Source organism: Brevundimonas sp. (assembly GCF_032055285.1).
Taxonomy (GTDB): Bacteria; Pseudomonadota; Alphaproteobacteria; order Caulobacterales; family Caulobacteraceae; genus Brevundimonas.
Genome location: NZ_DAMBRE010000002.1, coordinates 223,459 through 447,324 on the forward strand (window position 1 = coordinate 223,459; position 223,866 = coordinate 447,324).

A 223,866-nucleotide genomic window follows, 5' to 3' on the forward strand; every position below is an offset into this window, starting at 1 on the left:
GGATAAGGAGGGCGGGGAGTGAGCGATCGCCTCACCATCGTGGACGCCACCATCGCCATCCAGAAGGGCGACCGCCTGGAACACACCCAGATCGCCGTCGCCTTCGACCACATCACCACCCAGGCCGCCGCCCGCAACGCCGGTCGCCAGATCGGCGAAGCCATGGGCGAAGCCCTCGCCCTGCAGCTGCAGCACAAGCGCTCGCTGGCGTCCTGATCCGCCTGCATTGACGCCGCCTGCGGGCGGCGTCACCTTTTCCGACACTGGCGACGGAGAACCGCCCGTGACCACCCGGTCCATCAAACCCCCGGCGCGCATGCGCCGCCACGCCGACGCGCCCGCCAACTGGCAGTGGCGCCCGCGCCCTGACGGCACGGGCCGCCCGCGCTGGATACCCTCGCCCACCCTGCGCAACGCGGGCTGGAAGGCCCGCGACCTCAAGGACGGCGACGGCGCCTTCCTGTCCGAAGGCCTGTCCCGCGACGCGGCCCGCGACATCAACGCCGCTGTCGCCGCCTGGCGCAGGGGCGAGCGCGTCTCCGCCGACTTCGCCGCCATCGCCCCGCCCGGCACGGCCGAAGAAGGATGCTCCATCCTGCCCCAGGCCGTCGACCGCCTGTCGATCGGTCGCCTGATTGACGCCTACTTCGACAGCCGCGAGTTCCAGGGCGCCGCCGACGCCCACGGCCAGCAGACAGGCGGCCTCAGGCCCTCGACCCAGCGCGGCTACCGCACCAGCCTCAAACGCCTGGTGGACACCCTGGCCGGCTTCGTCGCCCTGCCCGCCGCCGACGATCCCGATGCCCTCGACCGCTACACCCTGGCCGTCGCCACGGTCCGCGCCGCCCACATCTCCATCCTCAAGCCGGTCGAGACCAAGACCGGCATGGTGAACCTGCTCTACACCGCCTACTGGAACCTGCACGAACAGTCGGGCCAGCATCAGGCCTACGCCGTCCTCGCCGCCGCCAGCGCCTGGCTGAAGTGGGCGCAGAAGCATCAGAGCGACACCGTCCGCCAGTCCTGGGCCTCCGAGGTCAGCCGCACCACCCCGCCCGGCCGCATCCGCCCCCTGACGTGGGAAGAAATCAAGGCCCTGGTCACGGCGGCCGACGCCATGGGCCTGCCCTCGATCGGCGACGCCGTCATCCTCGGCCTGGACCTGTCGTGGTCACAGATCGACCGTCTGTCCCTGACCTGGGACCGGCTCAAGAACGGCCGCGCCTTCACCGGATCGACCGGCCGCATCAAGACCGGCCGCGTCGGCGGCGCGCCCCTGACCAGCCTCGGCCGCGCCCGCGTCGCCCAGATCCTGCAACGCCAGCGCGCCATGGCCGCCCGCCCCACCCACGTCCTGTGGTGCGAACTGACCGACCGCCCGTGGGAGGGCGACCACTTCCGCAAGCAGTTCGCCAAGGTCCGCGAGCAAGCCGCCAAACAGGTCCCCAGCGTGGCCAGCGCCCGCGACCAGGACCTGCGCGACACCGCCTTCACCTGGATGAAGAACGCCGGGCTCAGCGACGACGGCATCGCCAGCCGCACCCTGCAGTCCCGCCAGCACATCGCCCAGCTCGGCGACGCCAACTACGGCGCCATCGGCCCCGAGATCGCCGACCCCGCCATGCGCCAGTTCGAAGCCTACCTCGACAAGATCGGAGCCGTCCTGTGATCCCGACATTACATATGCCCGGCCAGATCATCTCGAACGAAGCCGATGCGGACGCCGCAATCTCTAAGTCGATCATCCTCATGCAGCACGCCTTGGTCGGGGCGGCTGTCGCGCTTCAGGACTTTGAAGCGGCGCAGGAAGCGGCGCTCGAAAACATGGCCGCCTTCTACAACGGAGATGCCCAATCCCGCTCGGACCGGCTTATGGCTCAAACCCGCCCCCTGGTGCTCGCCAACGCCTTCGCCGTTTCGCTGGACCGAATTTACAAGACTATCGGAACGCTCTCCACACATGAGGCCGACATGAAGGCCGCCTGCGATGAAGCCGAGGCGGTCATCGACGCCGCCTTGCCGGGACTTAAGCAGGTTCGCGACGCCGCCTCCCACATCGACGAGCGCAATCTCGGCCTGCATTACGGCAAGACCATCCCCGTCAAAGGCCTGAGGTGGATGGAAGGACGCATCAATGATCGGCTCATACTGACGGCGCCGACCGGCGATCAGGCCGAGCTGCACATACATCAGGACAGCATCGACGCAGTGGGCGCAGCGGTCCAAATCATAGTTTCAGCCGCGCCATGGGAAGGTCAGGAAAGCACTTGGCCTCAATAGAAGGTCTCACGTGAGACTTAAGCAGCCGGTCAGACCCGCAGTTAGCCGCCATCAACCGGTCCTAAGTTTTTCAGGTATTGAAATTACTGACCTTTTTACGGGTCCTAGTTTCTCTTAATCAGCGGGTCCACAGTTCGAACCTGTGATCACCCACCATCGTTTTCAATGACTTAGCCGGAATGTCTGGACGGACACTGGGATTCTACTGGGGCTCCTACGGCCTCGGGCTAAACCTCGGTGCGGCAAGCTCTTTTCACAGCTCCCCTACGGACACTTAATGAAAAGAGCTTCGCGACCGCTCGCTGTCAGTGTCTGCAAAAAGCCCGTCTGACGGTCGCCTCTCGTCTCCATATGCTGGCACATCGCAACGAAAACCCCTCTGATGTGCCAGCCCATATCGCCTCACCGCCACACGATCGCGGGGGTTGCGCGAGTCCCTACGGATGAGCCTCGAGAGTGTCTCTAAACTGGGATCCTGCTTGATCCCAGTTTGCGACCAAGACTTATCGCTTGACATATAGACCCAATCGCTCATCCATGCACGGGTCGATAGGCAACCCCCTGTGCGGGCGCCTTCGCCCTTCCAAATTCATTGCTGTTGCCACGCCCTAACTCCGAACGGGCGCCGCGCCACTTCGCTTCGGTTCCCGGAGATGGCCGCCCATGCGCATTCCGAACTCTAGGCGGACGTCCGTTAAGCGGCCGCCGCCAGCAGCGACCGCCGCCTTGTCTGCGCCAGATGGCGCACAGGCGACCACCACCCCCCTCTTCGAATGCGAGTACGACTTTCGCGAACCTTCCAGTCTCTCCGAGGCCTACATCTTGTCGATCTTGCCGGATCACTTGCTGGAGATACTGGCGCGAAAGGCCCCGCTGGAAGCGTCGTGACAGAAACTCACACTCCATAGGACGCGATCAGATGCACCAAAGCTTCAAGCCCCTGACAGACGCAATGATTGAAACGTTACGAAGCTCTGTTGGAGACGGTCCCAGAGTCGAGATTAGCGATAAAATGCAAAAGGGGCTGCGCCTGCGCTTAGGACCGCGAAGCGCCACCTGGTCAATGGTCCTGGAAGTCGATGGAAAGCGCACGCGACACGCCGTCGGGGACTGGCCCGAAGTCGGCGCCGAAGAGGCCCGCCGCATCGCCAGAATGGTCGGCCAACCGCAACGCGGTCGTGCAGCGCCGGCAACTGTCGATGCACTGCTTGCCGACTATGCCGCGGTGAAGGCTCCCACGTTAAGACGTGAGCGCTCTACAATGAACTCCCTCAAGGATGCGATCAGCTCGATCCGGAATCGCCACCCAGCGACTCTTTCGCGACGAGACATCGCCGACATCGTGGCGCGCAAAGCAAAATTCGCCCCCTCGCACGCCAATCGGCAACTTGCATATCTCAAAGCTCTATTCAGTTGGGGCGTTTCGCAAGGATTGATCGACAACAACCCGGCTCAAGGCGTTGGAAAACCTGCTCGCGAAGCCGCGAGAGAGCGGACGCCGACCGTTGATGAAATCGCAGCCATTTGGAATGCGTCCATTTCGCGCCCGCATCCCTACGGGCCTATCGTTCAGATGCTGATCCTGACAGCTTGTCGCCGCCAAGAGGTTGCAGAAATGCGATGGAACGAAGTCCGTCTCCCCCCGGATTCCGCGACTGGCGAATGGACCATCCCTGCGGCTAGGACCAAGACTGGGCGCTCTATCCTCATTCCTCTCTCGGCTCCCGCGCGTGAGATTTTGGATGAAGCGAAAAAGTACAAGAGCGGCGAACTGGTCTTTGCAACCTATGCCGGCGTCTCGTTTCAAAGCTGGTCAAAAGCAAAAATCGCCCTGGATCGCGTCATAAATTTTAATAACGGAAACGTACGGGACTGGACCCATCATGATTTCAGAAGAAGCTTCGCCACCTACGCCTGCGACGAGCTCAACACGCCTCCCGAGATCGTCGACCGCTGCTTGAATCATATTGGTGCAGGTACTTCTTCCACAGTCGCTCGTGTCTACGCACGCGGACAACTCCTTCAACAGCGACGATTAGCTCTGGAGGCGTGGGCGGACGCCATTATGAACGCGGTGGAACAGCAGTCGGGGCCGCTGCGTCAAGCACGGGAGACGGACTGAATATGGCCACAAACGAGCCGCAGGCACCGCCAGGCTGGATCCTGATCGAACAAGACGGCGCGCTAAATAGGGGACCAGGTCGCGGTAGCCCCCTGGAGATTTGGAGCCGAGCCAGCGATTGGAAATCCTACCCCCGGGGGACCGAAAAACGTCGAATGGGGCAGGGAGATATCGACTGTCGAAGCGCGCCGGTTGGCCTCCTGTGATGAGAGCGCCTTGGCTCAAGCACCATTGATGAAAGGAGCGCGATCTGATCCAGGCGTCTGAGGAGTCTGGATTATGAGTGACCTGCATTGGCTGACGGACGAGCAGATGGCTCGGCTGGAGCACTTTTTCCCCAAGAGCCACGGCAAGCCTCGGTTGACGACCGCCGGGTGCTGAGCGGAATCATCTTCGTTAACCGCAACTGCCTGCGCTGGCAGGATGCGCCGGCGGCCTATAGGCCGCACGGACAACATCCCCCCAAGACCATCGCGCCGATCCTGATCGAGAACCTGAGACGCGAGACGCGATTGATGACCACGAAGCCGGTCACTACCTGAACGTCGACCGGGAATTCATCGACCACGGCGTCGTTCGGCACGGGCGGGACGAGTACGTTTCCCCAACGGACCGCACGGTCCAAATCCAGACGATCGAAGGGTTTTTCTCGATCTTCAAGCGCGGCATGAAGGGCGTCTATCAGCATTGCGCCAAGAAGCACATGCACCGCTACCTCGCCGAGTTCCTACTCGAACCGGATCGCGCTGGGCTGCGGTGACGCTGAGCGGATGGACCGCATTCTAGCGGCGATAGGCGGAAGGCGGCTCATGTACCCGGAGATGTGCGGGGCGTCGTGACGGCACCATGAGTGCATGCTAATCGACACACATAATCTCTTCGCCGATGCGGACATGGATGTGGCCGTGGCGCACTTCATTTGCGGCATGTCGCAGGACAAGATCGAACACCTTCAGGCCCGAAAGCGTCTCCCACGATATTCGTGGAACTGGCTGCATGCCTCGCAAATATCCTACGACCTGGACCGGCTTGATGAAGGCTGGCTGCGTCGCTTCCTTGATCATGTCGCGCGCTTTGTACCAGACGGAGCCATAGAGGATAGACGCTGGGACCGCGTAGCGAGGGCAATCACTTTGCCTCAGTTTGTTTGCGAAGGGGCCCTAGCCACCATAAGCCCCACGCACCTTGACAAGGTGCGTAATGTGCTGCCGGTTCATCTCCTCAGTCTGACCAAGACGTAAGTCGTGGTGCTCGGACCAAATCTCGTTTGAGAAGTTTTCTATGTGGCTCTCACCGCGAGCATATTCAGGCCTGCTGCGCCAAAGCATGAGCACATTATTTTCCAGCACATCACGCTCCTGCGCCTTCGTCCGTTAGGTCATTTCGCCCCCTCCATGATCTATACTGGCACATAGGAGCGAGCCATGCTGCAGCCGAAACGCCAAGAGCAGGAACAGCCGGTCGAGCTGGACAAGACGGTGGACTTCGACGCCATCGCGCGAAAACTGCTGGCGTCGAAGCCGAGGCCTGCCGTTGAGCCGGCCCCTCGCCGCAAATCGGTCTAGTAGCGAACCGCAGCGACCTCGTCGTCTGGGCCGCCGATACCCATGAATTGGATCGTCACGCCGACCTGAATGCCTGCGTCGGGGTCGTAGATCGGCAGCGACGGATAGTACCAACTGCCGTCAGAGTCATGGACAACGAGCGGCTTGCCGAATTGGCGTCGCACCTCTGCTTTGGTGAGGCCGTAGGTGTACGAGGAGAACTCCGCCTTCGTGAAGCGCTCCGGTGTTTGCGGCGCCTGAACTGGTGGTGCAGCAGCGGCCGCGTCTCTCGCGGCCGCATCAGCGTACCAGGCGGCGTCCTCAGGGGGTGATGGACTGGGCTTAGGCATCACCGCCGAAAGCGCCGCCCCGGTGACGTAAACAATACCCAGAATGGACGCGACAATGGTCGCGCCGGCGAACAGCCTGCTCATGTGATTCCCCGTGTTTCGTCACGGCTGGCGCCGGGACGGTTGAACACGCGCACACAGGGAACGCGCCTCCCGTATTCCCTACGGGAGGTATTGTATTTCGGGAGCCGCCCGACAAAGCGGGGTCTCCTGTGTTCCACGGCATGCGCGGTCGCGGACGGTGTTCAAGCCGAGCCGCGACGTGGGCGTTAGATCATGAATGCGGTTGGTGGGCTAGATGCGCTAAGCGGACACCAGATATGGTGCGCGTGGTGTCAAATGCACAATCGCCATGACGTGCCCCTGAATTTTCATCCAGCGGCGACCAGAGTCCTTGGGTTAGTGATCCGCCCCCGTTCTCTGGAGCACCCGAGGCTAGAGTTTTCCGGCCCGAGTCCGGGTGACAGGCTGGCTATGTCACCCGGATTCATCAGCGTGATCGGCGTCTTGTTGCCAATGGCCCCATGGGGCCGATCCTCGTTGTAGTATCTACGCCAACCCTCCAACTTTTCGGCCGCGTCGGCAAGCGTCAGGAACCAGTGGGCGTTCAGGCACTCGGCCCGGAAGCGGCCGTTGAAGGCCTCGATGAAGGCGTTGTCCGTCGGCTTGCCCGGACGAGAGAAGTCCAGGGTGACACCATGGGCGTAGGCCCATAGGTCGAGGTTTCGGGAGACGAATTCCGTGCCCTGGTCGACCCTGATGGCTTTGGGATAGCCGAGCTTCGCGCAGGCCTTGTCGAGCGCTTCCACGACGTTCTCAGACCGGTAGGTGAAACGGGGATCGATCACCGGCGAGAACCGCGAAAAAGTGTCCACCATGGTCAGAATGCGGATCTTGCGACCGGTTGCCAGCTGGTCGTGGACAAAGTCCATCGCCCAGGTTTCGTTCGGCCGCGTCGCCTCACAGCGATCCTCCCGGAGCTTGGCCTTCACCCGCCGCTTGGGCGTCTTGTTTCTCAGTTGAAGGCCCAAGGCTTTGTAAATCCTGTGGGTCTTCTTGATGTTTGTCCGCCAACCTTCGCGCTGGAGGAGCACATGCACCCGGCGATAGCCGTAGCGCACGCGTGTCTCGCAAATCGCCTTGATGCGGGCTTCGAGGCCGGCCTGGTCGGGGCGGCGGGATTTGTAGTGAAAACTCGAAGTGTCCATTTCCAGAACCCGGCAAGCCCGCCGGATCGACACGCCCCAGTCACCACAGACGCCCGCCACCAGCTCGCGCTTGCGACCAGGCCTCAGAGCTTTCGCCGGATGACGTCCTGCAGCATCTCCTTGTCCAACGACAGGTCGGCCACGATCCGCTTCAAGCGACCGTTCTCGTCCTCGAGCTGCTTGAGCCGCTTCATCTCCGTTGGCAGCAGACCATCGTATTTCTTCTTCCAGTTGAAGTAGGTCGTCGGACTGATCCCAGCCCGGCGACAGATCTCCGCCACCGGCACGCCGTCAGCGCCCTGCTTCAGAATGAACGCCTTTTGGACGTCCGAGAAAGCCGATGCTTTCATGGTTTCCGCTCCTTCCCAGCCAGGGAAATCTCAGCGGAAAACTCTAACGTCCCGTGATCCAGTTTTCGGGGAGCAGATCACCCTCTGAGCCAGCCGAAGCCAGCTCAGAGAACAGGTTTTATGCAGGCTCAAGCAGCGAGTATTTCGTCTGCCGGACCAAAGAACTCGTAATGAATTCGGTCTGACGACACGCCGGCAGCCTTAAGATCGGACACTAGGGCGCGAAGGAAGGGACGCGGGCCACAGAGGTAATATTCTGCCTCGGCAATAGGTGTCTGGCTGGCCACCCATTGACCCGAAATCATGCCTATTTGGTCATAGTCTGAGTGTTCGGCATTGTTGGCGACTTCATAGAATACAGTCTTTTGGGCCTTCGGATGGGCCGCAACAAGATTGTGGATGTGAACTCCCATGGCGTGAGCCTCGGCGTCACGGGCACCATGAACATAATGCACTTGTGCTTCGGGGTGTGAGGCGACGATGGTTTCAAGCATGGACACCATCGGGGTTAGGCCAACGCCGCCTGACAGCAGGACAACAGGCCGCTCTGGGGTGTCAGACAGGAAGAAGTCACCGGCAGGCGCACCTACCTTGAGGATAGTACCGACGCGAGCCTGATCGTGCAGCCAGCCGGAAGCTAGACCCTGATCTTCGCGCTTGACTGAAATCCGGTAGGTTTCGTCATTGGGGGCGTTGGAGATCGAATGGTGCTGTCAGTCTAACGATAAAGGTGCTCCACTTCGAAGGCTGCAAGCCATTGGTGGAGAAGGCGTTTTATGAAACCGCTATCGTTTAAGCGACACCGCTTCCCAAGCGAAGTGATCCGTCATGCCGTGTGGTTGTACTTTCGCTTCAATCTTAGCTTCCGCGACGTCGAGGAACTGATGGCGCAACGCGGAATTGACGTCAGCTACGAAACGATCCGGTGCTGGACGATCAAGTTCGGGCCTCTGATTGCACGGCGGCTCAAGAAGCGGAGAGTGCCTCCGACAGGCCGTTGGCATCTCGATGAAATGGTCTGCAAGATCGGAGGACGGCGCATGTATCTGTGGCGCGCAGTCGACGACGAAGGCGAGGTTTTAGACGTCGTTGTCCAGCGCCGGCGGGACACAGAGGCGGCTTTGAAGCTGATCAAACGTCTTTTACGCAACCAACCTATCGAGCCGGAAACCATCACAACGGATGGGCTGGCATCGTACGGTGCGGCGCTTGATCAGTTGGAACTGCGGCACCTTCATCGCCCTGGCCGGCTACGAGACAATAACCGCGTTGAGAACTCGCATCTGCCGATCCGACGACGGGAACGACAGCAGCAGAGGTTCAAATCTCAAGCCTCAGCGCAAAGATTTCTCACAACCCACGCGGCGATCTACAACACCTTCAACATCCAACGTCATCTGATCAGCAGGTCCACGCTTCGTCGCTTTCGTGCCGATGCAGATACTGCTTGGACGGCGGCTGTCGTCTGATAACGCGTGGGGTGGTGCTGTCAGTCTAACGCTAAAGGTGCTCCACCTAAAAGGTGGCAAGCCACTGGTGGAGTAGGCATTTCTATGAAGCCCTTATCGTTTAAGCGACATCGTTTTCCAGCTGAGGTGATCCGTCATGCCGTGTGGCTGTACTTTCGTTTCAACCTGAGCTTCCGTGATGTCGAGGAGTTGATGGCGCAACGCGGAATCGACGTGAGCTACGAAACGATCCGGTGCTGGACGATCAAGTTCGGGCCTTTGATTGCACGGCGGCTGAAGAAGCGACGTGGGTCACCCACAGGCCGCTGGCATCTCGATGAGATGGTTTGCAAGATCGGTGGCAGACGTATGTATCTGTGGCGCGCTGTTGATGATGAAGGCGAGGTTCTAGACGTCATCGTCCAGCGTCGGCGGGACACAGAAGCGGCTTTGAAGCTGATTAGACGTCTTATACGTAACCAACCTGTCGAGCCGGAAACCATCACAACGGATGGGCTGGCATCCTACGGTGCGGCCCTCGATCAGTTGGAACTACGGCATCTTCATCGTCCCGGTCGACTGCGTGATAATAACCGCGTTGAGAATTCTCACCTGCCGATCCGGCGACGAGAGCGGCAGCAGCAGAGGTTCAAATCCCAAGCCTCAGCCCAGAGATTTCTCACCACCCACGCGGCGATTTACAACACCTTCAATATCCAGCGCCATCTCATCAGCAGATCCACACTTCGTCGTTTTCGCGCCGATGCGGATGCCGCTTGGATGGCGGCGGTAGCCTGATATTTTGCAGGGTTGGGGGCTTTTTGAATGTGCTCAGTTAACCTGACGGTTCCGACTAGTTTCGCACGCGGCGCCGTCAGGTAAGCGCAGCGAACAGGCCCAGCGCAATCAGTATAACGGCGGCCGACGTGGCCGCACGATCGTTGATCAGCCGTTCCAGACGCTCAAGCCCCTCGGCGATCTCCGCCAAGAGCTGCCCGTTTTCGCCCGGCCTCTCCGATCGGCCCGCCAATGCGGCTGCCCGGGCAACGGCGGCTGCCCTCGCGCTGAGCCGGGCTGCCGGGCCGAGCAGGTCGCCTTCGGCCAGCGACGGGGCGCGCAGTCCGGTTCCCAACGCGGCGATGACGAGAACTGCCGCGAGCCCAAGGGGCCAGGCGCTGATGCCGAGCGCCAACAGGTCGATCGCCTCGTAGGGCGCATTGCCCGTTGCCCGGGCATAGAGTGACCACGGCAGGCCAAGCGCGGCGGCTGACAGCGCTACCAGCGGCACGACCATGAGACCGGGCGGGCCGCCAGATTTTGCAGGCGCGGGAAGGGTGAAAAAGTAGCGCACCAGCAACAGCCCTGAGGTCAGCGCCGAGAGGCCGATTAACGTCGCGCCAAAGTCGCCTGCGGGACCCTTGATCGCCGATTTCACAAGCGCGCCGGCGGTTAGCGGCAACCCGGCCACCGACAAGGCGGCCATTGCCAGTGCCGCGATCACCAAGCCCCGCGCCACGCCCCGAGCCTTGCCGACCACGCCGACGCCCAGGAACAGCGCCCCCTTGGCCAGCCCGTGATGCAGCGCATAAAGCGCTACCGCCGGCAGAACCGAAGCCGCCGGCAGGCCCGCCGCCAGCGCCGCGCCCATCACGCCCATCAGAAGCCCCATCTGGCTGACTGTTGAATAGGCCAGCACCGTCTTTGGATTGCCCTGCATCGCCCCGTAGAGCGCCGCCGTGAAGAGCCCGCCGAACCCCGCAAGAGCCAGCAGCGTTCCACTGATCGGCCAGGCGCTGCCCCAAGGCAGAAATGTGACCAGCCCGAAGATGCCCGCCTTCACGATGGCGCCAGACAGCACCGCCGAGGCCGGGACCGGCGCCGCCGGATGTGCCACCGGAAGCCAGACATGCAGCGGGACCAATCCCGCCTTGATGCCGAAACCCGCAATCAGCAACCACAGCACCAGCGGGTCGGCCCCCGGGTCGGCGAGCCTGTCGCGAACCCCCTCTATGAGGATCGTTCCCCCTGCCGCATGGGCGATCATCATGAAACCGGCCAGCAGCGCGGTTTCGCCGACAACTGCAAGGATGATGTAGACCACGCCGGCCCTCATCGACGCGGGTTTGCGATCGTGGATCACAAGCGGATAGGCGGCCAGCGACACCAGCGCGAAGGACACGTAGAAGGTCGCCAGATCCGCTGCCAGAAACACACCCAGGTTTCCAGCGAGTACCAGCATCCAGAACAGGGCAAAGGTTTGCGCGCGGGAATCGCCGCGCATGTACCGCAGGGCATAAACCCCAGCCCAGAACCACAGCAGCGCGGCGCCGCCCAGAAACAGCACCCCCGTTTCGGTCAGTCGGAGTCCGCCATCGAGCAGTACCCCAGGCACGCTCAGGGTCTGGTCTCGCGGCGCCAGGAACACGGCGGCGAGTGCCGGGAGCGGCCCAAGCGGCAGCGCCAAAAGCATCCTCGGCCCCAGCTTCGGCAGCAGGCACAGAAAGGCGAGAAAGAGTGGCCAGAGGATCACGACCAACAGAAGAAGGCTGGGTGCGATTGTCATTTCAGATAGCCACTCTCGGCGATCAGCTCGGCCCATTTCAGCGGGCTGAACGGAAAAGTCGCAAAGGCTCCGGCCGCCAATGTTATCAGGGCGGTCACCGCGGCGGGGAGGACCAGCATCCTGTTCCACGCGCCGTCCAGTTCGCGTACCGGCGCCAGCTCCTTCGATGGCGGAAGCAGCCAGGCGCTGTAGAGCAGCGGCAGGAAGTAGAGCGCATTCAGAAGTGACGATCCCGCCAGAACGGCGATGACCCAACTCGCCTCGGACTGCAGCCCTCCCATCCCCAGGTACCATTTCGAGATGAAACCTGCGGTCGGCGGAATGCCGATCATGCCGAGCGCGCCGATGCTGAAGGCTGCCATTGTCACCGGCATCGCCCGCCCGGCACCGTCGAGATCCGCCACCAACTTGATCCCCATCCGGTTGTCCAGCGCCCCTGCGCACATGAAAAGAGTGATCTTCATGATCCCCTGATGCACCAGATGCACCAGCCCGCCGATGATCGCGAAGGGGCCGATCAGGCTGGCCCCGAGAATGATGTAGCTGACCTGGCTGACCGTCGAATAGGCCAGCCGCTTCTTGATGTCGGTCTGCATCACGGCGCGGAACGAGCCATAGAGGATGGTCGCTCCGGCCCACAAGGCAAGCGGCGTGCCGAGGCCAAGCTCCGATACCGTATCGATTCCGTAAACGTCGTAGATCATCCTCAGGATCCCGAACGCGCCGGCCTTGACCACGGCCACGGCGTGGAGCAGCGCGCTCACCGGAGCGGGCGCGGCCATCGCCTCGGGCAACCATACGTGGAACGGGATGAGCGCCGCCTTCACGCCGAGCCCGCCGATGCAAAGGATGAAGATCAGCGTGAGTTCCAGCCGCGGGATCCCGGTCAGATCAGGCGGTGCCGTGAACTCGATCGTGCCGACGAGCGACTTCAGCCAGACGATGCCCGCCAGAAAGGCGGCGCTGCCTGCCAGCGTATAGATCAGGTAGATGCGCCCCGCGCGGAGGGACTTCTCGTCACCCTTGTGGACGACCAGCGGCCACGTCGCCAAGGTCAGGAGTTCATAGAAGAGGAAGAAGGTGATCGCCGTGCCAGAAATGGCCACTCCGGTCGCCGATAGGACACAGAGGTTGAAGAATCCGAAGAAGCGCCCCAAGTGCGGTCCGCGCTTGAAATAGGCGATCGCATAGACGGTGGTTATCAGCCACAGGAAGGCAGAGAGAGTGACAAACAGCAATGAAAGTGAATCCGGCCGGAGGATGAATTCGTGTCCCGGCAGGAATTCGTAGCGCCATTCCGTGATCGTGCCCTCGCGTGCTGCCAGCAGCAAGGCGCCCACGAGCGCCAGCTTGCTCAGGGCGAAGCCGATGTTGATCGCGTCGCGCCAGACCGCGAGGCGGTCCGGCAGGGCAAAGCTGATCAGCGCCGGAACGATTGTCAGCGAGACCAGCAGCAGGGGTAAAAGACTGTTCACGGGACCTCCCCAACCGCAGCCGCCGGAGGCCCTGCCTGGGACACCCCTGCAGAGATATCGACCATCGCTTGTCCGGCGAACCCCAGCGACACTGCCAGAAGCCCCAGCGCCAGCGGAGCGGCGGTTTGCAACGTGTCCTTTGCCTCGGTAACCGGTGTGTCTCTGCCGGCGAAGGTCCTGGATAGCGGATTGAATAGGTAGACTGCGGCCATCAACCCGCCAACGAGCAGGATGGCGGCCTGGAACACGGCGCCTTGCTCCAGCGCAGCCTCGAGCAGGAGGAACTTCGCTATGAAGCCGGCCGAGGGCGGCAGGCCCATCAATGATATCGCGGCCAGCCCGAAGGCAGCCACCGTCAGCGGCATTACCCGCACAAGGCCACTAAGGTCCTCCAAGCGGTGGCCGTTCACCGCCTTGAGCATAAGCCCGGCCGCGAGGAACATCGCAGCCTTCGCAAGCATGTGGGCTATCGCATGGATTGTCATTCCGGCCCAAGCCCGGTCGGACCCTGCCGCTGTCACGACAAGCGGAAAAGCCAGCAGCAGATAGCCGATCTGCGCCACGGTCGAATAGGCCACGAGGGGTTTCAGGGTTTCCTGCCGGATCGCCTGGATCGAGCCGTAAAGTACCGCCAGCGCACCGAGCCAGCCAAGCACATCGAGTGCCGCAGGGGCTACGATGGCCGGGAAGGCCTCGAACCAAAGGCGCAGCAGGATCACGAATCCTACCTTGACGACAATCGCGGAGAGCAGGGCGCTGGCGGGTGCGGGTGCTGCGGCATGGGCTGGCGGCAGCCAGCCGTGCAGCGGAAAGACCGCCGCCTTGATCAGCAGTCCCGCCGTCATCACCGCCAGTGCGACCTTGGTCGCAAGGTCCGGCCTCGCTGTCCCGGCCAGCAGTGTGATGTCCACTGTCGCGTAATTGGCAAACAGAAGCGCGACGCCTAGCAGGTAGGCCAGCGATCCGACCAGCGCGACCACGAAGTACTGCAGCGCGGCGCGCAGCGAGCCCATCGCCGCCATCGCCACCGCGGCAAGGCTGACCATTTCCAGCGCGACATAAAGATTGAAGAGATCGGTGGTCAGGAATCCAGCATTTGCTCCGCCCCACAACAGGTAGAAGAGCGGCCAGAAGGCATAGCCGTGGGCGGTCTCCGACCCGCTCGGCCCGGGCGCGAATTCGCGCAGCGCGTACAGTCCAATGATCGAAGCGCAGGCTGACGTGGCTGCCACCAAAAGCTGTGCCACCCCATCCGCACGCAACAGGATTCCCAGCGGCAGGTTCCAGTCACCCACTATATGGGCGGTACCCTCTGGCAGTAGCAGCAGCCACACCGTCAGACCCGCCATGACCGGAATTGCCGCCAGTAGCAATAAGCGTCCCCGGCTCCCAAGCAGCACCGCCGCGATCATCAGAGCGAGGGGCACTGCGACAAGCAGGTCAAGCGGGCTCATGCACTGTCGCCGGTCGCTTCGACCGCCGCGGTGTCATCTCGTGCCCGCTCCTCCTCGGCCACGCGTACAACCAACGCAGCACCGAAAGCGGTGAGCGCCACCGCGACGACGATGCCGGTGATGACCAGCGCCTGCGGGAACGGATCGGTCGAAGCGGTGCCGCGCCCGAGTCCACCGAGGATCAGGAAGATACCGGCACCAACCACATTGACGGCCAGAAGCTGACGCAACGGATGACGCAGGGTCACGATGCCGTAGAGGCCGAGCCCCACCAATGCCGCCCCTGTTAGCGGGTAAAGATGCATTAACGTTGGCATGCAGTAGTCAGCTCCTATGATCCGGCGCTACCGACCGACCCGCCAGTAGCAGCGCGAGGGTCGCGCCGATCGACAGCGCAAGGCTGTACTCGATCGCGACGATCATGGCCTTCGCGAAGCCTGGCGGATAGAACAGGAATCGGCCCAGTGCGATTCCCGCCAGGCCGATGATGAGAAAGACCCCCGGGCCAAGCACAAGCACCGCGCGGAGAATGCTGTTGTCGGCCCGCGGCCATGCGACCGCTCCGCCGATCGCGGCGATGATCAGACCGCCGGCAAGCACGGTTCCGGCCTGAAACGCTCCACCCGGAAAGTCCGACCCGGCCCAGACCAGATAGGCCGCCATCACCAGCGCCAAGGGCAAGAGCAACCGTCCGAAGGCCTGAGCGACGCTTCCCCCCCCGCTTTCCGCCAGGTTCAGTGACGCGGGCGGGCGCGGCCATGCATTTCCCGGGGCGAGCGACCAGACTGCGACAAGCGCGCCCAGCAGGACGAATGTTTCCAGCAATGTGTCATAGGCCCGGAAGGCCAGAAGCACGCCAGTCACCGGGTTCTCGATGCCAAGCTCCGGCAGCAGCGCGGCGATTGGCCCGCCCAAGTCGTCTGCGGGCGCGACACTCAGGACCGCGGACCCAACCAGCGCCGTCAAACCAGTGCAGGCCAACACCGCGCCGGCACGTAGCCAGCCGGGCGTCTCGGCGCTGACCAGATCGTCACCAAGCGCCATCAGCCGTTGCCGCGTCAGTATCAGCAAAACTCCGGTGATGCCCGCGCCGATGGCGATCTCTGCCATGGCGACATTGACTGCGTTCATAGCCAGCCATGCCAGTCCGAGCAGATTGCCGAAAACGATGAAAAAAACGATTGCCGCCAGCGCGTTGTGCGTGAGAAGCGCTGCGGCTGCAGTACCGACGATCATCAGGCAGAGGATGAGGTCGAATGCCAGCGTCATCGGTCCGTGCCCCGCTCGGCCGCAGTCTTCGCGCGGCGCGCCATCAGTTGTGCGGTCGCTCCGGCGGCCATGAGCGCGAACAGCCAGACGGCGGCGATCTTGAAAGCGACAGCCACCGAACCCCAGTGCAACGCGGCGGCAAGCGCCACGAAGCCCAGACCGACGTTGTCGGCCTTGGTAAGCGCGTGCAGCCTTAACTCGGCATCTTGAAACCTGAGCAGCCCCAACGATCCGGCCGCATAGAAAAAGACACCGATGTAAAGAAGCGCAGGGACCAGGTAATCGGCCAATGTCATGGCTTTCGGTCTCCGGGCTCGTCCGCATCACTCTGGCCGTCCCGCACAAAAACGAGAATTGCCACCGAGGCCAGCACTGTGCCAACCAAGGCCGCATCCAGCATCGAAGCGTCGTCCCTGGCCGCGCCCAGCGTCAGCGCCACGCCGACCCCGCTGGTCGCGACGAGTTGCGCTGCCATTACGTGGTCGATCGCCCGTGGCCCGAACCAGGCACGAAAAAGCGCCAGCGCCAGCGTGAGCAGAAGAACGACGGCGGCGACCATGAAATGGTCAGCTGCGTCCACGATTTTCTCCTGCGTAGCGAGGGGTAAAGACAGGCATACCAAACAAGCGTAGCACGCGGCGTTCTTCTGCCTGAAGGCTGCGCAGGTTGAAATCTTCGGTGTCAAGCATGTGAACCTCCAACGCGCCATTGCGGATCCCTGCGGCCAATGAGCCAGGCAGAACGCTGACGACCCCGCCAAGGACGGCATTCACCTCAGCGATATTCGTCAAGAGCGGCACCCGGCGCCAGCCGGGCCGGACGGGCAGACGTGGGTCGAGCACTCGCCGCGCGACGTCCAGACCACCTAAGAAGCCGCGGAGCAGGAGGTGCGGCACGTACAGGACCGCCCACCACAGCCGAATCCCCGGTTGTGTCGCCGGGTAAAGCGCAAGGCTGATTGAGGTTGTCAGCAGGACCGCTGGCGCCCCGTAGTACAGCGCATCCATTGCGCCCCCTGTCAGCGCTAGCCAGAACGTTGAGAAGGCCACGAGGCGCACTGATGTCGCAAGCATTTTCATGCTCTAATCCCCACTATCTCATCTAACTGGCTCACGGCCGCCAAATCATGATGCGTGGATTTTGTTTACTGTAGTTGTTGGCCGAACGATAGGGCTTACTGGTGCGGTGCTGTCAGTCTAACGGTAAAGGTGCTCCACTTCGAAGGCTGCAAGCCATTGGTGGGGTGGGCGATTTTATGAAGCCTCTATCTTTTAAGCGACATCGTTTTCCAGCTGAGGTGATACGTCATGCCGTGTGGCTGTACTTTCGTTTCAGCTTGAGCTTCCGCGACGTCGAGGAACTGATGGCGCAACGCGGAATTGACGTCAGCTACGAAACGATCCGGTGCTGGACGATCAAGTTCGGGCCTCTGATTGCACGGCGGCTCAAGAAGCGGAGAGTGCCTCCGACAGGCCGTTGGCATCTCGATGAAATGGTCTGCAAGATCGGAGGACGGCGCATGTATCTGTGGCGCGCAGTCGACGACGAAGGCGAGGTTTTAGACGTCGTTGTCCAGCGCCGGCGGGACACAGAGGCGGCTTTGAAGCTGATCAAACGTCTTTTACGCAACCAACCTATCGAGCCGGAAACCATCACAACGGATGGGCTGGCATCGTACGGTGCGGCGCTTGATCAGTTGGAACTGCGGCACCTTCATCGCCCTGGCCGGCTACGAGACAATAACCGCGTTGAAAACTCGCATTTGCCGATCCGACGACGAGAGCGACAGCAGCAGAGGTTCAAATCCCAAGCCTCAGCGCAGAGATTTCTCACAACCCACGCAGCTATCTACAATACCTTCAACATCCAATGCCATCTGATCAGCAGACCTACACTTCGTCGCTTTCGTGGCGATGCGGATGCTGCTTGGGCGGCCGCTACCATCTGAAAATGAGCAGGGTAGGGACTTTTTTGCCAATGCCTAATTAACCTGACGGCACCCTTCGCCTCGCGCAGCAGCTCGCTCGCGGTCCTGAAATCGAACAGCTCAGAAGTCTCAAGTTCAGGTTGAAGCAGCGCATTCGTCGCTTTGCCGCAACCCCCGCACATTCGTAGCGCGCCATTGCAGCGGCCCGGACCCGCGCGCATGCAAACAGGAATACTGACATGAAAAGAAAGATGATCTTCGTGGCGGGCGCAGCTCTTGCACTTGCCGCATGTGGCGATGCCGCCAAGCAGGCTGAAGAACTGCGCAGCAAGGCCGACGCAGCAATCGAAGGGCAGGGTGTAGTGGATGCTGTTGCTTCGGCGGTTGACGAGGAGGCCATCAAGGGCATGGCACAAGGTGCCGTAAGGCAGGCTCTTGGCGAGGCCCTTCCAGCCGAAGAAATGGCGGCTGTCGGCGCAGTGATCGACGAGGAGGCCCTGATCACCGGTGTCGACAAGGCAGTGGATGGTGAAGCGTTACGCGGAGCCGTCCGCGAGGCGGTCAACGGTGCCGCCGATCGGGTAACACAGCCGCCTGCAGAATAACGTACCGCTTCGCATCCGCTTAGCTGTGTGCTGTCTCTGGCAAGTCGATGAAATACGCACGACTACAATGGAAGCTGTCGGGGTAGAAGCACAAGGCAGGCGATGCCCCGGCACAACCCCAGTGACAGCCGCAGGGCATCACCCTACTGATCGACGCTAATTTCCCGACAAAGGTTGCTGTCACATCATGCTTGCTGATGCATTTTTCCTGTTGCTGGGCCTTGTTCTGCTGATTGCAGGCGGCGACCTGTTGGTCCGCGGTGCCGTGCGGATTGCCGAAAGACTGAGTCTGTCACCGATGCTGATCGGCCTGACAGTTGTGGGCATGGGCACTTCTATGCCTGAACTTGCCGCAAGCGTGCAGGCCAGCCTTGCCGGATCACCAGGGATTGCCATCGGCAATATCGTTGGATCGAACATTGCCAATGCCCTGTTGATCCTCGGAATAGCTGCACTGATCACACCCATCGCGGTAAAAACCCGTACCCTTTGGCGCGATGGCGGTATTGGCACCCTCGCCGTTCTGGCCTTGCTCGCCGCCGGCGCGACTGTTGGCCTCTCCCGCGAGGCTGGCATCATCTTCCTGATCGCGATGGGAGGGTATGTTTATTATGCCTACCGCCAGGAACGATTGGGAGCGCCCCACAGTGCCGCTTATGATCGTGCCGTGGCGATGGAAGAAATCGACCCGGCCCTGATCCCGCAGGAGCAATCCGGCGGGAGGCTCTCGGTGGCCATTCTCCTTTTTCTGGTTGGTCTCGTATTGATAGTGAGCGGCGGATCGCTTTTGGTGGATGGTGCCATCAAGATTGCAGAGCAGCTCGGAGTGAGCGACGCTGTCATCGGTCTGACAATCGTGGCGGTTGGAACGTCCTTCCCGGAGCTGGTCACCTCTGCCGTGGCTGCCTATCGCAAGGAAGGTGACATTGCTCTGGGCAATGTCCTCGGCTCCAACATTTACAACATCTTGTTTATAGGCGGCATCACTGGCGTGGTGGCTCCCACCGAAGTACCTGCCAGCATGATGGCCTTTGACCTCCTGTTGCTGGTGGCGGTGTCGCTGGTTGTCATGGTTTTCGCCTTCTCCGGAGGCCGGTTGAGCAGAAATGAAGGCTTCGCCCTCGTCGCATCTTACGCTGCATACACGGCCTATACGGTCGGCATGTTCTGACAGCCGGCACATCTTTGCTGGGTGGACCCAGTCATCCGATGAATAATCTCCAGAAAGCGGTCAGTAAGTATCTGCACAAATAGGCTTTTATGGCTGGACTTATATGATATTTTAGTCGTCGCCTTCGCCATTTCAGGAGGATGTGATGGCGACTACTGCTGATGATGACGAATCGTTCTTGGTGAGACTGGAGGCGATGTCGTTGGCATCGCTCAGGGATGAATGGCGACGGCGTTGGGGGCCGCCCCCTGACGTGTGCTCGAAGCGTCTAATCCGGCATATTATTGCCTGGCGGATCCAGGCCGCTAAGCACGGTGACCTCACGGCTGATGATCGCCGACGGCTCAAGTCGACCGCGACGCCCACGCTCCAGCCGCTTCAACCCGGCAGTCGTGTCGCCCGGGAGTACCGAGGCGTGGTTCATGAAGTGATCGCGGAGGGGAAGCGGTTCCGCTATCGCGACCGTGATTACCGGAGCCTGTCCGCCATCGCTCGGGAGATCACCGGCGTGCGTTGGAATGGTCCGCGTTTCTTCGGTCTGCGGCCGGGGGCTCGTCATGGGCCATGAGGCGAGGGTGCGGTGCGCGATTTACACCCGAAAGAGTTCAGAGGAGGGGCTGAGCCAGTCGTTCAACTCGCTCCATGCGCAGCGTGAGTACTGCGAAGCCTACATTAAATCCCAGGGCGGCGAGGGCTGGACGATCGATCGTCGGCGATATGATGACGGCGGCTTTACAGGCGCGTCGATGGCGCGACCCAGTCTCAAACGATTGCTCGCCGACATCGACGCTGGATCGATCGATGCCGTGGTCGTCTACAAGGTCGACCGCCTGACGCGGTCATTGGCCGACTTCGCGAGAATACTGGAAGCGCTCGATAAGCGGGATGTCGCGTTCGTCAGCGTCACCCAAGCGTTCAACACCAACAGCTCGATGGGCCGGCTGACGCTCAATGTGCTGCTGTCCTTCGCGCAGTTCGAGCGTGACGTCACCGGCGAGCGGATACGCGACAAGATCGCCGCATCGAAGGCGAAGGGCATGTGGATGGGCGGCGTCGTCCCACTTGGCTACGACGCACCAGATGGATCGGGCGATCGCCGTCTTCGTGTGAACGAGGTCGAAGCATCAACCGTTCGGCTAATCTTCGACCGGCTGATTGCCTGCCGCTCATTTTATGATCTTCAGCAGCAACTGGCGGAGGAGGGGATTCGGTCGAAGGCTGGCCAGTCTCGACGCGGCCTCACCTATCCCAGCATGCCGTTCAGCCGCGGAGCACTGCGCCATCTGCTCCAGAACCCAATCTACCTTGGGCTGATCTGCCACAAAGGCACGACCTACCAGGGCCGGCATGACGCCATCGTGGATCAGCAGACATTTGACGCGGTCCAGGCGCTCCTTCGCCAGAGGAGCGCAACGTGGAAGGCTCGCGCACCCGACCTCAAGCGCGCGCCTCTGAGGGGGCGGGTTTTCGATGAGCTCGGACAATCGATGCGGCCGACGTTTGCCCGGCGAAAGGGGCGGCGATACAGCTACTACGTTGGGCCCGGCCCGGTGCTGGGCATGGTCGGCCCAAACCGCACGGACCTCCTTCGTCGCGTTCCCTGCGACGTGCTTGAGGGCATCATTCGTCGACGCCTTGGGCAGCTGATCGATAGGGATGAGCGAGCCATCACCATCGAGGAGTTGCGGCAGATGGTGGCTCGCATCGAGATCAGGAGCGACTGCACGCATGTCGTGCTCGCTCTTAGGGCCCTGCATGATCATCGCCGCGATCTAGACACGGTGGCGGCGGTGGAGGCGCGGCTGGTGTCCGGTGATAGAGTGCTCGTCGAGGGGGCGAGGCCCGGCCATGTTCGGATCGTTATACCGGTCCGCATGAAGTTCTCAGGTGGCCGGACCTGGATTGGAAAGGAGCAGCAGGAAATTGATGCCGATGCCAAGGTATCCAAGTTGCGCGCGCGTAAGCGATTGAGGCTGGCTCATGCCGCCCTTGGCCCCGCGCGTCCCGCGTTCGCCGCCCACCGCCATGTCGTGCGAACCGCGATGATGGCGTCGGCCGATTACGACCGCTTCGCCTGGGCTTTCCTGGCCCCTGACATTCAATCCGCCATTCTGAATGGGCGGCTCTCGACCTCGGCTATCGCCACGCTCGAAAAACAGACGGCGATTCCGTTGAATTGGGATGTGCAACGCCGACTATTGGGGACGACTTATGCGAAGGGAGAGGGGGTGGTGAGCGCGTCGACATGATCGCAAATTCGTCTCCAATAGTGAGGTAGTTGCTTGGAGACTTGCCGCCTGACTGGGTGGGGTGCTGCCAGTCTAATGCGAACTTGTCTCCACAATAACTGCGCCTGGAAGGCGCGCGTCGGGCGCCCATAGGTCGCGCCATGGGACTGCTTCCTCCGGTAAAGAAATTCGCCGAAGTGGCGGTATCTATCGAGAAGGGGCTTCGTCGATCAGATCGAGGAGTGACTTCAAACGCTCTCGCAGCGCCGGCACGTGAACGCCCGACAAGGCTGACCTTCGTCCTGAGAGGGCCAAAACGGTTTCGAAGACGGCGTCCGAGACGCGGATGAGGGACACGAGGTTTTCTCCGCTCGGACCGTTGCGGCCCTCGAACCAGTTGCGGACCGCGCGTTCATTGGCGCGCGTGATCCGTCCGACCTCTTTCCGTGCCGAGGGCGTCGCCCCCCACTCGCGCCGCATGGCCGCGGCGATCTGCTGCGAGAAGCTCTCCATCCTACGCCTCTTCCGTGTGAAAAGTTTTTCCTGTTTTGGACTGAAGTTTTCAGTCCAATTTCTGAAACGACTTTCACGTCGGAGGGCGCTTACGGTGTCGGTCCAACCGTGCCGCCAAGGCGGCGAACGACCGGCAGGGCGATGCAGCGACCGAGGGACCAGTGCGGAGGTGAATGCGGGACGCTGGTGCGTGCGGCTCAGTACGTGCGCATGTCGACCGAGCATCAAAAATACTCCACCGAGAACCAATCGGAAGCGCTTGCGGCCTACGCCGCACGGCGGGGATTTGAAATCGTCAAAACCTATGCCGACGCGGGGAAAAGCGGCCTGAAGCTGGATGGACGCGCCGCGCTGCAAGGCTTGATCGCCGACGTGCGCCGCGGCGTCGCCGACTTCGACGCCATCCTCGTCTACGACGTCAGCCGGTGGGGCCGGTTTCAAGACGCCGACGAGAGCGCCTACTACGAGTTCATCTGCCGCGAGGCCGGCATCGCGGTGCACTATTGCGCAGAGCAGTTCGAGAACGACGGCAGTCTCAGCGCCACCATCATCAAGAGCATGAAACGCGCGATGGCCGGTGAGTATAGCCGCGAGCTGTCGACCAAGGTGTTCGCCGGCCAGTGCCGGTTGATCACCCTCGGCTTCCGTCAAGGCGGACCGGCTGGGTTTGGATTGCGCCGCCAGCTGGTCGATGAGCTCTGCCATCCCAAGGGGGAGCTGGCGCGCGGCGAGCAGAAGAGCCTGCAAACGGATCGCGTGGTCCTAACGCCTGGACCGCCGCAGGAGGTGGAGGTGGTCCGCCGCCTTTATCGGCTATTTGTCCTTCAGCGACGCTCGGAAAGCGAGATCGCCGCCCTGCTCAACGCCGAAGGCGTGATGACCGATCTCGGGCGACCGTGGACGCGATCGACGGTCCACCAGGTGCTGACCAATGAAAAATACATCGGCAACAACGTTTACAATCGACGCTCCTTCAAGCTGAAGGCCAAACGGGTTTTGAACACGCCTGATATGTGGGTGCGCAAGGACGGCGCTTTCGAAGGCATCGTCGAGCCCGACTTCTTCGAAGCGGCGCAGAGAATCATTCAGGACCGCAGTCGGCGCTTCTCCGACGAGGAACTGCTCGGCCAGCTGTCGGCGCTCCTGGAGCAGAAGGGCTGGTTGTCGGGATTGGTCATCGACGAAGTCGAAGACATGGCGTCGAGTTCGACCTTTCGTCAGCGCTTCGGCAGCTTGGTGCGCGCCTACGCCCTGATCGGCTACGCGCCGGCGAAGGATTTCCGCTACATCGAAACCAATCGCGCGCTGCGCCGCCTCCACCCGGATATCGTGGCCCAAGTGATCGACGGGGTGGCGCAGGCCGGCGGAACGGCGGCGCGTGACGAGACCACCGACATGATCACCGTCAACGCGGAGTTCACCGCCTCCATCGTGCTCGCTCGGTGTTGCGAAACCGCCGCCGGAGCGCTGCGATGGAAAATCCGCCTGGATCAGGGGCTTCGACCGGACATCACCATCGCCGTTCGGATGGAGGCCGGGAATGCGGAAATCCGCGACTACTACCTTCTGCCCTGGATCGAGGGCGGCGCCGATCCCAGCCTCAAGCTGTCGCCGGAAAACGGGGTGCGGTTGGACGCCTTTCGTTTCGACGACTTGGACGGATTTTACGACCTCACGCGTCGGACGGAGCTGCGAGCGGCATGAGTGATGTTCCCGATATCCTGATGATCCCGGTGAGCGCCATCACCGTTCTCAATCCCCGGGCGCGCAACAAGCGCGTGTTCCAAGAACTCGTGACCAGCATCGAGCGGTTGGGCTTGAAGAAGCCGATCACGGTCAGCCAACGCCCCGGACGATCTCGCTATGATCTCGTCTGCGGGCAAGGAAGGCTGGAGGCCTTCATGGCGCTTGGCCAGGAATCGATTCCCGCTGTCGTGATCGACGCCGCCGAAGACGACTGTTTCGTCATGAGCCTGGTCGAAAACCTAGCTCGGCGTCAGCACACGCCGCTGGAGTTGGTGCGCGCCATCGGCGCCTTGCGCGAGCGCGGCTACGGCCATGGGGAGATCGCGGCCAAGGTCGGCTTCAGCCGCGAATATATCTACGCCATCTGTTTCCTGCTGGAGAACGGAGAAGAAAAACTGATCTCTGCAGTGGAGCGCGGGGTCATTCCGCACACCATCGCCATGGAGATCGTCCAAGCCAAAGAAGGTGATGTTCAGCAGGCCCTCGCCCAGGCCTATGAAGACAAGTTGATCCCTGGAAATCAGATCTTGGCGATCCGCCGTATCATCGAACAACGCAACACCAGCGGAAAGGGCATGAACCCGCGCAGCCGCGGCGTTCGCCCCGCTCAGCCGGCCACGCCGGAATCGCTGATCCGCACCTTGGAGCGCGAGACAGAACGTCAAACCGCGTTTGTCCGGCGGGCGGGCCTGACACGGTCGCGTCTCGACTTCGTCGTCAGCGCCCTTCAACACCTCCTGGCCAATGACCTGTTCGTCGCCCTGATGCGGGCGGAAGGATTCAACACGTTGCCGACCGCCTTGGCGGCGCGCATTGGACAGGAGCGCCTCTAGATGGAGCCGGTCCGAATCGCCTTTGAGCCGCGGGTTCGCGTGCTGTCGTTAGACAAGCTCCTGCCATCCAAGATCTTGCCGGCAGCGGTCATGGAGTCGGTTGATCCGCCCCCGTTTTCTGGCGCACTCGAAGCTGGAGTTTTCCGGCCCGAGTCAGGGTGACAGGCTGGCTGTGTCACCCGGATTCATCAGCGTGATCGGCGTCTTGTTGCCAATGGCCCCATGGGGCCGATCCTCGTTGTAGTATCTACGCCAACCCTCCAACTTTTCGGCCGCGTCGGCAAGCGTCAGGAACCAGTGGGCGTTCAGGCACTCGGCCCGGAAGCGGCCGTTGAAGGCCTCGATGAAGGCGTTGTCCGTCGGCTTGCCCGGACGAGAGAAGTCCAGGGTGACACCATGGGCGTAGGCCCATAGGTCTAGGTTGCGGGAGACGAACTCCGTGCCCTGATCGACCCGGATCGCCTTCGGATAGCCTAGTTTTGCGCAGGCGCTGTCGAGCGCTTCCACGACGTTTTCAGACCGGTAGGTGAACCGGGGATCGATCACCGGCGAGAAGCGCGAGAAGGTGTCCACCACGGTCAGAATGCGGATCTTGCGGCCGGTCGCCAACTGGTCGTGCACGAAATCCATGGCCCAGGTTTCGTTCGGCCGCGTGGCTTCACAGCGGTCCTCCCGAAGCTTGGCCTTCACCCGCCGCTTGGGCGTCTTGTTTCTCAGCTGAAGGCCCAGGGCGTTGTAAATACGATGGGTCTTCTTGATGTTTGTTCTCCAGCCCTCGCGCTGGAGAAGCACATGCACCCGGCGATAGCCGTAGCGCACGCGCGTCTCGCAGATCGCCTTGATGCGGGCTTCGAGGCCGGCCTGGTCGGGGCGGCGGGATTTGTAGTGAAAACTCGAAGTGTCCATTTCCAGAACCCGGCAAGCCCGCCGGATCGACACGCCCCAGTCACCACAGACGCCCGCCACCAGCTCGCGCTTGCGACCAGGCCTCAGAGCTTTCGCCGGATGACGTCCTGCAGCATCTCCTTGTCCAACGACAGGTCAGCCACGATCCGCTTCAAGCGACCGTTCTCATCCTCGAGCTGCTTGAGCCGCTTCATCTCCGTCGGCAGCAGGCCGTCGTACTTCTTCTTCCAGTTGAAGTAGGTCGCCGGACTGATCCCGGCCCGGCGACAGATCTCCGCCACCGGCACGCCGTCCGCGCCCTGCTTCAGAATGAACGCCTTTTGGGCGTCCGAGAAAGCCGATGCCTTCATGGTTTTCGCTCCTTCCCAGCCAGGGAAATCTCAGCGAAAAACTCTAACGTCCGGTGATCCAGTTTTCGGGGAGCAGATCAGCGCTATCTAGGCATCGAGGTAGACGATGCCTTGGAGATGTCGGAGCAGATTGATCTGTGACGTCTGTGCCAGGCTCGGGAGCGGGCCCGGCAAACGCCGCGTAAGCGTCGGTTTGAGAAATCAGCCGATGACCGGAAAGCGGACCTTCAGCTCGTTTCGGAGTGTCGTCGTTCGGGCAGTATGCCAATGACCGCTATTGATGCTGTGGACGGCTCTCCAACCCACCGGCGGCGTTAGGCCTCCGGCAGAGCTGGAGGAGAGCCATGGGACAGGTATCCACGATTGGTTTGGACATCGCGAAGTCGGTGTTTCAGGTGCACGGCGTCGATGCTGAGGGCGGCGTCGTCATTCGACAGAAGCTGACGCGAGCGCGGCTGCTGAAGTTCTTCGAAAAGCTGTCCCCCTGTCTGGTCGGGATCGAAGCTTGCGGAACGGCGCATCACTGGGCCCGCGAACTGATTGGCCTGGGCCACGAGGTGCGGCTGATGCCGCCGAGCTATGTGAAGCCGTACGTGAAGCGCCAGAAGAACGACATGGCCGACGCGGAGGCGATCTGCGAGGCGGTCACCCGGCCGACGATGCGCTTCGTGCCGGTAAAGTCGCCGGCGCAGCAGAGCGTGATGGTGCTGCACCGGACTCGGTCGATCCTGATCCGACAGCGCACGCAAATTTCCAACGCGATCAGGAGTCACATGGCGGAGTTCGGCATGGCGGCGGCGATTGGCAGGCAAGGCCTCCAGAGCCTTATCGAAGTGGTCGAAGATCCGGCCGACGAGCGCGTGCCGCTTGAGGCGAGGGGGTGCCTCGCCATGCTCGCCGCGCAGCTGCGGCTGGTGAACGAGCAGGTCCTGGAGACCGATCGGCTGATCCGGACCAACGCCCGATCGACCGAAGTCGGGCGCCGGCTGATGGAGATCCCCGGCGTGGGCCCGCTGCTGGCCAGCGCTCTGGTGGGCACGATCGCCGATCCAAGGGCCTTCAAGACCGGTCGCAATCTCGCGGCGTGGATCGGCCTCGTTCCGAAGCAGAATTCCAGCGGCGGCAAGGAGCGGCTGGGCGGGATCACCAAGCAGGGCGACCGATATCTGCGACAGATGCTGGTCGTCGGCGCCTTGGCGGTCGTGCGCTATGCCGTGAGGAACGGCACGCGCCGGCCGTGGCTGGTCCAGTTGCTTGCTCGGCGAACGCCGAAGGTTGCGGCCGTCGCTCTCGCCAACAAGACCGCGCGAATGGTCTGGGCGATCATGACTTCGGGTGAGCGCTACAGGGAGCCGCTGGCGGCATAGAGACAGGTCGAGGCTTAACGCGGAGACCGACGAACTTGGGAAGGGCGGACAGGATGTAATGCGACAGCCGGTCGAAACCGGAAGGCGGGAAAACCCACATGCGCCATAGCGCCTCGAGCGCGTGCTTTTGGTCGGGACCCACCTTCGCGGAAGGCATTATGGCCAGCGGTCATGCGTGCCGCACTAACAGGTCGAACACATGGCCGCTCCGACCAGGCTCAGCAGAACATCAGATCAACCCTTGCCAACGGGGAGCCGTCCACACATGGCGCATTCGCGACCTGCGCGCTTCCTCTGGACTTCCAGCGCCACGCGAGCGGTAGTCGCGGACATGACGCGCGATGATCTCGACCGAGACCCCATGCTGGATCCCGACGACGCTCTGGAGGCCAAGCTGCGCCTCGGCGTCATGGCTTCGGCCATTCTGGACCATGCCCATATTCTGAGCACCGACACGAGCCTGTTGGCGCTATCCGAAGCGGGGTCTGTGCTGAAAGGCTACGCAGAGGACTTTCAGAAGCTGGCCGCGGCTATGGAGGTCCTGGAGCGTCGTTCGGTTGTCCGCTCTATTCGAAGCTAACCAGGTCGGGCAGGGAGGTTTTCAGCCCCTGGGCCAGCTTTTCCAGCACCGTCACCGTAGGGTTGCGCACGCCACGCTCGACGCCGGACACATAGGTGCGGTGCAGGTCGGCCCGGTCCGCCAGCTCCTCCTGAGACAGGCCCTGAGCCTGTCTCAACCGCTGTACGCGGGCTCCGAGTTTGCGGCGGACGTCCATGGCCGCAGATGAGGCGGATGCAGCCGATCGAGCGACAGACGATGAGTCTCATTTCGGGTTGACTGAACCTGACGTTCAAGCGACCAGCGTCATGTCATTGAGACTCATGGAATGCATAATGATTAGGACTGCCTTAGCGTTTTTGGCCGCGTCGGCCATAGCCACACCGGCGTTTAGCCAGGCCGAAGAGAATGTTGAAGGCGCGCCAGCGGCACAGAGCGCGGGGCTCTTCTCGGATGCTGCGGTGGATCTCGAAATTGAACTGACGCGGTCGTGGCTGGAGCTGTCTCTGGTTGATTATGAGAGCGCCAAATTTCGAAATGTCCGGGTGGTGCTGACGCCTGTAAATCGACGGAACCCACGCGAAATCGGCCTGGCGGTTTGCGGCCTCGTCAATGCCCGAAACCGAATGGGCGGCTACAACGGCTTCAAGGCTTTTTACTTCAGCAGCCGTTTTCCCGAAGCGTTCAGAGGTGGGATCGAAGGTTTCGCGGATACGGTCTGCGGGCGGGCTAACTCGCTGAATGCGACGGATTACACCGACCGATTGGTTGCGGGCGATGCAGTGGAGACGGCACGATGATTAGGTCATGTGCGATCATTCTAGTCGGCGGACTTATGGCGGCGGCTTGTAGTTCTGTACCGTCTTACCGTCCGGCACCGCTTCAAACGGCGTCAGGTAAATTAGGCTTTTCCGTTTCGGGAATTGCGTCATTCACGCGGGACGAGGCGAAGGTGACGGAAGAGGTTCGCGCGATGCTGGAAAAATCGTGCGGCGGGGAAGTCGAGCTGCAGAGTATCGTGTTTGCCGACGCCACAAGCCGCGGCGGCGTTCCGCATCTGGCCTATACGGCGCAGGCTGAATGTAAGAGCTGAACGCCCCAGAGGACGGGTCACAGCGACGTCCCGGAGGGGCACCGCTGTTTTCCTTCTAGGCCGGCCTGGGCCCGTCGCGACGCGCATGACCGCGGAGCGTGTTCCGCCCACCGCGACCGATGGCCCAGTTGAGGAACTGACTGACACTATCCACCTGGTCGTCGTGCTTGGCGTTGGGGAAGGTCAGCATTTCGCGCCGTAGATCCTCCAGCCAGGGCGCGTCCCGGGGTAGCTTAGCGAACCCCGAGTAAAGCCGCTCCACCGAGCTGTAGAGGCGTTCCGCCTTAGGCAACCGGGCGTCTGCTCCAATCCGCATGCAGGACGGGGCGTGGTGGGCCCGGTCGCCAATGCCGCGCATGTCCCGCCCTAGGTCTTCCAGGAGGGCGGGGCCTAGGGAGGACTTTTCAACCAGGATGACATCGGCGCGCCAGCGCTGCCGCTCCGAACGGACCCGATCCAGGAGGTCGGCATAGGCCAGCCGGACGCGGATGATGTCGAGCAACAGCCAACTAGCGCCGTCATGACCCCAGACCGTACCGACGGAATAGTCAGCGGACGGGTCAGTGGATGCCGCTGGATCCCAGCTATGCACGATCTTGTGGAGGCCATGTCGCTCTGGACGTTCATCGTAGAACTGGATCCGATCCCAGCGGACATAGTCGCCTTCCGTCGGGGTGGGGTTCTGCTGGTACTGGGCTTCGAAGGCGCGGCCGCCCATCTCTGCGCGGATCCGCTCTAGGACCTCGCGGGATTCCCGGGCCGGGTTGAGCACGTCCCCAATCCGCCGTGCATGGCTGCGGCCATGGGTGAGAGAGATGATCTCATCGCGAATGGCGATGGCCGGCAGGTCCAGGTGGCGAAAACCGCCCTTAGCTGTCAGATGGGCCGAGACGTCGTCCTCGTGCAGACGCTGCTGTATGGCGATGATGGCCCCGGTCCGCTTATCGTCCAGACGGCTGAGAAGGGTCTCGTCGACGAACCTCTGGGCCTTGGCCCGAGCCTCCGGGAAGGTGGCGTCCTGAGCCTTCATCAGGTCGTCGATGATGATCAGGTCGGCGCCCAGGCCGGTCACCGTGCCGCCGACCGCGGTGGCGTAGCGATAGCCGCCTTGGCGCGTGGCCAGGTCGGCTTCGGTGTCGCGGACGATGGAGCGAGCGGTCTCGGGAAAGACCTGCGCGTACCAGGCCGAGTTGATCACCTTACGGAAGTTGCGCGACAGGGCGGCCGAGAGATCTTGGCCATAGCTGGCGCAGATGATCCGCGTCTCCGGACGGCGCCCCAGCAGCCATGCGGGGAAGGCCACTGTCGTCATTACCGACTTCAGATGCCGGGGCGGTACGGTGATCTGAAGGCGGCGGTTAGAACCGTCGGCCACATCCTCCAGCGCCCGCATCATGGCCGAGAGGTACCAACCGCGTGCGAGGGGCGTGCCGGGATTGAGGGTTGGGAAGACCAGATCCAGAAAGACGCCGAAGTCCCGTCGCGCTAAGGCGTGGACCATGGCGTCGGCCGGCAAGGGAAGGGTCATGCCGCCCTCCCTTCGCTCAGGTCTGCGAGATAGCGCGTGATGATCTCGTCGTACTCGGCCGGCTGAAGTTCGCTCGCTGGCGCCGCTGCCTGCTCGCGGGCGACGGCCGCCGCATCCTCCTGGGCGTATTTCATCAAGGCGGCGAAGGCCTTGGCATCCCCCTTGGCGGCTTTGTCGACCTGCTGGATGACCGCGACCCGGGCCTTAGACATCATTTGTGTCCGGCCATTCTGAGTGACAGGGATGGAGCGCTCCAGTTCTTCGCGAAACAGGGTGACGAGGTTCTTGGCGCCTTTGGGCCGGCCCTTGGGGTTCCCGGACTGGCCGGGCTTGAACTGGGCCGCCTGGGGAGGCCGGCCGTAGCCGACCTCATAGTTGCCTGACGACTTGGAAGATTTGGACATAGGACATCTCCCTTAAGCGGCCGCACGCGTGCGTACGCGCGCAGCGGGCAGGGTGATGATCGACGATACGGCCTCAGCTGGGGCAAGATGCGCTTTCAGCCGTTCCGCGCGGACCTGACGGAAAGTCTGGCCGGTGGAGGCCAGCCGAGCCTCCCGGCCCGTGAACTCCTGCCAACGGATGACGCCGACGTCGACATACTGGGGATCGAGTTCGGTGGCGCGCCCACGTCGCTTGCTCTGTTCAGCGGCGATCAAGGTAGTGCCGCTGCCGCTGAACAGGTCCAGCACGACATCGCCTCGCGCCGAACTGTCGAGGATGGCGTCGCGGATCAAGGCCAGGGGTTTGACCGTGGGATGCATTTCCCGGGCTTTGGCCTTGGCGGCCCCGAAGCCGTTGACGCCCTCATAGGTCCAGACGTTGGCGCGGTTGCGGCCATGGACGCCCAGCTCCACCCGGTTGAGGTGCGGCGCGCCGGCCTTGCGGAAGAGGAAGATAAGCTCGTGGCGTGAACGATAGAAGCTGCCCATGCCGCCAGCCGTCTTGTCCCAGACGATCAGGTTGAGCAGGTCCAGCTTGGCGGCTGCCGCGGCCGTGAGCGTGTGGCTCATGTGGCGCCAGTCCATGCAGTAGTAGCAAAGGCCGCCGTCCATCAGGACCTCGGCGATGCGCATCTGCACCTGGGTGCTGAAGCCGGTGAACTCGTCGTCGCTCATTTCGCCGGACGCCATGACGAACTCGCCGTGCTTGCCGCCGCTGGTGACATGACCGGCCACGGCGACGTTGTAGGGCGGGTCGGTAACCACGACGCGGACCTTTTCACCCTCCAGCAGAACAGCGAAGCTCTGCGGGTCAGTGGCGTCGGCGCACAGCAGCCGATGATCCCCCAGCAGCCAAAGGTCGCCGACTTGGCTGACCGGGGTGTCGGGCAGATCCGGCAGGCGATCGCCCTGGTCGTCGCGGTTGCTGTCGCCGCCGAGAATGATGGCGTCGATCTTGGCGGGGGAGAAGCCGGTGACCTCCAGGCTGAAGCCAAGGTCGAGGTTTGACAGCTCCTGCAGTTCGATCTTCAGGGTCTCGGCGTCCCAGCCGGCCAACTGTCCCAGCTGGTTCTCGGCGATGGCGAAGACGCGCAGGGCGTCGTCGTCCAGATGGCTGACGCGGATGCAAGGGACGTCGGTCATGCCGAGCTGGCGGGCTGCTTCGACCCGGCCATAGCCGGAGATGATCTTGTCGTGGGAGTTGATCAGGACCGGGACGAGGAAGCCGAACTGTTGAATGGCGCCGGCCAGGGCTGTGATGGCGCTCTTCTTGTGGATACGCAGTTTGCGAGACAGAGGCGCCAGGCCCGCGATGGGCCGGTTCTCGATCGCCAGGGCGAGGGTAGGGGGAAGCGAGGGCGCGATATCGGTCGCGTGGCCGTAACCCGAGGACATGATGATCTCCTGCAGTTAGGCGCGCGCCCGCAGTCGTGCGGGCACGGGATCCTGTGATGGGATTGAGGGGGAAGCGATGGCGATGGCTAGGAACACGGCCTGCCCGGCATCTATGGTCAAGGCTTCGAGAACAGCCTGATGCTGCGCAGCTAGGCAGCAGCTTTAAGTCCTGCAAGGCGACGCTTCGAATATTCCCACAAGCGGCTGGACTTGCGCTGCATTGGAAGCGGTAGTGATCCTGTTCCCGCCCGGCCTTCCGGGCTCAGGTCAGTAGGGCGCAAGCCGCGCCCGCAAACCTGAGGAAAATCCTATGTCATCGTCCAAGACGCCCGCTAACGCTGCGGTGGCTGCCCCGACCTCCAAACTCGATCGTCTGATCGTCTTACTACAACAGGCCGATGGGGTGGGCATGCCGGCCATGATGGCGGCCACCGGCTGGCAAGCGCATTCGGTCCGCGGCGCCCTGGCCGGCGCCCTGCGCAAGAAGGGCCATGTGGTTCGGAGCGAGAAAACAGACGCCGGTCGTCTCTGGCGCATCATGCCGGCGGAGCCGCAAGCATGAGCGCCGATCTGGCTCAACTGCTGGCGGCGATCCAGGACATGGGCGTGGAGGGCCTGAGGTCGGTATGGAGGGAGCGGCTCGGCGAGCCGCCCCCGATCCGCTCGCGCGACATCCTGCGCCGGGCGCTGGCGGAACAGCTTCAAATGGCGGGTGCGGGTCGGGATGCAGTGCTGGATCGGCGGCTGGCCAAGGTCGCCGCCCAGCATCGCACCGGATGCAAACCCAAGGTGCGGACCACGACCTTCAAGCCGGGTTCGACCCTGGTGCGGGAATGGCAGGGGGAGCGCCACCAGGTCGAGGTGGCCGCCGACGGCTACATTTGGAACGGGCAGAAGCACGCCAGCCTCTCCAAGGTCGCGCGTCTGATCACAGGCGTGCGGTGGAACGGACCTCGGTTCTTTGGTCTGCGAGAGGGAGAAGCCGCATGAAAGCGCCCGCCCGTCAGATCCGCTGCGCTATCTACACCCGCAAGAGCACCGAAGAGGGGCTGGAGCAGGACTACAACTCGCTGCACGCCCAGCGCGACGCCTGCGCCGCCTACATCCTATCCCAGGTCGGCGAAGGCTGGACCCTACTGCCAGAGGTCTATGACGATGGCGGGTTCAGCGGCGGCAATATGGAGCGGCCGGCGCTGAAGCGGCTGATGGCGGAGATTGAGGCGGGCCGGATCGACGTGGTCGTGGTCTATAAGGTCGACCGGCTGACGCGGGCGCTCACCGATTTCTCTCGGATCGTGGACGTCCTGGACAAGACTGGGGCCAGTTTCGTCAGCGTGACCCAGGCCTTCAACACCACCACCTCCATGGGGCGGTTAACCCTGAATGTGCTGCTGTCCTTTGCCCAGTTCGAGCGCGAGGTCACGGGCGAGCGCATCCGCGACAAGATCGCGGCGAGCAAGAAGCTGGGTATGTGGATGGGCGGCGGCGTGCCGCTCGGTTACGATCCGGACGGCCGCACGCTCGCCATCAATCCAGCCGAGGCGGAAACCGTGCGCGGTATCTACTGCCGCTACCTTGAACTGGGTTCTGCGCACCTGTTGTGCCGTGAACTAGCCGACCAGGGCGTCCTGTCGAAGCGGACCATCAGCAAGGCCGGTGTAGTGCGCGGCGGGGTTCCGATTGAACGGGGGGCGCTGTTTCATATCCTGCGCAACCGCATCTATATCGGGGAGATCCCTCACAACGGCGCCCATTACCCAGGCCAGCATCCGGCCATTGTCGATCGCGACCTGTTCGACGCGGTCCAGGCCAAGCTCGGCGAGAAGCAGCGTCGGCCACGAGCCAAGGGGCAGCCACGCCGCCCCCATACGGGCGCGCCCCTGACGGGGTTGATTTACGACAGCGCCGGCAACCGTATGTCCCCCGTCAGTTGCTCGCGTAAGAACGGGGCGACTTACCGCTATTATGTTTCGGCCGCGATCCAGTCGGGGGCGCCGGATAAGGCGGGCGCATGCCCGCGGGTGTCGGCGCCGATCGTGGAGCAAGGTGTCGCGGACCACCTCCAGAACTTGGGACTCTGCCGACCGATCGACCTTGCGCCCGACTGGCCTCGCGTCCGCGACCTGGTCGATCGGGTGGAGGTCGGCGCCGACGCCCTGACGGTCGTGCTCGATGCTGAGAGGCTCGATCTGGCGACACGCGATCTTCAGGGGCGTGAGCGTCTGGTCCTGGAGCAGCTTGAGCGGAGAGAGGACGGGAGTGTGATTACCATCCCGATGCGCATCCAGCGACGGGGCGGGAGCAAGATCGCCGTCGGCCCTCAGGGACAGTCGCCGTTGCATAAGGCGGCGGTGGATCCAGCCCTGAGTTCCGCCCTGATCCGCGCGGAATCCTGGAAACGCAAGCTGCTGGCCGGCGACGCCGACAGCCTTGAGAGCATCGCCAAGGCCGAGGGGGTAAAGGCCGCATACGCCGCGCGCCTGATCCGAACCGCCTTCCTGGCGCCCGATCTGAAGCAGGCCATCCTTGACGGTGATCAGCCGGAGGGCCTGACCTTGCAGAGGGTGATGACCCAGGACGTTCCGCTCGACTGGGATGCGCAGCGACAGCTCTATCGCGCCTGATGCGTTGGACGCCCTCGATCCCTGTTTAGGGCGAGGGCGTTCCCTGTTCCGCGAACAATTTTCCCTGTTACGTCGTTTTGAATTCCCTGTTCCTGTTGCGGGAATTTGAGACGTTGGACCTGCGCAAATGGCCGCCGTGCCTGGGTTCTCGCGGCGGCAGCGTCGTTGCAGCTGCCCTGCGAATTGACGCGATTCCCTGTATTTCCCTGTAATCAGGCAACGCGGCCCTGTCCGGGGAAACCTAACCGACCATCGGCAAACGGAGACGGGGCACGATAATGGCCGCTGAACAGGCGTGTTCAGTCGCGCCGGAGACGCCAGAAACGTCTCTGCTTCCGCGCAGGCTGCGGTAATGTCGGGGTAATTTTCAGTGAAACAGCAAACCGTCAGTCAGCGACTGACGGCGTGGCGGGGACATTAAGATTCTAATCGGAGATATGTTTTTGGCTGCAAGCTGCGGAAATGTCGCGACTAAAGTGCAGTAAAAGTAACCTAGAGGTTTTTGGCGAAATTAGTTCCAAGAATTATTGGAAGTATATTCGCTGCTTGCTGTCTCTGTGGTGTTGTTTCTATCAACAAGGCTAGGCGGTACTTAAAAAGTACTTCCTAGTTGTTGATGAGTGTGTGGCGGGGACATTAAGATTCTAATCGGAGATATGTTTTTGGCTGCAAGCTGCGGAAATGTCGCGACTAAAGTGCAGTAAAAGTAACCTAGAGGTTTTTGGCGAAATTAGTTCCAAGAATTATTGGAAGTATATTCGCTGCTTGCTGTCTCTGTGGTGTTGTTTCTATCAACAAGGCTAGGCGGTACTTAAAAAGTACTTCCTAGTTGTTGATGAGTGTGTGGCGGGGACATTATGATTCTAATCGGAGATATGTTTTTGGCTGCAAGCCGCGGAAATGTCGTGACTAAAGTACAGAAAAGACAACCTAGAGTTTTTGGCGAATTCTATTCCAATTATTATTGGAAGTTTCTTCGCGTTTTACTGTCTCTGTAGTGTTGTTCTATTCAACAAGACTAGTAGGTACTTAAAAAGTACTTCCTAGTTGTTGAGGAATGTGTGGCGGACAGGGTGGGATTCGAACCCACGGTAGGCTTCCACCTACGGCGGTTTTCAAGACCGCTGCCTTAAACCACTCGGCCACCTGTCCAGCGCGAGTCGAGACAGCGCGCGGGGGCGTGCATAGCCTTAAGTGCCGTGTCGCCCAAGCACTAAAGCGTGCATGGCTTCAGGCTTTGTCGGCGGTTGAGGAGCGCGTCACCAACCAGATGCCAGCGCAAACCAGAACCAAAGCCGCGAAATAGCTCCAGCGCAGCAGGGATTCGCCCAGGAAGATGGCCGAGAGGGCGACGCCGAAGACCGGGATCAGGAAGTTGAACGCCGCGATCATGCCAACGGGATTATGCTTCAGCAGCAAGCTCCAGACGGCGAAGGCCACGGAGGAGAGCAGGGCCATGTAGAGCAGCAGGCCGCCGGAGCGGATGTCTAGACCTTCCAGTTCACCGCCGCCCATCTTGCCGATCGCCATCAGGATCGCGCCGCCGACGAAAAGTTGCCAGCCGGTCATGACCATGGGGTCCAGGTCGGCTGACAGCCGCTTGCCGTAGATGGAGGCCGCCGCCAGAACGAAGGCGGCGATGATGACAAAGCCTTCGCCCAGCAGGCTGAAATCGAAACCCAGGGCGCCGCCGCCCAGGTTGACCACCACCACGCCCATGAACCCGATCAGGCAGCCCAGCGCCTTGCGCGTACTGAGCCGATCATTCGCATAGATGAAGTGCGCCAGAACCACGCTGAAGAAGACGCCGGTGGCGTTCATGATCGACGATTTCACGCCGCTGGCGTGGGCCAGGCCGATATAGAAGAAGACATACTGGATCGCGGTCTGGGTCAGGCCCAGCAAGGCGACCTGACCCATCTGCCGACCGCTCAGCGCCAGGATCGGCTTCTTCATCGCCGAGGCGACCAGCAGCAGGATCAGGCCCGCCAAGGCGAAGCGCCAACCCGCGAACAGCATCTGGCTGGCGATGTCGCTCGGCGCGATATGCAGCAGAGCATAGCCGTTCTTGATCGCCGGATAGGCGCTGCCCCAAAGGATGCAGCACAGTGTCGCCAGGGCGAAGACGCCCGAACGGGTCTGATAGAGGGAGGGTTTCAAGGTGCTCGCTTCAAGAACTGGGCGCGGGCGCGAAGGCGTCGCCACACGACGCGGGGACGCATAGCCTCAAACCCCCTGTTAACCAAACCGGAAACCTCATGGGCGATGATCACTTCGAGTGAACCGGAGTGCGTACGGCCATGTTGGCGAGAATGCTGAAGGGCGCAGTGGTCGCCGCCGCCTTTTCCACCCTGGCGGCCTGCGCCAGTTTCGGCGGGGGGCGGGATGCTCCGTTGCGTCCGCCCGTCGTGACCGATCCCGCGCCCATCGTGTCCGGCACGATGCGGCCCTATCAGATCCGGGGACGCTGGTATCGACCGGTTGAGCAGCCCAACTATGACGAAGTCGGGCAGGCGTCCTGGTACGGATCACAGCATCACGGCCGCCCGACCTCGACCGGCGAACGCTTCGACATGAACGGCCTGACTGCGGCGCATAAGACCCTGCCTCTGCCGAGCCTGGTGGAGGTGACCAACCGCGCCAACGGCCGCCGCGTCATCCTGCGCGTCAATGACCGTGGTCCGTTTGTAGACAGCCGTATCATCGACCTGTCGCGCGCGGCGGCCGAAGAACTGGGCCTGTTGTCGCAAGGCGTCGGCGAGGTTCGGGTTCGCTATGTCGGGCGCGCACCGCGAACCGGCGGCGGAATGGCGATGCAGCGTGCGGAGGGCGCGCCATCATCACAGCCGCGAACCTATAGTCAGCCCTCGGAGCCGACCGTTCCTGCGGTTTCTGATGCTTCCGCATACTGGGTTCAGGCTGGGGCCTTTTCGGATCGTCGCGCCGCCAGGCGAATCGCAGACCGTCTGGGCGACCGGGCCTCGGTTCAGGACATTCGCAGCGACGGACAGTCACTGTTTCGAGTGATCGTCGGTCCCTGGCCCGACGCCAATGCCGCTGAACAGGCCCGACAGGCTGTCATCGCGCGCGGGTTTGGCGACGCCCTGTTGATATCAGGCGGTTAAGGCTTGCCTGACGCGCCGGGCTCGCCATTGTGCGCGGGTGCAGCGCGGTAAGTTCATCACATTCGAAGGCGGCGAGGGAGCCGGCAAGACCACGCAGGCGCGCCTGTTGGTCGAGCATCTCCGCTCGCTTGGAATCGACGTCATCCAGACGCGCGAGCCGGGCGGCTCGCCCGGCGCCGAGGTCATTCGCAACATTGTCGTGGCCGGAGACGTCGAGCGCTGGTCGCCGCGCACCGAGACCCTGCTGATGTATGCCGCGCGCTCGGACCATCTGGAACGCACCATTCGCCCGGCGCTGGACGCCGGCAAATGGGTGGTCTGCGACCGCTTCGCCGACTCCAGCCGCGTCTATCAGGGCGCGGGCGGCGGCGCGCCGGAAAGCCTGATCGAGGCGCTGGACGCCGCCATCGTGGCCGAGGACCAGCCGGATCTGACCCTGGTGTTCGATCTGCCGGTCGAGGTCGGCCTGGAACGCGCCTTCGGTCGCGGCCTGTTCGAGACGCGGTTCGAGTCCAAGGGCCTGGCCTTCCATCAGAAGCTCCGCGAAGGCTTCCTGGGCGTGGCGCGCCGCCACCCGGAACGCTGCGTTGTGATCGACGCCACGGGCGAGCTGGAGGCCGTTTCCGAACGTCTGCGGAGCGCCGTCGCCGAGCGGCTGCTGTGAGCGAACACCCGCGCGACCGGTTCGATCTGGTCCCGGACGTCGCCGCCGAGGAAGCCTTTCTGGATGCCCTGAACCGGGGGCGTCTGCATCACGCCTGGCTGTTGTGCGGTGTCGAGGGCAGCGGCAAGGCGACCTTCGCCTATCGCGCCGCACGCCGTCTCTTGGGGGCGGCGCCCGACCCGTCGCGCGGGCCGCTAGGCGCTGCGCCCTATGATCCGGTCAGCCAACTGGTCGCCGCTCAGTCCCATCCTGACCTTCTGGTGATGGAGCGGCTGATCGAAGGCGGCAAGCAGAAGAAGACCATTTCGGTCGATCAGGCGCGCGATCTGCCGGGTTTCTTCGCCAAGAGCCCGTCCCAGGCCGACTATCGCGTGGCGATCATCGATGCAGCCGATGACCTGAACGTCAATGCCGCCAATGCCTTGTTGAAAATTCTTGAAGAACCGCCTGAGCGCGGCGTCCTGCTGTTGGTGACCCATGCGCCGGGTCGGCTGCTGGCCACGATCCGCTCGCGTTGCCGCCGCCTCAGCTTCCCGATCTGGACGCCTGATCAGCTGGAGACCCTGGTGCGCAATCGCACGGGCGCCGATCCCGACGACGCGCGACTGGCCGCCGACATGGCGGGCGGATCGCCGGGCGCGGCCCTGGCCCTGTCGTCCGGCGCCATGCAGGAAGTCGACGCCCTGGCGCGCAGCTGGGTCTTGGGCGATGCCGTTGATCGCGCCGAGCAACTGGCCGTGGCCGACGGGTTTCGCGGGGCGGAAGGTCAGGCACGGTTCGAGGCCCTGATGGACCGGCTGATCGCGGCGGTGAAAACGCGGGCGCTGGAAGCGCCGGCGGGGCAGGGCGCGCGTTGGGCTGAACTGTGGACCCGCCTGGCCGACTTGCCGGACCGCGCGGCGGCCATCAACCTGGACCGGGCCGACGTAATGGCCGGCGCCCTGGCCGACATCGCCCGCACCAAGGCCCTGAGATGATCATCGACAGTCACGTCAATCTGCACGCCCCCCAGTTCGACGAGGATCGCGACGAAGTCATCGCGCGCGCCCGAGCGGCCGGCGTGCGCCTGATGGTCGAGATTTCGGACAAACTGTCGACCTTCGAGGCCACGCACGCCCTGGCCATGGCGCACGACGACATCTGGTGCACGGTCGGGGCTCACCCGCATGAAGCCAAGGACCATGTCGAACTGACCGCTGATGAACTGGTCGCCCTGGCCCAGCGGCCGCGCGTCATTGGCATCGGCGAATGCGGCCTGGATTTCCATTACGACCTCAGCCCGCGCGACGAGCAGGCGGCGGTCTTCCGCCAGCACATTGACGCCGCGCGCCGAACCGGCCTGCCGCTGGTGGTGCATACGCGCGAAGCCGACGACATGATGGCCGCCATCCTGCGCGAAGAGCACGCCAAGGGGCCGTTCAAGCTGCTGATGCACTGCTACACCAGCGGCATCGAACTGGCTGAAACTGCGGCGGAACTCGGCGCCTGGTTCTCCGTTTCCGGCATCGCCACCTTCAAGGCGGCGGAAGACGTGCGCGAGGTCATTCGCCGGATGCCCGAGGACCGGATCATCGTCGAAACCGACTGCCCCTATCTGGCGCCGATCCCGCATCGCGGACGCCGCAACGAACCGGCCTATGTCGGTCTGGTGCTGCAGAAGCTGGCTGAGATCCGGGGGTGGTCGCCCGAAGAAGCCGACCGGCGCACGACCGACGCCTTCTTCGCCCTGTTCGACCGCATCCCCCGGCCCGCCGAATGAGCAAACCGGGCGAGTTTGAGGTTGTGATCCTTGGCTGCGGCTCGTCCGGCGGCGTGCCGCGCGGCGACGGCGACTGGGGAGATTGCGACCCCCATGAGCCCAGGAACCGGCGAACCCGTTGCTCAATGTTGGCGCGGCGGCGCGGACCTGATGGAACCACCAGCGTCCTGATCGACACCTCGCCTGACCTGCGGATTCAAGCTTTGGCCGCCGGGATCAGCCACGTCGATGCGGTCCTCTATACCCACGACCATGCCGATCAGACCCACGGCATCGACGATCTGCGGGTCTTCGCCATTCATGCGCGGCGGCGGATTCAAGCCTGGATGGATCCCGCCACGCATCACGCCCTGACCCGGCGGTTCGACTACATCTTCGAGAGCCAGCACGGCTATCCGGCCATTCTGGAGGCTCATCGCATTCCGCCCCATGGAGAGGCCTGGCGCGTCGACGGTGCGGGCGGCGAAATCCCTGTCGTCACCTTCGATCAGGCCCATGGGCCGATCCGCTCGGTGGGCTATCGGTTGGGTCCGGTCGCCTATTCCAGCGACGTATCCGATCTGGACGAGGCGGCGCTGGAGGCGGTGCGCGCCGCTGACCTCTGGATCATTGACGCCCTGCGCTACACGCCCCACCCGACCCATGCCCATGTCGACAAGGCTCTGGAGTGGATTGCGCGGGCGGATGTGGGGCGAGCGGTTCTGACCAACCTGCACATCGATCTGGATTACAATCGCTTATCCGCGTCTCTTCCCGATCATGTCGAGGTCGCCTTCGACGGCTGGAGCCGCTGCTTCACGATGTGAACCGGGGTTAGGCGCGGCGGATGGCTTCGAAACCGCCGGTGAAGACGGCTTCCATGGCGTCGCAGATGGCGGCCATTTCCGAGGACTTGCACAGGCCGCCCGACAGGACGTCGATACGGCCGGTCTGGGCCAGCGACAGGGTCAGCGACCCTGACAGCAGGTGATAGAACCAGTAGATCTGGCGTGGCGGGGTCTCTGGCGCGATCCGTTTCAGCACGCCGATAAAGCGGTCGATCACCGGGTCGAAATGCTGGTGCATGGTGTCGCCACCCCAGACTGGGGTGTTGTTTACCTGGGCCACAAGCGCCGCGTAGTTCAGCCAGGCCTTGTCGCCGTTGTCGAACAGGACGAACAGCGGGCGCAGGAAGGCGTCGATGGCGCCGCGCACCGTCATGGCGTCGCCGTGTTCGGCCTCGTAGCGGTCCAGACTGTCGAGACGCAGTCGGTTCACCACCTCGGCGCGACGGCCGAAGACGGTCGAGAACAGCCGGTTCTTGTCGTCGAAATAATAGTGCAGCAGGGCTGTATCGACGCCCGCCTCCTTGGCCACGGCCTTCAGTGTGACGCCGTGCAGGCCCTCGCGTGCGAACAGGGCTTCGGCCACGTCGAGGATGCGGGTCGTCGTCTCCTCGCGGCGCTGGGCCTTGGGTTTGGGCTGCGGCTTGGCATTCGCCTTGGGGCGCGGCTTGGTCTCGGTAGCGGTCATCGCGTGACTTTAGCCGAGAACAGGGTTCTCAGGCGATCCCGGGCGCGCAGCAGCAGGATCAGCAGCCCGCCCTTGCGGCCGTGGTAGTCCAGAGCGGCCTTCCACCAGCCGCGCGTCACCTCGCCGCCGGGCATGTCGTTGAACACCATCCAGGCGTCATCGGTGGGGGTATAGGCGGGCCAGTCGGCCCCCGGCGCGCCCGTCCTGGCGAAGTCCACCCAGCGCGCGTGCATGGCGGCGCTGACGGCGCGGTCGGTCTCGGTCGCCGGTGGGGCGCCGTCGGGACGGTGATCCAAGGTCTCGAAGACGTGGAAAATTTCGGCGGCGTGGTTGGCGCGCGGCATGACCTCGCGCCGGGCTTCCTCCACATAGTCAAAGGCGTAGAGCCAGGCTTTCGAGCGACGCGGACGGGACGCCACCCAGCGCGCCGGAGCGGCGAAGGCGAAGTCGCGGAAGCCCAGGCGGATCAGTTGTTCCTCGTCGCCTTTCGCTTCGGGATAGAGGGCGGCCAGTTTGGCGTTCGGCTTGATCAACTGACCGAAGCGTTTCAGCCCGCCGCCATAGTTGAGCAGGGAATCCTCGCCGCTGTTGACCCCGATCATCAGCGGCACGTCGGCGAAGTCGCCGCGCGCGAAGGCGCTGATCGGATCGCGGTCCAGCAGGCGCCCATCTATGACGGGACCAAAGGCGCCCTCTACATCTGTCAGTCGCCGGGACGCGACAGCGCGCAGGGCAGGGGCGTCAGGCATGGCCAGGCCGAGCGCCGTCGCGGCGGCCACGCCGCGTTCCTGCGCGGTCTTCAGCGGCGTGGCGGGCAGCCAGCCGCCGCCGGACTGGACGATCGCCTTGTGGAACAGGCCGCGCGCCCGCTTGGCCGTCATCAGGGCCAGGATATCGAGACCCCCGGCGGATTCTCCGAACAGGGTGATGTTGGCCGGATCGCCGCCGAAGGCGCCGATATGATCGCGCACCCATTCCAGCGCCGCGATCTGATCCAGCAAGGCCTGGTTGCCTAGCGGTTCATCAGGCTCCGCCTCAGTCGTTAGCGCCGGGTGGGCGAAGAATCCGAGCTGGCCCAGGCGATAATTGACGCTGACCAGAACCACTCCGTCCCGGGCGAAGGCGGCGCCGTCGTAGAAGGGCAGGGAGCCGGCCCCCATGCGGTTCGACCCGCCGTGCAGCCAGACCATGACCGGCGCGGGCGCTGCGGTCTCGATGGGGGTCCAGACATTCAGCGTCAGGCAGTCTTCGCCTGTCGGTTCCGGCGCGCCGCCGATGGACACGATGTCGGCTACGTCGGCAGGACCGGCCTGAGGCGCGGATAGGCCGAACTCCGCCGCTTCGCGTACACCGTTCCAGGCGGGGAAGGACTGCGGCGCCTTCCAGCGCAACTCGCCGACAGGCGCGGCGGCGTAGGGTACGCCGCGAAACACATTGGCCGGACCCTCGCGGCGGCCGCGCAGATCGCCGGACGGGGTGTGCGCGACAGGAGACGTCGCGGCTCGGTTGAGCTGATCCATCATTCTTCCTCCAGGCGCGATCTTCGCCGCACTCGTTCATTTGAGAATGAACAACGCTCGCTCGACTGTCGAGCCGCTGAATGAAGTTTCATTCATGCGAGAATGAATGATGTTGACAGCGAGGCCGTTCGCGGATCACCGTCTGTCCAACACAGATCAGCGGCGATTAAACGACCGCGCGTGGAGAGGAAACGAGAATGCGAACGACAGGACAGTTGCGTCTGGCGTTGATGAGCAGCGTCTTCATCACGGCCTCGATTTGCGCGGCGCCGAGCTTCGCCCAGCAGGCGACGGAGAGCGAACAGGCCTCCAGCGTCGACGACATCGTCGTCACCGCCCGGCGTCGCGAGGAGAGCCTGAAGGACGTGCCGGTCGCCGTCACCGCCGTCAGCAGCGAGCGCTTGGAACAGACCGGCGCCGCCGATATCACCACCCTGCAGCAGCAGACCCCGAACGCCACAGTTCAGATCGCACGCGGCACCAACTCGACTTTGACCAGCTTCATCCGCGGCGTGGGTCAGCAGGACCCGCTGTGGGGCTTCGAGCCCGGTGTCGGCCTCTATGTCGACGACGTCTATGTGGCCCGGCCGCAGGGCGCGGTGCTGGACATTTTCGACATCGAGCGACTGGAGGTTCTGCGCGGTCCGCAGGGCACCCTCTACGGCCGCAACACCATCGGCGGTGCGATCAAATACGTCACCAAGCGCCTGGGCCAGGACCCGGAACTGACGCTGAAGGGCGCCTACGGCAGCTATAATCAGGTCGATCTGATCGCCTCGGGCTCGGCGCCCCTGACCGACACCCTGCGCATCGGCGGGGCGATTGCCCGATACACCCGCGACGGCTACGGCACGAACCTGACCACTGGCGCCGAACACTACAACAAGGACGTCACGGCGGGCCGCCTCAGCGTCGAATGGACCCCGACCGACGACCTCTTCTTCCGGCTGGCGGGTGACATCACCGAGGACGAGTCCAATGCTCGTCACGGCTATCGCCTCAAGGCGCCGATGACCGACGGCATCTATGACACCCGCGCCGGCATCGGGGACGACGGCTATGTCCGCACCCGTGGTCTGTCCTTCACCGGCGAGTGGAACGTCAATGACACCCTGACCTTCAAGTCGGTCACGGCTTGGCGCGACGGCGACACCAAGGGCGACGGCATCGACTTCGACGGTCTGCCGCAACCGATCCTCGACATTCCCGGCTATTACGCCGACAGCCAGTTCACCCAGAAATTCCAGCTGCTGTTCGAGGGCGAGCGCTGGCAGGGCGTGGCGGGCCTCTTCTATATGGACGCCTCGGCCGAGGGGGCGTTCGACACCGTCATCGGCCTCTATCCCAGCATGGGGCCGGGTCTGCCGGCGGGCCTGACGACCTTCACCGGCGGCAAGGTGGACACCGAGAGCTTCGCCGTCTTCGCAGACTTCAGCTACGACCTGACGGATCAGTTGTCGTTGTCGGTCGGCGGTCGCTGGACCCAGGACAAGAAGAGCGTCGACCAGCTCCGCCAGAACTATCTGGGCATCAAGAGCCCGTTCTTCGGCAACAACGCGGCCATCCCTGCGGGCCGCCCCTCGACCGACTACACCAACTCGGACACCTATTCGGAGTTCACGCCCCGGATCAGCGCCAGCTACAAGCTTACGCCGGAACTGACGGGGTACGCCTCCTACGGGCGCGGCTTCAAGTCCGGCGGCTTCGACATGCGCGGCGACGCCTCGCTCTACCCCGAGACGATCAACGGCTATCAGCCGGAACTGGTCGACACCTACGAGGTCGGCCTGAAGGGCTCGCTGCTGGACCATAGGGTCAACTTCGCCACGGCCCTGTTCAAGTCGGAGTACACCGACCAGCAGATCACCTCGCAGTTCTTCATTCCGCCCGCTTCGGTCGTCAGCTTCGTTGACAACGCGGGTTCCAGCGAGATCTGGGGCTGGGAGCTGGAAGCCAGCGCGCGGATCACCGACAGCTTCATCCCGCGCCTGACGCTCGGCTACCTGGACGCCAAGTTCAATGAGTTCGTCACCTTCAACCCGCTGACCGGCAAGCGCGAGAACATGGCCGATCAACGCCACTTCCAGAACACGCCGGATTGGACCGCCAATATCGCGCTGCCTTACAGCGTCGATCTAGGCGACCGCGGCTCGGTCATCTTCACGCCGATGGCGTCCTATCGCGGGGCGACCCAGATGTTCGAGACGCCGATCCCGCTGCTCGATCAAGGCTCATATTGGCTCTATGACGCGACCTTGATGTGGACCGCTCCGGACGCTCGCTACCGCGTCAGCCTGGCGGGCAGGAACCTCGGCGACGAACGCTACCGCGCCGGCGGCTACAACTTCCCTGGGGCCATCACTGGGGATTCCGTTATCGGTTTCTACGGAGCGCCCCGCACCGTGACGTTGAGCGTGACGGCGAACTTCTAGAAACGAGGCTGCAGTTGGGCCGCCCGTCAGGCTTTGCGCCGAACGGGCGGCTTTGGCGGGCCTAATCGTCAGCGCCGTCGACGGCGTTGGCGACCAGGTCACGCCAGGTAGGATCGGTGTCGTCCACCAGATCGACATCATCCATAAGCGCCACGGCTCCGCTACCATCGGGCAGGATGAGGCCTAGAACCTCCATGGTTTCGCCATCTGACCCGACGTGCGCTTCGGCCTGCACGATCACGGCCGCCTGTTCGCCTTCGTCTTCCCACCAGATCACCGGCTGGGGCAGTTCCATGTCGATGGTCGAGGGTTGGTCCGTGTCGCCCAGCGCGAACACGGCTCGGCGCGCCTGGACATCTTCCAGGGTCGCCACGGCGCCGATGAAGGGGGGCAGACGGGACCAGTCGTCGACGTCGAAGCCGCCGCCGTCTTCGTCGATATCGTCATAGTCGTGGGTCATGCCAGGCTCCATGGTTTGGAGGCTCTCTAACCCTGCCATCGCCGAATGTAACGGCCAGAAAACGCCCTCCGACCATGAGGGTGGAGAGCATCTCCTGGCCAGAGACTGCCTAGCGGCGCGTCGCGGTTGCGATCGTGGTGCGCGCCTGGGCGATTGCGGACTCCGTTGTGATCTCGCCGTCCTGAATTTTCTGGGCCAGATCCATCAGGGGCGGGCCGGTGATGACGCCGGTCTGGGCTTCTTCCTCCACATAGACGCCGTTGTCCTTGGCGATGGCGGCGTCCCAGGCGTCGCGGACGGCGGCCCAATAGTCCTTGGTCGCAGCCCAATAGTCGTCGCCGGCCTTGGGCGAGTAGCTGGTCGAACGGTCATAGGTGTTGACCACATCTTCCTGGACGATGGCGATGGGTTCGCCGCCCGCTCGGCCGTTCATCTTCATATTGTCCTGGATATGGACCCAGCCGTTCGGCGTCAGGGCGTGACGGTTGGTTCCCAGATATCGGTCGTAGACAGGGTTCTGCACCGCGTCGCGTCGCGCCAGGGGACGCCAGGTCGGTTCGGATGTCCAGACGCTGAGTCCGTTGACATAGGTCCAGCGCCCGACGCCGCCGTAGCGGGGTGAGTCGTCCGTCTGCCATACCGTCTGCGACCAGGCGGCCGCGCCCTGATCGGCCGATACCGGCGACAGGGTCCACTGGTTCGGTCCGGCGTAGGTCAGGACGTTTTGCGGTTGATAGACCCAATCCTGACGCCAGTGCTTGATGACGATGGCCTTGCCCTCGTGCTCCATGACCAGGATGTGCTGCAGGCTGATCTTGTCGCCCTTGTCATAGACGACGCGCACGATCTCGCTGCCGCCCGAGAGTTTGCCTTCCATCGGGTCGTAGTCGGCGTTGAAGCTGACGTTCTCGCGCATGTCGAAGTGGACACGGAACTGGCCAGCCTGGGCCAGGATGGACTGACGGTCACGCTCGAACTGACTGGCGGGCGCAGCGGCGTTCGCGGCGGGCGCCGTCTGGGCCAGGGCGCTCGCCGCAGGAACGGCGCCGGCCAGCAGGGCGGCGGCGATGAGAATGGCGCGCATGGGTTTTTCCATAATGAGAGTCGTTTGCATCTTAGGGGTCTGTCTCAGTAGCGCAAGTTGACCGAGACGCCGAAGTTGCGGCCGGGCTGGGTGAAGGCGTCCAGCGTCGCGGGGCGGGCGTCGACGGCCGGGCGGCTGAGGCCGCGAACGTCGCTCCACCAGGCGTATTTTTCGTCGAAGACGTTGAAGACGCCGGCGCGCAGGGTGGCCTTCTCGGTGACGTTCCAGAAGGCGGTCAGGTCCAGGATAGCGAACTCCTCGCCCTGCCAGCAGTTGCCGCCGCCGCAACCGGCTCGATCCTTCTTGCCTGACCAGGTGACGGTGGCCGAGCCGCCCCAGACGCCCGAGGGCGCGGCATAGTTCAAGCCACCGACGACCTTGATCGGGTCGATGCTGGTCAACTTGCCCTTGGCGCCGTCCGTTTCCTGATCACCGTCGGCGAACGAGGCGGCGACGATGGCCGAGAAGCCGTTGTCCCAGCGGATGTCTCCACGCGCTTCCAGGCCCCAGATCTTCACCTCGGTCAGGTTGACGTACTGATAGATCAGCGGATCGACACCGGGCACGCCAGTCCCGCGCACCACCACCTGGTTGATGAAGTCGTCGTAGCTGGTGTGGAAGGCCGTGGTCGACAGCGACAGGTTACCGCCGAACATGTCGAGGTTGCGGAAGCGCACGCCGCCCTCAATGCTCTCACTGGTTTCCGGCGTCAGGTCCGGGTTGGGAATGGATTCATAGCCGAACACCGGGTTGGCGAAGAAGTTGTTCACCTGCATGGGCGAGGGGGCCTTGAAGCCCTGGGCGTAGTTGGCGAAGACGCTGAAATGGTCATCGACCCAGTAGATGGCCCCGATCTTTGGCGACAGATGACTATCGCTCTGGCCCTCCGACGGGGCCGGGAACAGGGCGTCCGCCTTGGGCGTCAGCTCGTACCAGTCATAGCGCAGCGCCGGGATGATGCTGAGGCGGCCGCCCAGCAACTCGATCTCGTCCTGAATGAACAGGCCGGCCAGATCATACTCGGTCTTGGGGAAGGGGCGGGCGGGGAAGGGCTCGCCCATCGGCGGCACCGTGCCGTCGCGGATGCCTTCTTGCGTAGTGCGCGACCAGTCGCCTCCGACGGTGACGCGGTGCTGGAGCGTCTCGCTGCCGAAGGTCTTCGACCCCTGCGCCGCCATGCCCCAGACCATGTTGTCGAAGGTGACGTCGCGGGTGCGGTCGACCGCCGGGATGCGGTCTTCATAGGTGAACTGGCGCGTCGTGGCGTCCTGCCAGTAGGCCGAGACCGAACCGTCATCCAGACCGAAGACATCGTTGAAGTGCCATTCCAGGCTAACCCGGTCGCGCTGGGTCTCGTCCTGGGCGGTCAGACCGATGACGGTGGCCGAATAGCTGCTCAGCGCCTCGCCCTCCATGTCCTGATCGAAGTGGTCGTATGTCAGGCGGACGGTGTGGTTGGCGTTGGCGTCCCAGACCAGCTTGGCCAGGATCGCGTTTGAGGCGAACTCCTGCGGGTTCGGCTGGGTGCGCGCCGAGCCCGTGCCACCGACCTCTGCCATGTTCTCGGTCTCATGGGCGTCGCGGCGGGTATAGGCCAGCAGGCCGGACAGGCTTCCGGTGCGGCCTGCAAGGGCGACGCCCTCGGTCCAGCCTTCGTCAGCCGAGTTGTAGCCTACCCGAGCGCGGGCGCCGAAGTTCTCGCCGCTGGCGATGAAGTCCGACGGGTCCTTGGAGGTGAAGCTCACCGCGCCTGCGATGCCGTCCGAGCCGTACAGAGCCGAGGCCGGACCGCGCAGGATCTCGACCGACTTGACCAGATCCAGGTCATTGTAGCCGCCGCGTCCGACGCTCTGGGCGCCGAAAGCGAAACCGTCCGGCACGCGCACGCCGTCCTGAATGATCAGAACCCGGTTGCCGCCCATGCCGCGAATGGTGAAGCCCGAGTTGCCGTCGCGGCCGGCGCCCGAGAGAGCGGCCGAGAAGCGAGCGGGGCTGGTCGGGACGCTGACGCCCGGCTCGAACCGGATCAGGTCCTTGATATCGGTGACCAGATTGGTCTCGATCGTTTCGGCGGTGATGATGCTGATGCTGGCCGGGACATCATCCACGCGGCGCTGGGTGCGGGTGCCGACCACCGTGACCGGCGCGACCGGCACAGCTTTTTGCAGATCGACGACCTCTTCCGCCATGGCGGGGAAGGCAGCGGCCGAAAGGGCGGTCAGCCCGGCGGAGAACATCAGAAACGAGCGCATGGTTACGGCCCCGGTTGGAGAGGGGTGCGCAATTACTGCGAACGATTATCAGAATCAACCTCAATCGTAGGGGGAGCTTGAAGTGGTGCAATCAGGGCATCGGTTCGATATCGGACGGAAAGTCGCTGAACTGAAGCGCCAGCTTCACTGTGGATTTGCGGAGGCGTCGTGGGTGCGACACCGACGCCCACTACGCCTCCCGGACCTTCAAGGGGGATGCGATGATGAAATCCGTGGCGAACAAGGCTGGCCTGCTGGCGGGCGCGGCGATGCTGGGTCTGATGGCGGGCGGCGCGGCCCAGGCCCAGAGCGCGGCCCAGGACCATGTCTCGACGGTGGACGACGTCATCGTCACCGCTCAACTGCGAACCCAGGACCCTGTCGAGGTGCCCTTCGCCCTGACGGCCTATAGCGGCCAGTTCCTCGAAGACCTGGGCGTTCAGGAGTTCGAGCAGTTGTCGGCCTTCGTGCCGGGCTTCCTGGTGCAGAACCAGTCGCCGAACAATCCGGGCTTTGTCATGCGCGGCATCACCTCGGACTCGGGCGCGGCGACGGCCGAGCCGCGCGTCTCGGTGTTCCAGGATGGCGTGTCGATCTCCAAGTCGCGGGGCTCCTATGTCGAGCTGTTCGATCTGGAGCGGGTCGAGGTGGCCAAGGGGCCGCAGTCGACCCTCTATGGTCGCGGCGCCCTGATCGGAGCGGTCAACCTGGTGCAGAACCGCGCCCGACCGGGCCAGTTCGACGCCGAAATGCGGGCCGAAGTCGGAGACTACGGCTATCGCTCGGTCGAGGGCTTCGTGAACGCTCCGGTGGGCGAAAACGCCGCCCTGCGTCTGGCCACGCGGATGAAGACCCGCGACGGCTCGGTCGAGAACCTGCTGGGCGGCGAGGACTACAACGGCATCGAGACCCAGGCCTTCCGCCTGTCGGGCGTCTGGACGCCGAGCGATAGGCTGCGCGCCGACCTGATCGCCAACTATCAGACTGATGACGCCTCCGGCACCTCGTTCAAGTCCATCGCCTATGATCCGGCCGACCCGACGACGGGGGCGGTGCTGGGCGGTCGTGCGCCCTGGGAAGGCGCGGCCCTGACGCCAGGCGCCGTTTTCGACGGCGGCAAGAGCCTGGGTCTGGACCGCAAGGTCTGGGGCGTGACGGGTCTGGTCAAGTGGACGCTGACGCCGTCGTTGTCGCTGAATTCGACCACCGCCTATCGCCAGTTCGACTCCTACGAGACCTTCGACGCCGATGGTCTGTCGCTGCCGCTGCTGACGGCGGCGGAAGAGGCCTATGGCGAGCAGTGGAGCCAGGAGTTCCGCCTGAACTGGGACAACGGCGGCCGTCTGTCGGGCTTCGCTGGGGCCGGCTGGTTCCGCGAGGAGGGCTATCAGCGCACCCCGACCCAGTTCGACGAGCGCATCGCCCTGGCCCAGTTGGCCGGGCTGCTGGACGGATCACCGACAACGACGGGCCGCAACACCCTGCCGGTTTCAGCCTATCCGACGGTAGCGCGCCAGTTCCTGCAGGCGACGCTGACGCCGCTGGGCGCAGGGGCTCTGGCCGCGCCGATCGCGGCGAACCTGAAGTCGGCCCATATCGAGATCCCGACCAACAGCGCCGAACTGACGTCGTATGACCTGTTCGCCGATCTGACCTTCAAGGCCACTGACCGGCTCGAGTTCGCGGGCGGGGTTCGCTACACCCGCGACGACAAGACCACGGGCTACGCCAGTTCGGTCGCCAACGGCCGTTCGATCGCGGGCGGGCTGCTGGCGGTGCTGCAGGGTGCCGTACCGCCGGCCCAGGTTCCGGCCCTGCTGGGCGGCCTGGCCAACCCCAACGCCGTCAACTTGCCGGCCTCGGTCCTGCCTCTGTTCGGTCTGACGGCGCAGCCGACCGCCAACAACGGCGACTTCGTCTATGCGGATCACGAGGACGACGGTTTCACCTGGCGTCTGACCGCGCGCTACGCCCTGTCGGACGAGGCCAGCCTCTACGCCAACTATGCGCGTGGCCGTCGTCCCGAGGTGCTGAGCGTCAGCGGCCCCTCGGCGCCGCTGGGCGCGCCGACCTTCAAGGTCATCGAGGCCGAGACGGTCGACAGTTTCGAAATCGGCGCCAAGGCGGCGCTGATGGATGGTCGCCTGCGTCTGGACGGCGCGGTCTTCCACTACGCCTATGACAACTTCCAGACGACAGTTCAGGAAGGCACCCGCTTCATCACCACTAATGCGGGCGAGGCCAGCGCCTATGGCTTCGAGGGGCAGGTCTTCTGGGCCGCCGCCGAGAACTTCGATCTGTTCGGCACCTACGGCTACAACCACTCGCGGTTCGAGGCGGGCCTGTATGACGGCAACCATTTCCGGCTATCGCCTGACAACATGGCCTCGATCGGCGCGATCTGGCGTCTGCCGGTCGCGGGCGGCACGGTCGAGGTCCAGCCGACCTGGACCTGGCAGTCCAAGGTCTTCTTCGACGACAACAACGACATCCCGGCTCTGCAGACCCAGAACTTCGTCGCAGACACTATCCAGGACGAATATCAGGACAGCTATGGTCTGTTGAACCTGCGTGTTCGCTACGCCCCGGCCTCGGGGAACTGGGGCGTCGAGGCCTTCGGCGAGAACCTGCTGGACGAGGAGTACATCAAGGACGCCGGCAATACGGGCGACGCGCTCGGCCTGCCGACCTTCATCGCCGGACGCCCCGCCAGTTACGGCGTGGCCTTCACCGTTCGCTACTGAGGGGCCAGGCGCATGACCATGAACCGTCGCGGCCTTCTGGGCCTGTTCGGGGCCGGAGCGGCGGTCGGCGCGACGCCGGTTGCGGCGAAGGCGGCCGAGGTCGCCTTCGCTCATGGCGTCGCCTCGGGCGATCCCGGAACGGATCGGGTGATCTTGTGGACGCGCGTCACGCCGGGCGATGGCTTCAACGGGCCGATCTCCGTGACCTGGCGCGTGCTGGATGGGGAAGCCGTAGCGTCTCAGGGCCGGTTCGAGACCGGTCCTGAGCGCGATTACACGGTCAAGATCGACGCTGCGGGCCTGCACCCCGGCCGCGACTATCACTATGATTTCGCGGTCGGTGAGATCCGCTCTCCGGTCGGACGCACGCGCACCCTGGCCGCCGAGGGCGATGCGCCGGTCAATCTGGCGGTCGTGTCGTGCCAGCTCTATCCCGGCGGTCTGTTCAACGCCTATGAGGCCATAGCCGCCCTGCCGACGCTGGACGCTGTGGTCCACCTGGGCGACTACATTTACGAGTACGGGGCCGAGGCGGACGCCTATGGCATGGTCACCGGCGCCGCGCTGAATCGCGTGCCCGAGCCGCGCCATGAGATCGTGACCCTGGCCGACTATCGGACCCGTCACGCCCAGTACAAGACCGACGCCGACCTGCGGGCCGCCCACGCGCGCGCGCCCTTCATCTGCGTCTGGGATGACCATGAAACGGCCAACGACGCCTGGCTGCACGGCGCCGAGAACCACCAGCCCGAGACTGAAGGCGACTTCGCCGTTCGCAAGGCCGCCGCGCTGAAGGCCTATTACGAGTGGATGCCGATCCGCGAGGCGGCGCCGGGGGCGCTGAAGGAGGCCATTTATCGCAGCTTCCACTTCGGCGATGTGGCCAGCCTGATGATGGTCGAGACGCGGCTGACAGGGCGAACCGAGGCCTTGGACTACAGCAAGGACCTGACCGCCAAGGACGGCCCTGACGGCGAACCCGTGCTGGACCTCGACGCCTTCCGCGCCAGGCTCAACGACCCTGAACGTGATCTGATGGGAGCGGAACAACGCGCCTGGCTGACGCGCGAACTGGCGGCGTCCAAGGCGGCCGGCCGTCCGTGGCAGGTGCTCGGCAACCAGGTCGTGACTGCCCGCGTGGCCGGACCGGACGTATCGCGCACCATGACGCCGGAGCAGGTCGAGGGCCTGATGGCGCGCGTGCCCGAGGCCTTCTGCGAACAGTTCGAGCAGGCCCTGTTCCTGTTCAAGATGGGGTTGCCGTTCAACCTTGACGCCTGGGACGGCTATCCGGCGGGGCGGGAGCGCCTCTACGCCGCCTTTGCCGAGGCGGGCGTCCAGCCCATCGTCCTGGCGGGCGACAGCCACGCCTTCTGGGTCAATGAGCTGAAGGACGCGAGCGGCGCTCGTCGCGCGATCGAATTCGGGACCAGCGCGGTTTCGAGCCCGTCGATCGGCGACGCTATAGGCGGTTTCCCGTTGGGGGCGGCGCTCATGCAGGCCAATGACGAGGTCGTTTTCTGCGACCAGTCGGCCAAGGGCTTCATTCTCTTGACGCTTACCGATGAGCGGGTCGAGGCGGCATTGATGAAGGTGTCCACGCTTTTCGCAAAGCCGTTTGAGGTCTCGACGCTCAAGCGTTTCGGCGTGGGGCTGCACGGAGTGTTGGTGGAAGGCTAGACCTCAACAACTGGCTGAACGCAGGTCCAGCTTCATGCCGGCCACGATCAGGCAGGCGCTGTCCGCGATTGACGCGATCCGCTGGTTCAGTCGGCCGGCTTCGTCGCGGAAGCGGCGTCCCAGGGCGTTGTCGGGGACCAGGGACCAGCCGACCTCATTGCTGACCACCCAGACAGTGGCGGGACAGGCGGAAAGCGCCAGGGCCAGATCGTCGACAGCGGCGGAGAGATCGCGGTCTGCCAGCATCTGATTGCTGAGCCACAGGGTCAGGCAATCGACCACGACCACGTCCTCGGCCGACAGGTCGCGCAGCGCCGCAGCCAGTTCGAGGGGCGCTTCAAGCGTGCGCCAGTCGTCGCCGCGATCGGTCCGATGCCGGTCGATTCGATCGCGCATCTCTTCGTCGAAGGCCTCGGCGGTGGCGATCATCAGGGGAGGGCGGCCGGTTCCGGCCGCCACCTGTTCAGCCTGTCTCTGGGCATAGGCGCTCTTGCCCGAGCGGGCGCCGCCGAGGACCAGGGTGATGGCCATGCTTCGTCTCTCCGGTTGACCTGAACCGCGCGCGGTCCTACTGCCACGGTCGCGTCAGGTTCCCCGAAAGGGGATTGAAAGGGAACGGAGTGTGAAACTCCGGCTGTTCCCGCAACTGTAAGCGGCTAGCCCGCGCGTCATACGCCACTGGCGGTCCGGAAGGCCACGGCCTGAAACGACTTCTGGGAAGGCGACGCGCACCGGCCTTGATCCGCGAGCCAGGAGACCTGCCTGTCGCCGTCGTTCTCCGCGCGGTCGGGATGTGCCGAGCGGTCGAGGCAACTCGTGTGACGACAGTCGTAAACCAGCCGCGTCAGCGGCCGCTTTCGCTCATCCGGGCGGAGGCCGGTCCGGCGCGGCGTCGTCATATGGAGAACCGGAATGAACCGGACCGCATTCGCCACCCTGGCCGCCGCCAGCCTTCTTGCCGCTGCCCCCGCCTTCGCCGCCGAAGTCACCGACCAGCAGGCCGCCGCCCCCGACGTGGCCGGCCGCGCCGGCGCCACCGCCGTGGCCGACGTCATCGTCACCGCCAACCGCTCGGCCCAGCCGATCGAGCGCGTCGGCGCCTCAGTCACCGTCCTGACCCAGGCCGCCATTGAGGCGCGCCAGACCCCGGCCGTGGCCGAGCTTCTGGCCCAGACGCCGGGCGTCAGCTTCACTCGCAACGGCGGCGTCGGCACGTCCACGGGCGTCAACATTCGCGGCGCCGAGAGCCAGCACACCGTCGTCCTGATCGACGGGGTCAAGCTGAACGACCCGTCCTCGACCCAGGGCGGCTTCAACTTCGGCAATCTGCTGGTCGGCGACACCGCCCGCATCGAAATCCTGCGCGGCGCCCAGTCGACCCTGTGGGGCAGCCAGGCCATCGGCGGCGTGGTCAACATCGTCACCGCTGAGCCGACCGAAACCCTGCAAGGCAGCTTCGACGCCGAAGCCGGCGCGCGCGGCACGACCTATTTCCGCGGCGGCGTCGGCGGCGCCAATGACCGCCTCAGCTGGCGTCTGGCCGCAAGCCGCTATGACACCGACGGCTTCTCGGCCTTCGCCAAGGGGACCGAGGACGACGGCTACACCAACACGGGTCTGTCGGGCCGCCTGAACCTGAAGATCACCGACGCAGTCTCGCTGGACCTGCGCTCTGTCTGGTCAAACGGTCAGAACGACTTTGACGCCTTCAACGGCGACAGCCGCGAGTACGGCAAGACCAAGGAACTGGTCGGCTACGCCGGGCTGAACTTCGACCTGCTGGACGGCCGTTTCCGCAACCGGATCGGCTATGCCTACACCGACACCAACCGCCTCAACTACAACCCCGCGACTGCGGCCCAGCCGTTGACCTTCGACGCAGCGGGCGAGAACCGCCGTTGGGAATACCAGGGCACGTTCGCCCTCACCGAGACGCTGAACGCCACGTTCGGCATCGAGAGCGAACGTTCGGAAATGCGTACGCGTTCGCCCTCGAGCTTCAACCCGAACCCGGCGTTTGCGCGCGGTGAAGCCGACCTCGACAGCGCCTATGCCCAGGTTCAGTGGACGGTGCTGGACGGCCTGACCCTGACCGGCGGCCTGCGCTACGACGACCACGCCCAATACGGCGACAACCTACTGGGTCAGGTCGCGGCGGCCTGGGCTCTGAACGACGGCGACACCGTGGTGCGCGCCAGCTGGGGCCAGGGTTTCCGCGCGCCGGGCCTGTATGAGCTCTATAGCGAATACGGCAACCTGACGCTGCAGCCGGAAGAGTTCGACAGCTGGGAAGTCGGCGTCGAGCAGCGCCTGTTCGACCGCGCCGTGGTCTCGGCGACCTACTTCAACCGTCAGGCCGACAACGAGATCCGTTACAACGGCTGCTCGACGCCCTCGACCGATCCGCTGTGCACCGTTAACGGCGTCGGCCGTTGGGGCTACTACCGCAACGTCCAGAAGACCGAGGCGCAAGGCGTTGAACTGATCGGCCGCGTGGACGTGACCGAGCGCCTGAACCTCAGCGCCAACTACACCTGGACCGACGCCAAGAGCGCCTCGGGCGCCACTGACGGCAAGCGCCTGACGCGTCGCCCCGAGCACATGGCCAACTTCGCCGCCGACTATGCGTGGCCGGTGGGTCTGAAGACCGGCGTGGCGGTGCGCTATGTGGGCGAGACCTTCAACAACGACGCCAACACGGTCGTCGTGGGCGAATACACCCTGGTCGACATCCGCGCCTCCTATCCGATCAACGACAACCTCGAAGTCTATGGTCGGATCGAGAACGCCTTGGACGAAGAGTATCAGACGGTCCTGAACTACGGCACGCCGGGGCAGGGCGTGTTCGGCGGCGTTCGCGTCCGGTTCTGATCCCATGCATGACGCCGCGTTTCTGACGACGGCGACCCGGCACGGCGGCGGTCTGATGAAGGCCGCCGCCGCCTATCCCGACGCGCCGAGGCCCTGGCTGGACCTGTCCACCGGGATCAATCCCGAGCCGTGGCGCGGCCCGCGCGCCCCGGAGGCGGAGCTGAACCGTCTGCCCGATCCCGCCGCCCTGGTCGCGCTGGAGACGGCGGCGGCGGCGGCCTTCGGCAGCGCGCCGGAACGGACGGCGGCGGCAGCGGGGGCCGAGGCGGCGATCCGCCTTCTGCCCCTGCTGCTGGGCGTGCGCTCGGTCGAGATCGTCGGTCCGACCTACGGCGCCCACGCCGAGGCCTGGCGAGCGGCGGGCGTGGCGACGCGCCTGATCGCAGCCGATCAGGCAGCGACGTCGCAGGCGGGCGTGCTGGTCATCGTCAATCCGAACAATCCCGACGGCCGTCTGACCCGGCGGGCCGACCTGATCGCCATGGCGCGCGAGCGTTCGGCCGCGGGACGTTGGCTGGTGGTGGATGAGTCCTTCATCGAATGCGCGCCGGGCGACAGCGTGTCGAACCTGGTCGAACCCGGCCTGATCGTCCTGCGCTCGTTCGGCAAGTTCTATGGACTGGCTGGCGTGCGGCTGGGCTTCATGCTGGCCGCGCCGGGTCTGATTGCGCGTCTGCGCGCCCTGCTGGGCGACTGGCCCGTCGGGGCCGACGCCTTGATGATGGGGCGGGGGGCCTATGCCGACGCGGATTGGCGGCGGCGCACCGAGGCGGCCCTGGCCGAACGCGCAGACCGGCTGGACGATGTTCTCGCGCGGGCCGGGTTCCAGATCATTGGCGGGACCAGCCTGTTCCGCATGACCCGCACGCCGCACGCGGCGCTCTGGTTCCAGCATCTGTGCCGCTTGGGCGTTTTGACCCGGCCCTTCGATCATACGCCGGACGGTCTGAGGTTCGGCGTGCCGAGCGAGCGCGACCTGCCGCGCCTGATGCGTGCGCTGGAGACCTTCGCATGAGCGCGACGCGGCGACAGGCGATGGCGGGCGCTCTGGCCGGCGCGGGGGCGGCCATGGTCGCCGGCCCCGCCGCGGCGGGCGCCGCCCCGCGACGGGTTGTGTCGCTGAACGCCTGCCTTGACGCCATTCTGGTTCATGTCGCCGACCGGGGCCAGATCGCAGCCCTCAGTCACTATGCGCGCGAGCCGGTCGGCTCGACCATTTCCGAGGTGGCCAAGACGCTGCCCTTCACCTGGGAGACGGCCGAGGAGGTCATCGCCCTGCGACCCGACCTGGTGCTGACCAGCCGCCACAGCGCCCTGGCCACCCGCAACGCCCTGGGGCGGATGAACATCCCGACCGAGCTGTTCGCCGTGCCCGACAGCGTGGCGACCAGTCTGGACCAGGTGCGCGAGGTGGCGCGTCTGGTCGGCCGTCCGGCGCGGGGCGGGGCCCTGATCGCCCGCATAGAGGCCGCCATCGCCGCCTCCGCGCCGCCGCCGGGATCGCCGCCGCTGAAAGCCCTGATCTATCAGCCCAACGGCTTCGCCGCCGGGCGCGGCACTCTGATGGACGAGATGATGGCCCGCGCCGGGTTTGAGAATGTCGCCGAGCGCTATGGCCTTGGCAAATGGGGCAATGTCCCGGTCGAGCGCCTGCTGGCCGATCCGCCGCAGGTCCTGCTCAGCGGCGTGCCCGCGCAGGGCTCGCGCACCTGGGCTGACCGGGTGATGCGTCACCCGGCGCTGGCCTCGCTGTCCGGTCGGATGGTGCAGGCGCGACTGGAAGAGAAGCTGCTCTATTGCGGCGGGCCGGTGCTGATCCAGACCGCCGCCGCCCTGGCTCGCGCGCGCCGCACGGCGATGGAGGCCCTGACATGACCCTGCCGCGTCCCTTGATCCTGATCGGGCTTCTGGTCCTGATCGCTGTCCTGTCCGTCGCCAGCATGAGCGCGGGGCGCGTCTGGGTGCCGTGGAGCGATTGGGCTAGCCAGCAAGGCGACCCCGCCTGGGCCATCCTGTTCGAACTGCGCCTGCCGCGCACCATTCTGGCCCTGATGGTCGGGGCGGTGCTGGGCCTCACCGGGGCGGCGCTGCAGGGCTATACGCGCAATCCGCTGGCCGATCCGGGCATGCTGGGCGTCTCGACCATGGCGGCGCTGGGCGCGGTACTGACCTTCTATCTGGGCGCGGCGGCTAGCGCGCCCTGGGTGCTGCCGGTCGCGGCCATGTTGGGCGCCGGGCTGGGCGTGGTCTTCTTGTTGGCGCTGGCGGGGGCGACCAGCAGCGTCGTCACCTTCATCCTTGCAGGCGTGGTGATCCAGACCATGGCGGGCGCCGGGGTGGCGCTGGCGCTGAACCTGGCCCCCAACCCCTGGGCGGTGAACGAGATCGTCAACTGGCTGATGGGCTCTCTGGCCGACCGCAGCGTCGTCGAGCTGAAGTTGGCGGCGCCCGGCATGATCCTCGGCTGCCTGCTGCTGATGACGCAGGGGCGGACGCTGGACGCCCTGACGCTGGGCGAGGCCGGGGCGCGATCATTGGGGGTGCGGCTGGATTTAGGACGGTTGGTATTGGCGCTCGGGGCCGCCCTGGCGGTCGGTTCGGCGGTGTCGGTGACGGGTTCGATCGGTTTCGTCGGCCTGATCGTGCCGCATCTGCTGCGCCCCCTGATCGGGGCCCGCCCCGGCGGACTGCTGCTGCCCTCGGCCCTGGGCGGGGCGGCTCTGGTGCTGGCGGCGGACATATTGGTGCGGCTGACGCCTTCAGCGTCTGAGATCAAGCTTGGCGTGGCCATGGCGGCCCTGGGCGGCCCCTTCTTCCTGGCCCTTCTGATCGGCATGAGGAGGAAGCTGGCATGAGCCTTCTGAGCGCGGAAAACCTGTCCGTCCGACTGGGCGACAAGGCGGTTCTGAACGGCGTCAACGCGGCCTTCGCGCCGGGGCTAGTGACGGCGGTGGTCGGACCGAACGGGGCGGGCAAGTCCACGTTGCTGGACTGTCTGGCGGCCTTGAGGAGGCCCGACGCGGGGCAGGTGACGCTTGACGAACGCCCCCTGCGCGACCTGCCATCGCGAGAACGGGCGCGCCGTATCGCCTATCTGCCCCAGAACGCCGAGATCGCCTGGGCGGTGGACGGTCGCACCTTCGTCGGTCTGGGGCGCACGCCCTATGTCGGCGCCTGGGGGCTGTCGGCGGAGGATCGCCTGGCCGTGGATCGCGCCATGGCCGTGACCGGTGTTCAGGCGTTCGCCGACCGCGTCGTCTCGACCCTGTCGGGCGGCGAGCGGGCGCGGGTGCTGATCGCGCGGGCCCTGGCGGGCGACCCGCAATGGCTCCTGGCCGACGAGCCCCTGGCAGGGCTGGACCCGGGCCATGTGCTGGATGCCTGCGACCTGTTCCGGCGGCTGGCGGATGAAGAGGGACGAGGCGTCATCCTGACCCTGCACGACCTCGATGCGGCTCTGCGCGTGGCCGACCGGGTCATCGTTCTGGCCGACGGACGCGTACTGGCGGATGCGCCGCCCCGTGAGGCCTTGTCGCCCGAGGTGCTCAAGGCGGCCTATGGCGTCGAGGCGCACACCCTGGCCGGCGTGCGCGGCCCCGTGCTGGAGATGGTCGGCCGTGCCCGCTAGCGCGCCCACGCCATGGATCGTCGCCGGAGCCCTCCTGCTTGAGGGCGCGGTCGGCTGGCCGCGCCGCCTGCCGCATCCGGTGGTCTGGGTCGGCGGTCTGATCGCGGGGATGGAGCGAGCCTGGAACGGGCCGGAACGTTCGGAGAAAGCACGACGGGCGTTCGGCGTCGCGACCGTTCTGATCCTGATCGCCGTGGCCGGCGGCGCCGGGTGGGGATTGGAACGACTGGCCGCGTCCGCACCCTTCTGGCCGGGACTGGCGCTGGTTCTCGTTTGCGGGGCGACGGGCCTGGCGGCGCGCAGCCTGCTTGATCACGTTCGCGCTGTCGCCAAGCCTCTGACGGCGGGCGATCTGCCCGCCGCGCGTCTGGCGGTCAGCATGATCGTTGGCCGGGATGTAGAGGCGATGGGCGAGGGCGAGGTGGCCGTCGCCGCCCTGGAAAGTCTGGCCGAAAGTTTTTGCGATGGGGTGGTTGCGCCGGTCTTCTGGTTCCTGGTCGGCGGCCTGCCGGGTCTGTTCGCCTACAAGGCGGTCAACACGGCTGACAGCATGATCGGCCACATGGAGGAACGCTGGCGCGCCTTCGGCTGGGCCGCGGCGCGGACCGACGACGTGATGAACTGGATCCCGGCCCGGATCGCGGGCGGCCTGATCGCACTGGGCGGCTGGCAGGGCTGGCGCATCATGTGGCGCGACGCCCGCAAGCACGCCTCGCCCAATGCCGGCTGGACCGAGGCCGCCATGGCGGGGGCGCTGAGGGTGAGGCTGGGCGGGCCGGTTCGCTACGACGGGGTCGTCGCCGATCGCCCCGACTTCGGCGACTGGGCGCCGCCGCGCGCCCATGATCTGCGGCGTGGTCTTCGTGTCTATGGCGTTGCCTGCGCCGTCCTGATGCTGCTCTTGATCGTGGGAGGCTTCGTATGGCCGCGCTGACCCTGACCGACCTGTTCGCCGTGCCGGATCTGGATCGGTCCTTACAGCCTGCCCTGCAGCAGGCGCTGGACGGCAAGGCCAAGCCGCCGGGCGCCCTGGGGCGGATCGAGGAACTGGCGCTGACGCTGGGGCTGATCCAGCGGCGACTGAAGCCCGCCGTCGAGCGGCCGGTCCTGCTGGTCTTTGCTGGGGACCATGGTCTGACGCGCTCGGGCGTGGCGGCCTTTCCGTCCGGCGTCACCGTGGCCATGGTCGACACCCTGCTGGCGGGCAAGGCCAGCGCCAACGCCTTCGCCCGCGTGGTCGGGGCCGAGGTGCGGGTCATCGACGCGGGCGTGGCCGCCGACCTGTCGGGTCGCGAGGGCCTCGTTCATGCCAAGATCGCGCCTGGCACGGCGGACGCCTCGGTCGAACCGGCCATGACGGCGGCGCAGGCTGAGGCGGCTCTGCTGGCCGGCGCGCAGGTGGCGGAGGACGCCATCGCCGATGGCGCCGACCTGCTCGCCCTGGGTGAAATGGGCATCGGCAACAGCGCCTCGGCGGCTCTGCTGATGCACCGCCTGGCGCCCGCGCCGCTGGACGACTGCGTGGGCCAGGGGGCGGGTCATTCGCCGGAGGGCATGGCGCGAAAGCGAGCCGTTCTGGCTCAGGCGGCGGCGCGGTCGGATGCGACGGCGCCGTTCGAGGTGCTGACCCAGTTCGGCGGCTATGAGATCGCCATGATGGCCGGGGCCGTGCTGGCGGCGGCCAGGGCGGGGGCTCCGGTTCTGATCGACGGTTTCATCGGCACGGCGGCGGCGCTCTTGGCCATTCGGCTGGCGCCCGCCGCGCGGGGCTATTGCCTGTTCGCCCACGCCTCGGCCGAGGCGGGGCATCGCCTGATGCTGGAGGCCTTGAACGCTCGACCCCTGCTGGGGCTGGACATGAGACTGGGCGAGGGGACCGGCGCCTTGCTGGCCGTGCCTCTGGTTCAGGCGGCCTGTGCCCTGTTGTCCGAAGTTGCGGAACTGTCGGACGTGCTGGAGGCCGCAGGGTGATCCGGCATGAAGGGCGGCTGGTCGTCTGTGCGGTGCAGTTCCTGACCCGTATCCCGACGCCGCAACTGGCGGCTTTCCGGCCGGAATGGATCCAGCAGAGCGCGCGCTATTACCCGCTGGTCGGCCAGATCGTTGGCGGCGTGTCGGCCCTGATCCTCTATGGCGCGGCTCAGGTCTGGGGCCCGTGGATCGCGGCCCTGCTGGCCGTGGGCGCGGGGATCGCCCTGACCGGCGGTTTCCACGAGGACGGGCTGGCCGACACCGCGGACGGGCTGGGCGGCGGGCTGACCCGCGACCGTCGGCTGGAGATCATGAAGGACAGCCGGCTGGGCTCCTATGGCGCGCTGGCGCTGGGGCTGACCCTGGCTCTGCGTGTCGCGGCTCTGGCCATGCTGGCGCAGGTCTCGCCCCTGTTCGCCGCCGTAGCCTTGCTGGCCTCGCATGGTCTGGGCCGCGCGGCGGCGGTCGGGGCCATGACGATCATGCCCTATGGCGGCTACCCCGGCATGGCCAAGGAGGGCAAGCCTGATCGCGCCTCAGTCGCGGGGCTGGCGGTGGCGGTTCTGATCGCCCTGTGGCCGCTGGCCTTCTTCTCGCCGGTCACGGGGGCGGGGGGCGTCGCGCTGGGCCTGCTGGTCGCCGCCGTTCCGGCCTGGCTGGCTTGGCGGTTGATCGGCGGACGTACAGGGGATGTGCTGGGCGCGGTCGAACAGGCCTTCGAGGTCGGCTTCCTGCTGGCTGTCGCCGGGCTGGCGGCCGGATGAAGTTGATCGTCGCCCCTCTGCACGAGGTCGCGGGGCTGGCGGTGCGTCATCAGCCGTCGCATCTGATCAGCCTGGCCTCGCCGGGTCATGTCGATGCGCCGCTGGCCGACACACCGCCGCATCGGCTGGATCTGAGATTCAACGACATCGCCGAGCCACGTGAGGGGCTGACCCCGCCGACCGAGGCGGACATCGCCGCCCTGCTGGTCTTTGCCGACGGCTGGGACGGGACGCAGTTCTTGTTGATCCACTGCTGGGCGGGGGTCAGTCGCTCGACGGCGGCGGCCTATGTCGTCGCCTGCGCGCGGTCCGAACCGGGTCGGGAGCAGGCGTGGGCTGAGCGGCTGCGCGCTGTCGCCCCGACCGCCACGCCCAACCCCCTGATCGTGGCCCTTGCCGATCGCCTGTTGAACCGCGACGGCGCCATGATCAGAGCCGTCGCCGCCATCGGGCGGGGCGTCGAGACCGCCTGGGGGGCGCCATTCGAACTGGACTTGTCGCCGCAAGGAGCCTCGCGCTGATGACCGAAGCCGATCTGAACGCCCGCCACGCCGAGAAGATGAAGAAGGTCCAGGCCGCTCGCGACCGGATGATGGCGACCAAGACGGTCGAGCGCGGCCTGGTCATCGTCCACACCGGGACGGGCAAGGGCAAGTCGACGGCGGCCATGGGCATGGTCTGCCGTATGATCGGTCACGGCATGAAGACCTCGATCATCCAGTTCATCAAGGGGGCGATGGAGACGGGCGAGCAGACCCTGTTCGACGCCTTTCCCGATCTGGTCGAGATGCGGCCCATGGGCGAGGGCTTCACCTGGGACACCCAGGACCGCGCGGCCGACATCGCCAACGTCCGCCGCGCCTGGGACGCCGCCAAGGCGCGCATCATGGCCCCGGACTGGAAGATGGTCGTCTGTGACGAGCTGAACATCGCCCTGCGCTACGACTACCTGCCGGTCGAGGAGGTGCTGGCGGTTCTGGCCGCGCGCCCCGCCGACACCCACGTCGTCATCACCGGCCGCAATGCGCCGGACGCTTTGATCGAGGCGGCGGATTTGGTGACGGACATGCAGATGGTGAAGCATCCGTTCCGCAGCGGGGTGAAGGCCCAGGCGGGGGTCGAATTCTGATGACGGCGCGTCTGGTGGTCTGCACGACCTGCCGCTTCTCAAGCGAGGAGCCGGTGGACGCAGACGGCCTGTCGGGCGGCCAGGCCCTGCTCAAGGCGGTCGTGACCGCCGTGGAGGCGACAGGCGCTAACGCCCTGCAGGTTGAGGCGCAGGCCTGTCTCTGGGCCTGTCGCAGTCATTGCGTGGTCTATTTGGCCCAGCCCGGAAAACCAGCATACGTGGCGGGAACCTTCGCTCCCACGAACGACGCCGCCAAAACGATCATTGATTTCGCGCGACGCTACGCCGCCAGTTTCGACGGCGCCGTGCCCTATCGTGAGTGGCCAGAGGGGATGAAGGGCCGGTTCATCGCGAGATTGCCCGAATAGAGCGTGGGCGGCACGCGTTAACTCTAATTTCAAACCGCTGGTATTTGAGTGGTGCTCGAAAGGCAGGGTCAGAAGGACCAAAGCCCGGAGAACAGGCTATGACTGCGCACGAAACCGCGCCTGAGGCTATCGAAACGGCGGCTTTGCCGCTCCCCACCATCGATATGGACGGGGACGCTCTGTTCCGGTTGGGACTGGCCTATTCGGCAGGGCTGGACGGTTGTCCCATCGACCGTGTCTCTGCCCACATGATCTTCAATCTGGCGTCCATGAAGGGCTCGGTCGAGGCGCGCGAATATCGCCGCGACCTGAGTCAGGAAATGGAGCATGACGAGATCGCCGAGGCTCAGCGCGCTGCGCGCCGCTGGATCGACGCGGGTTCCAGCACTCTGGCCGCCTGAAGTCGCGGGCGACGGCTGGACCGGGCGGCGACGGCGGGCTATGGACCCCGCAAGACTAGTCGCCGAAGGATTCCGCCCATGCTCGCTCGCATCTATCGCCCGGCCAAGACCGCGATGCAGTCGGGCAAGGCCAAGACCCACGACTGGCGTCTGGAATTCGAACCGGCCACAGCCCGTACCCAGGACCCGCTGACCGGTTGGACCAGCACCAGCGACATGAACGGTCAGGTCCGTCTCAGCTTCGAGACCAAGCAAGAAGCCGTTGAATACGCCGAGCGCCATGGCATCGCTTTCCGCCTGCACGAACCGCAGGACGCGCCGTTGATTCTCAAGGCCTACGCTGACAATTTCGCCACCAATCGCAAGCAGTCCTGGACCCACTAGGTCCGGGCTAGGCTGCGGTTCAGGCCGAAGCGCCCTTAGCTCAACCGGATAGAGCACCCGCCTTCTAAGCGGGATGTTGCAGGTTCGAGTCCTGCAGGGCGCGCCAGGCCTTTATGGGTATCCGGCCCCTAGAGTTTTACAGCTGAAGGCGGACGCTCTCGCTGGCCAGGAAGCAGACGCTCTAGATGTCCGCCAAGGGTGGAAAGCGGGAGTCAGAGGCCGAGGATGCTGACCGGCGTGTCTTCATCCGGGCGTTCCTCCAGCCAACCGGCCAACGCGCTGAACAACGCGTCTTTCGCTGTCGCCTCGTCGCTGTCACTGACGACAGATCGTAGGCTCTTGGCCAAGCGTGCTCGGGCGCCGACGCTCAGCTCAAACACGCCGTATCTATGCCCAATGGTCCAATCGGGCGCTACGGCGCGAAGATGAGGCTCAATGAGGTCGAACGCGTCCTCCCTGATCGCGATGCCCGCGCCGATTTCTCCCGGCCAACCCCCGTCGGCGAACTGAACGGTGTCACCCCCGACAAGTCCGGTTGTGAGGGTGAAGTAATCGGCCTTCTGCACGCAGCGATCTCCATCAGATCAGGCATCATGGCTCGTTCCCTGATGACCGCAATGGGTCGAAAGCTGCCGTTACCACTCGAGCGGAAATCTGACTCACCTCTCTAGGAGGCGAGCGGCTTTACGTCCGCAGCCTAAGTGGTTGTTTCGTATGAGGTCGATGAGCGTCCTACAGGGTGCGCGAGCCTTGGGCGCTTACAAGCCAATCAGCCCAATGAAAGCAGCGCCTTGGTCGCCGCTTCCACATCGTCCTGACGCATCAGGCTTTCACCGACAAGGATGGCCTGGGCGTGGGCGTCGGCGACCCGCTGGACGTCGTCGGCGGTGAAGATGCCGCTTTCGGCCACCAGAAGGGCTTTCACCGGGCTGAGCATGGACAGGCGCTCGGTGGCGTCGAGGTCGACCTCGAAGGTGCGAAGGCTGCGGTTGTTGATGCCGACCAGATCGCCGCCCAACTTGCAGGCGCGGGCCATCTCGGCCTCGTCGTGGGTCTCGATCAGGGCGTCCATGCCGAAGCGCTCGGCCTCGGCCAGCAGGTCGGCGGCCAGTGCGTCGTCCACCATGGCCAGGATGATGAGGATGCAGTCGGCGCCCAGGGCGCGGCTTTCGGCCACCTGCCAGGGGTCGACCAGGAAGTCCTTGCGCAGGCAGGGCAGGGCGACCGCGTTGCGCGCGGCGGCCAGGAAGGCGTCGTCGCCCTGGAAGCTGGGGCCGTCGGTCAGGACGGACAGGCAGGTCGCGCCGCCGCGCTCATAGGCTTTTGCGAGGGCGGGCGGGTCGAAGTCGGCGCGGATCAGGCCCTTGGACGGACTGGCCTTCTTGATCTCGGCGATCAGGGCGGGTCGGCCGGTTTCCTCGGCCACGCGTGCCAGTGCGGCGCGGAAGCCGCGCGGGGCCGTGGCCTGGGCGGCGACGGCCTCGATGGCGGACTGAGAGGTCGCAAGCTTGCGGGCCGCCACGTCTTCGCGCTTGTAGGCGGCGATCTTCGCCAGAACGTCGGTCATGCGGCCTCGTCGGGGTCGATAGGGGTGTTGGTGACGCGCGCCAGGGTCTCGAGCGCGGCGGCGGCGCGACCGTCGTCGATGACGGCGGCGGCCAGGTCGGCGCCTTCACCCAGGTCGGCGGCGCGGTCGGCCACGACGAGGGCAGCGGCAGCGTTCAGCACGACGATGTCGCGATAGGGGCCGCGTTCGCCCGCCAGCAGGGCCTTCAGCGCCGCCGCATTGTACTCGGCGTCGCCGCCGCGAAGGTCGTCCAGTGTGGCCAGCGGCAGTCCGGCGTCGGCGGGGGTGACGGTGAAGCGGCGGACGGCGCGGTCCTTCCATTCGGCCACCTCGGTCGGCCCCGTGGTGGTCAGCTCGTCCAGACCTTGACCGTGGACGGTCCAGGCGCGACGCGCGCCGAGGCGGCCCAGCACCTCGGCCAGAGGCTCCAGCAGGGCAGGATCATAGACGCCCATGACCTGACGGTTCGCATGCGCCGGATTACAAAGCGGCCCCAGAAGGTTGAAAACCGTACGGAAACCAATCTCGGCCCGCACCGGACCGACGTGGCGCATGGCCCCGTGATAGGTGGGGGCGAACAGGAAGGCGATGCCGGCTCGATCCAGGGCGCGGGCCTGTTGGGCGATGGTGGCGTCCAGATTGACGCCCAGGGCGGCCAGGACGTCGGACGACCCGGACTTGGAGCTGATGGCGCGGTTGCCATGCTTGGCGACCTTGAGGCCCGCGCCCGCCAGGACGAAGGCGGCGGCGGTCGAGACGTTGTAGGTGTGCTGGCCGTCGCCGCCGGTGCCGCAGGTGTCGATCACCTCGTCGAACGGATGATCCAGCGACAGGGCGGCGTCGCGCATAGCGGTGGCGAAGGCGACGATCTCGTCAACCGTCTCACCGCGGATGCGCAGGGCGGTGACGGCGGCGGCGACCTGGGACGGGGTCGGCTCGCCGCGCAGGCAGGCAGAGAAGAAGGCGTGGGCTTCATCCGGCGTCAGGACGCGCCCGTCGACCAGCTTGCCCAACAGAGGCTTGAAACCGTCCATGGGCTCAGACCGTCGCCAGACGCTTGACGCCCGCCAGATCGAGGAAGTTGGCGATCATGTCGTGGCCATGCTCGGTGGCGATGGATTCCGGGTGGAACTGCACGCCGTGGATCGGCCGGGTGCGGTGGGCCAGCCCCATGATCTCGCCGTCGGCGGTCCAGGCGGTGACTTCCAGCTCATCCGGCAGGGTCTCGCGACGCACAGCCAGCGAGTGATAGCGGGTGGCGGTGAAGGGCGAGGGCAGGCCCTTGAACAGGCTGCGGCCTTCGTGCTCGATCGGCGAGGTCTTGCCGTGCATCAGGGTCTTGGCACGGATCACTTCGCCGCCGAAGGCCTGACCGATGGCCTGGTGGCCCAGGCAGACGCCGAAGATGGGCATGTCCAGCGGCGCGGTGTTCAGGATAGGCAGGCAGATGCCGGCCTGATCGGGCGCGCAGGGGCCGGGCGACAGCAGCACAGCCTCAGGCTTCAGCGCCCAGGCTTCTTCCACGGTCAGGTCGTCGTTGCGGACGACATGCGTCTGGGCGCCCAGCTCCGCGAGGTAGTGGACGAGGTTGTAGGTAAAGCTGTCGTAGTTATCGACGACGAGGATCATGGCAGGGTTCTTAGGACGGGAGGGACAACGCGCCAAGCGAAGGCGGACCGAAAGCGGACGTTAAGCTGTCCGCGCGATACAAGGAGCATCGCCATCGGAAGAAATCCGTCTTGACCCGCTTAGAAGCCATCCGCGACGCCCAGGCCCTGCTCGATGAGCCGGCCACAGAACAACCCAAGCCGTTGCGCCTGCTGGCGGCGGCGGCCTTCGCCGCGACGGCGGCGGTGATGCTGGCGGGGACCATGGTCGTGGGCCCCGGCGTGTCGTTTGACCAGGGTTCCACGGTTTCCAATCCTTAGATCTTGCCGTCGGCGCCCTGGCCGCGAATGGTCGCGGTGAATCGCCACGCGTCCTCGGCCGCCTTCATCGGGGCGCGGGCCTTGGCCAGGGTCTCGGCGTATTCGGCGGCAGGGTCGCTGTCGGCGACGACGCCGGCGCCGGCCTGAACGAAGATCTGGTTGTCGGCGAACATGGCGGTGCGCAGGACGATGCAGATGTCCGCCTCGCCATTGGCCGAGATATAGCCCACGCCGCCGCCGTAACCGACGCCGCGCTTCTCGGCTTCCAGTTCGTCGATGATCTCCATGGCCCGGACCTTGGGCGCGCCGGACAGGGTGCCGGCGGGGAGGGCGGCCAGAAGCGTATCCACCGCGTCGAGCTTGGGATCAGCCGCGCCGTGCACGTTGGAAACGATGTGCATGACCTGGCTATAGCGTTCGACGACGAAGCTTTCCGTCACCTCGACCGAGCCGGGCGATGAGACCCGACCCACGTCGTTGCGGCCCAGGTCCAGCAGCATCAGGTGCTCGGCTCTTTCCTTGGGATCGGCCAGCAGCTCGACCTCCAGCGCCTTGTCCAGCTCCGGCGTGGCTCCACGCGGGCGGGTGCCGGCCAGGGGGCGGATGGTGACGCGGCCGTCCTTCAACCTGACCAGGATTTCCGGGCTGGACCCAGCCAGTTGGAAGTCCACGTAGTCGAGGAAGAACAGATAGGGCGACGGGTTGCCGCGACGCAGCGAGCGATAGAAGGCGAAGGGGTCCTGGCTCCACGGCGCCGAGAAGCGGTGGGCCAGCACGACCTGGAAGATGTCGCCGGCGGCGATGTAGTCCTTGGCCCGGGCCACCATGGCGTCGAAGCCGGAGGCGTCGACGGGCGAGTGGAAGTCGGGGGCGGGAACCGGTTCGGCTTCACGCTGGATCGCCAGGGGGCCGCGTAGGCGATCCTCGAAGTCGTCGAGGCGGGCGAGGGCGGCGCTGAAGGCCGTGTCCGCATCGGCACCGCTGTCGGGATAGGCGGCGGCGATCAGGACGATCTCGTGCTTCACCGAATCGAAGATGGCCACCAGCGACGGGCGCGCCATGACGGCGTCGGGCAGGTTCAGCGGGTCGGGGTTGGCCGGACCTAGCGGCTCCAGCAGACGCACCATGTCGTAGCCGAAGACGCCGAACAGGCCGGCGGCCATGGGGGGCAACTCGCTGGGCAGGTCGAACTTCGTCGCGGCGATCAGGGCGCGAAGCGATTCCAGCGTGGGTCGGTCTTCGGCCGTGAAGCGGCCGGCCAGGACAGCTTCGCCGCGCGCGATCTCGGCCTGACCGTCTCGGCAGCGCCAGACGACGTCGGGGGCCAGGGTGACGATCGAATAGCGGCCGTTGACCGCCCCGCCTTCGACCGACTCCAGCAGACTGGCGTAGGGACGCCCGTGACCTACCTTGAGGAAGGCCGAGACGGGCGTCTCCAGATCGTCGATCAAGCGGCGAACGACGACCTGGGGGCGGCCTGATTTCAGGCCAGAGACAAACGCGGCGCGTTCAGCTTCCTGTCCGACGCCTGCGCTCATTTCTTGGCGGGCGCGGGGGTCGGAGCCACCGGGGCGGCTGCGGGAGCTTCGATGCCCAGGGCGGCGATGGCGGCGGCAGGGTCGTTCTTGGCCTTCACGCGGGCGGCGGCGGCGGAGAAGCCCTGCTCGACCATAGCGTTGGCCAGAGCCTGGGTCAGGCGCGGACGAACCTGCTCGACCAGGGGCGCGGCCAGGGCCGGAACGGCGGCGTGGATGGCGTCGACATGACCGACCACGAAGCTGTTGGCCGACGCGGCGCCGGTGAAGACCTGACCCTTGCCCTGGCCGAACAGGCCGCGCAGGACGCCTTCGCCCAGTTCGGTCTGGCTGGCCTGGCTCTGCTGGACGGCGGTGCGGGTGGCCAGTTGAGCGCCGGCCGAAGCGGCGACCTTGGCGATGTCCTCGCCGGCGCGGACGCGACCGGCCAGTTCCTCGGCCTTGGCCGACAGACGGCGAGCATTTTCACGCAGGGTCCATTGCTGGGCCAGAGGCGCGCGCACTTCGGCCAAGGTCGGCAGCGAAGCCGGGCGAATGTCGTCGACGCGGATGGCGAAGTACTGACCTTCACCGGCGTCGATGATGTCGCTCTCGCCGCCCTTGGACAGGGCGTAGGCAGACTCGAAGATCTGGCGCGGCGCGTTCAGCGGCTGACCGTCAGGCAGGCGGCCATCGGCGGTGAAGGGCGGCAGTTGCACCAGGCGCGCGCCGACCGACTGAGCGGCGTCGGCCAGGTTCTTACCTTCCTGGCGAGCCTTCTCGTACTGCTCGACCTTGGCATAGGTCTCACCCTTCACGTCTTCGGCGCGCAGTTCCTGAACCAGGGCGTTGCGGACGCTTTCCAGCGTGGCGGGCGCGCCAGCAGTGACGCCGGTCACCTTGGCGACGGTGAAGCCCAGGCGGCCCTGGATCGGGTTGGAGACCTGGTTGGCGGGCAGGGCGAAGACGGCGGCGCCGACGGCCGGGTCGCCCAGGGCGCTCTGCGGCGTGTCGTTATAGGTGCTGACCTCGATCTTGTTGGCGGTGGCGACTTCGGCGGGGGTCTTGCCGGCGCGCAGGTCGGCGGCGACGCGGTCGGCGGCGGCCTTGTTCGGGACGGTCAGCGTGACAAAGGTGCGCTTTTCGGCGTTCGACAGTGCGGCCTTGCGGAACTCGAAACGTTCGCGAATGCGCTCTTCGGTGATCGGCTTGGGCTGGCTGTTGGGGCCGGGGTTGAACAGCACGATCGAGATCATGCGGAATTCAGGACGGCGCAGCTGGGCGGCGTTCTCATTGAGGAAGGCGGTCAGTTGAGCGTCGGTCGGCGCGCCGGCGGCCCCGGCCATCGCCTGGGTCACGGTGAACCAGCGCCCGTCGCGCGTTTCCAGAGCCTGACCTGCGAGCAGGGCGCCGTAGATGCGCGGCACGCGTGCGCCGGCGAAGACGCCCGCGCCAAACTGGCTGGCGACATACTGATCGCGCAGGTCCTGTTCCAGCATTTCCGAGGTCATGCCCTGGGCGGCCAGGGCCTGCTCGTAGCGGTCCTGATCGAACTGACCCGACACCTGGTTGAAGAAGGCCGGGATCTGGCGGATTTCCTTCAGCACCAGTTCCTTGCCGGGGCGAATGCCCGCATTCCAGGCCCAGGCGAGGAAGCCCATGCGCTGGGTCTGACTTTCCAGATACTGGGTGTGGATGTTCTCCTTGACCATGTCGTCGAACGACACGGGGCGGCCGGCCTGCTCCTGCAGGTTGGCGCGGACGCGCTCGAAGTCGCCGCGGAACTGCTGGGCGCCGATGCTGCGGTCGCCGGCGTCGATGACGTGTTTCGGCCCGAGGCTCGAGAACACATCCGACTGAGCGCCCACGATCAGGAAGCTGAGGATGATCAAGGCGAACAGGCCCGCAGCCCATTTCGACTTGGAGAAGTTGCGGAACAGCGTGATCATCGAGACAAGAACCTGACGAGGGCCGGCGTCAAAGGGGCGCCACGCTCGCCTATAAGGGCAGTCCCTAGGGCGCCGCAAGCCGAGGCCCCGCAACATCTTGGCTTCCGCGGCAACGGCGCCTAAACAGGCCGCATGAAACAATCTGTGAAGCTGGTCGCCGGCAATTGGAAAATGAACGGCCTGGGCGCGAGCCTGGGCGAGGCTGAGGCTCTGGCGAAAGCCTTGCAGGAACAGGCTGCGGCCTGTCGCGTGGCTCTGTGCCCGCCTGCGACGCTGATTGAGCGGATGGGGCGCGTTCTGGCTGATACGTCCGTCGAACTGGGCGGTCAGGACTGCCATGCCGAGGCGTCGGGCGCGTTCACGGGTTCGGTGTCGGCAGACATGCTGGTCGATGCTGGGGCCGCTCTGGTGATTCTCGGACACTCGGAGCGCCGTGCCGGTTTCGGCGAAACCGACGCTGACGTCGCCGCCAAGGTGGAAGCCGCGCTGACCGCCGGTCTGGAGCCCATCATCTGCATCGGCGAGACCCTGGCTGAACGCGAAGCCGGGCAGGCGGTCGAGGTGGTCAGCCGCCAGGTGGCCGGTTCGCTGCCGGCCAGCCTGTCGGGCAAGGCCTTCGCCGTGGCCTATGAGCCGGTCTGGGCCATCGGCACCGGCCTGACGCCGACGCTGGAGCAGATCGAGGAAGTCCACGCCGCCGTGCGCGCCGCCATGGTGGCCAAGCTGGGCGAGGGCGGTCGTTTCGCGCCGATCCTGTACGGCGGCTCGGTCAAGCCTTCGAACGCGGCGGAGATCCTGGCCGTGGCCGAGGTCGGCGGGGCCTTGGTCGGCGGCGCTTCACTGAAGGCCGAGGATTTCCTGGGCATTATCCGCGTCGTCTAGGCGAGGATTTTTCGCCACAGTTCGTTCGGCGTTTGCCCCGGTCCCCCATCGGTGTTAGACGCCGCCGCTTGATCGGCGCATCTGCGCGCCCACATGATTGACACTATGCTCCAGACCATCTTGCTCGTCGCCATGATCCTGATCTCGGTCGCCCTGACGGCCGTGATCCTGCTGCAACGCTCCGAGGGCGGCGCCCTGGGCATGGGCGGAGGCCCGTCGGGCTTCATGACCGCGCGCGGCGCGGGCAACCTGCTGACGCGGGCCACGTCGATCCTGGCGATCGCCTTCTTTGTCTGCGCCATCAGCCTGACCATCGCCGGCAACTTCGCTCGTGGTTCGCGTTCGGTGATCGACGCCGACGCCGTCGGCGCCATCGCCGTGGGCAACGAGCAGCCAGCCGCTTCGACCGACCAACCGGCTTCGACGCCGGCGGCGCCTGCCGCCCCGTCGCTGGACGATCTGGAAGCCAGCCTCCCGGCAGCTTCCGCTCCGGCCCCGGCGCCCGCACCGGCGCAGTAAGCCGCCGACAGATACGAAATCCCCGAAAGCGCGCCGCAGGGCGCGCTTTCTTCTTATGTTCAACAGTTGTTTTGCGTCGGGCCATGCTCCCGCCGCGAATCATGGAGTAAGGTGTCCGCCCATGGCTCGCTATGTGTTCATCACCGGCGGCGTGGTTTCCTCGCTAGGAAAAGGCCTCGCCTCCGCCGCTCTCGGCGCTCTTTTGCAGGCACGAGGTTACAAGGTCCGTCTGCGCAAGCTGGACCCCTATCTGAACGTCGATCCGGGGACGATGAGCCCCTATCAGCACGGCGAGGTCTTCGTGACCGACGACGGAGCCGAGACCGACCTCGATCTGGGCCATTATGAGCGCTTCACGGGCGTGTCGGCCGCCAAGTCGGACAACGTCACGACCGGCCGCATCTATTCGACCATCCTGGAGAAGGAGCGTCGCGGCGACTATCTGGGCGCGACCGTCCAGGTGATTCCGCACGTCACCGACCAGATCAAGCAGTTCTGCCTCAGCCCGGCCAAGACAGACGACGGCGAGGATGTGGACTTTGTTCTGGTCGAGATCGGCGGCACCGTCGGCGACATCGAGGGCCTTCCCTTTTTCGAGGCCATCCGCCAGCTGGGTCAGGATCTGCCGCGCGGCCAGTCCTGCTTCGTCCATCTGACCCTGCTGCCCTTCATCAAGACGGCCGGCGAGATGAAGACCAAGCCGACGCAGCACTCCGTCAAGGAGTTGCGCTCCATCGGCATCCAGCCTGACATCCTGCTGTGCCGCTGCGAACAGCCGATCCCGGCTGAGGAAAAACGCAAGATCGGCCAGTTCTGCAATGTGCGCGAAAGCGGCGTGATCCAGGCCATGGACTCGGCCGATATCTACGCCGTGCCGCTGGACTATCACCGCGAGGGCCTGGACAGCGAAGTCCTGGCCCACTTCGGCATCACCGACGCGCCGCAGCCCGACCTGTCCGGCTGGGAAGAGATCGTACGCCGTCGCCTGCACCCGGACGGTGAAGTCACCATCGCCGTGGTCGGCAAATATACGGTCCTGAAGGACGCCTATAAGTCCCTGATCGAGGCCCTGCAGCACGGCGGCGTGGCCAACAACGTCAAGGTCAATATCGATTGGGTCGAGGCCGACACCTTCGAGGGCGATCCGGAGGCCTGCGAGACCCGTCTGGCGGGCGCCCATGCGGTCCTGGTCCCGGGCGGCTTCGGCGAGCGCGGGGCCGAGGGCAAGATCGAGGCGGCGCGCTTCGCTCGCGAACGCAATATCCCTTACTTCGGTATCTGCTTCGGCATGCAGATGGCGGTGATCGAAGCGGCACGGAACCTGGCGGGCTTCCCCAAGGCGACCTCGACCGAGTTCGGTCCGGCGGAAGAACCCGTCGTCGGCCTGATGACCGAATGGACGCAAGGCAACCAGCGGGTCCTGCGTCAGCAAGGCGGCGACCTGGGCGGCACCATGCGTCTGGGCGCCTATGACTCGACGCTCAAGGCGGGCTCCAAAATCGCCGAAATTTACGGTGCGACCGAGATCAGCGAGCGTCACCGTCACCGCTACGAGGTGAACATCAACTATCGCGATGCGATCGAGGAGAAGGCCGGCCTGACCTTCGCCGGTCTGTCGCCCGATGGCGTCCTGCCCGAAACGGTCGAGCGTGCGGACCACCCGTGGTTCATTGGCGTTCAGTACCACCCGGAACTGAAGAGTCGCCCGTTCAAACCGCACCCCCTGTTCGCCAGCTTCGTCGGCGCCGCCGTGGTGCAGAGCCGCCTCGTCTAGGAACGGGGTTCACGCACGCTTGTTGCAGTGTTTGTCCAGTATTGTGCCAATATGGGTCGCAATCACTGGGCAGACGCAGATGGCGGGTGAAATTCTCTACTTTCTTCATCGGCACTTCAAGGCCGTGCTGGTCCTTGGCTTGATTGCGAGCGTCGGCGTCCTGGGCGCTGTCGCGAGCGGCGTGCTGCGACTTTTCCATTCGGGCGCCTGATCGCAGCCGAAACGGTCCGCACCAGACCTTTTTTGCGACGTCTTGAGGGATGAGCGCCAACGGTGCGTATTCGTCACTGGGGACGCGAAAGGCTTCGGTCATGGAAGATCTGGGATATTGGCTGGCGCGTGCCTCCACGGCCGAAGACGCTTCGCTTGATCGTCTGGAAGACGGTGTCTGGAGCCGGGTGAAGGCGATCCAGGCGCAGAGGGCGACCGAGCGGATGCGCGTGGTCGCGGTCGCCATGGCGCTTCTGATCGGCGTGGCGAACGGCGGCCTGGGCGCGAAGTTCGCGCAGTCGATGTCCTCTTCAGAAATGCAGGTCTTCACGTCCGCCGCCATGTCGCCGTTGGCGCGCCTGGAGGTCGGCTGATGGCCGTGGCCTGGAAATCCATCGCCGTGACGGTGACATTGGCGGCCGTCGCCAGCGGGGTCGGAGCATGGGCGGGCGCCACCTGGGTGCTCAACAAGCAGGCGCAGCCGTCTCTGCACGAGATCGTCCACAAGGACCTCGATCTTTCGCCAGAGCAGCACCGCAAGATCGAAGGCATAGAAACTCGGTTCGCCGAGCAACGCCTTGTGCTGGAAGGCCGGGTTCAAGTCGCCAATCGCGAGCTGGCCGAGGCGATCAAGGTCAGCAACGGCGACAGTCGGGTGGTTCAGCCGGCCGTCGATCATTTCCACGACGCCATGGGCGATCTGCAGCAAGCCACCATCGCCCACATTTTCGAAATGCGGTCTGTGATGACCGACGCCCAGGCGCGTCGCTTTGACCGAAGCATGGTCGAGGCGCTGTCCGCCGACGCGCAATAGCGGTCGTGTCCGAACGTGAGGTCCTGCAAGCGAACGCGGCGGCAGGCGACATAGCGGCCTTCGACACTTTGATGCGAGAGACCAAGGCGGGGCTTTATCGTTTTGTCAGGCGCTATGTCGGCGACGCGGAAGAGGCCTATGATCTGGTGCAGGAGGCCTATGCCGCCGCCTGGCTCGCCATGCGTCGCTATGATCCGAACCGGTCCTTCGAGGCATGGCTGAGGACGATCGCCATCAACAAGTGTCGGGACTGGAGCCGGCGTCGCCGCGTCCGCCGGTTGTTGTTGGGCGGGTTCGATGTTCATTCGCCCGAAGCCTTGGCCGTCGCCGATGGCGCGATCCCCCCGGAAGATCGCCATGACGCCGACGTCATGACGCGGCGCTTGCATGTCGCCATCGCCGCCTTGCCATCGAAGTTGAAGGAGCCGCTGCTGCTGACGGCGATCGAGGAACGGAGCCAGGCGGAAACGGCTCAAATTCTGGGCTTGTCAGTCAAGGCCGTTGAAATGCGGGTGGCGCGAGCGCGTCAGAAACTGGCGGCGCACCTCGAGCTCAAATCCTGATAGCGCACCCGGAAAGGCCTCCGGCAGCGAACGACCGGAGGCCTCGGCGGTGCCTATCAGTCTCGTTGCTACGAGCCGGCGCGTTCGGCGCCGACGAAGGTCATGAAGCGGGCGGGGGCCCCGCTGCCGAAGCGCATGACGTCGTAGCGCTCGGGGGCGTAGCCGGGGGCCTCCATGCCGGGCGAGCCGGTGGGCATGCCGCCGACGCCGATCCCGCGTGCGGCGCCCCGCGCCTTCAGGAAGGCGTCGACGGCGGCGGCCGGAACGTGGCCCTCGATCACCTTTCCATCGACGACAGCGGTGTGGCAGGCCCACAGGGATTCCGGCACGCCGAGGCGGACCTTGACCGGGGCCAGATCGTCGGTCGGGACGACGCGGATGGCGTAGCCGGCCTTGCGCATATGCTCGACCCAGCCGCCGCAGCAGCCGCAGGAATCGCTCTTGTACACGGTCATGTCCGAGGCCTGGGCCACGGTGGGCAGGCCGTTCAGCAGGATGCCCGCGCCGCCGAGGAGAGCGGCGCCCAAGGCGAGGGTGGCGATCTTCATCCTGTTCATGGTCAGGCCGCCTCGGCCGGATAGCCGGCGTCGTTCAGAGCGGTCATCAGGGTCTGGCGGTCGGCGCTGGTGGCGACCTCGACGCGACGGGCCTCGATGTCGGCCTTGATTGCTGCCGAGGCGTCGACGCCGTGAATGGCCTTCTCGACGCTGGCGACGCAGCCGCCGCAGCGGATCTTGGGAATGGTCAGGGCGATCATTGGGGAACTCCTTGGGAAACAGCGGCGGACGAACCCGCCAGGTCGGACAGGATGGGGCAGTCGGGGCGGTCGTCGCCGGCGCAGCAGTGCGACAGATCGCGCAGGGCGTCGGCCATGGCCTGCATTTCCTTGATGCGGGCGTCGAGGTCGGCGACGTGCTTCTCGGCCATGGCCTTGACCTCGCGGCTTGGCCGGTTGTGGTCGCGCCACAGCGACAGCAGGCGGCTGATCTCCTCGACCGAGAAGCCCAGGCTGCGGGCGCGGCGGATGAAGCGCAGGTCGTTCAGGTCGCGCTCGCTGAAGTCGCGATAGTTGCTCTCGGTCCGCTCCGAGGGGCGGATCAGGCCGACGGACTCGTAGTAGCGGATCATCTTGGCCGAGACGCCGGTGGCTTGAGAGGCCTTGCCGATGTTCATTGGACGGCTCCGGGAATGTGGGGCTTGAAGGCGCGCAGGCGCAGGGCGTTCAGCACCACACTGACGCTGGACAGGGCCATGGCCCCCGCCGCCAGCATGGGCGACAGCATGTAGCCGAAGGCCGGATAGAGGACGCCCGCCGCGACCGGGATCAGCAGGACGTTGTAGCCAAAGGCCCAGGCCAGGTTCTGGCGGATGTTGCTCATGGTGGCGCGCGACAGGCCGACCGCGCTGACCGCGCCGCGCAGGTCGCCACCGGTCAGGACCACATCGGCGCTTTCGATGGCCACGTCGGCACCGCCGCCGACCGCCAGGCCGACATCGGCCGAGGCGAGGGCAGGCGCGTCGTTGACCCCGTCGCCGACGAAGGCGATGCGACGACCGCCGGACTTTAGGGCGTTGATGGCGGCAACCTTGCCGTCGGGCATGACCTCGGCGTGGACCTCGTCGATGCCCAGCAGGCGGGCGACAGCGGCGGCGGTGCGGCGGTTGTCGCCGGTGATCATCGCCACCTTCAACCCCAGACCATGCATGGCCTGAATGGCGGCTGCCGTGGTCGGCTTGATCGGATCGGCCACGGCGATGACGGCGGCCAGTCGGCCGTCGACGGCGGCGTAGAGGGGCGTCTTGCCCTCGTCGCCCAGGCGGGCGGCGGCGTCAGCGAAGACGGCGACGTCGTGGCCCAGCTCGGCCATGTAGCGGTCGGCGCCGACCTCGATGCGGCGACCCGCGACCGTCGCCGCCACGCCCTTGCCGGGCACGGAGGCGAAGTCTTCGGGGCGGGCCACGCTGAGACCGCGCGTGGCGGCGGCCGCGACCAGGGCGCGGGCCACGGGGTGTTCCGACTGGGCCTCGACGGCGGCGACCAGGGCCAGAACCTCGTCCTCCGCGAAGCCTTCGGCCACGGTCAGGTCGGTCAGTTCGGGGCGGCCTGCCGTCAGCGTGCCGGTCTTGTCGAAGGCGATGACCTCGACCCCTTGCAGCGCTTGCAGCGCCTCGCCCTTGCGGAACAGGACACCCAGTTCGGCGGCGCGGCCCACGCCGACCATGATCGAGGTCGGGGTGGCCAGACCCATGGCGCAGGGGCAGGCGATGATCAGCACCGCCACGGCGGCGACCAGGGCCATGCCCAGCGCCGGATCGGGCGCGAACAGATACCAGACGGCGAAGGTCAGGATGGCCACGGCCATGACGACCGGCACGAACCAGCCGGTGACGCGGTCGACCAGGGCCTGAATGGGCAGCTTGGCGCCCTGGGCGGTTTCGACCATGCGCACGATCTGGGCCAGCACGGTCTCGGCGCCGACCTGCTGCGCCTTGAAGCGGAAGGCGCCCGTGGTGTTCAGGGTGCCGCCGACGACCTTGGCGCCCGCGCTCTTCTCGACCGGGATGGGTTCGCCGGTCAGCATGGATTCGTCGAGCCAGGACGAACCCTCGGTCACCACGCCGTCGACGGGAACGCGCTCGCCGGGGCGCACCACCACGATGTCGCCGGGCTGGACGCTGTCGATGGCCACATCCTGCTCAAGGCCGTCACGCACCACGCGGGCGGTCTTGGCCTGCAGCGACATCAGGCGGCGGATGGCCTGACTGGTCTGGCCTTTGGCGCGGGCCTCGATCCACCGGCCGACCAGGATCAGGGTGACGATGACGGCGGCGGCCTCGAAATAGACGTTGGCCGTGCCCTCGGGCAGCAGGGCGGGGGCGAAGGTCGCCACGGTCGAGAAGACCCAGGCCGCGCTGGCGCCCAGCACCACCAGGGAGTTCATGTCCGGGGCGCGGCGCAACAGGGCGGGCACGCCCTTGCGGAAGAAGATCAGGCCGGGCCCGAACAGGACGAAGCTGGCGAGGACGAAGCTGATGAGCCGCCAGTTCTGCACGCCGATGGTTTGTTCCAGCCAGTGGTGCATGCCGGGGATGAAGTGCGAGCCCATCTCCAGCACGAACAGGGGCAGGGTGGCGACGCCGGCGATCAGGACGGCGCGGCCCAGGTTGCGGATGTCGGCGGCGCGGGCGGCCTGTTCACGGTCGGCGGCGTCGAGGCCGGCCTGTTCCGGTTGCTCCAGAACATAGCCCGCCTGCTGCACGGCGGCGGCCAGATCGCGGAAGGCGACGGTTCCCGACAGGAAGCGCACGGTGGCCCGTTCGGTCGCCAGATTGACGCTGGCGCTGAGGACGCCGGGCACGGCGGCCAGGGCCTTCTCGACGCGACCGACGCAGCTGGCGCAGGTCATTTCCCGCACCGGATAGACGACTTCTTCCTCCAGCGGCTCATAGCCGGCGGCGCGGATGGCGTCGGCGACAGCGGCAGGCGATCCGCCCGCGTCCAGCACCACGTGGGCGCGCTCGGCGGCCAGATTGACGCTGGCCTCGGTCACGCCGGGCACGGCGCGCACCGCCTTCTCGACCCGGCCGACGCAGCTGGCGCAGGTCATGCCGAGAACAGGCAGATCAAGGGCTTTCAGGGAGGCGTCGGACATCGGCATTGCCTTTCGTCGTTTATAGCCTGAACCTTCTAAACCTTCCCGTCATGGTAAGGTCAACACGCTTCGTGAGGGCGTGATCGAGCCGACGCGTAAGGCTCTGGAGAGCTGATTTTTCAACGGAGCGCCCCATGTCCCTGTTTCGTCTTCTGCCCGTCACGGCTGTCGCTGCGGCCCTGATGCTGCCGTCCGTCGCCGCCGCCCATGCCCGTCTGGTCAGTTCGACCCCGGCGGCGGGATCGACGGTGGCCTCGCCGCGCGCCATCTCCCTGACCTTCAGCGAGAAGATGGCCCCGGCCTTCTCCACCTTTGAGGTGGTCAACGCTGCGGGCGTGAAGACCCCGGTGCGCACGACCGTCAGCGAGGACGGCAAGACTCTGAGCGCGCCCGTGGCCCGGCCTCTGGCCGCGGGCGCCTACGTGATCAACTGGCGTCTGGCTTCCAGCGACGGCCACCGCATGACGGGTTCCGTTCCCTTCACCGTGCGCTGACCGTGGAGGCCTGGCTGATGGGGCTGCGCGCGGCCCAGTACGCGGCGGCCGCCGTGGTTCTGGGTCTGCCCGCCTTCATGATGTACGGCGGTCGCGTCGTAGGGGGGCAGCAGCCCCGCTGGGCGCGTTCGGCCCTGGGATGGAGCGCGGCGACTTTGGCCCTGCTGGCGGCGGCGGCTCTGGCCCTGCAGACCGGGCTGATGGCGGGGGCGCTGGATCAGGCGTTGAACCGGGAGGCTCTCGGTTTCGTCCTCGGCGGCACGGCGCTGGGCGCGGCCTATGCGGTGCGGATCGGAGCGGGGCTCTTGCTGCTGGCCGTTCTTGCGCTGCGAACGGGGCGCGGGCTGTGGCTGGGGGGGCTGACCCTCGGTCTGGTCGTCGCGGCCAGCTTTGCCTGGACCGGCCACGGCGCGGCGACCGAGGGACCGGGGCATGGCTTGCATCTGGCATCGGACATCGCCCACGCTGTCGCCGCCCTGACCTGGCTGGGCGCCGTCTTCGCCTTCGTGGCGCTGGCGACGCGCCGGATCGAGAAGGATGCGGCGGTGAAGACTGAGCTGGCGACGGCGCTGGGCGGCTTCGCGGGGGTGGGGACGCTCTGCGTCGCCGTCCTGCTAGTGACCGGCCTGATCAACAGCTTCTATCTGGTTGGGATTGAGCGGGTCTTCAGCCTGGGCGAGACCGCCTATGGCCGCCTGCTGACGGTCAAACTGGCGGCCTTCATCGCGATGCTGGGGCTGGCGGCGCTGCACCGGTTCCGGTCGACTCCGGCCCTGGAGCGGGGCGAGGGCGGTCTGGCGGGGTTGAGGTTCAGTCTCGGCGCCGAACTGGCGCTCGGCGTTCTGATCCTGGCTCTGGTCGGGATGATGGGGATGTTGGCGCCGCCAGCATCCCTCTAGCGCGCTAGGCCTTATGCGCTAGCTTGCGGCGGGTGGCCTGATGCACCGTCCAGTCCCGCGCAAGCTTGATCCACAGCAGGATGAAGCCGCTAACCACCATGCTGAGCGTCAGGATGGTGATGATGATCAGGGTCGGATGGTTGAAGTTCTCGCCGTTCTTGAAGTCGAGGATGTGCAGCCGCCAGAAGAAGTCATAGACGCGCCAGACGCCCGAGCGCCGGGTGACGACCTCGCCGGTTTCGGGTGACAGGTAGAAGCTGGTGTGTTCGAAATCATTGAAGTCGACGCGCCACAGCGGGCCCTCGCGGCCCGTTTCGCGCGGGGCCTCGTCGAACAGGGTGGCCTTTTCGGCCTGGGCCTCGCCGCGATAGGCGGCTTGGGCCAGACGCAGGGCCTCGGCGCGCGTGAAGGCGGCGAAGGGCTTGCCGTCCAGAGCCGACAGGATGACCGGCTCGCCGCTCTTGGGCGTGAAGACCCAGGCCGGGCCACGCGGGGTGTGGCGCAGTTCGGCTTTGTCGATGGGCGCCGACAGACGAGCCGCCGCCGTCTGCATCGGGATCAGGGCGTTCATGGAGAAGGCGGGATAGTCCGGCTTCTGGAAGCGATGCTCGCTCCGGACGGTCTCGATGGGGATGGCGGTCATCACCAGCCCCCCGCCGACCCAGAACAGCACCTGCAGGCCGATGACCAGAGCGACCCATTTGTGAATCTGAGTCGAAAGCCGAAGCAGTTTCATTGACGATAAATCCCCTCGCGCCACGACGCGTCCCTATATGACCCTACGCGAGGGGGAGGGCGATCCCTCGCCCATCCTGCGGGATCACCTTGATGGCCTTGGACGCTTCTGTGGCGTCCTGTCGCAAGGGGCGTTTGGCGGCGCTGCGTAATAGGCTGTGAAGCCCGCGTCGAAATCTTCAGGCGCGGTACGGTACAAGAAGGATGATCCCCCTATGTCGAGCATGGCTCTCGATCGCAGATCCCTGTTGCGCGGCGCGGCCGCCGGCGGCGGACTGCTTGGTCTTTCGGGGCTGATGCCGGCCTGGGCCCAATCGGGTTCGCCCGGGTTGCGCGCCGATCTGCCCACGCTGACGGGGCCGAACATCGACCTGACGGTGGGCCATTCCAACTTCACCGTCGGCGGTCGCACCGGCCACGCCTTCACCGTCAACGGCCTGCTGCCCGCACCCCTGCTGCGGATGCGCGAGGGCCAGAACGTGCGCCTGTCGGTGACCAACCATCTGGACGAGGACACCTCGATCCACTGGCACGGCCTGCTGCTGCCCTTCCAGATGGACGGGGTGCCGGGCGTCAGCTTCCCCGGCATCAAGCCGCATGAAACCTTTGTCTACGAGTTCCCGATCAAGCAGTCGGGCACCTACTGGTATCACAGCCATTCGGGCCTGCAGGAGGCTATGGGCCACTATGGTCCCATCGTCATCGACCCGGCGGGCGTCGATCCGGTCGGCTATGACCGCGAGCACGTCCTGGTCCTGTCGGACTGGAGCTTCCTGCACCCGCATGAAATTCTGGCCAAGCTGAAGAAGAGCCCCGGCTACTTCAACCAGCAGAAGACCACCCTGGCGGGCCTGCTGGACGGGTCGGACCGCATGAGCCTGGCCGAGCGCCGGATGTGGGGCGGGATGCGGATGGACCCGCGCGACATCCTGGACGTCAACGGCACGACCTACACCTATCTGGTCAACGGCCACGGCCCGCAGGAGAACTGGACCGGCCTGTTCCGGCCTGGCGAGCGGGTGCGTCTGCGCGTCATCAACGCCTCGGCCATGTCGATCTTCAACGTCCGCATTCCCGGTCTGGCCATGACCGTGGTTCAGGCCGACGGCGAGCACGTCCGCCCGGTCGAGGTGGACGAGTTCCAGATCTCGGTCGCCGAGACTTACGACGTCATCGTCCGCCCGCTTGAGGACCGCGCCTACACCATCGTCTCCGAAGCCATCGACCGGTCGGGCATGGGCCGCGCCACCCTGGCCCCGCGCCTGGGCATGACGGCCGAGGCGCCGCCGCTGCGCAAGGTGCCGAACCTGACCATGACCGACATGGGGATGGGCGGGATGGATCACGGCAGCATGGCCGGGATGGACCATTCCGCTCATGGCGCCGCCGCCGGAGCCGCCGCCGCCGCGCCGATGGACCACGGCGACATGAGCATGCGCGACCCGAACAACGCCCCTGCCGACATGGCGGTCGGCGTCGGGGTGGACGCCATCGCGCCCGCGCCCGCCAACCGTCTGGGCGAACGGCCGCAGGGGCTTCAGGACGTCGATCACCGGGTGCTGGTCTATACCGACCTGCGCTCGCTGACGCCCAATACGGACACCCGCCCGCCGTCACGGTCGATGGAAATCCACCTGACCGGCAATATGGAACGGTTCATGTGGGGCTTTGACGGGCGCAAGTTCTCGGAGCTGGTACGACACCATGATGGCCCACCCGATCCACCTGCACGGCCACTTCTTCGAGCTGGTCAACGGTCACGACGGCTATCAGCCGCTGAAGCACACGGTCAATGTGGCGCCGGGGGGCAAGGTCACCTTCGACCTGACCGCCAATGCGCCGGGCGACTGGGCCTTCCACTGTCACCTGCTGATGCACATGCATGCAGGGATGTTCAACGTCGTCACGGTTCGTCCGCTGGAAGGAGCCGCCCGATGAGCCGCGCCCTGTTCGCCGCCGTCGCGGTCCTGCCCCTGATGCTGGCCGCCGGGTCCGCCGTCGCTCAGAGCCACGGCGGCCATGCCGGTCACGGCGCCCACGCTGCGCCCGCCCGCCCGCCGCAAGCCCGCCCCGCGCCCAAGCCCAAGCCGCGCGCGGCTGCGCCTCAACCGCGCCGCGTCGCGCCAGCCGCCCCGGCGGCGGCTGATCCGCACGCCGGTCACGACATGGGCGGGATGCAGACTGCGCCGGCCCAGACGCCCGCTACCGATCCGCACGCGGGTCATAACATGGGCTCGACCCCGGCGGCTTCGGCAGATCCACACGCCGGTCATGACATGAGCAGGATGCAGATGGCTCCGGCCCAGGCGTCGGCTGACGATCCCCACGCGGGGCATGACATGAGCGGCCACGATATGAGCAGCATGTCGGCGGCTCCGGCTGCCGATCCTCATGCCGGTCACGACATGGGTGCGGCTCCTGCGGCTGATCCCCACGCTGGTCACGACATGAGCGGTATGCAGACGGCGCCCGTAGATCCTCATGCGGGCCACGACATGGGCCAGACGCCCGCCGCCGATCCCCATGCCGGTCATGACATGGCGGCCATGGCGGGTGGCGCGCCCAATATCCCGACCAGCGTGGACGCGGTCGGCGGACGGATGGTCGAGACCCCGCCGCCCGCCGCCGCCCGCGCCGCGCCGGCCCATGCGGCGGACCTGCTGTTCGATCCCGCCGTCATGGCGGCGTCGCGTCGGCAACTGCTGGCCGAGAACGGCGACGTGCGCACCACGGCGATCCTGATCGACTCCATTGAAGCCGGCTTCGGCGACGGCGAGAAGAGCTACAGCTGGAACGCCCAGGGTTGGACCGGCGGCGACATCAACCGCTTCTGGTGGAAGACCGAAGGCGAGGGCGCCTTCGACGGCAAGTTGCACGACGCCGAGCTTCAGGCCCTCTACAGCCGCGCCGTCGCCCCCTTCTGGGACGTGCAGGCGGGCATCCGGCAAGACTTCCGGCCCGATGGCGACGACACGACCCACCTGACCGTCGGGGTCCAGGGCGTGGCGCCCTACTGGTTCGAGATGAGCGCCGCCGCCTTCCTCTCGACCGAGGGTGATCTGACCGCCCGGGCTGAGGCCGAATACGACCAGCGCATCACCCAGAAGTGGATACTGCAACCGGCCGTCGAGGTGGCCTTGTCGGCCAGCGACATTCCGGAGCTGGAGATGGGTTCGGGCCTGATCTCGGTCACAGCGGGCCTTCGCCTGCGCTACGAAATCCGCAAGGAGTTCGCGCCCTATGTCGGGGTCGAGTGGAGCCGCTCGTTCGGCGACACCGCCGACTACGCCAGGGCGCGCGGTGACGATGCGGACGCCACGCGCTTCGTCGTAGGCATCAAGGCCTGGTTCTAACTTGGCGAGGGGCGGCGACGGCCTGGATCGTTCGCCGCCCACCTGCTTCCATCAGGAATTTTTGCGACGCGCCAAGGCAGGACGGCGTTCATCAACAACGACGAGACGCTGAAATATAGAAAAAGGATGTTGGGGAGGGCGGTGTGCGCCATTCCTTTCGCTGAAAGGAATGGCGCGAGTGACGGGGCTCGAACCCGCGACCTCCGGCGTGACAGGCCGGCACTCTAACCAACTGAGCTACACCCGCGTTCCCCTCCGCGAGGAGGAGAAGTGCGGATTAAGGGCGACTCAGGATGGGGTCAAGCGCAATATGCGAGGTTGCTGAAATTATCTGCGAATTCAGCTTCTAGCGCCCGCAATCCAGGCCGGGGGCGTCCGGCGCCGCGGTTGCTCCGAGGCCAAGGGCCTTCTGCATGAAGACGACGTCGCGCCAGGCGTCGAACTTCCATCCGGCGGCGTGGAAGACGCCCACGTGCTCGAAGCCGGCGGCGGCATGCAGGGCGATGGAGCCGGCATTGGCGCTGTCGCCGATCACCGCCACCATCTGACGCATGCCGATGGCCTCACAGGCGCTCAGCAGGGCGTCCAGCAGAGCCTTGCCGACGCCGCGCCCGCGAAACGTCTCCGACACATAGATCGAGTCCTCGACCAGGAAGCGATAGGCGGCGCGCAGGCGGTAGGGGCCGGCGTAGGCGTAACCCGCGACCTGACCGTCGATCTCTGCCACCAGCACCGGCAGCCCCAGGGAGGCCGGAACGGCCAGCCGCGCGCTCATCTGCTCGGCGGTGGGGACGTCCAGCTCGAACGTCCCCGTGCCGTTTAGCACGCTGTCGGCGTAGATGGCTGTGACGGCGGCCAGGTCGGCGTCCGTGTACGGCCGGATGATCACGCCTTTTCCCAGCCCTTCTCAACGGCCCAGACGGCGAAGGCGTAGTCGTGGGCGATGTCCTTCAGATAGTCGAAGCGGCCCGAGGAGGCGAAGTGACCGGCCTCCATGTTGATCTTCAGCAGCACCGGCTTGCCCGAGGTCGAGGCGGGGCGCAGCTTGGCCACCCACTTTTCAGGCTCCCAGTAGGTGACGCGCGGATCGGACAGGCCGCCGGTCGCCAGCAGGGCCGGATAGGGCTTGGCCTCGATCTGGTCATAGGGGCTGTAGCTCAGCATGTAGTCATAGGCGGCGGGGTCCTCGATCGGATTGCCCCACTCGGGCCATTCCGGCGGCGTCAGCGGCAGACTGGTGTCGCTCATGGTGTTGATGACGTCGACGAAGGGCACGCCGCCGATGACGCCGGCCCATAGTTCGGGCCGCATATTGGTGACGGCGCCCATCAATAGGCCGCCCGCCGAGCGACCCTCAGCCACGATGTTTCCGGCCTTGGTGTAGTTCTTGGCGATCAGGTGGTCGGCGGCGGCGGTGAAATCGGTGAAGGTGTTCTTCTTGGTGAAGCGCCGCGCCGTCAGGAACCAGTTCCAGCCCTTGTCCGAGCCGCCGCGGATGTGGGCGATGGCGTAGATGAAGCCGCGGTCCACCAGCGACAGCCGGTTGGTCGAGAAGCCGGCCGCCATCGGGATGCCGTAGGAGCCGTAGCCGTAGAGCAGCAGGGGCGCCGAGCCGTCGACCGGCGTGTCCTTGCGGCGCAGCACCGTCACCGGCACCAGCTCGCCGTCGGAAGCCGGGGCGTTCAGGCGCTCGACCACATAGTCGGCGGGGTTGTGGCCGGACGGGACCTCCTGAACCTTGCGCAGGGTGCGCTCGCGGGTCTTCAGGTCGTAGTCATAGGTCGAGGTCGGCGTGGACGGCGAGTTGTAGCCGTAGCGCATGACCGTGGTGTCGAACTCCGACGCCCCACCCAGCGACAGGGCGTAGGCCGGTTCGTCCACGGCGATCTCGTGCTCCGTGCCGGCGCGGTTGCGGATGACGATCCTGGTGTTGGCGTCGGCGCGTTCCTGGCGACCGATGAAGTCCTTCACGAGGGCCACGCCCTCGATGAAACGGCCCGGGGTGTGCGGAATTAGGTCCTTCCAGTGCGCCTTGGCGGGCGCGGCGGTCGGAGCTTCGACGACCTTGAAGTCGATGGCCTCGTCGGCGTTGGTGCGGATCACCCAGCGGTCGCCCCAGTGGTCCAGGTCATAGAGGCGGCCTTCGTGACGCGGCTCGACCACGACCGGCGTCGCCGTGGGCGTCGCACCGGGGATGATGCGGCCTTCCGAGGTCTCCTGATTGCCGATGCCGATAATGATGAAGGCATCGTCCGAGGTGCGGCCGACGCTCTGGAACATGCCGTCGTCGGTTTCTTCATAGACCAGGGTCGTCTCACCGCCGCGCGCCGGGCGACGAAATATCTTGTCCGGGCGGCCATTGTCGTCCCGGTTGGTCCAGAAGATCCACTGGCTGTCCGGTGAGAAGGTGAAGTTTTCGGTCGCCGATTCGATGGGGTCGGGCAGGACCTCGCCGGTGGCCAGATCCTTGACGTAGATCTTGAAGACCTCGGAGCCCTGCGCGTCCTCGGCGTAGGCGAACAGGGCGTGGTCGGGGCTGTGCTCGGTCGCCGAGACTTCGGAATAGGCCTTGCCCTCGGCCAGTGCGTTGCAGTCCAGCAGGAGCTGAGGCGTCGGGGCCTTGACGAAGTTCTTGGTCACCGGCTGGCCGTCGACCATCCAGGTTCCCTGGCGCTCGACCCGCATATAGCGCGGGTGCTGCTCGCCCGTTCGGTACTCGGTGTAATACTCCCAGGCGCCGTCGGCGGCGGGGACGGAGCTGTCGTCCTCCTTGATCCGGCCCTTCATCTCTTCGAACATCGCGACCTGCAGCGGCAGGGTCGAGGCCATCATGGCTTCGCGATAGGCGTTTTCGGCGGTCAGGTGGTCCTTGACGTCGGCCTTGATCAGCGACGGGTCGCGCAGCACGGCCTGCCAGTTGTCGTCCTTCATCCACTGATAGTCGTCGACGCGGACGCGGCCCAACTGCTCGATGCGGACGGGGACCTTCTTGGCGACGGGCGGTTGGGGCAGGGACATCGAGGCTCCGGTAGTCGAACGGGCGAGTGCAGGGGAGGCGGCGGTCAAGCCGAGGGCGGCGGTCGAGGCGATCAGTTCGCGGCGATTCATGGATAGGGCTCCCCAATGGTCGGGCGGACCTTGTGCCCGTGAACGGGCGGCGTCAAATGGCGGGATGATCACCCAGGACGTTCCGCCCGCACCGCCCGCCGCCGTCGCTCCCGTTCCTTGGGACCTGACCGTCGGCATGATCAACGCCACGGTGCAACTGGATCAGCCGTTGAATGAGAGCTCGCGCAAGGTCGGCACGGGCTTCCTGATTTCCGCACCTAAGCCGGACGGCACGCCGCGCGTGGTTCTGGTCACGGCCGCGCATGTTTTCAACGTCATGCCGGGCAGCGAGGCGCGCATCGGATGGCGTACGCCCGAGGCGGACGGAGCGTGGAAGTTCACGCCGGGCCCTCTCGCCATTCGCGACGCGGCCGGGGCGCCGTTATGGACCCAACACCCCGAGCGCGACGTGGCGGTCATGGAGATCACCGCGCCCGACGCCTTCGCTCAGGCCGCGATTCCGCTCGGCTGGCTGGCGGATGAGAACACCTTCGACCGTTGGCGCGTCGGGCCGGGCGACGAACTGATGGCCCTGGGCTATCCGCATGGGCTGTCGGCGAACAAGGCTGGCTTCCCGATCCTGCGTCTCGGCCGCATCAGCTCCTGGCCGCTGACGCCGATCCGCCACTTCCCGAACTTCCTGCTGGATTTCGCGGTGTCTCAAGGCAACTCGGGCGGGCCGGTCTTCTGGACACCCGCGGTCGATCGCCTGCCCGGCTCGCCGACGCCCGATCACCCCTACATCGCCGGGGTTCTGGTGCAGGAGGTCCAGGGAGGCGGCGAAGGGCTGGAACTGGGCGTCGTCGCCCATGCCCAGTATGTGCGTGAGGCGATTGCGCTGCTGGATCAGCCCTCGGCTTCGACCGCGCCGTAGCGCATCTTGCGGCCGCTGAAAGGCGCTGAGCGCCTTCCGGTGGACGACGAGGGTTAGCCAGCCAGTGCTTCCACACTGAGCCCTTGCAGCAGTTCGCCACCCTGACCCACGGCGGCCAGGCGGCTGGAAACGTGGCCGAGGACGTTGGCGGCGTAGAGCTCATAGAGGTCCAGCTTGCCTTGCAGCCAGACGGGATCGCCGTTGCCGGCGTCGAGGCGAGCCTTGGCGGCCAGGGCGCCCTTGGCCAGCATCCAGCCGCCGACCACGTCGCCCATCAGCTTCAGATAGGCGTCGGCGCCGGCCAGAACGTCGGCGGCGCCTTCCGCGGCGGCCTTGCGGTCCAGCAGCCAGAGCGTGGCGTCCTCGACGGCTTCGATGGCGGTGGCGAAGCGCTCGACGGGCTTGCCTGTATAGAGGCGATCGATCTGGGCCAGGGTGTCTTTCATGTCGGCGATCAGGGCCTTGGCGGAGTCGCCGCCGTCCATCGACAGCTTGCGGCCGACCAGATCCATGGCCTGAATGCCGTTGGTGCCCTCGTAGATCGGGGTGATGCGGGCGTCGCGGTAGTATTGGGCCGCGCCGGTTTCCTCGATGAAGCCCATGCCGCCGTGGACCTGAACGCCCAGCGAGGCGACCTCGCAGCCGACGTCGGTGGACCAGGCCTTGGCGATGGGAGTGAACAGATCCTCGCGGCCCTTCCACAGCTTGTGCTCGGCCTCGGTCGCGGCGTGCTTGGCCAGGTCGGCGGCGACGCCGGTGGACAGGCAGATGGCGCGGGCGGCGGCGATCTTGGCCTTCATGACGCCGAGGGTGCGGCGCACGTCAGGATGGTCGAAGATCGGGGCGTTCTTCTCGCCGGTCCAGACGCTGCGGCCCTGACGGCGCTCCAGGGCATAGGCCAGGGCGTGCTGATAGGCGCGCTCGGCCACGCCGACGCCCTCGACGCCGACGGCCAGACGCGCGGCGTTCATCATCACGAACATATGGGCCAGGCCCTCGTTCGGACGGCCGACCAGTTCGGCGCGGGCGCCTTCATAGGCCATGACGCAGGTGGGCGAGGCGTGGATGCCCAGCTTGTGCTCGACGCCGACCGGGTGGAAGGCATTGCGCTCGCCTAGCGAGCCATCGGCGTTGACCGCGAATTTCGGCGTCAGGAACAGGCTGATGCCCTTGGGCCCCGCCGGGGCGTCGGGCAGGCGGGCCAGCACCAGATGGACGATGTTGTCCGTGGCGTCGTGGTCGCCCCAGGTGATGAAAATCTTCTGGCCGTTCAGGGCATAGGTCCCGTCGCCGTTCGGCGTGGCCGTGGTGGTCAGGGCGCCCAGGTCCGAACCGGCGTGGGGCTCGGTCAGCACCATGGCGCCGGTCCATTCGCCGCTGACCAGCTTGGTCAGATAGGTGGCCTTCTGATGTTCGGTGCCGACCTGCTCCAGCGCCTCGATCGAGGCCAGAGACAGCATGGGGCAGAGGCCGAAGGCCATGTTGGCGGCGTGGACGGTTTCATAGGCCGCCAGTTCCAGCGCCTTGGGCAGGGCCTGGCCGCCAGCCTCGACCGAGGCGGTCAGGCCGGTCCAACCGCCCTCGGCGAACTGCTTGTAGGCGTCAACGAAGCCGGGGGCGGCGGTGACGGCGCCGTCAGCGTATTTAGCGCCGGCCAGATCGCCGGGGCGGTTCAGCGGGGCTAGGACCTGTTCCGAGAACTGACCCGCGGCCTCCAGCACCGCGCCCATGACGTCGGCGTCGTAGTCGGGATAGGCGCCAGTGGCGGCGACCTGATCGATGCCGGCGACGGCTTCCAGGGCGAAGGCGAGGTCACGGACGGGGGCGCGGTAGCTCATGGCGGTCTCCAGAATCTTCAACATGCTTCTGACGCCCCGGCGGTCTGTGATGCAAGGGCGCTTGGACTTTGGTCGCGGTTCGCGCCACTGTCTGCCCCAGTGCCGTCGCGGAAGGAAAGACCCTTGGCCGAGCCTCGAAATCGTTACTCCAGCGTGTCGCTGATCCTGCATTGGGTCACCGCCCTGGCCGTGGTCGCCCAGGTGGTGCTGATCATGGCCCACGACGCGACCGAAGGTTCGCTGTCGCGCGAGTTCGTGCAGGTTCACAAGGCGGTCGGTCTGACCATTCTGGCGCTGACGCTGGGGCGAATCGGCTGGCGCCTGGCCAATCCGCTGATCGCCTTGCCGGTCGAGATGCCGAAGTGGGAGCGCATCCTGGCGCGGACAACGCAGATCGCCTTCTATGTGGTGCTGCTGGCCATGCCGCTGACCGGGTGGCTGGCGTCCTCGGCGGGCGGGCGTGAGATCAACTGGTTCGGTCTGTTCCAATGGCCCTTGCTGCCGGTCGGCGGCGGGCGCGAGGCGGCGGGTCAGTTCATGGATATGCACGGGGTCGTGGCCAAGCTGCTCTATGTGCTGATCGTCCTGCACGTCGTGGGGGCGCTGAAGCATCAGTTCATCAACCGGGACAATGTGCTGCATCGCATGATCCCGATGATCCCGCGTCGGCCATGAAGGGCGACACCCCCGAAATCGCCGCCGAGGCGCTGAAGACCGGGCGACTGGTCATGCTGCCGACCGAGACGGTCTATGGCCTGGCGGCCGACGCCTCGAACCCGCAGGCGGTGGCGCGCATCTTCGAGGCCAAGGGAAGACCGCGCTTCAACCCCTTGATCGCGCACGTGGCCAATGCCCTGGACGCCGAGGCTGTTGCCGTCTTCGAGGAGCGGGCGAGGGCGCTGGCTGAGGCCTTCTGGCCGGGTCCGCTGACCATAGTGGCCCCGGTGCGTGACCGCGAACGGGTCTGTGATCTGGCGCGGGCGGGTCTGGACAGCGTGGCTGTGCGGGTGCCTGGGCATCCACGGGCGCGGGCGGTCATTGCGGCCTTTGGCGGGGCTGTGGTGGCGCCCTCGGCCAATCGTTCGGGCCGACCCAGCCCAACCACATTCGACGACGCCCTGGAGGAGACCGGCCAGTCGGTCGGCGCGGCCGTGGATGGCGGGCCGTGCGCGGTCGGGGTGGAAAGCACGGTCGTTTCCGTGCTGGACGGGCAGGTCGCCCTGTTGCGTCCCGGATCGGTGACGCGCGAGGAGATTGAGGCCGTCGTCGGCCCGCTGGCCGAGAACGGGCAGGGGCATCGCTCGCCCGGTCGCCTGGCGCTGCACTACGCCCCCGACGCCCCGGTGCGGATCGAGGCCGAAGCGGTGAATGACGGCGAGATCCTGCTGGGCTTTGGCGCCGGTGTAGGCGATCCACGCTGGAGCCTGAGTTCGACCGGCGACCTGCGCGAGGCGGCGGCTAATCTGTTCCGGTTGTTGCGTGAGGCGGATCGGGCCAAGCCCGTCGGCATCGCCGTGTCGCCGATCCCGCACAGAGGTCTGGGCGAGGCGATCAACGATCGGCTGCGCCGCGCCGCGGGCTTTGTCGGCTAGAGAAAACGGGCCTTCAGATCGACGCTGGAGGCCTGGCCGACCTGAGGCGCGCAGGTTTCCAGCCATTGCTCGGCCGCTTGGCGCCCGCGCGACTTCAGGTCGTTGAGGAAGCTCCACTCCGTGTCGAACTTGGTCGACAGCGACAGATTGCCCAGCCAGTCGTCGGCTTCGATCGCGTGCATGCGGACGCCGCGATAATGATGCTCGTTGCGGCTCAGCTTGCCCTCGGCGATCAGGTCCTGAACGAAGGCGACGGCCCGCAGTTCGGCGACCAGAGGCGCGTTGAACAGGATCTCGTTCAGGCGATCCATGATCTCGCCCGCCTCGCGCGGGGCCTCGTCACGGACGAAGGGGTTGAGCGGCAGCAGCAGGATGTCGTCCGGCGTGTCGGCATAGAACAGCGGCCATAGCGCCGGATTGGCCAGATAGCCGCCGTCCCAGTAGGGCTCGCCCTCGATCTCGACCGCCTGGAACAGGTGGGGCAGGCAGGCGGAGGCTAGCAGGACGTCGGGCGTGATCTCGGCCGAGCGGAACAGGCGCGACCGCCCCGCGCGGACAGCCGTGGTCGAGACGATCAACTGAATGTCGGAGCCGCGCACCGCGTCGAAATCGACGGCGGTTTCCAGCACGCGCTTCAGCGGGTTCAGGTTGAAGGGGTTGAACGCGTAGGGGCTCATCGACATGGCTAGGGTCTCCCCGGCCTTCCACATCGGGCTGTCCTTGAGCCAGCCGGGCGTCAGAGCCTTGGACCAGATGGCGCTGTCGCCGAAGACGTTGCGGCCGCCGGATTGATTGACCTCGCGCCATAGCTTGTCGAGCGCGGCGCGACCGCCCTCGGCGCCGCCCTGTTCCAGGCCCGTGATCAGGGAGGCGGCGTTCATGGCGCCCGCTGAGGCCGCAGTGACGGCGCGGATGTCGAGGATATCGGCCTCCAGCAGCCGATCCAGAACGCCCCACTGAAAGGCGCCGTGCGAGCCGCCGCCCTGAAGGGCAAGGCAGATGGGGCGGCGGGCTTTCGACTTGGCCATCATCCGCCCTTCAGATTGCTATTGCGCCGTCCAGCCGCCGTCGACCGAGTAGTGCGAGCCGTTGGCCGAGGCCCCGAGGTCGGACACCAGATAGAGGAAGATGCCGGCCAGTTCGTCGGTCGTCACGAAGCGCTTGGTCGGCTGCGAGCCGAGGATGACGTTCTTCATCACGTCCTCGGGCGTCATGCCGCGCGTGCGGGCTTGATCCTCGATCTGCTTGGCGACGATGGGGGTTTCGACGAAGCCGGGGCAGATGGCGTTGCAGGTGATGTTGTCTTGCGCCAGTTCCAGGGCCACGGTCTTGGTGAAGCCGATCACGCCGTGCTTGGCGGCGACATAGGCCGACTTGAACGGACTGGCGACTAGGCCGTGGGCCGAGGCGATGTTGACGATGCGGCCGCGCCCCTGGGCCTTCATGATCGGGATCGCCGCCTTGGTGGCGTAGAAGGTCGAGGACAGGTTGATCGAAATGATCTTCTCCCACGCCTCGGCGGGGAAGTTTTCGACAGCCTCGACGTGCTGGATGCCGGCGTTGTTGACCAGGATGTCGAGACGGCCCAGCTCGCGATGGGCGGTGGCCACCATGTCGGCGATTTGATCCGGCTGAGTCATGTCGGCGGGGTGGTAGAGGACGCGAACGCCCGTCTCAGCCGCCAGATCGGCGCGGGTCTGTTCGATGGCGGCGAGATCGCCCAGACCGTTCAGCACCACGTCGCCGCCGCATTGGGCGACGGCCCGCGCCAGAGCCAGGCCAATGCCGGAGGTCGAGCCGGAGACGACGGCGACCTGGCCCTTGAGATCGTTCATGGCGAACATGCGGAGAGAACCCGTGAATTAGCTATGCTGCGACGCAGCCTAACCGCAGTCGTTCAATCTGGCGATCAGGAATTTCCCTCTCTGATGAATATCCAGTCCGCATCCGTCGAAAGCGCCTTGTCGAAGCGATAGCCGTCGCGGTCGAAGGCCTTGAGATCCTCGGCCTTTTCAATGCGGTTCTCGATAGCGTAGCGGGCCATGGCGCCGCGCGCCTTCTTGGCGAAGAAGGAGATGATGCGGGCCTCGCCGTCCTTGCGTTCCTTGAAGTGGGGCGTGATGACCGGCAGCTTCAGCGCCTTGGCGTCGACCGCGCCGAAGTATTCCTGGCTGGCCAGGTTGATCAGGGTGCGGTCGGGCAGGGGGGCGGCGTCCTCGTTCAGACGCAGCGAAATCCTCTCGCCCCAGAAGTCATAGAGGTTGGCGCCGCGCTTGGTCTTCAGGCGCGTGCCCATCTCCAGCCGATAGGGCTGGATGGCGTCCAGCGGACGCAGCAGGCCGTAGAAGCCCGACAGGATACGCAGGTGATCTTGCGCCCAGTCCAGATCTGCCGGGGCCAGGGAGCGGGCGTCCAGCCCGTCATAAACGTCGCCGGCAAAGGCGAAGACGGCCTGCAGCGCGCCCTCGGCCGTCTCGTTGTCGAAGGCCTGGAAGCGTTCGTAGTTGAGGTCGGCCAGGGCCTCGGAGATCGACATCAGGCGGCGCAGATCGGCGCGGCTCAGCTTGCGGGTGACCTTCGCCAGCTCCGCGGTCTCGTCGGCGCAGCGACGCGGGGTCGCGGGCACATCGACGGCGGGGGGCGTGAAGTCCAGCCGTTTGGCCGGGGACAGGACGATCAGCAAGGCGACACAGGCTCCGAAGCATCGGGAAGCGGGCCTCATAGGCCGCTTCCGTGACGATTTGAACCGTCAGCGGCGTCACATGCGGTCGTGACGCCTAAAAGAGGACCGCCGGATTCATGATCCGCTGAGGGTCGATGGCCAGACGGATCGCCCTCATGGTCGCGATCTCCAGCGGCGACTTATAGCGACGCGCCTCGTCGGTTTTCAGCCGTCCCAGGCCATGTTCCGCCGAGATGGAACCGTTGTAGCGGGCCACGACATCGTGGACGACTTCGGAGCCTTCCATCCAGCGGGCGATGAAGGCGGGCACGTCTTCGCCGACGCCAGGGATCACGTCATAGTGAAGGTTGCCGTCGCCGACATGACCGAAGACCGAGACGCGGCAGCCGGGGTGGAATTTCTCAACCGCCGCCGTGGCCTCGTCGATGAAGTCGGCGATGCGCGACACTGGGACGGACACGTCGTGCTTCCAGCCGCCGCCTTCGGGCTTGAGGCCTGCCGAGTGTTCCTCGCGCAAACGCCAGAAGGCGGCCTTCTGGGCGTCGTTCTGGGCGATAGCGGCGTCGACGATCAGGCCTTCCTCGAAGGCGTTGGTCAACAGTCGCTCCATGGCCGAATCGGCGCCGCCGGGCTCGCCCGAGGTCAGCTCGATCAGGACATACCAGGCGGGCGTCGATTCCAGCGGCTCGCGCGTGTCGGGAATGTTCTTGAGCACCAGGGCCATGCCCAGGCGCTTCATCAGCTCAAAGGCCTCGACCCCGCCGCCGGTCTCGGCCTTGGCGCGGGCCAGCAAGGCGACGGCGGCGTGATGGCTTTCCAGCCCGACGATCGCCGTGGCGCGGCTGCGCATGATGGGAAACAGCTTCAGCGTCGCCGCCGTGACGACGCCCAGCGTGCCCTCGGCGCCGATGAACAGCTGCTTCAGGTCATAGCCGGTGTTGTCCTTGCGCAGCCGCTTCAGGCCGTTGAACACCTGACCGTCCGGCATGACCGCCTCGATGCCCAGCACCAGGTCGCGCATCATGCCGTAGCGCAGGACCGCCGTGCCGCCAGCGTTGGTCGAAATGACGCCGCCGATAGTGGCCGAGCCCTCGGCTGCGAGACTGAGAGGGAAGAATCGGTCCTTCTCCTTGGCCAGTTGCTGAGCCTCCAGCAGGGTGACGCCGGCCTCCAGCGTCATGGCGTCGTCCAGCGGCGTCACATCGCGCACGGTCCGCAGCTTGCGCGTGGACAGCAGGACTTCGCCGAACGGAATCTGGCCGCCGACCAGGCCGGTGCCGCCGCCCTGGGCGACGACGGCGACGCCGTGACGGGCGCAGATCTCGATGGCCTGGGCCACTTCCTCGGTTGTGCGCGGCTGTAACAGGATGGGGGTTTCGCCCGTCCAACGCCCGCGCCATTCGGTCAGCCAGGGCGCCATGTCGTCGGCGTCCGTAGTCCAGGCGCCGGGCAGGGCGGCTTTCAGCTCTTCGAGGGCAGCGGGCGTGGGGAGGGTCATATCCGCCTTGTGGCAAAAGGCGCGGCGTGGTGGAAGCGCAAAACCCTGCCTTCAAGGGCTCAGTTTGCGGAGAAAACATGATTCCGACCCCGGCCGTCGGCGTGGTCTGCCTGAAGGGCGACGAAGTCCTGCTGATCCGGCGCGGCACGCCGCCGCGTCAGGGCGAATGGAGCCTGCCGGGAGGGCGAATCGAGCCCGGCGAGCGACTGGCCGATGCGGCTCTGCGTGAACTGCGCGAGGAGACGGGCGTCGAGGCTCAACTGATCGGCCTGATCGACGTGGTAGACGGCCTGTTTCCTGAAGCCGGACGACACTATGTCCTGATCGACTACGCGGCGATCTGGACGGCCGGAGACCCGATGGCGGGTGATGACGCGGCGGAGGCCGCTTTCTTGCCGATCGAAGAGGCGTTGCGAAGGGTGGATTGGTCCGAGACGCGTCGGATCATCTGTCAGGTTCACGCCATGGCGGCGGATCGCCGTGCTGACGGCCTTGTCATCGTCGGTGAACCGGATTCTGTGGCGTAGGGGGCGGGCGACCGTTAAGCTGCGCACCAACCGGAGGGGCTTATGGATTTCTCGCTTATCTTCTTTGTGATGTTCGCGGCCTTCGCGATCATCTTCCTGTTCAGTGTCATCAAGATCGTGCCGCAAGGCCGTGAATTCACGGTGGAACGCTTCGGTAAATACACCAAGACGCTGAAGCCGGGCATCAGCATCCTGACCCCGTTCGTCGAGCGCATCGGCAAGCGGATGAACATGATGGAGCAGGTGCTGGACGTTCCGACCCAGGAGGTCATCACCAAGGACAACGCCATGGTGAAGGTGGACGGCATCGTCTTCATCCAGGTGATGGACGCCGCCCGCGCCGCCTATCGCGTCGATGATCTGCCCTACGCTATCGCCCAGCTCTGCATGACCAACCTGCGGACCGTGGTCGGCTCGATGGAGCTGGACGAGGTGCTGTCGCAGCGCGACGCCATCAACACCCGTCTGCTGCATGTCATCGACGCCGCGACCGAACCGTGGGGCGTCAAGGCTAACCGGATCGAGATCAAGGACCTGACGCCGCCGACCGACATCACCAACGCCATGGCGCGTCAGATGAAGGCCGAGCGTGAGCGCCGGGCCGTCATCACCGAGGCGGACGGCGAGAAACAGGCCGCCATCGCACGCGCCGAGGGCGCCAAGCAGGCCGCGATCCTGGAGGCCGAGGGCCGCCGCGAAGCCGCCTTCCGCGACGCCGAGGCGCGCGAGCGTGAAGCTGAGGCCGAGGCCAAGGCGACGGCCATGGTGTCGGAGGCCATTGCGCGCGGCGACGTCAATGCCATCAACTACTTCGTGGCTCAGAAATACGTCGAAGCCTTCGCCGAACTGGCTCGCAGCCCGCAGCAGAAGACGGTCATCGTCCCCGCCGAGATGGGCGGTCTGGTCGGCACTATCGCCGGTCTGGGCGAATTGGTCGGCCTGGCCAAGGAGCAGCAACATGTCCGCACTGAGACGCGTGCGGTCGCTCGTCCTGCCCCGGCGCCCGCTGCGCCGGCGCGCCCCGCCCCGCGTCGCCCTGGCGGCGCCGTGCCGACCACGGAGTAGGTCATGGACTGGCTCTTGAATCTCTACGCCGCCCAGCCCTTCTGGCTGTGGCTGGCAGTGGGCGTGGTCCTGCTGGGCATCGAGGCGGCGGCCTCGACCGAATGGCTGCTGTGGCCTGCGGTCTCGGCCGGGATCGTGGCGCTGATTTCAGCCCTTGCGCCCGATCTGGGCCTGCCGGTCGAGATCGGGATCTTCGCCGCCCTGACCGTAGCCTCGACGGTCCTGTCGCGTCGCCTGATCAAGCGGGTGAACCCTGCCGATGAGCCCGACATCAACGACCGGGATCTGCGCCTGGTCGGCGAGCGGGCGCGGGTGGTCGAAGCCTTTGTCGATGGTCGCGGCCGGGTCTTCGTTTCGGGCGCCGAATGGCCGGCCGAGATCGAGGGCGCGGCGCCGCTCGCGGGCGAAAGCGTGGTGATCGAATCGGTGGATGGCCCGCGCCTGCGGGTGCGCCCGGTCTGAGGTTCTAGCGGCGTCGCATCTCGTCGACGCCGCGATTCGCCAGGGCGTCGGCCCGTTCGTTCAGGGCGTGGCCGGCGTGTCCCTTCACCCAGTGCCATTTGACCTCATGGCGGCTGCGGGCCTCGTCTAGACGGCGCCACAGGTCATCGTTCTTGACCGGCTTCTTGTCGGCGGTCTTCCAGCCGCGGGCCTTCCAGCCGCGAATCCATTCGGTGATGCCCTGCATGACGTATTTGCTGTCGGTGTGCAGGTCGACGCGGCAGGGGCGTTTCAGGGCCTCCAGCGCGGCGATGGCGGCCATCAGCTCCATGCGGTTGTTGGTCGTGTTGGGCTCGCCGCCCCACAATTCCTTCTCGTGACCGCCGCCGGTCTGCAAAATGGCGCCCCAGCCGCCAGGGCCGGGATTGCCCTTGCAGGCGCCGTCGGTGTGGATGATGACGTGATCGACCAGACTCATGGCGGGATGCCTACAGCGTCCCTTGGCGCGCCGCCATCAGTCAGCCTATATGACACACAACAATCAGTCGGACAGGACCGCGTTCGTGGTCCTCTTGAGGAGGTAACGCCATGGGCTCCATGAGCATCTGGCACTGGGCCATCGTCATCGTCGTCGTCGCCCTTCTGTTTGGCGGACGCGGCAAGCTGTCCGGCATCATGGGTGACGCCGCCAAGGGCATCCGCGCCTTCAAGGACGGCCTGAAGGACGACACGGATTCCAAGGGCGGCAAGGACGGTGTCAGCTCGCTGCCGCGCACCGAGGCCGAAAAAGAAGAACTGAAGCGCTGATCGCCTTCGCGGAAAGACGCTGAATCATGGGTGGTCTTGGCCCCGGAATCGGCGGGTTCGAAATCCTTGTCATCGGTCTCGTGGCCCTGCTTGTCGTGGGGCCCAAGGATTTGCCGATGCTGATGCGCAAGGTCGGTCAGTTCGTCGCCAAGGCGCGCGGCATGGCCAACGAATTCCGCGCCAGCTTCGATGAAATGGCTCGTCAGTCCGAGCTGGACGACCTTCGCAAGGAGGTCGAGGCGCTGCGGACGGGGCAGGGCATGCACCCGCTCGGCGCCGACGCCGAGGCGGCGTTCAAGGATATCCGCAAGGATCTTGAGGCTCCGCTGGACGCCCCGGCCCTGGCCGCGCCTGCCGTGGTTGAGGCCGCGCCGGTCGCCACAGGCGTGGACGAATGGCCGGACGAGTTCCAGTCTGCGGCTGAACCGGTCGCTGCGACCGTCGCCGCTGAGCCCAAGGCCAAGGCGGCTGCAAAGCCCAAGACGGCGCCGGCAAAGAACACTGCCAATTCCAAGGTCAGCGCTGCCGTCGCCGAGACTGCGAAGCCCAAGACCGTGCGTAAGAAGAAGGTCGAACAATGACGTCGCTCGACCGGGACGAGGCCGACATCGAGGCCTCGCGCGCGCCCTTGATGGATCACCTGATCGAACTGCGCGGGCGGCTGCTGATCTGCGTGGTCGCCTTCGCCGTCGCCTTCATCGGCTGCTTTGCCTTCTCCGAAAAGCTCTACCTCTTCCTGGTCCAGCCCTATGTGGTGTCGGCGGCCTTCCACCAGACCGTGGGGGCGCATGGTCATGTGTCGCCGTTCGATCTGATCTTGGGAACTGCACGCCTGATCCCCGTGCCGGACGTGGACCACCAGAGCGTCAAGCTGATCTACACGGCACCGCTGGAAATCCTCTTCACCAAGATGAAGCTGGCCGGTCTGGGCGCGGTCATCGTGGCCTTCCCGGTTCTGGCCTGGCAGCTGTATCGCTTCGTCGCGCCGGGCCTGTACCGCAACGAGAAGGGCGCCTTTCTGCCCTTCCTGATCGCGGCGCCGGTGCTGTTCCTGCTGGGCGCGGCGCTGGTCTATTATGTCATGCTGCCCTTTGTCATGTGGTTCTCGCTGAGCCAGCAGATCATCGGCGAGGGCGTGGCGGCGGAACTGCTGCCGAAGGTATCGGATTATTTGAACCTGGTGACGGCCCTGATCCTGGCCTTTGGCCTGTGCTTCCAGTTGCCGGTCGTGATGACCCTCCTGGGACTGGCCGGTCTGATCAGCTCCCAGGTCATGGCCAAGGGGCGTCGCTACGCCATCGTAGCCGTGGTCGTGGTCGCCGCCGTGGTCACCCCGCCGGACCCCATTAGCCAGCTGATGCTCGCGGTGCCCATGGTGCTGCTCTACGAGGTCTCGATCTGGTGCGTCCGCATCATCGAACTGCGCCGCAAGAAGGCGGATGTGGACGAGGGTCTGGCCGCCTGAAGGCGTCCTAGAAGACGTTGATCTGAGCGGGCTCAGCCGGCTGGTTCGTGCCGGTGGCCGTGGCTCGGCTGTTTTTGACCAGAGCAATGCCGACAGGCCCTGCGCCGCCGGTCTTGGTGAGGGTGCCACTGCCGTTATCGCCCGGAAGGCGTCCGCGTTGTGGACCTTGCCCGGCGCGGGTCAGTCGATTCGCCCAGTGCTGACGATCATACTGGCCCATATGCATGGTGACGGGGCTGAAGCCGCAGGACAATCGCCATGCTGCGCCTTGCGGCGCGGCTACCGACCAATGAAGCCCGTCGTGGTGGTTCACACCAACGTCGGTCTGACCGGGCGCCGAAGCAGGCCACGCCGCTATCGTCAGAAACAGCACAACCGCCACTGATGGCTTCATCACCGCACCTCTGCAATGAGTGATGATCATCCAAGCGGCTTCATCCGGCAAGGCGGGCTTCGGCCGCGCTGGCGTGACCCGCCAACGAAAAAGGCGCCGGACGTTTCCGCCCGGCGCCTTGATCGTCAGCCTGATCCGGGAATCAGCAGCTGTAGTACATGTCGAACTCGACCGGGTGCGGGTGCAGTTGCAGACGGGCGACTTCTTCCGATTTCAGCGCGATGTAGCTGTCGATGAAGTCGTCATCCATGACACCGCCCTTCTTGAGGAAGGCGCGGTCGGCGTCGAGGGCCTCAAGGGCTTCCTTCAGCGAACCGGCCACCTCGGGGATCGAGCCGCGCTCTTCCGGCGGCAGGTCGTAAAGGTTCTTGTCGGCAGCCGCGCCCGGATCGATGCGGTTCTCGATTCCGTCCAGGCCGGCCATCAGCAGGGCGACGAAGGTCAGGTAGGGGTTGCCCATCGGGTCGGGGAAGCGGGCTTCCAGACGCTTGGCCTTGGGCGACGAGACGTGCGGGATGCGGATCGAGGCCGAACGGTTGCTGGCCGAGTAGGCCAGCTTCACAGGGGCTTCATAGCCGGGGACCAGGCGCTTGTAGGAGTTGGTGGTCGAGTTGGCGAAGGCGTTGATCGCCTTGGCGTGCTTGATGATGCCGCCGATGTACCACAGGCATTCCTGCGACAGGCCGGCGTACTTGTCGCCGGCGAACTGGGGCTTGCCGTCCTTCCAGATCGACATGTGGACGTGCATGCCCGAGCCGTTGTCGGCGAACATGGGCTTGGCCATGAAGGTCGCCGACTTGCCGTAGGCCGCGGCCACGTTGTGGATCACGTATTTGTAGAGCTGCAGACGGTCGGCCATGGTCAGCAGGTCGCTGAACTTCAGACCCAGTTCGTGCTGCGCCGGGGCGACCTCGTGGTGATGCTTCTCCGGGTCCATGCCCAGGTCTTTCATCACGCCCAGCATCTCGCCGCGCAGGTCCTGTGCGGAGTCAACCGGGTTGACGGGGAAGTAGCCGCCCTTGTGACCCGGACGGTGGCCCAGGTTGCCCTCGGCGTATTCAGCGCCGGTGTTGGACGGCAGTTCGATCGAGTCGAAGCTGTAGCCGGTGTTGTGCGGGGCGGTGTTCCAGCGCACGTCGTCGAAGATGAAGAACTCGGCTTCCGGGCCGAAATAGACCACGTCGCCCACGCCCGAGGACTGGACATAGGCCAGGGCCTTCTTGGCCATCGAGCGGCTGTCGCGGTTGTAGGGTTCGCCCGTGTCGGGGCTCAGAACGTCGCAGAACAGGAAGAGGGTGGTCTGCTGATAGAAGGGGTCGATGTAGGCGCGCGTCAGGTCCGGCTTTAGCAGCATGTCGGACTCGTTGATGGCCTTCCAGCCGGCGATCGACGAACCGTCGAACATGGTTCCTTCTTCCAGGAACTCCTCGTCGACCATGTCGATGTCGAAGGTCACGTGCTGCAGGCGGCCGCGCGTATCGGTGAAGCGGATGTCGACGTACTGGACGTCCTTTTCCTTGATCTCTTGGAGGATCTTTTGGGCGGCGCTCATTCTCGAAGTCCTGTCAGTTCGGGGAGGAGAAACGAAAAGCGGCCGTCCATGCTGGACGGCCGTGGTGGTGGGGTCAGATAGCCTGGGCGCCGGTTTCGCCGGTGCGGATGCGGATCACGTCCTCGAGCGAGGAGACGAAGATCTTGCCGTCGCCGATCTTGCCGGTGCGGGCTGCGGTCTGGATGGCGTCGACCACGGCGGGGGCCAGATCATCGGCCACGACGACCTCGATCTTGATCTTGGGCAGGAAGTCGATGACGTACTCGGCACCGCGATAAAGCTCGGAATGACCCTTCTGGCGACCGTATCCCTTGGCCTCCAGCACGGTCATGCCCTGCACTCCGATATCCTGGAGGGCGTCTTTCACTTCATCCAGCTTGAACGGCTTGATGACGGCTTCAATCTTCTTCATGGCGAGTCCCGAGCCGGCTCCCTAGTTGGTCCGACGCTCGGGGGGTAAAGGGACATTGCATCGCACAATAAGGCAAGCAATTTTCGTGCGTAGAGGCCATCCGTGAACGGAATTCGATCATGAACCCGATCAATGACCCCATGACATGGCAAAGCCGACTGCCCTGGCCCGCTCCCGAGGCGCACAAGCATGCGCGCGGGCGTCTCGGCGTGGTGTCCGGCGGCGCCCTGTCAACGGGAGCGGCCAGGCTGGCGGCGCGGGCGGGCCTGAGAATCGGAGCGGGGCTGGTGAAGGTGTTCTGTCCGCCGGATGCAGCGCCTGTCCTGGCGCCCACGCTCGAAGCGGTGATGCTGGCCAGCTTCGTATCGGGAGATCAACTGGCGGAGCTAGCCCAATCCATGGACGCCGTGGTCATCGGGCCAGCGGCGGGTCTGACCGATGCGACAGGCGCCAATGTGGCGGCCCTGGCGCGGACCGGGGCGGTCCTGGTGATCGACGCGGACGCCTTGACCCTGTTCCGAGACCGACCCGGCGATCTGTTCGCCTGTCTGGACCGCGATGATGTCCTGACCCCGCACGAGGGGGAGTTTGAGCGCCTGTTTCCCGGTTTGCTGGCCAGGGGCCGCGAGACGGCGGCGGTGGAGGCTGCCGGGCGTTCGGGGGCGGTCGTGTTGCTGAAGGGCGCCGACACCGTCATCGCTGCGCCGGATGGCCGTTGTGTCGTCAACGGCAACGGCTCCCCCTGGCTGGCCACGGCTGGAAGCGGCGATGTTCTGGCAGGGATGATCGGCGGCCTGCTGGCCCAGCACATGGACAGCTTCGACGCGGCCTGTGCGGCGGTATGGATGCACGCGGATGCGGCGGGACGGTTCGGGCCGGGGTTGATCGCCGAAGACCTGCCGGGACTGATCCCTGCGGTGCTGACCGGGCTCTATCCCAGTTGAACCTTTGGTGCGGATGAGAGGACTCGAACCTCCACGCCTCTCGGCGCCAGAACCTAAATCTGGTGCGTCTACCAGTTCCGCCACATCCGCATAGGTAGGCGCTGGCTGTAGGCGAGGGCGCGCGATAGGGCAACCGACATAAGCTTTGCTGCATCAAAAAAGGCCTCGGATTTCTCCGAGGCCTTTCTTGTTGTGCGGCCTATCGGCCAGACCGATCCGGGGATCAGTCCTTCTTGTTGTCGACGCCGTGGCCGATAGCCTCCACGGCCGTTTCCAGCGTGGTGTCCTCGGTGATGTCGATGCCCTTGGCCAGCTTGGAGTGCCAGAAGCCGTAGGCGGCGTAGATGACTGCGCCGATAACGGCGTAACCGCCCAGCAGCATCAGCGGCAGGGGGTTGTCCTCGGCGGCGTGCTGGAACATCGGGATCAGGTTCTGGCTGGCCAGGAAGAGGCAGGCCAGGATGCCCAGAACCGCGGTGAAGATGCCGCCCGGCACCTTGAACGGACGCTCCATTTCCGGGTGCTTCACGCGCAGGACGATCACCGACAGGCAGACGATGGCGAAGGCCGTCGCGGTGCCCAGCGACACCAGGTCGCCCAGGATCGAGATGGGCAGGAAGGCGGCCGCGATGGCGATCAGGATGCCCAGGACGATCGTGCCGATCCAGGGGGTGCGGAACTTCGGGTGCACCTTGGCGAAGGACTTCGGCAGCAGGCCGTCGCGGGCCATGGTGTAGAAGACGCGCGTCTGGCCGTAGCAGAGCACCAGCATGACCGAAGACAGACCGGTGATGGCGCCGATCTTGATCAGGAAGGCGATCAGGTTCAGCTGACCGCTGGGCGAGGCCGCCAGCGGAACATTGGCCCATTCCAGACCCATGCGGTCGATGGCGACGGCGATCGGAGCCGGCGACGCCAGTTCCAGATAGGGCACCACGCCGGTCATGACGGCGGCGACGGCCATGTAGATCAGGGTGCAGACGAACAGGGCGCCCAGGATGCCGATCGGCACGTCCTTGGACGGGTTCTTGGCCTCGGCGGCGGCGGTCGAGACCGCTTCAAAGCCGACGTAGGCGAAGAAGATGATGGCTGCGCCGCGGAAGATGCCGCCGACGCCAAACTGACCGGCCTGACCGGTGGGCTCGGGGATGAAGGGGACCCAGTTGTCCGGGTTGATGTACTGGATGCCGACGGCGATGAAGGTCAGCAGGACGATGATCTTGATGACCACGATGGCGTTGTTGATGTTCGCCGATTCCGACACGCCCAGCACCAGCAGGCCGCAGACCGCGGCAATGCCGACAGCCGCGACCAGGTTGAAGGTGCCCGTCATCGGGAAGGAGGTCGCGCCGGCGTTCTGGACCAGTTGGACCAGGGGCGTGGCCCACTGGGGCCCTTCGCCGCCCGCATACTGTATCGTCGGGAACAGACTGGCGCTGAGGCCGAAGTCGTTCATGATCGACACGACATAGCCGGACCAGCCGACCGCCACGGTCGAGGCCGCGACGCCGTATTCCAGCACCAGCAGCCAGCCCATGATCCAGGCGAAGACCTCGCCCAGGGTGCCGTAGGCATAGGTATAGGCCGAGCCGGACACAGGCATGGTCGAAGCCAGTTCAGCGTAGCAAAGCCCGGCGAGGGCGCAGGCGAAGCCGGCGACCACGAAGGACAGCATGATGGCCGGGCCGGCGTTGGCCGAGGCCACCTGGCCTGTCAGAACGAAGATGCCGGCGCCGATGATCGCGCCGATGCCCAGGCTCATCAGATTCAACGGACCGAGGGTCCGCTTCAGCTCGCTCTTGGCGGCTTCCTTCTGGATCTGAGCAATGGACTTTTTAAGGAATAGCCGGTTGCCGGCTGGCTTTACGCCGTCTGCGGACATGAAGTCGCGCCCCCAATTACGCAACGACCCCTCCCGGGTCGTCTTCTTGGGGGCGGACGCTAACCATCCAAGGGGCTGCGCGCAACGCGGTTTCGGTTGGATGAAGCGCAGACGACGCTTTCGTGACCGGGGGCGTTGCGGCTAGAGCCCATGTGATGCTGCCGATTCACGCCGTACTGGAGCCGCTGAAAGCGGCCTTGGCCTCGACCCATGCGGTCGTTCTGGCCGCCCCGCCGGGGGCGGGCAAGACCACGGTCGTGCCTCTGGCCCTTCTGGATCAGCCGTGGTTGGGCGATCAAAAGGTGCTGGTGCTGGAGCCGCGTCGGCTGGCCGCGCGGGCGGCGGCGGACCGGATGGCGACGAGCCTGGGCCAGAAGGCGGGCGGCACCGTCGGCTATCGCACCCGGCTGCAGAGCCGGATCGGCCCTGACACGCGCATCGAAGTCATCACCGAGGGCGTCTTCACGCGGATGATTCTCGACGATCCGGCTCTGGAAGGCGTCGGCGCCGTCCTGTTCGACGAATTCCACGAACGGAGTCTGGACGCCGACCTGGGTCTGGCCCTGGCGCGCGAGAGCCAGTCGGTGCTGCGCGACGACCTGCGGCTGCTGGTCATGTCGGCCACGCTGGATATCGCGGGGGTGTCGAAACGGCTCGACGGCGCGCCTGTGATCGAAGCCGAGGGGCGGATGTTCCCGGTCGAGACCCTCTATCTGGGACGCAACGTCGCCGAGCGATTCGAAGACGCCGTGGCGCGGGCGGTGATGCTGGCGCTGGGTGAGCAAACCGGATCGGTTCTGGTCTTCCTGCCGGGGCAAGGCGAGATTCAGAGGACGGTCCAGCGGCTGAACGAACGCCTGCGCGATCCGAGCGTGGATGTCGTCGCCCTCTATGGGGCGCTGGACAAGGGCGAGCAGGACCGGGCGATCGAACCGGCGCCGCCGGGCCGCCGCAAGGTGGTGTTGGCGACCTCGGTGGCGGAGACCAGCCTGACCATCGAGGGCGTGCGGGTGGTGATCGACGGCGGCTTGTCGCGCGTGCCCCGGTTCGAACCGTCCAGCGGCCTGACGAGACTGGCGACGGTCAAGGTCAGTCGGTCCTCGGCGGAACAGCGGCGGGGCCGTGCCGGTCGTGTCGAGCCGGGCGTCTGTTACCGCCTGTGGGATGAGGAACAGACACGTGGTCTGGTCCCGCATCAGCGGCCCGAGATTCAGGAAGCCGACCTGACTGCCTTTGCGCTCGATCTGGCGCGTTGGGGCGCCAAGTCGGTCGAGGGGCTGGCTCTGCTGGACCCGCCGCCCGCCGGGGCGCTGGCCGAGGCGAGGAAGGTGCTGACACGGCTGGGCGTGCTGGACGCCAAGGGCGATTTGACGGCGCACGGACGGCGTTTGACCCGCATCCCCTTGCCGCCGCGACTGGCGCACATGGTGGCCGTGGCCTCGGATCAGGACGACGCGCTTAGTGGAGCGAAGATTGCGGCGGTGTTGAGCGAACCGGGGCTGGGGGGGAACGCCGTCGATCTGCACGACCGGTTGAAGGGGCTGGAGCGGGACCGTTCGCCACGCGCACGTGACGCGATGAAGCTGGCTGAACGCTGGGCGCGGGCGGCGGGCGGAGGAAACGGCGGCGAGACGGACGCGGGCCTGCTGCTGGCCGAGGCCTTCCCGGAGCGGATCGCGCGGGCGCGGGGCAAGCCCGGTGAAGTTCTGCTGGCCTCGGGGCGCGGGGCCTTCCTCGATCCGACGGAACATATGGCGCGCGAGCCCTGGCTGGCGGTGGCGGAACTGGGCGGCGGGGACGCGCGCGATCGCATTCGACTGGCGGTGGCGCTGGACGCGACGACGCTGGAGGCCGATCTGGCGCACCGGATCGAGGTCGAGGATCGACTGGCGCGAGAACCCTCGGGCAAGCCGGTGATCCGTCGCATCCGCCGGATCGGCGCCTTGGTGCTGGACGAAAAGGTCGTCGGGGCGCCGGACCGGGCCACCATGACGGCGGCGCTGAAGTCCGAGGTCGAGGCGGACGGTGTGAAGGCGCTGAACTGGGGCGAGCAGTCGGGTGGGTTACGGGCGCGGCTGGCCTTCCTGCGCGGACTTGACGCCACATGGCCTGACGTGGCGGATGAGGGCCTGCTGGCCCTGCGCGAGGACTGGCTGTGGCCGTTGCTGGACGGGGTGCGGTCGCTGGGCGACATTGGCGACGGCAAGCTGGCCGAGGCCTTGCGCGGGCTGGTGCCGTGGGATTTGCAGCGCAAGCTGGAAGACCTGGCCCCGCCGCGCCTGACCACGCCGCTGGGCTCGGCCTCTATCGACTACGCTGCTGAGGGGGGGCCGCGCGTCGAGATCCGGGTGCAGGAGCTGTTCGGGGTGAAGACCCATCCGACGGTCGGCGGCGGGCGCGTGCCGCTGACGCTGTCTCTGTTGTCGCCTGCGCGGCGGCCGGTGCAGGTGACGAAGGATCTTCCGGGCTTCTGGAGCGGCTCGTGGGCGGCGGTGCGCAGTGAGATGCGCGGTCGCTATCCGCGCCACCCCTGGCCGGAAGACCCCGCTAACGCCGAACCCACTAGCCGAGCCAAGCCGCGAGGAACTTGAGGCCTCGCCTTGACGATGGCGCGCGAGGCAGCGCAATGACCGTGCAGCAATGCAAGGATTTCGCGTGGCCGACGCTGCACTCTCACCGCCTTCCGTCTCCAAACGGAGAATTCTGTTCGCTAGCCTGATCGGCACCACAATCGAGTTCTTCGACTTCTACATCTACGCCACGGCGGCGGTGCTGGTGTTTCCGGCCCTGTTCTTCCCCGGCGAGGACGCGACGACGGCCATGCTGTCGTCTTTCGCCACCTTCTCCATCGCCTTCTTCGCGCGGCCGGTCGGGGCCGTCGTCTTCGGCCACTTCGGCGACAAGGTGGGGCGCAAGGCGACCCTGGTCGCAGCCCTGATGACCATGGGGCTGTCGACGGTGGCCATCGGCCTGCTGCCGACCTGGCATTCCGTCGGCGTGATCGCGCCCCTGCTGCTGGCCCTGTGCCGGTTCGGTCAGGGCCTGGGGCTGGGCGGCGAGTGGGGCGGCGCGGTGCTGCTGGCGACCGAGAACGCGCCTCCAGGCAAGAAGGCCTGGTACGGCATGTTCCCGCAGTTGGGCGCGCCGATCGGCTTCATCCTGTCGACCCTGAGCTTCATCATCCTGACGGCGACGCTGAGCAATGAGCAGTTCCTGGCCTGGGGCTGGCGCATTCCCTTCATCGCCAGTTCGCTGCTGGTCTTCGTCGGCCTGTGGGTGCGGCTGCGCATCACCGAGACGCCCGAGTTCAAGAAGACCATCGACAAGGCCGAGCGCGTCGAGACGCCGATCCTGACCCTGCTGGCGCGGCACAAGTTCGCCCTGCTGACCGGGACGCTGGCGGGGATGGCGACCTTTGTCCTCTTCTACCTGATGACCGTCTTCGCCCTGGGCTGGGGCACGACGGCGATGGGCTACACGCGCGAGCAGTTCCTGCCGATCCAGTTGCTGGGCGTCTGCTTCTTCGGCCTGTTCATTCCGCTGGCGGCGCTGGCGGCGGACCGCTGGGGGCAGGGGCGGACGCTGCTGGTCACCTCCATCGGCATCGTCCTGTTCGGTCTGGTGCTCGCGCCCCTGTTCGGCAGCGGCGGGTTGGCCGGGGTGGTGGCCTTCTTCATCATCGGTTTCAGCCTGATGGGCTGCACCTACGGGCCGCTGGGGGCGGCGCTGGCGCGGCCCTTCCCGACGGCGGTGCGCTACACCGGCGCGTCGATGACCTTCAATCTGGCAGGCATTCTGGGGGCGTCGCTGGCGCCGTTCGCGGCGACCTGGCTCGCTGCTCACTACGGACTGAAGGCCGTCGGCGCCTATCTGGCCGTCGCCGCCGTCCTGACCATCCTGGCCCTGCTGGGCATGAATCGGATCAGGACGGAGGGCGAGGCTTAAGCGTTAGATATCCGTTCCGTAGGCCGCGTCGGTCACGGCATAGACCATGATGCCGGTGGCGATGGCCAGGTTCAGGCTGTCGGCCCGGCCGCGCATGGGAATCTTGACGTTCAGGTCGCAGGCGGCGGCCAGTTCGTCGGTCAGTCCGGCCTGTTCATTGCCCATCATGATCAGGGCCGGATGGCGCACGGGGCTGTCGCGATAGCCGTGCTTGGCGTCCAGACGGGTGCCGATGACGCTGCCCGGCCACTTGGCGCGCCAGGTCAGGAATTCCTCGCGCGTCGCCTTGCTGATGGTCACGGCGAAGACCGAGCCCATGGTGGCGCGCACGGCCTCGACCGAGAAGGGGTCGACGCAGTCGCCGATCAGGATGACCCCGCCGCAGCCGGCGGAGTCCGCCGTACGGATGATGGTGCCCAGATTGCCCGGATCACGGACCTGCTCCAGCGCCACCCAGCAGGGCTTGGCGTCAGGCTGGATGGCGTCCAGCGGCGTATAGACCTGCTCGAACACGCCCAGCACGGTCTGCGGGTTGTCGCGACGGCTGATCTTTTCGAGGATGGCGTGAGTGACGACGATGATCTGGCCGCCAGCCTTGATCGTCTCGGCCTTGGCGCGGTCCAGCAGGGGGTGAGGGCGGGCCTCGTCGCCGACCAGCAGCATGACCGGGGCGCGGCCCTGATCCAGAGCCTCGCCGATGAACTTCAGTCCCTCGGCCAGGAAGCGGCCGGTCAGGTCGCGTTCCTTGCGCATATGAAGGGCGCGGACCGACTTGATGGTGTCGTTGGTCAGGGAGGTGATGACGCGCTCGTACATCAGGCGCTCCACCGGGCGAAGAAGGACAAGCCGATGGCGCGGGCGTCGGAACCGTCCTCGGACAGGGCCAGTTCGCCCCAGTCTATGCGCCCGCCGCGATCATGGGTCGCCTCGGCCATCATGTGCGCCAGAGACAGGCCGGAAATTCGCGCTGCATAGGCGTTGAGCAGCAAGAAGGAGGCGTCGTCCGACAACAGGGCAGCGCAATCCTTCAGCAGTTCGGGCATATCCTCGAACAGGCGCCAGACCTCTCCATTGGCGCCGCGTCCGTATTTCGGCGGGTCCAGAATGATGCCGTCATATTTCGAGCCTCGGCGGACCTCGCGCGCCACGAACTTGCGAGCGTCTTCGACCAGCCAGCGGATCGGGCGATCGGCCAGGCCGGAGAGCTCGGCGTTTTCACGGGCGTAGGCGACGGACTTCTTGGACGCATCGACGTGGGTGACGTGCGCGCCAGCCGCTGCGCAGGCCAGGCTGGCCACGCCGGTATAGCCGAACAGGTTCAGGATCCTCGGCTGGTCGAGGGTGCGGACGCGCGCGTCCAGCCATTCCCAGTTGGCCGCCTGCTCGGGGAAGAAGGCCAGGTGGCGGAAGGGGGTGAAGCGACCCATGAAGCGCACGTCGCGCCATTTCAGCGGGAAGGCGTCGATGGGGCCGTGGGCGTCGAAGCGCCAGCGGCCGGAGTCCTCTTCCTCCTGCTGCGGGTCGAACACCGCGTTGGCGCGCTGGAAGGCGCCTTCGTCGTGAGCCTTCCAGAAACACTGGGGCTCAGGGCGTACGACGGTGTAGCGGCCGTAACGCTCCAGCTTGCGACCGTCGCCGCTGTCCAGCAGGGCGTAATCCGACCAGCCTCGCGTGACGAGGGTTTCGGGGGAAGGAGAGAGAACCGGAGCCATCAGCGGCTGATAGGCGCTCAGGCGGCTGCTCGTCCAGCGTCGGTGACCAAGGGCTCCAGGAACTGTGCGGATTCTTCGCGCGCGACGTCGGGGCGATGGGCGGTCTTGTCCCAGCGGTGCGGCTCCGCGATGAGGCGAACAAAGGCATGAGCGAAGGCCAGGCTGAGCAGCGACCAGTAGAAGGGGGCGGCCAGCATGTCCCGCGGACCATATGGCGTTCCAGCGCGTCGGGCCCCGATAGCGGTGCTCAGGAGAGCCGCGGCTGTCCCGCACAGCAAAATGCTCAAACCCAGCCAGGGCGTCGCAAGCAGACGCCCCGTCATCAGCGTCATCAGAAGAAAGGCGCCCAACCAGGCGACGGACAGGGCATGCAGGGCGGCCGACGCCAGGCCGGCGCCGAGGGTCATGGCCATTGCGCCCCAGCCCCGCCACCCCATCCCTGAGGCAGATCGGGTGTGAGTCGCCAGGGTCTGCATGTAGCCCTTCAACCAGCGCGTGCGTTGCGGCAACCAGTGCGCCAAGTCGCCGGGCGGCGTCTCGTACGTGGGGCGGCTGAGCACGTCCAGTCGCCAGCCACGACGCCAGATGCGAAAGCCCAGATCGGCATCCTCGGTCACATTCCAGGCGTCCCAGCCGCCCAAAGCGCGCAGGGCCGAGACCCGAAAGTGATTGCTGGTGCCGCCGAGCGGGAAAGGCAGCCCCATCCGCGCCATGGCCGGCAGTGTGATTTCGAACAGGGCCGCATATTCAGCGGCGAACTGCCGATCAAGGAAGGGCGAGGCGTCGCGGCTTTTGTCCAGCCGACGGATTCTCAGCGGCGCCTGCAGGCAGACAAGGTCGCCATCCTCGGCTGCAAAGCGGGCCGCCGCTTCGCGGAGTTGAAGCGGGTCGGGATCGTCTTCGGCGTCATAGATAGTCAGCAGTTCCCCTCGCACGATGCTCAGGGCGTGGTTCAGGGCCCGTGGCTTGGTCGTGGGGACGCCTGGGGGGACTACAAGGACGTGCAGCCAGTCAGGTAGCGTCAAAGCCTCGGCGGCGCTGATGGTCGCCCGATCATGCGCCTCTAGAGCCAGGTAGCCGTCCAGAAGCTCCGTGGGATAGTCGATTCTCGCCAACCGGTTAACCAGTTGAGGCAGAATGGCAGCTTCATCATAGAGGGCCACGACGATCGAATATCGGGGCAGGTGCGCCGGCGGAGAATACGACGTTGGCGGACCAATGGGGCGCAGCAGAACCAGCACAGTCAAAAGCCGCCACGCTACTACCGCAAGAAAGCCGACCTGCAACGACAACAGCAGGACGCTGCTGACATGGGGCCAGGCTAAGGCTGCTAGCGTCATGACCATGCAGAGCGACCCGCCCACCAGGATTTGCGCAGGCGTCACCGTAATTTTCGCCGCATCTGCCGCGATTGTGGCGCTCGCCCCCCCGGGGAAACGTCCGTGCATCGCAGCCCCCCCTGATGTGCAAAAGTTAACACTCATTAATACCCTTGTTCTCTCAGTGGCAAGTGGTTGGCGATTCGGAGAGGTTGCGGCTATGCAGTGGGCGTCCCGTCATGGAGTTCTGGATTGCCCGGCGACTCGACCCCTACACCGCGCTCGGCCCGCAAACCCAAGGGCGAGGGCCATGTCCGGCGCGCAGAAATACTGGCTGCAGCCGAGCGTATCTTCGTGGAACACGGCTATGAGGGTGCGACGATCCGCAAGATCGCCGACGAGGTCGGCCTGTCGTCGACCGCGCTCTACATGCACTTCGCTGACAAGAGCGAGATGCTGCACGAAATCTGTCGCGGCGCCTTCGAGGCGCTGATCGCCTCTCATCAGCAGATACTGGCCGAGGATGAGCCGCCCGAGGCACGTCTGCGCCGCATGATCGAGGCCTATATCAAATTCGGCTTCGACAACCCTAACGCCTATCGCCTGACCTATCTGACGCGCCCCGTGGAGGCGCGCGAGGGCGCGCAAACTGTGGCTCAGGAAACCGGATTTGAGTTGTTCAGGGCCTTCGTCGCCGTGGTCGAGCAGGCAGTCACGGCGGGACGGATGCGAGGTGACCCCGCCACCATCGCCCAGGCCATCTGGGCCTGCGGGCATGGCATTGTCTCCCTGAGGATCACCAAGCCCTATTTCGAATGGGCCGATCGCGAGGAGTTGACCCGAATCACGCTCGACGCCCTGTTTGGCGGCTTGCTGAAATCGTGACGTCCTTGCGCGGAGCCTTGCTGGCTCTTGTGGTCCTGGCCCCTGGAGTGGCCGAGGCGCGTCCCTTGCGGGTGCTGTCTTTGGACCAATGCGCCGACCAATATGTCCTCGCCCTGGCGCCCGAAGCTGATCTGGCCCTGTCGTCGCGCGCGGACGACCCGGATTCGTGGATGCGTCAGGCGGCACGCGGGCGGGCCCGGGTTCGGCCGACATTGGAGGCGGCGATCGGCTTTCAGCCTGACGTCGTGGTCCGCTACTGGGGCGGCGAGCCGCGCCTGCTGGCGGCGCTGGAGAAGCGCGGGACGCGGGTTCTGAATATCGACGACGCGACCGACATGGCCGGGGTCCGCGAGAACCTGAGGGCGGTGTCGCAGGGCTTGAGGCAGAAGGCGCGGGGCGCGGCCCTGATCGCCCATATGGATCGACGTTTGGCCCATGCGGCGGGCGGCGGACGCGGACGCGAAGCCGTCTATGTCACGCCCGGCGGCTATACGACCGGGGCGGGGTCGCTGATCGATTCCATCCTGAAGGCGGCGGGGTTCCTCAATGGAGTGAGCGGGCCGGGCTATCAACCGCTGGGGATCGAGAAGATTGCGTTGAGCCCGCCGGCTCTGTTCGTGCGGGGCTTCTTCCAGCAATGGCGATCCGACTGGCGCGGGCCGGGACGGCATCCGGTGGTGGCGCGCGCCGCCAAGGGGCGGACGGTGGCCGACCTGCCGGCCTCGACACTGAGTTGCCCCGCCTGGTTCGCAGCTGACGCGGCGGCCCTGCTGGCGGAGGCCGCGCGATGAACAGACATTTGAGCCTGAACCTCGGACTGGCGGCGGCGATCCTGCTGGCTCTGGGCGGGGCGGTCCTGCTGGGCGAGACGGCCCTGTCGTCGGCCCAGTATGGGCAGGCCCTGGCTGATCCCGCGTCGGGGCCGGGCGAGGTGCTGTGGCAGGTGCGGGCGCCGCGCGCGGTCTGCGCCCTGATGGTTGGGGCGGCGCTGGGGCTGGCAGGGGCGGTGCTGCAGGGCCTGCTGAGGAACCCGTTGGCGGATCCGGGCGTGCTGGGCGTATCAGCGACGGCGGCGCTGGGCGCGGCGGGGGCCATCGTGCTGGGGGCTGCGGCCATTCCCGGACTGGTCGAGGGCGCGGCCCTGATCGGCGCGGCGCTGGCCGGTCTGTTGCTGGTTGCTATCGCCGCACGGGTGCGAGCGCCTGAAGCGCTGATCCTGTTTGGGGTGGCGCTGTCGAGCTTTGCGGGGGCGCTGACGGCCCTGATCTTCAACCTGTCGCCGTCGCCGATCGCCTCGGCCGAGGTGATGAACTGGCTGCTGGGCTCGGTGCAGAACCGCAGCTGGATCGATGTGGCCTGGGTGGCACCGGCGCTGGTCGTGGCGACTGTCTTCGCCGCGGGCGCGTCGCCGGGTTTGCGGATGCTGACCTTGGGAGAAGAAGCTGCGCGGGCGTCGGGCCTGTCGATGGGACGGATGCGTGTTTTGGCTCTGATCGCGTCGGCGGTTGCCGCAGGCGCGGCGGTAGCGGTCGCGGGCGTGATCGGCTTTGTCGGTCTGGCGGCGCCGCATCTGGTGCGGGCCGCAGTGCGTGGCGATCCTGGGCGGTTGCTGCTGCCCTCGGCGCTGGCGGGCGGACTGATGCTGGTGCTGGCCGATCTGGCGGCGCGACTGATGCCGACGGATCAGGAGTTGAAGCTGGGCGTGTTCACGGCCCTGGTCGGGGCGCCGTTGTTTGCGCTGATCGCCTGGCGCGCGGCGCGGGAGTGGCGGCTGTGAGCGCCTTGCTGGAACTGGACGGCGTCGTCGCGCGGATGGGTTCAGCCACGGTGCTGGACGGGGTCAGTCTGTCGGTCGAGGCGGGCGAACTGGTCGCCCTGTGCGGGCCGAACGGGGCGGGCAAGTCGAGCGCCATTCGGGCGGCTCTGGGCCTGACGACCTTGCGGAGCGGCGTGGCCAAGTTGGGCGGCGAGGAGGTTCATGGCCTGTCCGAGCGCGAACGCGGGGCGCGGGCCGCCTATCTGCCGCAGGAACGGCATATCGCCTGGAATCTGCCGGCGCTTGAGGTCGCGGCGCTGGGCGCGCCCTTCCTGTCGGGCTACGCGGCGCTGGAGCGGGCGCGGGCGGCGCTGGGCGAGGTCGGGGCCGGACATCTGGCCGAGCGCGGCGTGGCCGAGATGTCGGGCGGCGAGCGGGCGCGGGTGCTGCTGGCGCGTGCTTTGGTGGTTCAGGCGCCGCTGTTGCTGGCCGATGAGCCCATCGCTGGATTGGACCCGGATGCGCAACTGCTGGTGCTGGAACGCCTGAGAGCGCGGGCCGATGCGGGCGGGGCCGTGTTGGTCAGTCTGCACGACCTTACGCTGGCGGCGCGGATCGCGGATCGCGTTGTGGTTTTGAACGCTGGACGGGTAGTGGCGGACGGACCGCCGGTCGAGGCCCTGTCGCCCGCCGTGTTGCGCGCGACCTTCCATCTGGATGGCCGCTGGGTGGAGGCAGAAGACGGGCCGCTGCTGGCGGCCCGTCGCGTGTCACCTCAGGGCTGATAGGCGCGGGGGCCGCTGTTGGGCGGTGTGCCGCGCGCAAGGTCGGCGGACGGCGTCAGCGGAGCCGAGCCGCCGTTCAGCCGAGCGCGATAGACCTGCATGTTCTCCATCACCCGCATCATGTAGTTGCGCGTCTCGGTGAAGGGCGCGCACTCGATGAAGTCGATGGGATCGACCTGGTTGCTGCGCGGGTCGCCGCAACGGGCCACCCACTGCGGGGGACGCGCCGGACCGGCGTTGTAGCCGACCGTCGCCAACAACGGCGAACCGCCGAAGTTGTTGATCAACTCTCCCAGGTGATAGCTGCCCAGCCGCATGTTGGCGTCGGGATCCCAGAGCTGTTCCGCCGAGTATCCGATGCCCATGCGGCGGGCCACGCCCTGACCCGTGGCGGGCAGGAGCTGCATCATGCCGCGCGCGTCGGCGTGCGAACGCACCAGTGGGTCGAAGCTGGATTCCTGACGCGTGATGGCCAGAGTGAACTCCAGCGGCGCGGCGCCCGAGGTCTGGGGCGGCATGCGAACAGGATACATGCGCTCGGGCATGACGAAGCCGCGCTGGCTGGCGGCGCGGCCGACCATCATGGAGCCGAACTGGTCGCCATAGCCCTGCATCAGGTCGAACAGCTGAGTCAGGTCGTAGGGCGAGGGCAGGGTGTCGTCGAGGTGGTAGGCGAAGACCCGCATCAGGGTCTTCTCGCCCGCCGCGCCCAGAATGCGGGTGGCGCGTACGACCTCATTGCCCTCGAAGCGGTTGACGTCCTCGGGCGTCGGAGCGGGTTCGCCGGGCAGGGTCAGGGTGGTGATCCCGGCCTTTTCGGCGGCCAACTGCCCGTAGAAGGTCTGCCAGTGCTCGGCGCCGGCCTGATACCAGCGCTGAGCGCCGGCGCGGTCGCCGCGCGCCTCGGCAGCGCGGCCCAGCCAGTAGAGGGCGCGGCCCTGGGTGATCGGGGTCGAGGAGCTGTTGCGCAGGACCTCGAAATGCTGCGCTGCGGCGGCGGGATCATTCAGCTTGGTCAGAGCGACCCAACCGGCGAAGAACTCTGCGTCCACCTTGCGCTCGCCCGAGGGGAAGCCATGGCCGTTCATGGCCGCGTAGGCGGCGCGGGGATTGCCCTGTTGCAGGGCGTCCAGGAAGTAGTTGCGGCGCTCGCTCCACAGGGTGTCCTGACCTTCCTTGTGCGAAGGCGCGGCGGGCAGGGCGGACAGGAGCGGGAAGGCCTCGGACTGGCGGTTGGCGGAGCGAAGTAGGCGCACGCGCTCCAGCACCACGGCCGGATCATTGGCGATAGCCGGGCTCAGGCCTGCGACAATGGAGTCCGGCGAATAGGCGGTGCGCAGGGCCATGGCGGCGCTGGCGACCGCCTGGCGGTCGGCGGGGACCATGGCGGTCATGGCGCGGGTCGCCGGGCCGTGCGGGCCAAGCAACAGCATGTTCAGGCGGGTAACGTGGTCGTCGGTATTGAGCCATCCGCCCCAGCGGTTGGCGATGACGGACTGTTGCGCTTCCTCGAAGGAGCGGGTGCGCCACCAGTCGCGGATCAGATCCTGGGCTTCGCGGCGCTGGCCCTTTTGTTCCATCGCGCCGGCAAGCGCGATCGCGCCCTCCGCCGTAGTCGGGGCGGAGCCGTTGAAGAAGGCGAGAACCGTGTCGGGCGAGGCGTTGGCCATGCCCAGCGCGCGTTCGCCAGCGGCCCGGCGCGAATCACCGCGCGGCCAGTTGGCGAGGTCGGTCTGGGCGCGGGCCAGATCGGCGTAGGGAAGCTGTTTGTCGGACGTATCGACCAGGGCCCACTCGACCAGCTTCTTTGCCGTGGGGTCGGAAATCCGGCTCATGATCGACTGCGTGCCGATCACGTCGCGGGCGCGGGCCGAGGCGAGCCCTTGCTGGAACAGGGCCATGTCCTGGCCGCTGATGACACCATTCTGGCTGGAGGCGTAGGGCGCAGGCGTGCTGTTCAGCACGTCCTGGGTCGGCGGAGTCAGAATCGCCAGGGCGGCGGCAACAGTCGTCGCGATCATCAGATGTACGATCCTCATTCATCACTGGTTGCGGCCGAGCGGCGAGCAACCTACGCTCCCTGCCTCTTGAAAGGGCGGCATGCCGCCCGAAACTCCGCGCAGGTATCTTGTTTCAATGACCGCCCCCTTGTTCAAGGGCGTGATCACCGCCTTGATCACACCTCTTCGTGACGGAAACGTGGACGAAGGGGCTTTTGAAAAACTCCTGGAACGCCAGATCGCTGCTGGCGTCCATGGCGTCGTCCCGGTCGGAACGACCGGCGAGAGCGCTACCCTGAAGATGGACGAGCACAAGCGTGTCATCGAGCAGTGCGTGAATATTGCGGCCGGTCGCGTGCGCGTCATCGCGGGCGCCGGATCGAACGCCACGCATGAAGCCATCGAGCTGTCGTCCTTCGCCAAGGAGGTCGGCGCCGACGCGACCCTGGTGGTGACGCCCTATTACAACAAGCCTTCGCAGGAAGGCATGATCGCCCACTTCGAGGCGATCTCCGACGCCGTGCAGATCCCCATGCTGCTGTACAACGTCCCCGGCCGTTGCGGCGTCGATCTGTCGAATGAGGCGGTCGCCCATCTGGCGAAGAATCCGAACATCGTCGGCATCAAGGACGCCACAGGCGATATCTCGCGGGTCAACTGGATGCGCCGCCATATCGACGGACCGTTCGACCTGATCAGCGGTGATGACACCACCTGGCTAGGCTATGCCGCCAGCGGCGGCGTGGGCGTGATTTCGGTCACCTCCAATGTCGCGCCGGAAGCCATGGTGGCCATGTATGACGCGGTCGCCGCCGGCGACTACGCCACGGCGCGGGCCTGGCAGGATCGTCTGATCGACCTGCACAAGGGGCTGTTCCTCGATAACTCGCCTTCGCCGGCCAAGTATGCCCTGGCCAAGCTCGGCCTGTGCAGCGAGGAGGTCCGCCTGCCGCTGTCCCTGACCCGCGACGCCGTGAAGCCCGCTATCGATCAGGCCATGGCGGAGGCCGGAGTCATCTGATGGCTGCTGATGCGCCCAAGAAGGTGATCGCCGAGAACCGGCGCGCGCGCTTCGACTATTTCCTCGAGGACTATATCGAGGCCGGGATCCAGCTGCTGGGCACCGAGATCAAGGCGCTACGCGACGGTCGGGCCAATATCGCCGAGAGCTATGCGGCGGTGGAGGGGCGCGAAATCGTCTTGGTCAACTCGGACATTCCGCCCTACAAGCAGGCTAACCGGTTCAACCACGAGCCGCGTCGCCACCGGAAGCTGCTGCTGCACCGCAAGCAGATCGACAAGCTGATCGGCGCCGTCCAGCGCGACGGGCGGACGATCATTCCGGTGCGCCTGTACCTCAATGAAAAGGGCAAGGCCAAGCTGGAGATCGCTCTGGCCAAGGGCAAGAAGCTGCACGACAAGCGCGAGGCGTCGGCTGAACGCGACTGGCAGCGCGACAAGGCTCGGCTGCTGCGCGACAAGGGCTGAGTTTGCGGTTCCGCTTTGCGGCGAGACCGACGCGCGATAAACGACAATTCCTGGGGCGCGTCTTGCGGAGTTCATGGTGAAGATAGCCGAACGCTGGTTCGTGATGGCGGGCGTCGCCCTGCTGGGCGGCATCGCCGTGGCCGGTCTGGTTGTGGCCATCTATGCGGCCTGGGTCCTGCACGACATGCCGGATGCGTCGGAACTGGCGGACTATCGCCCGGCGACGGCGACGCGCGTCTTTGCCGGCGACGGCACCCTGATCGGCGAATTCTCGGACGAGCGGCGCATCTACGTCACCTATGACCAGGTGCCGGAGCGGGTGATCCATGCCTTCCTGGCGGCCGAAGACAGCCACTTCTTCCAGCACGGCGGCATCGACGTGTCCGGTATCGGCCGGGCCATGTTCAAGAACGTCTTCAACGTCCTGTCGGGCCGACGTTTGGAGGGCGGCTCGACCATCACCCAGCAGGTGGCCAAGAACGTTCTGCTGACCAACGAATCCAGCCTGAACCGCAAGCTGAAAGAGGCGATTCTTTCCAGCCGTCTGGAAGCGACGCTGACCAAGGAACAGATCCTCGAACTGTATCTGAACGAGATCTACCTGGGCTATCGCTCCTATGGCGTGGCCTCGGCCGCTTACAACTATTTCGGCAAGTCGCTGAATCAGCTGACGCCCGACGAGGCGGCCTTCCTGGCGGCCCTGCCCAAGGGTCCGAACAACTATAACCCCAAACGCCACCCCGAGGCCGCCAAGGGCCGCCGCGACTGGGTGCTGGGCGAGATGGCCGACAACAGGTGGCTGACGCATGAGGAGTTGACGACGGCTCTGGCTCGTCCGCTGAACACCCGCTCTGCGCCGCGTCGCGCCGAATACGCGGACGCCGACTTCTTCGTCGAGGAAGCGCGCCGACGCGCTATCGGCCTGTTTGGCCAGGAAGAGGTCAACCGCGGCGGCTACTACATGCGCACGACGCTGGACCCCCAGTTGCAGTCCGCAGCCCGCGAAGCCCTGATGAACGGCTTGGAACGCTATGACCGTCGTCACGGCTGGCGCGGGGCATGGGGCACGACCGACTTCGCTGCGGGTTGGCAGGCCGAGGCGTTGAAGAAGAACTCTCCGCCCGAACGCCGCACCTGGCAGGCCGCCGCCGTCGAGAGCGTGGTCGGCAACAATGTCCGTATCCGCACGGCCAAGGACGACCGCACGGGGGCATTGGTTGTCTCGGACGCCGCCTGGGCCAACGCCAACCGACCGCTGAAGCGCGGCGACTTGATCTTCGTCGAACCACAGGGCGGCCAGTTCGCCCTGAAACAAGTTCCCACAGTAAACGGCGCCCTGGTGGCCATCGAGCCGCAGTCGGGGCGTGTCCTGGCCATGGTGGGCGGCTATTCCTACGCCCTGTCCAGCTTCAACCGTGCGACCCAGGCCCGTCGCCAACCGGGTTCGGCCTACAAGCCCTTCGTCTATGCTGCGGCGCTGGAAGGCGACTTCAACCCGACCAGCATCGTGCTGGATGCGCCGATCAGCTTCCCGGGCGGCGCCAACGGCGGTCGTTGGACGCCAGAGAACTACAGCCGCCAGTATTATGGGCCGCAGACCTTGCGTCGTGGCCTTGAGCTGTCGCGCAACGTCATGACCGTACGTCTGGCCCAGGCCGTGGGCATGAGGAACATCGTCGATCTCTCCAAGAAGATGGGCGTGGTCGACGACATGTCCCCGAACCTGGCCATGTCGCTGGGGGCAGGGGAGACGACGCCGTACCGCATCACCGCCGCCTACGCCGCCTTCGTCAACGGCGGGCGCAAGATCGACCCCTATCTGATCGAGATGGTGCAGGACCGGAACGGCCAGACCATTCACCGGGCCGATCGCCGTCAATGCCGCGACTGCAGCCGCGGCTTCAGCGGCCAGGAATCGCCGCGTCTTCAGGATCGTGGAACCCAGGTGATCGACCCCATCACCGCCTATCAGATCAGTTCAATGCTGGAGGGGGTGATCCAGCGTGGCACGGGCGCTAGCGCACGCGGCCTGGGTCGCTGGGTGGGTGGCAAGACCGGCACCACCAACGAATATCGCTCGGCCTGGTTCGTCGGCTTCTCCAGCGATGTCGTGGTCGGCGTCTTCGTCGGCTTTGACGACAACCGCTCGCTGGGCGGCGGCGAGGCTGGGGCCGCGACGGCCGTTCCGATCTTCACCGACTTCATGCAGGTTGCGCTGAAGGAGCGTCCGGCCCGGCCCTTCGTCCGGCCCAAGAACGCCGTCTTCCGTACGGTCAATGGTATCGAGGAAGCCTTCCGTCCAGGCACCGAACGTCATGTCCGCGAGGATGCGCCGCGACCGGTTCAGCCGGAAGGGCCGCAAAACTATTACGACGTTGTTCGCCGCGAGCAGGAAGCAGCCAAGGGGCCGGCGCCGTCCACCGCGGTTCCCGCACCCGTGGCGCCGCCTCCGCCCAAGAAGGAGCCCGCCGAGGACTTGAGCGGACTCTACTGAGGCTCTAGTTAGACCCATCAACCGGCGCGCCTGTCCGCAGGCGCGCCGTTTATTTTCGTTGCTTTCCCTATCGGTCCGCACGCGATGCGGCCTTGCTTGAGGGAAGGTGTTTGTTCGCAGGAGTTTGCGATGAGACCGGATGTCGAGGCCATGAAGGTCGACATCGAGCAGAGCGTCGCTCTGCTCAGGAGGCGTCTTTGACTGGGATGTCTCACTTCGAAAACTGGATGAGCTGAACGCTCGGGTCGAAGATCCGACCCTTTGGGACAACCCGGAACAGGCCCAGGCCGTCAGCCGGGACCGTTCGCGCCTGGAAGGTCAGATCAACAGCGTTCGTGCGCTGGAAACCGATCTGGAAGAGGGCGTCATGTTGGCTGATATGGCCGACGAAGAGGGCGACGAGGCCACCCTCGAAGATGCGCGCGAACTGCTGCGCGGGGTCAAGGATCGCGCCGCCCGTGCCGAACTGGAAGCCCTGCTGTCCGGCGAGGCCGACGGCAACGACGCTTATCTGGAAGTGAACTCCGGCGCCGGCGGCACCGAGTCCAACGACTGGGCTGGCATGTTGCTGCGCATGTACTCGCGCTGGGCCAAGGCCCACGGCTACGAGGTCACCATCGAAGCCCACGAAGAGGGCGAACAGGCGGGGGTCAAGTCGGCCACCATCCTGATCGAGGGCCCGAACGCCTATGGCTGGTTGAAGTCGGAATCGGGCGTGCACCGTCTGGTTCGCATCAGCCCCTATGACGCGGCGGCCAAGCGGCACACCAGCTTCGCCTCCATCGGGGTGTCGCCGGTCGTGGACGACACGATCGAGATCGACATCAACCCGTCCGACGTGCGCACCGACACCTATCGCGCGTCCGGCGCAGGCGGTCAGCACATCAACAAGACCGACTCGGCCGTGCGTCTGACCCACGTTCCGACCAATACGGTTGTGGCCTGTCAGGCCGGACGTTCTCAGCACCAGAACCGCGACATGGCGTGGAAGATGCTGCGCGCGCGTCTGTACGAATTGGAACTGCAGAAGCGTGAGGCAGCGGCCCAGGCCCTGGCTGACGCCAAGACCGACATCGGATGGGGTCACCAGATACGATCCTACGTCCTGCAGCCGTACCAGATGGTGAAGGACCTGCGCACCGAGGTCGAGACCTCGGACACGCAGGGGGTTCTGGACGGCGACCTGGACAGGTTCATGGGCGCAGCCCTGGCCGCCCGGGTCGGCGAGACCCGCGACGGGAACTAAAAAAGGGGCGGCCTGCGGGCCGCCCCTTTTCATTTATCCGATCCGCCAGTTCAGGCGGCGGGCTTGGCCTCGACCTTGTCGGGCTTGGCGTTGGCGGCGGGCTTTTCAGCCTGGGTCGGCGCGTCCAGCATATTGGCGCCCGGCGTGTCGCGCTTGGCCTGGGTGCAGCGCCCCTGGAACCAGGCGCCCTGTTCGATGGACAGTTGCTCCTGGGTGATGTCGCCCTCGATACGAGCGGTGGCGAACAGCTTGACCTGCTTGGCGACGATGGCGCCCGAGACGCGGCCGCGCACGTCCAGAACGTCGGCGTGGACAGTGCCCTCGACCGAGCCGCCTTCACCGATGGTGACGCGCACGACGCGGATGTCGCCCTTCAGCGAGCCATCGACCTGAAGCTCGCCGGCGCCCGAGATATTGCCCTCGTATTTCACGCCGGCCGACAGGGTCGACAGGCTGGACGAGCGCGAAGCCGCTGGGCGCGAAGGCTCAGGCGCGCGCGGCGCAGCAGCCGGCGAGGGCGTGGCGGCGGGCGTCGGCTCAGGCGCGGGCGGGATGCCCAAGCCGCTGGACGGGCCGTTGTCGAAGGGTTTGCTCTTGTTGAACATGGTGCGCTCCGCATCTCGCCAGCAAGGCCGGCCTAATCCTACTGTAGCCCCTTGGCGGCAGTTAGGATCAGGTCGGCGACGGAGGCAAGCTTGGCCTCAGAGCATTCCGCGGATCAAAGCTTCTGGGCCGCTTCCAGCACCTGTTCGGCGTGACCCTTGACCTTGACGCTGCGCCAGACGCGGCGAACCATGCCCGCGCGGTCAATCAGGAAGGTGGCGCGTTCGACGCCCATGTATTCGCGGCCGTAGAGCTTCTTCATGATCCACGTGCCGTAAGCCTCGCAGACCACGCCGTCTTCGTCAGAACCCAGCACCACCTTGAGGTTGTGCTTGGCCTTGAAGCGGTCCAGCTTCTTCACTGCATCGCGCGAGACGCCGATGACGACGGCGTTGGCGGCGGCGAACTGATCGACCAGGGCCGAGAAGTCCAGGCCCTCGGTCGTGCAGCCGGGGGTGTCGGCCTTGGGGTAGAAGTAGAGGACGACCGACTTGCCCTTCAAACCGTCCAGCGTGACGCGGCCGTCGCCGTCGATGGACAGGTCGAACGCGGGGGCGGCTTGGCCTTCGGTGATGACGGTCATCCTCTTTGCTCCTTAGACCGGCCGCACCAGGACGATCTTCTTCTTGCCGGCCGCCAGCTTCAGCACGCCGTCGGCATTGACGTCCGCGTCTTCGATCAGGCGCGCGCCGTCGGCGATGGCTTCATCGTTCAGCCGCAGGCCGCCGCCCTGGGCCAGGCGACGCGCCTCGCCGTTGGACGTGGTCAGACCCGCCTTGGTCACAACAGCGGCGATCATAGCGCCGATCACCTCGTTGCGCGCCAGTTCGACGGTGGGCAGGTCAGCCGACAGCTGGCCCTTCTCGAAGGCGGCCTCTGCAGCGGCGCGGGCGGCCTGGGCGGCTTCCGTGCCGTGCAGCATCGAGGTGGCTGCGTCGGCCAGGGCCTTCTTGGCCTCATTGATCCCGGCGCCTTCCATAGCCTCAAACAGGGAGATCTGATCAAGCGGCAGGTCAGTGAACAGGCGCATGAAACGGCCGACATCGGCGTCCTCGGCGTTGCGCCAGAACTGCCAGTAGTCATAGGGGCTCAGTTGCTCGGCGTTCAGCCAGACGGCTCCTTGCGCCGTCTTGCCCATTTTGCCGCCCGAGGCCGTGGTCAGCAGGGGCGTGGTCAGGCCGAAGGAGGCCTTCTGGTCCACGCGGCGCACCAGGTCGACGCCCGAGGTGATGTTGCCCCACTGGTCCGAGCCGCCCATCTGCAGCGTCACGTTCAGCGAACGGTTCAGTTCCAGGAAGTCCACCGACTGCATCAGCATGTAGTTGAACTCGAGGAAGGTCATCGGCTGCTCGCGCTCAAGGCGCAGCTTGACCGAGTCGAAGCTCAGCATCCGGTTGACGGTGAAATGCGTGCCGTAGTCGCGCAGGAACTCGACGTAGCCGAACTTGGACAGCCACTCGTCATTGTCGACCATGACGGCGTCGGACGGGCCGTCGCCGAAGGTCAGGAACTTCTCGAACACGGTCTTGATCGAGGCGATGTTGGCCTGGATCGTTTCATCGGTGAGTTGCGGGCGCGAGGCGTCCTTGCCGGTCGGGTCGCCGACCTTGGTGGTCCCGCCGCCCATCAGGACGACGGGCTTGTGCCCGGCCTGCTGCAGGCGACGCAGCATCATGATTTGGATCAGGCTGCCAACGTGCAGGGACGGGGCCGTGGCGTCGAAGCCGATGTAGGCCGTCACGATCCCGTTCGAGGCGGCCTCGTCCAGCTCCACCGGGTGGGTCACCTGGTGGATGTAGCCGCGCGATTGCAGGGTCTTGAGGAAGTCGGACTTGAAGGCTTGGTCGGTCATGGACGGCTCCGTAGCAGGGATGCCGGCGGCCGTCTTCCTTTCGGGAAGTCGTACCGCCAGCGAAGGCGGCACGAGATCGCGGCCGCTCGCTAGCTCAGCGAACGGTAATACAGGCCGGAAATGGCGCGGACGGCGATCATGGGCGCTAGCTACGGCGTCCGCGACGTGGCAGTCAACCCGCCATGACGACCTCCTCCTCGACCAAGACCCTTCGTGTGCTCGGCTTCATGACCGGCACCTCGCTCGACGCCGTGGACATGGCGGTGATCGAAACCGACGGCGAAAACATCATCAGCTTCGGCCCGGCGGGCGAGATGAAGCTGGACGCCGAGACCCGCGCCATCGTCGAGGACGCCATCGAGGACGCCCTGGACTGGGAGCGCGAAGAGGAGGAGCCCGACAGCTTCGAGGACGCCCGCATGGCGGTAGCGGACGCCCACCTGGCGGCGGCGCTCGGCTTCATGGCGGTGAACGGGGTCAAGGCCAGCCAACTGGACCTGGTCGGGGTGCACGGCCAGACGGTTCTGCACGAAGCGCCGACGCCGGAGGCGCCGGGCCGCACGGTGCAACTGATCGACGCCCTCAGCGTGGCCGAAGGGCTGGGCGTGCGCACGGCCTATGATTTCCGCAGCGCGGACGTCGCGGCGGGCGGGCAGGGGGCCCCGCTGGCCCCTGTCTATCATGCGGCCCTGGTGAAGAAGGCGGGTCTTGTCGGGCCGGTCGCCGTGCTGAACCTGGGCGGGGTCGGCAACATCACCCTGATCCGCGCCGACGGCGGTCTGGAGGCCTTCGACACCGGCCCGGCCAACGGCATGGTCGATCTTCTGGTCCAGTCGCGCGGCAAGAAGCGCATGGATGAGGGCGGCGAGCTGGCGGCGGCGGGAGCCATCGATCAGGCGGTGCTGGACGCCTATCTGGCCCATCCCTATTTCGCGGCAACGGGCCCGAAGTCTTTGGATCGGTTTGACTTTTCGCTGGACCCGGTCGCGGGTCTGTCGCTGGAAGATGCAGCGGCGACGCTGACGGCCTTTGCCGCCGAGGCTGTAGCTTTGGGCGTGGCCCGTTGTTCCGAGAAGCCGACCAAGGTCGTGGCCTGCGGCGGCGGGCGGCACAACCCGGTCCTGCTGGCGGCCATCCGCGAGCGGGCGGGGGTGCCGGTGACGACGGCCGAGGACGAGGGCTGGCGTGGCGATTCCATCGAGGCCGAGGCCTTCGCCTTCCTGGCCGCACGCTGCCTGCTGGGCTTGCCGATCAGCTTCCCCGGCACGACGGGCGTGCCCGAGCCCATGACCGGCAGCCGCATCGTGGAGCCTGGCGAACAGTGAGCCTGATGCAATCCCAGCGCTTCTGGGGCGTCGCCAGCGGCATGGCGGCGGGCGCTCTATGGGGGCTCGTTTTCTTGGCGCCGAAGGTCGCGCCCGAGGCTTCGCCGCTGATGCTGACGGCGGGGCGCTACCTCGCCTATGGCCTGATCGCGGCCCTGTTGATCGCGCCGCGCTGGCGGCGGGTGACGGCGGCGCTGGATTTCAAGGCATGGCGGGCGCTGGCCTGGCTGAGTCTGGCCGGCAACATCGTCTATTTCGCCTTCCTGGTGGTCAGCGTCCATTTCGCGGGCGTGGGAGCCTCGGCCCTGATCGTGGGGATGGTGCCGGTCGTGGTGGCGCTGTGGGGCTTGAAGGACAAGGATTCGCCGCCCCTTGCTCGCGTGGCGCCGCCCATCGCGGTGGCGGCGCTTGCGGTCGGCCTGATCGGCTGGGAAGCCTTGAGTCAAACCGGAAGCAGCGCTCACGGCGGGGTTCAGACCCTTATCGGCCTAGCCTGCGCCTTGGCGGCCCTGCTGTCATGGTCGGCCTTTGCGGTCGGCAACAGCCGCTGGATGGGCCGCTTGCCCGATGTCTCGCCGCACGACTGGTCCTTGCTGACTGGCGTGGTGACGGGCGGGTTCGCCCTGCTGCTGGCCGTTCCGGCGGTTCTGACCATGGGCGTCTGGTCCGGCGAGGCCTGGGTGCGCTTCCTGGGCGTTAGCATCGGGGTGGCAGTCGTGGCCTCCATCATCGGCAACGCCTTCTGGAACCAGGCCAGTCGTCTTCTGCCGCTGACCATGCTGGGCCAGATGATCGTGTCCGAAACCCTGTTTGCCTTCCTCTACGGCTTCCTCTGGGAAGGGCACGGACCGACCATTATCGAGATCGTGGCTATGATCCTGATGGTGATCAGCGTCGTCTGGTGCGTGCGCGCGCATCGCCCGGCGGCGGTCGCTGCGGCGGAAGGGGAACACTAGGTCGCAGTCGGGTGGCTGAACGACCTCGCTGTTTCCGCGTTGGCTTGTCAGCGGACCGGGCCCCTCTGGCGACCTTGTCGTGATGTCGGGCCGCGCCGGTCGCCTGTTCGGGCGTCGGCGGCGTTAATGGTCCAGAGGCGCGGATGGAGTTTCTGACGGTCGAATGGATGGGCAAGCCTGCCTGGATGTGGGCGGCCTTCCTGGTGGTCGTGGTCGCCTTGCTGGCCTTTGACCTCGGCGTCTTGCATCGCAAGGCGCACGAGATTGGGGTGCGCGAAAGCTTGCTGCTGTCGGCTTTCTACATCGGCGTGGCGCTGTTGTTTGGGGTCTGGGTCTGGCTGCGGCTGGGGGTGGACAGCGGGCTGGACTACCTGACCGGCTACGCCATCGAGAAGAGTCTGGCGATGGACAATGTCTTCGTCATCGCCATGATTTTCAGCGCCTTCGGCATTCCTCGCCTGCATCAGCACCGGGTGCTGTTCTGGGGGGTGCTGGGGGTCATCGTGCTGAGGGCCGTGATGATCGCGGCGGGGGCGGCCCTGGTCAGCCGGTATGAGTGGGCGCTCTATGTTTTCGCCGTTTTCCTGATCTTTACCGGCGGACGGATGATCGCCACCAGCCCCAAGGAAGAAGCCGCAGCGGGACGTGGCCTGATGAACTGGCTGATCCGACGTGTGCCAGTCACGGACCAGTTGCACGGCGCGCGCTTCTTCGTGCGCGAGGACGAGGCGGGGCGATGGGTCTGGCGCGCGACGCCCCTGTTTCTGGCCCTGGTGACGATCGAGTTCGCTGACGTGATCTTCGCGGTGGATTCCGTGCCGGCGATCTTCGCCATCACGACGGACCCCTACATCGTCTACACGTCCAATATCTTCGCCATTCTAGGCCTGAGAGCGCTGTATTTCGCCCTGGCGGCGGTGATCCACCGCTTCGCCTATCTGAAGCAGGCGCTGGCGATCCTGCTGGTCTTCATTGGCGGGAAGGTCATCGCCGCGCCGCTGATGGGGCTGGAGAAGTTTCCGCCGGCGATCTCGCTCGGCGTGACGGCCGCCATCCTGGCCGCAGGCGTTCTGTGGTCAATGTGGAAGACCCGGGCCGAAACCCGGGTCGATACATGAAGTCCGGTCAGGCTGGGTTCTCGGCCAGTCGCTTGTCCAGATAGGCGCCGACGCGACGGTCGACGGCGTCGATATGGTCCTGCCAGAAGTGGCTGGCGCCTTCTTCCAGTTCGTAGTCGATGACGATGCCCTTCTGGGTGCGCAGCTTGTTGACCACGCGCTCGACCTCGACCGGCGGCACCACGGTGTCAGCCGTGCCGTGCAGGAACAGACCCGAGGCCGGGCAGGGGGCCAGGAAGCTGAAGTCGTACATGTTCGAGGGCGGCGACACCGAGATGAAGCCGTCCGTCTCGGGGCGGCGCATCAGAAGTTGCATGCCGATATAGGCGCCGAACTGATAGCCGGCGACCCAGGTTTGCGTCGCAGCGGGGTTGTTGGCCTGCAGCCAGTCCAGGGCGGTGGCGGCGTCGGCCAGTTCGCCGATTCCGCTGTCGAACTCGCCCTGCGACTTGCCGACGCCGCGCGAGTTGTAGCGCAGGGTGGCGAAGCCACGCTGGACGAACAACTGGTGCAGCGTCACCGCCACCGGGTTGTTCATGTGCCCGCCCGCCTTGGGGTGTGGGTGCAGGATCAGGGCGATCGGCGCGTTGGGGCGCTTGCCGGGCGAATAGCGGCCTTCGATACGGCCCGAGGCGCCGGGAAGAATGACTTCAGGCATGGATCAGCGGAATCCTGTCTTCAACTGTCGTTTCGCGGGCGGACAATACTTGACCAACGCAGTAGGACTTTCTAAGTCCGCTCGGCGTGGCGCACTTGTCTGCGAGGGCGCGGGTTCTAGCACATGAGCCCCGAAAAGCGTGAAATTTTTGAGGGCTTTCTATGCGCCTGTCGACAAAGGGACGATACGCCGTGATGGCGATGGCCGATCTGGCGCGCAATGGCGCGGACCGGGCGGTGTCGCTGGCCGAGATCGCCACGCGTCAGGAAATCTCCCTCAGCTATCTGGAACAACTGTTCGCGCGCCTTCGGAAAAGCGGTCTGGTCAAGAGCGTGCGCGGTCCTGGCGGCGGCTATCGCTTGGCGCGCGAGGCCTGCGAGACCGCCGTGGCCGAGATCGTTCTGGCGGTCGACGAACCGATCCGCGCCACCCGCTGCGTCGGCGCCGGATCGCCCAAGGGCTGCATGATCAAGGGCGAACGCTGCATCACCCACCATCTGTGGGAAGACCTGGGTCAGGAGATTCATCGCTATCTGGCCAGCGTCAGCCTGGAGGATGTGATTCAGAACCGCACGGGTCAGGCGCGCATGGGCGCCGCCCCGGTGGCCGCAGGCATGGAGGCGGCGGCGTGAGCGTCTATCTGGACTACAACGCTTCGGGGCTAGTGCGTCCCGATGTGCAAGAGATCATGGCCAAGGCTCTGGCCGACAACGGCAACCCGTCGGCGGTTCACGCCGCTGGTCGCCGGGCGCGGGCGCGCATTGAGACGGCTCGGGCGCAGGTGGCTGAGCTGGTCGGGGCTGACCCCACGGCCGTGGTCTTCTCCTCGGGCGGCACGGAATCCAATGCTCAGGCCATCGTCAGCGCCCTGGCGGCGGGCTGCGAGCGGCTGATCGTCGGCGCGACCGAGCATCCTTGCGTGGCCGAGGCGGCGACGGCGTCGGGTGCGCCGGTCGAGGTGCTGCCGGTCGATGCGAACGGCGTGGTCAATCTGGTCTGGCTGGCCGGGGCGCTGGCGCGTCCGGGTCGGGCCGTGGTGGCCATCCATCACGCGAACAACGAAAGCGGCGTGATCCAGCCCATCGCCGAGGCGGCGGCTTTGGTGCGCGTGGCCGGCGGCTGGCTGCACGTCGACGCTATCCAGTCGGCGGGCAAGGTCCCGGTCGATATGCGGGCGCTGGATGCGGACAGCCTGACCTTGTCGGCGCACAAGCTGGGCGGGCCGCAGGGCGTGGGCGCTCTGGTGCTTAAGGAAGGCGTCGCGGCCGTGCGGATTTTGCATGGCGCCGGTCAGGAACGCGGCCTGCGCGCCGGGACCGAGAACGTGCCGGGCATCACCGGGTTTGGAGCTGCCGCCGATTGCGCCGCGCGTGATCTGGATGAGGCCATGGCGCACGTCGTCTGGCGCGATGCGGCTGAAGCCAAGGTCAAGGCGGCGGGCGCGACCATCATCGGCGGAGCGGTCGAGCGCCTGCCCAACACCCTGTTCATGGCCGTCGAGGGTTGGGACAGCCCGCAACAGCTGATCACCCTTGATCTGGTCGGGGTCATGGTTTCGGCCGGTTCGGCCTGTTCGTCGGGCAAGGTCAAGCCATCCAAGGCGATCAGCGCCATGGGCCTGGATCTTCTGGCGACCGGGGGCGTGCGCGTCTCCGGCGGTTGGGGCACGACCGAGGCCGACTGGGACCGGTTCGCCGAGGCCTGGGTCACGGCCTGGAACAAGCACAAGGCGCGCCTGTCTGAGCGCGTGAAGGAAGTCGCGTAAGTCATGGCTGCTGTTAAAGAAACCGTCGAAGCTGTCGCTGCGCTGGAAAAGTATGCGCACGGCTTCACCTCGGACATCGAGCAGGAGTTCGCGCCCAAGGGGCTGAACGCCGACATCGTCCGCTTCATCTCCGAAAAGAAGGGCGAGCCGGAGTGGATGCTGGAGTGGCGTCTGGCCGCCTATGAGCGCTGGCTGGCGATGGAGGAGCCGACCTGGGCGGCGGTGAAGTACGAGCCCGTCGACTATCAGGACCTCCACTACTACGCCGCGCCGAAGCAGAAGGAGGGGCCGAAGTCGCTGGACGAGGTCGATCCCGAAATTCTGGAGGTCTACAAGAAGCTGGGCATCCCGCTGAAGGAGCAGGAGGTTCTGGCCGGCGTTCAGGGCGCGCCCAAGGTGGCCGTGGACGCCGTGTTCGACAGTGTCAGCGTCGTGACCACCTTTAAGGAAGAACTGGCCAAGGTCGGCGTGATTTTCATGCCGATTTCCGAGGCTTTGCGCGAATATCCTGATCTTGTTCGTCAATATCTCGGCTCGGTCGTTCCGGTGTCCGACAACTATTTCGCGGCCCTGAACAGCGCGGTCTTTTCCGACGGATCCTTCGTCTACATCCCGCCGGGCGTGCGTTGCCCGATGGAGCTGTCGACCTATTTCCGCATCAACGCCAGCCAAACCGGCCAGTTCGAGCGGACCCTGATCATCGCCGACAAGGGCAGCTACGTTTCCTATCTGGAAGGCTGCACCGCGCCGATGCGCGACGAGAACCAGTTGCATGCGGCGGTCGTGGAGATCGTGGCCCTGGACGACGCCGAGGTGAAATACTCGACGGTCCAGAACTGGTACCCCGGCGACGCCGAGGGCAAGGGCGGCATCTACAACTTCGTCACCAAGCGTGCGGACTGCCGCGGCGACCGGTCGAAGGTTAGCTGGACCCAGGTCGAGACCGGCTCGGCTGTCACCTGGAAATATCCGTCCTGCATCCTGAAGGGTGAGGAAAGCTCGGGTGAGTTCTACTCGATCGCCATCACCAACGGACATCAGCAGGCCGACACCGGCACCAAGATGATCCATCTGGGCAAGAACTCGAAGAGCCGGATCATCGCCAAGGCGGTGTCGGCGGGCAAGTCGGACTCGACCTATCGCGGTCTGGTCTCGGTGCATCCCAAGGCGACGGGCGTGCGCAACTTCACCCAGTGCGACAGCCTGCTGATCGGCAAGGAGTGCGGCTCGCACACCATCCCCTATATCGAGGCCCGCAACGGCTCGGCCCAGCTGGAGCACGAGGCGACGACGACCCGCCTGTCGGAAGATCAGCTCTTCTACGCCCAGCAGCGCGGCCTGTCGGAAGAAGAGGCGGTGGCCCTGCTGGTCAACGGCTTCGTCCGCGACGTGATGCAGAAGCTGCCGATGGAGTTCGCCGTCGAGGCGCAGAAGCTGGTGGCGATCAGCCTTGAGGGGAGCGTGGGGTGACGCTTTCTCCACGCGATCAAATGGAGTCCGAAGAGTGGACGCAAGATGGGGCGTTCGCTGGTAGCGATGGTCGCCTTGTCCGCTGCTATGACGACGTCATCCTGTCTCGCTCAATCCCTGTTGAAGGCGGCGTAGGGACCGACGTCGAAGAGGTGCCGCCGGGCACCATTGGGACCGTGCTGTTCTATTCCACCGGCCCTGTCGGAGTAGCCCAACTCGAGTGCTACGTCGGCGAAGACGCTTTCACCTTCGGCTACGAGGAGCTCTCGAAGCTGAAGCTACACATGACGAACGAAGAGAAGTACGCGCGTTGACCCTCTCTATCTCTAACCTCCACGTCTCGGTCGCTGATAAGCCGATCCTCAAGGGCCTGACGCTCGAAGTGCCGGCGGGCGAAGTCCATGCCGTCATGGGGCCGAACGGGGCCGGCAAGTCGACGCTGGGCTACAGCCTGTCGGGGCGTCCCGGCTATGAGGTCACCGACGGTTCCGCCTCGTGGAACGGTCGGGATCTGCTGGACCTGGACCCCGCCGAGCGTGCGGCGGCGGGCGTCTTCCTGTCCTTCCAGTATCCGATGGAGATCCCCGGCGTGCCGGCCATGACCTTCATCCGCACGGCGCTGAACGCCCAGAAGCGCGCGCGCGGCGAGGAGGAGGTCTCGGCCCCCGCCTTCCTGAAGCAGGTCAAGGCGGCGTCGCAAGCGCTGAAGATGGACTTCGACATGCTGAAGCGGCCGCTGAACGTCGGCTTCTCCGGCGGTGAGAAGAAGCGGATGGAGATCCTGCAGATGGCCCTGCTGGAGCCGTCGCTGCTGATCCTGGACGAAACCGACTCGGGCCTCGACATCGACGCCCTGCGCATCGTGTCGGAAGGGGTGAACGCCCTGCGCCGCGCGGATCGGTCCATGCTGGTCATCACCCACTATCAGCGCCTGCTGGACTACATCAAACCGGACAAGGTGCACGTGCTGGCCGCCGGCCGCATCGTCGCCTCGGGCGGTCCCGAACTGGCGCTGGAGCTGGAGGCGGAAGGATACGACAAGTTCCTGCCGACCGCGGCATGAGCGCACCGCCGCAAATCGACCTCACCAATGCCGAGACCTTCCCGTCGCGGCGCACGGAAGCGTGGAAATACAGCGACCTGAAGCGCTGGCTTCGCGAAGCACCTGAGCCGTCGGGCACAGCGCTGGTCGGCGCGCCGGGGCCGTTCTACGACCTGGGCGGCGAGGCGATCGTCTTCGCCAACGGGCGTCCGGTCGGGGTCACGGACTTCATCGCCTCGGGCGTGCAGACCCTGCGTCTGCGCTTCCTGTCGAACGCGGTCGGCACCGGCCATACCGCCTCGGCCCGCATCGCCGCCCGTCCGGGCGCGCGGCTGCTGCTGCTGGAGACGCACGAGGGGAAGGGCTCGGCCTATGTCGCGCACAACAAGATCGAGATCGACGTCGCCCGTGACGCCGAGGTCACGCGCATCGTCCTGATTGAAGAGCCCGAGGACGCCATTTCGGTGATCAACGCCGAGGTGCGGCTGGAGGCGGGCGGCCGCTATCGTCAGACCGTGGTCACGACCGGCGCCAAGCTGCAGCGCATCGAGACGCAACTGAGCCACGGGGCCGAGGGCGCTGACGCGCGTCTGGACTGCCTTTATCTGCTGAAGGGTTCGCGCCACGCCGACCTGACGACCGTGGTCGATCACCGGGCCGCCGACGGCACGACCAGCCAGCTGACCAAGGGGGTCGTCCACGACACGGCGCGCGGCGTGTTCCAAGGCAAGATCATCGTCGAGCGCGGGGCCGACGGCACCGACGCCCGCATGGCCCACAACGCCCTGATCGCCAGCGAGCGCGGCGAGATCGACGCCAAGCCCGAACTGATCATCTATGCCGACGACGTGCAGTGCGCGCATGGCAATACGGTTGGGACGCTGGACGAGAGCGCGCTCTTCTACATGCAGCAGCGCGGCATTCCGGCTGACGAGGCGCGCGCCCTGCTGGTCCAGGCCTTCTTGTTCGAGGTCGTGGATCGCATCGAGGACGAGGCGGCCAGGGAGGTTGTGCGCGCATGGCTGACGGCTCGCTTGTGAAGACCTTTGATCCCTACGCCGCGCGGGCGCAGTTCCCGATCCTGTCGCGACAGGTGAACGGCAAGCCTCTGGTCTATCTGGACAACGCCGCATCGGCGCAGAAGCCGCGGGCGGTGATCGACGCCCTGGTGGCGTCGATGGAGGGCAGCTACGCCAATGTCCACAGGGGTCTGCACACCCTGTCGAACGAGGCCACCGAGGCGTTCGAGGCGGCGCGCGAGATCGTCGCCCGCTTCCTGAATGCGCCCTCGGCCGAGAACATCGTCTGGACGAAGGGCGGGACCGAGGCGATCAATCTGGTCGCCAACGGCATCGGGCTGAGCATCGAACCGGGCGACGAGATCATCGTCACCGAGATGGAGCACCACTCCAACATCGTGCCGTGGCACCTGTTGCGCGAGCGCAAGGGCGCGGTCCTGAAATGGGCGCCGATCAACGACGACGGTTCGCTGGACATGGACGCCTTCGCCGCCCTGTTGGGGCCGAAGACCAGGGTCGTCGCCGTCACCCACATGTCGAATGTATTGGGCACCATCAACCCGATCGCCGAGATCACCCGCCTGGCCCATGCGGCTGGCGCGCGGGTGCTGGTCGATGGCTGCCAGGGCGCGGTTCACGCCACGCCGGACGTTCAGGCGGTCGGCTGTGACTGGTATGTCATCACCGGCCACAAGCTGTACGGCCCGACCGGCGTCGGCGCCCTGTATGGCACGACCGAAGCCCTTGAAAGCCTGCCGCCCTATCAGGGTGGGGGCGAGATGATCGAGACGGTCGAAAAGGACCGCATCACCTACGCCACGCCGCCGCATCGGTTCGAGGCGGGAACGCCGCCGATCCTGGAGGCCATTGGTCTGGGCGCGGCGCTGGAATGGCTGTCGGGCTTTGACCGTCAGGCCGTGGCCGCGCATGAGATGGCGCTTTACGACCACGCGCGCTCGCGACTAGCCGACGCGGGTTGGCTGCGGGTGCTGGGCGAGGCCGAAGGGAAGGGCGCGCTGCTGACCTTCGCCGTCGAGGGCGCACACGCGCATGACGTGGCCCAGATCATGGACCGTTACGGCGTCGCCGTGCGAGCGGGTCTGCACTGCGCCGAACCGCTAGCGAAAAGACTAGGCGTGACCTCGAGCACGCGCGCCTCCTTCGCCCTATATAACACCGTGGAGGATACAGACGCCTTCGTGGATGCGCTGATCAAGGCGCGGAACTTCTTCGTGTGACGAGTATGGACGACGCCAAGACCGAAACCGCCATCAGCGACAGCGACGCCTTCGCCGCCAGCTGGGACGAGCCGCAGAAGAGCGCCCTGTCTCAGGCCGAGCTGGACAGGCTGACCGACGACCTGATCGAGGCGCTGAAGACGGTGTACGACCCGGAAATCCCGGTCGACATCTATGAGCTGGGCCTGATCTACAAGGTCGACGTGTCCGATGACCGCGATGTCCTGGTCGAGATGACGCTGACGGCGCCGGGGTGTCCCGTGGCCGGCGAAATGCCGGGCTGGGTCGAGGCGGCGGTCATGAAGGTCGAGGGCGTGCGCAGCGCGCGGGCCAATCTGGTGTTCGACCCGCCGTGGGACTCCTCCAAGATGAGCGACGAGGCCAAGCTGGCCCTGAACATGTTCTGAGGACGCATCCATGACCGAGCTTCAGACCGCCACCCGACCGCGCCGTCCCCGACCTAAGGCCGTGACCCTGACCGACGCCGCCGCAGAGCGTGTGCGCGAGATCATGACCAATGCGGAGAAGGACTACGTCGGCCTGCGCGTCGGGGTGAAGAACGGCGGCTGCGCCGGGCAGGAATACACCTTCGCCTATGCCGAGCAGATCGAGCCGTTGGACGAGGTGGTCGAGGACAAGGGTGTCACCATTCTGATCGAGCCCAAGGCCGTGCTGTTCCTGATCGGCTCGGAGATCGACTACGAGACGACGAAGCTGGCCTCCAAGTTCGTGTTCCGCAATCCGAACGAGACCGACGCCTGCGGCTGCGGCGAGAGCGTGACCATCATCCCCGCCGCCGCCCTGGATGCTGACTGACATGATCCGACTGGAGGGGGTGACCCGGCGCTATCGCAGCGCGGCGGGCGAGCGCACGGCGCTTGACGCCGTCGACTTGACCATCGGTCGCGGCGAGGTGTTCGGCGTGGTCGGACGCTCGGGAGCCGGAAAGTCGACCCTGATCCGCGCCATCAACCGGCTGGAGACGCCGGACGGGGGCCGCATCTTCGTCGACGATCAGGAGATCACTGCGCTGAAGCCCGTCGAGCTGCGGGCCGCGCGGCGTCGGATCGGAATGATCTTCCAGCATTTCAACCTGCTGAACGCCAAGACCATTGAGGACAACGTCGCCTTTCCCTTGCGGCTGGAGGGGCGGCCCGAGGCCGAGGTGAAGGCGCGCACGGTGGAACTGCTGGCCCAGCTGGGGTTGGCCGAACACGCGAAGAAGCATCCGGCTCAACTGTCAGGTGGCCAGAAACAGCGCGTCGGCATCGCTCGCGCCCTGGCCTGCGGTCCCAGCGTCCTTTTGTGCGACGAGGCGACCAGTGCGCTGGATCCGGAGACGACCGAGGACATCCTGACCCTGCTGGACGGGCTGAACCGCGACCTGGGTCTGACTATCGTCCTGATCACCCACCAGATGGAGGTGGTGCGCCGCGTCTGTGATCGAGTGGCCGTGCTGAAGGACGGCCGGATCGTGGAGCAGGGCGCGACGGCGGACGTCTTCCTGCACCCGCAGAATCCCGTGACCCGCGCCATGCTGGCCGAGGGCGAAGAGGCGTTCGACGCCTCGGTCGTGCCTGCCGGCGCGCGGATGGCCAGGCTGACCTTCCGCGGCGGCTCGACCTATGAGCCGGAACTGAGCCGTGTCGCGCGAACGGTGGGCGTGGACTATTCCATCCTGTCGGGGCGGATCAGCCGCATCCGGGGCGAGCCCTATGGCCAGCTGGTCGTGGCCTTTACCGGCGGCGACGCCGAGGCGGCTGTGGCGCAACTGACCGCGCGCGGCGTGACGGTGGAGAGCGTCTGATGTTCGACAACGTAGATTGGGCCGAGATCGGCCGCGCCACCGTCGACACCCTGCTGATGTTGGGCGGATCGCTGGTGCTGACCGTCATCCTGGGCGTGCCGCTGGGCGTGCTGCTGTATCTGTCGGGCAAGGGGCGGCTGGCGGCCAATCCGGTGCTGAACGCCCTGCTGTCGCTGATCGTCAACGTGCTGCGTTCGGTGCCCTTCATCATCCTGCTGATCGTCATGCTGCCGGTGACGGTGCTGCTGGTCGGAACCTCGCTGGGCGTTGCCGGGGCCATTCCGCCACTGGTCGTGGGGGCCGCGCCCTTCTATGCGCGTCTGGTCGAGACGGCCCTGCGGGAGGTGGACAAGGGCGTGGTTGAGGCGACCCAGGCCATGGGCGGTTCGACCTTCCAGATCGTGACGCGGGCTCTGTTGCCCGAGGCCAGGCCCGGCATCATAGCCGGGGCCACGGTCACGGCCATCGCCCTGGTCAGCTACACCGCCATGGCGGGCGTGGTGGGCGCGGGCGGCCTGGGCGACCTGGCCGTGCGCTTCGGCTATCAGCGCTTCCAGACCGACGTCATGGTCGTGACCGTAGTTCTTCTGCTGATCCTCGTACAAATTCTGCAGATGATCGGCGACCGTCTGGTCGCTAAGGTCTCGCACCGCTGAGTTAGAGAGCCTGCCATGATCCGCCGTTCGCTTCTGCTGTCCGCCGCCGCCGTCCTGATGCTCGCCGCGTGCGGGCAGGGCGCAGAGAAGAAGGCGGGGACCGCCCCGCTGCTGGTCGGCGCGACTGCCGTGCCGCACGCCGAGATTCTGGAGGTGGTGAAGCCGATATTGGCCGCCGAGGGCGTGCCGATCGAGATCAAGGTCTTCAACGACTACGTTCAGCCGAATGTGCAGTTGTCTGAAAAACGGCTGGATGCGAACTATTTCCAGACCAAGCCCTATCTGGATGAGTTCAACATCGCGCGCGGCGCCGATCTGGTGACGGTGGCCGGCGTCCACGTCGAGCCGCTGGGCGTCTATTCCAAGAAGCACACGACGCTGGCGGCGATCCCGAACGGGGCGCAGGTGATGTTGCCGAACGACGCCTCGAACACGGGGCGCTCGCTGCTGCTGTTGCAGAGCGCCAGCCTGATCACCCTGCGCGATCCGACCAATCCGCTGCAAACCGTTCGTGACATCGCGACCAATCCCAAGGGACTGAAGTTCCAGGAAGTCGAGGCCGCCACCATTCCTCGTATCCTGCCTCAGGTCGACGCGGCGGTGATCAACACCAACTATGCGCTGGACGCCGGACTGAAGCCCAAGACTGACGCCCTGTCGCTGGAAGGCGCCGACAGCCCCTATGTGAACTATCTGGTGGCGCGTCCCGACAACCAGAACGACCCGCGCGTTCAGGCCCTGGCGACGGCCCTGCGCAGCCAGGCGGTCAAGGACTTCATCGCCAAGAAGTACGACGGCGCGGTGATCCCGGCGGCTTAAGCCGCCGCAGCCGCCGTCGCGAGCGCGGCCTCGTTGGGTGTTGGGACCTGAATGGCCGCCGTGATCGGATGGCCGGTGGCCTCGGCGATCAATTCGGCGGTCTTGTCCTCGATGGCGGCTTCCAGCCGGGCCAGGAACTCATCCTTGGGCAGACCGGTCGGGATAGGATCGAGGAATTCCAATGTGGCCGTTCCCGGCGTTTTCCGCGCTTCCTCCTGCGGCCAGAACAGGCCGAGGTTGGTGGCCAGGGGCACGACCGGCATGTCGAAGTCGCGGTACATATGCCAGACGCCGGAACGATAGCGGAACTTCTCGCCGACCTTGGCCAAATGGCCCTCGGGGTAGATCAGGATCTTGCGGCCTTCCTTGTGGGCGTCGGCGGCGCGTTCCTTGAGCGCCGCGCGGGCGGTATGGCCGCCGCAACTGTTGACGACGATGGCCCCGAGCTTCCTCAGCACCGTGCCGAGCAGCGGAAATTTCTCGAGGTGGTCGCCGGTGACGAAGGCCAGGTCGTCGAACTGGTCATAGGTGGCGAAGCCGTCGCCCCAGCTCTGGTGTTTAGAGGCGACGATGAAGGCGCCCTGCGGCAGCCGCTCCTTGCCGCGAACCCGAAGCTCGATGCCGGCGAACACTGCCATGGCCTGAACCATACGGCGCACATAGCGGCGGATGACCCAGGTTGTCGCGCGACGGCCAGGCGCCAGGGCAGCGAAGGCCGCAACCAGGCAATAGCCGATGGACAGGACCCAATAGGCGACGTTGAACGTGAAGCTTCTCATCCTGCCTTTATGACACGGGCGAGGGGCTGTTCGGCAATGACCTAGGCCGCGGCCTGGGCCATCACCTCGGCGTTGGTGACGCAGTTGCGGCCGCCGCGCTTGGAGGCGTAGAGGGCCTCATCGGCGCGTTCCAGCACGCTCAAGGCGGTTTCGCCGACGCGACGTTCAGCAAAGCCGACCGAGATGGTCACGGCGCCCAGGTCGTCATTGGTGGAGCGGCGACGCAGCGAGCGCGAGCCGATCTCTTCACGGATGGCATTCAACGCCGCTTCGACCGTACCGGTCGTTTCGCCAGGGAAGATGACAGCGAATTCCTCGCCGCCATAGCGGGCCGCGACGCGCGGTGCGCGCGAGATACGACCCAGGACGCTGGCGACGTAACGCAGAACCTGATCGCCAGTCTGATGACCCCAGGTGTCGTTGAAGCGCTTGAAATGATCGATATCGACGATGGCCAGGGTCAGGGGCTTGCCCTCGACCTCGGCCTCTTCGCAAAGGCGAGCGATCTGCTCGTCAAAGGTCTTGCGGTTTGCCAGGTTGGTCAGAGCGTCCGTCATGGCGTCGCGTCGCACCTGTTCGAGGTGCTCGCGCAAGCGAACGACTTCACGGTTCGAAGACTCCAGGCGTTTCTCAAGTGCCGAGGTGTGGCGTTGGACCTTTCGGGTCGCGGTGGACAGAGTGCTGACGATTTCCGTCAGATCCGTCGGGCGCTCGGTGTCCTGCATCTTCGCCGATGCATGGCTCAGCGTCTCACCATAGGCGGTCTGGGTCTTGCGAGCATTGTCGATGGCCTCAGCCACGGCGGCGAGTTCGCGATTCAGTACAGCGCCGACGTCGCGGATTTCCTCCGACAGGCGGCCGCGCGGCAAGAACTCGGCCGCCAGCATTTCTGCTGTGGCATCGGTGAAGGGCGCGTCGCCGGCCAGAAGGCGTTGAAGCTCGCGCCCCAGCGCGCCCTCGGGATCGCTGACATAGTGCAGCCACAGCTCGAAATTCAGCGGCGTCGGCCAGACCGAGGCCTGCTGCATGGCGTCCACGATGCGGTGCGCCAATGCATAAGCCTCCGGCCCCCGAAGGGCGGTTTCGACCTGCGCCGTCATTCTGATTCTCGCGCCCCTAGTTCTTAGTGGGCGAACCCTAGAACATCGATCCGTAATGACCGGTTAAACCGTAGGTCGACACTGTTGATCTTAGTCGTGGAAGACGACGGGACGACGCAGGAAGGCCGGAATATCGTCGCCGAAACCGCCGCTGGCGGCGCGCAGGGGCTGGTCCTTCTGCGGCTCAGAGCTGCGGGCTTCGCGCGGCGTCTGATCGCGATTGCGGTCGCGGCGCTGATTGGCGGGCTTGGCCGGAGCAGCCTCGACTTCGACCTCGACGGCGGCTTCGGGCGCTGCAGCGGCAACGGCTTCAACGGAGAATTCGGACTTGGTCGAGCGGCGGCTACGCGAGCGGCGCGGGGCCTCCTCGCGGGCTTCCTCGACCTTTTCTGCGCGAGGGAGCGGCGCGGTGATCGGCTCCATCGAAGCGACATTGTCGCTCTTGGGGATGGGACGCGGACGGTCGCTGCGGCTGCGACCACGCCCCTTGGAGTCGTCGCTGCGCGGGCGATCCTTGATCGCAGCGAAGTCGATCCCGTCCAGCGTCAGCTCTTCCGGCGCCATCTTGATCAGCTTGAGCACCTTATCCAGCGACTTGTCGTCGGACGGGGTGACGATCATGAAGGCCTCACCCTTGCGACCCGCGCGGCCCGTGCGGCCGATGCGGTGGACGTAGTCGTCGGCGTGGTGCGAGACATCATAGTTGAAGACGTGGCTGACGTCGGGGATGTCCAGGCCGCGAGCGGCGACGTCCGAGGCCACCAGGATCTTCAGGTCGCCCGAACGGAAGTCCGCCAGGGTCTTCATCCGCAACGACTGGTCCAGGTCGCCGTGGATCGGCGCGGCGTCGAAGCCGTGCGTCTTCAGCGATTTGGCGACGATATCGACTTCCGACTTGCGGTTGCAGAAGACGATGCCGTTCTTGACGTCAGCCCGTTCGATCAAGGCGCGAAGCGCCGTGCGCTTAGCCTTGGGATCGCTGGTCGGGATGCGGACCAGATACTGGGTGATGGTGTCGGCGGTCATGGCCGGACGCGAGGCCTCGATCCGGGTCGGATCCTTGAGGAACTGCGTGGTCAGGCGCGTGATCTCGGGCGGCATGGTGGCCGAGAAGAACAGGGTCTGGCGACGCGGCGGCGTCAGTTTGAAAATTCGCTCGATATCGGGGATGAAGCCCATGTCGAGCATACGGTCGGCTTCGTCGACGACCATCATCTCGACGCCGGTCAGCAGGATCTTGCCGCGTTCGAACAGGTCCAGCAGACGGCCCGGCGTCGCGATCAGGACGTCGACGCCCTTGTTCAGCAGCGCCACCTGGTCGCCCATGGACACGCCGCCGATCAGCAGAGCCCAGCTAAGCTTGGTGCCCTTGGCGTATTTGGCGAAGTTCTCGGCGACCTGGTCGGCCAGTTCGCGGGTCGGGGCCAGGACCAGGGCACGTGGCATGCGGGCGCGGGCGCGGCCCGAGCCGAGGCGGTCGATCATCGGCAGGGTGAAGGCGGCGGTCTTGCCGGTGCCGGTCTGGGCGATCCCCAGAACGTCGCGGCCGGCCAGGGCCACCGGGATTGCGGAGGCCTGAATGGGGGTGGCTTCGGTGTAGCCCGTATCGGCGACCGCTTGCAGGGTCGTGGCCGACAGGCCCAGCTTGGTGAATTCTGTCATGTAACCTTGAGGACGGAGGAAACGTCGTAACGTCTTCAGCTTACGGAACCGCCCCTCGTGGGCGAGTGGGCGGCGCGCATCGCCAGTCCTATCCCGAGCCTGCGGCGGTATATGGAAACCCCTACGCCTCAGTCAAGTATTTCTGTTCGGGAACCGGGCGGTTGGCAAAGCCTTACAGGTCTGTAATGTCGCCTTGGGGAAGGGAAGGGTTGTCGTATGCGTATGAAAACGCTTGCGTTCGCCTTGGCTGCTTGCTGCGCGATCGCGCTGCCGGCTCAGGCGGATATGGAATCGGCATTCGGAAACACCGTCGTGTCGCACTATCCAGACGGGAGTTGGGTCAAGCATCTGTTTGATCGCGACGGGAGTTATCGCGCTGTATTTTCCGATGGGCGTCGATTGACGGCACGCTGGGCCGTCGAGGGCGACCGTGTCTGCCTGAACGGAATCCGGCCACGCATGCTGTTGTCGCGCTTCTGCACGGCCATGGTCGAGGCGTCGGTGGGGCAGACCTGGCCAGGGCGCGATCCGCTGGGCCGCAGGGTGCGCAACGAATTGGTGGCTGGACGCTAGTCCCTCCCGATCCGCTGAGCGGACCGGGAGGTCATTGCGATTTTACTCGGCGTCAGCCGACTTCTTGGGTGCAGCCTTCTTCGCAGCCGGCTTCTTGGCCGCTGCGGGCTTCTTCTCAGCAGGGGTCTTGGCCGAAGCCTTCTTTGCGGCAGGCTTCTTGGCAGCCGCCTTTTTCTTCGGCGCTGCGCCTGCCTTGGCGGCCAGCAGTGGCAGGGCTGCTTCCAGCGTCAGGTCTTCGGGCGTCATGCCCTTGGGCAAGGTGGCGTTGACCTTGCCCCATTTGACGTACGGACCGAAGCGACCGGCCATGACCTGCACGGGGGCTTCGTCCTCCGGGTGCGCGCCCAGTTCCTTGAGCGGGGCTGTGGCCGACCCGCGGCCCGGACGACCGGCGCGCTTTTCAGCCAGCAGGGCGACGGCGCGGTTGATGCCGACCTCGAACACCTCGTCGATGTCCGAGACGTTGGCGTAGGTGCCGGCGTGCAGCACGAAGGGACCGTAGCGGCCCAGACCCGCCGTGATCATCTTGCCGTCCTCGGGGTGAACCCCGACCTCGCGCGGCAGGGCCAGCAGGCGCAGGGCCTGTTCCAGCGTCAGGGACGCAGGGCTCCAGCCCTTGGGCAGGGACGAGCGTTTCGGCTTCTCCTCGCCGGGCGGCGTGGTTTCGACATAGGGACCGAAGCGACCGATCTTGAGCTGCACGGGCTGGCCGGTCGCCGGATCGACGCCCAGTTCACGGTCGCCGCCGTCAGCACCGCCCTCGGCGCCGTCAGGCGAAGCCACCGGGCGGGTGTATTTACAGTCGGGATAGCGCGAGCAGCCGATGAAGGCGCCGAAGCGGCTGGTCTTCAGGCTGAGCTGACCCTGATGGCACAGGGGGCATTCGCGCGGGTCCGAGCCATCGCCCTTGTCCGGGAAGATGTGGGCGCCCAAGGCATCATTCAGGTGATCCAGGATGGCCGTGGTGCGCAGTTCGCCCGCAGCCTGGGTCGCCGCGTGGAAGTCGGTCCAGAAGCTGCGCAACAGCGCCTTCCAGTCCAGATCACCGGCCGAGACTTCGTCCAGCTGGCTCTCCAGCGCGGCGGTAAAGTCGTATTCGACCCAGCGCGTGAAGAACTGTTCGAGGAAGGCCGTGACCAGCCGTCCCTTGTCTTCGGGATAGAAGCGGTTCTTGTCCATGCGGACGTATTCGCGGTCGCGCAGGGTCGTCAGGATCGAGGCGTAGGTCGAGGGGCGACCGATGCCCAGCTCTTCCAGCTTCTTGACCAGGGTGGCTTCCGAGAAGCGCGGCGGCGGCTCGGTGAAGTGCTGGTCGGTGCGGACGGCTTCGACCTTGGCCTTGGCGCCTTCCTTCAGCGCAGGCAGGCGGCCGCCCTCATCCTCGTCGTCCTCGGCCCCTTTCTGCTTCTCGTCGCGGCCTTCTTCATAGGCGGCGATGAAGCCGTCGAAGACGACGACCTGGCCGGTGGCGCGCAGGCCGGTCTGGCCGTCAGGTGTTTCGATCTCGACCGTGGTGCGATCCAGACGCGCGCTCTCCATCTGCGAGGCGACCATGCGCTTCCAGATCAGTTCATAGAGGCGCTGCAGGTCGCCTTCGAGGCGCAGGGACTCGGGGTGGCGCGCGATATTGGTCGGACGGATGGCTTCGTGCGCTTCCTGGGCGTTCTTGGCCTTAGTCTTGTAGTATCGCGGCTCGGCCGGGACATAGGCGGGGCCGAAGCGGTCGCCGATGACCTCGCGCGCCTGGGCGATGCCCTCCGGCGTCACATAGAGGCCGTCGGTACGCATGTAGGTGATCAGGCCGCCGGTGTCGTCGACGCCCTCATACAGTTTCTGCGCCGCCTGCATGGTGCGCTGGGCGGTGAAGCCCAGCTTGCGCGCGGCTTCCTGCTGCAGGGTCGAGGTGGTGAAGGGCGGGGCGGGCGAGCGCTTGGCGGGCTTCTTCTCGACGGACCTGATGGTGAAGTCGCCGGCCTTGATGGCGTCGCGGGCGGCGAAGGCCATTGCCTCGGTCGGGATGTCCAGGCGCTGGATGCGCTTACCGGCGTGCTTGACCAGACGGGTGGTGAAGGGCGGGCTGTCAGCGACCAAATCAGCCTCGACCGACCAGTATTCCTGCGCCTTGAACTTCTCGATCTCCATCTCGCGATCGACAACGATGCGCAGGGCGACCGACTGCACCCGGCCCGCCGAACGGGCGCCGGGCAGCTTGCGCCACAGGACGGGCGACAGGTTGAAGCCCACCAGATAGTCGAGTGCGCGGCGGGCCAGATAGGCCTCGACCAGTTCCATATCCAGCTGACGCGGATTGGCCATGGCCTCGAGCACGGCGGCCTTGGTGATGGCGTTGAAAGTGACGCGCTGGACCTCGGTGTCCTTCAGCGCCTTCTTCTTGTTCAGGACTTCCAGAACGTGCCAGCTGATCGCCTCTCCCTCACGGTCGGGGTCGGTCGCGAGAATAACGCGGTCGGCGCGCTTGGCCGCCTCCGCAATCTCGGACAGGCGCTTGCTCGCCTTGGCGTCGACCTCCCATTGCATGGCGAAATCTTCGTCGGGCAGGACGGAGCCGTCCTTCGACGGCAGGTCGCGGATATGGCCAAAGGAAGCCAGCACTTCGTAGCCGGAGCCCAGGTATTTATTGATGGTCTTGGCCTTGGCGGGGCTCTCGACGATGACGAGATTCATGGCGCTCTATTCGGGAAATCGGGGCGCGAACGTGGTTGGCGTAGAACGGGAAGTCAATCGCATGGATTCTACAAAACCACCTGAAGGCGTTTCCGCGACTTGTAAAACTACTAAAGGTTGTTTATTGCCTGTTTCTGCAATCAGGAGCGAGACGATGTCTAGCCAAGGCGTTGGGGTGCCGCTGCAGCAAGATGTTTCGAGGATCGGGCGCCCTGCGCCGGATCTCGCCGACTATCCCGTTCGGGAATATGTCACCTCCATGGCGCGGGAATTGGCCCGAATGGCCCGTTGGGACGGCGACGAAGCCCTGGCGGGGGCTCTGGAAGCCGCATCGACCATGGCGTCCGCTCCGGCCAAGTAGCCCGGTCAGGACGACGCCAGTCCGCCGGACAGAAGCGTTGCCCGACCCGCCAGGCTCAGTTCCAACAGAGCGGCGGCGACAAAGCCGATTGGCAGGTTCAAGGCCCGCGCCAGTTCGTCGCGAGGGGTTGGCGCGGGCGACAGGAGGGCTGCGACCCGTTCGACCAAGGCGTCGTCCAGGTCGTCCGGAGCGCCGTCGAAAGGCGAATCGCTCGATGGCTCACGCAGGGTCCTCAGGGTGGTGAAGGCGCGTTCCACGTCCTCCAGCCCCTCGCACAGGATGGCCCCTTGCCGCAGCAATTCGTTGGGGCCTTTTGAGCGAGGGTCCAGCGGCGATCCCGGCACGGCGAAGACGTCGCGACCCTGTTCATTGGCCTGACGGGCGGTGATCAGTGAACCGGAGCGGATTTCGGCCTCGACCACGATGACGCCACGCGACAGGCCTGAGATGATACGGTTGCGGCGCGGGAAGTCTCTGGCTTGGGCGCGGGCGCCGACGGGGCTTTCCGAGACGATGCAGCCCTGCTCGACGATCTGGCGATAAAGGTCGGCGTTGTCGGCCGGATAGATGTCGTCCACACCGCCGCCGAGGACCGCGACGGTGCCGGTCGGCAAGGCGCCGTAATGGGCCGCCGCGTCGATGCCGCGCGCCAGACCCGACACGACGACGTGGCCGACCTCGCCCAGTTGTTGCGACAGGCCGCGGGCGATGCGCTGGCCGCCCGCCGAGGCGATGCGCGCGCCGACCACGCCGATGCAGGGACGCGACAGCAGGCTGGTGTCGCCGCGCGTCCATAGCAGGGGCGGGGGCGGATCGACGGCGGCCAGCATGTCGGGATAGTCGGCGTCGCCCAGCAGGATCAGCCGCGCGCCGACACGCTCACCCGCCGCCAATTCGGCCTCGATACGCTCGACGGGGGGCAGGGCGTAGCCGTCGCGACCGCTGCGCCTCACCAGATCAGGCAGGGCGTCAATGGCGCGAACGGCCGAACCGAAACGCTGCAGCAGTTGGGAAAAGGCCACGGGACCGACACGGTCGGTGCGGGCCAGCCGAAGCCGGGCGAAACGCTCGGCGTCGGACAGGGGGCTCAAGCCTTCTTGGCCCCGATCTTGGGCTCGGCGCCTTTCAGCAGCCGGGCGATGTTTTCATGGTGGCGGATATAGATCAGGACGGCGGTGAAGATCGCCAGGATCAGGATCGGCGTGGGCGCGGGAAGGCCCAGCGCGGGCAGGGGCAGCAGGGCGTAGAGCGGCGTCAGCGCCGCCGCGACCAGGGCGGCCAACGAGGAATAGCGCAGGGCGAAGGCCACGATCAGCCAGGTCGCCGCCGCCAGCAGGCCCAGAGGCCAGCAGGCCGCAAGGATCAGGCCGAAGAAGGTCGCGACCCCCTTGCCGCCCTTGAAGCCCAGCCAGACGGGGAAGAGGTGGCCCATGAAGGCCGCGCCGCCGGCGATGGCGCCCGCCACTTCACCGAACAGATAGCGCGCGATCAGCAGGGCGACCGCGCCCTTGCCTGCGTCGAGGATCAGGGTGGCGATGGCCAGGTCCTTGCGGCCCGTGCGCAGAACGTTGGTCGCGCCGATATTGCCCGAACCGATGTTGCGCACGTCGCCCGCGCCTGCGGCGCGCGTCAGGATGACCCCGAACGGGATTGAACCGAGCAGGTATCCGCCAATCGCTACAAGCCCGAGCGTCAGAAGCGCCGGTGCGGCCAGATCCTGCAAAGTGATTCGCTCCCGTTTAGCGTGCGTCGTGGACGATGCGTCCCCCGACGACGGTGAGCAAGACCTTCCCTTGCAGACGACGGCCGTCGAAGGGCGAATTCTTCGATTTGGAGCGAAGCGTGGCCGCATCGACCACAACCGGAGCGCCCGCATCGAACAGGATGAGATCGGCGGGCGCGCCCTGGGCCAGAACCCCGGCGTCCAGGCCCATAAGACCGGCGGGGCCCTGCGTCAGCGGACGCAGGACGTCCAGCAGGTCCAGACCGTGCTCGTGGTGCAGCATCAGGGCGGCGGGCAGCAGGGTCTCCAGACCCACGGCGCCGGGCGCGGCCTCGGCGAAGGGCCTGCGCTTGTTCTCGGCGGGTTCAGGGCAGTGAGCCGAGGTGATGGCGTCGATCAGGCCGTCGCGGACGGCCTCGACCAGGGCTTGCCGATCGCTCTCGGCGCGCAGGGGCGGGTCCAGCCGGTAGAAGGTCCGGTAGTCGCCGATATCGATCTCGTTGAAGCAGAGGTGGTTGATCGACACCGAGGCCGAGACCTCAAGACCGCGCGCCCGGGCGCGGGCCAGGGTCTGCAGGGCGCCTTCGGTCGAGATCTGATCGACCAGGAAGCGGGCGCCGGTCTGTTCGACCAGGGCCAGGTCGCGCTCCAGTTGGATGCGCTCGGCGATGGCAGGGGCGCCGGACAGACCGAGGCGCGTCGCCAGTTCGCCCGAGGTGGCGACCGCGCCCTCCGACAGCCAGGGTTCGGCCGGGCGGCAGGCGATCAGAGCGTTGAAAGCGGCGGCATAGCTCATCACCCGTTGCAGGGTGCGGGTGTTGACGATGACGCGGTCGGCGTCGGTGAAGTATAGGGCGCCCGCTTCGTGCATCAGGCCGATCTCTGCCATGCGCTGGCCGTCGCGGCCTTGCGTGGCGGCGCCCGCTGCACGGACGTTGACCAGTTCGAGGGCTGCGCCGCGTCGCTGGATGTGGTCGATCAGGGCGGGGTCGTCGATGGCCGGGTCGGTGTCGGGCTGGACGACGATGGTGGTGACGCCGCCCGCCGCCGCCGACAGGCTGGCTGACTTCAGGGTTTCCTTGGGTTCGTTGCCCGGTTCGCCGGTCTTGACGCGGATGTCGATCAGGCCGGGCGCTAGGCAACAGCCTTGCGCGTCGATGACGGTCACGCCTTCGGGGCGCTGGGTCGCCTGGCCGTGGACGACTTCGACGATGCGGCCGTCCTGGATCAGGACCGCGCCGGGGCCGTCATAGTCGGTCGCGGGGTCCAGCAGGCGGGCGTTGACGATGGCGAGCGTGTTCGGAGCGGCGGTCATGCGGCGGCTCCCGCGCGGCGATGGGCGAGGGCGGCCAGAACGGCCATGCGCGCGGCGACGCCCATCTCGACCTGATCCTGGATCAGGGAGACGCTCAGGTCGTCGGCCACGTCGGAGTCGATCTCGACGCCCCGGTTCATCGGGCCGGGGTGCATGACCCTGGCGTTGGGCGCGGCCCAGGCCAGCTTCTCGCGGTCCAGACCCCAGAAGCGGAAGTATTCGCGTGTCGAAGGGATCAGCGCGCCGGTCATGCGCTCCAGCTGAAGACGCAGCATCATGACCACGTCGCATCCGGTCAGACCTTCCTTCATGTCGTGGAAGACCTCACAGCCCCAGCGGTCGGCATCGCCCGGTACCAGGGTCGGCGGACCAACCAGGCGCACACGCGCGCCCATCATCGACAGCAGGGCGACATTGGAGCGCGCCACGCGGCTGTGGGCGATGTCGCCGCAGATGGCCACTGTCAGGCCGCCGACGTCGCCGAAGGCCCGGCGCAGGCTCAGCAGGTCCAGCAGGGCTTGCGTGGGATGTTCATGGCGACCGTCGCCGGCGTTGACGACCGCGCAGCCAACCTTTTGCGACAGCAGGTCCACTGCACCCGAAGACGAATGCCGGACCACCAGGATTTCCGGCTTCATGGCGTTCAGCGTCACCGCCGTGTCGATCAGGGTTTCGCCCTTGGCGACCGAGGAGGCCGAGACCGGCATGGTCACCACGTCGGCGCCCAGACGCTTGGCGGCGATCTCGAAGGAGGAGCTGGTCCGGGTCGAGTTCTCGAAGAAGAGGTTCACGACCGTCTGGCCGCGCATGAGGTCGATCCCCTTCGCCGACTGTCGATTGAAGTCGACGAAGGCGTCGGCGAGATCCAGCAGCGCCAGAGCGGCGGGCGGGTTCAAATCGCCGGCGGCGAGGAAGTGGTCGCGAGGGAAGGGCGACAGCCGTTCCTCGATGGTTTCGGTGACGGAAGCGGCATGGGTCATCGAGACGCCGCTATAAGCCCGACTCTGCGCGAGGGGAAGGTCAGGCGCGCAGACGGTCCAGCGCGCCCTGCAGAATCCAGGCGGCGGCGGTGCGGTCCACGACGTCGGCGCGGCGTTTGCGCGTCAGATCCAGCTCGTCGATCAGGAAACGCTCGACCGCCGTGGTCGACAGACGTTCGTCCTGGAAGGCGACGTTGACCGGGCGCAGACGCTCCAGATTGCGGGCGAAGGCGCGGCAGGACTGGGCGCGGGGGCCCTCGGTGCCGTCCATGTTCAGCGGCAGGCCGATGATCAGGGCCGAGACGTTGCGGCCGTTCATCAGCTTGATCAGCTGCTCGGCGTCCTGGGTGAATTTCGTCTTGCGGATCAGCTGCAGCGGACTGGCGATCATGCGGCTGGTGTCGGACACCGCAACGCCAATGGTGTTCTCGCCCAGGTCCAGCCCGATCCACGGGGTGTCGGGCGGGCAGGCGGCGGGCAGATCTGTGAGGTCGAATACGGGCACGGCCTCCCCATATTGCAATGCGGAACGCTTGTCGAAGCCGCATCGGGCGGTTAACCCACGATAGGAGTCAGTCTGGGCGACTCCCTTGCGCCCCGGCTGGATGAATTTCGGAGATTTCCATGGCTATCGACGCCGCGACGGTGAGGCGTGTCGCCCACCTCGCCCGCATCAAGACCCCCGAGGACCGCCTGGAGCCGCTGGCCCAGGAGCTGAACGGCATCCTGAACTGGATCGAACAGCTGAATGAGGTCGACGTGCAGGGTGTCGAGCCGATGACCTCCAACGTCGCTCAGCCGCTGCGTCTACGCGAAGACGTCGTCACCGACGGCGCCAAGGTGGACGCGGTCCTGTCGAACGCCCCGAAGGCCGCTGACGGCTTCTTCGTCGTGCCCAAGGTGGTCGATTAAGCCATGACCGATCTGACCAAGCTTACGCTCAAGGACGCCGTCGACGGCCTGAAGGCCAAGACCTTCTCGTCGGAAGAGCTGACCCGCGCCTTCCTGACCAACATCGAGGCTTCAAACCCGAACCTGAACGCCTATGTCGAGGTGACGGCGGACAAGGCGCTGGAACAGGCGCGCGCGTCCGACGCCAAACTGGCCAAGGGCGAGGGCGGCGACCTGGAAGGCGCGCCGCTGGGCATCAAGGACCTGTTCTGCACCGAAGGCGTGCAGACGACGGCGGGCTCCAACATGCTGCGCGGCTTCGTGCCGCCCTATGAATCCACCGTCACCGCCAATCTGTGGCGTGAAGGCGCGGTCATGCTGGGCAAGCTGAACATGGACGAGTTCGCCATGGGATCGGCCAACGAGACCTCGGCCTTTGGTCCGGTGAAGAACCCGTGGAAGGCCAAGGGTTCGGACGCCGAACTGACGCCGGGCGGTTCGTCGGGCGGCTCCGCCTCGGCGGTGGCCTCTGATCTGTGCCTGGCCGCGACGGCCTCGGACACCGGCGGTTCGATCCGCCAGCCCGCCGCGTTTACCGGCACGGTCGGCATCAAGCCCACCTATGGCCGCGCCAGCCGTTTCGGCATGGTGGCCTTTGCTTCGTCGCTGGATCAGGCCGGCCCGATCACCAAGACGGTGACGGACGCCGCCATCCTGCTGAAGTCCATGTGCTCGTTCGACGCCAAGGATTCGACCAGCCTCGACATCCCGACCCCGGACTGGACCCAGTCGGTCGGCCAATCGGTCAAGGGCCTGCGCATCGGCGTCCCGGCGGAATACCTGATCGACGGCATGTCCGAAGAGATCAAGGCGCTGTGGCAACAGGGCGTCGAGTGGCTAAAGGCCGCCGGCTGCGAGATCGTCGAGATCAGCCTGCCGCACACCAAATACGCTCTGCCGGCCTATTATATCGTGGCCCCGGCCGAGGCGTCGTCGAACCTGGCCCGCTATGACGGCATGCGCTTCGGCCACCGCGCCGAGGACTTCTCGTCGCTGGACGACCTCTACGCCGCCTCGCGCGCCGAGGGCTTCGGCAAGGAGGTTCAGCGCCGCCTGACCATCGGCACCTATGTGCTGTCGGCGGGCTTCTATGACGCCTACTACGTCAAGGCCCTGAAGGTGCGTCGCCGCATCGCCGAGGACTTCGACAACGTCTGGGGCAAGGTGGACGCCATCCTGACCCCATCGACCCCGACGGCGGCGTTCAAGCTGGGCGACAAGCAGATCGACCCGCTGACTATGTATCTGAACGACGTCTTCACGGTGACGACCAATCTGGCCGGTCTGCCGGGCATTTCGGTGCCCGCGGGTCTGAGCAGCGATGGTCTGCCGCTGGGCCTTCAGGTCATCGGCAAGGCCCTTGATGAGGCGACTGTCTTCCAGGTCGCGGCCGCACTGGAAGACTCCGCTGGTTTCGTCGCCAAACCGGCCAAGTGGTGGTGAGCATGTCTGAGAACAAAACAGTGATCAAAGGTCGCACCGGCGACTGGGAAATCGTCATGGGGCTGGAAATCCACGCCCAGGTGGCGTCGAACGCCAAGCTGTTCTCGGGCGCGGCCGTGGGCTTCGGCGCCGGTCCGAACGAGCAGGTGTCGCTGGTCGACGCCGGCTTCCCCGGCATGCTGCCGACCCTGAACAAGCACTGCGTCGAGCAGGCGGTGAAGTCGGGTCTGGGCCTTAAGGCGCAGATCAATCTGAAGAGCCAGTTCGACCGCAAGAACTACTTCTATCCTGACCTGCCGACCGGCTATCAAATCAGCCAGCTGTATCACCCCATCGTGGGCGAGGGCGTGGTCGAGGTCGAAGCCGAGGACGGCAGTTTCTTCAACGTCGGCATCGAGCGTCTGCACCTGGAGCAGGACGCGGGCAAGCTGATCCACGACCTGTCGCCGACCGAATCCTACGTCGACCTGAACCGGGCCGGCACGGCGCTGATGGAGATCGTCTCGCGCCCTGACATCCGTTCGCCGGAGCAGGCGGTCGCCTACGTCAAGAAGATCCGGACCATCCTGATCTATCTCGGCACCTGCGACGGCGACATGGAGAAGGGCAACCTGCGCGCCGACGTCAACGTCTCGGTCTGCCGCGTCGGCAACTACGACAAGTTCAAGGAAACCGGCGACTTCGGCTTCCTGGGCACGCGCTGCGAGATCAAGAACGTCAACTCATTCCGCTTCATCAGCCAGGCCATCAACTACGAGGCGCGTCGCCAGATCGAGATCCTCGAGGACGGCGGTTCGATCATTCAGGAAACCCGCCTCTATGATCCGACGGCGGGCGAGACGCGTTCGATGCGTTCCAAGGAAGAGGCGATGGACTATCGCTACTTCCCCGACCCCGACCTGCTGCCGCTGGAGATCGAGCAGGCGTGGATCGACGAGATCAAGGCCAATCTGCCGGAACTGCCGGACGAGAAGCGCCGCCGCCTGATGGCCGACTACGGCCTGTCGCAGTACGACGCCGTGGTGCTGATCTCGGAACAGGCCAAGGCCGACTACTTCGAGGCGGCTGCGAAGGGCCGTGACGCCAAGCTGGTGTCCAACTGGGTCACCAACGAGGTGTCGGCGCGCCTGGCCGCCGACGGCAAGGACTTCAGCGAGAACCCGCTGCCCGCCGCGCATGTCGCCCAGCTGGTCGAACTGATCGAGACCAACGTCATCTCGTCCAAGATCGCCAAGGAGGTGTTCGACTACGTCTGGAACGGCGAGGGCAGCCCCGCCGAGGTGGTCGAGAAGCACGGCCTGAAGCAGGTGACGGACACCGGCGCCATCGAGAAGGCTGTCGACGACATCATCGCCGCCAACCCGGACAAGGCCGCAGCCGTGGCCGAGAAGCCGCAAGCCCTCGGCTGGTTCGTCGGTCAGGTCATGAAGGCCACGGGCGGCAAGGCCAACCCGGCCGCCGTCAACGATATCCTGAAGGCCAAGCTGGGATTGTAGGGCTGAGCCTTAGGATCGCAGACCAATGGAAAAGGCCCCGGAGATCGCTCTCCGGGGCCTCTTTGTTTCGGCGTGGGCTACCAGTTCCAGGCGTCGCGGACGACTTCGATGATGTAGCCGTCGTACTCGTCGATCAGGTAGATCGAGTTGTCGACATAGACCCAGCGGGTCCCTGGAGGCGGATAGCCAAGGCCATAGGTCCGCCAGTCGTTGACCTGATAGCGCCAGAAGATGTCCGGCAGGTACTGACCGACGTAGTACTGGCGGTTCCAATAGCTGCGCGGCACGCTGTAGTAGCCGTAGCCCGGCGCGAAATAGAAGCCGAGCCGCACGCCGTTCCAGCCCCGGAAGCGGTTGTCGTTGCGCCACCAGTCGCTGCGGTGACGACGATCCCAGTCACGCCGCCACTGGTCGCGGTTCCAGCGATTGTGGAAGTCGCGATAGTCGCGGTCGTTGTTCCAGTTGGGGCGATCTGGGCGGTTGGGTCGATTGGGCTGATCGGGACGATTCGGCCGATCCGGCCTGTTCCAGTCCGGCCGGTTGGGACGGCCCGGTTGTTGCGATCCGGGACGGTCGGGCCGGTTCCAATCCGGCCGGTCTGGGCGGTTGGGCTGCTCGGGACGGCCAGGACGATCAGGTCGATCGGGTCGGCTCGGGCGATCCGGCGCTCCAGGCTGATCGGGGCGACCTTGATCTGGACGGTTCGGCCATTGACCATTCGGGCGGTCAGGCCGTCCCTGATCGCCCGGACGATCTGGACGATTGGGTCTGTCGGGGCGACCTTCGCCGCCGGACCACTGCGGGCGGTCAGGCCGGGAATTGTCGGGTCGCGTCTGCGGACGCTCCGGACGGGATGCGCGGGGTTCGTCCCGGCGCTGCTGCGGCGACGCCGCCTGATCGCCGCGCTCGGCGCGTCGCTGGACGCGCGGCGAATCTTCTGCCTGAGCCTGCCGGTCCTGTGCCAACGTCGCCGCGGGGGCGAGCGCGGGGAGGGCGAAGCTGGCGATGGCCGTGAACACCATCAGGGAACGTTTCATGGTCTTCTTCCTCGCACGCCGGAAGAGGCGGCTTATGCGCCAATCTGGGGTTTGCGCCATGAACCGCGGCTGAACACCGATCGATGAAAACCAGCAAGAATTTAGAAATAAGCCCCACAAAGCAGAGCTCTGTGGGGCTAGCTGAAAGTTCTGCCTGAGATCTAGTATACGTCGTGCAAAACGCTGGCGATTAGGCCGGTGGCGACAGCGATCAGCAGGATGTCATTGTTGGCGTGAACGTAGCGATAGCCGCGAGGGGCTGGCCGCAGACCATAGTAGTAGGGATCGTCGACATAATAGCCGCGATAGGCCGAGGGCAGATAGCCGCCCTGACGCCAGCGATAGCCATAATAGCGGGGATCGACGCGGTAGTAGCCTCGGCCCGGCGCATACCAATAGCCGTTGCGAGCGCCCCGATAGTCACGAAACTCGGGCCTGCCGCGCCACCAGTCGCGGTTGTTGCGGTCCCAGCGATCATAGCGGCGATCCTGTCGATAGTCGCGGCGATCATCCCGACGATCCTCGCGCCACTCACGACGATCATAACGGTCATCACGGCGATCATCCCGACGATCCTGACGCCATTCACGGCGTTCATGACGATCCTGAGCTTGCGCAATGAGGGGCGCAGTCGTCGTGGTCAGAGCCAGGGCGATGATGGCGGCCTTGGTCAGGCGGTTCATCGATGCGTCTCCTTTATCCAGGCGCCGCAACGGATGTTACGGACGCTGCGTTGAAACAGGAGCCTAGGGTCGGCGCACGCGAATGAACTGCCCCTGAACAACGACTTCATATATCGCCTAAGATATATTATGCGAAGGAAATGCCAGTTCGGTAGTGTTGCTGTCAGTGTTCCAGGTTCTTGAGACTCTGGGCCTGAGTGACGGTTTGGTTCCGGGTTCGTTGGACTCCGGTTCCAGGTTCGTTGGACTCAGGCGCTAAGCGGCTTCCGCATTCGCGCTTTCCAGCACGTGGCTGACAGCGGTGAACACTAGCTCATTCGGCGTCACCCGTCGACCGAGCGCAGCATCCCGAACAGTATGAGCAAACCGGACCGGCACGTTGACGCTGATGTGCACAGCGTCGTTCTCGATCGCGAAAAGATGCCGGTAGCCCGCCATATGGTCCCGGATAAAGGTCTCCACGGCCTCAACGTAGAAGTCTGCGGCTTTCGACCCGCGGCGGGCCGCTAACGTCTTCATGGCTTCGTGCATCGGCCTGGGCAGACGAAGACTCATCGAACGATGGCCGCTTTCCTCGACGGATTGGGCGTCGCTTGAGATCGTCACATTCGCTCCCTTAGGCAGTTGATCCGGGCAGATTCGCAAACCCGGACTCTGTCGTCTAGAGCGGCAAAATATATACTATTGTATATAAAGCGCGACCGATGCCGCTGCAGCAACGCGGTTGATCAACGGGGCTGGCCATCTTCTGATCCGCTGCTCCATCTCTGCCAGATGGCGTTCTTCGACGTAGGCGAACAGCAGGCTGAGAAGGTCGGATTTCGCGAGCCGGCCGAGCGCGCTACGCGCTCGCTGCTGGCCAATCCGACCGTAAGCCAGTTCAGCGTGCACGTTCATTCGGCGACCATCAGACAAATGTTCAAACCGCGACGGATCAATGAGGATTCGGGCGCAGTTTTCGAGAAGCCGACGCTGCCAGAAGGGCCCGATTGAGGGATAAGCTCCCTCTGCAAAGCTCAATGCTTGTACTGCCGGAATCCAGTCGCCCTCCGCGAACTTGTGGATGAGACGCTCTCGGCTCCCACGCGCCTGCTTAAGGAGTAGATCCGAGAGATCGATCAAGACGCCACGTGCGGCTGGCCAGTTTGGACCGACACACCAGTGATCAGGAAATGCCGCGCCTCGTAGCGTCGAGCAGATATCGTTCTCCAGGCAGGAGCCGAGCACTGAGAATGAACTCCTGCGCCCTCCCCTCCGCTGGCCGGTACGCCGAAAGGGGTCTGCAACCTGATCGACATCGCGAATAAACCGGACTCGGCGATCTTGGCGGCCTGCGATCATGACAGGCATCAGTTCCGCTGCCGAGAGCTCTACGAGCGCGGTGCGGTGTCGTTCGCAGGTAATCCGCCAAGAAAGGCACCATTCGTTGCGCAGGTAGTGGTCACGGCCGGCTGACGCGTCATCGGCGAGACATGCTTCGCACCCCTTGCCGATGCCTGCTTCGCCTTCCGGCGGGATGTGGAGATCGCCGATAGTGGCCTTAGGCCATTCGTTAATCCAAAGAGACGCCAGCCGGTCCAACTGGGCCGAGGACATGCCGGCCTTTTGCAAGGCCTTGAAGGTATCCGGTGAAAGGTGTGCCGCACCGCCTCGTATCGCCTGATCCGCCAAAAGTGGATCGAGTCGCCCTCGTACGGACCATCGAAGGACAACCGACCCAGGCGCTTCGTCAGGGTAAGAAAATGTCATCGGCTCGCGTGCCGTCGGGATCGTCTGCCCGCTCGGGTCCCTGCATGCCTCAAGGCGGCAAGGCTATTGCTGAGCTCGCCAGACTGAAGGATGGCCTCCGTGATATGTTCGGAGCCTGACAACACGGCCTGGGTGCTGGCCTCCTGCACCAGGTAGGAGGCTCGACCGACATAGCCCCCAGTCAATTCATAGGCACGCTCAAGCATGCTCACGGACCATGATGTGGGCTCTTTTAGAGGCATTGCTCCGGTTAGCAGTTCTACAAACTCGCGAAATTCGCGTGGAGCCAAGGGTCTGAGTTCAAATGTCTCAAACCGGTTTTCAAGCTGCTCATCGCCTTGCAAAGCTGTCATCGCTGCCGCTGTCCCGAAGCCCAGCAGAGCCATCCGGTGGACGTTGCAAAGTCTGCGAATGGCGTTCAGGCAGACGTTGCCTCGAGCGCCAACGTAGGCATTCAGGTTGCCAGCTTCGTCCAAGATCATGACGTCGGGACGTAGCTCATCAAGGAAGGCGGAGACCGCTCTCAAGAGTGTGCGAACATTGCCGCTGGGCACGTATTGGTGTCCGGCTTGAAGTACGGCTTCGTAGAAGCGGGCTTCGTCTGCTTCTACCGGGGCCTCAACCATCAGGATCACCGGGCTCTTTGTCAGCTCGGGAAAGAACGTCTTTTGGGAAATGTCCCGCAACAGCTTCACTTTGAGCGCCGTTTTGCCGGCGTTCGGGACGCCCCAGAACAACAAGGCCTTCGGTCGCAGGCGACCTGCAGTGATCATGACAAGGCGGGCCCGGATGAGGGCTTCGTCGCTCACGGGGTTCGAGGCCCAGCGGTCTCGTAAAATGAGAGTGATCCGGGTCCAAGGATCGTCTTCGAGCGCTGGAAGATCGGTCACCACTCCTCGACCTCGCGCATCTGAGACGGGAGCGGGCTTGACGTGAAGTCGAGCGCGAGAGGTGACGTCTCCACAGAGCGAAAGACCGATGCTTTGGCTGCTATCGAGCGTTCGGTGCTTTCGCTTCGCCGCCGTGCGCGTCGAGTGGCCTTTGCCTCCTCGTCGATGACTTCCCGGGTTTGGCGTCGCAGATAATGAATATCGTCTTCGTTGGCGCTGGCTGCCGCGTTTGCCCGTAGTTGGGCAGACGCCAGCTCGTGCTCAGCCAACGTGAACGGCGCCTGCCTACGATAGAGGTGAACCCTCTCCCAGCCAGTCGGCCCCAACGCCCAGATAAAGGACATGTCGCGCGGGTCGAAACGTATCTCGACCGATCCTGCCCCCTTTCGGATTAACGGCCCGAACCACGGAGCCCAGTAACGCAGGCGCTTGAAGTGGATGCCTGTGCGACTGAGCTGTCGCTTCGCGCTAGGCAGGAACGCCAGCAGAACGTCCTCCGCGTAGCTCGGAGGAACGGCTCTTGGAATGAATCCATTTTCAACAGCTTCCTGCCACCGGGACTGAGGGGTGAAACCATCAATGCCGCGGTGGGGGGACCGATGGTAACGACTGATCTGCAGCAAGACCCATGTCTCGAACGCGTCGAGGGTCATTACCGCCCGGCGATCACTGTCGTAGTCGCCACGCTGCTGGACGTTAGAAAAGGTGGTTCCCGGTACGAGGTGTAGTTCGCCCATCAGCGTGCCGATGAAACGCTCGATAAGAGCTCCATATCGAGGCTGGCGAACAGGGCGAAAGTCTTGCGCTACGCCATACGTATCCAACCCACGACGGATCGCGAGCGACTTGAAGTCGATGCCGTTGTCGGAATGAAGTGTTTCCGGAAAGCCGTGACATGGCCAATGCCAGTTATGATCAATCGACTCCAAAAGAGCCTCTTTGGGCATGAATGCCCGCAGAAGCGCCATGGCGGTCTGGATGATCGACGGGGCTCCTAGGCTGACATAGTAGCCGACGCACATTCGCGTGTAGGCGTCGATAATCAACGTGATCGTCGGCCGCCCGATCGGCAGCCGATAACGCCTGTCTACGAGGATCAGGTCGGCCAAGGTGTGATCGATGAGCCAGATCTGGTTGGGGGCCGTGGCTTCCATGCCTCCGGGACGAGGCGCGGCTCGTTCAGCAGCATTCTCCCCTTCCCTGCTGCGCAGCCGCGTAAACAGGTCGATCGCCTGTATCCGCGTGTGCACGGCTTTACGGCCGGGGGGGATTAAACCCTGCTCCCGACACTTTCCTCGTATCTCGGTAACTACAACCGATTCCTTCGGCTTCTGGCTCGAGCAATAGGAGCGCTCGAGTACCTCCGAGATCACCGCTTCAACACGCGGGTCCAGCAAGCCCTTGCCAGCATCGGGCCCCGGTGGGTGCGGCAAGAGCGCCGTTGGCCTCGGATCCTGGTCAAGTAGCTTGATCAGCCGATACGCATTGGCGGTCGATATGCCGAGAGATAGTGCGGCCCGATCTACATCGGCGCGCTTCTTCTTCTTCGGTTTTTGCGCCAAGGGGGCGAGGACTTCCGCCTGTCGTACGGCTGTCTCCCATTCGGCGTCAGAAGCTTCACTACGCTCAATCCGCTGAGCCATGATGGAGTTCGCTGATAATTGGATATGTGGATATCAGCATTTTTGTTTGATGTGATGTCAACCGCGCCGTTCAGTCGCGAAGCCGACCACTGCCGCAAAGAAGAACGACATCCCACATGCGACCTTCGCGCCGTTGCGTTCTGCATCGCGCCGACATAGTCATGCGATATCGGGGAAATCCTCTTGTCGCGACTCATCCGCCAGATCTGCGTCGGCCTCGCCGTGACCGTCATGGTCACGCTGCAGGGCTATGGCGTGGTCAATGCGAGTCACCGGATCGAGCACGCGATGCAGTTCCCCGGGGTGTCCTACGAGGATGCGTCGGCCACGGCGCACGATCACGAAGACCACGATCACGATCATGCTGACGCCGCATCCGATGCGGGCGACGGCGAGGCGGCCTTCGATACCGTGAAGAAGACCGGCGGCGACGCGCCGTTGACCCACCACCACCACGGCGGTGGCGACGTGCATGTCGCCCTGATCACGCCTGCCCATCCCATCGAAGCCGCCGACAGAAGCGTGACCAACCTTGGTCCGCGCCCGTCCGCCGTGCCACCGGGCTCTGATCCCGACGGCCCGCTCGACCCTCCCAGACAGAACGCCTGATCGCCTGAGCGCTGATCCTGCGCGGCCACGCGGCCGTGCGCGTTTTGTTTTGGAGACAATCCTTGAAAATCGTCCCGTCCGGCTTTGCCGGATCGCGGGCGCGAACGACGGCGGTGTCCGCGTTCGTGCTCGCACTGGCGGCATGGCCGCCAACCCTCGCACTCGCCCAATCGGCGGATGTGCCCGCAACCGCGTCCCGGGTTCTGAGCCTGAACGAGGCCCTGAGCCTCGCCGCGGCCGCCGACCCGGCCCGTCCCGGCGTTGACGCCCGGCTGCGCGCCGTGGACGCCAGCGTGCGTCAGGCCGATGTCCGTCCGAACCCCACCGTCGGCCTGATGGTCGAAAACCTGCCGACCCTCGGCGGGGGCGACATCCTGAACCGCACCGAGACCACGCTGAGCTATGAACAGCGCCTCGAACGCGGCGGGGACCGCCCTGCCCGAACGGCGTTGGCGCGTAGTGAAGGCGGCCTCGCCCTCGCCCGCGCCCGGATCGCCCAGCTCGACCGGCTGGAACTGGTCCAGCGCGCGTGGACTGACGTACTGGCGGCGGAAGCCAATCTGGAGATCGCCCGCGAGCGCCTGACGCTCGCAGAGCGCTTCCAGACAGAAGTCCAGCGCAGGGTGGACGCCGCGCGCGATCCGCTCTTCGCTGGAGCCCGTGCGGAAGCCGAACTGGCGCAGGCCCAGATCGATTTCGATCAGGCCGAGATCACCCTGCGAACGGCCAAGATCAGCCTTGCCCGTTTCTGGATGGGCCGGTCTGACTTCTCCCTCGGTGCGTCCGTCTTCGAGGACACGAGCGCGGCGCGGGTCGCGGCGGGTGAAGCCGCCCAGGCCGACCTCGACCTGTTCCTGGCCCAGCGCGCGATCGCTGATGCCCAGGTGAGGGTCGAGGAAGCCCGCGCGGTGCCCGACCCCACCATCAGCGTCGGTGTCCGGCATATCTGGGACAATGAGCTGTCGCTGGTGTTTGGCGGTTCGATCCCCCTGCAGCGGTATGACCGCAACCAGGGAGCCATCGAATTGGCCCGGGCGAACGGAACGGTCGCGCAAGCCGATCTGACCGCTTTCCGCATCGAGACTGAACGCGAGATCGCCCGTCTGCAGGTCCAGCTGGTCGCCAAGGCGACGGAGGCCCGCCGGATCACCGAAGAGACCCTGCCCCAAGCCGAGCGCGCCGTCGTGCTCGTCCGGGAAGGCTTCGGTCGCGGAGGCTTCACCTACAACGATGTCATCGCCGCCCAGACGGCCCTGCTTCAGGCCAAGGCCCGCCGTGTCGCGGTGCTTCAGGCCTTCCACAACGACCGCGCCCGGCTTGACCGCCTGACCGGCGCGCACGCCGCACTGCTCGGCCTGGAGATCCCACAATGAACCGAACCCACCAAGTTCGCCGCGCCTGTGGCGTGGCGCTGACGGCTGTCGCCCTGACCCTCGCGGCTTGCGGCGGCGGCGCGGAGAAGACCGAAACCGGCGAAGGCGCGGAAGCCGCCGCCGCCGACTACGAACGCGGGCCGCACAATGGCCGCCTGCTTCGCGACGGCGACTTCTCGCTGGAAGTCACCATCTACGAGGAAGGTCCGGAGCCCCTGTTCCGGCTCTACCCCTACCTGAAGGACAAGCCGCTGGACCCCCGGCAGGTGCAGGCGACCATCGCCCTGACCCGCCTCGGGCCGAAGGTTGATCGCTTCACCTTCACGCCCGAGAATGACTATCTGGCTAGCCCCGGCGTGGTGTCGGAACCGCACTCGTTCGACGTAGCCGTTCAGGCCACGCGCGGGGGCGCCCGGTCGAACTGGACCTATCAATCCTACGAGGGGCGCACGGTGATCACCGCCGACGCCGCCCGCGCGGGAGGCGTCACGGTTCAGCGCGTCGGTCCGGCGGTCCTGGGCGAAACCCTGCCCCTGTCTGGCCGGGTGGAGATCACGCCGGAAGGACAGGCGGAAGTTCACGCCCGCTATCCGGGGCGCGTGGTGTCCCTGACCGTCCAGTTGGGCGACCGTGTCAGTCGCGGTCAGGTCATCGCCCGCGTGGAGTCGAGCGAAAGCCTGCAGACCTACGCCGTCACGGCTCCCATCTCGGGCGTCATCACCGCCAAGAACGTCAACCCGGGCCAGATCACCGGCAATGGCCAGCCCATGCTGATGATCGGCGACCCGACCCGGCTGCACGCGGAGTTCTTCCTGTACCCGCGCGACGCCGAACGGGTCCGCGTCGGTCAACGGGTCGAGGTGACCAGCGCGGCCGGCGAACACCGCGCCATCGGCGTCATCGAGGCGATCCTGCCCGCCGATGACGTGCTGAGCCAGACGCTCGTTGCCCACGTCGAACTGCCCGCCCAGGGCGGCGTCTGGCGTCCGGGTCTGGGCGTGCAGGGACAGGTCCAGGTCGGCGCGGGCGAAGTGCCGCTCGCGGTCCAGACCAAGGCCTTGCAGCCCTTCCGGGACTTCACGGTCGTCTACGCCCGTGTCGGCAACACTTACGAAGTCCGGATGCTCGACCTCGGTCGCCGCACGGACGAGTGGACCGAAGTTCTGGGCGGCATCGAGCCCGGGACCGAATACGTCGTGGACGGCGCCTTCCTCATTCGCGCGGACATCGAGAAGTCCGGCGCGAGCCACGACCACTAGGGGGATGCGCGACCATGCTTGAACGCATCATCAGCCTGTCGATCCGCTTCCGCTGGGTCGTCATGGCGCTGGTCCTGATCGCGGCGGCGGTCGGCGTCTGGAGTTTCCAGAAGCTGCCCATCGACGCGACGCCGGACATCACCAACGTCCAGATACAGATCAACACCGAGGCTCCCGGCTACTCCCCTCTTGAGGCGGAGCAGCGCATCACCTTCCCGGTGGAGACCGCCATCGCGGGCGTGCCGGGTCTGTCCTACACCCGCTCGGTTTCGCGTTACGGCCTGAGTCAGGTGACCGTCGTCTTCGAGGACGGCACCGACATCTACCGGGCGCGGCAGCTCGTGAACGAGCGGCTGCAGACGGCGCGCGGGCAACTGCCCGTCGGGCTGTCCCCGGAGCTGGGGCCTATCGCCACCGGCCTGGGCGAAATCTTCATGTACACCGTCGAGGCGCGCCCGGACGCCCGCAAGCCGGACGGCACGCCCTACACCTCGGAAGACCTGCGCACGCTGCAGGACTGGGTCATTCGCCCCCAGCTCCGCAACACGCCGGGCGTCACCGAGGTGAACACCATCGGCGGGTTTGAGCGCCAGTACCACGTCACCCCTCGTCCCGAACGGCTCGCCGCCTATGGCGTGACCCTCGGCGAGGTGGTGGAGGCGCTGGAGCGCAACAACGCCAATGTCGGCGCGGGCTATGTCGAACGCTACGGCGAGCAATATCTGATCCGCGTGCCCGGTCAGGCCTCGACCGTCGAAGACCTGCTGAACATCGTCATCGCCACGCGGGGCGGTGTTCCGATCCGGGTCGCCGAGGTCGCCGAAGTCGGCCCCGGTGAAGAGCTGCGGACAGGAGCCGCGACCGAGAACGGCAAGGAAACCGTGCTGGCCACGGTCCTCATGCTGGCGGGAGAGAACAGTCGTGTCGTGGCCCAGGCGGCCGCCGCGCGACTGGAGGAAGCCGCCCGCGCCCTGCCGGACGGCGTCGTCGCCTCCCCGGTCTATGACCGGACCGATCTGGTCGAACGCGCCATCGGCACGGTCGAGAAGAACCTGGTCGAAGGCGCGCTGCTGGTCATCGTGGTGCTGTTCCTGCTGCTCGGAAACATCCGCGCGGCGCTGATCACGGCGGCGGTCATCCCCATCACCATGCTGCTGACCATCACCGGCATGGTGCAGGCGGGCGTCACCGGCAACCTGATGAGCCTCGGGGCGCTGGACTTCGGTCTGATCGTCGATGGGGCCGTCATCATCGTGGAGAACTGCCTGCGGCGCTTCGCCGAGGCGCAGCATCAACAGGGCCGCCTGCTCACCCGCGAGGAACGCTTCTCGCTGGCGTCCAGCGCGTCCAGCGAGGTCATCCGGCCGTCGCTGTTCGGGGTGCTGATCATCACCCTCGTCTATGTCCCGATCTTCGCGCTCGACGGCGTGGAAGGGAAGATGTTCCACCCGATGGCCATCACCGTGGTCATCGCCCTGACGGCGGCTCTCGTGCTGTCCCTCACCTTCGTGCCTGCCGCCGTGGCCATGTTCGTCACGGGTAAGGTGCAGGAGAAGGACAGTTTCCTGATGCGCTGGGCGCGTATCGGCTACCAGCCGGCGCTCGATTTCGCCCTGCGCTCGCGCAAGGCCATGATCGGCGGCGCTGTCGCCCTCGTCGTGCTGGCGGCGTTCGGCGCCTCCCGGATGGGTTCGGAATTCGTCCCGAACCTTGATGAAGGCGACATCGCCATGCACGCCCTGCGTATTCCGGGCACCAGCCTCAGCCAGGCCGTCGAGATGCAAACCGCACTCGAAGCCCGGCTGGCGAAATTCCCGGAAGTCGAACGGGTCGTCGCCAAGATCGGCACGGCCGAGGTCGCCACCGACCCCGTCCCGCCGTCGGTCGCGGACACCTTCATCATGCTGAAGGACCGCAAGGACTGGCCCGATCCCCGCAAGCCCAAGCTCCAGCTCGTGCGCGAGATGGAGGAGGCCGTCGCCGAAATCCCCGGCAGCAAGTACGAGTTCACCCAGCCCATCCAGATGCGGTTCAACGAACTGCTGTCCGGCGTTCGCGCCGACGTGGCCATCAAGGTTCACGGCGACGATCTGGACCAACTGGTGGCGCTCGGCGCGCAGGTCGAGGAGATCATCGGTTCGGTCCCCGGCGCGGCCGATCCGCAGTCCGAGCAGGTCACCGGCCTGCCCATGCTGCAGATCACGCCGGACCGGGCCGCCATCGCTCGGCTGGGCCTGAGCATCGATGACGTCCAGCAGGTCATCTCGACCTCGATGGGCGGCTCGACGGCAGGGCAGATCTTCGAAGGAGACCGCCGTTTCGACATCGTCGTGCGGCTGCCGGAAGACCTGCGGGGCAACACGGACGCCATCGGACGGATACAGGTGCCCCTGCCTGCCGCCGACGGTCAGCCGCGAGGCTTCGTGCCGCTCAGCGAGATCGCCACCATCGCGCTTGAGAAAGGTCCGAACCAGATCAGCCGCGAGGACGGGAAGCGACGCATCGTTGTGACCGCCAACGTCCGCAACCGCGACCTGGGCTCCTTCATCGGAGAAGTCCGGGAGCGGGTCGAGCAGGAGGTCGATCTGCCCGCCGGGTACTGGATCACTTACGGCGGTACGTTCGAGCAGCTGATCTCCGCCGCCAAGCGGTTGCAGCTGGTCGTTCCCGCCGTGCTGCTGCTGATCTTCGGCCTGCTGTTCGCCCTGTTCCGCTCGGTGAAGGACAGCGCCATCGTCTTCTCCGGCGTCCCGCTGGCGTTGACGGGGGGCGTCGCGGCGCTGGCCCTCAGGGGTCTGCCGCTGTCCATCTCCGCCGGTGTCGGCTTCATCGCGCTTTCGGGCGTGGCGGTGCTGAACGGGGTGGTGATGGTCAGCTTCATCCGGGGGCTGATCGAGGAAGGCAAGCCGGTGGCGCACGCCATCCGCGAGGGCGCCCTGACCCGGCTGCGTCCCGTGCTGATGACCGCATTGGTCGCGTCTCTCGGCTTTGTGCCGATGGCCATCAATGTGGGCGCGGGTGCGGAGGTCCAGCGTCCGCTGGCCACCGTGGTCATCGGGGGGATCATCTCCTCCACGGTGCTGACGTTGCTCGTGCTCCCGGCGCTCTACAGCCTGGTGCATGGCCGCGACACACCAGCTGACCGTCCCCGCCGGGAATGGCTGGATCATCTGCCGTTCCGTCCTCGTCGAAGGAACGTCTGATGCCCGAGGCTCTTCCCCGGAAGAGCACGGGCGGCGCTGACACGGTCCCCAACGTGTCAGCGCCAGCCTTCCCGAACCGGCTGCCCGCTCTGACGGCTGTCCGGTTCTGGCTCGCCCTCGGCGTCGTGCTGTTCCACTACCAGCTCAACATGACGCCCGAGGGCGGGACAGGCTTCGCCCTGATCGAACGCGCACGTCTCGCGGTCGATTTCTTCTTCATCCTGTCCGGCTTCGTCCTGGCCCACGTCTACGGGCGGCAGGTACGTGAGGAACGCTACGACCATCGCCGGTTCCTCGTGAACCGTCTGGCCCGCATCTATCCGGCCCACGTCGCCATGCTGGTCTTCATGGCCCTCGTGCTGGGCGTGGCGACCCTGCTCGGCCAACCGTTCAACGGCCAGAGCTATACCCTGCCCGGCTTCCTGTCGGCGGCGGCGATGATCCATGCGTGGTTCCCCGCCACCGTCCCCAACGAGTGGAACGGTCCGTCGTGGTCCCTGTCCGCTGAGTGGGCGGCGTATCTCGCGTTCCCGATCTTCGCCTGGATCGGACTTCGCCAGAAGCGCAGTCCATGGATCACCCTGTCCCTCGCCGTGGCGGGCTTCGTCGCGCTCGACGCTTTCTACCGGTGGCGGTTCGGCGAAATCCTCACCCACGCCGAACTGGTGCTCGGCGTGCTCAGGATCGTGCCGGAGTTTCTCTTCGGCATCAGCCTCTACCAGCTCGGTGCGTGCCTGACGGTCAAGCCGCCGGTCGCGCGCTGGTCTGCCCTCCTGTCGGCGGCTCTGCTTCTGACGATGATGCAGACTTCAGCCGATGAGCGGCTGACGGTCGGGGCGGCGGGGCTGCTGATCCTCAGCCTCGCCCTGCTGGCCCGATCCGGTTCGGACCGTTGGTTCGACCATCCCCTCGCGCAGGAAGCAGGCGAAGCTTCCTACGCCCTCTACCTCGTCCACCTGCCACTGCTGATCGTCTGGAAGAACGGCATGGCGATGCTGGGGGACGGCAACAGCGGTTACCGCATGACCCTCTTCGAGGGCGGCGCGCTGTTGATGTTCACCCTCATCGCCGCCTGGGCGCTCCACGTCTTCTGGGAGCGTCCTGCCCGCGAGTGGCTTCGCGACCGGCTGAAGCCGGCCGCCCCCTCCCTACCCATTCCCCCGAAATGAAAGGTTGCTCATGACTTCAATCATGCGCCGCGATCCCGGATCGTGGCTCCGATCACCCTGGACCGCACTGGTCCTCGTGATCGGATTTCTTCTCCTGCAGGGCGCGTTCAGCGAAGCCCTCGCCCACGGCGTCGCCGAGGGCGACAAGGGCTACATTCAGGAAACCTCTGGCTTCCTGTTCTGGCCCTTCGTCTATCTGGGGGCCAAGCACATGGTCACCGGCTACGACCACCTGCTGTTCCTCTTCGGTGTGATCTTCTTCCTGTACCGGATGAAGGACATCAGCATCTATGTGACGCTGTTCGCCATCGGCCACTCCTCCACCCTGCTGCTGGGCGTCCTGACCGACATCAGCGTCTCCAGCTATGTGGTGGACGCCATCATCGGCCTGTCCGTCGTCTACAAGGCGCTGGACAACATGGGGGCGTTCCAGCGCTGGTTCGGCTTCCAGCCGTCAACCAAGGCCGCGACCCTCATCTTCGGCCTGTTCCACGGCTTCGGTCTGGCGACCAAGCTGCAGGACTTCCAGCTTTCACCTGACGGCCTGATCGGCAACCTGATCGCCTTCAACATCGGCGTCGAGGCCGGCCAGCTTCTGGCGCTGGGCGGCATCCTGATCCTGATGGGCTTCTGGCGTCGGTCGAACAGCTTCTGGAAGCACGCCTACCTCACCAATGTGGTCGTCATGACCCTCGGCTTCATCCTGACGGGCTATCAGCTCGTCGGCCTCTTCGTCATGTGATCGGAGACCCTGAAATGTACAACGCAAACCGCCCCGCCCGCTCCGACCTGCCGACGACCGGCCAGCTTCTGAAATCGACCGGCATCGCCGCCGCCGTCGCGTCGGTGATCCTCGTCACCGTCGTCATGCCCGCCGAGTACGGCGTCGATCCGACCCGTATCGGTTCCGTGTTCGGCCTGACCGAGATGGGCCGCATCAAGGTGCAGCTCGCCGCCGAGGCCGAAGCCGATGCTGCGGCGGACGCAGCAGCAGCGTCGGGTGTCGCTGCCGCACCTCCCATCCCCGCGTCCGCTCCGGCAGCGCCATCCGCGTCCGCCCCTGCCGAGGTTTCCGCTGCGGGTGCGCCCCGGTCCGACGAAACCATCATCACCCTCGCCCCTGATCAGGGGGCGGAGATCAAGCTGGTGATGGAGGAAGGCGCAAAGGCGCGCTTCACATGGAGCAGCAGCGGCGGGCGGGTGAACTACGACACCCACGCTGACCGTCCGGGCGTCCGCTACCACGCCTATGAAAAGGGCTCAGCCCAACAACAATCAGGCGAACTGACCGCCGCCTTCACCGGGGCTCACGGCTGGTTCTGGCGCAACCGCACGGGTGCGCCGGTGACCATCACCCTGCGGACCGAGGGTGCGTACTCCGAGGTCAAGCGCGTCGTCTGACTCACCGACGGGTCGGGTCCGGCAGGACTCGGCCCGCCATCCCTTCGGGCGCAAGATGCGCCACAGCCCTTCAATCCGTCAGACCGCTCATGCAGCTCCTCGCCCCCCTTCGTCACACAGCCTATCGCAGGCTCTTCATCGCCCAGGTCGGGGCCTTGCTCGGCACCGGTCTGGCCACCGTCGCGCTGGGGCTGCTGGCGCACGATCTCGCCGGGGCCAATGCGGGCGAAATTCTGGGCATCGTCCTGGGCATCAAGATGGTCGCCTATGTCGGCGTGGCCCCCTTCGCCAGCGCGCTGGTCAGCCACCTGCCGCGCAAGACCCTGCTGGTGACGCTGGACGTGGTCCGGGCGCTGGTCGCCGCCAGCCTGCCCTTCGTCAGCGAGGGCTGGCAGGTCTACGCGTTGATGACCGTCCTGTACGTCGCCGCCGCCGCCTTCACCCCCGCCTTTCAGGCCATGATCCCCGACCTGCTGCCGGACGAGCGCGAATACACCGAAGCCCTGTCCCTCTCCCGTCTGGCGTCCGATCTGGAGAGCGTCGCCAGCCCGGTGCTGGCCGCCCTGTTATTGACCGTCGGGACGTGGAGCGTCCTGTTCGGCGGCACCGCCATCGGCTTCGTGATTTCCGCCCTGTTTGTGGTCTCGGCGACGCTCCCCGTCACCAAGGCGGTCGTCCCCCGCCCCTTCATCGAACGTCTGACCGGCGGCTTGCGGCTGTTCCTTCTCACCCCTCGCCTGCGCGGCGTTCTCGCCTTCAGTCTGGCCACCTCGGCGGGCGGAGCAATGGCCTTCGTCAACACCGTCGTTCTGGTCCAGTCCGGTTTCAATCTCGGTGAGCAGGCCACAGCGTGGGCGCTCGCGGCCTTCGGGCTGGGGTCCATGACCACCGCCCTGACCCTGCCCAAGGTGCTGGAGCGCGTGCCGGACCGCACCATCGTCGCCACGGGCGGCGCGATCATGACCGTGGTGCTGCTGGCAGGCAGCCTGCTGGCCACCCGATATCCGGTGTTGCTGGGTCTATGGCTTGTGCTTGGCGCGGGCTACGGAATGACGCTGGTCCCCATCGGACGCGTCCTGCGCCGATCCTCGGGCGCTGCGGACCGACCGGCCCTGTTCGCCGCCTACTTCGCCCTGTCCCACGCCTGCTGGTTGATCGCCTACCCGGTATCCGGCCTCGTCAGCGCGACGGTGAACCCCGCCGCCGCCTTCCTGATCCTCGCGGCGCTCTGCGCGGTCGGGCTGGTCGCGGGGCTGTTGCTGTGGCCGAGACGCGATCCGGAAGCGGTGTCGCACAGCCACCCGGAGCTGGCCGAGGATGACCCGCACCTCGCGGATCATCCGCTAGAGGGCGGCGTCCATGCCCACACCTTCGTGCTAGACGATCTGCACCGCCGCTGGCCGGGTTAGCTGTCGACACGTTTGCGCCATGAGCGGTCATCGGTGCACGATCCGAAAGGCGACATTCCATCCGCGGAAGTCGTGGCTAGACACCCGGCCGTGCAACAATCGCACTAAGCACTGGACGAACGCGTTTAGGTAGCAGGCGCTGTGTTTCGGAACCGGGGGCTGGGTGGTTCGAGGCGGCTCCTCCGGCTAGGGCTCCGAAACAAACAAACCACTTCGGCTAGCGTTCGAATCCGCTCGACATACTAAATGTAGACGCCTAGAACGAATCGCAGCATGGTGCTGGTATGGGTAAATAAGCCCTTTCAACGACGAGCCGACTCGGCCTATGCCATGGCGTAGAGCGAGCCCTCGACCGCTTTGGGCGGGACGTTGATCGCTAGCATCGATGTGTGTGGATGAGCCGACGAGTGCGGCTTGTTTCGCGGCCGGACAATCCCCAACTGGGACAGCTCGGCTTTAGTGAGCGTGTGTTGCGTGCGTATGGCGGGAAGAGAGCGGCCCGAACTTGCTGGAACGTAAGCCGCCCTCTCCCCCTTTCCCGACTCGCAAGGGCCGGTGACCGACCTTTATCGGGGGAGCCGTTGGCAGACAACGGGGCCGACTGATATTCTTCGTCACGGGCAGGCGCGGGTTCTTCACCCCGTTGGAGCCCTTATGCCCAAGCTTACTTTCTTCCCCCTGAACAATGCCGACTGCTGCCTGCTCGATCTCGACGGCGGCCAGAAGATCATCTTCGACTACGCCCACCAGAAGGACATGGCCGACCCGAACGATCTTCGGATCGATCTGGAAAAGGCAATCCGCGACGATCTGAACGCCGCTAAGCGGAAGGACGTCGACGTCTTCTGCATCACCCACCTCGACAAGGATCATATCTGCCGGTCCAGCGAGATTTTCTGGCTGGAGCATGCGAGCTGCTACCAGGATGATGACCGCTTCAAGATCAAGGAACTGTGGGTCCCGGCCTGCGTGATCCTGGAAGACGGGCTCGTCGATGAGTCCCGCATCTGGCGGCAGGAGGCGCGGCACCGGCTGCGCGAGGGCAAGGGCATTCGGGTGTTTTCGCGTCCCGAAGTGCTGCGCAAATGGCTCGAATCCGAAGGCCTCGACTTCGAATCCCGAAAGCACCTGTTCGTGGACGCCGGCACGCTGGTGCCGACGTTCAACCGGCAAGACCACGGGGCCGAGTTCTTTGCTCACTCGCCCTTCGCCAGCCGACTCGACAACGGCGAGTTGATGGACCGCAACACCGACGGCATCTTCGTGCAAGCCACCTTCGAGGTGTCCGGTGTGAAGACCAAGCTGATGCTCGGCGCCGATGCGGACCACGAGGTCCTGAGCGCGATCGTCGACATCACGAACTATCACGGTCGCCCTGAGCGCCTCGAGTGGGACGTGTTCAAGCTGCCCCACCACTGCTCGTACCTGTCGCTCGGGCCCGACAAGGGCGACGAGGAAACCGTGCCGGTCGATCAGGTAAAGGAGCTCTACGAGGTGCACGGCCAGCGTGGCGGCGTCATTGTGTCGACCAGTAAGCCGATCCCGCAGACGGGCAGCGACACCCAGCCGCCGCACCGCCAAGCGGCGAACTACTACCGGCGCATCACCGGCTTCAACGGACTGCGCGGCGACTTCAAGGTCACGATGGAGCACCCGAGGGTGAGCGCGCCCAAGCCGCTGGTCATCGAGATCGACCATACCAAGGCCCGGATCGTCACTGCGGTCGCCAGCGGCGCCGCGGTGCTGACCGGGGCGGCCGCGCCGCGGGCCGGTCGTGGCCCGATCTTCCGTCTGGTGTGAGGCGGGCAATTGACCGATCCGTCGGCAGAGCTGCTTGAGAAATGGTGCGGGCCGGTCGTTGAACCCGACGCGCTTACGGCGGGGAAGGCGCGCGACTTCGCCGCCTTTCTCGCCGTCCGCGACGACGTTGGCGCGAGCCTGATCGAAGTCCGTCAGAGCGGTGAACGGTCTTGGGTCGTGGTCGAGTTTGAACTCGATGTTGGCCAGCTGCCGGTCGTCGATATCGCGCGTCGGGAGCTCGTCGCGCTGGGGTTCACCGTCGGTGATACCGAGTGGCCGACGGCCTTGATCATCCGCGATGACTTCCCGCCGAACCTGCCGCACACCTTCCTGACCGCGCCAGGCGATCCCTCCATCCTTTGCCTAAGCGAAGAGCCGTGGGATGAAGCGAAGCGGCGCTGGTCGCCGAATCTCTTGGTCCGCACCGTCCGGCACTGGTTCAACGCGACTGCGAAGGGCGAACTACATACTGCTGACCAGCCTCTGGAGCCGTTCGTGGTCGCCTCGGCACACCAAGCCATTCTGCCGCCGAACTATGTCGAGCTCTGTGCGACCACACCGGCACGCCTGTACGGCTATGGCATCGAAGGCACCCCCGTGGTGCGCTTCTTCGGCAGCAAGCCGGAGGGGTTGAAGAACCATCCCGGGTTCACCGCCGTGCATTTCGTGCTGCCGACCCAGACGCACGGGTTCATCCGGCATTCGGCGCGGACTGCGGCCGACCTACTCGCGCTGTTCAGCGTCGAAGGCTTCGACTTCAAGGCGAAGCTCGGGGAAGCGCTGCGCGGCTGGTTAGCTGATCCGTCCCTTCGCGAAACGCGCCCGGTCGTCATCGTCAGCATCCCCACAGCCCGGTTGGCGGGCGAGGAAGCTGAGCGTACCGATACCCGTCTGTTCATGCTGGCGGTGACAGTGCGTGAGCTCGGCGTATCGCTCGACATCTGGTCGGCGATCACCGACGACAAAGGCCGCATAATCGAGGGTGCTACCCTAGGCCCTCTCAACCCGACCTTTGATGGCTCCAACGTGCCCGTCATGCTCTGGAGCACGTTGACCGATATCACCCGTGAGGCGGCGGCACGGTTCAACGGCTACGAGGCTCAGACCGGGCTCGGGTTGCTGGTGGTGGGCGCGGGCGCGCTGGGTTCGCAGGTGGTGGGCAACCTGGTGCGGATGGGCGAGACCGTCACCGGTGTCGCCGATCAGGATCTTTTGCTTCCCCACAACCTGGCCCGCCACGGTTGCTACAGCGACCAAGGGGTGGGCGTCTCAAAGTCCAAAATCGTTGCGTCGCAAACTAACGACTTCCTGAATGCGCCGGCCGAGACGGCGGCGTTCGACGTGAATGTCCTACGACCGTCCGGTGACGACGCCGAAGCCTATCAAGCCGCGATAGCGAAGGCCGACGTCATCCTCGACCTTGCCGCGTCGGTGGCGGTGTCGCGGAGCCTGGCGATCGACAATCCGGCGACGGGCCGGCGCGCGGCTGCCTTCCTGAGCCCGAGCGGTCATGACCTGGTCGTCTTGGTCGAGGATGCTGGGCGGAGCGTGCGGCTCGATGAACTGGAGATGGCCTACTACGCGGCCGTGGTGAGCGACCCGGCCTTGGAGGGGCACCTGAACGCCGCCGGCCATGTCCGGTATGGCCAGAGCTGCCGTGACCTGAGCGGCCAGATCGAGCAGGTGCATGTGGCGATCAACGCGGGGATCGCCGCCAAGTCGCTGCGCGCCGCCCTGACTCAGGACGCGCCCGTCGCAAAGGTCTGGCGCACCGACCCGACGACACTGGAAGTTCGCGCGATCGAGATCGATCCGCGGTCAATGAAGCGCTTTGAAGTGGGCGGCTGGACGATCCTTGTACGCCCTGGCCTGTTGGAAGCGATCTGGGAGCGCCGCGACGAGCGGCTGCCTGACGAGACCGGCGGGGTGCTGCTCGGAGACTTCGATACGTCGCGCAAGCTGATCTACCTCGTGGACGCACTTGAGACGCCGGCCGACAGCAAAGAGGACCGCGGCTCGTTCATTCGAGGGAGCTACGGCCTTCCCGACGCGGTGGCCGAAGCGGGGTCGAAGACGCAGCAGATGCTGCGATATGCGGGCGAATGGCATTCGCACCCGACTGGCTACGGAGTCCTGCCCAGCGTCGACGATGTCGGGCTTTACGGCTACATGGCGGCTCAGATGGCGGTCGAAGGCTACCCTCCGATCATGCTGATCGCTGGGGACAATGAGTTCAGTTTGATTGTTGAGAACCAACGCATTCCCCTAGAGCGGCTTGGGGGGCAGTGATGGACTTCTTGAAGAATTTCGACAGCTACGACCTCAAGGCGCGGGTTTCTCCGGCGCTACTGACCATCCTGCCAGCGGTGGCGACGCTGTTGGCTTGGTATCCCGGGCTTCTCACGAGCAACGTCGGCGCGGCGGTTCTGACCGTCATCAACACCTGTGGCCTGCTGTTTCTGTTTGCCGAGTTGAGCCGTTCGCAGGGGCAGCGCGGCCAGCGGCACCTTCTCAAAGAATGGAAGGTGATGCCGACCATCCGGATCCTTCGCCACAGCGACGACGCCCTCCCCGCCGAGGTGAAGGCTCGCTACCATCAGTATCTGGCAACCAAGCTTGGCAGCGCCCTTCCGACGGCGGCTGAGGAAACGGCCAACCCCGCCGGGGCGGACGCCCGGTATCAGTCGGCGATCCATTGGCTCATGGAGCAGTGCCGCGGGCCGGCGCACTTCCTGATTCTGAACGAGAACACGTCCTATGGCTTCCGACGCAATCTGTTCGGCCTGAAGCCAGCCGGTATCTTGGTCTGCATCGCGGCGATCGCAGCCGTCGGCCCGGTCCTTTGGACTCGCTATCCGCATGCCGGCGGCCTTGTTTGGGGTGCACTCTGGGCGACTGCCTCCACATTGCAGCCGGCTCAGGTCGCTGCGCTTGGGCTGAGCCTGATCACTCTGGCCGGTTGGATTCTCGTTGTTCGGTCAAGCTGGGTGAAGGAAGCCGGCGATCTGTACGCGCGTCGGCTTCTTGCGTCGTGTGAGACGTCGCAAACTGCTTAGGCATGAAGGCCTTGCGCTTCCGCCATACCACCGCGTCCACCAGCGGACGTTGCCAACCGCCGCTTTGAGTCAACGGCAGACCAAGCCGCCTGCGCCATAAACGACCGTTTTTGACACAGAGATGCCACTTGGCGGTCCGTCGCCCGATTCACAGTGATCTCATGGTGCGATAGTCTGTCGCGAAATCAGCGTCTCTCGTGACGCATCGCTGTCGAGTTTGAGACAAATGCTGCTGGGTTACGCGAGGGTCTCCACCGAAGAGAATCTGGAACGCCAGGTTGATGCGCTGGAGCGTGCTGGCTGCGAGCGGGTGTTCTCCGACAAGCTGAGCGGTAGCCGCCTTGATCGGCCTGGTCTCGCCGCCGCCCTTTCTCATCTGCGGTCGGGCGATAGGCTGGTCGTATGGAAGCTCGATCGTCTCGGGCGCACTGTGCGTCAGCTCGTCGAATTCGTCGCGAAGCTGAACCAGGACGGCGTCGAGTTTCGAAGCCTGACGGATGGCATTGATACGACCACGCCGGCGGGCCGGTTCTTCTTCCTCATGATGGCGGCTCTTGCCGAAATGGAGCGCGACCTGACGCGTGAAAGGACAATGGCGGGTCTAGCCGCTGCGCGTGCACGAGGCAGATTGGGCGGGCGTCCCCCTGCCCCCTCCCCAAAGCAACTGACGCAAGCGCGCCACCTGATGCAGCACCCAGATCAGACCATGGCTGAGATCGCGGCGACCTTGGGCGTATCGCGCAGCACTCTTTATCGATCGCTTCGCTCTACATCTTAGGCCTGAGACCCGCATAGGCGCCTGCTAGCCGCGCCCTGGATTCCAAGAAACCAAGAACCAGCAGCTCTCTAGGATTCAATCACTTGGAGTCCAAGGATCTAGGAGGGCTCACAATTAGGAGGACGCCACGGGGCTAAGCGCCCTCCCTATTGCAACCTCGTTTGTCCGTTTCGTTTCAACCGATCATTTCGACAAACGATACTCCGTGATCTTGGCGGCAAAGGTTGGCAGCACCAGAAGGGTCAAGGCGGTGGCTGTCAGCAGCCCGCCGATAACCACGGTCGCCAGCGGCTTTTGCACCTCGGCCCCCGCACCATGGGCAAGCGCCATGGGGATGAAGCCGACGATAGCGACGAAGGCTGTGGTCAGAACCGCCCGCAGTCGGCTGGTTGCGCCCTCAACCGCCGCCGCAACAGGCTCAAGTCCCGTGCGCAATTGCTCGTGGATCGCCTGCATCAGGACCAGACCATTCAAAGTGGCGACGCCAGAGACGGCGATGAAGCCGACCGCTGCCGAGACGGAGAACGGCATCCCCCTAAGCAACAGAGCCAACGCACAGCCGACCAGGGCCAGGGGCACGCAGGCGAACACCAGAGCCGCCTCTGTGACCGATCCCAACGCCATGAAAAGCAGAACGCCGATCAGGACGAAGACTATCGGAACCACCAGTCCCAGACGTTGTTCAGCGCGTTTGAGGTTCTCGAATTGCCCGCCCCAACCCAGGCGATAGCCGACCGGCAGCGTGACCTCCGCGACTGACCTTTGAGCCTCGGCGACAAAGCCGCCCAGATCGCGGCCGCGCACATTGGCTTGAACCACCATGCGTCGGCTGCCGTTCTCGCGACTGATCTGGTTCGGACCTTCGGCGGTGTGGATGCGCGCCACAGACGACAGAGGCACGACGATGCCGGTCGAGGAAACGATCGGCAGAGCGGCCAGGGTGGCCGGATCGTTTCGCGCGCCGTCTGACAGGCGCACGACCACGTCGAAGCGACGGTCGCCCTCAAAGATGCGCCCCGCCTCAGCGCCGCCGATGGCGGTGGAGACGGCTTCCGAAACATCGGCGGCGGACAGGCCGTAGTTGGCGGCGGCGAAACGGTCGACGCTGATGGTCAGGTTCGGCAGACCGGACGCCTGCTCTACCCTCACGTCAGCAGCTCCGGGGGTATCCCGCAGCTTGGCCGCTACCGCGTCCGCCGTCTTCTGCAGGGTGTCGAAGTCGTCGCCATGGACCATGACAGCCAGGTCGGTGCGCACCCCCGAGATCAGTTCGTTGAAGCGCAGTTCGATCGGTTGGCTGAACTCGAAGCTGTTGCCGATCTGCTGGCTGGCGGCCTTTTCGATGCGAGCGATCAGGTCTTCCTTCGACAGCTTCGGATTGGGCCAATCCTTGCGGTCTTTGAGGATGATGACCGCGTCCGAAATGTTGGCCGGCATAGGGTCGACCGCCGCCTCCGCCGTGCCGGTGCGCGAGAAGACGGTCGCGACTTCGGGCTGGGCCTTGATGGCTCGTTCCAGGACCATCTGCATGGCCAGGGACTGCTCCAGCGAGGCGGAGGGGACGCGCAGCGCCTGCATGGCGATATCGCCCTCGTCCAGCGTGGGGATGAACTCCCGACCCAAGCTGATGAAGGAAACCGCGCCCACGCCCATCATGGCCAGGGCGGCGATCAGGACCAACTTGGGACGGGCGACCGCCGCGCTGATGGCTGGCTGGATCCAGCGTCGGGCGAAGCGCAGCAGCCGCGTCTCGTGCTCCTCGGCCTTGCCGTCGGGGGCCAGACGCACCGTCTTCGGCTCGCGCACGAACCAGGCCGTCATCGCGGGCACGAAGGTGAAGGAGAAGATGAAGGCGCCGACCAGGGCCAGCATGACCGTCGCCCCCATCGGCACGAAGGTCTTGCCCTCGACCCCTTCCAGCATCAGCAGCGGCGTGAAGACCAGCAGGATGATCAGCTGGCCAAAGGCGGCCGGTTTGACCATCTTGCGCGCCGCCTGCACCGCGACGCCCAGGCGCTCGTTGCGGGTCAGCATCCGTCCCAGCTCGGCCCGTTTCTGGGTCAGCATCAGCAGGGTGTTCTCGATCACCACCACGCCGCCGTCGACCATCAGGCCGAAATCGAGGGCGCCCAGGCTCATCAGGTTTCCGCTGATGCCGAACCGGTTCATGCCGATGACGGCGAACAGGAAGGACAGCGGGATCATCAGCGCCGTGATCGCCGCCGCCCGGAAGTTTCCGAGCAACAGGAACAGCACGAGAATGACGAACAGGGCGCCTTCGATCAGGTTGCGCGCCACGGTCGAAATGGTCGAGTTGACCAGATCGCTGCGGTTCAGGACCGGGGTCGCAACGACGCCGGGCGGCAGGGAGGCGGCCACCTGTTCCAGCCGTCGGGCGGCGGCTTGGGCGACCGTCCGGCTGTTCTCACCGGCCAGCATCAGGGCGGTGCCGAGGACAGCTTCGTGACCGTCGCGGCTGGCTCCGCCCAGACGCGGCGCCTGACCGATCTCGACCGTCGCCACGTCGGCCACACGAACCACCAGACCGCCGCGATTGACGACCGGCGCCTGGGCCAAATCCTCGACCGTCGCGGCCAGGGCGTCGGTGCGAACCACCAGGGCCTCCCCTGCCCGCTGAACATAGCCGGCGCCCGCCTGGGTGTTGGCGCGTTCCAGCGCCTACACCAGATCGTTCATGCCCAGGCCGTAGCGGGTCAGGGCGGTTGTATCAGGACGGACGGCGTATTCCTTCACATAGCCGCCGTTGACGTCGATTCCGGCCAGACCGGGCGCGGTGCGCATTTGCGGGGCGATGATCCAGTCCTGAACGGTGCGCAGATAGGTGGCGCGTTGCTGCGGCGTGGTCAGTTGTTCGCCTTCGGGCGTCAGATAGGCGCCGTCGGTCTGCCAGCCTGGCTTGCCGGTCGCGACCGTGGTCTTGGCGCTGAACGGCACATAATCGACGGTCCACATCAGAACCTCGCCCAATCCCGTCGTGATAGGCGACAAGGCAGGCTCGACGCCTTCGGGTAGACTGTCTGAAGCCTGGCGCATCCGCTCGGCCACCCGCTGGCGAGCGAAATAGATGTCGGTCTGATCGGTGAAGACGACGGTGATCTGGCTGAAGCCGTTGCGTGACAGCGACCGGGTGCTGACCAGGCCGGGAATGCCGGACATGGCCGTTTCCAGCGGATAGGTGACCTGTCTTTCGATCTGCTCGGGCGCGAGCGCCGGGGCGACCGTGGTGATCTGGACCTGCCGATTGGTGATGTCGGGGACGGCGTCGATCGGCAGCTTGGTCAGTTCGAACAGACCCAGCGCAGCGACCAGCGCCACTACTAGGACGACGAATCCGCGAAAGCGGACGGACGCCTCGATGAGAGCTTTGAACATGATCCGTCGCCCCTAGTGGCCGTGCTCGGCTTCGCCCTTGGCGAGCTCGGCTTTCAGCAGGAAGGCGTTGGCGCCGGCGATGCGTTCGGCGCCGGTCAGACCCCGCACGATCTCGGTCCGCCCACCCGCCTGTCGTCCGACGAGAACGGGCGCGGCGCGGAAGCCGGTCTCGGTACGCACGAAGACGACAGTCGCGCCCTCGACGGTCTGCACGGCGTCGGAGGGCACGGTGACGCCCCCGATCGCTTCACCCGTCGCCACCGCGCCGGTGACCGCCGAGCCTGCGGGCGGCAGGGCGCCGCCTATCGGGCGTGCGCGAATGACGGCGGCGCCGCTTTCCAGACCGCCGCCGGTCGCCACGCCGGTCACGACGCCGTCCACGTCGCCCGAAGGCGTAGTGACGCGGATCGTGCTGCCGGCGCGGACGTGCGACGCCACGGCGGGCGGCGCGCTGAACACCATTTCAATGCGGGCCGGATTGATGATCTCGGCGACCACCCCGCCCTGAGCTGCGAAGCCTCCCGGCCCGACCAGAACGCTGGTGACCACGCCCGCGATCGGGCTGACGACGCTGAGACGACCCATGGCGTCGGGCGATCCAGCTGCGGACGACCGAGCGCGCGCTGCGCGGGCGGCGGCCTCGGCGCCCAGGGCCTGGGCGTGGGCCACCTCGGCGTCACGCCGCGCCACCACACCCTGATTGGCCAGATCCTCCTCGCGTCGGTGCGCCTGCTGGGCGGCGATCGACGTGGCCTGGGCGGCGTCGGCGTCTGCCCTCAAGGCGGCGGCGTCGCCGCTGACCAGGATGGCCAGCGCCTGGCCGACGCGCACCGATTGACCGGGCGCCACCAGCACCCGCTCGACACGACCGGCGACCGAAGCGGCCACAGCGGCGCGGCCGTCCACCATCGGCTCGACGCGGCCAGACATGCGGACCTCGCCTCCCCCGCCGCCGCCCACGGCGACGACCGTTATGCCGACGGCTTCGATCTGGGCCGGTGACAGCTCGACGACGCCCTCCTCTGTGGCGGATTCGGCACCCTCGTCGGCGTGGCCGCCTTCGACGGCCTCGGGTGCGGCTTTCGGCTGACTGTTGAGCAGATAGAGGCCCCCGCCGCCCAGAAGGACGACGGCGGCGGCTCCGGCCATCAGCCAGGTCTTGTTCAGTTGAGTGGCGGGTTTCATCGAACAACTCCGAACGGGGCGCGGCCTTGCAGGCGCGCCAGGTCGATTTCCGCGCGAACCCGCGCCAGGCGGGCATCAACGGCGGCGTTGCGGGAGGAGATCAGGGCGGCGCGCGAAGAACGCAGCTCCAGTTGCGAGATACGCCCTGCGTCAAAGCCGATGCGGGACAGGCGATAGGCTTCCTGCGCCGCCGCCACCCCTGCATCAGTCGCGGTCACCCGGCTGCTAGAGGCGTTGAGCCGCGCGACGGCGGCGTTGCGATCGGCCTGAGCCTCTTGACGCGCCCCCCTCAGACGCGCTTCGGCGGCGCGAAACTCGGCCTGGGCGGCGTCGATATTGCCTCGGTTCCGGTCGAACAGCGGCAAGGCCAGACTGAGCCCCACAGTCAGGGCCGTCGCATCCTCGGCCTCATAGTGGCGCACGCCGACCGAGGCGCTGACATCCGGACGGGACTGGATGCGCTCGACGGCGATCCGTCGCTCCGCCGCATCGCGTTCGGCCTCGGCGACGCGCACGATGGGCGTGGTGTGGCTGCTGACCATGGACGCGGCTGGAACCCGATCAATCAGACTGACCTCAATCGCTGTCACGGGCGTCGGCAGCATGGCTGCGGCCGTCAGTCGGGCGAAGGCGGCGTCGCGTTCGGCTTGGACTTCGTCCAGGGTCGCGCGGGCGGTGGCGGCCTCGCTTTCGCCCTGAAGGGCCCGGACCATGGGCTCGCGGCCTTCCTCGACCAGGGTCAGCGCGGCGCGGGCGTCGGCCAGGGTGACGCTCAACGCCTCCTCGGCCAGTTGCGAGCGGCGCTCGGCGGCCTCAGCCTCGGCATAGACCAGAGCCAGACGTCCGGCGGCGTCGACTACAGCGAGATCGCGACGCAGCGCCGCCGTCTCGGCCTCTGCCCGGGCCACATCGACGCGGGCGCTGCGACGCCCCCAGAGCTCAAGATCCTGAGTGACGCCCAGCGTCGTTTCAGCATTGCCGAGGCCCTCGAAAGGTCCGCTGCCGAAGGCGTTCTCGACGTCCAGCGCCAAGGTCGGATTGGGGCGAATGCGGGCCTGTCTGACCCGGGCCTCGGCGGCGTCTCGAAGAGCGTCCGCCTCTGCCATCGTCGGCGAGGCGCCGATCTGCTGCAGCAGGGCTTCAAACGCAGGTGCGGGGTCGGCCCAGACGGGGCCGGCGATCGCGGTCGCCAAGGCGACCATGGCGCAGCCCGCCGCAATGCGCGGCGGACGACGATAAGGGGATGGCATGTCCTGTTTCCCAGATTATTGACGTGAAGGGCGCGCGAAGGCGCGCGATCACGTCAGGCTCTGGGTGGGCGTTCTGGACCGGCGGGCGGATGCGAAACCAGCTGATGAGACGGGCTGCTCAACAGGACCGCACGACGTGGCGCGACCTCGAACGACGTGTCCTGACACGCCGGCGTCGAGACGCCGCCGTGGTGGCAATGCCCGTGCGAACAGACAGCATGGTTCTCGTCGTCGGAATGAGGCGTGCTGCTGTGGTCGTCGACCACCAGGACAGCGGCCTCGGAAGGCTCGGCTTCAGTCCCGCAACTCATAGCGTCGACGGCGGGAATGAACACGAACAGGGCGATGAACGTCGCCATGAACGTCGCCAACACCCCTCGCCTGATCGAGTTGAATCCCATGGGGCTTTCTAGCACGCCTCCTGTCCCCGACAATCGCGTGATTGTCGCAGCTCCGCTTGATCTCCTTAGGACAATGAGCGCATAAAGAACAAATGAAGAACATACGTTCGCAACCTGACGCGCTAGTGGCGCTGAAGACCCGGCTGGAGGCGCTGGATCGGTCCGGCGCTCGTCGCGTCGAGACGGCTGTGCGTACGGGAGACGACGACGCCTTTGCCCCCCTGGTCACAGGAGTTGTGCATGATCTTTATGCCGCCGCCCCCGCCGACGCTGTAGCGGTCAACGCCTTTGGCCTGGGGCTGGCGCTGCGAGCGGCGGCGGGGCGGCCGATCGTCTGGGGGCTGCATGAGATGATGGCCCAGGAGGCGGGACGGCCGCACGGTCCGGGCCTGCATGAGATGGGCTTGTCGCCGCGCGACCTGTTGCTGGTGCGGACGCGCGACGTGAAGGCCCTGTTGGCTGTCGGCGAAGAAGCCCTGCGCAGTCCCGCCGTGGGCGCCGTGCTGTTGAGCGCCTGGGGCGAGGCCAAGGCCTTCAGCCTGACGGCCAGCCGCCGACTGGCGCTGGCGGCCGAGACGGGCGGCGCGACCCTGCTCCTAGCGCGAGCAGGCGCGGCCCCCTGCCCCAGTGCCGCCGAGACCCGCTGGTCGGTGGCGTCCTGGGCTTCAGAACCTCTGGAAGGCGGGGCGCCGGGGCGACCGTCTTTTTCGGCGACCCTGCTGCGGCGGCGCGGCGGCGGGGCGACCGGAACCTGGATCATGGAGTGGGATCGTGAACAGCGAACCTTCCGCCCGCCCGCGCCGCTATCTGGCGGTCTGGTTCCCCTGGCTGCCCAGCGACCGGCTGCGGCGTCAGGCGCCAGACGCGCCGCCTGAGGACATCCCGTCAAAGGATGGGCCGCCCGTCGTCCTGGTCGAGAAGGTCAAGGGCGCCCTGCGGCTGGCCGCCGTCGATCCGGCGGCGGCGCGAGCGGGACTGGCCCCTGGCCTGGCCCTGGCCGATGCGCGAGCGCGGACGCCCGTCCTGCGCACCGTCGCCCACCGACCCGACGCCGACGACGCCCTGCTGGCCCGAGTGCTGGAGGATTTCGGTCGCTTTACTCCCATGATTGCGCTCGACCCGCCACACGGCCTGATGCTGGACGTGACCGGCTGCGCCCACCTGTTCGGCGACGAGGCGAGCCTGATCCAGACCGTCCAGACCCGCGCCGAACGCGCTGGGCTTCAGACCCGCAGCGCCCTGGCCGCAACGCCACAGGTTGCCCGCGCCCTGGCGCGCTTCGGTCCCGGCGGCCGGTTCGAGCCCGGCCAGGACCGCTCCGCCGCGCGCGCCTTGCCGGTCGCCGCACTGGAACTGGTGGACAAGGAGGAGCAGGCCCTGCGCCGCGCCGGGTTGAAGCGGCTGGGCGATCTGGACGACCGGCCTCGCGCGCCCCTGGCCGCCCGTTTCGGCGCCGACTTCCCCGCCCGGCTGGCGCGGGTGCTGGGCGACGAGGACATGCGCATCACCCCGCATCGCGCCCTCGCCCCCGTGGTCGTCGACCGCGTCTTCTTCGAGCCGGTTTCGGCGCCCGAGGACGTGGAGCGCGTCCTGTCCGACCTTCTGGTCGAGACCATGGATCGGCTGGATCAGACGGGTCTGGGCGGGCGCGCCTTCGAGGCCGGCTTCTACCGCGTCGACGGCGAGGCGCGCCGCGTCGTCGTCCGCACCGGCCGTCCGACCCGCGACGCGAACGCGACCCTGCGCCTGTTCCGCGAGCGGATGGCCGCCCTGGCCCATCCGCTGGATCCCGGTTTCGGCTTCGACCAGATGCGAATGTCCGTGCCTTGGACGCAAGTCCTGGCGCTGACCCAACAGGGACTGGAGCGTGAGACGCCGGGCGAAGAGGCCTTCAGCCGCCTGATCGATCGACTGACGGCCCGGCTAGGGCCGGAGGCCGTACTGCGCTTCGAGCCCTTCGCCTCGCACATCCCCGAACGCGCGGCGCGACTGGTCCCGGCCGCCGCCCGTCATGGTGACGAGGCCTGGCCCGACCTTGATCCCGACGATCCGCCCTTGCGGCCGCTTCAGATGTTCGACCCGCCCCAGCCCGTCGAAACCCTGGCCGAGGTCCCCGACGGCTATCCCCTGAAGTTCCGCTGGCGGCGCGTCCTGCACGAGGTGACGCGCGCCGAAGGGCCCGAGCGGATCAGCGGCGAATGGTGGCGCGCGCCGAACCAGCGCACCCGCGACTATTACCGGGTCGAGGACCAGGACGGCCGTCGCTTCTGGCTGTTCCGCCAAGGCCTCTATGGCGAGACGCCCGAACCACGCTGGTTCATCCACGGTCTGTTCGCATGAGGAGGTTCGACCCTTGCGGCGACTACGCCGAACTGGCGACGGCCAGCAACTTCTCCTTCCTGCGCGGCGCCTCGCATCCCAAGGACCTGGTGCTGACGGCGATCCTGCGCGGCCACGCCGGGCTGGGGCTGGCCGACCGCAACACCATGGCGGGCGTGGTGCGGGCCTGGAGCGCGTTGAAGGAGATTCGCGTCGAGGGCCTGGCCCCGCCGGACAGGATGCGCGACGGCGGCAGTCCCGGCGAGATCGTCTTCATCGAGGACCCGCTGAACGATCCGGCCCTGTCCGAAGAGGTGAAGCGCCGCGCGACGGACTTCCGCCTGCTGACCGGGGCTCGGCTGGTCTTCAACGACGGGACGCCAGACGTCATCGCCTATCCGGAGACGCGGGCGGGTTGGGGCCGACTGACGCGCCTCCTGACCCTGGGCAACCGCCGGGCCAGGAAGGGCGAGTGCGAGATCGGCTTACGCGACCTTCTGGCCGATCCGGAGGACTTGCTGCTGATCCTCGTCCCGCCGGACCGGCTGACGGGGCTGGAAGAGGTGCTGGCCCGCATGAACGCGGCGGCGCCGGGCGCGATCTGGCTGGGCGCCGCCCTGCACAGGCGCGGCGACGATCGGCGCCGGCTGGCCCGGCTCAAGGCCATGGCGGAGCGGGTGGAGGTTCCCCTGCTGGCGCTCAACGACGTCCTCTACGCCTCCCCCGAAGACCGCGACCTGCAGGACGTCCTGACCTGCATCCGCGAAGGCGCAACCATCGAAACCGCCGGCCGCCGGCTGGAAGCCAACGCTGAACGCTGGCTGAAGCCGTCCGCCGAAATGATGCGTCTGTTCCGGGATGCGCCCGAGGCCATTCGCGAAACGACCGCCTTCCTGTCGCGCGCGACCTTCGACCTGTCCGAACTCAGCTATCAATACCCGGAAGAACCGGTCCCGCCCGATTGGACGCCACAGGCCTGGCTGGAAGAGTTGACCGGCCGCCACGCCGCCATGCGCTATCCCGACGGCGTTCCCGTCAAGGTGCAGGCCCTGCTGGACAAGGAACTGGCCTTCATCGCCCGCAAGGACATCGCCCCCTATTTCCTGACCATCTTCGACATCGTCCGCGTGGCGCGAGACAAGCGGATCCTGTGCCAGGGGCGCGGCTCGGCCGCCAACTCGGCGGTCTGCTATGTCCTGGGTATCACCTCGGTGGACCCGATGGAATCCGACCTGCTGTTCGAGCGCTTCCTGTCCGAGGATCGAAATGAGCCGCCCGACATCGACGTGGATTTCGAGCATGAGCGGCGTGAGGAGATCATCCAGCACATCTACGAACGCTATGGCCGCCACCGCGCCGGGATCGCCGCCACCGTCATCCACTTCCGCCCCCGCAGCGCCATCCGCGAGGTCGGCAAGGTTCTGGGCCTGACCGAAGACGTCACCGCTCGTCTGGCCTCCAGCCACTGGGGCAGTTGGGGGACCGAGATCGGCGATCGCCACGTCGTTCAGGCGGGACTGGATGCAGCCAACCCCATGATCGCCCGCGCGGTCGAGATGGCGTCCCGCCTGCTGAACTTCCCGCGCCATCTCAGCCAGCATGTCGGGGGCTTCGTCCTGACCCAGGACCGGCTGGACGAAATGGTCCCCATCGGCAACGCCGCCATGCCCGACCGCACCTTCATCGAATGGGACAAGGACGACATCGACGCCCTGCGCCTGATGAAGGTCGATGTGCTGGCGCTCGGCATGCTGACCTGCATCCGCAAGGCCTTCGACCTGATCCGCGCCCATGAGGACGAGGACTGGGAACTGCACACCCTCCCGCGCGAGGACCCAGCCGTTTACGACATGCTGTGCCGGGGCCAGTCCATCGGGGTCTTCCAGGTCGAGAGCCGCGCCCAGATCAACATGCTGCCGCGGCTGAGGCCCCGCTGCCTCTACGACCTCGTCATCCAGGTCGCCATCGTCCGCCCCGGCCCGATCCAGGGCGACATGGTTCACCCCTATCTGCGTCGCCGCAACAAGGAGGAGGAGGTCGTCTATTCTTCGCCCTCCCCCGATCGCGGCCCGCCCGACGAACTGGAACAGGTGCTGCACAAGACCCTCGGCGTGCCCCTGTTTCAGGAACAGGCGATGAAGCTGGCCATCGTCGCCGCCGAGTTCAGCGACGGCGAGGCCAACGGCCTGCGCAAGGCCATGGGCACGTTCCGCGGCGACGGCAGCCTGCATACCTATGAGACCCGCATGGTCGGACGGATGGTCGAGCGCGGCTATGATCCGGCCTTCGCCCAGCGCTGCTTCGAGCAGATCAAGGGCTTCGGCTCCTACGGATTTCCCGAAAGCCACGCCGCCAGTTTCGCCCGGCTGGTCTATGTCTCTTCCTGGATCAAGCACCGCCACCCGGCGGCCTTCACCTGCGCCCTGCTGAACAGCCAGCCCATGGGCTTCTACGCCCCCGCACAGATCGTGCGCGAGGCGCAGGAGGTCGGCGGGGTCGAGGTGCGTCCCATCGACGTCTCGCACAGCGACTGGGACAACTCACTGGAGGGACCTGAGAATGCGCCCGTCCTGCGTCTGGGCCTGCGTCAGATCGACGGCTTCAGGGAGGATTGGGCGAATGCCCTGTCGTCGGCGCGGGCCGAGGCGCCCTTCGCCGACATCGAGACCCTGGCCCGTCGCGCCGAACTGCCCGCCGCCGCCATGCGCAAGCTGGCCGACGCCGACGCCTTTCGCTCCCTGGGCCAGGACCGTCGCGAGGCCCTGTGGGCGGTGCGCCGCCTGCCCGATGACAACCCCCTGCCCCTGTTCGCCGCCGCCGAGGCGCGCGAACGCGGCGCCCGCGAACTGGGCGCGGAGCCCGACGCCCGCCTGCCCCTGATGCCGCTGGGCGAGCATGTCGCCGCCGACTACCAGACCGCCCGCCTGTCGCTGAAGGCCCACCCCATGGCCATCCTGCGCCCCGCCTTCGCCGCCGACCGCGTCCTGACCTGCGCCGAAACCGAATCCAAACGCGGCGGCTCCCTGGTACAGGTCGCGGGCGTGGTTCTGGTGCGTCAGCGGCCGGGCAAGGGCAACGCCGTCTTCGTCACCCTGGAGGACGAGACCGGCATCACCAACGTCGTCCTCTGGGCGCGGATGCTCGACCAGTACCGACGAGAGATCATGGGCGCCCGCCTGATGCAGGTCGAAGGCATGGTCGAGAAGAGCCCCGAAGGCGTCGTCCACGTCGTCGCCCGCCGCGTCATCGACCGCAGCGCCGAACTGTCCCGCCTGTCAGAGGACCACGAAACCGACATCCAACTGGCCCGCGCCGACATTATCGCCCACCCGCAACCGCCGCGCCACCCGCCGCACCGGCACCCGCGCGATGTGCGCATCCTGCCTGGATCGCGGGATTTCCATTAGAGACTAGAGGTCGTCGACCTGATGTTCCGCAGTCCGCGTCTCGTCCTTCAGCCAGCGCACAAAGGCTCGGGCTGGCTCGGACACACCGCTGCGGCGCGTCAGCACATGATAGGCCAGCGCCGTCGAAAGGGCCCCGTCAGCGAAAGGCGCGGCCAGACGGCCTGAGGCGAGGTCGTCGGCGACAAAGGCGTAGGGCGCCAAGGCCACGCCCTGACTATGGGCCGCCGCCTCGATCGCCAGCGCGGTCTGATCGAAACGCGGACCGGCCGAGGCGTCGATCTGGGTCAGTTTGCGGGACGCCAGCCAGGCCGGCCAGTCGGGCCGCGGCTCTTCCAGTTCGCTGGGGCGCAGATGGATCAGGGTGTGCTGCGCCAAGTCCGCCGGACGTTTGAGCGGATGCGCGCCGCTCAACAAGGCCGGGCTGCACACAGGGGTCACGTCGGCGTTCAGCAGGCGCTCGGACCGAACACCGACATAGTCGCCTCGTCCATAGCGCACCGCCACATCCACCCGCCCGCCGCCGACATCGGCCAGGCGCATGTCCGCCGACATCCAGACCTCGACCTCGGGATGGGCAGCGGAGAAACGCGCGATGCGCGGAGCCAGCCACTTGGCGGCGAAGGACGGCGGCACGCTGATCGCCAGGGCGTGGCGACGGTTGGGGCGGTACAGCAGATCCCCTGCCCGCTTCAGATAGTCGAAGCCGTCGTGTAGCAGCGGATAGAGCTCAGCGCCCAGGTCGGTCAGGGCGATCTGCCGCCCTTCGCGATGGAACAGCGGCGCGCCCGCGTGCTGCTCCAGAATGCGGATTTGCTGGCTGATGGCGCCGGGCGTGACCGACAGCTCTTCGGCGGCCCGGGTGATGTTCAGGCGTCGCGCGGCCGCCTCGAACGCCTTGAGCGCATTCAGGGGCGGGATGCGGCTTTCGACAGGCGCGTCCTTCTTGCGGCTCATCGGTTCAGCCACTCCGGCGTCGGCAGGCCGCGCGCGGTCAAGAAGGCCGGGTCATAGACCTTGCTGGAATAGCGCTGACCGGAATCGCACAGGACGGTGACAATGGTCTTGCCGGGTCCCAGGTCGCGGGCCATGCGGATGGCTCCGGCGATGTTGACCCCGCTCGACGGCCCCAGCGACAGGCCCTCATGTTGAACCAGGTCGAACAGGATGGGCAGGAATTCGGCGTCCTCAATCCGATAGGGATGATCGACCGCCAGCCCCTCCAGATTGCCGGTGATGCGGTTGACGCCGATGCCCTCTGTGATCGAGCTGCCTTCGCCCTTCAGCACGCCCTCGGTGAACCAGCTGTAGAGCGCGGCGCCCGGCACGTCGGCCAGACCGATGGCGATGTCCGGCTTCTGCTCACGCAGGTAGGCCGCGCAGCCGGCCAGCGTCCCGCCCGACCCAACGGCGCAGATGAAGCCGTCGATGTTCCCATCCGTTTGCTTCCAGATTTCGGGCGCCGTGGCTTCGTAGTGAGCTTCGCGATTGGCCAGGTTGTCGAACTGATCGGCGTAGTAGGCGCCGTTCGGTTCGCTCTCGTCCAGTTCCTCGGCCAGGCGGCGAGAATAGGCGACGAAATGGTTGGGGCTGGCGAAGGGCGCCGGATCGACCTCGATCAGACGCGCGCCGTGCAGACGAACCGCCCGCTTTTTCTCGTCCGTCTGGCTGCGCGGCATAACGATGACGACCGGATGGCCCAAGGCCGCGCCGACCAGGGCCAGGCCGACGCCGGTATTGCCCGCCGTGCCCTCGACGATGATGCCGCCGGGCTTCAGCGCGCCTGACGCCCGCGCCTTTCTGATGATGCTGAGCGCCGCCCGGTCCTTGATGGATCCGCCGACATTCATGAACTCGGCCTTGCCGAGGATCTCGCAACCGGTCAGTTCCGAAGCGCGCTTAAGGCGCACCAGAGGCGTGTTGCCGATCAGACCGAGAACATCAGGCGCGACGATCATGGAACTTCCGAACCGTGACTAAGAGGGCGACCCTCTTAGCCACAGTTCAGATTTTCTAACAACTCGATCAGATGTGGATCACGCGGCCATAGGCGTCCAGCGCGGCCTCGTGCATGGCCTCGGACATGGTCGGGTGCGGATAGACGATGCCGTGGATGTCTTCTTCCGTCGCTTCCATCGTGATGGCGGTGACGTAGCCCTGGATCATCTCGGTCACTTCATGGCCGATCATGTGGGCGCCGATCAGGGCGCCGGTCTTGGCGTCGAAGATGACCTTGACGAAGCCGTCGACCTCGCCCGCCGCCACGGCCTTGCCGTTCACGCGGAACGGGAAGCGGCCAATCTTGACCTCACGCTTCTCGGCGCGAGCGCCTTGCTCGGTGACGCCGACCGAGGCGACCTGCGGCTGGGCGTAGGTGCAGCCGGCGATGGGCGAATGGACGTTCGGGGTCTTGTAGGCCGCGATATGCTCGGCGGCGTGGATGCCTTCGTGCGACGCCTTGTGCGCCAGCCAAGGCGCGCCGGCGCAGTCGCCGATGGCGTACAGGCCCTTGACGTTGGTCTGGCAGTGGCTGTCGGTCTTGATGTGACCGCGGTCCAGTTCGACGCCCAGCGCCTCCAGGCCGATGCCGTCGGTATTGGCGGTGATGCCGACCGCCGAGATGCAGACCTCGGCCTCCAGCGTCTCGGCCTTGCCGTTCACTTCAACATCGACCTTCACACCCTTGAAATCCTTGGAGACCTTGGTGACCTTGGCGCCGACCTTGAACTTGATGCCGCGCTTTTCGAACGACTTCTGAGCAGCCTTGGAGACCTCTTCGTCCTCAACCGGCATGATCCGGTCGACGGCCTCGACGACCGTCACCTCGGCGCCCAGGGCGCGATAGAAGCTGGCGAACTCGATGCCGATGGCGCCCGAGCCGATGACGACGAAGGTCTTGGGCAGTTTCTTGGGGGCCAGGGCGTCGCGATAGGCCCAGATCTTGTCGCCGTCCGCTTCCAGACCGATCTGCGGCAATGCGCGGGCGCGGGCGCCGACGGCCAGCATGACGGTCTTGGCTTCGATGGCGCGCGTGCCGCCGGCCTTCAGCGCGACAACGACCTTGGGAGCGACAGCGCCCTTCTCGAGCGTGGCCGAACCCTCGATCACCTCGATCTTGTTCTTCTTCATCAGGAAGCCGATGCCCTTGTTCATCGTCGCCGCGACCCCGCGCGAGCGCTGGATGATGGCGTCGAAGTCAAAGGACGCGCCCGAAGCGGACAGGCCGTATTCCTTCAGGTGCGACAGGCTCTCGAACTTCTCGCCCGACTTCAGCAGGGCCTTGGTCGGGATGCAGCCCCAGTTCAGGCAGATGCCGCCCAGGTTCTCGCGCTCGATGATCGCGGTCTTGAGGCCCAGTTGGCTGGCGCGGATCGCCGCGACGTAACCGCCGGGGCCCGAACCGATGACGACGAGATCGAATTCAGCAGCCATGGTCAGATCAACTTCTCGATGTCGGCCTTGATGGCCGCGGGTTCAGTCTGGGGCGAATAGCGCGCGACGACGCGGCCTTCGCGGTCGGTCAGGAACTTGGTGAAGTTCCACTTGATGTTCTGGGAGCCGAAGAAGCCACGCTTCTGCCGGGTCAGCCAGGCATAGAGCGGGTGCCGGTTCGGCCCGTTGACGTCCACCTTGTCGAACAGGGGAAAGGTCACGTCGAAGCTGGTGGCGCAGAAGGCGGCGATTTCCGCCGCCCTGCCCGGCTCCTGCTGGCCGAACTGGTTGCAGGGAAAACCCAAAACCTCGAACGGCGCATCCACAAAATCGCGGTGCAGCTTCTCCAGTCCGTCATACTGACCGGTGAAGCCGCACTTCGACGCCGTATTGACGATCAGCAGCGCCTGACCGCGAAAGCGGTCCAGCGCCACGTCCGTGCCGTCGATGGCGCGGGCGGAGAAGTCATAAACCGAGGTCATGACTTCACCCTCCCCTTAGGCCAGCATCGCCACAGGATCTTCGATCAGCGGCTTGAACGCCTGCAGGAAGCGAGCGCCCGTTGCGCCGTCGACCACGCGGTGATCGCAGGTCAGGGTCACGGTCATGACCGTGGCCGGCACGATCTGGCCGTCCTTGACGACCGGACGTTGCTCACCCGCGCCCACGCTCATGATGCAGCCCTGCGGCTCATTGATGATCGAGGTGAACTGCTTGATGCCGAACATGCCCAGGTTGGACACCGAGAAGGTGCCGCCCTGGAACTCTTCGGGCTTCAGCTTGCGCTCGCGGGCGCGCTTGGCCAGGTCCTTGGACTCGGTCGCGATCTGCGCCAGGCCCTTGGTCTCGGCCTTCTTGATGATCGGGGTGATCAGGCCGCCGTCGATCGCCACCGCCATCGAGACGTCGGCGTTGTGGTGCATGGCGATGCCTTCGGGGGTGTAGGAGGCGTTCGCCTCCGGCACCATCTTCAGCGCCAGGGCCGCAGCCTTGATGACGAAGTCATTGACCGAGACCTTGATGCCCTGCGGCTCCAGCATCTTGTTCACCTTCGCGCGGACGGCCATCAGCTGGTCGATCTCGCAGTCGATGAACAGCGGGAAGTGCGGGACGTTCTGGATGCTGTCGACCATGCGGCGCGCCACAGCCTTCTTCATCCCGTCCAGCGGAATCAGGTCGTAGCTGCCGTCCGGGATGCCCATCTGGGCCAGCGACTGAACCTGACGCGGGGCGATGCCCGAGGTCGCAGCGGCGGTCGCCGTGGAGGCTGCGGGTTGAGCGGCGCCCTTCGGCGCCCCCTCGACGTCGCGCTTGACGATCCGACCATGCGGGCCGGAGCCCTTGATCGACTTCAGATCGACGCCGTTCTGGGCGGCGATACGACGGGCCAGGGGCGAGGCGAAGATGCGTTCGCCGCTGGCCGACTTGGGAGCGGCAGGCGCCGGGGCCATCGGCGCCGCAGCCTTGGGCGTTTCCGCCTGAACCGGAGCAGCTTCAGCCTTGGGAGCTTCGGCCTTGGCGGCAGGCGCAGCCGCGCCGCCCTCGTCCTTCAGGCGGGCGATCGGCGTGTTGACCTTCACGCCTTCCGTACCCTCAGCCACCAGGATGTCGGTGACTTCGCCTTCATCGACGGCCTCGACTTCCATCGTCGCCTTGTCGGTTTCGATCTCGGCGATGACGTCTCCGGCAGAGACAACGTCCCCGACCTTGACGTGCCACTTGGCCAGAACGCCCTCTTCCATGGTCGGCGACAGAGCCGGCATCAGGATGTCGGTCATTGAGCGGACTCCGTGTTCGCAGCCTGAGCAGCCTTGGCGTGGGCCGCGTCCCAGCTGTCGCAGATAGCCTTGAACGCCACGGCCTGATCGAAACCGTGATGCTCGGCGTAGGCATGAGAATAGTGCCAGGCCAGTTCGGCCAGGACGACGCCGATGTTGCCAGGCTCAGCCAGAGCCGGACGGATGTTCATGATAGGACCCGTGCCGTTCCACCAGACGCGGGCCAGTTCGATGACCTGATCCTCAGGGGCGTTCAGTCCCTCGGGAACTGGCAGGGACCGTTGTTCAAGCGCAGCGGCGTCCATCAGGCGTTCCCTTTCGGTGCGGCCACAGGCTCGGCCACGGTCTGCACATTGTCCGCCTTCACGACGTCAGAAAGGCCCTGAAGGATGCGATTGTAGGCTTCGCGCTCGTTGTGACCGTGACGCACGGCGTAACCGTGTGCCATATGGCGCGCAGCATAGGCCAACAGTTCCCCGAACTTGATCGGGTCATTGAAGGCCGGCTTCACCGACATGACCGGCTCGTCCTTCGACCACCACATCCGCAGGATCTCGATCGCCTGCGGATCAGCGGCGACGCTTTCCGGCGTCGTCAGCATGAACTCGGAAGCTTCGCTCACGCCATCACCTGCTTCACAGCGGCGACGATCTTGTCCACGCCCGGCAACGACAGGGCTTCCAGGTTGGCGGCGTAAGGCAGCGGCACGTCTTCCTGGTGCACGCGCAGCGGCGGAGCGTCCAGGTAGTCGAAGGCATGTTCGATCACGCGGGCCACGACCTCGGCGCCGACGCCCATCGGCCCCCAGCCTTCTTCGGCCGAGACCAGGCGGCTGGTCTTCTTGACGCTCTCAACGATGGTTTCGTGATCCAGCGGACGCAGGGTGCGCAGGTCCACGACCTCGGCGGAGATGCCTTCCTCGGCCAGCTTTTCAGCGGCCTGCAGGGCGAAACCGACCATGCGGCTGTGGGCCGTGATGGTGACGTCCGTGCCTTCGCGGCGGACCTTGGCCTTGCCGATCGGCACGACGTAGTCCTCGACGTCCGGCACGTCGAACTCGAGGCCGTACATCATCTCGTGTTCGAGGAAGACGATCGGGTTCGGATCGCGGATCGCTGCTTTCAGCAGACCCTTGGCGTCAGCGGCGTCATAGGGCGCGATGACTTTGAGGCCCGGAACTTGAGCGTACCAGGCCGAATAGTCCTGGCTGTGCTGGGCGCCGACGCGGCTGGCGGCGCCGTTGGGGCCGCGGAAGACGATGTCCGCACGGATCTGACCGCCCGACATGTAGAGGGTCTTGGCGGCCGAGTTGATCACATGGTCGATGGCCTGCATGCCGAAGTTCCACGTCATGAACTCGACGATCGGCTTCAGGCCCGCCATGGCGGCGCCGACGCCAAGACCGGCGAAGCCGTGCTCCGTGATCGGGGTGTCGATCACGCGCTGGTCGCCGAATTCCTGCAGCAGTTCGCGGCTGACCTTGTAGGCGCCCTGGTACTGGGCGACTTCCTCGCCCATCAGGAAGACGCGGTCGTCGCGGCGCATTTCCTCGGCCATGGCGTCGCGCAGGGCGTCGCGGATGGTCGTCTTGACCAGCTTGGCGTCAGCCGGAATTTCCGGATCGCGTAGTTCCGTCTTGGGCGCGGTCGAAACGGCGGCAGCCGGAGCGGCGACGGGCGCAGCCTCGGCCTTGGGCGCGGGGGCCGGCGCGGCGTCTTCGCCGGCCAGACGCGCGATCGGCGTATTGACCTTCACGTTCTCGGAACCCTCGGCGACGAGGATTTCCAGCACTTCGCCTTCATCGACGGCTTCGACTTCCATCGTCGCCTTGTCGGTTTCGATCTCGGCGATCACCTGGCCGGCCGACACGGTGTCGCCCGCCTTGATGTGCCACTTGGTCAGCGTGCCCTCTTCCATCGTGGGGGACAGCGCCGGCATCAGAATGTCGGTCACGGATCAGGCCTCCACGTAGACGTCAGTATAGAGCTCGGACGGATCCGGCTCAGGGCTTTCCTGTGCAAACTGCACGGCTTCGGCGACGATGGCTTTCACCTCGTTGTCGATGGCCTTCAGCTCTTCCTCGGTCGCCTTGGCGGCGGCGAGCAGCATCTTCAGGTGATCGATGGGGTCGCGGGTCTTCTTGACCTCGTCAACCTCTTCCTTGGTGCGGTACTTGGCCGGGTCCGACATGGAGTGGCCGCGATAGCGGTAGGTCTTCACCTCGAGGATGTACGGACCTTCACCGGCACGGGCACGGGCCACGGCGCGGGCGGTGGCGTCGCGCACGGCCAGGACGTCCATGCCGTCGACCTGCTCGCCCGGGATGCCGAAGCTGGCGCCGCGCATGAACAGCTCGGTCGTGGACGACGAGCGCTCGATGCTCGTGCCCATAGCGTACTGGTTGTTCTCGATGATGTAGATGGCCGGCAGCTTCCATAGCTGAGCCATGTTGAAGCTCTCGTAGACCTGCCCCTGATTCGAGGCGCCGTCGCCGAAGTAGACAAAGGCCACCGAGTCATCGCCGCGATACTTGCCGGCGAAGGCCAGGCCGGTGCCCAGGGCCACCTGGGCGCCGACGATGCCGTGACCGCCATAGAAGCCGGTCGGCACGTCGAACATGTGCATCGAACCGCCCTTGCCCTTGGACGAGCCGCCGATGCGACCGGTCAACTCGGCCATGACCGCGTTCGGGTCCATGCCCGCAGCCAGCATGTGGCCGTGATCACGATAGCCGGTGATGATCTTGTCGTGGCCTTGCTTGACGCTCTCCTGAACGCCCACCGCCACGGCTTCCTGGCCGATGTAGAGGTGGCAGAAGCCGCCGATCAGGCCCATGCCGTAAAGCTGACCCGCGCGCTCCTCGAAGCGGCGGATGAGGACCATCTCGCGGTAGAAGCGCAGCAGGTCTTCTTTCGAAGCCTGAGGCGTGTTCGGAATCTTGTTGTCGCCCGCACTGGACGATGATTTCTGAGCGGCGGCTTTCGCCATCCGGCATCTCCCGGCTGCGCCCCAATTGTCAGGGACTCTTATCGTTACGGAAAGGGGCTTTAGCAGCCTTCGTTCCCGAAACGCAAAGCGAGCCGGTCAAGCTGTAACAATAGTTCAGGAGGCGCGGATCGCGTCAGGGTTGCGCGGAGCAGGAGCACTCAAGCGAACCACGTAGTCGCGAGGATCAGCAAAGCCGAGCACCGCCCGCGCCCGCTCTTCCAGAAGGTCCTTTGAAAGGCTCTCGGTTCGCAGATAGCGCACGCGAACTTCCAGATCCCGGCGCTGCTCAGTCAAATGGGCCAATTGCGCCTCGCGCTTGGCGAGAAGCGCATCGCGCTCGCCGCCGCTCAGCAGGCCGCGCTGCCCAGTCAGGGCCTGAACGCCCAGATAGACGATCAGGAACAGCAGGAAGGCGGACGGAAGATAGGGCTTCATCTGCTCGGGCACGACTAACGCTCCTTCTGAGCGTGAACACGGTTTCCCATTCTTGACCGAAAATGCCTAACGAACCGTAGCTTGGCCGCAATTGCGAACGCCGCCCCCGAGGTCGGAGACGGCGTCGCGCACTTCTTTGTGAGAAGGCTTACTTCAACAACATGCCGTCGCCGAAATAGGCGGCCTGGTCGCCCAGCATCTCTTCGATGCGCAGCAGTTGGTTGTATTTGGCCGTCCGGTCCGAGCGAGCCAGCGAGCCGGTCTTGATCTGTCCGCAGTTGGTGGCGACAGCCAGGTCGGCGATGGTGGAGTCCTCGGTTTCACCCGAACGGTGGCTCATCACCGAGGTGTAGCCGGCGCGATGGGCCATATCCACGGCGTCCAGGGTCTCGGACAGGGTGCCGATCTGGTTGACCTTGATCAGGATGGAGTTGGCCAGGCCTTCGCCGATGCCGGCGGCCAGACGGCGCGGGTTGGTCACGAACAAGTCATCGCCAACCAGCTGAACGCGGTCGCCCAGACGGTCCGTCAGCAGCTTCCAGCCATCGAAGTCGTCCTCAGCGCAGCCGTCCTCGATCGAGACGATGGGGAAGCGCTCGACCAGATCGGCCAGATAGCCGACCATGCCGTCAGCGTCGAAGGACTTGCCCTCACCCGTCAGGTTGTACTTGCCGTTCTTGAAGAACTCGGTCGAGGCGACGTCGAGGCCCAGGTGGAAGTCCTCACCGGCCAGATAGCCGGCGGCCTGCCCCGCCTTGGTGATGAAGGCCAGGGCTTCTTCAGCCGAGGCCAGGTTGGGGGCGAAACCGCCCTCGTCGCCGACGTTGGTGTTGTGGCCCGCGTCCTTCAGCGCCTTCTTCAGGGCGTGGAAGATCTCAGCGCCCATGCGAAGGGCATCCGAGAAGCTGTCGGCGCCGGTCGGCAGGATCATGAATTCCTGAATGTCGATCGGGTTGTCGGCGTGGGCGCCGCCGTTGATGATGTTCATCATCGGGGTCGGCAGGACGCGAGCCGAGACGCCGCCGATATAGCGATACAGCGGCAGGTTCGAGCTGATGGCGCTGGCCTTGGCGGCGGCCAGGGAGACGCCCAGGATGGCGTTGGCGCCCAGGCGGCCCTTGTTGTCGGTGCCGTCCAGTTCGATCAGGGCCTCATCCAAGCGGCGTTGGTCCTCGGCGTCCATGCCGGACAGGGCGTCGAAGATTTCGCCGTTGACGGCGTCGACCGCCTTCTGGACGCCCTTGCCGCCCCACATGTCCATGTCGCCGTCGCGCAGTTCAACGGCTTCGTGGGCGCCGGTCGAGGCGCCCGAAGGCACGGCGGCGCGGCCGAAGCTGCCGTCTTCCAGGGTGACGTCCACCTCGACCGTCGGATTACCCCGGCTGTCGATGATCTGGCGGGCGACGATGTCGGCGATGTCGGTCATGTGGAAGGCGCTCTGTCAGGAGGAGAAGTTCTGCCCCCGGTTTAGCCCAGCCGTCGCCGAATCGCCAACCGGCGGCGCGCCTTCCTTTTTCCAGACGTCAGCTGCAGCCCTCGACGTACTGAATGCTGGGGCCGCCCGCATGGATGAAGGCCACCCTGTCGTCCTGGCCGATCTCGAACACCAGACCGCGCGCGGCGGGATCGGCGACATATGTCCCCAGTAGATGCCCTGCCCCCGGCCAGATGGTCAGATAGCCGGCCGGCGCCTCCACATACTTGTGAGGGCTGAATCGAGCGGTCGCGCCGTACTTTGTCTTCAGTTGCTCGCCGTCATAGCCGATCCCCACGCCGTCCGCCGTCTTGACGCTTGAGCCCGTGGTCACCGTCAGACGGGTCAGAACGCCATTCTCCGTCATGACCAGAAGCCCCTCAGGCGCACGCGGCGGATGATACTGACGGCATTCCGAAGGCTCGGCTTCAGCGGCGCTCGCAGGCGGCGGGCCGACCGCAGCGTCCACCTCGGCCTGGGTCATGCCGATCTTCAGGGGACCATAGCCTTGAGGCGTCAGCACCTCGGCTCCAGCGGCGTCGAGCGCCCTCGCAGGAGCTGCTGATTCGGGAGCTTTCTGCTCAGGCGTCTTGGCGCCTTCAGGCGCATTGCAGGCCGCCAGGGCCAGCAGGGCGACGGAACTGAGGACAGCGTGGCGGATCATGCGGAGCGCTCCAGTGGTTCAGCTTCACCGCCATAACGCACGAAAACGGCGCGCGATGACATCGCGCGCCGCCGAATTCTATCGTCCGGCCGAAACCGGGACCGTCGTGAAGACCTTAGTCTTCCTTCGGGGTCATGACCTGACGGCCTTTGTACATGCCGGTCTTCAGGTCGATGTGGTGCGGACGGCGCAGCTCGCCGGTGTCCTTGTCTTCCACATAGGTGTTGGCGCCCAGGGCGTCGTGTGCACGACGCATGTTGCGACGCGAGGGGGATACTTTGCGCTTCGGAACGGCCATGTCCGTCTCAATCTCTAAGTCGGTGCGCCGTGAAGACGCGAAAACAACAGCGGCGGCCCCCCGATAAGAGCCGCCACGCGAGGGCGGGCTTATGCATGAAGCCGCAACCGATTTCAAGCCGTGCCGTGACAATCGGCCAAGCAAGTCAGGCTGGCGGTTCGACACCGCTTGCGGCAAAGTCATGACACCGATGTCACGGGAGGACAGGATGCGCAAATTCAAGCCAAGAATTCTGGCAGCAAGCCTGGCGTTCGGCTCGCTGACGGCGGCGGGGCCTACGCTTGCGCAGTCGGACATAAGGACCCTGCCTCTCCCTGACGCCGCCGCCTATCCAGAAGGGGTCACGGTCGATCCCATATCCGGCGCCGTCTATGCAAACAGCGCAAACACAGGCGTGATTTTCCGCATCGATCCTGACTCAGGCGCAGCGGCGGTCATCGCCGATCCGCTCGATCTGGGCGATACGCCGCCGGCCAAGCCGGTCTCCGTGGCTCTGGGCCTCAAGGCGGACGGACAGGGCCGCATCTGGGTCGCCGGAGCGCGAACGGGTTCAATGCATGTGGTCGATATCGCCACCGGTGAAAGACTGGCGCGCTTCACCACGCCAGAAGGCCCCTGGCTGATCAACGACGTCGCCCTGACGTCCGACGCCGCCTATTTCACCGACACCTTGCGCCCCGTGCTGTGGCGCGTCTCACGTGATTCTATCTCCGACGCGGCTCTGGAGCCTTGGTTGTCCTTCGAAGGCACGGTGCTGGAGTATGGCGAAGACCCCAACCTGAATGGCATCGTCGCGACGCCGGACGGGCGATACCTGATCGTCGTCCTGATGAAGACCGGCCGACTGTATCGCATAGACACTCGCACGCGCGAGGTGACCGCCATCAACACTGGTGATTCGGCCCTGGACGGCGGCGATGGCCTAGCTCTGGTCGGGCGGCGGCTGTTCCTGGTGCGTCAGTCTGCGGGGGAGGTCGTGGCACTGGATCTTTCGATCGATCTGAGCGCAGCCGTCGAGGTGAAACGCATCAAGCCGACCGAACTGGCTTGGCCCGCAACCGTCGCTGTTCGCGGGGATCGCCTGATCGTCGCCAACAGCCAATTGAATCGCCGTGGTTCAGGCGATCCGGTCCTGCCGTTCAGCCTGGTTTCGATCCCGCTGGCGGCCTTCGACTAGACGTCGCGCGGCAGGGTCTTCACGACACGAGCCGGATTGCCGACGACCACGACATCGGATGGCACGTCCTTTGTCACGACCGCGCCGGCGCCGATCACGACCCGGTCGCCGACCGTGACGCCTGCCAGAACGACGGCCCCGCCGCCGATCCAGACGTCATTTCCCAACCGGATGGGGCGGGCGCTTTCAACGCCTGAACGTCGCTCTGCCGCCCCTAGCGGGTGTTCGGGCGTCAGAAGCTGGACGCCGGGACCGCACTGAAAGTCGTCGCCAATGGTGATCTGAGCGCAATCCAGAAAGACGCTGTTGGCGTTGACGAAGGCACGAGCGCCCAAGCGGATATTGTCGCCGTAGTCGCAGAAGAAGCCGGGCATGATCGCCGCGCGTCCATCGCTCGCGTGGACCAGTTCATTGACCAGGGCGCGGCGCTTCTCGCGATCCGGCTCTTGATTGATGCGCATAGTCCGGCCAACCGCACGCGCCCGCCGCGCGACCAGTTCAGGATCGCCAGGGTCATAGCTCAACCCGGCCAGCATCTTCTCGCGTTCGGTCATGCTCATGCCCTGCAAAGCGCCTCGGCCACTGCTTCGCCGATAACCAGAGAACTGGTCAGGCCTGGGCTCTCGATCCCGAACAGGGCTATCAGGCCGTCGATGCCGTGATGTTCGGCTCCATGCAGTTGGAAGTCCGGCTGCGGCTCACCGGGGCCGTGAATCTTGGGCCGGATGCCGGCGTAGTCGGGCGTCAGCCGCTCGACCGTCACACCGGGCCAGAAGCGGCGGATGTAGTGGGCGAATTCCTCCGCCTTGGCCGGATCGACGGAATAGTCCTCGGCCTCGACATAGGCCAGGTCCGGCCCGAACACCCCCTGCCCGCCCAGATCCTTGCGATAATGGGTGCCCAGCGCCCCGGCGATGGGCGGCGGATAGATCAGACGATTGAACGGCGCAGGCCCCGTCAGGCGGAAATAGATTCCCTTGCCCAGATGCCGCGCCGGGATGTCGACGGGCGGATAGCCGTCGATGGCCGCCGCCACGCTCTGGGCTGACAGGCCGGGCGCGGTGACCAGCAGCCGGGACGTCAGCACCGCCCCGCCTTCTCCGCCCGCCGTGATGCGGAAGCCTCCCCCTGACAAGGGCTCGGCCCGTTCAAACGGCGTGGAGACCACGACCGAGCCGCCCGCGTCCTCGATCTCGCCCTGCAGGGCCAGCATGTAGTCGTGGCTGGCGAAGACCCCGCTCTCGGGCGACAGGATGGCGGCGTGGGCGTTCAGTTCAGGCTCCAGCGCCCGCGCCTGGGCGCCGGTCAGGTGCTCCAGCCCCTCGACGCCGTTTGTCGTCGCCTGCTGGAAGATGGCCTCGATGCGCGGGACCTCGGCCTCCTCGGTCGCCACGACCAGCTTGCCGCACTTCCAATGATCGATCTTGTGGCCGCCTAGAAACTCATAGAGCGCGCGCCTCCCCTCGACGCAGAACTTCGCCTTCAGCGAGCCGGTCGGATAATAGAGCCCGCCGTGGATGACCTCTGAGTTGCGCGAGGACACGCCCTGACCGATGTGCGGCTCTTTCTCAAGCACCAGAACCGACAGGCCGCGTTTCGCCAGCGCCCGCCCGCAGGCCAGCCCCACAGCCCCCGCCCCTACGACCGTCGCATCGAAGTCGAAAGGCGCGGCCATGGTCCTACCTCTTGCCGTACAGGGCCTTGGCGCGGCCCTCGAAACAATGGATCAGCTTGTCGACCGCCCGGTCGAAATTCGCCTGCAGCATCATGTCCAGCATGCGCGACTTGAAGGCGAAGTCGATGAAGAACTCCAGCCGCGTCCCTTCGGGATGGGGATGAAACTCCCAGCGGTTCTTCAGGTGCTTGAACGGTCCGCGGATCAGGCCGACCTCGACCTTGGGCGCGTGGATGTCATGGCGGACCCAGGTCGAGAACCGCTCGGTCAGGAAGGCGAAACCTACGCCCGCCTCGGCGTCCAGCAGACGAACACCGGGCGCCTCGTCCCGCTTGTTCCAGACCCGCATGGAGGTGATCCACGGCACGAAGGCCGGATAGGCCTCCACGTCCGCGACCAGATTGGCCAGTTGCTCGGGCGCATAGGGAAGGATGCGCGTAACGCGATGGACCGCCATTCAGGGCTTAACGCGCCGAGCGGCCTGCCTGCGCCTGACGCGCGGCCTTCAGACGGGCGAAATCGTCCCCGGCGTGGTGCGACGAACGCGTCAGCGGCGACGACGACACCATCAGGAAGCCCTTGGCGCGCGCGATGGCCTCATAGGCCTTGAACTCTTCGGGCGTGACGAAGCGGTCGATGGCGGCGTGCTTGCGCGTCGGCTGGAGGTACTGACCGATGGTGATGAAGTCGACCCCGGCGGACCGCATGTCGTCCATCACCTGCATGACCTCTTCCTTGGTCTCGCCCAAGCCGACCATGATGCCGGACTTGGTGAACTGGTTCGGGTCGCGCTCCTTGACCATCTGCAGCAGACGCAGCGAGTGGAAGTAGCGGGCGCCGGGGCGGATCTTCAGATAGAGGCGCGGAACCGTCTCGAGGTTGTGGTTGAAGACGTCGGGCGTGGCGTCGATCATGACCTCGGCCGCGCCGTCCTTGCGCAGGAAGTCGGGGGTCAGGATCTCGATGGTGGTGTTGGGCGCCTGCAAACGGATCTGGCGCACCACTTCGGCGAAGTGGGCGGCGCCGCCGTCGGCCACGTCGTCACGATCCACCGAGGTGATGACCACGTGGTTCAGGCCCATCTGCTGGACAGCCAGGCCGACCTTGGCGGGCTCTTCCGGGTCCAAGGGCTGCGGCAAGCCGGTCTTGACGTTGCAGAAGGCGCAGGCCCGCGTGCAGGTGTCGCCCATGATCATGAGCGTGGCGTGCTTCTGGCTCCAGCACTCGCCGATGTTCGGGCAGGCCGCCTCTTCGCAGACCGTCACCAGCCCCTTGGAGCGAACAATGTCCTTGGTCGCATTGTACTGGCCAGAACCGGGCGCCTTTACGCGCAGCCAGTCAGGCTTCTTCAGCACCGCCGATTCCGGGCGATTCTGTTTCTCCGGGTGACGCAGCTCGGAAGGCTTCTTCGTCAGGGTGTCGATCAGCGTGACCATAGCCGGCGGTCTGGCTCCTGTGCAGAAGGGCGGTATGTCGGCTTTCCGACCGCCAATGGCAAGCCACAGACGGTTTCAGCGATGGATATGCGACGTTCACGCGACGTTACGCATCTTTTCAAGGCGACCTTACGTCACTAGGTTCCGGCCTCTTGTAACCGAGAGGGCCGCTGAGAGCCCTCCGAAGGAGGACGTGCTTGCGGGCTGCCCTGGACCCCAAGGTCTATGATGAATCCCTGTTCGACGCGCTGATCGATGCGCGCGCCCGCTATGGCGACAAGGAGATCCTGGAAGACCAGGATCGTCATCCCCTGACCTATACCGGCCTGATCCGCGCCGCCTTCGTGCTGGGCCGCAAGATCGCAGCCATGACCAAGCCGGGCGAGCGCGTCGGCGTTCTGCTGCCGTCCAGCGCGGGCGTGGTCGTCACCTTCTTCGGCCTGCACGCCTTCGGCCGCGTGCCGGTCATGCTGAACTTCACCTCGGGCGAGGCCAATCTGAAGGCGGCGTTGAAGACGGCGGGCGTCACCAAGATCCTGTCGGCCAAGCGCTTCGTCACCCAGGCCAAGCTGGACGACCTGATGGAAGCCCTCGGCGAGGTCGCCGAGATCATCTGGCTGGACGACGTGCGCAAGACGATCGGCCTGGCCGACAAACTTTACGGCCTGAGCGCCGGCATGGCCCCGCGCCGCTTCCGCGTGAAGACCGATCCCGATTCGCCGGGCGTGGTCCTTTTCACCTCGGGCAGTTTCGGCGCGCCCAAGGGCGTGGTGCTAAGCCAGCGCAATCTGGTCGCCAACGCCCGTCAGGTTGCGGCCCATATCGACCTGAAGCCCGAATGGGTCATGTTCAACCCACTACCGACCTTCCACTGCTTCGGCCTGACCGGCGGCGTGATCCTGCCCTTGCTGCAAGGGATGAAGGCGTTCGAGTACCCGTCGCCGTTGCACGCCAAGCAGATCACCGACCTGTTGCCCCAGGTGAAGGCCTCGATCCTGTTCGCGACCGACACCTTCCTGAACCAGTATGCGCGCGTGGCCGAGCCCGGCGACTTCGCCACCCTCCAGTTCGCTGTCGCCGGCGCCGAAAAGGTCCGCGACGAAACGCGCCAGATGTTCAACACCAAGTTCGGCGGCGTCGAACTTTTGGAAGGTTATGGCGCGACCGAGGCGGCGCCCGTGGTCGCCGTGAACCACCCCGACCGCAACCGTCCCGGCACCGTCGGCCAGATCATGCCCGGCATGGAATACCGCCTGGACCAGGTCGAGGGCATCGAAGGCGGCGGTCGCCTGTATCTGCGCGGCCCCAACGTCATGGCCGGCTATATCTCACCCAGCAATCCCGAGGGCATCGAGCCGCTGGAAGGCGGCTGGCATGACACCGGCGACATCGTCGACATCGACGACGAGGGCTACATCACCATCCTCGGCCGGGTGAAACGCTTCGCCAAGGTCGGCGGCGAAATGGTCTCGCTTCTGGCGGTCGAGGACATGGCCGGCGCCGTCTGGCCCGAACATCGCCATGCGGCGGTTTCCGTACCCGACAGCAAGAAGGGCGAGCGTTTGATCCTGGTCACCGACCATGCCGGGGCCGAATCCGCGCGCCTGACGGAATGGGCGCGCGAGAACGGCGCGCCCGAACTGGCGGTCCCCAAGAAGATCATCAAGCTGGACGCCATTCCGGTCCTGGGCACAGGCAAGACAGACTACGTGGCTATCCAGAAGCTGGTCGAGGATGCGTTGAAAGCCGCCTGATAGGGACGCTTGCAGAGCCTGCGACTTCGCCTAACCTTCGCCTTTACGCCTTGCGTCGATCCGGTTTGCGGAACCGACGGTCGTGCGTCATCGGGAGGAAAGACATATGGCGAGTGCAGCGTCTATTTCGGGCTGGGCCCCGCGTTTCCAGAGCGTTCTGCGGATCGTGGCCGGGCTGCTGCTGCTTCAACACGGCGCGCAGAAAATTCTGGGCTTTCCGCCCGGCGGGCATGGCGGCGCGTTCGATGTTTCCAGCCTGTCCACCCTCGCCGGCTGGTCCGGCCCCATCGAGCTGGTCGGCGGCGTCCTGATCATCCTGGGCCTGTTCAGCCGCCCGACCGCCTTCATCCTGTCCGGCTTCACCGCCGTGGCCTACTGGATGGTGCATGCGCCGCAGAGCCCCTATCCGATCAACAACGGCGGCGAACTGGCGGCGCTCTATTGCTTCGTCTTCCTCTACCTGTTCTTCGCTGGTCCCGGCCCAATCGCCCTGGACAGCATGATGCGCGGCGGCCGTCGCCGCTAAGCAACTAGGACGGCGCCTGGATCAGCCGATCCGGGCGCCGGTCATCGAGATCGATCCGCCTTCGATGGCGTCTGTGAAGAAGCTGACCGTCTCGCCGGGTTCCTGCTGAGCCGCTACGTAGAGCAGCGGCAGATAATGCTCATCGGTCGGCACGCTGAGCTGCGCCTGTTCGGCCAGGTTCACCCAGTCGATCAGGGCGTCATGGTCGCCCGCGACGAAAGCGCGCTTCACCGCCTCGTTGAAGTCGATGGCCCAGTCATAGGGCTCGCCCCCCGCGCGCTTCCAGGTCCGCAGGTTGTGCACGAAGTCGCCGGAACCCGCGATCAGGACGCCCTCCTCCCGCAAGGGCTGCAGCTTCTTCGCCAGTTCATAGTGAGCCCGCGCGTCGATGGTGCGATCCAGCGACAACTGCACGATCGGCACGTCGGCTTCGGGCCAGACATGGGCCAGGACTGACCAAGTCCCATGATCCAGCCCCCATTGCGTCGTCTGTTGCGCGCCGGTCAGTTCCGCCACCCGGTCCGCCAGCGCAGGCGAACCGGGCGCGGGATACTGCATGGCGTGAAGTTCCTCCGGAAAGCCTCCGAAATCATGGATGGTTTCCGGCCGCTCCTGCGCCGTCACGCCCAGCCCGCGCGTCTCCCAGTGGGCCGAGACCATGACCACGCCCTTGGGCTTGCCGATCTCCTCTCCCAGCGCGCGCCAGGCGTCCGCATAGGAGCCGCCCAAGGCGTTCATCGGAGAGCCGTGACCGAAGAAAATGGCGGGCTGTCTCATGGCTTGACCGTGTTTGCGACGCTTATTGCGCCAATGACTGTTGCAGATCTAGTGCAAACCGTCGTTCCCGCAAGAGCTTACATATCCATCCGCCGCGCCAGCGGGCAGACGCGATCATAGAAGGCCTGATTGGCTGGCGCTCGACCGCCGCGCGACAGGATGAAGCGGTGCTCGACTACCATGGCCTGCTGCTCGATGTTCAGGCCCGTCCAATCGCACAGGTCGTCCAGCGGATAGGCGTAGGCGGCGGGACCGTCGCCCGCCCGCAGCTTGCTCGTCAACAGGTTCAGCCCGTTCTGGGCCTGCCAGACATGGACCAGCTCGTGAATGAAGACAGCCTGGGTCCGCAGCGGCGCGCGCGACAGGTCGAGCTCCAGCGTCTTCTTTGGCCAGACGATCCAGTCGCGCCCGAACCAACGCCCCGGCACGAAGGCCCGATCAAAGGGCCAGGGCGAACCCAGGAAGCGGATATCGTCCAGCCACAGCGCCGCGCCAAAGACCTCGCGCGCCAGCGCCGCCTCACCGTCCGCCAGCGGCCGTATCATTGCCTGTCCATTCCCAATGCCAAGGCTCGAACACATAGGGGGTGAAGCCAAAGCGGGACGCATTGGCCACCAGCCAGCGATAGGCCGGTCCCTGGGCCATGTGGCGGCGGCTCATGGGATCGGTCGAATCCACTCCCATGCCGGCGACATGGCCGACGTGAATGTCGATCGCCGTGCCTGTCCGATGCGGCGAACAGACGGCGCGGCGCACGCCGTCGCAGTTGCCCTGGGTCGCGCAACGGGCGGCGTCCGCCTCCGGGTCGCGAAAGCCCGAGAAGATCTGCATCAGTTCGGGATCGGCGGCGATGGCCGGCACCTCGGCGCGAGCGGCGGCGGCCATGCGACGATAGGCGTCCAGAACGTCGCGGCGCAACAGCCGCGTCATGCGCTGTGCGTGTTCCTCGGCGGGGTCTAGATAGCCCAGCATGTTGATCGGCGGCGGCTCAGGACATTCTCCTCTCACCCGCGCCATGACGAAGGGGCGGCGCTCCTGCCACAGGCCGCGGAACACCTGAAAGGTCGCCTGATCGAACTGCCCCGTCGCCATCAGGCCATAGCGCGACTGGAAGCCGGCCAGGGCTTCAGCGAAGGCCGGCGACGCCGGGTCGCACGGCGTGCCGATCTCGCGCTGGATCAGGGGCGTGTAGGTCTCCCAGCCCCATTCCGCTGATCCGAACGGCGACCATTCCAGGGTATAGAGCGAAATCCCGTTGGCCTGGGCTGCGCCGTCCCATGCATTGGTCGGCCGGTCGCAGATCTGGGCGTCGGCCTTGGCGGCACCCGCCCCGCCGAGAACCGCGAAGAAGGCCGCCGCTAGGATCGCAATTCGCACTGACATGACGTTAGCAGGCCTCAGGTCGCGCTCGACTGCAAGGCCGTCTTCGCCTGTTCGCGGAAAACCGGCATGGTGAAGCTGCGGCCGACTCAAGGCCGCTCACCCCGGACGCCCGATGTCATCTGTCTCCGCCGCTGACGCCCCACGTCGTTCCAACGCCGTTCTGGCCGCCTTTTCCGGCCCCTGCCTGCCGCTGGCGGCCTTTGGCGTGGCCCTGCCCGTCACCCTGCCGGAGTTCTACGCCACCCACGTCGGGCTGGAGCTGGGCGTGGTGGCCGCCGTCTTCATGGCGGTGCGGCTGATCGACATCGTCTTCGACCCCTTCATCGGCTGGGGCATGGACAAGACCAAGACTGCGTTCGGCCGCTATCGACCGTGGATGCTGGTCTCGACGCCGATCCTGATGTTGTCGGCGCTGATGATGTTCGTCCTGGTCCAGCCCGGCGCAGGCCCCGCCTATCTGTTCGCCTGGTTGCTGGTCCTCTACCTCGGCTTCTCGATCGGCACCCTGGGTCAGTTGGGCTGGGCGGCGGTGCTGGCGCCACAGTATGATCAGCGCAGCCGCGTCTATGGCTGGTGGCAGGTGTTCAACATCATCGGCGTCATCCTGATCCTGATCCTGCCGACCGTGGTGGTGAAGACGGGCATCGGGAACTACGCCGACGGCGTGCGGATCATGGGCTGGGCCATCCTGATCGCCTTGCCCGTCACTATCGGCCTGGCCATGATCGCCGTGCCGGAACCGGTCAACGTCGGCGCTGCGCCGCACGGCGGGCCGGGCGCCTATCTGGCCTTGTTCAAGATGAAGACGGTGCGCAAGCTGCTGATCGCCGACCTGCTTCTGGGCGTCGCGCCGGGCATCACCGGCTCGCTGTTGTTCTTCTTCTTCGGCCAGATCAAGGGCTACGACCACACCCAGGCGTCGCTGTTCATGCTGTTTTATTTCGTGGCGGGACTGGTCGGCGCGCCGATCTGGGCCTGGCTGGCGACCAGGATCGGCAAGGACAGGGCCCTGGCCGTCGCCAGCCTGATCTTCGCCGGCCTCTATATCGGCGCCACCCTGGTCCCGGGCGGCAACTTCGCCCTGACCGCCGTGGTCATGTTCATCGCCGGCCTGCCCTATGCCGCGGGCCTGTTCCTGCTGAGAGCCATGATGGCCGACGCGGGCGACGAGGTGCGGCTGGAAACGGGCGTGGATCGGACCGGCCTGATGTTCTCCATCCTGTCGGCCACGACCAAGATCGGCCATGTCGTGGCGCTGATCCCCTACCTGATCCTGCAATGGGTGGGGTTCAAGGCGCTGCCGGGGCCGGCGGGGAACAGCGAGTTTTCTCTGCTGATGCTGCAAATCCTGTTCATCGCCGTGCCGGGCCTGCTACTGGCGGGCGCCGCCTGGGTGCTGAAGGGCTATCCCCTGACGCCCCAGCGCCATGATGAAATCCGCGAGGCGCTGATGGCCCGCGACGCCGGGACCGCCTGAATGACCCACTCCATCGACCGCCTGAAGGAAATCATGGTTCGCCTGCGCGATCCGAACGGCGGTTGCCCCTGGGATGTCGAGCAGACCTTCGCGACCATCGCCCCCTATACGATCGAGGAGGCTTACGAGGTCGCCGACGCCATCGAGCGCGCCGACATGGAGGAGCTGAAGGTCGAACTGGGCGACCTGCTGTTCCAGGTCGTCTTCCACGCCCGCATGGCGGAGGAAGCCGGGCATTTCGCCTTTGATGACGTGGCCGACGCCATGGCCGACAAGCTGGTCCGTCGCCACCCCCACGTCTTCGGCGAGGAAGCCGCCAAGCCCAGCGGCTCGGCCCAGAAGGCGCGCTGGGAGGACATCAAGGCCGCCGAGCGCAAGGCCAAGGAACAGCACGGCGTGCTGGACGACGTGCCGGTAGGCCTGCCCGCCCTGACCCGCGCCGCCAAGCTGACCAAGCGCGCGGGTCGCGTCGGCTTCGACTGGCCCTCGACCGACGAAGTCTTCGACAAGCTGGCCGAAGAGGTCGAGGAACTGCGCGTCGAGATCGCCGCCGGCGACAAGGACAAGGCGCGCGAGGAACTGGGCGATCTGCTGTTCGTCGTGGCCAACCTGGCCCGCAAGCTGGAGGTCGAGCCCGAAGACGCCCTGCGCGCCGCCAACGCCAAGTTCGTCCGTCGTTTCGGCTTCATCGAGGCCGAACTGGCCAAGGACGGCCGCACGCCGGAACAGTCCAACCTGGCCGAGATGGACGCTCTGTGGGACGCTGCCAAGGCGGCTGAGAAGGCCTGATCTTGGCGGCTTTCGACCTCATCATCTTCGACTACGACGGGGTCATCGCCGACAGCGAACTGCTGAACAACGCGGTGATGGCCGAACTGCTCAGCGACATCGGTCTGCCGACCACGCTGGACGACGCTCTGGCCCTCTATCTCGGCAAGCGCTGGCTGGATTGCGAACCGATCATCGCGGAGCGTCTGAGCGCGCCGTGCCCACCCGGCGTTCATGCAGAATGGACCCGACGTTGTCATGAGCGCGCAGAACGCGAACTTGGCAGCGTGACCGGTTTCGAAGCCTTCCTGTCCGCCCGGCCCGAGCGCCTTTGCATTGCCTCCTCCAGTCCGCCGGACTGGATCAAGATGGGTCTGCACCGCTTCGCCGTCTACCCGATGTTCGAAGGCATGATCTTCAGCGCTGCGGTGCACGTCAGCCGCGGTAAACCGCACCCCGATCTGTTCCTTTTCGCAGCCGAAGCCATGAAGGCGGATCCATCGCGCACACTGGTCATCGAGGACAGTCCGACCGGGGTCCTGGCCGGCGTGGCGGCGGGCATGACCACGGTCGGACTATGCGCAGGCGGGCATATTCGAGACGGCCACGCTCGGACGTTGGTTGAGGCGGGCGCGCTCAAGGTGTTTGATAGTTATGCCGATCTGGCGGCCTGGATCGCGTCCGAGCCTCAGACGTAGCGCAGTTCCTGCAGGTCGACCTCGCGGATCAGCTTTCGCGCCGTCTCCTCATCGACCAGTCGCATCCGGCCCAGCCGCACCAGTTCGGCGCGTTCGGCCGCCAGACCCGATAGGCGCAGCTGGCGCTCGATCTCATCGGACTGGCGGGCCAAGACCACGTCGTCGCCCTCGACATGGATGCGGGTTTCTATCCGATGGCGATAGATCTCCATCAACCGCGCAGCCGTCTCGGCATAGAGGTCGGGGTTGCTCTTGCCCTCGGCCATAGCGTGCTGCGTGTCCTCAATGGCGCGCATGGCGGCCGAGGCGGCGGCGACACGGGAGCGGTCCTCCTCCTCCAGATGCGACGGCTCAGGCGGCAGTTCGATCCCCTTCAGCAGTCGCGGCAGGGCCACGGTGGCCAACAGCAGGGAGACGATGATCACGCCCGCTGCCAGGAAGATGGCCAGGTTGCGCGTCGGCATGGGCGTGCCGTCTCCGAGCACGAACGGCAGGGTCAGGATGCCGGCCAGGGTGATGGCGCCCCGCACCCCTGCCAGCGACATGACGGCCACCAGACGCAGGCCGACCTTGGGAGGCGCACGCTTGCCGCGCCTGCGGAACAGGGTGAACTTCAGCGAAGCCCACACCCAGACGAAACGCAGGGTCGCCAGCGCCAGGACAATGGCGACGACATAGACCGCCAGCCACCAGACTTCCTTGTGCTGGGTCGACTGGATGACCTCGGCGGCGCGGGCCATGATCGACGGCATCTGCTCGCCCAGGATGACGAAGATCAGGCCATTGGCGACGAACTGCACAGTATCCCAGACCACGGCGCGACGGATGCGTGTCGCCGCCATGGCCGAGCCCTGACGCTCGGTGAAGCTCATCGTCACGCCGGCGGCGACCGCCGCCAGAATGCCCGAGGCATGGACGGCTTCGGCCGCCAGGTAGGCGGCGAAAGGCATCAGCAGGCTGATCAGAATCTGACCGCCGACGTCCTCGCCCCAACGGCGGCTGATCCAGCCCTTGATCAGGCCGATCACCAGGGTGACGGCGACACCCAGGCCGATGCCCGCCACCGCCAGCCAGACAAAGGTTCCTACGGCGCTGCTCAGGGAAAAGGCCCCCGTCGTGGCGGCGATGACGGCGATCCGCATGCAGGTCAGGCCCGTCGCGTCATTCAGCAACGCCTCGCCCTCGAGGATATGCATCAGCCGTTTGGGTATGGGCGCTCGCGAAGCGATGGCCGACACGGCGATCGGATCAGTCGGCGACAGGATGGCCGCGAGCGCAAAGGCCACCGCCAGGGGCATGGCCGGGATCATCCAGTGGATCAGAAAGCCCAGCCCCACCACGGTGAAGACTACCAAGCCCAGCGCCAACTCCAGGATCACCGCCCGATCGCGCCGCAGCGCCTCCTTCGGGATGCGCCATCCGTCCACGAACAGCAGGGGCGGCAGGAACAGCAGGAAGAAGATATCCGGCTTCAGATCCACCGCTTCGCCGGTGATCAGCACGACCGCCGCCCCCAGACCGATCTGCACCAAGGGCAGGGCGATCCGCGTGATCCGCGCCACCCAGCCCGACAGGACAACGGCCAGCAGCAGGAACAGGACGGTCTCGATCAGATGCATGGGACTAGTCGATGATGTCCGGGTAGAGTCGTTCCAGTCGCCCCAGGGCCGAGGGATGCAGCCGCACGACCATATGGGTCCGCCCCTCGGCGTCCGTGTCGCGGAAGGTCACGCGGCCGTTTTCATAGAGCCAGGCCAAGGCCTCGCCCTGATGCGGTTCCAGCGTCAGCCGGGTTTCCGGGTCGTCGTCGATCAGGCCCGCGATGGCCTCGCGCAGGGTCTCGATCCCCTCGCCCGTCCAGGCCGAAACAGCCACCGCCTTGCCCTCGCGCGTCAGGCGTTCGGCCTGACCGAGAACCGCTTCGCGCACGTCGGCGTCCAGCAGGTCGATCTTGTTCCAGACCTCAAGGATACGCCGCGTCTTGCCTTCCGGCGTCGGGATCTGCTCCAGCACCGCCTCAACGTCCTTGGCCTGGGCGTCGCTGTCGGGCGATGCAATGTCGCGGACATGAAGGATCAGGTCCGCCTCGCCCACCTCTTCAAGGGTGGCGCGGAAGCTCTCGACCAGTTCATGCGGCAGGTCGGAAATGAAGCCCACGGTGTCGGCGATGATGGCTGGACGCCCCTGCGGTAGTCGGATGGTGCGCTGGGTCGTGTCCAGGGTGGCGAACAGCAGGTCCTTGGCGAAGACCTCGGAGCCGGTCAGCCTATTGAACAGCGTCGACTTGCCCGCATTGGTATAGCCGACCAGAGCCACCGACGGGAAAGGCACCTTCTTGCGCGCCTTGCGGTGCAGGCCACGCGTTCGGCGCACCTCTTCCAGTTCCGCCTTGAGGCGCACGATGCGGTCGGCGATCAGGCGACGGTCCAGTTCGATCTGGGTTTCACCCGGACCGCCGGTCGAGCCGGTGCCGCCGCGCTGGCGCTCCAGGTGAGTCCAAGTGCGGACCAGACGCGAGCGTTCATAGTCCAGCCGCGCCAGCTCGACCTGAAGTCGGCCCTCCTTGGTGCGCGCACGACGGCCGAAGATTTCGAGGATCAGGCCGGTGCGGTCGATGACCTTCACCTCCCACGCCTTCTCCAGATTGCGCTGCTGAACCGGCGACAGGTCGTCGTCGATGACCACGGCCTCGGCGTCAGCGGCGCGCACCAGGGCGGCCAGTTCCTCGACCTTGCCCGACCCGAACAGGGTCGCGGGCGTGGTCGAGCGCAGGCGCACGATCTCTTCGGCGCGCACATTAAGGTCCAGCGCGCGGGCCAGACCGGCGGCTTCCTCGAGGCGTTCAGAGGCCAGTCGCGGACTGTCCGAACGGCGATCGGGGTGGATGACGACCGCCCGGATCAGCGGAACGGCGTGGTCGATAAGTTTGGAGGTCAATCAGTCTTCTTCGGCGTCAGGCTCGTACATCTGCACGGGCGCGGACGGCATGATGGTCGAGATGGCGTGCTTGTAGACGAGCTGCGACTGGCCATCGCGACGCAGCAGCACACAGAAGTTGTCGAACCAGGTCACAATGCCCTGCAGCTTGACGCCATTGACCAGGAAGATGGTCAGCGGGGTCTTGGTCTTGCGGACGCTGTTGAGGAAGGTGTCCTGAAGGTTCTGTCGTTTGTCTTGCGACATGGCAGGTTGGTCCTGTTCTTGGTTCTTTTTCGCCGACGGAGACAGTCGGTGCGGACTCGTCGGTCCGCACACAACCTTAGACGCGGCCTCGCCGTCGCGGCAACGCCCTAAATGGCCTCTCGGCGCGCCTGTTCAAGATAGACCTCGCGCAGACGGGTCGCGACCGGACCCGGTTTGCCGTCCGCGATCTTCGATCCGTCCAGCGAGACGATGGGCATGACGAAGGAGCTGGCGGCTGTGACGAAAATCTCCTTGGCGCGCTTGGCTTCATCAACGCTGAACGGACGCTCGTCCAGTTCGATGCCCTCGACCTCGGCCAGTTTCAGGATGGCCGTGCGGGTGATGCCGCGCAGGATGTTGGCCTGGGTGTCGCGGGTGCGCAGCTTACCATTCTCGTCGACGATCCAGGCGTTGGTGGACGAGCCTTCCGTCACCAGCCCCATGTCGTCGACCATCAGGCACTCATAGGCGCCCTTCTCGCGCGCCGCTTGCTTGGCCAGGACGTTGGGCAGCAGGCCCACGGTCTTGATGTCGCAACGGCCCCAGCGGATGTCGGGCATGGTCACGCCCGCCGCGCCCTTCGCGGCCAGGGCTTCGCCCTTGGCCAGGTCGATGGTCTTGGACGTCACGATGACGCTGGGCGGCGTGTCCCTCGGGAAGGCATGGTCACGTGGCGAGGTTCCGCGGGTGACCTGCAGATAGACGATGCCGTTGCGTACCCGGTTGCGGCGAATGGTTTCCTTCAGCACTCGCTCGAGAGCTTGCGCCGTCATGGGAATGGGGATGCGAAGCTCGGTCAGGCTGCGGGCCAGGCGAGTCATGTGACCGTCGAAATCGGCCAGCTTGCCGTCAAACACCGACCAGACTTCATAGACGCCGTCGGCGAACTGGAAGCCGCGATCCTCGATATGAACCGTGGCGCCGTTGTGTGCCTGATAGGTCCCGTTGACATAGGCGATCCTGGACATCAGGCGCCCTCTCCTTCTTCGTCTTCGCCGCCCCGAGCGGGTGAAACGCCCAGCGACTTCAGTTTGCGGTGCAGTGCGGATCTTTCCATGCCGATGAAGGCGGCCGTGCGCGAGATATTTCCGCCGAAACGCATGATTTGCGCGGCCAGATAGTCCCGTTCGAACACTTCGCGCGCCTCTCGCAGCGGCAGGGCGATGATGCGATCCGATCCCAGGGCGGAGGCTCCGCCCGACGAGGCGACTTCCTGCGGCAGCATGTCGGCGGTGATGGCTTCATCAGGGTCGCCCGTCGCCAGGATCAGCAGGCGTTCGACGTTGTTCCGCAGTTGGCGAACATTGCCGGGCCAGGGATGGACCTGCAGAACGGCGAGGGCGTCATCGGCGACCCGACGATGCGGCAGGCCTTGCGACGCCGACAGGCTGTCGACGAAATACTCGATCAGTTCGCCGATATCCTCGCGCCGTTCGGACAGGGGCGGGACCCGAATCGGCACCACATTCAGGCGATGGAACAGGTCCTCGCGGAACCGGCCTTCGGCGATCTCGACCTTCAGGTCGCGTGCGGTCGATGTGACGACGCGGACATCCACCTGAACATCCTGCTCGCCGCCGACGCGGCGGAAGCGTTGCTCGACCAGGACACGCAGGATGCGGCTCTGGCTCTCGCGCGGCATGTCGCCGACATCATCCAGATAGAGGGTGCCGTTATGGGCGCGCTCGAACACGCCGATCTTGCGCGGGCGACCGTCGCCGCCCTCCTCGCCGAACAGTTCGACATCCAGCCGTTCTGGCGTCATGCCGGCGGCCGAGATGGCGACGAACTCTGACTTGGCGCGCGGACTGGCGTCGTGGATCTGACGCGCGACCAACTCCTTGCCCGAACCCGGAGGACCGGAGATCAGGACGCGGCTGTTGGCCGGCGCCACCTTGGCGATGGTGCCGCGCAGCAACTGCGCCGCCGCCGACTTCCCGATCAGGCCCGTCGGAGCCATGGTCTGGGCCCGCAGGCGGCGGTTCTCGCGCTTCAACGACGCGGCCTCCAGCGCGCGTTCGACCACGACCACCAGGCGGTCCGACTTGAACGGCTTTTCGATGAAGTCGTAGGCGCCGCGCTTCAGCGCGCTGACAGCGGTTTCGATATTGCCGTGGCCCGAGATCATGACGACCGGCAGGTCCTCGTCCAGACCCTTTACCACGTCCAGCAGTTCCAGTCCGTCCAGACCGCCGCCCTGCATCCAGATGTCCAGCACGGCCAGCGATGGCTTGCGCGCCCGGATCGCGGCCAGAGCCTCGTCCGAATTGGCGGCGACGCGGACCGAATGCCCCTCGTCCTCCAGCAGGCCCGAGACCAGTTCGCGGATGTCCGCCTCGTCGTCCACGACCAGAATGTCAGCACCAGTGTTTCGCATGACGCCTCTCTTACTCCGCCGCTCGCGCCGCACCGGGGGCGCGGTGAGCAGCCTTGCTGTCTTGGGTCAGGGGGAAGGTCAGGCACACGCGCGCGCCCGCCAAGTCTTCCGCGTCGGCCAGCTTCAGCTCGCCGCCGTGGTCTTCACAAATGCGCTTGACGATGGCCAGGCCCAGGCCCGTCCCCTTCTCTCGCGTCGTCACATAGGGCTCCGTCAGCCGGTCGCGATCCTTGGCCGGCAGGCCGATGCCGTCGTCCTCGATGGCGAAGGTGGCGATGCCGCCCTCGACCATCAGTCGGGCGATGATGCCCGTCGTACCGCCCGGCATCGGCACGCGCAGCCGCTTGGCGGCCACGGCCTCGCCCGCGTTCTTCAGGATATTGGCCAGGGCCTGCCCGACCATTCGACCGTCGCATTGCAGGACAACGTCCGGCAGGGGTTCGACCAGTTCGACACCGATGTCCGCCGCCGCGACGCGCTGGGCGAAGACCGCCTCTCGCAACATCTCGGCCGGGTTCTCGCGGGTGAAGCGCGGCGCCGGCATCCGGGCGAAGGACGAGAACTCGTCCACCATCCGGCCGATGTCGCCGACCTGGCGAATGATGGTCTCGGTGCAGCGGTCGAAGACCTCGACGTCGTCGCCCACCTGCGAGCGGTACTTGCGGCGCAGACGTTCCGCCGACAGTTGGATCGGTGTCAGGGGGTTCTTGATTTCATGGGCGATGCGGCGGGCCACGTCGCGCCAGGCGGCGTTGCGCTGGGCCGTCACCAGCCGGGTGATGTCATCGAAGGTCAGGACCATTTCGCCGCCCTGCCCCCCTTCGATACGGACCCGCAGACGACGGGTTTCGCCGTCGCGGCTGACGTCGATGTCTTCCTCGATATGGGCCTCGGCGCGCTCCGACAATTCGGCCAGTTCGGGCGCGACCTCGCCCAGTAGACGCCCCTGAACATCCGCCTCGCTGATCGCCAGCAACTGACTGGCGCTATCATTGATGGCCGAGATCCGGCCCAATCGATCCAGGCCGATGACCCCGGCGCTGACACCCGACAGTACCGTTTCGATAAAACGGCTGCGGCCCTGGGCGTCGTCGCTTGCGGCCTTCAGAGCGGCTTGTTGGGTCATGATGTCGCCGGTCATCCGATTGAAGGCTTCGGACAGGACGACCAGTTCGCTTGGCGCCCCCGTATTGTCGACGCGCGCGCTCAGGTCGCCGCCAGAGACTTGATCCGCCGCCTTCACCAGGCGACCAATGGGCGCCGAGATCGAACTGGCCGCCGACATAGCCAGCCAGACCGCGCCGACCAGGACCAGCAGCGCCGTCTCCAGATAGCTGAGGGCGAAGGCCGCCTGAATTCGCGCCCGGCTTTCCTCGGCCGCTCGATAGGCCGCGATGGATTCCTCGCCGTTGCGCATCCGCTGGATCAGCCCCGGCGCCAGCGGCCGCACGACATAGAGGTAGGCGTGGCCATAGTCGGGCAAGGGATACAGCGCCCGCACCATGTCCGGGTTTTCAGTAACCGTCGTCGGCGCGACCTCGCCGGCGGCCACCGTCTCGAAGGCCTCACGCGGCGGCGCGACATAGGGCGGAGCGCCGGGCTGTTCGCCGCTGGCGAGAACCTCCCCGTCGCTGTTCAGAATATAGAGGGCCGGATAGCCGAAAAAGTCACCGATCTGCGCCAGAGCCCGCGAGAACTGAATCCGGTTGTCGAACATTCCCCGAACGCCGCCTAGCTCGGTCGACATGGTTTCCAGATCGATCTCCAGCCCCGCGCCCACGTCGGCGACATAGGCCCGGCCGATCTCGGCGCCATTCTCGACGGCCGAACGGACGTTTGTGCTGAACCACTGATCCACGCCCCGATTGACCAGGACGCCGAAGACAAGCGCGATCAGAACAGCGGGAACAACCGCCACCAGGGAAAACAGGGTGACAAAGCGCAAATGCAGCCGTGCGCCCGGATCGTTGCGGTTCCGCGTCAGGCGCAAGACCCGCATGCCGATGACCGCTGCCAAGCCGCCGATCAGCACCAGGTTGGCGAGAAGAATGAACAGAACGAATTGGCTGGCCGCCGTGCGTGCGTCACCGCCAGCCGTCGCGCCGGGCGCGATCGCCACCAGCCAGATCGCCGCCGCTGTAATCAGGAAGGCGACGGCATAGGCCGCCACGAACAAGGCCCGGGCGCGACCGCTAGCCAAACGCCCCCAGAGCGAACGCTCGGGGTCGTGACCTTCAATCTGCGCGGCGGGATGGTCCGTCATCACCTCGCAGCTTCGACCAACTGTGGCAGGTTTTCAACACTAGAGTTGCTGAATTGATCCACCACAGGGCGCCAAAGCGCGGAAAGCGCCGCCTCGACCTCCTGAGGCGTCTCCAGGCGACACAGCCGCGCCTTGGCGGCGCGCCGTTCCAGCGGATCGTCGGGCCACGGCGCCTGTTCAATGTACCAGCCCAGGTGCTTGCGGAACATCTTCAGCCCCAGCGGCAAGCCGTAGAAGGCGGCCGAGGCCCTCAGATGCTCGACGACGATGGCCAGCCGCTCTTCACGGCCCGGTTCCTGCAACTGCGTACCGTCCGCCAGAGCGCGTTCGAGATGCGCCGCCAGCCACGGACGGCCATAGACGCCGCGCCCCAGCATCAGGGCGTCTGCGCCCGACTGCGCCAGGGCCTCCCGTGCCTGCTCCGCTGTGATGATGTCGCCGTTGACGATGACCGGGATGGAGACCGCCTTCTTGACCTCGGCGATCGCTTCCCAGTCGGCCACGCCGGTATAGAACTGCTTGCGCGTACGCCCGTGGACGGTGACAGCCGCCACACCAAGATCCTCGGCCCGCTGTGCCAGATGAGCGGCGTTGTGACTGGCCTCATCCCAGCCCAGACGCATCTTGACGGTGACCGGACGGCTCACCGCCTGAACGACCGCCCCCATGATAGCCGCGGCCCGCTCCGGCGTTCGCATCAGGGCCGAGCCGCAGGCCGCGCCGGTCACTTCCTTGGCTGGGCAGCCGAAGTTCAGGTCAATGATGTCGGCCCCGGCCTTCTCGGCCATGCGCGCGCCCTCAGCCATGGCGGCGGGATCGCCGCCGACCAACTGGATCACCGTTAGCGGCAGTCCGCCGCCCACTGCCGCGCGCCGCACCACGTCGGGCCGCCCGCGCGCCAGCTCGGCCGAGGCCACCATCTCCGTCGCGACATAGGCCGCGCCCAGCTTCGAGGCGAGCACGCGAAACGGCAGGTCTGTGATCCCGGTCATCGGGGCCATCAGCACCCGTCCGTCGATCCGCACGTCTCCGATTTGCAATCCTGCGTTCATGCCGCTCTTACCGCCGACTGTTGTGCCTCTCGTCAAGCGGAACTGGGGCGCTTAGAAGGCCGACATGGGATTTGCAGCAATCGTAGTGGCCGCCGGCTCTGGCTCTCGGGCGGGCGGAGACAAGCAGTGGCGGGCCGTCGGCGGCCGGCCAATGGTGCGCTGGTCGGTGGAGACTCTGCTGACTGCGGGAGCCGAATCTGTCGTCGTCGTGGTCGCGCCCGACGCTGAGGCGCGCGCGGCCGAGGCCCTCACAGGCCTGTCGGGCTGGCGAGCCGTCGCTGGCGGCGCCACGCGGGCAGCCTCGGTTCAAGCCGGCCTCGCCGCATTCGACTGCGCCGACGACAAGCCGATCCTGATCCATGACGCAGCGCGTCCCTTCCTGAACGCCGCCCTGATCAACCGTCTGCTGGGGGCGCTGGCCAACGCCGATGGCGCCCTGCCCGCCCTGCCTGTGGCCGACAGCCTGCGTCGCGGCGTCGACGGTCTGGTCGCTGGCGGAATCGACCGCGACGGCCTGTGGCGCGCCCAGACCCCGCAAGCCTTCCGTCTGAAGACCATCCGCGACGCCTACGCCGCCTGGGCCGACGCCGACGCCCCGACCGACGAAGCCGCCGTGGTCGAAGGCGCGGGCGGCCGCGTCCGCCTGGTCGAAGGCGACGCCCGTCTCATGAAACTGACCTACCCCGAGGATTTCGCCATGGCCGAGGCCCTGCTGCCCAAGACCTTCCGTATCGGCCAGGGCTATGACGTCCATCGGTGGGGGCCGGGAACCTCGATCTGGCTGTGCGGCGTCGAGATCCCGCACGACCAGACCCTGATCGGCCATTCCGACGCCGACGCCGGGCTGCACGCCCTGACCGACGCCATTCTCGGCGCCATCGCCGACGGCGACATCGGCGACCACTTCCCGCCTAGCGACCCGCAGTGGAAGGGCGCTTCGTCTGACCGCTTCTTGGTCTATGCCGCTGAACGCGTGGCCGCGCGCGGGGGGCGGATCGTCAATGTCGACGTCACCTTGATTTGCGAACAGCCCAAGGTGAAGCCACACCGCATGGCCATGCGCGAGCGCCTCGCGGACCTGCTGAAGCTTCCGCTGGACGCCGTCAGCGTCAAGGCGACGACAACGGAGGGCCTCGGCTTCACTGGACGCAGCGAAGGCCTCGCGGCCCAGGCGGTCGC

General features: G+C 65.9%; 217 protein-coding genes, 4 tRNA genes, 4 pseudogenes and 1 riboswitch (1 of these 226 only partly in view). Of the genes and pseudogenes, 120 read left to right on the forward strand and 105 right to left on the reverse strand.

Translation table 11 applies throughout. The features are described from left to right. The first annotated feature begins 18 nt into the window (after window positions 1-18). The 6 genes and pseudogenes from RTY13_RS06615 (at window position 19) to RTY13_RS06640 (ending at window position 5,162) form a co-directional block, all read left to right on the forward strand. Window positions 19-216 carry a hypothetical protein gene (locus tag RTY13_RS06615; RefSeq protein ID WP_312782057.1) on the forward strand — a complete coding sequence of 66 codons (198 nt, stop codon included), beginning with the start codon at window positions 19-21 and terminating at the stop codon, window positions 214-216. A gap of 67 nt (window positions 217-283) precedes the next feature. Continuing rightward, entirely contained in the window at window positions 284-1,669 is a 1,386-nt protein-coding gene (locus RTY13_RS06620) for a hypothetical protein (protein ID WP_312782059.1), read from the forward strand. Window positions 1,670-1,683: 14 nt separating this feature from the next. Continuing rightward, window positions 1,684-2,280 (forward strand): hypothetical protein, encoded by a 597-nt coding sequence (locus tag RTY13_RS06625; protein ID WP_312782061.1) that lies wholly within the window; start codon window positions 1,684-1,686, stop codon window positions 2,278-2,280. A gap of 919 nt (window positions 2,281-3,199) precedes the next feature. Next, a complete protein-coding gene (locus RTY13_RS06630; RefSeq protein WP_178824104.1) occupies window positions 3,200-4,402 on the forward strand; it encodes a tyrosine-type recombinase/integrase in 1,203 nt (400 codons plus the stop codon). Between the two features lie 279 nt (window positions 4,403-4,681). Next, window positions 4,682-4,851 (forward strand): annotated as a pseudogene (locus RTY13_RS06635) (transposase); the annotation flags it as partial. Window positions 4,852-4,961: 110 nt separating this feature from the next. Next, window positions 4,962-5,162 carry a transposase gene (locus tag RTY13_RS06640; protein WP_370523330.1) on the forward strand — a complete coding sequence of 67 codons (201 nt, stop codon included), beginning with the start codon at window positions 4,962-4,964 and terminating at the stop codon, window positions 5,160-5,162. Between the two features lie 97 nt (window positions 5,163-5,259). Here the strand turns inward: RTY13_RS06640 and RTY13_RS06645 are convergent, their stop codons facing one another. Next, the gene (locus tag RTY13_RS06645; protein ID WP_296178288.1) at window positions 5,260-5,466 is read right to left on the reverse strand and encodes a hypothetical protein; all 207 of its coding nucleotides are present in this window, start codon (window positions 5,464-5,466) and stop codon (window positions 5,260-5,262) included. Window positions 5,467-5,826: 360 nt separating this feature from the next. On the opposite strand from RTY13_RS06645, the gene RTY13_RS06650 reads away from it, so the two are divergent. Next, window positions 5,827-5,967, forward strand: coding sequence for a hypothetical protein (locus tag RTY13_RS06650; RefSeq protein WP_296178291.1), 141 nt, complete (start codon window positions 5,827-5,829; stop codon window positions 5,965-5,967). Here the strand turns inward: RTY13_RS06650 and RTY13_RS06655 are convergent. The 3 genes and pseudogenes from RTY13_RS06655 to RTY13_RS17690 form a co-directional block, all read right to left on the reverse strand. Next, window positions 5,964-6,380 carry a hypothetical protein gene (locus tag RTY13_RS06655; protein WP_296178295.1) on the reverse strand — a complete coding sequence of 139 codons (417 nt, stop codon included), beginning with the start codon at window positions 6,378-6,380 and terminating at the stop codon, window positions 5,964-5,966. The genes RTY13_RS06650 and RTY13_RS06655 overlap by 4 nt on opposite strands. A gap of 401 nt (window positions 6,381-6,781) precedes the next feature. Continuing rightward, window positions 6,782-7,854, reverse strand: a pseudogene (locus tag RTY13_RS06660) (IS3 family transposase); the annotation flags it as partial. Window positions 7,855-7,982: 128 nt separating this feature from the next. Continuing rightward, window positions 7,983-8,348: a hypothetical protein gene (locus RTY13_RS17690; protein ID WP_409450286.1), complete on the reverse strand. Its 366-nt coding sequence runs from the start codon at window positions 8,346-8,348 to the stop codon at window positions 7,983-7,985. 282 nt (window positions 8,349-8,630) lie between these two features. Between RTY13_RS17690 and RTY13_RS06670 the strand changes: the two genes are divergently transcribed. Together RTY13_RS06670 and RTY13_RS06675 are read left to right on the forward strand one after the other, a co-directional pair. Next, window positions 8,631-9,323, forward strand: a complete 693-nt coding sequence (locus RTY13_RS06670) for an IS6 family transposase (protein WP_312782065.1) — start codon at window positions 8,631-8,633, stop codon at window positions 9,321-9,323. Between the two features lie 84 nt (window positions 9,324-9,407). After that, the gene (locus tag RTY13_RS06675; RefSeq protein ID WP_114818667.1) at window positions 9,408-10,100 is read left to right on the forward strand and encodes an IS6 family transposase; all 693 of its coding nucleotides are present in this window, start codon (window positions 9,408-9,410) and stop codon (window positions 10,098-10,100) included. 76 nt (window positions 10,101-10,176) lie between these two features. Here RTY13_RS06675 and RTY13_RS06680 read toward each other — a convergent pair whose 3' ends face one another. Genes RTY13_RS06680 through RTY13_RS06715 form a run of 8 tightly spaced genes read right to left on the reverse strand, consistent with a single transcriptional unit; the run spans window position 10,177 to window position 17,142 of the window. After that, window positions 10,177-11,865, reverse strand: a complete 1,689-nt coding sequence (locus tag RTY13_RS06680; protein WP_165456313.1) for a complex I subunit 5 family protein — start codon at window positions 11,863-11,865, stop codon at window positions 10,177-10,179. After that, the gene (locus RTY13_RS06685; protein ID WP_312782073.1) at window positions 11,862-13,340 is read right to left on the reverse strand and encodes a complex I subunit 5 family protein; all 1,479 of its coding nucleotides are present in this window, start codon (window positions 13,338-13,340) and stop codon (window positions 11,862-11,864) included. The genes RTY13_RS06680 and RTY13_RS06685 overlap by 4 nt, the downstream gene beginning before the upstream one ends. Continuing rightward, window positions 13,337-14,794 (reverse strand): proton-conducting transporter membrane subunit, encoded by a 1,458-nt coding sequence (locus RTY13_RS06690; RefSeq protein ID WP_312782075.1) that lies wholly within the window; start codon window positions 14,792-14,794, stop codon window positions 13,337-13,339. Before RTY13_RS06690 ends, RTY13_RS06685 begins: the two co-directional genes overlap by 4 nt. Further along, window positions 14,791-15,099, reverse strand: a complete 309-nt coding sequence (locus RTY13_RS06695) for an NADH-quinone oxidoreductase subunit K (protein ID WP_198398662.1) — start codon at window positions 15,097-15,099, stop codon at window positions 14,791-14,793. Before RTY13_RS06695 ends, RTY13_RS06690 begins: the two co-directional genes overlap by 4 nt. A 19-nt stretch (window positions 15,100-15,118) precedes the next feature. Then, window positions 15,119-16,063, reverse strand: a complete 945-nt coding sequence (locus RTY13_RS06700) for an MnhB domain-containing protein (protein ID WP_088411790.1) — start codon at window positions 16,061-16,063, stop codon at window positions 15,119-15,121. Then, complete coding sequence (locus tag RTY13_RS06705; RefSeq protein WP_088411788.1) at window positions 16,060-16,359, reverse strand: cation:proton antiporter; 300 nt, start codon at window positions 16,357-16,359, stop codon at window positions 16,060-16,062. The genes RTY13_RS06700 and RTY13_RS06705 overlap by 4 nt, the downstream gene beginning before the upstream one ends. Beyond that, complete coding sequence (locus tag RTY13_RS06710; RefSeq protein ID WP_312782083.1) at window positions 16,356-16,643, reverse strand: hypothetical protein; 288 nt, start codon at window positions 16,641-16,643, stop codon at window positions 16,356-16,358. Before RTY13_RS06710 ends, RTY13_RS06705 begins: the two co-directional genes overlap by 4 nt. Next, a complete protein-coding gene (locus tag RTY13_RS06715) occupies window positions 16,630-17,142 on the reverse strand; it encodes a Na+/H+ antiporter subunit E (protein ID WP_312782085.1) in 513 nt (170 codons plus the stop codon). Before RTY13_RS06715 ends, RTY13_RS06710 begins: the two co-directional genes overlap by 14 nt. Window positions 17,143-17,318: 176 nt before the next feature. Between RTY13_RS06715 and RTY13_RS06720 the strand changes: the two genes are divergently transcribed. The 5 genes from RTY13_RS06720 (at window position 17,319) to RTY13_RS06740 (ending at window position 22,015) form a co-directional block, all read left to right on the forward strand. Next, on the forward strand, window positions 17,319-18,011 hold the full coding sequence (locus RTY13_RS06720; protein WP_312782532.1) for an IS6 family transposase: 693 nt from the start codon (window positions 17,319-17,321) through the stop codon (window positions 18,009-18,011). Between the two features lie 218 nt (window positions 18,012-18,229). Beyond that, complete coding sequence (locus RTY13_RS06725) at window positions 18,230-18,595, forward strand: hypothetical protein (protein WP_157678060.1); 366 nt, start codon at window positions 18,230-18,232, stop codon at window positions 18,593-18,595. A gap of 187 nt (window positions 18,596-18,782) precedes the next feature. Further along, entirely contained in the window at window positions 18,783-19,766 is a 984-nt protein-coding gene (locus RTY13_RS06730) for a calcium/sodium antiporter (protein WP_088411776.1), read from the forward strand. A 145-nt stretch (window positions 19,767-19,911) separates the two neighbouring features. Next, window positions 19,912-20,334 (forward strand): DUF2924 domain-containing protein, encoded by a 423-nt coding sequence (locus RTY13_RS06735; RefSeq protein WP_154725296.1) that lies wholly within the window; start codon window positions 19,912-19,914, stop codon window positions 20,332-20,334. Next, window positions 20,324-22,015 (forward strand): recombinase family protein, encoded by a 1,692-nt coding sequence (locus tag RTY13_RS06740; protein ID WP_312782093.1) that lies wholly within the window; start codon window positions 20,324-20,326, stop codon window positions 22,013-22,015. Before RTY13_RS06735 ends, RTY13_RS06740 begins: the two co-directional genes overlap by 11 nt. Window positions 22,016-22,201: 186 nt before the next feature. Here RTY13_RS06740 and RTY13_RS06745 read toward each other — a convergent pair whose 3' ends face one another. Next, window positions 22,202-22,507 (reverse strand): hypothetical protein, encoded by a 306-nt coding sequence (locus RTY13_RS06745; RefSeq protein ID WP_312782095.1) that lies wholly within the window; start codon window positions 22,505-22,507, stop codon window positions 22,202-22,204. A 141-nt stretch (window positions 22,508-22,648) separates the two neighbouring features. Between RTY13_RS06745 and RTY13_RS06750 the strand changes: the two genes are divergently transcribed. Beyond that, window positions 22,649-24,211, forward strand: a complete 1,563-nt coding sequence (locus RTY13_RS06750; RefSeq protein WP_312782097.1) for a recombinase family protein — start codon at window positions 22,649-22,651, stop codon at window positions 24,209-24,211. After that, window positions 24,208-25,086, forward strand: coding sequence for a plasmid partitioning protein RepB C-terminal domain-containing protein (locus RTY13_RS06755; RefSeq protein ID WP_312782099.1), 879 nt, complete (start codon window positions 24,208-24,210; stop codon window positions 25,084-25,086). Before RTY13_RS06750 ends, RTY13_RS06755 begins: the two co-directional genes overlap by 4 nt. A gap of 153 nt (window positions 25,087-25,239) precedes the next feature. On the opposite strand, the gene RTY13_RS06760 is transcribed toward RTY13_RS06755, so the two are convergent. Then, window positions 25,240-26,342 (reverse strand): IS3 family transposase gene (locus RTY13_RS06760; protein ID WP_312782101.1). Its coding sequence is split into 2 segments (ribosomal slippage): window positions 25,240-26,081 and window positions 26,081-26,342, totalling 1,104 coding nucleotides; the frame shifts between segments, so codons are not numbered across the junction. Between the two features lie 344 nt (window positions 26,343-26,686). On the opposite strand from RTY13_RS06760, the gene RTY13_RS06765 reads away from it, so the two are divergent. Together RTY13_RS06765 and RTY13_RS06770 are read left to right on the forward strand one after the other, a co-directional pair. After that, complete coding sequence (locus RTY13_RS06765) at window positions 26,687-27,709, forward strand: IS110 family transposase (RefSeq protein ID WP_312782103.1); 1,023 nt, start codon at window positions 26,687-26,689, stop codon at window positions 27,707-27,709. A gap of 331 nt (window positions 27,710-28,040) precedes the next feature. Then, on the forward strand, window positions 28,041-28,289 hold the full coding sequence (locus tag RTY13_RS06770) for a hypothetical protein (RefSeq protein WP_312782104.1): 249 nt from the start codon (window positions 28,041-28,043) through the stop codon (window positions 28,287-28,289). Here RTY13_RS06770 and RTY13_RS06775 read toward each other — a convergent pair. After that, entirely contained in the window at window positions 28,276-28,485 is a 210-nt protein-coding gene (locus RTY13_RS06775) for a helix-turn-helix transcriptional regulator (RefSeq protein WP_312782105.1), read from the reverse strand. The genes RTY13_RS06770 and RTY13_RS06775 overlap by 14 nt on opposite strands. On the opposite strand from RTY13_RS06775, the gene RTY13_RS06780 reads away from it, so the two are divergent. Both RTY13_RS06780 and RTY13_RS06785 read left to right on the forward strand, forming a co-directional pair. Beyond that, the gene (locus tag RTY13_RS06780) at window positions 28,484-29,068 is read left to right on the forward strand and encodes a hypothetical protein (protein WP_312782107.1); all 585 of its coding nucleotides are present in this window, start codon (window positions 28,484-28,486) and stop codon (window positions 29,066-29,068) included. The genes RTY13_RS06775 and RTY13_RS06780 overlap by 2 nt on opposite strands. 152 nt (window positions 29,069-29,220) lie before the next feature. Further along, complete coding sequence (locus tag RTY13_RS06785) at window positions 29,221-29,361, forward strand: hypothetical protein (RefSeq protein WP_312782109.1); 141 nt, start codon at window positions 29,221-29,223, stop codon at window positions 29,359-29,361. A gap of 55 nt (window positions 29,362-29,416) precedes the next feature. Here RTY13_RS06785 and terL read toward each other — a convergent pair whose 3' ends face one another. Genes terL through RTY13_RS06800 form a run of 3 tightly spaced genes read right to left on the reverse strand, consistent with a single transcriptional unit; the run spans window position 29,417 to window position 32,727 of the window. Next, the gene (gene terL / locus RTY13_RS06790; protein ID WP_312782110.1) at window positions 29,417-30,889 is read right to left on the reverse strand and encodes a phage terminase large subunit; all 1,473 of its coding nucleotides are present in this window, start codon (window positions 30,887-30,889) and stop codon (window positions 29,417-29,419) included. Next, window positions 30,886-31,293 carry a DUF5681 domain-containing protein gene (locus RTY13_RS06795; protein ID WP_312782112.1) on the reverse strand — a complete coding sequence of 136 codons (408 nt, stop codon included), beginning with the start codon at window positions 31,291-31,293 and terminating at the stop codon, window positions 30,886-30,888. The genes terL and RTY13_RS06795 overlap by 4 nt, the downstream gene beginning before the upstream one ends. Before the next feature lie 12 nt (window positions 31,294-31,305). Then, window positions 31,306-32,727 carry a DNA methyltransferase gene (locus RTY13_RS06800; protein WP_312782114.1) on the reverse strand — a complete coding sequence of 474 codons (1,422 nt, stop codon included), beginning with the start codon at window positions 32,725-32,727 and terminating at the stop codon, window positions 31,306-31,308. Window positions 32,728-33,037: 310 nt separating this feature from the next. Here RTY13_RS06800 and RTY13_RS06805 point away from each other — a divergent pair, with 310 nt between their 5' ends. The 3 genes from RTY13_RS06805 to RTY13_RS06815 are packed head-to-tail and all read left to right on the forward strand — an operon-like array spanning window position 33,038 to window position 35,351. Beyond that, entirely contained in the window at window positions 33,038-33,289 is a 252-nt protein-coding gene (locus tag RTY13_RS06805) for a DUF3489 domain-containing protein (protein WP_312782116.1), read from the forward strand. Beyond that, a complete protein-coding gene (locus RTY13_RS06810) occupies window positions 33,286-33,717 on the forward strand; it encodes a DUF2924 domain-containing protein (RefSeq protein WP_312782118.1) in 432 nt (143 codons plus the stop codon). Before RTY13_RS06805 ends, RTY13_RS06810 begins: the two co-directional genes overlap by 4 nt. Then, window positions 33,714-35,351, forward strand: a complete 1,638-nt coding sequence (locus tag RTY13_RS06815; RefSeq protein WP_312782120.1) for a recombinase family protein — start codon at window positions 33,714-33,716, stop codon at window positions 35,349-35,351. The genes RTY13_RS06810 and RTY13_RS06815 overlap by 4 nt, the downstream gene beginning before the upstream one ends. 1,062 nt (window positions 35,352-36,413) lie before the next feature. Here the strand turns inward: RTY13_RS06815 and RTY13_RS06820 are convergent. Both RTY13_RS06820 and RTY13_RS06825 read right to left on the reverse strand, forming a co-directional pair. After that, window positions 36,414-36,503, reverse strand: a tRNA-Ser gene (locus RTY13_RS06820). A gap of 78 nt (window positions 36,504-36,581) precedes the next feature. Further along, a complete protein-coding gene (locus RTY13_RS06825) occupies window positions 36,582-37,511 on the reverse strand; it encodes a DMT family transporter (protein ID WP_312782122.1) in 930 nt (309 codons plus the stop codon). Between the two features lie 140 nt (window positions 37,512-37,651). On the opposite strand from RTY13_RS06825, the gene RTY13_RS06830 reads away from it, so the two are divergent. From RTY13_RS06830 to RTY13_RS06850, 5 genes are read left to right on the forward strand one after another with little or no spacing between them, the layout of a single operon-like run. Then, entirely contained in the window at window positions 37,652-38,476 is an 825-nt protein-coding gene (locus RTY13_RS06830; protein ID WP_312782124.1) for a septal ring lytic transglycosylase RlpA family protein, read from the forward strand. Between the two features lie 37 nt (window positions 38,477-38,513). After that, on the forward strand, window positions 38,514-39,140 hold the full coding sequence (gene tmk / locus RTY13_RS06835; RefSeq protein ID WP_312782126.1) for a dTMP kinase: 627 nt from the start codon (window positions 38,514-38,516) through the stop codon (window positions 39,138-39,140). After that, the gene (locus tag RTY13_RS06840; RefSeq protein ID WP_312782128.1) at window positions 39,137-40,117 is read left to right on the forward strand and encodes a DNA polymerase III subunit delta'; all 981 of its coding nucleotides are present in this window, start codon (window positions 39,137-39,139) and stop codon (window positions 40,115-40,117) included. The genes tmk and RTY13_RS06840 overlap by 4 nt, the downstream gene beginning before the upstream one ends. Beyond that, a complete protein-coding gene (locus RTY13_RS06845; protein WP_312782130.1) occupies window positions 40,114-40,899 on the forward strand; it encodes a TatD family hydrolase in 786 nt (261 codons plus the stop codon). Before RTY13_RS06840 ends, RTY13_RS06845 begins: the two co-directional genes overlap by 4 nt. After that, window positions 40,896-41,705 carry an MBL fold metallo-hydrolase gene (locus RTY13_RS06850; RefSeq protein ID WP_312782131.1) on the forward strand — a complete coding sequence of 270 codons (810 nt, stop codon included), beginning with the start codon at window positions 40,896-40,898 and terminating at the stop codon, window positions 41,703-41,705. The genes RTY13_RS06845 and RTY13_RS06850 overlap by 4 nt, the downstream gene beginning before the upstream one ends. A 7-nt stretch (window positions 41,706-41,712) precedes the next feature. On the opposite strand, the gene RTY13_RS06855 is transcribed toward RTY13_RS06850, so the two are convergent. Beyond that, the gene (locus RTY13_RS06855; RefSeq protein WP_312782133.1) at window positions 41,713-42,411 is read right to left on the reverse strand and encodes a TetR/AcrR family transcriptional regulator; all 699 of its coding nucleotides are present in this window, start codon (window positions 42,409-42,411) and stop codon (window positions 41,713-41,715) included. Continuing rightward, window positions 42,408-43,934 carry a carboxylesterase family protein gene (locus RTY13_RS06860; protein WP_312782134.1) on the reverse strand — a complete coding sequence of 509 codons (1,527 nt, stop codon included), beginning with the start codon at window positions 43,932-43,934 and terminating at the stop codon, window positions 42,408-42,410. Before RTY13_RS06860 ends, RTY13_RS06855 begins: the two co-directional genes overlap by 4 nt. A gap of 194 nt (window positions 43,935-44,128) precedes the next feature. Between RTY13_RS06860 and RTY13_RS06865 the strand changes: the two genes are divergently transcribed. Continuing rightward, a complete protein-coding gene (locus RTY13_RS06865; RefSeq protein WP_312782135.1) occupies window positions 44,129-46,363 on the forward strand; it encodes a TonB-dependent receptor in 2,235 nt (744 codons plus the stop codon). 61 nt (window positions 46,364-46,424) lie between these two features. Here RTY13_RS06865 and RTY13_RS06870 read toward each other — a convergent pair whose 3' ends face one another. From RTY13_RS06870 to RTY13_RS06880, 3 genes are all read right to left on the reverse strand, one after another. Then, complete coding sequence (locus tag RTY13_RS06870; protein ID WP_312782136.1) at window positions 46,425-46,823, reverse strand: hypothetical protein; 399 nt, start codon at window positions 46,821-46,823, stop codon at window positions 46,425-46,427. Between the two features lie 109 nt (window positions 46,824-46,932). Further along, window positions 46,933-47,907, reverse strand: a complete 975-nt coding sequence (locus RTY13_RS06875; RefSeq protein WP_312782138.1) for a DUF6607 family protein — start codon at window positions 47,905-47,907, stop codon at window positions 46,933-46,935. A gap of 44 nt (window positions 47,908-47,951) precedes the next feature. Then, window positions 47,952-50,159 (reverse strand): TonB-dependent hemoglobin/transferrin/lactoferrin family receptor, encoded by a 2,208-nt coding sequence (locus tag RTY13_RS06880; protein ID WP_312782140.1) that lies wholly within the window; start codon window positions 50,157-50,159, stop codon window positions 47,952-47,954. 224 nt (window positions 50,160-50,383) lie between these two features. Here RTY13_RS06880 and RTY13_RS06885 point away from each other — a divergent pair, with 224 nt between their 5' ends. Continuing rightward, a complete protein-coding gene (locus RTY13_RS06885; protein ID WP_409450292.1) occupies window positions 50,384-52,903 on the forward strand; it encodes a TonB-dependent receptor in 2,520 nt (839 codons plus the stop codon). A gap of 12 nt (window positions 52,904-52,915) precedes the next feature. After that, a complete protein-coding gene (locus tag RTY13_RS06890) occupies window positions 52,916-54,583 on the forward strand; it encodes an alkaline phosphatase D family protein (protein ID WP_312782143.1) in 1,668 nt (555 codons plus the stop codon). A gap of 3 nt (window positions 54,584-54,586) precedes the next feature. On the opposite strand, the gene cobU is transcribed toward RTY13_RS06890, so the two are convergent. Beyond that, on the reverse strand, window positions 54,587-55,114 hold the full coding sequence (gene cobU / locus RTY13_RS06895; RefSeq protein ID WP_312782144.1) for a bifunctional adenosylcobinamide kinase/adenosylcobinamide-phosphate guanylyltransferase: 528 nt from the start codon (window positions 55,112-55,114) through the stop codon (window positions 54,587-54,589). A gap of 39 nt (window positions 55,115-55,153) precedes the next feature. Then, window positions 55,154-55,364: riboswitch (cobalamin riboswitch) on the forward strand. 131 nt (window positions 55,365-55,495) lie between these two features. Here cobU and RTY13_RS06900 point away from each other — a divergent pair. From RTY13_RS06900 to RTY13_RS06965, 14 genes are all read left to right on the forward strand, one after another. Then, window positions 55,496-57,454 (forward strand): TonB-dependent receptor domain-containing protein, encoded by a 1,959-nt coding sequence (locus tag RTY13_RS06900; RefSeq protein ID WP_312782146.1) that lies wholly within the window; start codon window positions 55,496-55,498, stop codon window positions 57,452-57,454. Window positions 57,455-57,458: 4 nt separating this feature from the next. Next, a complete protein-coding gene (gene cobD / locus RTY13_RS06905; RefSeq protein ID WP_312782148.1) occupies window positions 57,459-58,469 on the forward strand; it encodes a threonine-phosphate decarboxylase CobD in 1,011 nt (336 codons plus the stop codon). After that, on the forward strand, window positions 58,466-59,329 hold the full coding sequence (locus tag RTY13_RS06910) for an ABC transporter substrate-binding protein (RefSeq protein WP_312782150.1): 864 nt from the start codon (window positions 58,466-58,468) through the stop codon (window positions 59,327-59,329). The genes cobD and RTY13_RS06910 overlap by 4 nt, the downstream gene beginning before the upstream one ends. Beyond that, on the forward strand, window positions 59,326-60,309 hold the full coding sequence (locus RTY13_RS06915; protein ID WP_312782152.1) for an iron ABC transporter permease: 984 nt from the start codon (window positions 59,326-59,328) through the stop codon (window positions 60,307-60,309). The genes RTY13_RS06910 and RTY13_RS06915 overlap by 4 nt, the downstream gene beginning before the upstream one ends. After that, complete coding sequence (locus RTY13_RS06920) at window positions 60,306-61,082, forward strand: ABC transporter ATP-binding protein (protein ID WP_312782154.1); 777 nt, start codon at window positions 60,306-60,308, stop codon at window positions 61,080-61,082. Before RTY13_RS06915 ends, RTY13_RS06920 begins: the two co-directional genes overlap by 4 nt. Next, entirely contained in the window at window positions 61,072-62,016 is a 945-nt protein-coding gene (gene cbiB / locus RTY13_RS06925; protein ID WP_312782156.1) for an adenosylcobinamide-phosphate synthase CbiB, read from the forward strand. The genes RTY13_RS06920 and cbiB overlap by 11 nt, the downstream gene beginning before the upstream one ends. After that, on the forward strand, window positions 62,004-63,053 hold the full coding sequence (cobT, locus tag RTY13_RS06930; RefSeq protein WP_312782157.1) for a nicotinate-nucleotide--dimethylbenzimidazole phosphoribosyltransferase: 1,050 nt from the start codon (window positions 62,004-62,006) through the stop codon (window positions 63,051-63,053). The genes cbiB and cobT overlap by 13 nt, the downstream gene beginning before the upstream one ends. Continuing rightward, the gene (locus RTY13_RS06935; RefSeq protein ID WP_312782158.1) at window positions 63,050-63,817 is read left to right on the forward strand and encodes an adenosylcobinamide-GDP ribazoletransferase; all 768 of its coding nucleotides are present in this window, start codon (window positions 63,050-63,052) and stop codon (window positions 63,815-63,817) included. The genes cobT and RTY13_RS06935 overlap by 4 nt, the downstream gene beginning before the upstream one ends. After that, window positions 63,814-64,338 (forward strand): hypothetical protein, encoded by a 525-nt coding sequence (locus RTY13_RS06940; protein WP_312782159.1) that lies wholly within the window; start codon window positions 63,814-63,816, stop codon window positions 64,336-64,338. The genes RTY13_RS06935 and RTY13_RS06940 overlap by 4 nt, the downstream gene beginning before the upstream one ends. Further along, on the forward strand, window positions 64,338-64,946 hold the full coding sequence (cobO, locus tag RTY13_RS06945; RefSeq protein ID WP_312782160.1) for a cob(I)yrinic acid a,c-diamide adenosyltransferase: 609 nt from the start codon (window positions 64,338-64,340) through the stop codon (window positions 64,944-64,946). Before RTY13_RS06940 ends, cobO begins: the two co-directional genes overlap by 1 nt. Beyond that, a complete protein-coding gene (locus tag RTY13_RS06950; RefSeq protein WP_312782161.1) occupies window positions 64,946-65,314 on the forward strand; it encodes a DUF1636 domain-containing protein in 369 nt (122 codons plus the stop codon). The genes cobO and RTY13_RS06950 overlap by 1 nt, the downstream gene beginning before the upstream one ends. A 98-nt stretch (window positions 65,315-65,412) precedes the next feature. Further along, window positions 65,413-65,715 (forward strand): sel1 repeat family protein, encoded by a 303-nt coding sequence (locus RTY13_RS06955; RefSeq protein ID WP_312782162.1) that lies wholly within the window; start codon window positions 65,413-65,415, stop codon window positions 65,713-65,715. A 78-nt stretch (window positions 65,716-65,793) separates the two neighbouring features. Then, entirely contained in the window at window positions 65,794-66,099 is a 306-nt protein-coding gene (locus tag RTY13_RS06960) for an ETC complex I subunit (RefSeq protein WP_312782163.1), read from the forward strand. Window positions 66,100-66,128: 29 nt separating this feature from the next. Further along, a tRNA-Arg gene (locus RTY13_RS06965) sits at window positions 66,129-66,205 on the forward strand. 106 nt (window positions 66,206-66,311) lie between these two features. On the opposite strand, the gene RTY13_RS06970 is transcribed toward RTY13_RS06965, so the two are convergent. The 4 genes from RTY13_RS06970 to RTY13_RS06985 all read right to left on the reverse strand — a co-directional run bounded on the left by RTY13_RS06970 (window position 66,312) and on the right by RTY13_RS06985 (window position 69,295). Then, window positions 66,312-66,665, reverse strand: coding sequence for a hypothetical protein (locus tag RTY13_RS06970; protein WP_312782164.1), 354 nt, complete (start codon window positions 66,663-66,665; stop codon window positions 66,312-66,314). A 203-nt stretch (window positions 66,666-66,868) separates the two neighbouring features. Continuing rightward, window positions 66,869-67,666 carry an indole-3-glycerol phosphate synthase TrpC gene (gene trpC, locus RTY13_RS06975; protein ID WP_312782165.1) on the reverse strand — a complete coding sequence of 266 codons (798 nt, stop codon included), beginning with the start codon at window positions 67,664-67,666 and terminating at the stop codon, window positions 66,869-66,871. Then, window positions 67,663-68,700 (reverse strand): anthranilate phosphoribosyltransferase, encoded by a 1,038-nt coding sequence (gene trpD, locus RTY13_RS06980; RefSeq protein ID WP_312782166.1) that lies wholly within the window; start codon window positions 68,698-68,700, stop codon window positions 67,663-67,665. Before trpD ends, trpC begins: the two co-directional genes overlap by 4 nt. A gap of 4 nt (window positions 68,701-68,704) precedes the next feature. Then, window positions 68,705-69,295 carry an aminodeoxychorismate/anthranilate synthase component II gene (locus tag RTY13_RS06985; protein ID WP_312782167.1) on the reverse strand — a complete coding sequence of 197 codons (591 nt, stop codon included), beginning with the start codon at window positions 69,293-69,295 and terminating at the stop codon, window positions 68,705-68,707. A 110-nt stretch (window positions 69,296-69,405) separates the two neighbouring features. Between RTY13_RS06985 and RTY13_RS06990 the strand changes: the two genes are divergently transcribed. Continuing rightward, on the forward strand, window positions 69,406-69,594 hold the full coding sequence (locus RTY13_RS06990) for a hypothetical protein (protein WP_114817024.1): 189 nt from the start codon (window positions 69,406-69,408) through the stop codon (window positions 69,592-69,594). Here the strand turns inward: RTY13_RS06990 and trpE are convergent. Both trpE and RTY13_RS07000 read right to left on the reverse strand, forming a co-directional pair. Then, a complete protein-coding gene (gene trpE / locus RTY13_RS06995; RefSeq protein ID WP_312782168.1) occupies window positions 69,591-71,132 on the reverse strand; it encodes an anthranilate synthase component I in 1,542 nt (513 codons plus the stop codon). The two genes, RTY13_RS06990 and trpE, sit on opposite strands and share 4 nt — an antisense overlap. Next, a complete protein-coding gene (locus RTY13_RS07000) occupies window positions 71,129-73,057 on the reverse strand; it encodes a peptidyl-prolyl cis-trans isomerase (protein ID WP_312782169.1) in 1,929 nt (642 codons plus the stop codon). Before RTY13_RS07000 ends, trpE begins: the two co-directional genes overlap by 4 nt. Window positions 73,058-73,189: 132 nt before the next feature. Here RTY13_RS07000 and tpiA point away from each other — a divergent pair, with 132 nt between their 5' ends. The 7 genes from tpiA to RTY13_RS07035 all read left to right on the forward strand — a co-directional run bounded on the left by tpiA (window position 73,190) and on the right by RTY13_RS07035 (window position 77,819). Beyond that, window positions 73,190-73,939 carry a triose-phosphate isomerase gene (gene tpiA, locus RTY13_RS07005; RefSeq protein WP_312782170.1) on the forward strand — a complete coding sequence of 250 codons (750 nt, stop codon included), beginning with the start codon at window positions 73,190-73,192 and terminating at the stop codon, window positions 73,937-73,939. A gap of 105 nt (window positions 73,940-74,044) precedes the next feature. Then, on the forward strand, window positions 74,045-74,458 hold the full coding sequence (gene secG / locus RTY13_RS07010; protein WP_312782172.1) for a preprotein translocase subunit SecG: 414 nt from the start codon (window positions 74,045-74,047) through the stop codon (window positions 74,456-74,458). A 121-nt stretch (window positions 74,459-74,579) separates the two neighbouring features. Next, window positions 74,580-76,232 (forward strand): CTP synthase, encoded by a 1,653-nt coding sequence (locus tag RTY13_RS07015; protein ID WP_312782174.1) that lies wholly within the window; start codon window positions 74,580-74,582, stop codon window positions 76,230-76,232. A gap of 79 nt (window positions 76,233-76,311) precedes the next feature. After that, window positions 76,312-76,443: a hypothetical protein gene (locus tag RTY13_RS07020; protein ID WP_312782176.1), complete on the forward strand. Its 132-nt coding sequence runs from the start codon at window positions 76,312-76,314 to the stop codon at window positions 76,441-76,443. 49 nt (window positions 76,444-76,492) lie between these two features. Then, entirely contained in the window at window positions 76,493-76,816 is a 324-nt protein-coding gene (locus RTY13_RS07025; protein ID WP_312782178.1) for a hypothetical protein, read from the forward strand. Continuing rightward, entirely contained in the window at window positions 76,816-77,256 is a 441-nt protein-coding gene (locus RTY13_RS07030; RefSeq protein ID WP_312782180.1) for a periplasmic heavy metal sensor, read from the forward strand. Before RTY13_RS07025 ends, RTY13_RS07030 begins: the two co-directional genes overlap by 1 nt. Window positions 77,257-77,261: 5 nt before the next feature. Next, window positions 77,262-77,819 carry a sigma-70 family RNA polymerase sigma factor gene (locus RTY13_RS07035; RefSeq protein WP_312782182.1) on the forward strand — a complete coding sequence of 186 codons (558 nt, stop codon included), beginning with the start codon at window positions 77,262-77,264 and terminating at the stop codon, window positions 77,817-77,819. A gap of 68 nt (window positions 77,820-77,887) precedes the next feature. Here the strand turns inward: RTY13_RS07035 and RTY13_RS07040 are convergent, their stop codons facing one another. The 4 genes from RTY13_RS07040 to RTY13_RS07055 are packed head-to-tail and all read right to left on the reverse strand — an operon-like array spanning window position 77,888 to window position 81,472. Then, entirely contained in the window at window positions 77,888-78,376 is a 489-nt protein-coding gene (locus tag RTY13_RS07040) for a DUF411 domain-containing protein (RefSeq protein WP_312782184.1), read from the reverse strand. A gap of 2 nt (window positions 78,377-78,378) precedes the next feature. Continuing rightward, window positions 78,379-78,576 (reverse strand): heavy-metal-associated domain-containing protein, encoded by a 198-nt coding sequence (locus RTY13_RS07045; protein WP_312782186.1) that lies wholly within the window; start codon window positions 78,574-78,576, stop codon window positions 78,379-78,381. After that, entirely contained in the window at window positions 78,573-78,992 is a 420-nt protein-coding gene (gene cueR, locus RTY13_RS07050; RefSeq protein WP_312782188.1) for a Cu(I)-responsive transcriptional regulator, read from the reverse strand. The genes RTY13_RS07045 and cueR overlap by 4 nt, the downstream gene beginning before the upstream one ends. Beyond that, the gene (locus RTY13_RS07055) at window positions 78,989-81,472 is read right to left on the reverse strand and encodes a heavy metal translocating P-type ATPase (protein ID WP_312782190.1); all 2,484 of its coding nucleotides are present in this window, start codon (window positions 81,470-81,472) and stop codon (window positions 78,989-78,991) included. Before RTY13_RS07055 ends, cueR begins: the two co-directional genes overlap by 4 nt. Window positions 81,473-81,606: 134 nt before the next feature. Between RTY13_RS07055 and copC the strand changes: the two genes are divergently transcribed. Both copC and copD read left to right on the forward strand, forming a co-directional pair. Then, window positions 81,607-81,966 (forward strand): copper homeostasis periplasmic binding protein CopC, encoded by a 360-nt coding sequence (gene copC / locus RTY13_RS07060; protein WP_312782191.1) that lies wholly within the window; start codon window positions 81,607-81,609, stop codon window positions 81,964-81,966. A gap of 17 nt (window positions 81,967-81,983) precedes the next feature. Next, complete coding sequence (gene copD, locus RTY13_RS07065) at window positions 81,984-82,865, forward strand: copper homeostasis membrane protein CopD (RefSeq protein ID WP_312782192.1); 882 nt, start codon at window positions 81,984-81,986, stop codon at window positions 82,863-82,865. Between the two features lie 4 nt (window positions 82,866-82,869). Here the strand turns inward: copD and RTY13_RS07070 are convergent, their stop codons facing one another. Next, a complete protein-coding gene (locus RTY13_RS07070) occupies window positions 82,870-83,601 on the reverse strand; it encodes a PepSY domain-containing protein (protein WP_312782194.1) in 732 nt (243 codons plus the stop codon). A gap of 214 nt (window positions 83,602-83,815) precedes the next feature. Between RTY13_RS07070 and RTY13_RS07075 the strand changes: the two are divergent. Further along, window positions 83,816-85,538 (forward strand): annotated as a pseudogene (locus RTY13_RS07075) (copper resistance system multicopper oxidase). A 740-nt stretch (window positions 85,539-86,278) separates the two neighbouring features. Continuing rightward, window positions 86,279-86,953 carry a copper resistance protein B gene (locus tag RTY13_RS07080; RefSeq protein ID WP_312782534.1) on the forward strand — a complete coding sequence of 225 codons (675 nt, stop codon included), beginning with the start codon at window positions 86,279-86,281 and terminating at the stop codon, window positions 86,951-86,953. A gap of 170 nt (window positions 86,954-87,123) precedes the next feature. On the opposite strand, the gene RTY13_RS07085 is transcribed toward RTY13_RS07080, so the two are convergent. From RTY13_RS07085 to RTY13_RS07095, 3 genes are all read right to left on the reverse strand, one after another. Then, a tRNA-Asp gene (locus RTY13_RS07085) sits at window positions 87,124-87,200 on the reverse strand. Window positions 87,201-87,299: 99 nt separating this feature from the next. Continuing rightward, window positions 87,300-87,842, reverse strand: a complete 543-nt coding sequence (locus RTY13_RS07090) for an N-acetyltransferase family protein (protein ID WP_312782196.1) — start codon at window positions 87,840-87,842, stop codon at window positions 87,300-87,302. Next, window positions 87,839-90,061 carry a S9 family peptidase gene (locus RTY13_RS07095; protein WP_312782198.1) on the reverse strand — a complete coding sequence of 741 codons (2,223 nt, stop codon included), beginning with the start codon at window positions 90,059-90,061 and terminating at the stop codon, window positions 87,839-87,841. The genes RTY13_RS07090 and RTY13_RS07095 overlap by 4 nt, the downstream gene beginning before the upstream one ends. A gap of 64 nt (window positions 90,062-90,125) precedes the next feature. Between RTY13_RS07095 and RTY13_RS07100 the strand changes: the two genes are divergently transcribed. Next, window positions 90,126-90,935, forward strand: coding sequence for a serine protease (locus RTY13_RS07100; RefSeq protein WP_312782200.1), 810 nt, complete (start codon window positions 90,126-90,128; stop codon window positions 90,933-90,935). A 53-nt stretch (window positions 90,936-90,988) separates the two neighbouring features. Here the strand turns inward: RTY13_RS07100 and RTY13_RS07105 are convergent, their stop codons facing one another. Further along, window positions 90,989-92,773: an acyl-CoA dehydrogenase gene (locus RTY13_RS07105; RefSeq protein WP_312782535.1), complete on the reverse strand. Its 1,785-nt coding sequence runs from the start codon at window positions 92,771-92,773 to the stop codon at window positions 90,989-90,991. Window positions 92,774-92,896: 123 nt separating this feature from the next. On the opposite strand from RTY13_RS07105, the gene RTY13_RS07110 reads away from it, so the two are divergent. Next, the gene (locus RTY13_RS07110; protein WP_312782202.1) at window positions 92,897-93,448 is read left to right on the forward strand and encodes a cytochrome b; all 552 of its coding nucleotides are present in this window, start codon (window positions 92,897-92,899) and stop codon (window positions 93,446-93,448) included. Next, window positions 93,445-94,365 (forward strand): L-threonylcarbamoyladenylate synthase, encoded by a 921-nt coding sequence (locus RTY13_RS07115; protein ID WP_312782204.1) that lies wholly within the window; start codon window positions 93,445-93,447, stop codon window positions 94,363-94,365. Before RTY13_RS07110 ends, RTY13_RS07115 begins: the two co-directional genes overlap by 4 nt. Here RTY13_RS07115 and RTY13_RS07120 read toward each other — a convergent pair. From RTY13_RS07120 to RTY13_RS07135, 4 genes are all read right to left on the reverse strand, one after another. After that, window positions 94,362-95,393, reverse strand: a complete 1,032-nt coding sequence (locus RTY13_RS07120; protein ID WP_312782206.1) for a patatin-like phospholipase family protein — start codon at window positions 95,391-95,393, stop codon at window positions 94,362-94,364. The two genes, RTY13_RS07115 and RTY13_RS07120, sit on opposite strands and share 4 nt — an antisense overlap. A gap of 18 nt (window positions 95,394-95,411) precedes the next feature. After that, window positions 95,412-96,209: a 3-hydroxybutyrate dehydrogenase gene (locus RTY13_RS07125; RefSeq protein ID WP_312782208.1), complete on the reverse strand. Its 798-nt coding sequence runs from the start codon at window positions 96,207-96,209 to the stop codon at window positions 95,412-95,414. A 65-nt stretch (window positions 96,210-96,274) separates the two neighbouring features. Beyond that, window positions 96,275-97,048, reverse strand: coding sequence for a peroxide stress protein YaaA (gene yaaA / locus RTY13_RS07130; RefSeq protein ID WP_312782210.1), 774 nt, complete (start codon window positions 97,046-97,048; stop codon window positions 96,275-96,277). A 94-nt stretch (window positions 97,049-97,142) separates the two neighbouring features. Beyond that, window positions 97,143-98,546: an FAD-binding oxidoreductase gene (locus tag RTY13_RS07135; RefSeq protein WP_312782212.1), complete on the reverse strand. Its 1,404-nt coding sequence runs from the start codon at window positions 98,544-98,546 to the stop codon at window positions 97,143-97,145. Between the two features lie 77 nt (window positions 98,547-98,623). Here RTY13_RS07135 and RTY13_RS07140 point away from each other — a divergent pair, with 77 nt between their 5' ends. The 3 genes from RTY13_RS07140 to RTY13_RS07150 are packed head-to-tail and all read left to right on the forward strand — an operon-like array spanning window position 98,624 to window position 100,600. Then, window positions 98,624-99,073, forward strand: coding sequence for an NUDIX hydrolase (locus RTY13_RS07140; RefSeq protein ID WP_312782214.1), 450 nt, complete (start codon window positions 98,624-98,626; stop codon window positions 99,071-99,073). A 42-nt stretch (window positions 99,074-99,115) separates the two neighbouring features. Then, window positions 99,116-100,138, forward strand: coding sequence for an SPFH domain-containing protein (locus tag RTY13_RS07145; RefSeq protein ID WP_312782216.1), 1,023 nt, complete (start codon window positions 99,116-99,118; stop codon window positions 100,136-100,138). A gap of 3 nt (window positions 100,139-100,141) precedes the next feature. After that, window positions 100,142-100,600: an NfeD family protein gene (locus RTY13_RS07150; RefSeq protein WP_312782218.1), complete on the forward strand. Its 459-nt coding sequence runs from the start codon at window positions 100,142-100,144 to the stop codon at window positions 100,598-100,600. 4 nt (window positions 100,601-100,604) lie between these two features. Here RTY13_RS07150 and rnhA read toward each other — a convergent pair whose 3' ends face one another. Beyond that, window positions 100,605-101,057, reverse strand: a complete 453-nt coding sequence (gene rnhA / locus RTY13_RS07155) for a ribonuclease HI (protein WP_409450287.1) — start codon at window positions 101,055-101,057, stop codon at window positions 100,605-100,607. Window positions 101,058-101,167: 110 nt separating this feature from the next. On the opposite strand from rnhA, the gene RTY13_RS07160 reads away from it, so the two are divergent. Genes RTY13_RS07160 through tatC form a run of 3 tightly spaced genes read left to right on the forward strand, consistent with a single transcriptional unit; the run spans window position 101,168 to window position 102,851 of the window. Then, window positions 101,168-101,386 (forward strand): twin-arginine translocase TatA/TatE family subunit, encoded by a 219-nt coding sequence (locus RTY13_RS07160; RefSeq protein ID WP_312782220.1) that lies wholly within the window; start codon window positions 101,168-101,170, stop codon window positions 101,384-101,386. A gap of 26 nt (window positions 101,387-101,412) precedes the next feature. Continuing rightward, complete coding sequence (tatB, locus tag RTY13_RS07165; protein ID WP_312782222.1) at window positions 101,413-101,967, forward strand: Sec-independent protein translocase protein TatB; 555 nt, start codon at window positions 101,413-101,415, stop codon at window positions 101,965-101,967. Beyond that, a complete protein-coding gene (tatC, locus tag RTY13_RS07170; RefSeq protein WP_312782224.1) occupies window positions 101,964-102,851 on the forward strand; it encodes a twin-arginine translocase subunit TatC in 888 nt (295 codons plus the stop codon). Before tatB ends, tatC begins: the two co-directional genes overlap by 4 nt. Window positions 102,852-102,858: 7 nt before the next feature. Here tatC and RTY13_RS07175 read toward each other — a convergent pair whose 3' ends face one another. The 3 genes from RTY13_RS07175 to RTY13_RS07185 all read right to left on the reverse strand — a co-directional run bounded on the left by RTY13_RS07175 (window position 102,859) and on the right by RTY13_RS07185 (window position 105,209). Next, window positions 102,859-103,275: a hypothetical protein gene (locus RTY13_RS07175; protein ID WP_312782226.1), complete on the reverse strand. Its 417-nt coding sequence runs from the start codon at window positions 103,273-103,275 to the stop codon at window positions 102,859-102,861. Between the two features lie 112 nt (window positions 103,276-103,387). Then, window positions 103,388-104,797 carry a type I glutamate--ammonia ligase gene (gene glnA / locus RTY13_RS07180; RefSeq protein ID WP_105563499.1) on the reverse strand — a complete coding sequence of 470 codons (1,410 nt, stop codon included), beginning with the start codon at window positions 104,795-104,797 and terminating at the stop codon, window positions 103,388-103,390. A gap of 73 nt (window positions 104,798-104,870) precedes the next feature. After that, window positions 104,871-105,209, reverse strand: a complete 339-nt coding sequence (locus tag RTY13_RS07185; RefSeq protein ID WP_292037543.1) for a P-II family nitrogen regulator — start codon at window positions 105,207-105,209, stop codon at window positions 104,871-104,873. A gap of 119 nt (window positions 105,210-105,328) precedes the next feature. Here RTY13_RS07185 and RTY13_RS07190 point away from each other — a divergent pair, with 119 nt between their 5' ends. Continuing rightward, the gene (locus tag RTY13_RS07190; RefSeq protein ID WP_312782229.1) at window positions 105,329-106,153 is read left to right on the forward strand and encodes an NAD(P)H-hydrate dehydratase; all 825 of its coding nucleotides are present in this window, start codon (window positions 105,329-105,331) and stop codon (window positions 106,151-106,153) included. Window positions 106,154-106,158: 5 nt separating this feature from the next. Here RTY13_RS07190 and RTY13_RS07195 read toward each other — a convergent pair. Together RTY13_RS07195 and RTY13_RS07200 are read right to left on the reverse strand one after the other, a co-directional pair. Next, a tRNA-Leu gene (locus tag RTY13_RS07195) sits at window positions 106,159-106,243 on the reverse strand. Between the two features lie 133 nt (window positions 106,244-106,376). Next, the gene (locus RTY13_RS07200; protein ID WP_312782231.1) at window positions 106,377-108,035 is read right to left on the reverse strand and encodes an amino acid permease; all 1,659 of its coding nucleotides are present in this window, start codon (window positions 108,033-108,035) and stop codon (window positions 106,377-106,379) included. A 155-nt stretch (window positions 108,036-108,190) separates the two neighbouring features. Between RTY13_RS07200 and hrpB the strand changes: the two genes are divergently transcribed. Both hrpB and RTY13_RS07210 read left to right on the forward strand, forming a co-directional pair. After that, window positions 108,191-110,626 carry an ATP-dependent helicase HrpB gene (gene hrpB / locus RTY13_RS07205; protein ID WP_312782232.1) on the forward strand — a complete coding sequence of 812 codons (2,436 nt, stop codon included), beginning with the start codon at window positions 108,191-108,193 and terminating at the stop codon, window positions 110,624-110,626. Between the two features lie 64 nt (window positions 110,627-110,690). After that, a complete protein-coding gene (locus RTY13_RS07210) occupies window positions 110,691-111,980 on the forward strand; it encodes an MFS transporter (protein WP_312782233.1) in 1,290 nt (429 codons plus the stop codon). Window positions 111,981-111,983: 3 nt separating this feature from the next. Here the strand turns inward: RTY13_RS07210 and RTY13_RS07215 are convergent, their stop codons facing one another. From RTY13_RS07215 to RTY13_RS07225, 3 genes are read right to left on the reverse strand one after another with little or no spacing between them, the layout of a single operon-like run. After that, window positions 111,984-112,796: an RNA methyltransferase gene (locus RTY13_RS07215; protein WP_312782234.1), complete on the reverse strand. Its 813-nt coding sequence runs from the start codon at window positions 112,794-112,796 to the stop codon at window positions 111,984-111,986. After that, window positions 112,796-113,692: a class I SAM-dependent methyltransferase gene (locus RTY13_RS07220; protein ID WP_312782235.1), complete on the reverse strand. Its 897-nt coding sequence runs from the start codon at window positions 113,690-113,692 to the stop codon at window positions 112,796-112,798. The genes RTY13_RS07215 and RTY13_RS07220 overlap by 1 nt, the downstream gene beginning before the upstream one ends. Window positions 113,693-113,709: 17 nt before the next feature. Continuing rightward, window positions 113,710-115,140, reverse strand: a complete 1,431-nt coding sequence (locus RTY13_RS07225; RefSeq protein ID WP_312782236.1) for a glycosyltransferase — start codon at window positions 115,138-115,140, stop codon at window positions 113,710-113,712. Window positions 115,141-115,263: 123 nt separating this feature from the next. Here RTY13_RS07225 and RTY13_RS07230 point away from each other — a divergent pair, with 123 nt between their 5' ends. Genes RTY13_RS07230 through RTY13_RS07245 form a run of 4 tightly spaced genes read left to right on the forward strand, consistent with a single transcriptional unit; the run spans window position 115,264 to window position 118,437 of the window. Further along, window positions 115,264-115,896, forward strand: coding sequence for a TetR/AcrR family transcriptional regulator (locus tag RTY13_RS07230; protein WP_312782237.1), 633 nt, complete (start codon window positions 115,264-115,266; stop codon window positions 115,894-115,896). Beyond that, window positions 115,893-116,687, forward strand: a complete 795-nt coding sequence (locus RTY13_RS07235; protein ID WP_312782239.1) for an ABC transporter substrate-binding protein — start codon at window positions 115,893-115,895, stop codon at window positions 116,685-116,687. The genes RTY13_RS07230 and RTY13_RS07235 overlap by 4 nt, the downstream gene beginning before the upstream one ends. Continuing rightward, window positions 116,684-117,673, forward strand: a complete 990-nt coding sequence (locus RTY13_RS07240) for an iron ABC transporter permease (RefSeq protein ID WP_312782241.1) — start codon at window positions 116,684-116,686, stop codon at window positions 117,671-117,673. The genes RTY13_RS07235 and RTY13_RS07240 overlap by 4 nt, the downstream gene beginning before the upstream one ends. After that, on the forward strand, window positions 117,670-118,437 hold the full coding sequence (locus RTY13_RS07245; protein WP_312782242.1) for an ABC transporter ATP-binding protein: 768 nt from the start codon (window positions 117,670-117,672) through the stop codon (window positions 118,435-118,437). Before RTY13_RS07240 ends, RTY13_RS07245 begins: the two co-directional genes overlap by 4 nt. Here the strand turns inward: RTY13_RS07245 and RTY13_RS07250 are convergent. Then, the gene (locus RTY13_RS07250; RefSeq protein ID WP_312782244.1) at window positions 118,428-120,458 is read right to left on the reverse strand and encodes a lytic transglycosylase domain-containing protein; all 2,031 of its coding nucleotides are present in this window, start codon (window positions 120,456-120,458) and stop codon (window positions 118,428-118,430) included. The genes RTY13_RS07245 and RTY13_RS07250 overlap by 10 nt on opposite strands. Window positions 120,459-120,573: 115 nt before the next feature. Between RTY13_RS07250 and dapA the strand changes: the two genes are divergently transcribed. From dapA to prfB, 4 genes are all read left to right on the forward strand, one after another. Next, window positions 120,574-121,458 (forward strand): 4-hydroxy-tetrahydrodipicolinate synthase, encoded by an 885-nt coding sequence (dapA, locus tag RTY13_RS07255; RefSeq protein WP_312782246.1) that lies wholly within the window; start codon window positions 120,574-120,576, stop codon window positions 121,456-121,458. Beyond that, on the forward strand, window positions 121,458-121,925 hold the full coding sequence (gene smpB, locus RTY13_RS07260) for an SsrA-binding protein SmpB (RefSeq protein ID WP_312782248.1): 468 nt from the start codon (window positions 121,458-121,460) through the stop codon (window positions 121,923-121,925). The genes dapA and smpB overlap by 1 nt, the downstream gene beginning before the upstream one ends. A 73-nt stretch (window positions 121,926-121,998) precedes the next feature. After that, entirely contained in the window at window positions 121,999-124,419 is a 2,421-nt protein-coding gene (locus tag RTY13_RS07265) for a penicillin-binding protein 1A (protein WP_312782250.1), read from the forward strand. 129 nt (window positions 124,420-124,548) lie between these two features. After that, a protein-coding gene (gene prfB / locus RTY13_RS07270; protein WP_312782251.1) for a peptide chain release factor 2 occupies window positions 124,549-125,665 on the forward strand; the annotation gives its coding sequence in 2 pieces (ribosomal slippage) (window positions 124,549-124,617 and window positions 124,619-125,665; 1,116 coding nt in all). A gap of 50 nt (window positions 125,666-125,715) precedes the next feature. Here prfB and RTY13_RS07275 read toward each other — a convergent pair. The 3 genes from RTY13_RS07275 to tyrS form a co-directional block, all read right to left on the reverse strand. Next, a complete protein-coding gene (locus tag RTY13_RS07275) occupies window positions 125,716-126,270 on the reverse strand; it encodes a polymer-forming cytoskeletal protein (protein ID WP_312782252.1) in 555 nt (184 codons plus the stop codon). A gap of 113 nt (window positions 126,271-126,383) precedes the next feature. After that, complete coding sequence (locus RTY13_RS07280) at window positions 126,384-126,851, reverse strand: peroxiredoxin (protein ID WP_312782253.1); 468 nt, start codon at window positions 126,849-126,851, stop codon at window positions 126,384-126,386. Between the two features lie 12 nt (window positions 126,852-126,863). Further along, the gene (tyrS, locus tag RTY13_RS07285; RefSeq protein ID WP_312782254.1) at window positions 126,864-128,120 is read right to left on the reverse strand and encodes a tyrosine--tRNA ligase; all 1,257 of its coding nucleotides are present in this window, start codon (window positions 128,118-128,120) and stop codon (window positions 126,864-126,866) included. Between the two features lie 182 nt (window positions 128,121-128,302). Between tyrS and RTY13_RS07290 the strand changes: the two genes are divergently transcribed. The 3 genes from RTY13_RS07290 to RTY13_RS07300 all read left to right on the forward strand — a co-directional run bounded on the left by RTY13_RS07290 (window position 128,303) and on the right by RTY13_RS07300 (window position 131,519). After that, a complete protein-coding gene (locus RTY13_RS07290; protein ID WP_312782255.1) occupies window positions 128,303-129,445 on the forward strand; it encodes an anhydro-N-acetylmuramic acid kinase in 1,143 nt (380 codons plus the stop codon). 5 nt (window positions 129,446-129,450) lie between these two features. Continuing rightward, window positions 129,451-130,401: a DMT family transporter gene (locus tag RTY13_RS07295; protein WP_312782257.1), complete on the forward strand. Its 951-nt coding sequence runs from the start codon at window positions 129,451-129,453 to the stop codon at window positions 130,399-130,401. Window positions 130,402-130,544: 143 nt separating this feature from the next. Further along, on the forward strand, window positions 130,545-131,519 hold the full coding sequence (locus tag RTY13_RS07300) for a TerC family protein (protein WP_312782259.1): 975 nt from the start codon (window positions 130,545-130,547) through the stop codon (window positions 131,517-131,519). Between the two features lie 7 nt (window positions 131,520-131,526). Here RTY13_RS07300 and RTY13_RS07305 read toward each other — a convergent pair whose 3' ends face one another. Beyond that, window positions 131,527-132,177, reverse strand: coding sequence for an alpha/beta hydrolase (locus RTY13_RS07305; protein ID WP_292082821.1), 651 nt, complete (start codon window positions 132,175-132,177; stop codon window positions 131,527-131,529). Between the two features lie 161 nt (window positions 132,178-132,338). On the opposite strand from RTY13_RS07305, the gene RTY13_RS07310 reads away from it, so the two are divergent. The 12 genes from RTY13_RS07310 to RTY13_RS07365 are packed head-to-tail and all read left to right on the forward strand — an operon-like array spanning window position 132,339 to window position 141,993. After that, window positions 132,339-132,809, forward strand: a complete 471-nt coding sequence (locus RTY13_RS07310) for an Rrf2 family transcriptional regulator (RefSeq protein WP_312782261.1) — start codon at window positions 132,339-132,341, stop codon at window positions 132,807-132,809. Continuing rightward, window positions 132,806-133,942, forward strand: a complete 1,137-nt coding sequence (locus RTY13_RS07315) for a cysteine desulfurase family protein (protein WP_312782263.1) — start codon at window positions 132,806-132,808, stop codon at window positions 133,940-133,942. Before RTY13_RS07310 ends, RTY13_RS07315 begins: the two co-directional genes overlap by 4 nt. A 3-nt stretch (window positions 133,943-133,945) precedes the next feature. Then, complete coding sequence (sufB, locus tag RTY13_RS07320) at window positions 133,946-135,412, forward strand: Fe-S cluster assembly protein SufB (protein ID WP_312782264.1); 1,467 nt, start codon at window positions 133,946-133,948, stop codon at window positions 135,410-135,412. After that, window positions 135,409-135,726: a hypothetical protein gene (locus RTY13_RS07325; RefSeq protein ID WP_312782266.1), complete on the forward strand. Its 318-nt coding sequence runs from the start codon at window positions 135,409-135,411 to the stop codon at window positions 135,724-135,726. The genes sufB and RTY13_RS07325 overlap by 4 nt, the downstream gene beginning before the upstream one ends. Then, window positions 135,723-136,475, forward strand: a complete 753-nt coding sequence (sufC, locus tag RTY13_RS07330) for a Fe-S cluster assembly ATPase SufC (RefSeq protein WP_312782268.1) — start codon at window positions 135,723-135,725, stop codon at window positions 136,473-136,475. The genes RTY13_RS07325 and sufC overlap by 4 nt, the downstream gene beginning before the upstream one ends. Further along, entirely contained in the window at window positions 136,472-137,494 is a 1,023-nt protein-coding gene (gene sufD / locus RTY13_RS07335) for a Fe-S cluster assembly protein SufD (RefSeq protein ID WP_312782270.1), read from the forward strand. The genes sufC and sufD overlap by 4 nt, the downstream gene beginning before the upstream one ends. After that, complete coding sequence (locus tag RTY13_RS07340; protein ID WP_312782272.1) at window positions 137,473-138,711, forward strand: cysteine desulfurase; 1,239 nt, start codon at window positions 137,473-137,475, stop codon at window positions 138,709-138,711. The genes sufD and RTY13_RS07340 overlap by 22 nt, the downstream gene beginning before the upstream one ends. Window positions 138,712-138,716: 5 nt before the next feature. Further along, entirely contained in the window at window positions 138,717-139,118 is a 402-nt protein-coding gene (locus RTY13_RS07345) for an SUF system Fe-S cluster assembly protein (RefSeq protein WP_312782274.1), read from the forward strand. 10 nt (window positions 139,119-139,128) lie between these two features. After that, the gene (locus RTY13_RS07350) at window positions 139,129-139,527 is read left to right on the forward strand and encodes an iron-sulfur cluster assembly accessory protein (RefSeq protein WP_312782276.1); all 399 of its coding nucleotides are present in this window, start codon (window positions 139,129-139,131) and stop codon (window positions 139,525-139,527) included. Window position 139,528: 1 nt separating this feature from the next. Next, a complete protein-coding gene (locus RTY13_RS07355; RefSeq protein ID WP_312782278.1) occupies window positions 139,529-140,518 on the forward strand; it encodes a methionine ABC transporter ATP-binding protein in 990 nt (329 codons plus the stop codon). Continuing rightward, a complete protein-coding gene (locus RTY13_RS07360; RefSeq protein WP_312782280.1) occupies window positions 140,518-141,174 on the forward strand; it encodes a methionine ABC transporter permease in 657 nt (218 codons plus the stop codon). Before RTY13_RS07355 ends, RTY13_RS07360 begins: the two co-directional genes overlap by 1 nt. A gap of 15 nt (window positions 141,175-141,189) precedes the next feature. Then, complete coding sequence (locus tag RTY13_RS07365) at window positions 141,190-141,993, forward strand: MetQ/NlpA family ABC transporter substrate-binding protein (protein ID WP_312782281.1); 804 nt, start codon at window positions 141,190-141,192, stop codon at window positions 141,991-141,993. On the opposite strand, the gene RTY13_RS07370 is transcribed toward RTY13_RS07365, so the two are convergent. The 3 genes from RTY13_RS07370 to RTY13_RS07380 all read right to left on the reverse strand — a co-directional run bounded on the left by RTY13_RS07370 (window position 141,990) and on the right by RTY13_RS07380 (window position 145,534). Then, a complete protein-coding gene (locus tag RTY13_RS07370) occupies window positions 141,990-142,772 on the reverse strand; it encodes a 1-acyl-sn-glycerol-3-phosphate acyltransferase (RefSeq protein ID WP_312782282.1) in 783 nt (260 codons plus the stop codon). The two genes, RTY13_RS07365 and RTY13_RS07370, sit on opposite strands and share 4 nt — an antisense overlap. A gap of 41 nt (window positions 142,773-142,813) precedes the next feature. Further along, on the reverse strand, window positions 142,814-143,872 hold the full coding sequence (locus RTY13_RS07375) for a GGDEF domain-containing protein (RefSeq protein ID WP_312782284.1): 1,059 nt from the start codon (window positions 143,870-143,872) through the stop codon (window positions 142,814-142,816). A gap of 90 nt (window positions 143,873-143,962) precedes the next feature. Then, window positions 143,963-145,534 (reverse strand): DEAD/DEAH box helicase, encoded by a 1,572-nt coding sequence (locus RTY13_RS07380; RefSeq protein ID WP_312782285.1) that lies wholly within the window; start codon window positions 145,532-145,534, stop codon window positions 143,963-143,965. Between the two features lie 216 nt (window positions 145,535-145,750). Here RTY13_RS07380 and RTY13_RS07385 point away from each other — a divergent pair, with 216 nt between their 5' ends. Then, complete coding sequence (locus RTY13_RS07385) at window positions 145,751-146,107, forward strand: hypothetical protein (protein WP_312782287.1); 357 nt, start codon at window positions 145,751-145,753, stop codon at window positions 146,105-146,107. 42 nt (window positions 146,108-146,149) lie between these two features. On the opposite strand, the gene topA is transcribed toward RTY13_RS07385, so the two are convergent. Continuing rightward, window positions 146,150-148,792 carry a type I DNA topoisomerase gene (gene topA, locus RTY13_RS07390; protein ID WP_312782289.1) on the reverse strand — a complete coding sequence of 881 codons (2,643 nt, stop codon included), beginning with the start codon at window positions 148,790-148,792 and terminating at the stop codon, window positions 146,150-146,152. Between the two features lie 154 nt (window positions 148,793-148,946). Here topA and RTY13_RS07395 point away from each other — a divergent pair, with 154 nt between their 5' ends. After that, complete coding sequence (locus RTY13_RS07395; RefSeq protein WP_312782290.1) at window positions 148,947-149,153, forward strand: hypothetical protein; 207 nt, start codon at window positions 148,947-148,949, stop codon at window positions 149,151-149,153. Window positions 149,154-149,158: 5 nt separating this feature from the next. Here RTY13_RS07395 and dprA read toward each other — a convergent pair whose 3' ends face one another. Genes dprA through ruvX form a run of 5 tightly spaced genes read right to left on the reverse strand, consistent with a single transcriptional unit; the run spans window position 149,159 to window position 153,676 of the window. Further along, window positions 149,159-150,244, reverse strand: a complete 1,086-nt coding sequence (gene dprA / locus RTY13_RS07400) for a DNA-processing protein DprA (RefSeq protein WP_312782291.1) — start codon at window positions 150,242-150,244, stop codon at window positions 149,159-149,161. Continuing rightward, window positions 150,241-150,876 carry a glycerol-3-phosphate 1-O-acyltransferase PlsY gene (gene plsY, locus RTY13_RS07405; protein WP_312782292.1) on the reverse strand — a complete coding sequence of 212 codons (636 nt, stop codon included), beginning with the start codon at window positions 150,874-150,876 and terminating at the stop codon, window positions 150,241-150,243. The genes dprA and plsY overlap by 4 nt, the downstream gene beginning before the upstream one ends. Window positions 150,877-150,892: 16 nt before the next feature. Further along, window positions 150,893-152,191, reverse strand: coding sequence for a dihydroorotase (gene pyrC, locus RTY13_RS07410; protein ID WP_312782294.1), 1,299 nt, complete (start codon window positions 152,189-152,191; stop codon window positions 150,893-150,895). Continuing rightward, window positions 152,188-153,171: an aspartate carbamoyltransferase catalytic subunit gene (locus RTY13_RS07415; protein WP_312782296.1), complete on the reverse strand. Its 984-nt coding sequence runs from the start codon at window positions 153,169-153,171 to the stop codon at window positions 152,188-152,190. Before RTY13_RS07415 ends, pyrC begins: the two co-directional genes overlap by 4 nt. A gap of 40 nt (window positions 153,172-153,211) precedes the next feature. Further along, complete coding sequence (gene ruvX / locus RTY13_RS07420; protein WP_312782298.1) at window positions 153,212-153,676, reverse strand: Holliday junction resolvase RuvX; 465 nt, start codon at window positions 153,674-153,676, stop codon at window positions 153,212-153,214. Between the two features lie 17 nt (window positions 153,677-153,693). On the opposite strand from ruvX, the gene RTY13_RS17695 reads away from it, so the two are divergent. Genes RTY13_RS17695 through gatB form a run of 4 tightly spaced genes read left to right on the forward strand, consistent with a single transcriptional unit; the run spans window position 153,694 to window position 157,061 of the window. Continuing rightward, the gene (locus tag RTY13_RS17695; protein ID WP_409450293.1) at window positions 153,694-153,780 is read left to right on the forward strand and encodes a hypothetical protein; all 87 of its coding nucleotides are present in this window, start codon (window positions 153,694-153,696) and stop codon (window positions 153,778-153,780) included. Between the two features lie 15 nt (window positions 153,781-153,795). Then, on the forward strand, window positions 153,796-154,083 hold the full coding sequence (gatC, locus tag RTY13_RS07425; RefSeq protein ID WP_292082795.1) for an Asp-tRNA(Asn)/Glu-tRNA(Gln) amidotransferase subunit GatC: 288 nt from the start codon (window positions 153,796-153,798) through the stop codon (window positions 154,081-154,083). A 3-nt stretch (window positions 154,084-154,086) separates the two neighbouring features. Continuing rightward, window positions 154,087-155,565, forward strand: coding sequence for an Asp-tRNA(Asn)/Glu-tRNA(Gln) amidotransferase subunit GatA (gatA, locus tag RTY13_RS07430; RefSeq protein WP_312782299.1), 1,479 nt, complete (start codon window positions 154,087-154,089; stop codon window positions 155,563-155,565). A 2-nt stretch (window positions 155,566-155,567) separates the two neighbouring features. Then, window positions 155,568-157,061, forward strand: a complete 1,494-nt coding sequence (gatB, locus tag RTY13_RS07435; protein WP_312782300.1) for an Asp-tRNA(Asn)/Glu-tRNA(Gln) amidotransferase subunit GatB — start codon at window positions 155,568-155,570, stop codon at window positions 157,059-157,061. A gap of 77 nt (window positions 157,062-157,138) precedes the next feature. Here gatB and RTY13_RS07440 read toward each other — a convergent pair whose 3' ends face one another. From RTY13_RS07440 to RTY13_RS07465, 6 genes are all read right to left on the reverse strand, one after another. Further along, window positions 157,139-158,098, reverse strand: coding sequence for an RcnB family protein (locus tag RTY13_RS07440; protein ID WP_312782301.1), 960 nt, complete (start codon window positions 158,096-158,098; stop codon window positions 157,139-157,141). A 161-nt stretch (window positions 158,099-158,259) separates the two neighbouring features. Continuing rightward, window positions 158,260-158,781: an RcnB family protein gene (locus RTY13_RS07445; protein ID WP_312782302.1), complete on the reverse strand. Its 522-nt coding sequence runs from the start codon at window positions 158,779-158,781 to the stop codon at window positions 158,260-158,262. Between the two features lie 255 nt (window positions 158,782-159,036). Beyond that, complete coding sequence (locus tag RTY13_RS07450) at window positions 159,037-159,387, reverse strand: hypothetical protein (protein WP_312782304.1); 351 nt, start codon at window positions 159,385-159,387, stop codon at window positions 159,037-159,039. Between the two features lie 75 nt (window positions 159,388-159,462). Then, window positions 159,463-160,377, reverse strand: coding sequence for a hypothetical protein (locus RTY13_RS07455; protein ID WP_312782306.1), 915 nt, complete (start codon window positions 160,375-160,377; stop codon window positions 159,463-159,465). Between the two features lie 149 nt (window positions 160,378-160,526). Further along, window positions 160,527-161,420: a TniB family NTP-binding protein gene (locus RTY13_RS07460; RefSeq protein WP_312782308.1), complete on the reverse strand. Its 894-nt coding sequence runs from the start codon at window positions 161,418-161,420 to the stop codon at window positions 160,527-160,529. Next, complete coding sequence (locus tag RTY13_RS07465; RefSeq protein WP_312782310.1) at window positions 161,417-163,063, reverse strand: Mu transposase C-terminal domain-containing protein; 1,647 nt, start codon at window positions 163,061-163,063, stop codon at window positions 161,417-161,419. Before RTY13_RS07465 ends, RTY13_RS07460 begins: the two co-directional genes overlap by 4 nt. 183 nt (window positions 163,064-163,246) lie before the next feature. On the opposite strand from RTY13_RS07465, the gene RTY13_RS07470 reads away from it, so the two are divergent. The 12 genes from RTY13_RS07470 (at window position 163,247) to RTY13_RS07525 (ending at window position 179,120) form a co-directional block, all read left to right on the forward strand. Next, window positions 163,247-163,672 (forward strand): hypothetical protein, encoded by a 426-nt coding sequence (locus RTY13_RS07470; protein ID WP_312782312.1) that lies wholly within the window; start codon window positions 163,247-163,249, stop codon window positions 163,670-163,672. Between the two features lie 62 nt (window positions 163,673-163,734). Continuing rightward, complete coding sequence (locus RTY13_RS07475) at window positions 163,735-165,045, forward strand: TolC family protein (RefSeq protein WP_312782314.1); 1,311 nt, start codon at window positions 163,735-163,737, stop codon at window positions 165,043-165,045. After that, window positions 165,042-166,304, forward strand: a complete 1,263-nt coding sequence (locus RTY13_RS07480) for an efflux RND transporter periplasmic adaptor subunit (RefSeq protein WP_312782315.1) — start codon at window positions 165,042-165,044, stop codon at window positions 166,302-166,304. The genes RTY13_RS07475 and RTY13_RS07480 overlap by 4 nt, the downstream gene beginning before the upstream one ends. Before the next feature lie 14 nt (window positions 166,305-166,318). After that, a complete protein-coding gene (locus tag RTY13_RS07485; RefSeq protein WP_312782316.1) occupies window positions 166,319-169,507 on the forward strand; it encodes a CusA/CzcA family heavy metal efflux RND transporter in 3,189 nt (1,062 codons plus the stop codon). Beyond that, the gene (locus RTY13_RS07490) at window positions 169,507-170,676 is read left to right on the forward strand and encodes an acyltransferase (protein ID WP_312782318.1); all 1,170 of its coding nucleotides are present in this window, start codon (window positions 169,507-169,509) and stop codon (window positions 170,674-170,676) included. Before RTY13_RS07485 ends, RTY13_RS07490 begins: the two co-directional genes overlap by 1 nt. Before the next feature lie 22 nt (window positions 170,677-170,698). Next, the gene (locus tag RTY13_RS07495) at window positions 170,699-171,418 is read left to right on the forward strand and encodes a HupE/UreJ family protein (protein WP_409450288.1); all 720 of its coding nucleotides are present in this window, start codon (window positions 170,699-170,701) and stop codon (window positions 171,416-171,418) included. Between the two features lie 14 nt (window positions 171,419-171,432). Further along, window positions 171,433-172,077, forward strand: coding sequence for a transmembrane anchor protein (locus RTY13_RS07500; RefSeq protein ID WP_312782322.1), 645 nt, complete (start codon window positions 171,433-171,435; stop codon window positions 172,075-172,077). An 89-nt stretch (window positions 172,078-172,166) separates the two neighbouring features. Further along, window positions 172,167-173,486 carry an MFS transporter gene (locus tag RTY13_RS07505; RefSeq protein ID WP_312782323.1) on the forward strand — a complete coding sequence of 440 codons (1,320 nt, stop codon included), beginning with the start codon at window positions 172,167-172,169 and terminating at the stop codon, window positions 173,484-173,486. 654 nt (window positions 173,487-174,140) lie between these two features. Beyond that, entirely contained in the window at window positions 174,141-175,286 is a 1,146-nt protein-coding gene (locus tag RTY13_RS07510) for a hypothetical protein (protein WP_312782324.1), read from the forward strand. A gap of 9 nt (window positions 175,287-175,295) precedes the next feature. After that, on the forward strand, window positions 175,296-177,575 hold the full coding sequence (locus RTY13_RS07515; protein ID WP_312782325.1) for a ThiF family adenylyltransferase: 2,280 nt from the start codon (window positions 175,296-175,298) through the stop codon (window positions 177,573-177,575). Continuing rightward, entirely contained in the window at window positions 177,575-178,342 is a 768-nt protein-coding gene (locus RTY13_RS07520; protein WP_312782326.1) for a hypothetical protein, read from the forward strand. Before RTY13_RS07515 ends, RTY13_RS07520 begins: the two co-directional genes overlap by 1 nt. A 226-nt stretch (window positions 178,343-178,568) precedes the next feature. Beyond that, window positions 178,569-179,120: a recombinase family protein gene (locus RTY13_RS07525; RefSeq protein WP_312782327.1), complete on the forward strand. Its 552-nt coding sequence runs from the start codon at window positions 178,569-178,571 to the stop codon at window positions 179,118-179,120. A gap of 183 nt (window positions 179,121-179,303) precedes the next feature. Here the strand turns inward: RTY13_RS07525 and RTY13_RS07530 are convergent. The 4 genes and pseudogenes from RTY13_RS07530 to RTY13_RS07545 form a co-directional block, all read right to left on the reverse strand. Then, a pseudogene (locus tag RTY13_RS07530) lies at window positions 179,304-182,513 on the reverse strand (efflux RND transporter permease subunit). A gap of 12 nt (window positions 182,514-182,525) precedes the next feature. Further along, the gene (locus tag RTY13_RS07535; protein WP_312782328.1) at window positions 182,526-183,698 is read right to left on the reverse strand and encodes an efflux RND transporter periplasmic adaptor subunit; all 1,173 of its coding nucleotides are present in this window, start codon (window positions 183,696-183,698) and stop codon (window positions 182,526-182,528) included. Next, a complete protein-coding gene (locus RTY13_RS07540; RefSeq protein ID WP_312782329.1) occupies window positions 183,695-184,948 on the reverse strand; it encodes a TolC family protein in 1,254 nt (417 codons plus the stop codon). Before RTY13_RS07540 ends, RTY13_RS07535 begins: the two co-directional genes overlap by 4 nt. Before the next feature lie 53 nt (window positions 184,949-185,001). Further along, window positions 185,002-185,307, reverse strand: coding sequence for a hypothetical protein (locus RTY13_RS07545; protein WP_312782331.1), 306 nt, complete (start codon window positions 185,305-185,307; stop codon window positions 185,002-185,004). Window positions 185,308-185,441: 134 nt separating this feature from the next. Between RTY13_RS07545 and RTY13_RS07550 the strand changes: the two genes are divergently transcribed. The 3 genes from RTY13_RS07550 to RTY13_RS07560 are packed head-to-tail and all read left to right on the forward strand — an operon-like array spanning window position 185,442 to window position 191,075. Beyond that, window positions 185,442-186,224 (forward strand): hypothetical protein, encoded by a 783-nt coding sequence (locus RTY13_RS07550; RefSeq protein WP_312782333.1) that lies wholly within the window; start codon window positions 185,442-185,444, stop codon window positions 186,222-186,224. Then, the gene (locus RTY13_RS07555) at window positions 186,121-187,689 is read left to right on the forward strand and encodes a DNA polymerase Y family protein (protein ID WP_312782335.1); all 1,569 of its coding nucleotides are present in this window, start codon (window positions 186,121-186,123) and stop codon (window positions 187,687-187,689) included. Before RTY13_RS07550 ends, RTY13_RS07555 begins: the two co-directional genes overlap by 104 nt. Beyond that, entirely contained in the window at window positions 187,686-191,075 is a 3,390-nt protein-coding gene (locus tag RTY13_RS07560) for an error-prone DNA polymerase (RefSeq protein WP_312782336.1), read from the forward strand. Before RTY13_RS07555 ends, RTY13_RS07560 begins: the two co-directional genes overlap by 4 nt. 3 nt (window positions 191,076-191,078) lie before the next feature. On the opposite strand, the gene gcvA is transcribed toward RTY13_RS07560, so the two are convergent. From gcvA to rpmF, 13 genes are all read right to left on the reverse strand, one after another. After that, window positions 191,079-192,029, reverse strand: coding sequence for a transcriptional regulator GcvA (gcvA, locus tag RTY13_RS07565; protein WP_312782337.1), 951 nt, complete (start codon window positions 192,027-192,029; stop codon window positions 191,079-191,081). Further along, window positions 192,026-193,030, reverse strand: coding sequence for a cysteine synthase A (locus RTY13_RS07570; RefSeq protein ID WP_312782338.1), 1,005 nt, complete (start codon window positions 193,028-193,030; stop codon window positions 192,026-192,028). The genes gcvA and RTY13_RS07570 overlap by 4 nt, the downstream gene beginning before the upstream one ends. A 67-nt stretch (window positions 193,031-193,097) precedes the next feature. Continuing rightward, window positions 193,098-194,504: a dihydrolipoyl dehydrogenase gene (lpdA, locus tag RTY13_RS07575; RefSeq protein WP_312782339.1), complete on the reverse strand. Its 1,407-nt coding sequence runs from the start codon at window positions 194,502-194,504 to the stop codon at window positions 193,098-193,100. A 2-nt stretch (window positions 194,505-194,506) separates the two neighbouring features. After that, the gene (locus tag RTY13_RS07580; RefSeq protein ID WP_312782340.1) at window positions 194,507-194,986 is read right to left on the reverse strand and encodes a glutathione peroxidase; all 480 of its coding nucleotides are present in this window, start codon (window positions 194,984-194,986) and stop codon (window positions 194,507-194,509) included. A gap of 15 nt (window positions 194,987-195,001) precedes the next feature. Next, window positions 195,002-196,282 carry a pyruvate dehydrogenase complex dihydrolipoamide acetyltransferase gene (locus tag RTY13_RS07585; protein WP_312782341.1) on the reverse strand — a complete coding sequence of 427 codons (1,281 nt, stop codon included), beginning with the start codon at window positions 196,280-196,282 and terminating at the stop codon, window positions 195,002-195,004. Continuing rightward, window positions 196,279-196,587 carry a DUF5076 domain-containing protein gene (locus RTY13_RS07590; RefSeq protein ID WP_312782342.1) on the reverse strand — a complete coding sequence of 103 codons (309 nt, stop codon included), beginning with the start codon at window positions 196,585-196,587 and terminating at the stop codon, window positions 196,279-196,281. Before RTY13_RS07590 ends, RTY13_RS07585 begins: the two co-directional genes overlap by 4 nt. Further along, complete coding sequence (locus RTY13_RS07595) at window positions 196,587-196,904, reverse strand: DUF5076 domain-containing protein (protein ID WP_312782343.1); 318 nt, start codon at window positions 196,902-196,904, stop codon at window positions 196,587-196,589. The genes RTY13_RS07590 and RTY13_RS07595 overlap by 1 nt, the downstream gene beginning before the upstream one ends. Further along, complete coding sequence (locus RTY13_RS07600) at window positions 196,901-198,235, reverse strand: pyruvate dehydrogenase complex E1 component subunit beta (RefSeq protein ID WP_312782344.1); 1,335 nt, start codon at window positions 198,233-198,235, stop codon at window positions 196,901-196,903. The genes RTY13_RS07595 and RTY13_RS07600 overlap by 4 nt, the downstream gene beginning before the upstream one ends. Before the next feature lie 3 nt (window positions 198,236-198,238). Further along, the gene (gene pdhA / locus RTY13_RS07605) at window positions 198,239-199,270 is read right to left on the reverse strand and encodes a pyruvate dehydrogenase (acetyl-transferring) E1 component subunit alpha (protein ID WP_105564519.1); all 1,032 of its coding nucleotides are present in this window, start codon (window positions 199,268-199,270) and stop codon (window positions 198,239-198,241) included. A 114-nt stretch (window positions 199,271-199,384) separates the two neighbouring features. Next, the gene (locus tag RTY13_RS07610; protein WP_409450294.1) at window positions 199,385-199,705 is read right to left on the reverse strand and encodes an FtsB family cell division protein; all 321 of its coding nucleotides are present in this window, start codon (window positions 199,703-199,705) and stop codon (window positions 199,385-199,387) included. A gap of 148 nt (window positions 199,706-199,853) precedes the next feature. Beyond that, window positions 199,854-201,131, reverse strand: a complete 1,278-nt coding sequence (eno, locus tag RTY13_RS07615) for a phosphopyruvate hydratase (RefSeq protein ID WP_312782349.1) — start codon at window positions 201,129-201,131, stop codon at window positions 199,854-199,856. A 97-nt stretch (window positions 201,132-201,228) separates the two neighbouring features. Next, entirely contained in the window at window positions 201,229-201,843 is a 615-nt protein-coding gene (locus RTY13_RS07620) for a hypothetical protein (RefSeq protein WP_312782351.1), read from the reverse strand. 115 nt (window positions 201,844-201,958) lie between these two features. After that, window positions 201,959-202,141, reverse strand: a complete 183-nt coding sequence (rpmF, locus tag RTY13_RS07625; protein WP_105564516.1) for a 50S ribosomal protein L32 — start codon at window positions 202,139-202,141, stop codon at window positions 201,959-201,961. A 208-nt stretch (window positions 202,142-202,349) separates the two neighbouring features. Here rpmF and RTY13_RS07630 point away from each other — a divergent pair, with 208 nt between their 5' ends. Continuing rightward, entirely contained in the window at window positions 202,350-203,318 is a 969-nt protein-coding gene (locus RTY13_RS07630) for a hypothetical protein (RefSeq protein WP_312782353.1), read from the forward strand. On the opposite strand, the gene RTY13_RS07635 is transcribed toward RTY13_RS07630, so the two are convergent. The 4 genes from RTY13_RS07635 to lipA are packed head-to-tail and all read right to left on the reverse strand — an operon-like array spanning window position 203,315 to window position 206,429. Further along, a complete protein-coding gene (locus RTY13_RS07635; RefSeq protein WP_312782355.1) occupies window positions 203,315-203,872 on the reverse strand; it encodes a sugar O-acetyltransferase in 558 nt (185 codons plus the stop codon). The two genes, RTY13_RS07630 and RTY13_RS07635, sit on opposite strands and share 4 nt — an antisense overlap. A 2-nt stretch (window positions 203,873-203,874) precedes the next feature. Continuing rightward, window positions 203,875-204,993: an NAD(P)/FAD-dependent oxidoreductase gene (locus RTY13_RS07640; RefSeq protein ID WP_312782356.1), complete on the reverse strand. Its 1,119-nt coding sequence runs from the start codon at window positions 204,991-204,993 to the stop codon at window positions 203,875-203,877. Window positions 204,994-204,997: 4 nt separating this feature from the next. Then, window positions 204,998-205,450, reverse strand: a complete 453-nt coding sequence (locus tag RTY13_RS07645; protein WP_312782358.1) for a type II toxin-antitoxin system RatA family toxin — start codon at window positions 205,448-205,450, stop codon at window positions 204,998-205,000. Between the two features lie 7 nt (window positions 205,451-205,457). Further along, window positions 205,458-206,429 carry a lipoyl synthase gene (lipA, locus tag RTY13_RS07650; RefSeq protein WP_312782360.1) on the reverse strand — a complete coding sequence of 324 codons (972 nt, stop codon included), beginning with the start codon at window positions 206,427-206,429 and terminating at the stop codon, window positions 205,458-205,460. Window positions 206,430-206,626: 197 nt separating this feature from the next. On the opposite strand from lipA, the gene RTY13_RS07655 reads away from it, so the two are divergent. Beyond that, on the forward strand, window positions 206,627-208,183 hold the full coding sequence (locus RTY13_RS07655) for an AMP-binding protein (RefSeq protein ID WP_312782362.1): 1,557 nt from the start codon (window positions 206,627-206,629) through the stop codon (window positions 208,181-208,183). 106 nt (window positions 208,184-208,289) lie between these two features. Further along, the gene (locus RTY13_RS07660; RefSeq protein ID WP_312782364.1) at window positions 208,290-208,709 is read left to right on the forward strand and encodes a DoxX family protein; all 420 of its coding nucleotides are present in this window, start codon (window positions 208,290-208,292) and stop codon (window positions 208,707-208,709) included. Window positions 208,710-208,730: 21 nt separating this feature from the next. On the opposite strand, the gene ygiD is transcribed toward RTY13_RS07660, so the two are convergent. From ygiD to RTY13_RS07675, 3 genes are all read right to left on the reverse strand, one after another. Beyond that, window positions 208,731-209,486, reverse strand: a complete 756-nt coding sequence (gene ygiD, locus RTY13_RS07665) for a 4,5-DOPA dioxygenase extradiol (protein WP_312782365.1) — start codon at window positions 209,484-209,486, stop codon at window positions 208,731-208,733. A gap of 77 nt (window positions 209,487-209,563) precedes the next feature. Next, window positions 209,564-210,031: a hypothetical protein gene (locus RTY13_RS07670; protein WP_312782366.1), complete on the reverse strand. Its 468-nt coding sequence runs from the start codon at window positions 210,029-210,031 to the stop codon at window positions 209,564-209,566. After that, a complete protein-coding gene (locus tag RTY13_RS07675; protein WP_312782368.1) occupies window positions 210,006-210,869 on the reverse strand; it encodes a D-alanyl-D-alanine carboxypeptidase family protein in 864 nt (287 codons plus the stop codon). Before RTY13_RS07675 ends, RTY13_RS07670 begins: the two co-directional genes overlap by 26 nt. 112 nt (window positions 210,870-210,981) lie before the next feature. Between RTY13_RS07675 and RTY13_RS07680 the strand changes: the two genes are divergently transcribed. The 3 genes from RTY13_RS07680 to RTY13_RS07690 are packed head-to-tail and all read left to right on the forward strand — an operon-like array spanning window position 210,982 to window position 213,812. After that, a complete protein-coding gene (locus RTY13_RS07680) occupies window positions 210,982-212,346 on the forward strand; it encodes an MFS transporter (RefSeq protein WP_312782370.1) in 1,365 nt (454 codons plus the stop codon). Further along, on the forward strand, window positions 212,347-213,135 hold the full coding sequence (gene mazG, locus RTY13_RS07685) for a nucleoside triphosphate pyrophosphohydrolase (RefSeq protein WP_312782371.1): 789 nt from the start codon (window positions 212,347-212,349) through the stop codon (window positions 213,133-213,135). A gap of 2 nt (window positions 213,136-213,137) precedes the next feature. Next, window positions 213,138-213,812, forward strand: a complete 675-nt coding sequence (locus tag RTY13_RS07690; RefSeq protein WP_312782372.1) for an HAD family phosphatase — start codon at window positions 213,138-213,140, stop codon at window positions 213,810-213,812. On the opposite strand, the gene RTY13_RS07695 is transcribed toward RTY13_RS07690, so the two are convergent. The 7 genes from RTY13_RS07695 to dusB form a co-directional block, all read right to left on the reverse strand. Further along, the gene (locus RTY13_RS07695) at window positions 213,803-215,431 is read right to left on the reverse strand and encodes a Na+/H+ antiporter (protein WP_312782374.1); all 1,629 of its coding nucleotides are present in this window, start codon (window positions 215,429-215,431) and stop codon (window positions 213,803-213,805) included. The genes RTY13_RS07690 and RTY13_RS07695 overlap by 10 nt on opposite strands. Before the next feature lie 4 nt (window positions 215,432-215,435). Beyond that, window positions 215,436-216,749 carry a GTPase HflX gene (hflX, locus tag RTY13_RS07700; protein WP_312782375.1) on the reverse strand — a complete coding sequence of 438 codons (1,314 nt, stop codon included), beginning with the start codon at window positions 216,747-216,749 and terminating at the stop codon, window positions 215,436-215,438. Further along, window positions 216,750-216,995: an RNA chaperone Hfq gene (hfq, locus tag RTY13_RS07705; protein WP_105563529.1), complete on the reverse strand. Its 246-nt coding sequence runs from the start codon at window positions 216,993-216,995 to the stop codon at window positions 216,750-216,752. Between the two features lie 107 nt (window positions 216,996-217,102). After that, complete coding sequence (locus tag RTY13_RS07710) at window positions 217,103-217,963, reverse strand: D-amino-acid transaminase (protein ID WP_312782377.1); 861 nt, start codon at window positions 217,961-217,963, stop codon at window positions 217,103-217,105. Further along, window positions 217,963-219,372 carry a sigma-54 dependent transcriptional regulator gene (locus tag RTY13_RS07715; RefSeq protein WP_312782378.1) on the reverse strand — a complete coding sequence of 470 codons (1,410 nt, stop codon included), beginning with the start codon at window positions 219,370-219,372 and terminating at the stop codon, window positions 217,963-217,965. Before RTY13_RS07715 ends, RTY13_RS07710 begins: the two co-directional genes overlap by 1 nt. A 10-nt stretch (window positions 219,373-219,382) precedes the next feature. After that, window positions 219,383-221,635 carry a PAS domain-containing sensor histidine kinase gene (locus tag RTY13_RS07720; protein WP_312782380.1) on the reverse strand — a complete coding sequence of 751 codons (2,253 nt, stop codon included), beginning with the start codon at window positions 221,633-221,635 and terminating at the stop codon, window positions 219,383-219,385. Beyond that, window positions 221,635-222,687, reverse strand: coding sequence for a tRNA dihydrouridine synthase DusB (gene dusB / locus RTY13_RS07725; protein ID WP_312782381.1), 1,053 nt, complete (start codon window positions 222,685-222,687; stop codon window positions 221,635-221,637). The genes RTY13_RS07720 and dusB overlap by 1 nt, the downstream gene beginning before the upstream one ends. Window positions 222,688-222,751: 64 nt before the next feature. Between dusB and RTY13_RS07730 the strand changes: the two genes are divergently transcribed. Next, window positions 222,752-223,866, forward strand: the 5' portion of a protein-coding gene (locus RTY13_RS07730; protein WP_312782382.1) for a bifunctional 2-C-methyl-D-erythritol 4-phosphate cytidylyltransferase/2-C-methyl-D-erythritol 2,4-cyclodiphosphate synthase. 22 nt of this gene lie beyond the right edge of the window; only the first 1,115 of its 1,137 coding nucleotides appear in the window; the start codon lies at window positions 222,752-222,754; its stop codon lies off the right edge, out of view.

Bases quoted from the DNA above. Each gene is read 5' to 3' on its own strand.
- RTY13_RS06625 (WP_312782061.1), top strand. From the start codon at position 1,684: ATGCCCGGCCAGATCATCTCGAACGAAGCCGATGCGGACGCCGCAATC.
- RTY13_RS06630 (WP_178824104.1), top strand. From the start codon at position 3,200: ATGCACCAAAGCTTCAAGCCCCTGACAGACGCAATGATTGAAACGTTA.
- RTY13_RS06645 (WP_296178288.1), bottom strand. From the start codon at position 5,466: ATGATCAAGGAAGCGACGCAGCCAGCCTTCATCAAGCCGGTCCAGGTC.
- RTY13_RS06650 (WP_296178291.1), top strand. From the start codon at position 5,827: ATGCTGCAGCCGAAACGCCAAGAGCAGGAACAGCCGGTCGAGCTGGAC.
- RTY13_RS06655 (WP_296178295.1), bottom strand. From the start codon at position 6,380: ATGAGCAGGCTGTTCGCCGGCGCGACCATTGTCGCGTCCATTCTGGGT.
- RTY13_RS17690 (WP_409450286.1), bottom strand. From the start codon at position 8,348: ATGCTTGAAACCATCGTCGCCTCACACCCCGAAGCACAAGTGCATTAT.
- RTY13_RS06670 (WP_312782065.1), top strand. From the start codon at position 8,631: ATGAAACCGCTATCGTTTAAGCGACACCGCTTCCCAAGCGAAGTGATC.
- RTY13_RS06675 (WP_114818667.1), top strand. From the start codon at position 9,408: ATGAAGCCCTTATCGTTTAAGCGACATCGTTTTCCAGCTGAGGTGATC.
- RTY13_RS06680 (WP_165456313.1), bottom strand. From the start codon at position 11,865: ATGACAATCGCACCCAGCCTTCTTCTGTTGGTCGTGATCCTCTGGCCA.
- RTY13_RS06690 (WP_312782075.1), bottom strand. From the start codon at position 14,794: ATGAGCCCGCTTGACCTGCTTGTCGCAGTGCCCCTCGCTCTGATGATC.
- RTY13_RS06695 (WP_198398662.1), bottom strand. From the start codon at position 15,099: ATGCATCTTTACCCGCTAACAGGGGCGGCATTGGTGGGGCTCGGCCTC.
- RTY13_RS06700 (WP_088411790.1), bottom strand. From the start codon at position 16,063: ATGACGCTGGCATTCGACCTCATCCTCTGCCTGATGATCGTCGGTACT.
- RTY13_RS06705 (WP_088411788.1), bottom strand. From the start codon at position 16,359: ATGACATTGGCCGATTACCTGGTCCCTGCGCTTCTTTACATCGGTGTC.
- RTY13_RS06715 (WP_312782085.1), bottom strand. From the start codon at position 17,142: ATGAAAATGCTTGCGACATCAGTGCGCCTCGTGGCCTTCTCAACGTTC.
- RTY13_RS06720 (WP_312782532.1), top strand. From the start codon at position 17,319: ATGAAGCCTCTATCTTTTAAGCGACATCGTTTTCCAGCTGAGGTGATA.
- RTY13_RS06725 (WP_157678060.1), top strand. From the start codon at position 18,230: ATGAAAAGAAAGATGATCTTCGTGGCGGGCGCAGCTCTTGCACTTGCC.
- RTY13_RS06730 (WP_088411776.1), top strand. From the start codon at position 18,783: ATGCTTGCTGATGCATTTTTCCTGTTGCTGGGCCTTGTTCTGCTGATT.
- RTY13_RS06735 (WP_154725296.1), top strand. From the start codon at position 19,912: ATGGCGACTACTGCTGATGATGACGAATCGTTCTTGGTGAGACTGGAG.
- RTY13_RS06740 (WP_312782093.1), top strand. From the start codon at position 20,324: ATGGGCCATGAGGCGAGGGTGCGGTGCGCGATTTACACCCGAAAGAGT.
- RTY13_RS06745 (WP_312782095.1), bottom strand. From the start codon at position 22,507: ATGGAGAGCTTCTCGCAGCAGATCGCCGCGGCCATGCGGCGCGAGTGG.
- RTY13_RS06750 (WP_312782097.1), top strand. From the start codon at position 22,649: ATGCAGCGACCGAGGGACCAGTGCGGAGGTGAATGCGGGACGCTGGTG.
- RTY13_RS06755 (WP_312782099.1), top strand. From the start codon at position 24,208: ATGAGTGATGTTCCCGATATCCTGATGATCCCGGTGAGCGCCATCACC.
- RTY13_RS06765 (WP_312782103.1), top strand. From the start codon at position 26,687: ATGGGACAGGTATCCACGATTGGTTTGGACATCGCGAAGTCGGTGTTT.
- RTY13_RS06770 (WP_312782104.1), top strand. From the start codon at position 28,041: ATGACGCGCGATGATCTCGACCGAGACCCCATGCTGGATCCCGACGAC.
- RTY13_RS06780 (WP_312782107.1), top strand. From the start codon at position 28,484: ATGGCCGCAGATGAGGCGGATGCAGCCGATCGAGCGACAGACGATGAG.
- RTY13_RS06775 (WP_312782105.1), bottom strand. From the start codon at position 28,485: ATGGACGTCCGCCGCAAACTCGGAGCCCGCGTACAGCGGTTGAGACAG.
- terL (WP_312782110.1), bottom strand. From the start codon at position 30,889: ATGACCCTTCCCTTGCCGGCCGACGCCATGGTCCACGCCTTAGCGCGA.
- RTY13_RS06795 (WP_312782112.1), bottom strand. From the start codon at position 31,293: ATGTCCAAATCTTCCAAGTCGTCAGGCAACTATGAGGTCGGCTACGGC.
- RTY13_RS06800 (WP_312782114.1), bottom strand. From the start codon at position 32,727: ATGTCCTCGGGTTACGGCCACGCGACCGATATCGCGCCCTCGCTTCCC.
- RTY13_RS06805 (WP_312782116.1), top strand. From the start codon at position 33,038: ATGTCATCGTCCAAGACGCCCGCTAACGCTGCGGTGGCTGCCCCGACC.
- RTY13_RS06810 (WP_312782118.1), top strand. From the start codon at position 33,286: ATGAGCGCCGATCTGGCTCAACTGCTGGCGGCGATCCAGGACATGGGC.
- RTY13_RS06815 (WP_312782120.1), top strand. From the start codon at position 33,714: ATGAAAGCGCCCGCCCGTCAGATCCGCTGCGCTATCTACACCCGCAAG.
- RTY13_RS06830 (WP_312782124.1), top strand. From the start codon at position 37,652: ATGTTGGCGAGAATGCTGAAGGGCGCAGTGGTCGCCGCCGCCTTTTCC.
- RTY13_RS06845 (WP_312782130.1), top strand. From the start codon at position 40,114: ATGATCATCGACAGTCACGTCAATCTGCACGCCCCCCAGTTCGACGAG.
- RTY13_RS06850 (WP_312782131.1), top strand. From the start codon at position 40,896: ATGAGCAAACCGGGCGAGTTTGAGGTTGTGATCCTTGGCTGCGGCTCG.
- RTY13_RS06855 (WP_312782133.1), bottom strand. From the start codon at position 42,411: ATGACCGCTACCGAGACCAAGCCGCGCCCCAAGGCGAATGCCAAGCCG.
- RTY13_RS06860 (WP_312782134.1), bottom strand. From the start codon at position 43,934: ATGATGGATCAGCTCAACCGAGCCGCGACGTCTCCTGTCGCGCACACC.
- RTY13_RS06865 (WP_312782135.1), top strand. From the start codon at position 44,129: ATGCGAACGACAGGACAGTTGCGTCTGGCGTTGATGAGCAGCGTCTTC.
- RTY13_RS06870 (WP_312782136.1), bottom strand. From the start codon at position 46,823: ATGACCCACGACTATGACGATATCGACGAAGACGGCGGCGGCTTCGAC.
- RTY13_RS06875 (WP_312782138.1), bottom strand. From the start codon at position 47,907: ATGCGCGCCATTCTCATCGCCGCCGCCCTGCTGGCCGGCGCCGTTCCT.
- RTY13_RS06880 (WP_312782140.1), bottom strand. From the start codon at position 50,159: ATGCGCTCGTTTCTGATGTTCTCCGCCGGGCTGACCGCCCTTTCGGCC.
- RTY13_RS06885 (WP_409450292.1), top strand. From the start codon at position 50,384: ATGAAATCCGTGGCGAACAAGGCTGGCCTGCTGGCGGGCGCGGCGATG.
- RTY13_RS06890 (WP_312782143.1), top strand. From the start codon at position 52,916: ATGACCATGAACCGTCGCGGCCTTCTGGGCCTGTTCGGGGCCGGAGCG.
- cobU (WP_312782144.1), bottom strand. From the start codon at position 55,114: ATGGCCATCACCCTGGTCCTCGGCGGCGCCCGCTCGGGCAAGAGCGCC.
- RTY13_RS06900 (WP_312782146.1), top strand. From the start codon at position 55,496: ATGAACCGGACCGCATTCGCCACCCTGGCCGCCGCCAGCCTTCTTGCC.
- cobD (WP_312782148.1), top strand. From the start codon at position 57,459: ATGCATGACGCCGCGTTTCTGACGACGGCGACCCGGCACGGCGGCGGT.
- RTY13_RS06910 (WP_312782150.1), top strand. From the start codon at position 58,466: ATGAGCGCGACGCGGCGACAGGCGATGGCGGGCGCTCTGGCCGGCGCG.
- RTY13_RS06915 (WP_312782152.1), top strand. From the start codon at position 59,326: ATGACCCTGCCGCGTCCCTTGATCCTGATCGGGCTTCTGGTCCTGATC.
- RTY13_RS06920 (WP_312782154.1), top strand. From the start codon at position 60,306: ATGAGCCTTCTGAGCGCGGAAAACCTGTCCGTCCGACTGGGCGACAAG.
- cobT (WP_312782157.1), top strand. From the start codon at position 62,004: ATGGCCGCGCTGACCCTGACCGACCTGTTCGCCGTGCCGGATCTGGAT.
- RTY13_RS06940 (WP_312782159.1), top strand. From the start codon at position 63,814: ATGAAGTTGATCGTCGCCCCTCTGCACGAGGTCGCGGGGCTGGCGGTG.
- cobO (WP_312782160.1), top strand. From the start codon at position 64,338: ATGACCGAAGCCGATCTGAACGCCCGCCACGCCGAGAAGATGAAGAAG.
- RTY13_RS06950 (WP_312782161.1), top strand. From the start codon at position 64,946: ATGACGGCGCGTCTGGTGGTCTGCACGACCTGCCGCTTCTCAAGCGAG.
- RTY13_RS06955 (WP_312782162.1), top strand. From the start codon at position 65,413: ATGACTGCGCACGAAACCGCGCCTGAGGCTATCGAAACGGCGGCTTTG.
- RTY13_RS06960 (WP_312782163.1), top strand. From the start codon at position 65,794: ATGCTCGCTCGCATCTATCGCCCGGCCAAGACCGCGATGCAGTCGGGC.
- trpC (WP_312782165.1), bottom strand. From the start codon at position 67,666: ATGACCGACGTTCTGGCGAAGATCGCCGCCTACAAGCGCGAAGACGTG.
- trpD (WP_312782166.1), bottom strand. From the start codon at position 68,700: ATGGACGGTTTCAAGCCTCTGTTGGGCAAGCTGGTCGACGGGCGCGTC.
- RTY13_RS06985 (WP_312782167.1), bottom strand. From the start codon at position 69,295: ATGATCCTCGTCGTCGATAACTACGACAGCTTTACCTACAACCTCGTC.
- trpE (WP_312782168.1), bottom strand. From the start codon at position 71,132: ATGAGCGCAGGCGTCGGACAGGAAGCTGAACGCGCCGCGTTTGTCTCT.
- RTY13_RS07000 (WP_312782169.1), bottom strand. From the start codon at position 73,057: ATGATCACGCTGTTCCGCAACTTCTCCAAGTCGAAATGGGCTGCGGGC.
- tpiA (WP_312782170.1), top strand. From the start codon at position 73,190: ATGAAACAATCTGTGAAGCTGGTCGCCGGCAATTGGAAAATGAACGGC.
- secG (WP_312782172.1), top strand. From the start codon at position 74,045: ATGCTCCAGACCATCTTGCTCGTCGCCATGATCCTGATCTCGGTCGCC.
- RTY13_RS07015 (WP_312782174.1), top strand. From the start codon at position 74,580: ATGGCTCGCTATGTGTTCATCACCGGCGGCGTGGTTTCCTCGCTAGGA.
- RTY13_RS07020 (WP_312782176.1), top strand. From the start codon at position 76,312: ATGGCGGGTGAAATTCTCTACTTTCTTCATCGGCACTTCAAGGCCGTG.
- RTY13_RS07025 (WP_312782178.1), top strand. From the start codon at position 76,493: ATGAGCGCCAACGGTGCGTATTCGTCACTGGGGACGCGAAAGGCTTCG.
- RTY13_RS07030 (WP_312782180.1), top strand. From the start codon at position 76,816: ATGGCCGTGGCCTGGAAATCCATCGCCGTGACGGTGACATTGGCGGCC.
- RTY13_RS07040 (WP_312782184.1), bottom strand. From the start codon at position 78,376: ATGAACAGGATGAAGATCGCCACCCTCGCCTTGGGCGCCGCTCTCCTC.
- RTY13_RS07045 (WP_312782186.1), bottom strand. From the start codon at position 78,576: ATGATCGCCCTGACCATTCCCAAGATCCGCTGCGGCGGCTGCGTCGCC.
- cueR (WP_312782188.1), bottom strand. From the start codon at position 78,992: ATGAACATCGGCAAGGCCTCTCAAGCCACCGGCGTCTCGGCCAAGATG.
- RTY13_RS07055 (WP_312782190.1), bottom strand. From the start codon at position 81,472: ATGTCCGACGCCTCCCTGAAAGCCCTTGATCTGCCTGTTCTCGGCATG.
- copC (WP_312782191.1), top strand. From the start codon at position 81,607: ATGTCCCTGTTTCGTCTTCTGCCCGTCACGGCTGTCGCTGCGGCCCTG.
- copD (WP_312782192.1), top strand. From the start codon at position 81,984: ATGGGGCTGCGCGCGGCCCAGTACGCGGCGGCCGCCGTGGTTCTGGGT.
- RTY13_RS07070 (WP_312782194.1), bottom strand. From the start codon at position 83,601: ATGAAACTGCTTCGGCTTTCGACTCAGATTCACAAATGGGTCGCTCTG.
- RTY13_RS07080 (WP_312782534.1), top strand. From the start codon at position 86,279: ATGGCGGCGTCGCGTCGGCAACTGCTGGCCGAGAACGGCGACGTGCGC.
- RTY13_RS07095 (WP_312782198.1), bottom strand. From the start codon at position 90,061: ATGAATCGCCGCGAACTGATCGCCTCGACCGCCGCCCTCGGCTTGACC.
- RTY13_RS07100 (WP_312782200.1), top strand. From the start codon at position 90,126: ATGATCACCCAGGACGTTCCGCCCGCACCGCCCGCCGCCGTCGCTCCC.
- RTY13_RS07105 (WP_312782535.1), bottom strand. From the start codon at position 92,773: ATGAGCTACCGCGCCCCCGTCCGTGACCTCGCCTTCGCCCTGGAAGCC.
- RTY13_RS07115 (WP_312782204.1), top strand. From the start codon at position 93,445: ATGAAGGGCGACACCCCCGAAATCGCCGCCGAGGCGCTGAAGACCGGG.
- RTY13_RS07120 (WP_312782206.1), bottom strand. From the start codon at position 95,393: ATGGCCAAGTCGAAAGCCCGCCGCCCCATCTGCCTTGCCCTTCAGGGC.
- RTY13_RS07125 (WP_312782208.1), bottom strand. From the start codon at position 96,209: ATGTTCGCCATGAACGATCTCAAGGGCCAGGTCGCCGTCGTCTCCGGC.
- RTY13_RS07135 (WP_312782212.1), bottom strand. From the start codon at position 98,546: ATGACCCTCCCCACGCCCGCTGCCCTCGAAGAGCTGAAAGCCGCCCTG.
- RTY13_RS07140 (WP_312782214.1), top strand. From the start codon at position 98,624: ATGATTCCGACCCCGGCCGTCGGCGTGGTCTGCCTGAAGGGCGACGAA.
- RTY13_RS07145 (WP_312782216.1), top strand. From the start codon at position 99,116: ATGGATTTCTCGCTTATCTTCTTTGTGATGTTCGCGGCCTTCGCGATC.
- RTY13_RS07150 (WP_312782218.1), top strand. From the start codon at position 100,142: ATGGACTGGCTCTTGAATCTCTACGCCGCCCAGCCCTTCTGGCTGTGG.
- rnhA (WP_409450287.1), bottom strand. From the start codon at position 101,057: ATGAGTCTGGTCGATCACGTCATCATCCACACCGACGGCGCCTGCAAG.
- RTY13_RS07160 (WP_312782220.1), top strand. From the start codon at position 101,168: ATGGGCTCCATGAGCATCTGGCACTGGGCCATCGTCATCGTCGTCGTC.
- tatB (WP_312782222.1), top strand. From the start codon at position 101,413: ATGGGTGGTCTTGGCCCCGGAATCGGCGGGTTCGAAATCCTTGTCATC.
- tatC (WP_312782224.1), top strand. From the start codon at position 101,964: ATGACGTCGCTCGACCGGGACGAGGCCGACATCGAGGCCTCGCGCGCG.
- RTY13_RS07175 (WP_312782226.1), bottom strand. From the start codon at position 103,275: ATGATCATCACTCATTGCAGAGGTGCGGTGATGAAGCCATCAGTGGCG.
- glnA (WP_105563499.1), bottom strand. From the start codon at position 104,797: ATGAGCGCCGCCCAAAAGATCCTCCAAGAGATCAAGGAAAAGGACGTC.
- RTY13_RS07185 (WP_292037543.1), bottom strand. From the start codon at position 105,209: ATGAAGAAGATTGAAGCCGTCATCAAGCCGTTCAAGCTGGATGAAGTG.
- RTY13_RS07190 (WP_312782229.1), top strand. From the start codon at position 105,329: ATGAACCCGATCAATGACCCCATGACATGGCAAAGCCGACTGCCCTGG.
- RTY13_RS07200 (WP_312782231.1), bottom strand. From the start codon at position 108,035: ATGTCCGCAGACGGCGTAAAGCCAGCCGGCAACCGGCTATTCCTTAAA.
- hrpB (WP_312782232.1), top strand. From the start codon at position 108,191: ATGCTGCCGATTCACGCCGTACTGGAGCCGCTGAAAGCGGCCTTGGCC.
- RTY13_RS07215 (WP_312782234.1), bottom strand. From the start codon at position 112,796: ATGTACGAGCGCGTCATCACCTCCCTGACCAACGACACCATCAAGTCG.
- RTY13_RS07220 (WP_312782235.1), bottom strand. From the start codon at position 113,692: ATGGCTCCGGTTCTCTCTCCTTCCCCCGAAACCCTCGTCACGCGAGGC.
- RTY13_RS07225 (WP_312782236.1), bottom strand. From the start codon at position 115,140: ATGCACGGACGTTTCCCCGGGGGGGCGAGCGCCACAATCGCGGCAGAT.
- RTY13_RS07240 (WP_312782241.1), top strand. From the start codon at position 116,684: ATGAACAGACATTTGAGCCTGAACCTCGGACTGGCGGCGGCGATCCTG.
- RTY13_RS07250 (WP_312782244.1), bottom strand. From the start codon at position 120,458: ATGATCGCGACGACTGTTGCCGCCGCCCTGGCGATTCTGACTCCGCCG.
- dapA (WP_312782246.1), top strand. From the start codon at position 120,574: ATGACCGCCCCCTTGTTCAAGGGCGTGATCACCGCCTTGATCACACCT.
- smpB (WP_312782248.1), top strand. From the start codon at position 121,458: ATGGCTGCTGATGCGCCCAAGAAGGTGATCGCCGAGAACCGGCGCGCG.
- RTY13_RS07265 (WP_312782250.1), top strand. From the start codon at position 121,999: ATGGTGAAGATAGCCGAACGCTGGTTCGTGATGGCGGGCGTCGCCCTG.
- RTY13_RS07275 (WP_312782252.1), bottom strand. From the start codon at position 126,270: ATGTTCAACAAGAGCAAACCCTTCGACAACGGCCCGTCCAGCGGCTTG.
- RTY13_RS07280 (WP_312782253.1), bottom strand. From the start codon at position 126,851: ATGACCGTCATCACCGAAGGCCAAGCCGCCCCCGCGTTCGACCTGTCC.
- tyrS (WP_312782254.1), bottom strand. From the start codon at position 128,120: ATGACCGACCAAGCCTTCAAGTCCGACTTCCTCAAGACCCTGCAATCG.
- RTY13_RS07290 (WP_312782255.1), top strand. From the start codon at position 128,303: ATGACGACCTCCTCCTCGACCAAGACCCTTCGTGTGCTCGGCTTCATG.
- RTY13_RS07295 (WP_312782257.1), top strand. From the start codon at position 129,451: ATGCAATCCCAGCGCTTCTGGGGCGTCGCCAGCGGCATGGCGGCGGGC.
- RTY13_RS07300 (WP_312782259.1), top strand. From the start codon at position 130,545: ATGGAGTTTCTGACGGTCGAATGGATGGGCAAGCCTGCCTGGATGTGG.
- RTY13_RS07305 (WP_292082821.1), bottom strand. From the start codon at position 132,177: ATGCCTGAAGTCATTCTTCCCGGCGCCTCGGGCCGTATCGAAGGCCGC.
- RTY13_RS07310 (WP_312782261.1), top strand. From the start codon at position 132,339: ATGCGCCTGTCGACAAAGGGACGATACGCCGTGATGGCGATGGCCGAT.
- sufB (WP_312782264.1), top strand. From the start codon at position 133,946: ATGGCTGCTGTTAAAGAAACCGTCGAAGCTGTCGCTGCGCTGGAAAAG.
- sufD (WP_312782270.1), top strand. From the start codon at position 136,472: ATGAGCGCACCGCCGCAAATCGACCTCACCAATGCCGAGACCTTCCCG.
- RTY13_RS07340 (WP_312782272.1), top strand. From the start codon at position 137,473: ATGGCTGACGGCTCGCTTGTGAAGACCTTTGATCCCTACGCCGCGCGG.
- RTY13_RS07345 (WP_312782274.1), top strand. From the start codon at position 138,717: ATGGACGACGCCAAGACCGAAACCGCCATCAGCGACAGCGACGCCTTC.
- RTY13_RS07350 (WP_312782276.1), top strand. From the start codon at position 139,129: ATGACCGAGCTTCAGACCGCCACCCGACCGCGCCGTCCCCGACCTAAG.
- RTY13_RS07355 (WP_312782278.1), top strand. From the start codon at position 139,529: ATGATCCGACTGGAGGGGGTGACCCGGCGCTATCGCAGCGCGGCGGGC.
- RTY13_RS07360 (WP_312782280.1), top strand. From the start codon at position 140,518: ATGTTCGACAACGTAGATTGGGCCGAGATCGGCCGCGCCACCGTCGAC.
- RTY13_RS07365 (WP_312782281.1), top strand. From the start codon at position 141,190: ATGATCCGCCGTTCGCTTCTGCTGTCCGCCGCCGCCGTCCTGATGCTC.
- RTY13_RS07370 (WP_312782282.1), bottom strand. From the start codon at position 142,772: ATGAGAAGCTTCACGTTCAACGTCGCCTATTGGGTCCTGTCCATCGGC.
- RTY13_RS07375 (WP_312782284.1), bottom strand. From the start codon at position 143,872: ATGACGGCGCAGGTCGAAACCGCCCTTCGGGGGCCGGAGGCTTATGCA.
- RTY13_RS07380 (WP_312782285.1), bottom strand. From the start codon at position 145,534: ATGACAGAATTCACCAAGCTGGGCCTGTCGGCCACGACCCTGCAAGCG.
- RTY13_RS07385 (WP_312782287.1), top strand. From the start codon at position 145,751: ATGCGTATGAAAACGCTTGCGTTCGCCTTGGCTGCTTGCTGCGCGATC.
- topA (WP_312782289.1), bottom strand. From the start codon at position 148,792: ATGAATCTCGTCATCGTCGAGAGCCCCGCCAAGGCCAAGACCATCAAT.
- RTY13_RS07395 (WP_312782290.1), top strand. From the start codon at position 148,947: ATGTCTAGCCAAGGCGTTGGGGTGCCGCTGCAGCAAGATGTTTCGAGG.
- pyrC (WP_312782294.1), bottom strand. From the start codon at position 152,191: ATGACCGCCGCTCCGAACACGCTCGCCATCGTCAACGCCCGCCTGCTG.
- RTY13_RS07415 (WP_312782296.1), bottom strand. From the start codon at position 153,171: ATGACCCATGCCGCTTCCGTCACCGAAACCATCGAGGAACGGCTGTCG.
- RTY13_RS17695 (WP_409450293.1), top strand. From the start codon at position 153,694: ATGCGGAACGCTTGTCGAAGCCGCATCGGGCGGTTAACCCACGATAGG.
- gatC (WP_292082795.1), top strand. From the start codon at position 153,796: ATGGCTATCGACGCCGCGACGGTGAGGCGTGTCGCCCACCTCGCCCGC.
- gatA (WP_312782299.1), top strand. From the start codon at position 154,087: ATGACCGATCTGACCAAGCTTACGCTCAAGGACGCCGTCGACGGCCTG.
- gatB (WP_312782300.1), top strand. From the start codon at position 155,568: ATGTCTGAGAACAAAACAGTGATCAAAGGTCGCACCGGCGACTGGGAA.
- RTY13_RS07440 (WP_312782301.1), bottom strand. From the start codon at position 158,098: ATGAAACGTTCCCTGATGGTGTTCACGGCCATCGCCAGCTTCGCCCTC.
- RTY13_RS07445 (WP_312782302.1), bottom strand. From the start codon at position 158,781: ATGAACCGCCTGACCAAGGCCGCCATCATCGCCCTGGCTCTGACCACG.
- RTY13_RS07455 (WP_312782306.1), bottom strand. From the start codon at position 160,377: ATGTCCTCGGCCCAGTTGGACCGGCTGGCGTCTCTTTGGATTAACGAA.
- RTY13_RS07465 (WP_312782310.1), bottom strand. From the start codon at position 163,063: ATGGCTCAGCGGATTGAGCGTAGTGAAGCTTCTGACGCCGAATGGGAG.
- RTY13_RS07480 (WP_312782315.1), top strand. From the start codon at position 165,042: ATGAACCGAACCCACCAAGTTCGCCGCGCCTGTGGCGTGGCGCTGACG.
- RTY13_RS07485 (WP_312782316.1), top strand. From the start codon at position 166,319: ATGCTTGAACGCATCATCAGCCTGTCGATCCGCTTCCGCTGGGTCGTC.
- RTY13_RS07490 (WP_312782318.1), top strand. From the start codon at position 169,507: ATGCCCGAGGCTCTTCCCCGGAAGAGCACGGGCGGCGCTGACACGGTC.
- RTY13_RS07495 (WP_409450288.1), top strand. From the start codon at position 170,699: ATGCGCCGCGATCCCGGATCGTGGCTCCGATCACCCTGGACCGCACTG.
- RTY13_RS07500 (WP_312782322.1), top strand. From the start codon at position 171,433: ATGTACAACGCAAACCGCCCCGCCCGCTCCGACCTGCCGACGACCGGC.
- RTY13_RS07505 (WP_312782323.1), top strand. From the start codon at position 172,167: ATGCAGCTCCTCGCCCCCCTTCGTCACACAGCCTATCGCAGGCTCTTC.
- RTY13_RS07510 (WP_312782324.1), top strand. From the start codon at position 174,141: ATGCCCAAGCTTACTTTCTTCCCCCTGAACAATGCCGACTGCTGCCTG.
- RTY13_RS07520 (WP_312782326.1), top strand. From the start codon at position 177,575: ATGGACTTCTTGAAGAATTTCGACAGCTACGACCTCAAGGCGCGGGTT.
- RTY13_RS07525 (WP_312782327.1), top strand. From the start codon at position 178,569: ATGCTGCTGGGTTACGCGAGGGTCTCCACCGAAGAGAATCTGGAACGC.
- RTY13_RS07535 (WP_312782328.1), bottom strand. From the start codon at position 183,698: ATGAAACCCGCCACTCAACTGAACAAGACCTGGCTGATGGCCGGAGCC.
- RTY13_RS07540 (WP_312782329.1), bottom strand. From the start codon at position 184,948: ATGCCATCCCCTTATCGTCGTCCGCCGCGCATTGCGGCGGGCTGCGCC.
- RTY13_RS07545 (WP_312782331.1), bottom strand. From the start codon at position 185,307: ATGGCGACGTTCATCGCCCTGTTCGTGTTCATTCCCGCCGTCGACGCT.
- RTY13_RS07550 (WP_312782333.1), top strand. From the start codon at position 185,442: ATGAAGAACATACGTTCGCAACCTGACGCGCTAGTGGCGCTGAAGACC.
- RTY13_RS07560 (WP_312782336.1), top strand. From the start codon at position 187,686: ATGAGGAGGTTCGACCCTTGCGGCGACTACGCCGAACTGGCGACGGCC.
- gcvA (WP_312782337.1), bottom strand. From the start codon at position 192,029: ATGAGCCGCAAGAAGGACGCGCCTGTCGAAAGCCGCATCCCGCCCCTG.
- RTY13_RS07570 (WP_312782338.1), bottom strand. From the start codon at position 193,030: ATGATCGTCGCGCCTGATGTTCTCGGTCTGATCGGCAACACGCCTCTG.
- lpdA (WP_312782339.1), bottom strand. From the start codon at position 194,504: ATGGCTGCTGAATTCGATCTCGTCGTCATCGGTTCGGGCCCCGGCGGT.
- RTY13_RS07580 (WP_312782340.1), bottom strand. From the start codon at position 194,986: ATGACCTCGGTTTATGACTTCTCCGCCCGCGCCATCGACGGCACGGAC.
- RTY13_RS07585 (WP_312782341.1), bottom strand. From the start codon at position 196,282: ATGACCGACATCCTGATGCCGGCTCTGTCGCCGACCATGGAAGAGGGC.
- RTY13_RS07590 (WP_312782342.1), bottom strand. From the start codon at position 196,587: ATGGACGCCGCTGCGCTTGAACAACGGTCCCTGCCAGTTCCCGAGGGA.
- pdhA (WP_105564519.1), bottom strand. From the start codon at position 199,270: ATGGCGAAAGCCGCCGCTCAGAAATCATCGTCCAGTGCGGGCGACAAC.
- RTY13_RS07610 (WP_409450294.1), bottom strand. From the start codon at position 199,705: ATGAAGCCCTATCTTCCGTCCGCCTTCCTGCTGTTCCTGATCGTCTAT.
- eno (WP_312782349.1), bottom strand. From the start codon at position 201,131: ATGACCGACATCGCCGACATCGTCGCCCGCCAGATCATCGACAGCCGG.
- RTY13_RS07620 (WP_312782351.1), bottom strand. From the start codon at position 201,843: ATGATCCGCCACGCTGTCCTCAGTTCCGTCGCCCTGCTGGCCCTGGCG.
- rpmF (WP_105564516.1), bottom strand. From the start codon at position 202,141: ATGGCCGTTCCGAAGCGCAAAGTATCCCCCTCGCGTCGCAACATGCGT.
- RTY13_RS07630 (WP_312782353.1), top strand. From the start codon at position 202,350: ATGCGCAAATTCAAGCCAAGAATTCTGGCAGCAAGCCTGGCGTTCGGC.
- RTY13_RS07635 (WP_312782355.1), bottom strand. From the start codon at position 203,872: ATGACCGAACGCGAGAAGATGCTGGCCGGGTTGAGCTATGACCCTGGC.
- RTY13_RS07640 (WP_312782356.1), bottom strand. From the start codon at position 204,993: ATGGCCGCGCCTTTCGACTTCGATGCGACGGTCGTAGGGGCGGGGGCT.
- RTY13_RS07645 (WP_312782358.1), bottom strand. From the start codon at position 205,450: ATGGCGGTCCATCGCGTTACGCGCATCCTTCCCTATGCGCCCGAGCAA.
- lipA (WP_312782360.1), bottom strand. From the start codon at position 206,429: ATGGTCACGCTGATCGACACCCTGACGAAGAAGCCTTCCGAGCTGCGT.
- RTY13_RS07660 (WP_312782364.1), top strand. From the start codon at position 208,290: ATGGCGAGTGCAGCGTCTATTTCGGGCTGGGCCCCGCGTTTCCAGAGC.
- ygiD (WP_312782365.1), bottom strand. From the start codon at position 209,486: ATGAGACAGCCCGCCATTTTCTTCGGTCACGGCTCTCCGATGAACGCC.
- RTY13_RS07670 (WP_312782366.1), bottom strand. From the start codon at position 210,031: ATGATACGGCCGCTGGCGGACGGTGAGGCGGCGCTGGCGCGCGAGGTC.
- RTY13_RS07675 (WP_312782368.1), bottom strand. From the start codon at position 210,869: ATGTCAGTGCGAATTGCGATCCTAGCGGCGGCCTTCTTCGCGGTTCTC.
- RTY13_RS07680 (WP_312782370.1), top strand. From the start codon at position 210,982: ATGTCATCTGTCTCCGCCGCTGACGCCCCACGTCGTTCCAACGCCGTT.
- mazG (WP_312782371.1), top strand. From the start codon at position 212,347: ATGACCCACTCCATCGACCGCCTGAAGGAAATCATGGTTCGCCTGCGC.
- RTY13_RS07695 (WP_312782374.1), bottom strand. From the start codon at position 215,431: ATGCATCTGATCGAGACCGTCCTGTTCCTGCTGCTGGCCGTTGTCCTG.
- hfq (WP_105563529.1), bottom strand. From the start codon at position 216,995: ATGTCGCAAGACAAACGACAGAACCTTCAGGACACCTTCCTCAACAGC.
- RTY13_RS07710 (WP_312782377.1), bottom strand. From the start codon at position 217,963: ATGTCCAGGATCGCCTATGTCAACGGGACCTATCAGGCACACAACGGC.
- RTY13_RS07715 (WP_312782378.1), bottom strand. From the start codon at position 219,372: ATGCGAAACACTGGTGCTGACATTCTGGTCGTGGACGACGAGGCGGAC.
- RTY13_RS07720 (WP_312782380.1), bottom strand. From the start codon at position 221,635: ATGACGGACCATCCCGCCGCGCAGATTGAAGGTCACGACCCCGAGCGT.
- dusB (WP_312782381.1), bottom strand. From the start codon at position 222,687: ATGAACGCAGGATTGCAAATCGGAGACGTGCGGATCGACGGACGGGTG.